Origin of the sequence: Asticcacaulis aquihabitans (assembly GCF_032490435.1) — a bacterium.
GTDB lineage: Bacteria > Pseudomonadota > Alphaproteobacteria > Caulobacterales > Caulobacteraceae > Asticcacaulis.
This window is the reverse complement of the sequence record NZ_JAVGWM010000003.1, coordinates 173,015-403,700: the sequence shown is the minus strand read 5'-3', so window position 1 is coordinate 403,700 and position 230,686 is coordinate 173,015. Positions and strand designations below refer to the sequence as shown.

At 59.8% G+C, this 230,686-nt stretch carries 213 protein-coding genes (1 of these 213 only partly in view); 92 read left to right on the top strand and 121 right to left on the bottom strand.

Annotated features, from left to right (window positions below; all coding sequences use genetic code 11):
• The 6 genes from RCJ00_RS12565 to RCJ00_RS12540 all read left to right on the top strand — a co-directional run.
• A protein-coding gene (locus RCJ00_RS12565) for a GFA family protein (protein ID WP_316222300.1) crosses the window boundary here: on the top strand, positions 1-306 show its 3' portion. It extends 42 nt beyond the left edge of the window; the window shows 306 of its 348 coding nt (coding positions 43-348); its start codon lies beyond the left edge, outside the window; it ends in the stop codon at positions 304-306.
• A 113-nt stretch (positions 307-419) separates the two neighbouring features.
• Positions 420-1,799 carry a siroheme synthase CysG gene (gene cysG, locus RCJ00_RS12560; protein WP_316222298.1) on the top strand — a complete coding sequence of 460 codons (1,380 nt, stop codon included), beginning with the start codon at positions 420-422 and terminating at the stop codon, positions 1,797-1,799.
• Positions 1,796-2,101: a DUF2849 domain-containing protein gene (locus tag RCJ00_RS12555; protein WP_316222297.1), complete on the top strand. Its 306-nt coding sequence runs from the start codon at positions 1,796-1,798 to the stop codon at positions 2,099-2,101. The genes cysG and RCJ00_RS12555 overlap by 4 nt, the downstream gene beginning before the upstream one ends.
• 1 nt (position 2,102) lies before the next feature.
• Complete coding sequence (locus RCJ00_RS12550; protein ID WP_316222296.1) at positions 2,103-3,746, top strand: nitrite/sulfite reductase; 1,644 nt, start codon at positions 2,103-2,105, stop codon at positions 3,744-3,746.
• Positions 3,733-4,242, top strand: coding sequence for a DUF934 domain-containing protein (locus RCJ00_RS12545; RefSeq protein ID WP_316222295.1), 510 nt, complete (start codon positions 3,733-3,735; stop codon positions 4,240-4,242). The genes RCJ00_RS12550 and RCJ00_RS12545 overlap by 14 nt, the downstream gene beginning before the upstream one ends.
• 11 nt (positions 4,243-4,253) lie before the next feature.
• The gene (locus RCJ00_RS12540; RefSeq protein ID WP_316222294.1) at positions 4,254-5,000 is read left to right on the top strand and encodes a phosphoadenylyl-sulfate reductase; all 747 of its coding nucleotides are present in this window, start codon (positions 4,254-4,256) and stop codon (positions 4,998-5,000) included.
• Between the two features lie 86 nt (positions 5,001-5,086).
• Here the strand turns inward: RCJ00_RS12540 and RCJ00_RS12535 are convergent, their stop codons facing one another.
• On the bottom strand, positions 5,087-5,647 hold the full coding sequence (locus RCJ00_RS12535; protein WP_316222292.1) for a lipocalin family protein: 561 nt from the start codon (positions 5,645-5,647) through the stop codon (positions 5,087-5,089).
• A 149-nt stretch (positions 5,648-5,796) separates the two neighbouring features.
• Between RCJ00_RS12535 and RCJ00_RS12530 the strand changes: the two genes are divergently transcribed.
• On the top strand, positions 5,797-6,237 hold the full coding sequence (locus tag RCJ00_RS12530; protein WP_316222291.1) for a BLUF domain-containing protein: 441 nt from the start codon (positions 5,797-5,799) through the stop codon (positions 6,235-6,237).
• Here the strand turns inward: RCJ00_RS12530 and RCJ00_RS12525 are convergent.
• The 8 genes from RCJ00_RS12525 to RCJ00_RS12490 all read right to left on the bottom strand — a co-directional run bounded on the left by RCJ00_RS12525 (position 6,226) and on the right by RCJ00_RS12490 (position 18,752).
• Positions 6,226-7,389 (bottom strand): sensor histidine kinase, encoded by a 1,164-nt coding sequence (locus RCJ00_RS12525; protein WP_316222289.1) that lies wholly within the window; start codon positions 7,387-7,389, stop codon positions 6,226-6,228. The genes RCJ00_RS12530 and RCJ00_RS12525 overlap by 12 nt on opposite strands.
• Before the next feature lie 104 nt (positions 7,390-7,493).
• Positions 7,494-8,159: a protein phosphatase CheZ gene (locus RCJ00_RS12520; RefSeq protein WP_316222288.1), complete on the bottom strand. Its 666-nt coding sequence runs from the start codon at positions 8,157-8,159 to the stop codon at positions 7,494-7,496.
• A 9-nt stretch (positions 8,160-8,168) separates the two neighbouring features.
• A complete protein-coding gene (locus RCJ00_RS12515) occupies positions 8,169-8,591 on the bottom strand; it encodes a response regulator (RefSeq protein WP_316222286.1) in 423 nt (140 codons plus the stop codon).
• A 144-nt stretch (positions 8,592-8,735) separates the two neighbouring features.
• Positions 8,736-13,247 carry a glutamate synthase large subunit gene (gltB, locus tag RCJ00_RS12510; protein ID WP_316222285.1) on the bottom strand — a complete coding sequence of 1,504 codons (4,512 nt, stop codon included), beginning with the start codon at positions 13,245-13,247 and terminating at the stop codon, positions 8,736-8,738.
• Positions 13,248-13,249: 2 nt separating this feature from the next.
• Complete coding sequence (locus RCJ00_RS12505) at positions 13,250-14,719, bottom strand: NAD(P)-dependent oxidoreductase (RefSeq protein ID WP_316222284.1); 1,470 nt, start codon at positions 14,717-14,719, stop codon at positions 13,250-13,252.
• 299 nt (positions 14,720-15,018) lie between these two features.
• Positions 15,019-16,314, bottom strand: coding sequence for an ammonium transporter (locus RCJ00_RS12500; protein WP_316222283.1), 1,296 nt, complete (start codon positions 16,312-16,314; stop codon positions 15,019-15,021).
• Positions 16,315-16,573: 259 nt separating this feature from the next.
• Positions 16,574-17,740 (bottom strand): DegT/DnrJ/EryC1/StrS family aminotransferase, encoded by a 1,167-nt coding sequence (locus RCJ00_RS12495; protein ID WP_316222794.1) that lies wholly within the window; start codon positions 17,738-17,740, stop codon positions 16,574-16,576.
• A 103-nt stretch (positions 17,741-17,843) separates the two neighbouring features.
• Positions 17,844-18,752: a hypothetical protein gene (locus tag RCJ00_RS12490; protein WP_316222282.1), complete on the bottom strand. Its 909-nt coding sequence runs from the start codon at positions 18,750-18,752 to the stop codon at positions 17,844-17,846.
• A 204-nt stretch (positions 18,753-18,956) separates the two neighbouring features.
• Between RCJ00_RS12490 and RCJ00_RS12485 the strand changes: the two genes are divergently transcribed.
• Positions 18,957-20,390 (top strand): aldehyde dehydrogenase family protein, encoded by a 1,434-nt coding sequence (locus tag RCJ00_RS12485; protein ID WP_316222281.1) that lies wholly within the window; start codon positions 18,957-18,959, stop codon positions 20,388-20,390.
• Positions 20,391-20,468: 78 nt separating this feature from the next.
• On the opposite strand, the gene msrB is transcribed toward RCJ00_RS12485, so the two are convergent.
• The 11 genes from msrB to RCJ00_RS12430 all read right to left on the bottom strand — a co-directional run bounded on the left by msrB (position 20,469) and on the right by RCJ00_RS12430 (position 29,452).
• Complete coding sequence (gene msrB / locus RCJ00_RS12480; RefSeq protein WP_316222280.1) at positions 20,469-20,951, bottom strand: peptide-methionine (R)-S-oxide reductase MsrB; 483 nt, start codon at positions 20,949-20,951, stop codon at positions 20,469-20,471.
• Between the two features lie 11 nt (positions 20,952-20,962).
• Positions 20,963-21,535, bottom strand: a complete 573-nt coding sequence (locus RCJ00_RS12475; RefSeq protein WP_316222279.1) for a GNAT family N-acetyltransferase — start codon at positions 21,533-21,535, stop codon at positions 20,963-20,965.
• Complete coding sequence (gene pseG, locus RCJ00_RS12470) at positions 21,528-22,520, bottom strand: UDP-2,4-diacetamido-2,4,6-trideoxy-beta-L-altropyranose hydrolase (RefSeq protein ID WP_316222278.1); 993 nt, start codon at positions 22,518-22,520, stop codon at positions 21,528-21,530. Before pseG ends, RCJ00_RS12475 begins: the two co-directional genes overlap by 8 nt.
• 65 nt (positions 22,521-22,585) lie before the next feature.
• Complete coding sequence (locus RCJ00_RS12465; protein ID WP_316222277.1) at positions 22,586-23,590, bottom strand: ketoacyl-ACP synthase III; 1,005 nt, start codon at positions 23,588-23,590, stop codon at positions 22,586-22,588.
• Between the two features lie 13 nt (positions 23,591-23,603).
• The gene (locus RCJ00_RS12460; protein WP_316222276.1) at positions 23,604-24,347 is read right to left on the bottom strand and encodes an SDR family NAD(P)-dependent oxidoreductase; all 744 of its coding nucleotides are present in this window, start codon (positions 24,345-24,347) and stop codon (positions 23,604-23,606) included.
• Positions 24,344-25,423: an AMP-binding protein gene (locus RCJ00_RS12455; RefSeq protein ID WP_316222275.1), complete on the bottom strand. Its 1,080-nt coding sequence runs from the start codon at positions 25,421-25,423 to the stop codon at positions 24,344-24,346. The genes RCJ00_RS12460 and RCJ00_RS12455 overlap by 4 nt, the downstream gene beginning before the upstream one ends.
• 3 nt (positions 25,424-25,426) lie before the next feature.
• Entirely contained in the window at positions 25,427-25,663 is a 237-nt protein-coding gene (locus RCJ00_RS12450; protein ID WP_316222273.1) for a phosphopantetheine-binding protein, read from the bottom strand.
• Positions 25,650-26,486, bottom strand: a complete 837-nt coding sequence (locus RCJ00_RS12445; protein ID WP_316222272.1) for an alpha/beta fold hydrolase — start codon at positions 26,484-26,486, stop codon at positions 25,650-25,652. The genes RCJ00_RS12450 and RCJ00_RS12445 overlap by 14 nt, the downstream gene beginning before the upstream one ends.
• Complete coding sequence (locus RCJ00_RS12440; RefSeq protein ID WP_316222271.1) at positions 26,483-27,280, bottom strand: SDR family NAD(P)-dependent oxidoreductase; 798 nt, start codon at positions 27,278-27,280, stop codon at positions 26,483-26,485. The genes RCJ00_RS12445 and RCJ00_RS12440 overlap by 4 nt, the downstream gene beginning before the upstream one ends.
• Positions 27,270-28,448: an aromatic ring-hydroxylating oxygenase subunit alpha gene (locus tag RCJ00_RS12435; protein ID WP_316222269.1), complete on the bottom strand. Its 1,179-nt coding sequence runs from the start codon at positions 28,446-28,448 to the stop codon at positions 27,270-27,272. The genes RCJ00_RS12440 and RCJ00_RS12435 overlap by 11 nt, the downstream gene beginning before the upstream one ends.
• Positions 28,385-29,452 carry a 3-oxoacyl-ACP synthase III family protein gene (locus tag RCJ00_RS12430; protein WP_316222268.1) on the bottom strand — a complete coding sequence of 356 codons (1,068 nt, stop codon included), beginning with the start codon at positions 29,450-29,452 and terminating at the stop codon, positions 28,385-28,387. The genes RCJ00_RS12435 and RCJ00_RS12430 overlap by 64 nt, the downstream gene beginning before the upstream one ends.
• Positions 29,453-29,590: 138 nt before the next feature.
• On the opposite strand from RCJ00_RS12430, the gene RCJ00_RS12425 reads away from it, so the two are divergent.
• Genes RCJ00_RS12425 through RCJ00_RS12415 form a run of 3 tightly spaced genes read left to right on the top strand, consistent with a single transcriptional unit; the run spans position 29,591 to position 31,829 of the window.
• Positions 29,591-29,812 carry a phosphopantetheine-binding protein gene (locus tag RCJ00_RS12425; RefSeq protein ID WP_316222267.1) on the top strand — a complete coding sequence of 74 codons (222 nt, stop codon included), beginning with the start codon at positions 29,591-29,593 and terminating at the stop codon, positions 29,810-29,812.
• Positions 29,813-29,857: 45 nt separating this feature from the next.
• Positions 29,858-30,547: a pseudaminic acid cytidylyltransferase gene (gene pseF, locus RCJ00_RS12420; RefSeq protein WP_316222266.1), complete on the top strand. Its 690-nt coding sequence runs from the start codon at positions 29,858-29,860 to the stop codon at positions 30,545-30,547.
• A 40-nt stretch (positions 30,548-30,587) separates the two neighbouring features.
• Complete coding sequence (locus RCJ00_RS12415; RefSeq protein WP_316222265.1) at positions 30,588-31,829, top strand: M24 family metallopeptidase; 1,242 nt, start codon at positions 30,588-30,590, stop codon at positions 31,827-31,829.
• A gap of 16 nt (positions 31,830-31,845) precedes the next feature.
• On the opposite strand, the gene RCJ00_RS12410 is transcribed toward RCJ00_RS12415, so the two are convergent.
• The gene (locus RCJ00_RS12410) at positions 31,846-32,478 is read right to left on the bottom strand and encodes a trimeric intracellular cation channel family protein (protein WP_316222264.1); all 633 of its coding nucleotides are present in this window, start codon (positions 32,476-32,478) and stop codon (positions 31,846-31,848) included.
• 47 nt (positions 32,479-32,525) lie between these two features.
• Complete coding sequence (locus RCJ00_RS12405) at positions 32,526-33,137, bottom strand: glycine zipper 2TM domain-containing protein (RefSeq protein ID WP_316222263.1); 612 nt, start codon at positions 33,135-33,137, stop codon at positions 32,526-32,528.
• A 114-nt stretch (positions 33,138-33,251) separates the two neighbouring features.
• On the opposite strand from RCJ00_RS12405, the gene RCJ00_RS12400 reads away from it, so the two are divergent.
• Positions 33,252-34,112, top strand: coding sequence for a pirin family protein (locus tag RCJ00_RS12400; protein ID WP_316222262.1), 861 nt, complete (start codon positions 33,252-33,254; stop codon positions 34,110-34,112).
• A gap of 157 nt (positions 34,113-34,269) precedes the next feature.
• On the opposite strand, the gene pseI is transcribed toward RCJ00_RS12400, so the two are convergent.
• From pseI to RCJ00_RS12365, 7 genes are all read right to left on the bottom strand, one after another.
• Positions 34,270-35,319: a pseudaminic acid synthase gene (gene pseI / locus RCJ00_RS12395; protein ID WP_316222261.1), complete on the bottom strand. Its 1,050-nt coding sequence runs from the start codon at positions 35,317-35,319 to the stop codon at positions 34,270-34,272.
• Positions 35,316-36,500: a UDP-4-amino-4,6-dideoxy-N-acetyl-beta-L-altrosamine transaminase gene (gene pseC / locus RCJ00_RS12390; RefSeq protein ID WP_316222260.1), complete on the bottom strand. Its 1,185-nt coding sequence runs from the start codon at positions 36,498-36,500 to the stop codon at positions 35,316-35,318. Before pseC ends, pseI begins: the two co-directional genes overlap by 4 nt.
• A gap of 25 nt (positions 36,501-36,525) precedes the next feature.
• The gene (gene pseB / locus RCJ00_RS12385; RefSeq protein ID WP_316222792.1) at positions 36,526-37,569 is read right to left on the bottom strand and encodes a UDP-N-acetylglucosamine 4,6-dehydratase (inverting); all 1,044 of its coding nucleotides are present in this window, start codon (positions 37,567-37,569) and stop codon (positions 36,526-36,528) included.
• 99 nt (positions 37,570-37,668) lie between these two features.
• Positions 37,669-38,655, bottom strand: a complete 987-nt coding sequence (locus RCJ00_RS12380; protein ID WP_316222259.1) for an SDR family oxidoreductase — start codon at positions 38,653-38,655, stop codon at positions 37,669-37,671.
• Between the two features lie 59 nt (positions 38,656-38,714).
• Entirely contained in the window at positions 38,715-39,530 is an 816-nt protein-coding gene (locus RCJ00_RS12375) for a WecB/TagA/CpsF family glycosyltransferase (protein WP_316222258.1), read from the bottom strand.
• Between the two features lie 59 nt (positions 39,531-39,589).
• Positions 39,590-40,285, bottom strand: coding sequence for a YiaD family glycine zipper/OmpA-like lipoprotein (locus RCJ00_RS12370; RefSeq protein WP_316222257.1), 696 nt, complete (start codon positions 40,283-40,285; stop codon positions 39,590-39,592).
• 235 nt (positions 40,286-40,520) lie between these two features.
• Positions 40,521-42,311 carry a S1 family peptidase gene (locus tag RCJ00_RS12365; RefSeq protein WP_316222256.1) on the bottom strand — a complete coding sequence of 597 codons (1,791 nt, stop codon included), beginning with the start codon at positions 42,309-42,311 and terminating at the stop codon, positions 40,521-40,523.
• A 233-nt stretch (positions 42,312-42,544) separates the two neighbouring features.
• Between RCJ00_RS12365 and RCJ00_RS12360 the strand changes: the two genes are divergently transcribed.
• Complete coding sequence (locus RCJ00_RS12360) at positions 42,545-43,498, top strand: isopenicillin N synthase family dioxygenase (protein ID WP_316222255.1); 954 nt, start codon at positions 42,545-42,547, stop codon at positions 43,496-43,498.
• Positions 43,499-43,507: 9 nt separating this feature from the next.
• On the opposite strand, the gene RCJ00_RS12355 is transcribed toward RCJ00_RS12360, so the two are convergent.
• On the bottom strand, positions 43,508-44,275 hold the full coding sequence (locus RCJ00_RS12355) for a LytTR family DNA-binding domain-containing protein (RefSeq protein ID WP_316222254.1): 768 nt from the start codon (positions 44,273-44,275) through the stop codon (positions 43,508-43,510).
• A 90-nt stretch (positions 44,276-44,365) separates the two neighbouring features.
• On the opposite strand from RCJ00_RS12355, the gene RCJ00_RS12350 reads away from it, so the two are divergent.
• A complete protein-coding gene (locus RCJ00_RS12350) occupies positions 44,366-45,355 on the top strand; it encodes an alpha/beta hydrolase (protein ID WP_316222253.1) in 990 nt (329 codons plus the stop codon).
• Positions 45,356-45,426: 71 nt separating this feature from the next.
• On the opposite strand, the gene RCJ00_RS12345 is transcribed toward RCJ00_RS12350, so the two are convergent.
• The 4 genes from RCJ00_RS12345 to RCJ00_RS12330 form a co-directional block, all read right to left on the bottom strand.
• The gene (locus tag RCJ00_RS12345) at positions 45,427-47,310 is read right to left on the bottom strand and encodes a M2 family metallopeptidase (RefSeq protein WP_316222252.1); all 1,884 of its coding nucleotides are present in this window, start codon (positions 47,308-47,310) and stop codon (positions 45,427-45,429) included.
• A 263-nt stretch (positions 47,311-47,573) separates the two neighbouring features.
• Positions 47,574-48,347 carry a monofunctional biosynthetic peptidoglycan transglycosylase gene (gene mtgA, locus RCJ00_RS12340; RefSeq protein WP_316222251.1) on the bottom strand — a complete coding sequence of 258 codons (774 nt, stop codon included), beginning with the start codon at positions 48,345-48,347 and terminating at the stop codon, positions 47,574-47,576.
• 19 nt (positions 48,348-48,366) lie between these two features.
• Positions 48,367-49,359, bottom strand: a complete 993-nt coding sequence (locus RCJ00_RS12335) for a WD40 repeat domain-containing protein (RefSeq protein ID WP_316222250.1) — start codon at positions 49,357-49,359, stop codon at positions 48,367-48,369.
• Between the two features lie 94 nt (positions 49,360-49,453).
• A complete protein-coding gene (locus RCJ00_RS12330) occupies positions 49,454-50,593 on the bottom strand; it encodes a CobW family GTP-binding protein (RefSeq protein WP_316222249.1) in 1,140 nt (379 codons plus the stop codon).
• A 369-nt stretch (positions 50,594-50,962) separates the two neighbouring features.
• Here RCJ00_RS12330 and rplU point away from each other — a divergent pair, with 369 nt between their 5' ends.
• The 15 genes from rplU to RCJ00_RS12255 all read left to right on the top strand — a co-directional run bounded on the left by rplU (position 50,963) and on the right by RCJ00_RS12255 (position 63,745).
• Complete coding sequence (gene rplU / locus RCJ00_RS12325) at positions 50,963-51,490, top strand: 50S ribosomal protein L21 (protein ID WP_316222248.1); 528 nt, start codon at positions 50,963-50,965, stop codon at positions 51,488-51,490.
• Between the two features lie 25 nt (positions 51,491-51,515).
• A complete protein-coding gene (gene rpmA, locus RCJ00_RS12320) occupies positions 51,516-51,785 on the top strand; it encodes a 50S ribosomal protein L27 (RefSeq protein WP_316222247.1) in 270 nt (89 codons plus the stop codon).
• A gap of 286 nt (positions 51,786-52,071) precedes the next feature.
• Positions 52,072-52,716 (top strand): GNAT family N-acetyltransferase, encoded by a 645-nt coding sequence (locus RCJ00_RS12315; RefSeq protein WP_316222246.1) that lies wholly within the window; start codon positions 52,072-52,074, stop codon positions 52,714-52,716.
• Positions 52,717-52,790: 74 nt separating this feature from the next.
• Positions 52,791-53,837, top strand: a complete 1,047-nt coding sequence (obgE, locus tag RCJ00_RS12310; RefSeq protein ID WP_316222245.1) for a GTPase ObgE — start codon at positions 52,791-52,793, stop codon at positions 53,835-53,837.
• Between the two features lie 30 nt (positions 53,838-53,867).
• Positions 53,868-54,491, top strand: a complete 624-nt coding sequence (locus RCJ00_RS12305) for a nicotinate-nucleotide adenylyltransferase (RefSeq protein ID WP_411267542.1) — start codon at positions 53,868-53,870, stop codon at positions 54,489-54,491.
• A gap of 65 nt (positions 54,492-54,556) precedes the next feature.
• On the top strand, positions 54,557-55,021 hold the full coding sequence (gene rsfS, locus RCJ00_RS12300) for a ribosome silencing factor (protein WP_316222243.1): 465 nt from the start codon (positions 54,557-54,559) through the stop codon (positions 55,019-55,021).
• Positions 55,022-55,032: 11 nt separating this feature from the next.
• On the top strand, positions 55,033-55,524 hold the full coding sequence (rlmH, locus tag RCJ00_RS12295; RefSeq protein ID WP_316222241.1) for a 23S rRNA (pseudouridine(1915)-N(3))-methyltransferase RlmH: 492 nt from the start codon (positions 55,033-55,035) through the stop codon (positions 55,522-55,524).
• A gap of 92 nt (positions 55,525-55,616) precedes the next feature.
• Positions 55,617-56,759 (top strand): murein hydrolase activator EnvC family protein, encoded by a 1,143-nt coding sequence (locus RCJ00_RS12290; protein WP_316222240.1) that lies wholly within the window; start codon positions 55,617-55,619, stop codon positions 56,757-56,759.
• 69 nt (positions 56,760-56,828) lie between these two features.
• Complete coding sequence (locus RCJ00_RS12285; RefSeq protein WP_316222239.1) at positions 56,829-58,313, top strand: S41 family peptidase; 1,485 nt, start codon at positions 56,829-56,831, stop codon at positions 58,311-58,313.
• Between the two features lie 22 nt (positions 58,314-58,335).
• A complete protein-coding gene (locus RCJ00_RS12280) occupies positions 58,336-58,869 on the top strand; it encodes a helix-turn-helix domain-containing protein (RefSeq protein WP_316222238.1) in 534 nt (177 codons plus the stop codon).
• A gap of 43 nt (positions 58,870-58,912) precedes the next feature.
• Positions 58,913-60,118 (top strand): MFS transporter, encoded by a 1,206-nt coding sequence (locus RCJ00_RS12275; RefSeq protein WP_316222237.1) that lies wholly within the window; start codon positions 58,913-58,915, stop codon positions 60,116-60,118.
• A gap of 161 nt (positions 60,119-60,279) precedes the next feature.
• A complete protein-coding gene (locus RCJ00_RS12270; RefSeq protein WP_316222236.1) occupies positions 60,280-61,422 on the top strand; it encodes a flagellin in 1,143 nt (380 codons plus the stop codon).
• Positions 61,423-61,539: 117 nt separating this feature from the next.
• The gene (locus RCJ00_RS12265; protein ID WP_316222235.1) at positions 61,540-62,763 is read left to right on the top strand and encodes a divergent polysaccharide deacetylase family protein; all 1,224 of its coding nucleotides are present in this window, start codon (positions 61,540-61,542) and stop codon (positions 62,761-62,763) included.
• Positions 62,760-63,245, top strand: a complete 486-nt coding sequence (locus RCJ00_RS12260) for an RNA pyrophosphohydrolase (RefSeq protein ID WP_316222234.1) — start codon at positions 62,760-62,762, stop codon at positions 63,243-63,245. Before RCJ00_RS12265 ends, RCJ00_RS12260 begins: the two co-directional genes overlap by 4 nt.
• 128 nt (positions 63,246-63,373) lie before the next feature.
• The gene (locus tag RCJ00_RS12255) at positions 63,374-63,745 is read left to right on the top strand and encodes a DUF1428 domain-containing protein (RefSeq protein WP_316222233.1); all 372 of its coding nucleotides are present in this window, start codon (positions 63,374-63,376) and stop codon (positions 63,743-63,745) included.
• A gap of 8 nt (positions 63,746-63,753) precedes the next feature.
• Here RCJ00_RS12255 and RCJ00_RS12250 read toward each other — a convergent pair whose 3' ends face one another.
• The 3 genes from RCJ00_RS12250 to RCJ00_RS12240 all read right to left on the bottom strand — a co-directional run bounded on the left by RCJ00_RS12250 (position 63,754) and on the right by RCJ00_RS12240 (position 67,742).
• Complete coding sequence (locus RCJ00_RS12250; protein ID WP_316222231.1) at positions 63,754-64,866, bottom strand: glycoside hydrolase 5 family protein; 1,113 nt, start codon at positions 64,864-64,866, stop codon at positions 63,754-63,756.
• A 346-nt stretch (positions 64,867-65,212) separates the two neighbouring features.
• Positions 65,213-66,670 (bottom strand): GH1 family beta-glucosidase, encoded by a 1,458-nt coding sequence (locus RCJ00_RS12245; protein ID WP_316222229.1) that lies wholly within the window; start codon positions 66,668-66,670, stop codon positions 65,213-65,215.
• 19 nt (positions 66,671-66,689) lie between these two features.
• Positions 66,690-67,742, bottom strand: a complete 1,053-nt coding sequence (locus tag RCJ00_RS12240; protein ID WP_316222227.1) for a LacI family DNA-binding transcriptional regulator — start codon at positions 67,740-67,742, stop codon at positions 66,690-66,692.
• A 500-nt stretch (positions 67,743-68,242) separates the two neighbouring features.
• On the opposite strand from RCJ00_RS12240, the gene RCJ00_RS12235 reads away from it, so the two are divergent.
• Positions 68,243-71,089, top strand: coding sequence for a TonB-dependent receptor (locus RCJ00_RS12235; protein WP_316222225.1), 2,847 nt, complete (start codon positions 68,243-68,245; stop codon positions 71,087-71,089).
• Positions 71,090-71,156: 67 nt separating this feature from the next.
• Here the strand turns inward: RCJ00_RS12235 and RCJ00_RS12230 are convergent, their stop codons facing one another.
• Positions 71,157-72,173, bottom strand: a complete 1,017-nt coding sequence (locus RCJ00_RS12230) for a cupin-like domain-containing protein (protein ID WP_316222223.1) — start codon at positions 72,171-72,173, stop codon at positions 71,157-71,159.
• A gap of 194 nt (positions 72,174-72,367) precedes the next feature.
• On the opposite strand from RCJ00_RS12230, the gene RCJ00_RS12225 reads away from it, so the two are divergent.
• Together RCJ00_RS12225 and RCJ00_RS12220 are read left to right on the top strand one after the other, a co-directional pair.
• On the top strand, positions 72,368-73,078 hold the full coding sequence (locus RCJ00_RS12225; RefSeq protein ID WP_316222221.1) for a SapC family protein: 711 nt from the start codon (positions 72,368-72,370) through the stop codon (positions 73,076-73,078).
• Positions 73,078-74,604, top strand: coding sequence for a tryptophan halogenase family protein (locus tag RCJ00_RS12220; protein ID WP_316222220.1), 1,527 nt, complete (start codon positions 73,078-73,080; stop codon positions 74,602-74,604). Before RCJ00_RS12225 ends, RCJ00_RS12220 begins: the two co-directional genes overlap by 1 nt.
• Here the strand turns inward: RCJ00_RS12220 and RCJ00_RS12215 are convergent.
• Genes RCJ00_RS12215 through RCJ00_RS12200 form a run of 4 tightly spaced genes read right to left on the bottom strand, consistent with a single transcriptional unit; the run spans position 74,576 to position 78,641 of the window.
• Entirely contained in the window at positions 74,576-75,127 is a 552-nt protein-coding gene (locus tag RCJ00_RS12215; RefSeq protein WP_316222218.1) for a nucleotidyltransferase family protein, read from the bottom strand. The two genes, RCJ00_RS12220 and RCJ00_RS12215, sit on opposite strands and share 29 nt — an antisense overlap.
• A complete protein-coding gene (locus tag RCJ00_RS12210; protein WP_316222217.1) occupies positions 75,124-76,011 on the bottom strand; it encodes an XdhC family protein in 888 nt (295 codons plus the stop codon). The genes RCJ00_RS12215 and RCJ00_RS12210 overlap by 4 nt, the downstream gene beginning before the upstream one ends.
• The gene (locus tag RCJ00_RS12205; protein WP_316222216.1) at positions 76,008-78,164 is read right to left on the bottom strand and encodes a xanthine dehydrogenase family protein molybdopterin-binding subunit; all 2,157 of its coding nucleotides are present in this window, start codon (positions 78,162-78,164) and stop codon (positions 76,008-76,010) included. The genes RCJ00_RS12210 and RCJ00_RS12205 overlap by 4 nt, the downstream gene beginning before the upstream one ends.
• A complete protein-coding gene (locus RCJ00_RS12200; protein ID WP_316222215.1) occupies positions 78,165-78,641 on the bottom strand; it encodes a (2Fe-2S)-binding protein in 477 nt (158 codons plus the stop codon).
• A gap of 147 nt (positions 78,642-78,788) precedes the next feature.
• Here RCJ00_RS12200 and RCJ00_RS12195 point away from each other — a divergent pair, with 147 nt between their 5' ends.
• Complete coding sequence (locus tag RCJ00_RS12195; protein WP_316222214.1) at positions 78,789-80,393, top strand: tryptophan halogenase family protein; 1,605 nt, start codon at positions 78,789-78,791, stop codon at positions 80,391-80,393.
• Positions 80,394-80,418: 25 nt separating this feature from the next.
• On the opposite strand, the gene RCJ00_RS12190 is transcribed toward RCJ00_RS12195, so the two are convergent.
• The 3 genes from RCJ00_RS12190 to RCJ00_RS12180 form a co-directional block, all read right to left on the bottom strand.
• Positions 80,419-81,435, bottom strand: coding sequence for a LacI family DNA-binding transcriptional regulator (locus tag RCJ00_RS12190; RefSeq protein WP_316222212.1), 1,017 nt, complete (start codon positions 81,433-81,435; stop codon positions 80,419-80,421).
• Between the two features lie 100 nt (positions 81,436-81,535).
• Positions 81,536-82,453, bottom strand: coding sequence for a tyrosine recombinase XerC (locus tag RCJ00_RS12185; protein WP_316222211.1), 918 nt, complete (start codon positions 82,451-82,453; stop codon positions 81,536-81,538).
• 323 nt (positions 82,454-82,776) lie between these two features.
• Positions 82,777-83,460: a DUF484 family protein gene (locus RCJ00_RS12180; RefSeq protein ID WP_316222210.1), complete on the bottom strand. Its 684-nt coding sequence runs from the start codon at positions 83,458-83,460 to the stop codon at positions 82,777-82,779.
• A 107-nt stretch (positions 83,461-83,567) separates the two neighbouring features.
• Here RCJ00_RS12180 and RCJ00_RS12175 point away from each other — a divergent pair, with 107 nt between their 5' ends.
• The gene (locus tag RCJ00_RS12175) at positions 83,568-85,775 is read left to right on the top strand and encodes a primosomal protein N' (protein ID WP_316222209.1); all 2,208 of its coding nucleotides are present in this window, start codon (positions 83,568-83,570) and stop codon (positions 85,773-85,775) included.
• A gap of 11 nt (positions 85,776-85,786) precedes the next feature.
• Here RCJ00_RS12175 and RCJ00_RS12170 read toward each other — a convergent pair whose 3' ends face one another.
• The 3 genes from RCJ00_RS12170 to RCJ00_RS12160 form a co-directional block, all read right to left on the bottom strand.
• Complete coding sequence (locus RCJ00_RS12170) at positions 85,787-87,046, bottom strand: serine hydrolase domain-containing protein (RefSeq protein ID WP_316222207.1); 1,260 nt, start codon at positions 87,044-87,046, stop codon at positions 85,787-85,789.
• A gap of 123 nt (positions 87,047-87,169) precedes the next feature.
• Positions 87,170-87,940, bottom strand: a complete 771-nt coding sequence (locus RCJ00_RS12165; protein ID WP_316222205.1) for a hypothetical protein — start codon at positions 87,938-87,940, stop codon at positions 87,170-87,172.
• A gap of 117 nt (positions 87,941-88,057) precedes the next feature.
• Entirely contained in the window at positions 88,058-88,810 is a 753-nt protein-coding gene (locus RCJ00_RS12160) for a TerC family protein (RefSeq protein WP_316222204.1), read from the bottom strand.
• 281 nt (positions 88,811-89,091) lie between these two features.
• On the opposite strand from RCJ00_RS12160, the gene atpH reads away from it, so the two are divergent.
• The 5 genes from atpH to RCJ00_RS12135 are packed head-to-tail and all read left to right on the top strand — an operon-like array spanning position 89,092 to position 93,858.
• Complete coding sequence (atpH, locus tag RCJ00_RS12155; protein ID WP_316222203.1) at positions 89,092-89,673, top strand: ATP synthase F1 subunit delta; 582 nt, start codon at positions 89,092-89,094, stop codon at positions 89,671-89,673.
• Between the two features lie 5 nt (positions 89,674-89,678).
• On the top strand, positions 89,679-91,211 hold the full coding sequence (gene atpA, locus RCJ00_RS12150; RefSeq protein ID WP_316222201.1) for a F0F1 ATP synthase subunit alpha: 1,533 nt from the start codon (positions 89,679-89,681) through the stop codon (positions 91,209-91,211).
• A 23-nt stretch (positions 91,212-91,234) separates the two neighbouring features.
• Positions 91,235-92,116, top strand: coding sequence for a F0F1 ATP synthase subunit gamma (locus RCJ00_RS12145; RefSeq protein ID WP_316222200.1), 882 nt, complete (start codon positions 91,235-91,237; stop codon positions 92,114-92,116).
• 9 nt (positions 92,117-92,125) lie between these two features.
• Positions 92,126-93,574 (top strand): F0F1 ATP synthase subunit beta, encoded by a 1,449-nt coding sequence (gene atpD / locus RCJ00_RS12140; protein WP_316222199.1) that lies wholly within the window; start codon positions 92,126-92,128, stop codon positions 93,572-93,574.
• Positions 93,575-93,576: 2 nt separating this feature from the next.
• Complete coding sequence (locus RCJ00_RS12135; protein WP_023456228.1) at positions 93,577-93,858, top strand: ATP synthase F1 subunit epsilon; 282 nt, start codon at positions 93,577-93,579, stop codon at positions 93,856-93,858.
• A 65-nt stretch (positions 93,859-93,923) separates the two neighbouring features.
• Here RCJ00_RS12135 and RCJ00_RS12130 read toward each other — a convergent pair whose 3' ends face one another.
• From RCJ00_RS12130 to RCJ00_RS12110, 5 genes are all read right to left on the bottom strand, one after another.
• Positions 93,924-94,139, bottom strand: a complete 216-nt coding sequence (locus RCJ00_RS12130; RefSeq protein WP_316222198.1) for a hypothetical protein — start codon at positions 94,137-94,139, stop codon at positions 93,924-93,926.
• A complete protein-coding gene (locus RCJ00_RS12125) occupies positions 94,139-94,297 on the bottom strand; it encodes a DUF3309 domain-containing protein (protein ID WP_023456226.1) in 159 nt (52 codons plus the stop codon). Before RCJ00_RS12125 ends, RCJ00_RS12130 begins: the two co-directional genes overlap by 1 nt.
• Positions 94,298-94,394: 97 nt before the next feature.
• Positions 94,395-94,934, bottom strand: a complete 540-nt coding sequence (locus tag RCJ00_RS12120; RefSeq protein ID WP_316222197.1) for a hypothetical protein — start codon at positions 94,932-94,934, stop codon at positions 94,395-94,397.
• Between the two features lie 85 nt (positions 94,935-95,019).
• Positions 95,020-95,751: a DUF6445 family protein gene (locus tag RCJ00_RS12115; RefSeq protein WP_316222196.1), complete on the bottom strand. Its 732-nt coding sequence runs from the start codon at positions 95,749-95,751 to the stop codon at positions 95,020-95,022.
• A gap of 53 nt (positions 95,752-95,804) precedes the next feature.
• Positions 95,805-96,542, bottom strand: a complete 738-nt coding sequence (locus RCJ00_RS12110; RefSeq protein WP_316222195.1) for a GntR family transcriptional regulator — start codon at positions 96,540-96,542, stop codon at positions 95,805-95,807.
• A gap of 650 nt (positions 96,543-97,192) precedes the next feature.
• Between RCJ00_RS12110 and RCJ00_RS12105 the strand changes: the two genes are divergently transcribed.
• On the top strand, positions 97,193-99,661 hold the full coding sequence (locus tag RCJ00_RS12105; protein WP_316222194.1) for a family 20 glycosylhydrolase: 2,469 nt from the start codon (positions 97,193-97,195) through the stop codon (positions 99,659-99,661).
• Positions 99,559-99,906: a pyridoxamine 5'-phosphate oxidase family protein gene (locus tag RCJ00_RS12100; RefSeq protein WP_316222193.1), complete on the top strand. Its 348-nt coding sequence runs from the start codon at positions 99,559-99,561 to the stop codon at positions 99,904-99,906. Before RCJ00_RS12105 ends, RCJ00_RS12100 begins: the two co-directional genes overlap by 103 nt.
• A gap of 67 nt (positions 99,907-99,973) precedes the next feature.
• Here RCJ00_RS12100 and lpdA read toward each other — a convergent pair whose 3' ends face one another.
• The 9 genes from lpdA to RCJ00_RS12055 form a co-directional block, all read right to left on the bottom strand.
• On the bottom strand, positions 99,974-101,380 hold the full coding sequence (gene lpdA / locus RCJ00_RS12095) for a dihydrolipoyl dehydrogenase (RefSeq protein ID WP_316222191.1): 1,407 nt from the start codon (positions 101,378-101,380) through the stop codon (positions 99,974-99,976).
• 131 nt (positions 101,381-101,511) lie between these two features.
• Positions 101,512-102,051 (bottom strand): hypothetical protein, encoded by a 540-nt coding sequence (locus RCJ00_RS12090; protein WP_316222189.1) that lies wholly within the window; start codon positions 102,049-102,051, stop codon positions 101,512-101,514.
• A 78-nt stretch (positions 102,052-102,129) separates the two neighbouring features.
• A complete protein-coding gene (locus RCJ00_RS12085; protein WP_316222188.1) occupies positions 102,130-102,984 on the bottom strand; it encodes a hypothetical protein in 855 nt (284 codons plus the stop codon).
• 104 nt (positions 102,985-103,088) lie between these two features.
• Positions 103,089-104,249, bottom strand: coding sequence for a patatin-like phospholipase family protein (locus RCJ00_RS12080; RefSeq protein WP_316222187.1), 1,161 nt, complete (start codon positions 104,247-104,249; stop codon positions 103,089-103,091).
• A gap of 74 nt (positions 104,250-104,323) precedes the next feature.
• Positions 104,324-105,856: a 2-oxoglutarate dehydrogenase complex dihydrolipoyllysine-residue succinyltransferase gene (gene odhB / locus RCJ00_RS12075; RefSeq protein ID WP_316222186.1), complete on the bottom strand. Its 1,533-nt coding sequence runs from the start codon at positions 105,854-105,856 to the stop codon at positions 104,324-104,326.
• Positions 105,857-105,921: 65 nt separating this feature from the next.
• The gene (locus RCJ00_RS12070) at positions 105,922-108,876 is read right to left on the bottom strand and encodes a 2-oxoglutarate dehydrogenase E1 component (RefSeq protein WP_316222185.1); all 2,955 of its coding nucleotides are present in this window, start codon (positions 108,874-108,876) and stop codon (positions 105,922-105,924) included.
• Positions 108,877-109,078: 202 nt separating this feature from the next.
• The gene (sucD, locus tag RCJ00_RS12065; protein WP_316222183.1) at positions 109,079-109,966 is read right to left on the bottom strand and encodes a succinate--CoA ligase subunit alpha; all 888 of its coding nucleotides are present in this window, start codon (positions 109,964-109,966) and stop codon (positions 109,079-109,081) included.
• A gap of 4 nt (positions 109,967-109,970) precedes the next feature.
• Positions 109,971-111,176, bottom strand: a complete 1,206-nt coding sequence (gene sucC / locus RCJ00_RS12060) for an ADP-forming succinate--CoA ligase subunit beta (protein ID WP_316222182.1) — start codon at positions 111,174-111,176, stop codon at positions 109,971-109,973.
• A gap of 260 nt (positions 111,177-111,436) precedes the next feature.
• Positions 111,437-111,865, bottom strand: coding sequence for a DUF2306 domain-containing protein (locus tag RCJ00_RS12055; RefSeq protein ID WP_316222181.1), 429 nt, complete (start codon positions 111,863-111,865; stop codon positions 111,437-111,439).
• 78 nt (positions 111,866-111,943) lie between these two features.
• On the opposite strand from RCJ00_RS12055, the gene RCJ00_RS12050 reads away from it, so the two are divergent.
• Entirely contained in the window at positions 111,944-112,801 is an 858-nt protein-coding gene (locus tag RCJ00_RS12050) for a LytTR family DNA-binding domain-containing protein (RefSeq protein ID WP_316222180.1), read from the top strand.
• Positions 112,798-113,976 (top strand): hypothetical protein, encoded by a 1,179-nt coding sequence (locus RCJ00_RS12045; protein ID WP_316222178.1) that lies wholly within the window; start codon positions 112,798-112,800, stop codon positions 113,974-113,976. Before RCJ00_RS12050 ends, RCJ00_RS12045 begins: the two co-directional genes overlap by 4 nt.
• A 75-nt stretch (positions 113,977-114,051) precedes the next feature.
• Here the strand turns inward: RCJ00_RS12045 and RCJ00_RS12040 are convergent, their stop codons facing one another.
• The 12 genes from RCJ00_RS12040 to RCJ00_RS11985 form a co-directional block, all read right to left on the bottom strand.
• Entirely contained in the window at positions 114,052-114,462 is a 411-nt protein-coding gene (locus RCJ00_RS12040; RefSeq protein WP_316222177.1) for a VOC family protein, read from the bottom strand.
• Positions 114,463-114,530: 68 nt separating this feature from the next.
• Complete coding sequence (locus RCJ00_RS12035; RefSeq protein ID WP_316222176.1) at positions 114,531-115,220, bottom strand: YceI family protein; 690 nt, start codon at positions 115,218-115,220, stop codon at positions 114,531-114,533.
• A gap of 2 nt (positions 115,221-115,222) precedes the next feature.
• Positions 115,223-115,753 carry an SRPBCC family protein gene (locus tag RCJ00_RS12030; RefSeq protein WP_316222175.1) on the bottom strand — a complete coding sequence of 177 codons (531 nt, stop codon included), beginning with the start codon at positions 115,751-115,753 and terminating at the stop codon, positions 115,223-115,225.
• Entirely contained in the window at positions 115,750-116,229 is a 480-nt protein-coding gene (locus RCJ00_RS12025; protein WP_316222174.1) for an SRPBCC domain-containing protein, read from the bottom strand. The genes RCJ00_RS12030 and RCJ00_RS12025 overlap by 4 nt, the downstream gene beginning before the upstream one ends.
• Positions 116,226-116,744 (bottom strand): SRPBCC family protein, encoded by a 519-nt coding sequence (locus tag RCJ00_RS12020; protein ID WP_316222173.1) that lies wholly within the window; start codon positions 116,742-116,744, stop codon positions 116,226-116,228. Before RCJ00_RS12020 ends, RCJ00_RS12025 begins: the two co-directional genes overlap by 4 nt.
• Positions 116,745-116,757: 13 nt before the next feature.
• Positions 116,758-117,219: an SRPBCC domain-containing protein gene (locus RCJ00_RS12015; RefSeq protein ID WP_316222172.1), complete on the bottom strand. Its 462-nt coding sequence runs from the start codon at positions 117,217-117,219 to the stop codon at positions 116,758-116,760.
• A gap of 94 nt (positions 117,220-117,313) precedes the next feature.
• A complete protein-coding gene (locus tag RCJ00_RS12010; protein WP_316222171.1) occupies positions 117,314-117,652 on the bottom strand; it encodes an ArsR/SmtB family transcription factor in 339 nt (112 codons plus the stop codon).
• A gap of 83 nt (positions 117,653-117,735) precedes the next feature.
• Positions 117,736-118,314, bottom strand: coding sequence for a GNAT family N-acetyltransferase (locus tag RCJ00_RS12005; protein ID WP_411267547.1), 579 nt, complete (start codon positions 118,312-118,314; stop codon positions 117,736-117,738).
• A gap of 8 nt (positions 118,315-118,322) precedes the next feature.
• Complete coding sequence (locus tag RCJ00_RS12000) at positions 118,323-118,640, bottom strand: hypothetical protein (RefSeq protein ID WP_023456201.1); 318 nt, start codon at positions 118,638-118,640, stop codon at positions 118,323-118,325.
• Positions 118,637-119,368 (bottom strand): MliC family protein, encoded by a 732-nt coding sequence (locus RCJ00_RS11995; RefSeq protein ID WP_316222168.1) that lies wholly within the window; start codon positions 119,366-119,368, stop codon positions 118,637-118,639. The genes RCJ00_RS12000 and RCJ00_RS11995 overlap by 4 nt, the downstream gene beginning before the upstream one ends.
• Positions 119,369-119,481: 113 nt before the next feature.
• Positions 119,482-120,444 carry a malate dehydrogenase gene (gene mdh, locus RCJ00_RS11990; protein ID WP_316222167.1) on the bottom strand — a complete coding sequence of 321 codons (963 nt, stop codon included), beginning with the start codon at positions 120,442-120,444 and terminating at the stop codon, positions 119,482-119,484.
• Between the two features lie 197 nt (positions 120,445-120,641).
• Positions 120,642-121,271: a hypothetical protein gene (locus tag RCJ00_RS11985; protein WP_316222166.1), complete on the bottom strand. Its 630-nt coding sequence runs from the start codon at positions 121,269-121,271 to the stop codon at positions 120,642-120,644.
• Between the two features lie 331 nt (positions 121,272-121,602).
• On the opposite strand from RCJ00_RS11985, the gene sdhC reads away from it, so the two are divergent.
• From sdhC to RCJ00_RS11960, 5 genes are all read left to right on the top strand, one after another.
• Positions 121,603-122,016, top strand: coding sequence for a succinate dehydrogenase, cytochrome b556 subunit (gene sdhC, locus RCJ00_RS11980; RefSeq protein ID WP_316222165.1), 414 nt, complete (start codon positions 121,603-121,605; stop codon positions 122,014-122,016).
• Entirely contained in the window at positions 122,013-122,399 is a 387-nt protein-coding gene (gene sdhD / locus RCJ00_RS11975; RefSeq protein WP_316222164.1) for a succinate dehydrogenase, hydrophobic membrane anchor protein, read from the top strand. Before sdhC ends, sdhD begins: the two co-directional genes overlap by 4 nt.
• Before the next feature lie 4 nt (positions 122,400-122,403).
• Positions 122,404-124,209, top strand: coding sequence for a succinate dehydrogenase flavoprotein subunit (gene sdhA, locus RCJ00_RS11970; protein ID WP_316222162.1), 1,806 nt, complete (start codon positions 122,404-122,406; stop codon positions 124,207-124,209).
• A 10-nt stretch (positions 124,210-124,219) separates the two neighbouring features.
• On the top strand, positions 124,220-124,993 hold the full coding sequence (locus tag RCJ00_RS11965) for a succinate dehydrogenase iron-sulfur subunit (protein WP_023456194.1): 774 nt from the start codon (positions 124,220-124,222) through the stop codon (positions 124,991-124,993).
• A 150-nt stretch (positions 124,994-125,143) separates the two neighbouring features.
• Positions 125,144-125,464 carry a 2Fe-2S iron-sulfur cluster-binding protein gene (locus tag RCJ00_RS11960; RefSeq protein WP_023456193.1) on the top strand — a complete coding sequence of 107 codons (321 nt, stop codon included), beginning with the start codon at positions 125,144-125,146 and terminating at the stop codon, positions 125,462-125,464.
• A gap of 8 nt (positions 125,465-125,472) precedes the next feature.
• Here the strand turns inward: RCJ00_RS11960 and RCJ00_RS11955 are convergent, their stop codons facing one another.
• The gene (locus tag RCJ00_RS11955) at positions 125,473-126,102 is read right to left on the bottom strand and encodes a YajG family lipoprotein (protein WP_316222161.1); all 630 of its coding nucleotides are present in this window, start codon (positions 126,100-126,102) and stop codon (positions 125,473-125,475) included.
• A gap of 196 nt (positions 126,103-126,298) precedes the next feature.
• Here RCJ00_RS11955 and creD point away from each other — a divergent pair, with 196 nt between their 5' ends.
• On the top strand, positions 126,299-127,666 hold the full coding sequence (creD, locus tag RCJ00_RS11950; RefSeq protein ID WP_316222159.1) for a cell envelope integrity protein CreD: 1,368 nt from the start codon (positions 126,299-126,301) through the stop codon (positions 127,664-127,666).
• Between the two features lie 16 nt (positions 127,667-127,682).
• Entirely contained in the window at positions 127,683-128,717 is a 1,035-nt protein-coding gene (locus tag RCJ00_RS11945) for an HPP family protein (RefSeq protein WP_316222157.1), read from the top strand.
• 47 nt (positions 128,718-128,764) lie between these two features.
• Here the strand turns inward: RCJ00_RS11945 and RCJ00_RS11940 are convergent, their stop codons facing one another.
• Positions 128,765-131,212, bottom strand: coding sequence for a PAS domain-containing sensor histidine kinase (locus tag RCJ00_RS11940; RefSeq protein ID WP_316222155.1), 2,448 nt, complete (start codon positions 131,210-131,212; stop codon positions 128,765-128,767).
• 187 nt (positions 131,213-131,399) lie between these two features.
• On the opposite strand from RCJ00_RS11940, the gene RCJ00_RS11935 reads away from it, so the two are divergent.
• Complete coding sequence (locus tag RCJ00_RS11935) at positions 131,400-131,972, top strand: hypothetical protein (protein WP_316222153.1); 573 nt, start codon at positions 131,400-131,402, stop codon at positions 131,970-131,972.
• A 50-nt stretch (positions 131,973-132,022) separates the two neighbouring features.
• Here the strand turns inward: RCJ00_RS11935 and RCJ00_RS11930 are convergent, their stop codons facing one another.
• Positions 132,023-132,598: an ActR/PrrA/RegA family redox response regulator transcription factor gene (locus RCJ00_RS11930; RefSeq protein WP_023456188.1), complete on the bottom strand. Its 576-nt coding sequence runs from the start codon at positions 132,596-132,598 to the stop codon at positions 132,023-132,025.
• A 5-nt stretch (positions 132,599-132,603) separates the two neighbouring features.
• A complete protein-coding gene (locus tag RCJ00_RS11925) occupies positions 132,604-134,001 on the bottom strand; it encodes an ActS/PrrB/RegB family redox-sensitive histidine kinase (protein WP_316222150.1) in 1,398 nt (465 codons plus the stop codon).
• Between the two features lie 12 nt (positions 134,002-134,013).
• Between RCJ00_RS11925 and RCJ00_RS11920 the strand changes: the two genes are divergently transcribed.
• From RCJ00_RS11920 to RCJ00_RS11910, 3 genes are all read left to right on the top strand, one after another.
• Complete coding sequence (locus RCJ00_RS11920; protein WP_316222149.1) at positions 134,014-134,631, top strand: SCO family protein; 618 nt, start codon at positions 134,014-134,016, stop codon at positions 134,629-134,631.
• A gap of 115 nt (positions 134,632-134,746) precedes the next feature.
• Positions 134,747-135,997 (top strand): polyhydroxyalkanoate depolymerase, encoded by a 1,251-nt coding sequence (locus tag RCJ00_RS11915; protein ID WP_316222148.1) that lies wholly within the window; start codon positions 134,747-134,749, stop codon positions 135,995-135,997.
• Positions 135,998-136,004: 7 nt separating this feature from the next.
• Positions 136,005-136,730: a M48 family metallopeptidase gene (locus RCJ00_RS11910; RefSeq protein ID WP_316222147.1), complete on the top strand. Its 726-nt coding sequence runs from the start codon at positions 136,005-136,007 to the stop codon at positions 136,728-136,730.
• Positions 136,731-136,841: 111 nt separating this feature from the next.
• Here the strand turns inward: RCJ00_RS11910 and RCJ00_RS11905 are convergent, their stop codons facing one another.
• Positions 136,842-138,923: a transglycosylase domain-containing protein gene (locus RCJ00_RS11905; protein WP_316222146.1), complete on the bottom strand. Its 2,082-nt coding sequence runs from the start codon at positions 138,921-138,923 to the stop codon at positions 136,842-136,844.
• A gap of 345 nt (positions 138,924-139,268) precedes the next feature.
• Here RCJ00_RS11905 and RCJ00_RS11900 point away from each other — a divergent pair, with 345 nt between their 5' ends.
• Positions 139,269-140,831, top strand: coding sequence for a RecQ family ATP-dependent DNA helicase (locus RCJ00_RS11900; RefSeq protein WP_316222145.1), 1,563 nt, complete (start codon positions 139,269-139,271; stop codon positions 140,829-140,831).
• A 57-nt stretch (positions 140,832-140,888) separates the two neighbouring features.
• On the opposite strand, the gene RCJ00_RS11895 is transcribed toward RCJ00_RS11900, so the two are convergent.
• From RCJ00_RS11895 to rpsT, 6 genes are all read right to left on the bottom strand, one after another.
• A complete protein-coding gene (locus RCJ00_RS11895) occupies positions 140,889-141,314 on the bottom strand; it encodes a diacylglycerol kinase family protein (protein ID WP_316222144.1) in 426 nt (141 codons plus the stop codon).
• 130 nt (positions 141,315-141,444) lie between these two features.
• On the bottom strand, positions 141,445-143,895 hold the full coding sequence (gene gyrB, locus RCJ00_RS11890) for a DNA topoisomerase (ATP-hydrolyzing) subunit B (protein ID WP_316222143.1): 2,451 nt from the start codon (positions 143,893-143,895) through the stop codon (positions 141,445-141,447).
• A 14-nt stretch (positions 143,896-143,909) separates the two neighbouring features.
• On the bottom strand, positions 143,910-145,055 hold the full coding sequence (gene recF, locus RCJ00_RS11885) for a DNA replication/repair protein RecF (RefSeq protein ID WP_316222142.1): 1,146 nt from the start codon (positions 145,053-145,055) through the stop codon (positions 143,910-143,912).
• A 58-nt stretch (positions 145,056-145,113) separates the two neighbouring features.
• Complete coding sequence (gene dnaN, locus RCJ00_RS11880; protein ID WP_316222141.1) at positions 145,114-146,235, bottom strand: DNA polymerase III subunit beta; 1,122 nt, start codon at positions 146,233-146,235, stop codon at positions 145,114-145,116.
• Between the two features lie 139 nt (positions 146,236-146,374).
• Entirely contained in the window at positions 146,375-147,808 is a 1,434-nt protein-coding gene (gene dnaA, locus RCJ00_RS11875; RefSeq protein ID WP_316222140.1) for a chromosomal replication initiator protein DnaA, read from the bottom strand.
• Between the two features lie 889 nt (positions 147,809-148,697).
• The gene (gene rpsT, locus RCJ00_RS11870) at positions 148,698-148,967 is read right to left on the bottom strand and encodes a 30S ribosomal protein S20 (RefSeq protein WP_023456176.1); all 270 of its coding nucleotides are present in this window, start codon (positions 148,965-148,967) and stop codon (positions 148,698-148,700) included.
• A 266-nt stretch (positions 148,968-149,233) separates the two neighbouring features.
• Here rpsT and RCJ00_RS11865 point away from each other — a divergent pair, with 266 nt between their 5' ends.
• Complete coding sequence (locus RCJ00_RS11865) at positions 149,234-149,761, top strand: TlpA family protein disulfide reductase (RefSeq protein WP_316222139.1); 528 nt, start codon at positions 149,234-149,236, stop codon at positions 149,759-149,761.
• On the opposite strand, the gene mutM is transcribed toward RCJ00_RS11865, so the two are convergent.
• The 4 genes from mutM to RCJ00_RS11845 form a co-directional block, all read right to left on the bottom strand.
• Entirely contained in the window at positions 149,762-150,640 is an 879-nt protein-coding gene (gene mutM, locus RCJ00_RS11860; protein WP_316222138.1) for a bifunctional DNA-formamidopyrimidine glycosylase/DNA-(apurinic or apyrimidinic site) lyase, read from the bottom strand.
• Between the two features lie 95 nt (positions 150,641-150,735).
• Complete coding sequence (locus RCJ00_RS11855; protein WP_316222137.1) at positions 150,736-151,644, bottom strand: aldo/keto reductase; 909 nt, start codon at positions 151,642-151,644, stop codon at positions 150,736-150,738.
• A 261-nt stretch (positions 151,645-151,905) separates the two neighbouring features.
• Entirely contained in the window at positions 151,906-152,526 is a 621-nt protein-coding gene (locus RCJ00_RS11850; RefSeq protein ID WP_316222136.1) for a carbonic anhydrase, read from the bottom strand.
• Between the two features lie 61 nt (positions 152,527-152,587).
• The gene (locus RCJ00_RS11845; RefSeq protein WP_316222135.1) at positions 152,588-152,941 is read right to left on the bottom strand and encodes a hypothetical protein; all 354 of its coding nucleotides are present in this window, start codon (positions 152,939-152,941) and stop codon (positions 152,588-152,590) included.
• Between the two features lie 38 nt (positions 152,942-152,979).
• Here RCJ00_RS11845 and RCJ00_RS11840 point away from each other — a divergent pair, with 38 nt between their 5' ends.
• Positions 152,980-154,641, top strand: coding sequence for an MFS transporter (locus RCJ00_RS11840; protein ID WP_316222134.1), 1,662 nt, complete (start codon positions 152,980-152,982; stop codon positions 154,639-154,641).
• Between the two features lie 30 nt (positions 154,642-154,671).
• Here RCJ00_RS11840 and pbpC read toward each other — a convergent pair whose 3' ends face one another.
• The gene (gene pbpC / locus RCJ00_RS11835; RefSeq protein ID WP_411267546.1) at positions 154,672-156,696 is read right to left on the bottom strand and encodes a penicillin-binding protein 1C; all 2,025 of its coding nucleotides are present in this window, start codon (positions 156,694-156,696) and stop codon (positions 154,672-154,674) included.
• A 130-nt stretch (positions 156,697-156,826) separates the two neighbouring features.
• Positions 156,827-161,815: an alpha-2-macroglobulin family protein gene (locus RCJ00_RS11830; protein WP_316222132.1), complete on the bottom strand. Its 4,989-nt coding sequence runs from the start codon at positions 161,813-161,815 to the stop codon at positions 156,827-156,829.
• 218 nt (positions 161,816-162,033) lie between these two features.
• Between RCJ00_RS11830 and RCJ00_RS11825 the strand changes: the two genes are divergently transcribed.
• The 4 genes from RCJ00_RS11825 (at position 162,034) to RCJ00_RS11810 (ending at position 167,905) form a co-directional block, all read left to right on the top strand.
• Positions 162,034-162,537, top strand: a complete 504-nt coding sequence (locus RCJ00_RS11825; protein ID WP_316222131.1) for a response regulator — start codon at positions 162,034-162,036, stop codon at positions 162,535-162,537.
• Positions 162,538-162,626: 89 nt separating this feature from the next.
• Positions 162,627-163,415: a class I SAM-dependent methyltransferase gene (locus RCJ00_RS11820; RefSeq protein WP_316222791.1), complete on the top strand. Its 789-nt coding sequence runs from the start codon at positions 162,627-162,629 to the stop codon at positions 163,413-163,415.
• Between the two features lie 4 nt (positions 163,416-163,419).
• Positions 163,420-164,931 (top strand): 2-polyprenylphenol 6-hydroxylase, encoded by a 1,512-nt coding sequence (gene ubiB, locus RCJ00_RS11815; protein WP_411267541.1) that lies wholly within the window; start codon positions 163,420-163,422, stop codon positions 164,929-164,931.
• Positions 164,932-165,010: 79 nt separating this feature from the next.
• Positions 165,011-167,905, top strand: a complete 2,895-nt coding sequence (locus RCJ00_RS11810; RefSeq protein WP_316222129.1) for a PAS domain-containing protein — start codon at positions 165,011-165,013, stop codon at positions 167,903-167,905.
• On the opposite strand, the gene RCJ00_RS11805 is transcribed toward RCJ00_RS11810, so the two are convergent.
• Positions 167,902-168,549: a hypothetical protein gene (locus RCJ00_RS11805; RefSeq protein WP_316222128.1), complete on the bottom strand. Its 648-nt coding sequence runs from the start codon at positions 168,547-168,549 to the stop codon at positions 167,902-167,904. The two genes, RCJ00_RS11810 and RCJ00_RS11805, sit on opposite strands and share 4 nt — an antisense overlap.
• Positions 168,550-168,615: 66 nt before the next feature.
• Here RCJ00_RS11805 and coaBC point away from each other — a divergent pair, with 66 nt between their 5' ends.
• The 4 genes from coaBC to RCJ00_RS11785 all read left to right on the top strand — a co-directional run bounded on the left by coaBC (position 168,616) and on the right by RCJ00_RS11785 (position 171,410).
• Positions 168,616-169,827 carry a bifunctional phosphopantothenoylcysteine decarboxylase/phosphopantothenate--cysteine ligase CoaBC gene (coaBC, locus tag RCJ00_RS11800; protein ID WP_316222126.1) on the top strand — a complete coding sequence of 404 codons (1,212 nt, stop codon included), beginning with the start codon at positions 168,616-168,618 and terminating at the stop codon, positions 169,825-169,827.
• Positions 169,828-169,857: 30 nt separating this feature from the next.
• Complete coding sequence (gene dut / locus RCJ00_RS11795) at positions 169,858-170,310, top strand: dUTP diphosphatase (RefSeq protein ID WP_316222125.1); 453 nt, start codon at positions 169,858-169,860, stop codon at positions 170,308-170,310.
• 220 nt (positions 170,311-170,530) lie between these two features.
• Entirely contained in the window at positions 170,531-170,887 is a 357-nt protein-coding gene (locus tag RCJ00_RS11790; RefSeq protein WP_316222124.1) for a hypothetical protein, read from the top strand.
• Between the two features lie 184 nt (positions 170,888-171,071).
• Positions 171,072-171,410: a hypothetical protein gene (locus RCJ00_RS11785; protein ID WP_316222122.1), complete on the top strand. Its 339-nt coding sequence runs from the start codon at positions 171,072-171,074 to the stop codon at positions 171,408-171,410.
• Between the two features lie 35 nt (positions 171,411-171,445).
• Here RCJ00_RS11785 and RCJ00_RS11780 read toward each other — a convergent pair whose 3' ends face one another.
• The 8 genes from RCJ00_RS11780 to rdgB form a co-directional block, all read right to left on the bottom strand.
• Positions 171,446-173,170 (bottom strand): AmpG family muropeptide MFS transporter, encoded by a 1,725-nt coding sequence (locus tag RCJ00_RS11780; protein WP_316222120.1) that lies wholly within the window; start codon positions 173,168-173,170, stop codon positions 171,446-171,448.
• Between the two features lie 93 nt (positions 173,171-173,263).
• Positions 173,264-174,802 carry a response regulator gene (locus tag RCJ00_RS11775; protein ID WP_316222119.1) on the bottom strand — a complete coding sequence of 513 codons (1,539 nt, stop codon included), beginning with the start codon at positions 174,800-174,802 and terminating at the stop codon, positions 173,264-173,266.
• Positions 174,803-174,892: 90 nt separating this feature from the next.
• Positions 174,893-176,452 carry a YifB family Mg chelatase-like AAA ATPase gene (locus RCJ00_RS11770; RefSeq protein ID WP_316222118.1) on the bottom strand — a complete coding sequence of 520 codons (1,560 nt, stop codon included), beginning with the start codon at positions 176,450-176,452 and terminating at the stop codon, positions 174,893-174,895.
• A 267-nt stretch (positions 176,453-176,719) separates the two neighbouring features.
• Positions 176,720-177,670, bottom strand: coding sequence for a glutathione synthase (gene gshB, locus RCJ00_RS11765; RefSeq protein WP_316222117.1), 951 nt, complete (start codon positions 177,668-177,670; stop codon positions 176,720-176,722).
• Positions 177,671-177,761: 91 nt separating this feature from the next.
• Positions 177,762-178,142, bottom strand: coding sequence for a YraN family protein (locus RCJ00_RS11760; protein ID WP_316222116.1), 381 nt, complete (start codon positions 178,140-178,142; stop codon positions 177,762-177,764).
• Complete coding sequence (gene rsmI / locus RCJ00_RS11755; RefSeq protein WP_316222115.1) at positions 178,135-179,001, bottom strand: 16S rRNA (cytidine(1402)-2'-O)-methyltransferase; 867 nt, start codon at positions 178,999-179,001, stop codon at positions 178,135-178,137. Before rsmI ends, RCJ00_RS11760 begins: the two co-directional genes overlap by 8 nt.
• A 3-nt stretch (positions 179,002-179,004) precedes the next feature.
• Positions 179,005-180,120, bottom strand: coding sequence for a radical SAM family heme chaperone HemW (hemW, locus tag RCJ00_RS11750; protein ID WP_316222114.1), 1,116 nt, complete (start codon positions 180,118-180,120; stop codon positions 179,005-179,007).
• Positions 180,117-180,728, bottom strand: coding sequence for an RdgB/HAM1 family non-canonical purine NTP pyrophosphatase (gene rdgB, locus RCJ00_RS11745; protein WP_316222113.1), 612 nt, complete (start codon positions 180,726-180,728; stop codon positions 180,117-180,119). The genes hemW and rdgB overlap by 4 nt, the downstream gene beginning before the upstream one ends.
• 150 nt (positions 180,729-180,878) lie before the next feature.
• Between rdgB and RCJ00_RS11740 the strand changes: the two genes are divergently transcribed.
• The gene (locus RCJ00_RS11740) at positions 180,879-181,400 is read left to right on the top strand and encodes a DUF2975 domain-containing protein (RefSeq protein ID WP_316222112.1); all 522 of its coding nucleotides are present in this window, start codon (positions 180,879-180,881) and stop codon (positions 181,398-181,400) included.
• A gap of 46 nt (positions 181,401-181,446) precedes the next feature.
• Complete coding sequence (locus RCJ00_RS11735; RefSeq protein ID WP_316222110.1) at positions 181,447-181,656, top strand: helix-turn-helix domain-containing protein; 210 nt, start codon at positions 181,447-181,449, stop codon at positions 181,654-181,656.
• Here the strand turns inward: RCJ00_RS11735 and rph are convergent.
• Complete coding sequence (gene rph, locus RCJ00_RS11730) at positions 181,653-182,369, bottom strand: ribonuclease PH (RefSeq protein WP_316222790.1); 717 nt, start codon at positions 182,367-182,369, stop codon at positions 181,653-181,655. The genes RCJ00_RS11735 and rph overlap by 4 nt on opposite strands.
• Positions 182,370-182,587: 218 nt before the next feature.
• Positions 182,588-182,965, bottom strand: coding sequence for a hypothetical protein (locus RCJ00_RS11725; RefSeq protein WP_316222109.1), 378 nt, complete (start codon positions 182,963-182,965; stop codon positions 182,588-182,590).
• Between the two features lie 121 nt (positions 182,966-183,086).
• Here RCJ00_RS11725 and hrcA point away from each other — a divergent pair, with 121 nt between their 5' ends.
• The 3 genes from hrcA (at position 183,087) to RCJ00_RS11710 (ending at position 186,563) form a co-directional block, all read left to right on the top strand.
• Positions 183,087-184,187 (top strand): heat-inducible transcriptional repressor HrcA, encoded by a 1,101-nt coding sequence (gene hrcA, locus RCJ00_RS11720; RefSeq protein ID WP_162148911.1) that lies wholly within the window; start codon positions 183,087-183,089, stop codon positions 184,185-184,187.
• Positions 184,188-184,220: 33 nt separating this feature from the next.
• The gene (grpE, locus tag RCJ00_RS11715) at positions 184,221-184,832 is read left to right on the top strand and encodes a nucleotide exchange factor GrpE (RefSeq protein ID WP_023456145.1); all 612 of its coding nucleotides are present in this window, start codon (positions 184,221-184,223) and stop codon (positions 184,830-184,832) included.
• Positions 184,833-185,117: 285 nt separating this feature from the next.
• On the top strand, positions 185,118-186,563 hold the full coding sequence (locus RCJ00_RS11710; RefSeq protein ID WP_316222107.1) for a M28 family metallopeptidase: 1,446 nt from the start codon (positions 185,118-185,120) through the stop codon (positions 186,561-186,563).
• 18 nt (positions 186,564-186,581) lie between these two features.
• Here the strand turns inward: RCJ00_RS11710 and RCJ00_RS11705 are convergent, their stop codons facing one another.
• A complete protein-coding gene (locus RCJ00_RS11705; protein WP_316222106.1) occupies positions 186,582-186,929 on the bottom strand; it encodes a lysozyme inhibitor LprI family protein in 348 nt (115 codons plus the stop codon).
• Positions 186,930-187,435: 506 nt separating this feature from the next.
• Here RCJ00_RS11705 and dnaK point away from each other — a divergent pair.
• The 4 genes from dnaK (at position 187,436) to dapB (ending at position 192,263) form a co-directional block, all read left to right on the top strand.
• A complete protein-coding gene (dnaK, locus tag RCJ00_RS11700) occupies positions 187,436-189,343 on the top strand; it encodes a molecular chaperone DnaK (protein WP_316222105.1) in 1,908 nt (635 codons plus the stop codon).
• Between the two features lie 193 nt (positions 189,344-189,536).
• A complete protein-coding gene (dnaJ, locus tag RCJ00_RS11695; protein WP_316222104.1) occupies positions 189,537-190,712 on the top strand; it encodes a molecular chaperone DnaJ in 1,176 nt (391 codons plus the stop codon).
• 103 nt (positions 190,713-190,815) lie between these two features.
• The gene (locus RCJ00_RS11690) at positions 190,816-191,454 is read left to right on the top strand and encodes a class I SAM-dependent methyltransferase (protein WP_316222102.1); all 639 of its coding nucleotides are present in this window, start codon (positions 190,816-190,818) and stop codon (positions 191,452-191,454) included.
• 56 nt (positions 191,455-191,510) lie between these two features.
• The gene (gene dapB, locus RCJ00_RS11685; RefSeq protein WP_316222101.1) at positions 191,511-192,263 is read left to right on the top strand and encodes a 4-hydroxy-tetrahydrodipicolinate reductase; all 753 of its coding nucleotides are present in this window, start codon (positions 191,511-191,513) and stop codon (positions 192,261-192,263) included.
• Between the two features lie 67 nt (positions 192,264-192,330).
• Here dapB and RCJ00_RS11680 read toward each other — a convergent pair whose 3' ends face one another.
• Positions 192,331-194,613: an NADP-dependent malic enzyme gene (locus RCJ00_RS11680; protein WP_316222099.1), complete on the bottom strand. Its 2,283-nt coding sequence runs from the start codon at positions 194,611-194,613 to the stop codon at positions 192,331-192,333.
• A 237-nt stretch (positions 194,614-194,850) separates the two neighbouring features.
• On the opposite strand from RCJ00_RS11680, the gene mutS reads away from it, so the two are divergent.
• The 5 genes from mutS to RCJ00_RS11655 all read left to right on the top strand — a co-directional run bounded on the left by mutS (position 194,851) and on the right by RCJ00_RS11655 (position 203,867).
• On the top strand, positions 194,851-197,568 hold the full coding sequence (gene mutS / locus RCJ00_RS11675; RefSeq protein WP_316222098.1) for a DNA mismatch repair protein MutS: 2,718 nt from the start codon (positions 194,851-194,853) through the stop codon (positions 197,566-197,568).
• Positions 197,569-197,605: 37 nt separating this feature from the next.
• Complete coding sequence (locus RCJ00_RS11670; protein ID WP_316222097.1) at positions 197,606-200,482, top strand: [protein-PII] uridylyltransferase; 2,877 nt, start codon at positions 197,606-197,608, stop codon at positions 200,480-200,482.
• A 67-nt stretch (positions 200,483-200,549) separates the two neighbouring features.
• Positions 200,550-202,160, top strand: coding sequence for a murein biosynthesis integral membrane protein MurJ (murJ, locus tag RCJ00_RS11665; protein ID WP_316222096.1), 1,611 nt, complete (start codon positions 200,550-200,552; stop codon positions 202,158-202,160).
• 38 nt (positions 202,161-202,198) lie between these two features.
• Complete coding sequence (gene trpS, locus RCJ00_RS11660; protein ID WP_316222095.1) at positions 202,199-203,203, top strand: tryptophan--tRNA ligase; 1,005 nt, start codon at positions 202,199-202,201, stop codon at positions 203,201-203,203.
• A gap of 118 nt (positions 203,204-203,321) precedes the next feature.
• Positions 203,322-203,867, top strand: a complete 546-nt coding sequence (locus RCJ00_RS11655) for a copper chaperone PCu(A)C (RefSeq protein ID WP_316222094.1) — start codon at positions 203,322-203,324, stop codon at positions 203,865-203,867.
• 25 nt (positions 203,868-203,892) lie between these two features.
• Here the strand turns inward: RCJ00_RS11655 and RCJ00_RS11650 are convergent, their stop codons facing one another.
• From RCJ00_RS11650 to RCJ00_RS11640, 3 genes are read right to left on the bottom strand one after another with little or no spacing between them, the layout of a single operon-like run.
• Positions 203,893-204,645 (bottom strand): dienelactone hydrolase family protein, encoded by a 753-nt coding sequence (locus RCJ00_RS11650; RefSeq protein ID WP_316222093.1) that lies wholly within the window; start codon positions 204,643-204,645, stop codon positions 203,893-203,895.
• 1 nt (position 204,646) lies between these two features.
• Positions 204,647-205,459, bottom strand: a complete 813-nt coding sequence (locus RCJ00_RS11645) for a dienelactone hydrolase family protein (RefSeq protein WP_316222092.1) — start codon at positions 205,457-205,459, stop codon at positions 204,647-204,649.
• Positions 205,460-205,483: 24 nt separating this feature from the next.
• Positions 205,484-206,248 (bottom strand): dienelactone hydrolase family protein, encoded by a 765-nt coding sequence (locus RCJ00_RS11640; protein ID WP_316222091.1) that lies wholly within the window; start codon positions 206,246-206,248, stop codon positions 205,484-205,486.
• A 135-nt stretch (positions 206,249-206,383) separates the two neighbouring features.
• Here RCJ00_RS11640 and RCJ00_RS11635 point away from each other — a divergent pair, with 135 nt between their 5' ends.
• The gene (locus RCJ00_RS11635; protein WP_316222090.1) at positions 206,384-206,974 is read left to right on the top strand and encodes a nitroreductase family protein; all 591 of its coding nucleotides are present in this window, start codon (positions 206,384-206,386) and stop codon (positions 206,972-206,974) included.
• Positions 206,975-207,018: 44 nt separating this feature from the next.
• On the opposite strand, the gene mscL is transcribed toward RCJ00_RS11635, so the two are convergent.
• The 9 genes from mscL to htpX form a co-directional block, all read right to left on the bottom strand.
• A complete protein-coding gene (gene mscL / locus RCJ00_RS11630; protein WP_316222089.1) occupies positions 207,019-207,435 on the bottom strand; it encodes a large-conductance mechanosensitive channel protein MscL in 417 nt (138 codons plus the stop codon).
• A 12-nt stretch (positions 207,436-207,447) separates the two neighbouring features.
• Positions 207,448-207,744 (bottom strand): integration host factor subunit beta, encoded by a 297-nt coding sequence (locus RCJ00_RS11625; RefSeq protein ID WP_023456126.1) that lies wholly within the window; start codon positions 207,742-207,744, stop codon positions 207,448-207,450.
• A gap of 440 nt (positions 207,745-208,184) precedes the next feature.
• On the bottom strand, positions 208,185-209,798 hold the full coding sequence (gene purH / locus RCJ00_RS11620) for a bifunctional phosphoribosylaminoimidazolecarboxamide formyltransferase/IMP cyclohydrolase (RefSeq protein ID WP_316222088.1): 1,614 nt from the start codon (positions 209,796-209,798) through the stop codon (positions 208,185-208,187).
• A gap of 209 nt (positions 209,799-210,007) precedes the next feature.
• Entirely contained in the window at positions 210,008-210,421 is a 414-nt protein-coding gene (locus RCJ00_RS11615) for a glycine zipper 2TM domain-containing protein (protein WP_316222087.1), read from the bottom strand.
• 258 nt (positions 210,422-210,679) lie between these two features.
• Positions 210,680-211,048, bottom strand: coding sequence for a glycine zipper 2TM domain-containing protein (locus RCJ00_RS11610; RefSeq protein WP_316222086.1), 369 nt, complete (start codon positions 211,046-211,048; stop codon positions 210,680-210,682).
• A gap of 126 nt (positions 211,049-211,174) precedes the next feature.
• Complete coding sequence (locus RCJ00_RS11605) at positions 211,175-212,896, bottom strand: heparinase II/III family protein (protein WP_316222085.1); 1,722 nt, start codon at positions 212,894-212,896, stop codon at positions 211,175-211,177.
• Positions 212,896-213,555 (bottom strand): ribulose-phosphate 3-epimerase, encoded by a 660-nt coding sequence (rpe, locus tag RCJ00_RS11600; protein ID WP_316222084.1) that lies wholly within the window; start codon positions 213,553-213,555, stop codon positions 212,896-212,898. Before rpe ends, RCJ00_RS11605 begins: the two co-directional genes overlap by 1 nt.
• Positions 213,556-213,624: 69 nt before the next feature.
• Positions 213,625-215,079, bottom strand: coding sequence for an RsmB/NOP family class I SAM-dependent RNA methyltransferase (locus tag RCJ00_RS11595; RefSeq protein ID WP_316222083.1), 1,455 nt, complete (start codon positions 215,077-215,079; stop codon positions 213,625-213,627).
• A gap of 58 nt (positions 215,080-215,137) precedes the next feature.
• The gene (htpX, locus tag RCJ00_RS11590; protein ID WP_316222081.1) at positions 215,138-216,055 is read right to left on the bottom strand and encodes a zinc metalloprotease HtpX; all 918 of its coding nucleotides are present in this window, start codon (positions 216,053-216,055) and stop codon (positions 215,138-215,140) included.
• An 82-nt stretch (positions 216,056-216,137) separates the two neighbouring features.
• Between htpX and RCJ00_RS11585 the strand changes: the two genes are divergently transcribed.
• On the top strand, positions 216,138-216,353 hold the full coding sequence (locus RCJ00_RS11585) for a DUF1674 domain-containing protein (protein ID WP_316222080.1): 216 nt from the start codon (positions 216,138-216,140) through the stop codon (positions 216,351-216,353).
• Between the two features lie 6 nt (positions 216,354-216,359).
• Here the strand turns inward: RCJ00_RS11585 and pyrF are convergent, their stop codons facing one another.
• Complete coding sequence (gene pyrF / locus RCJ00_RS11580; protein ID WP_316222079.1) at positions 216,360-217,052, bottom strand: orotidine-5'-phosphate decarboxylase; 693 nt, start codon at positions 217,050-217,052, stop codon at positions 216,360-216,362.
• 74 nt (positions 217,053-217,126) lie between these two features.
• Between pyrF and RCJ00_RS11575 the strand changes: the two genes are divergently transcribed.
• Positions 217,127-217,855 (top strand): MarC family protein, encoded by a 729-nt coding sequence (locus RCJ00_RS11575; protein WP_031237937.1) that lies wholly within the window; start codon positions 217,127-217,129, stop codon positions 217,853-217,855.
• Positions 217,856-217,881: 26 nt separating this feature from the next.
• Here the strand turns inward: RCJ00_RS11575 and RCJ00_RS11570 are convergent, their stop codons facing one another.
• Both RCJ00_RS11570 and RCJ00_RS11565 read right to left on the bottom strand, forming a co-directional pair.
• Positions 217,882-218,679, bottom strand: coding sequence for an SDR family NAD(P)-dependent oxidoreductase (locus RCJ00_RS11570; RefSeq protein WP_316222076.1), 798 nt, complete (start codon positions 218,677-218,679; stop codon positions 217,882-217,884).
• Positions 218,680-218,750: 71 nt separating this feature from the next.
• Positions 218,751-219,200, bottom strand: coding sequence for an Rrf2 family transcriptional regulator (locus RCJ00_RS11565; RefSeq protein WP_316222074.1), 450 nt, complete (start codon positions 219,198-219,200; stop codon positions 218,751-218,753).
• A gap of 185 nt (positions 219,201-219,385) precedes the next feature.
• Here RCJ00_RS11565 and RCJ00_RS11560 point away from each other — a divergent pair, with 185 nt between their 5' ends.
• The 7 genes from RCJ00_RS11560 (at position 219,386) to RCJ00_RS11530 (ending at position 226,816) form a co-directional block, all read left to right on the top strand.
• Positions 219,386-221,422, top strand: coding sequence for a potassium transporter Kup (locus tag RCJ00_RS11560; protein WP_316222073.1), 2,037 nt, complete (start codon positions 219,386-219,388; stop codon positions 221,420-221,422).
• 140 nt (positions 221,423-221,562) lie between these two features.
• A complete protein-coding gene (locus RCJ00_RS11555) occupies positions 221,563-222,798 on the top strand; it encodes an argininosuccinate synthase (RefSeq protein WP_316222072.1) in 1,236 nt (411 codons plus the stop codon).
• 143 nt (positions 222,799-222,941) lie between these two features.
• Positions 222,942-223,856, top strand: coding sequence for a diacylglycerol/lipid kinase family protein (locus RCJ00_RS11550; RefSeq protein WP_316222071.1), 915 nt, complete (start codon positions 222,942-222,944; stop codon positions 223,854-223,856).
• A complete protein-coding gene (locus RCJ00_RS11545; protein ID WP_316222070.1) occupies positions 223,853-224,683 on the top strand; it encodes a phosphatase PAP2 family protein in 831 nt (276 codons plus the stop codon). Before RCJ00_RS11550 ends, RCJ00_RS11545 begins: the two co-directional genes overlap by 4 nt.
• Entirely contained in the window at positions 224,680-225,453 is a 774-nt protein-coding gene (locus RCJ00_RS11540; protein ID WP_316222069.1) for a metallophosphoesterase family protein, read from the top strand. Before RCJ00_RS11545 ends, RCJ00_RS11540 begins: the two co-directional genes overlap by 4 nt.
• Positions 225,454-225,475: 22 nt before the next feature.
• Complete coding sequence (locus tag RCJ00_RS11535; protein ID WP_316222068.1) at positions 225,476-226,147, top strand: LysE family translocator; 672 nt, start codon at positions 225,476-225,478, stop codon at positions 226,145-226,147.
• A gap of 111 nt (positions 226,148-226,258) precedes the next feature.
• Complete coding sequence (locus RCJ00_RS11530; RefSeq protein ID WP_316222067.1) at positions 226,259-226,816, top strand: CC0125/CC1285 family lipoprotein; 558 nt, start codon at positions 226,259-226,261, stop codon at positions 226,814-226,816.
• Between the two features lie 66 nt (positions 226,817-226,882).
• Here the strand turns inward: RCJ00_RS11530 and RCJ00_RS11525 are convergent, their stop codons facing one another.
• Positions 226,883-227,656 (bottom strand): DUF6065 family protein, encoded by a 774-nt coding sequence (locus RCJ00_RS11525; RefSeq protein WP_316222066.1) that lies wholly within the window; start codon positions 227,654-227,656, stop codon positions 226,883-226,885.
• Between the two features lie 38 nt (positions 227,657-227,694).
• On the opposite strand from RCJ00_RS11525, the gene RCJ00_RS11520 reads away from it, so the two are divergent.
• The 3 genes from RCJ00_RS11520 to RCJ00_RS11510 are packed head-to-tail and all read left to right on the top strand — an operon-like array spanning position 227,695 to position 229,356.
• Complete coding sequence (locus tag RCJ00_RS11520) at positions 227,695-228,204, top strand: prolyl-tRNA synthetase associated domain-containing protein (RefSeq protein WP_316222065.1); 510 nt, start codon at positions 227,695-227,697, stop codon at positions 228,202-228,204.
• Between the two features lie 60 nt (positions 228,205-228,264).
• Positions 228,265-229,137: a thioredoxin gene (gene trxA / locus RCJ00_RS11515; protein WP_316222064.1), complete on the top strand. Its 873-nt coding sequence runs from the start codon at positions 228,265-228,267 to the stop codon at positions 229,135-229,137.
• 9 nt (positions 229,138-229,146) lie between these two features.
• Positions 229,147-229,356, top strand: coding sequence for a Trm112 family protein (locus RCJ00_RS11510; protein ID WP_316222063.1), 210 nt, complete (start codon positions 229,147-229,149; stop codon positions 229,354-229,356).
• A 6-nt stretch (positions 229,357-229,362) separates the two neighbouring features.
• Here the strand turns inward: RCJ00_RS11510 and RCJ00_RS11505 are convergent, their stop codons facing one another.
• Positions 229,363-230,607 (bottom strand): UbiH/UbiF/VisC/COQ6 family ubiquinone biosynthesis hydroxylase, encoded by a 1,245-nt coding sequence (locus RCJ00_RS11505; RefSeq protein ID WP_316222061.1) that lies wholly within the window; start codon positions 230,605-230,607, stop codon positions 229,363-229,365.
• Between the last annotated feature and the right edge of the window lie 79 nt (positions 230,608-230,686).

Genomic DNA, 230,686 nt, shown 5'->3' with positions numbered 1-230,686 from the left:
GAGGTCGAAGGCGATTTTACCGAAGGGTTGGATTGTAATTGTTCACTGTGCCGCCGGCGCGGTGGTCTGTTAGCCTTCGTGCCCGCTGACGCCTTCCGGCTGAAAACGCCGGAAAATGCCCTGTCGACATACCGGTTTAACACACGGGTGCTTCAACATCATTTCTGTGCCAATTGCGGCATCGCACCCTTTTCAGACGGTCAGAACGGCGAAGGCGCAGCGACGAAGGCCATCAATCTGCGCTGCCTACCCGATATGGATCTCGACGCCCTGAAGATTACAAAATGGGACGGGGCCCATCATTGAGCTGACCTAATGCGAAAGGCGACAAACCATCGCTTTTCATAACGGGTTTAAAATCCTACATATAATCCTGTTGAAGGGGCCAGGACGTCTGGTCCCTCTTTTGGTTTGTCGCGATGCTTGCTTTGCCCCTGTCATGGCCGCTGGAAAACCGTCAGGTCGTCCTGATCGGGGCCGGCGCCTGGGCGACTCGTAAACTGACCCTGCTTCGCCGCACGCCCGCCACCCTGCACCTGTTCGCCCCGCTGGCTGACCTGGCTGACGCGCTACCGCGCTGGCCGCAACCCGCCGAACTGGCCGACGCTGCGCTCATTATCGTCGCGTTCGAAGACCGTGCGATGGCGGAAAAAGGTGCCGCCCTGGCCCGCACCTCGCGCGCCCCACTCAATGTCGTCGATTTCCCCGATCTCAGCGATTTTCACGTGCCTGCCATTATCGACCGCGGTTCTTTAAGCATTGGCGTCGCCACGGGCGGCACCGCACCGGTCCTGGCGCGTGAAACGCGGCGCAAGATCGAGGCGGCCGTCCCGCCGTCCGAGACGCATGTTGCTGCCTTCGCCACAGCACTTTCGCCCCGCTTGCGCGAAATTTTTCCGAACACGGATGATCGCCGCCGCGTGTGGGAAACTCTGCTACAATCGCCCGCCGCCGAAGTGGCGCGCACCGGTCGGATCGACGAAGCGCTCGCCCTCGCCCTGTCCCATATCGACGCGCCGCGTACCGGCGTGGTCCACCTGGTCGGCGCCGGTCCGGGCGATCCGGAGCTTCTGACACTCAAGGCCCTGCGCCTGCTCAGCGAAGCCGATGTCATCGTCTATGACCGGCTGGTCGGTGACGGAATCATGGACCTGGCGCGGCGCGATGCCGACCGCTTCTATGTCGGCAAGGAACGCTCTAATCATTCCGTGCCGCAGGCGCAAATTCACGAACTGCTGGTCGAACAGGCGCGGCTGGGCAAGCGGGTTGTGCGCCTGAAAGGTGGCGATCCCTTCGTCTTCGGCCGGGGCGGCGAAGAAGTGGAGGCTCTGCGTCAAGCCGGGATCGATGTCCATATTACGCCGGGCGTCACGGCCGCCTTGGGATGCGCTGCATCCGCCGCCGTCCCACTGACGCATCGTGACCATGCCCAATCCGTCACCTTCATCACCGGCCACGCCAAGGACGGCGACAGCGAAAATAACCCGCTGATGCTCGACTGGTCGGCCCTTTCGGCGCCGCATCACACCCTTGTCGTCTATATGGGTGTCGCAACGGCAAAGATCATTTCGGACAAGCTGATGTCGCACGGGCGCATGCCCGACACGCCCGTCCTCGTCATCGAAAACGGCACCCGACGGAATGAGCGCCGAATGCAAGTGTCGCTATGCACGCTGGCCGACGCGCTCCACGCCACGCCGCCAGAAGGCCCGGCCCTGGTCATTATCGGAGAAGTGGCCGGCCTCTATCAGGATACGGCCGCGGCCGTGATTACCGAGACCCTCAGGATAAACGCATGAAATTACTGACCGCCAATCGCCTGACGGATGGTCTGACGCTCTGGCACACCGGAACCGGATGGAGCGAAGACGCGGCCAACGCCGCCCGCCTCGACGACGAACAGGCTGAAACCCTGTTGGCCGAATGGAAGACGCGCGAGACGGAAGTAGTTGCGCCCTATCTCATCCCGCTGACATCTGACGGCAATCTGGTGCAACGCGAACAGGTGCGCGAATTCGTCCGCGCCAACGGTCCGACCATCGGCCAGACCGCCGACGCCCTTTCGCAGGCCCATGGCCGCGCCGACATTTTCGAGAGCTGAAATGTACGTTTACGATTCCTTCGATCATACCTTTGTCCGCGAACGCAACGCCGAATTCGCCGATCAGGTCGCGCGTCGCCTGTCCGGCGAACTGAGCGAAGACCAGTTCAAGCCGTTGCGCCTGATGAATGGCCTCTACCTGCAGCTCCACGCCTACATGTTGCGCATCGCCGTGCCCTATGGCGTCCTGTCGTCGAAGCAAGTGCGCAAGCTGGCCCACATTGCCCGCACCTATGATCGCGATTTTGGCCATTTCACCACGCGTCAAAACCTGCAATTCAACTGGATCAAGCTGGCTGACACGCCGAAGATTCTGGAAGAGCTGGCCGAAGTCGAGATGCACGCGTTGCAGACCTCCGGCAATTGCATCCGTAACACCACGACTGACCAGTTCGCCGGCGCCGCGCGCGATGAACACACTGATCCGCGCCCCTGGGCCGAGGTCATCCGTCAATGGTCGTCGATCCATCCCGAATTCACCTTCCTGCCGCGCAAGTTCAAAATCGCGATTACCGGCGCCACCAAAGATCGGGCGGCTATTCGCGTCCACGATATCGGGCTGCACGCCAAGCCGGAAGGCTTTGACGTCTATGTCGGCGGCGGCATGGGCCGCACACCGCACCTCGGCCACCTGATCAAGTCAGGCCTGCCCGGCGAGCAGTTGCTGAGCTATCTCGAAGCCGCCCTGCGCGTCTATAATCGGTACGGTCGCCGCGACAATATCTACAAGGCACGGATCAAGATTTTGGTGTCCGCCCTGGGGCCGGAAGAGTATGCCCGTCAGGTCGAAGAGGAGTGGAACACGCTCGATAAGGCGAAGATCGACGCCCCGTCGGCGGAAATTGTCCGCATCCAGAGCTTCTTTCCCAATCCGGCGTTTACCGACAAGGCCTTCGATCGTGTCGCCTTTGAACGCGCTCAACTTGCCGATGCCGCCTTCGCCCGCTGGGTGAAGAACAACACCCATGCCCATAAGCGCGACGACCACGTGTCGGTGACGATTTCGCTGAAGCCGGTCGGTTTGCCGCCGGGCGATGCGTCGTCGGCCCAGATGGACGTCATGGCCGACGTCGCCGACCAGTTCGCCTATGGCGAACTGCGGGTCAGTCATGAGCAGAACATCATCCTGCCGCATGTCGCCAAGACCGACCTTTACGATCTCTATCGTCAGCTTGATGCCGTCAATCTCAGCACGGCCAATGGCGGCAAGATCACCGACATGATCGCCTGCCCGGGTCTCGACTATTGCGCCCTGGCAAATGCTCGCTCCATTCCGCTGGCGCAGGATATATCGCAGCGTTTTGCCGACGCCGAGTTGACGGACAAGATCGGTGATCTCCAGATCAAGATTTCCGGTTGCATCAATGCGTGCGGCCACCACCATGTCGGCCACATAGGCATATTGGGCGTCGATAAGCAGGGCATCGAATTCTACCAGATCCTGCTGGGCGGACGTGCCGATGAAAAGGCCGCGCTCGGCCAGATTACCGGCAAGGGCTTGTCGGCCGAAGCCGTGCCGGCCGCCATCGAGCGCGTCGTTCAGCTTTATCTCAAACTGCGGACGGATGAGTCCGAGCGCTTCATCGATGCGCTCGAACGCCTTGGCCGTGACACCTTTGCGGAGGCGCTGCATGAGCCAGCTTAATTCATCTCATACGCCTCAGCTTGTTACCTCTGACGGCGATATCATCCCTGACGGATGGACTCTTCTGTCCGACGAAGACACCACCGGCGTTGACGGTCCCTATGTGCTCGGATTCGATCGCGCCCTAAGGGATCTGGACGGTCTGAACGGTCACTATGGTGTCCGTGTTAATCCGGCAGACGATGTTCGGCTTTTGCTGCCCTTTATCGAAAAGATCACCCTGATCGAGGTCGCCTTCCCCGGTTATCGCGACGGTCGTGGCTATTCGACGGCACGTATTCTGCGTGAAGAAGGCTATACAGGCGCTATCCGTGCCGTTGGCGACGTATTGCGCGATCAACTTTTTCACATGCTGCGCTGTGGCTTCAGTGAGTTTCTGGTGAAGGACTCCGATCCGGCCGGTGCCATCACCGCCGCCAAGACGCGTTTCACGACATTTTATCAGGGCGCGGCCGATGCCAAACGCCCCGCATGGGCGTTGCGTCACAACGCTTAAGGACATCGACCATGACGGTCTTGATAGACATACTAAAGGACCATAGGACATCCGAAGGTGCGGGCCGCGCCGCGGCCTTGAGCGCCGCCTGGGAACACCTGACCGCGCAGGAAATCCTGCAGCAGGCGATCCACGAGCAATTCGTCGGGGATATCACGCTGTCGTCATCGTTCGGCGCCGATTCCGCTGCCCTACTACATATGGTCGGACAGATCGCGCCTGACCTACCCGTTCTGTTCCTCGATACCGACCGGCATTTCTTTCAAACCCTGCAATATCGCGATGAACTGGCAGCGCGTCTGGGCCTCAAAAACGTCATTAATCTGAAGGCGGACGAAAGCGAAGCCGCAGGTGAAGACGCCAAGGGCACGCTTTGGCGGACCAACCCGGATGCCTGCTGCGATCTGCGCAAGGTGCGGCCTCTAAGCCGCTTCATGGACGGCTACAGCGCGTGGATTTCCGGCCGGAAACGCCACCAGAGCACCACCCGCGCGAGGTTGCCGATTGTCGAATTCGACGGTCGGCACTTCAAGGTCAATCCGCTGGCGACCTGGACATCGGACGATATCGAAGCCTATTTCAAGAACCACGATCTGCCCCCGCATCCACTGGTCGAACAAGGGTTCCCGTCTATCGGCTGCTTTACCTGCACCAAACCGGTCGCCGCCGGGGAAGACGCGCGCTCGGGCCGCTGGGCCGGTACTGAAAAGGTTGAATGCGGAATCCATAACCCGATCTATGGCGGTGACGGCATCTAAGCCGTCGCGCCTAACACCCTGCATCTGACTTTTGACTCGTGGCGCCTAGCCGGGCCGACCGAGCTTATCCGAGGCGCCATGTTGGCTTAGTGCCGCGTCATGCGCACCATGTCCCAATTATAGCCCAACTCCCGTGTGCGCGCCTCCAAGGTGTTGCGCGTCATCTCGTCGAGTTGGGACGCGCGGCTAAGCAGCCACAGATAGCGTCCCGACGGTTCTCCGACAATCGACCAGGAATAATCGCTGGCGTGATCAAGCACCCAATAATCGCCGACATAGAATGGACCAAAGAAAGAGACCTTCAGCTTGGCGTTATCGCTACCGCTGAGCACCTTGGCCTTACCGTGCGATGTTTTGACCGGGCCACTGAGGCCACCCTTGTGACAGGAATTTATGACATCGATCAGCCCATCCGGACGGGCGCGATATTCGGCCGTGACACCTTCACAGTCTTTTTCAAAGCGGTTTTCATAGCGGCCGACCTCGTACCACAAGCCGGCATATTGTTCGAGATCTACCGGTTTCTGCGGCTGAGGAACGGACGGATTGCCAACAGGCCCCAAAGACGCAAGGCTGGCGCAGGCGGTCAGGGCCACCGCTGCGCTACCGAGCACAACAAGGGGAAAAACAAGGCGATTGGGCTTCATAAGTCGTCTCCGAAAAGGCATTTCCCGCTGGAAAATCCACATTTCGCAATAAAATTTCAATGAGGTGCGCGCCGAAAAACGGCCTTAACGCGCTCTCAATATTTGGCGCCCTAGGTGTTGTTATAGCCCATCCCTCCAGCCGCAATGCCATGTTCCAGATTATTTATCATAGCCGCTACACCGTTAGCGCCAGCGGCTTAAGCACGATCAGAGACATCCTCTCGGTGTCGGAAACCAACAATTACCGCAACGGCATAACGGGCTTTCTGATTTTCGATAAATCGAGTTTCGTTCAGGTTCTGGAAGGGGAACGCGGCGCGGTGGAAGACACCTACCTGCGGATCTGCAACGATCCCCGCCACAGTCGGCCTACCGTGATTGAAGCCCGGGATATGGGCGACCGCGCCTTTCCGGACTGGGCGATGGGCGGATTCATACGATCGCCGGAAGCGCAAGATATCTATGCCCGCCATGGCCTTACCGGCGGACTCGAGGCATCGAGCCTGACCGCGGATCAGGTCATTGGCCTGGCCCAGGACCTCGCCGCTTCCGAGCAATTGCGGCAGGCGAGGCGCACCCTAGGCCGGTAAGGTAAAGCTGAACGTACTGCCCTCGCCCGGCTTGGAGCGCACAGTGATGTCGCCACCGCACAGCCGCAGGAACTTACGGCAAGTCGACAGGCCAATACCTGTGCCGACATAGTCGTCGAAGCTGTGCAGACGTTGGAAAATCTGGAAAATACGCTCATGAAAGACGGGATCGATGCCGATACCGTTGTCCGTCACGTCAAACCGCCACATCGGCCTATCCGTCGACCGGCCCCGCGTTTCCCGCATTGCGGTGATAGTAATCTCCGGCTTGCGCGTTCCATCCTGGAACTTAAGGGCGTTACCGATCAGGTTCTGCAACAGAATGCGCATCAAGGTGGGGCTGGTCTCAACGACGGGGAGAGCTCCTGCGGTGATGAGCGCTTGCTTTTCAGCAATGACATCCTGAAAATCCGGCATGAGGTCATCCAGAACGGCCTGAACATCCACAGATTCCAGCTTGACCTCTTCCCGGCCAATTCTGGAAAAGCCGAGGATGTCCCTAATCATCGTCTGCATACGGACGGCATTGTCGCGGATATAGCGAACATGGGTCATATTGGCTTCGTCAAGCTGGCCCGCCGCTTCCTCCGCCAAAATGCCGGCGAAGGCGTGCATCATGCGCGCCGGCTCCTGCATATCGTGTGAACACACGTAAGCAAAGCGTTCCAATTCCTCGTTGGATTGGCGCAGGGTGGCATTGAGCTTGAGAATCTGCTGGCGCTGGAGATAGAGATCGAGGAAGACCTTGACCTTGCTCTTCATCAATTCCGGATTAAAGGGCTTGAAGATATAATCGGCAGCACCAATGCCGGCGGCTTCGGTAGCGAAATGATCTTCCTTGCTGATCGCAGTGACGAACAATATGGGGACGCCGCTCATGGATGGCCTCGTCTTCATGAGACGGGCGGTTTCGAACCCGTCCATCCCCGGCATCTGAACGTCCATCAATACAAGGGCAAATTCGCGTTGCAGCACCAGATCGAGGGCTTTTTCGCCGGAATCCGCCGTGACCATGACCGCCCCGAGGGGTTTCAGGAGCGCTTCGGTAGCCAGAAGATTCTGCCAACGATCGTCGACAATGAGAATGCTGGGCGGGTCCATGCCTGTCACCTCCGGTCCATAGCCGGCGCGATGAGTTGAGATCGCGCTCATGCCGCTCTCCAGTTGGTCACTTGATTACATCGAAATAGTCCGCATCAAACTAAGCATACGCAACCGTACGATGAAATCACATTTTTGTTTCATGCACTCGACGACTAGTCGAACAAGGCGTCGATATCGTCCTGAGAATTTAGTTTATCTGCATCGGAGGACGTGGCGTCTGCGCTAAACAGGTCATCGATGTCCGCCTGCTGCGTCTCTGGACCGCCTATCGCCGGGCCGTTCAGCAGCAGATCGCGCTGGCGTTTTTCTTCCGCCGTCAATTCAGGCGGGGAGGCGTCATCAAGGCCGATCGCTTCTGCCAGCCGACTGACGCGTTGTTCTATCTGGGTCAAGACCTGAACAATCTTCGAAACACGCTGGCCGGTAATGTCCTGAAACGAGCAGGCTTCGAAAATCTTCATCACCTCGTCATCGACACGGTCCTTGACGTCAGGCGCAGAGGCGTCCAGGCCCAGCATGGTTTCGGCAGCCGTCATAATGACATTTGTCGCGTTTTCCGTATCGCGCGTGATGGCCAGCAATTCTGCGCCGGCGGTCGGCAGCCGGGTTTCGGAAATGTCCTGGGGCCGCAGCGAACGGATTTCGCTCTTGGCCTTGTTGATTTCGTCGGCAATGGAGATGAAATCCCCTGAGCGACGGGTATCGAGCCGGACAAAGAAGGCATTCATGAGGGAAACCAATTCCTCAGACGTGCGCATGGCCGTCTGAAGCATCGGATCGAATTCAGGTTCGGATTTGGGCGCGGCGGCAAGGGTCATATGCGCGGCCTATCCGGCCGCCGAAAGGGAGTTTTCGGCCCCGTTTCGCGTCCAGAAGGCATCGACGTCTTCGCACACCTGCTTCACGTCATCATAGAAAAAGGGCTTAGGCAGCAGGAAGTTGACGCGTGCCCGTCGCGCCTTGTTCAACGCCGTTGCGCCAGCATCTGGATTGTCAATCTGGCCAGCGGTCATGATGGCGATAGGCACCTGAGGCGCCATTTCGCGATACACCTCCAGATCGTCGAGCGTATTGCGCGCTTCGATAAAGACGTCCAGCACCAGCAAGCCGAAGGATTGGGTGCGCAACTGTGCCAGAGCATCCGCCTGGTCAACGACACAAATGGCCTCATAGCCAGCCCGCTGAAACATCTTGCTGATGATAATGGCCTGGGTCCGGCTGTCTTCCAATATGAGGACGCGTCTGGACATAAAATTCCCCTTGCTTGTCTCCGATTTCAGTAAGCAAAGAAAACGCTTAATATCTCGTTATTGACGTCTGGCGCTGATAATGAAAAAGGCGGCCCCGAAAAGCCGCCTCGTTTATTATACCTAACTAGCCTGTATTCTGTAGTCTCAGGCCGACTTAGCCTGCTTTTGCTGGATAGCCAGTATCTCGTTCGGCATGACCTCGACAAAGGCTTTCAGGCTATTGTCCCAGTCGTCCAGTATGGCCTGAGCGCGGGGTGAAGCCGTCCGGTCAAGATGCGCCGTAACCAAGGCCTTCAGCCGCTCAACATTGGCGTCAGGAACGCCACGCAGAGTAATGCCTTCGGGATTGACGTAGCTGGCGAGAGTCTGGTCCGGATCGTAGACGTAGGCGACGCCACCGGTCATGCCTGCGCCGAAATTGGCGCCGACCTTACCGAGGATGACGACTTCGCCGCCGGTCATGTATTCACAACCGTGCGCACCGACGCCTTCGACCACCGTCGTCGCGCCGGAGTTACGCACGGCGAAGCGTTCGCCAACGGTACCGGCGATATAGAGCTGACCCGAGGTGGCGCCATACAGCAGGGTGTTGCCAGCCAGGGCCTGGTTTTCCTGCCAGGCCTTCGGACGGATGACGATGGTGGCACCGGACAGGCCCTTGCCGACATAGTCGTTGGCCTCGCCGATGAGGTTGATCGTCAGGCCCTTGACGGCGAACGCACCGAGTGACTGACCGACCGAGCCCAGCAGTTCGAGCTTAAGGTGGCCCTCATCGAGCGTGTTGCCGTATTTGCTGACAATATGCGACGAGGTGCGAGTGCCCACAGCGCGCATAGTGTTGCGCACGTCATAGGTCAATTGCATCTTTTCCTTGCGCTCCAACATATAGGCGGCATCGCGGACGATCTGGGCGTCCAGCGTATCGGCCACTTCGTTGATCTCGTCCGCCGCCGTGATCGTCGCGCCCGGATCGAGATCGACGCGAACGAGCAGCGGGTTCAGGTCGAGATCGTCGAGATGGATGCCACCGCGCGATATCTGCTGCAGCAGGTCGGTGCGTCCAACCGCTTCCTGAAGCGAACGCAAACCGAGCGACGCAAGGATTTCACGCACTTCACGGGCAATGAAGGTGAACAGGTTGATGACCTTTTCCGGCGTGCCGGTGAACTTGGCGCGCAAGCGCTCATCCTGAACGCAAACACCGACCGGGCAAGTGTTCGACTGGCACTGACGCACCATCAGACAGCCCATAGCCACCAGAGACGCCGTACCGATGCCAAACTCTTCGGCCCCCAGCAAGGCGGCGATGACAATGTCACGGCCGGTACGCATACCACCGTCCGCGCGCAGGCGGATTTGGCCGCGCAGATTGTTCAGGGTCAGGACCTGATGGGCTTCGGACAGGCCCAGTTCGAACGGCAAGCCGGCGAACTTGATCGATGACAGGGGCGATGCGCCGGTGCCGCCGACATTGCCTGCGACGAGGATGGCGTCGGCCTTGGCCTTGGCCACGCCGGCGGCGACCGCGCCGATGCCCGATTGGGACACCAGCTTAACCGTGACGCGGGCACGCGGATTGATTTGCTTCAGATCGTAGATAAGCTGCGCCAAGTCTTCGATCGAGTAGATGTCGTGGTGCGGCGGCGGCGAGATCAGGCCAACACCTGGCGTCGAGTGACGCATGCGGGCGATGAATTCCGTGACCTTGAAGCCGGGCAACTGGCCGCCTTCGCCGGGCTTGGCGCCCTGGGCGACCTTGATTTCGATCTCGCGGCAGTTGTTGAGATATTCGGCGGTAACGCCAAAACGGCCCGAGGCAATCTGCTTGATGGCCGAGTTCGGATTGTCACCGTTAGGACGACGGTGATAACGCTCTGGGTCTTCCCCGCCCTCACCCGATACCGAACGGGCACCGATGCGGTTCATGGCGATATTGAGGGTCTCGTGCGCTTCCGGTGATAGGGCACCGAGCGACATGCCGGGCGTAACAAAACGCTTGCGGATTTCGTTGACGCTTTCGACTTCCTCGATGGCGATGGCTGGCGCCTTGCCTTCCCAGGCCAGCAGATCACGCGGCGCGGTGGGCGCCTTTTTCGACATGTCGGCGATCAGGCCCGAATACTTCTTGAAGACTTCATAGTCGTCGCGCGTCGTCGCGTCCTGAAGCAGGTGGATCAGCTTCGGCTGGTAATAGTGCGTTTCACCGGCCGCACGCATCTTGTAGAAACCGCCGATCGGAGTAACCGGCTTCTTGGCCCAGGCGCTGAGATGCAGCTTGGTCAGCTTCTGTTCGATGCCGGACAGCCCTATGCCGGAAATGCGCGAGGTCACACCGGGGAAATATTCGGCAACGAGGGCGCGCGACAGGCCGAGCGCCTCGAATTCGTAACCGCCGCGATAGGACGAAATGACGCTGATGCCCTTCTTGGCCAGGATCTTCATCAGACCGGCTTCGATGGACTTCTTGTAGTTCAGGAAGGCCTTGTGCTCATCCAGGCCGGGATAGCGGCCCTGGGCCAGGCGTTCCTGCAGCAATTCGAGCGACAGATAAGGGTTGATGGCTGTAGCGCCAACCCCGACCAGAACGGCGAAGGCATGCGGGTCCATGGCTTCCGACGTGCGCACGACAATAGACACGAACGAACGCAGACCCTTTTGCACCAGGCGCGAATGCACGGCCGCGGCGGCCAGGATCATGGGGACGCCCAGACGGTCTGCGCCCAGCGCTTCGTCGGTCAGGACGATCATGCTGGCCTTGTCATTGGCGACAGCCGAGATGGCGTCGTCACGCAGGCTTTCTAGCGCCCGCGACAGGGCAGCGCCCGGGACAGCGTCTTCATGCGGCACGGGGAAAGTACAGTCGAGCTTAGCGACGTGGCCGACATTGTCGAACGTGACCATACGCTCATACATCAAGGTTGTCAGGAACGGCGATTCCAGAACGAACACATCGGTCTGGGCTTCGTCTTCCGCCAGGATGTTGCCGAGGTTCTTGAAGCGCGTCTTGAGGGACATGCCCTGGGATTCACGCAGCGGATCGATCGGCGGGTTGGTCACCTGGGCGAAGTTCTGACGGAAATAGTGGGCCAACGGGCGCCACTGTTCCGACAGGACGGCCAGGGGCGTATCGTCGCCCATGGAGCCGATGGCTTCCTTGCCGTCCTTGACCATGGGATCGAGGACGCTGTCGAGGTCTTCCAGGGTGAAGCCGGCCGCGATCTGACGGCGATGCAGTTCTTCGCCCTGATACTGCCGCGGCTCAGGCCCCGGCGCGATCAGGGGCTCAAGCTCGACCATGTTTTCCAGCCAGCCCTTGTAATCGTGCTTCTGGGCCAGTTGATCGATGATTTCGCTTTCGGAATAGAGCTTGCCATCCTGCAGGTCGACCGCGATCATGCGCCCGGGCGCGATATGGATGCGGCGGGTGACGCGTTCATCCGCCACGCCGGTCATGCCGGCTTCCGAACCGACGATCAGCAGGCCGTCCTTGGTTTCAGTAACGCGCAGCGGGCGCAGGCCGTTGCGGTCCTTGCCCGCGATGACCCAGCGGCCGTCGGTGGCGCAGATGGCGGCCGGGCCGTCCCACGGTTCCATGACGGCGTTGCAGTAGGCGTACAGCGCCTTGTTCGATTCCGATACCGTCACGTCCTTGCCGGCGGCTTCGGGGATCAGGAGGGCCTTGGCCATAGGGGCAGACCGTCCGGCACGGACGAGCAGTTCAAAGACATTGTCGAGCGCCGCCGAATCCGAGCCGCGCGGCTGGATCACCGGCTTCACGTCGCTGGCGTCACCGCCGAAGGTCGTCGCCGCCATGCGAATTTCGTGCGACTTCATCCAGTTGATGTTGCCGCGCAGGGTGTTGATTTCACCATTGTGCGCCAACATGCGGAAGGGTTGCGCCAGGCGCCATTCCGGGAAGGTGTTCGTCGAGAAACGCTGGTGGAAAATGGCCACCGACGAGACGAAACGCGGGTCCTTCAGGTCAAGATAGAAATCGTCGACCAGTTCAGCACGGAACATGCCTTTGTAGATCAGGGTCTTGGCCGAGAAGGAACACAGGTAGAAATCGTTGATGTGCGCGTCATCGACCCGCTTTTCGATGCGGCGGCGGCACAGGAACATGGCGCGTTCGAGAGCTTCGCCTTCCAGGCCCGCCGGGGCTGCCATCATGATCTGTTCGATTTCCGGGCGGGTGGCCGAGGCGCGTTCGCCAAGTTGAGCGACATCCACGGGCGCCTGGCGCCAGCCATAGAGGAAAAAGCCGGAGCGCAGGACTTCGGATTCGACGATGGTTCGCGCGGCTTCCTGGGCGCCCAGATCGGCACGCGGCAGGAAGACCTGGCCAACCAGGATCGGGCCGGGACGCGGCTTGTGGCCGATACGTTCGACCTGCTCGCGGAAGAATTCCTGCGGCACATTGATCATGATGCCGGCGCCATCGCCAGACTTGCCGTCGGCATCGACCGCACCGCGGTGGAATAAGGCCTTCAGCGCCTTGACCGCCAGTTCGACGACATCACGGCGTTCCTTGCCGTCGATGGCGCAGACGACACCGACGCCGCACGCCGAGATTTCCGATTCCGGATCATAGGCATGGCCGTCGATGAGACGTTGACGTTGGTTTTGATAGTGGGCGTACGAGTCAAAATGGGTCATGATTATTCCGCGGCTCCCAGCGCGTAGGAAGCGTCATCGTTGGCGTTGGCCGGAACGAGGAGTTCGGTTTGAAGATAATGGTGGATGTCGGCGGCGGCGTCTTGGCCTTCACGGACCGCCCATACGACGAGCGAGGCCCCCCGCACGATGTCGCCGGCGGCGAAGACGCCCTTGACCGTGGTGGAAAATTCGCCAGCCATGGTCTTGAGCGTACCCCAGCGGGTCACTTCCAGCTTCGGTTCATTGAACATCAGCGGCATGTTTTCCGGTTCGAAGCCTAGTGCCTCGATGATCAGGTCGGCGGGGAGATCGGCTTCGTTGCCGTGGATATCCTCGACACCCTGACGGCCTTGTGCGTCCGGGGTTGTCAGGCGCATGCGCTGGATCTTCAGGCCTTCGACCGTTTCGGCATCACCGAGCACCGCCTTGGGGGCCGACAGCCATTCGAAACGCACGCCTTCTTCCTCGGCATTGGCGACCTCACGGTCGGAGCCCGGCATATTGGCGCGGTCGCGGCGGTAGACGCAGGTAACTGACTTGGCGCCCTGGCGGGTTGCCGTGCGCACGCAGTCCATAGCCGTATCGCCGCCACCAATGACGACGACATGCTTGCCATTGGCGTCGAGCCGGCCGTTGGCAAAGTCTTCGATCTGGTCGCCGAAGCCGACCTTGTTCGAGGTAATCAGATAGTCCAGAGCGGCGACCACGCCTTTTGAGCCGCATCCCGGCACGCTCAGGCGACGTGCCTTATAGACGCCGGTGGCGACCAGGATGGCGTCATGCTTTTCGCGCAGGTCGTCAAAGGTGATATCGGTGCCAATATCGCAGTTCATGACATACTCCACACCGGACTGCGCCAGACGGTCGGTGCGGCGCGCCACGACGTGCTTTTCCAGCTTGAACGAGGGAATGCCATAGACCAGCAGGCCGCCGGCACGGTCATAGCGGTCATAGATGGTGACCTTGTAACCTAAGGTGCGCAGACGGTCGGCGGCGGCGATGCCCGCCGGACCCGCGCCGATGATGGCGATGGATTGCGACCGCTCGGTTTCCGGCACGATCGGTTCGATCCAGCCGTTTTCAAAGGCCATGTCGCCGAGATACCGCTCAACGCTGCCGATGGTGACGTTCTGCCAGCCGGACTGCTCCAGCACGCATGACCCTTCACACAGGCGATCCTGTGGGCAAATGCGGCCGCAGATTTCCGGCAGGGTCGAGGTGGCCGACGACAGCTCCCAAGCCTCCTGCGGACGGCCTTCGGCGGTCAGGCGCAGCCAGTCGGGGATGTTGTTCGACAACGGGCAGCCGTGCTGGCAGAAGGGGACGCCGCATTGCGCACAGCGCGATGCCTGATGCGAGGCCTGTGTCGGTTTGAAGTCGGCGTAGATTTCGTTGAAGTTCTCGATGCGTGTCTTCGCATCTGTCTTCGACGGCGTCTTTTTGACTTCAATCACGAAACGGTTCGTATCCATACGATCACCCTTTTCTACTCAAAACGACCTTTTCAGGCCCGGTACTCTTCGCAGGTGCTAAAAGCGTAAAACGCCCCCGAAGAAAAGTTCAAATCTCAGTTCCGGCAAGGGTCTGTCAGCTTTTTTACCACAGATGACATATTTGCCGTTGTTGTTTCTAAAGTAACCAGTTTGCCGCGGTCGCATAAGCCTCTGACATGCGAACCCCCTCGGTTGGTCCCGCGGCCGCCCCGTGTGGGGTGGGCCTGGAGATCAATCGCGAGGGGGAAACTTCAGTCCAGCCTTTCAGCCTTTTGACTTTATCCGTGCAGGGTCTCCCCGTGCTGCGATTGATCGAGGCCCTCGATCTCCTCTTCCTCTGTTACTCGCAGGCCTGTTGTAAACTTGCAGACCATGAGAATGAGGTAGGTGAGAATGGCGCTCCAGCCTATGACCACTACCAGGCCAATAAACTGTTTGAGTACCGAGGCACCCGCCCCCGCCGGATTTATAGCTGTATTGGCGAAGACCGCTGTCAGCAGGGCGCCGGTAAATCCGCCGACCGCATGGACGCCGAAGGCGTCGAGCGAGTCATCGTATTTGAATATATTCTTTATATAGGTCGATGCCACGTAGCAGACGGGGCCTGTGATCAGCCCAATCAACATGGCGCCGCCCGGCGTCACGAAACCCGCCGCCGGCGTGATGGCGACCAGGCCAGCGATCATACCAGAGACCATGCCCAGCAGGGTTGGCTGTTTGCGTTCCCACCATTCCGGCACGATCCAGCCGATGGCGCCGGTCATGGTGGCGACGATGGTATTTAGCATGGCCACCGAAGCGCGGCTATCGGCTGCCCATTCCGAACCGGCATTGAAACCGATCCAGCCGAAGAGCAACATCGAAGCACCGATCATGGTGTAGCCGAGATTATGCGGGGCCATATTGTCACGGCCGAAGCCCTTGCGCTTGCCAAGCACCAGACAGGCGACCAGACCCGCAACACCGGAATTGACATGTACCACCGCGCCACCGGCGAAATCCAGCACGCCCATGGCGCCAAGGAAACCACCGCCCCACACCCAGTGGCAGACCGGCGCATAGACGAGCACAGACCACAGGGCAATGAACAGGCAGAAGGCGGAAAATTTCATGCGCTCGACGATCGACCCGGCGATCAGGGCGGGCGTTATGATGGCAAACGTCATCTGGTAAGCGATCCAGAGATATTCCGGCAGGTTCGGCGCGGCTTTGTACGCCGTGTCGAGCTTGACGCCGTTCAGCAGGGCGATATCGAAGCCGCCGACGATCTTGTTTATGACGCTATCGGCATTTCCGCCGCCGACACCAAATGCCAGGCTATAACCGATCAGAATCCACAACACCGTCGCGATGACCGTGACCGCCACCGATTGCGCCAAAGTTGATAGAAGGTTCTTCTTGCGAACCATGCCGCCGTAAAACAAGGCCAGGCCTGGCAAGGTCATGAACAGGACCAGGGCGGTGGCTACGATCATCCACGCCGTATCGCCGGCATTCAGGCTCAGTACAGCCTGATGCGCCAGCAGCTTGGGAGCTGCCGCCACGACATTCGTGCCTGACTGAATAAGCGCCATGTTTTCCCGTCACCCCAAAAATAACAAATCGCCACCCAAACACACATCCGGCGCACCACGGAGCATAAGCCCGTGTTTTGCACACGCGAAGTAGGGGTATTTTTTGTCCATAGCGGAAGATTATCGGCTTGAAAAGACAAATTTTACCGGCAAGCCGACTAAATTTGAGAAATTTTCCGACAAGATGCCACAAACTCGCGCAACGGCGTCAAGCAAAGGGCGTAAATGGCATATTCAAGCCAATATCCTGCGCGCCGACCTATCCCTGATTTTCGAACGACAGGACCGCCGCAACGATCTCATCCTGCGTCGCCGCATCGAGATAGGGACTGAACGGCAAGCTGATCACCGTCTTCGACTTGGCTTCCGATACCACCAGATCACCCGTTCCCGACGTGAACATGGCGTACCCTGGCTGCTGATGCAGAGGGATCGGATAATAGACCGCAGACGGGACGCCCTTAGCGCGCAGGTGCGCCTGCAAAGCATCCCGGTTTTGATGCTCGATGGTATATTGCGCCCAGGTCGACACGTATCCGTCGCGGACGTGCGGCACCGATATAACCTTTCCGCCCAGGCGTTCATTGTAGCGCCGGGCTACGGTCTGGCGCAGGTCTATTTCCTCCGCGAAGATAGCCAGCTTCTCGATCAGGACGGCCGCCTGGATGCTGTCCAGACGCGAATTCATGCCGATACGGACATTGAGATATTTGGCTTCATGCGTGTAGTTCATCGTGGCCGCATCGGTTGGCGTCGCGCCGCCATGCACCCGGAAAGAAATCATCTTCTCCATCAGCGCGTCGTCATTCGTCGCCACCGCGCCGCCATCACCGTAGCAGCCCAGCGGCTTGGCCGGATAGAAGCTGGTCGCCGTGGCGACGCACCACTCCAGCGGCTGCCGACCGTTGATGGTGCCGCCAAACCCCTGCGCCGAATCGCAAATCAGATGCAGCCCGTATTTTTTGGCGATCTCTGACAAAGCAGGATAATCCGCCGGCTGACCGAAAAGATCGACCGCGATGATGGCGGCTGGCTTCAACCGGCCCTCGGTCTGCACGGCCTGAATGGCAGCCTCCACCTTGGCGGGATCGAGATTATAGGTGTCGGCCTGGATATCGCAGAAGACCGGCTCGGCGCCCGTCATCGGCACGACTTCGGCGGTGGCGACAAAGGTGAAGGCGGGCACGAACACAGCGTCGCCCTTACCGACGCCCAAGCCCAGAAGGATCAGCTCGATAGCGTCGGTGCCGTTGGCGCAGGACAGGGTATGCTTCGCGCCGGCAAAGGCGGACATGTCGGCTTCGAACGCCTTGACCTCCGGCCCCATGATGTAGGCGCCATGCTTGATAACCTTGAGAACGGCGTCCTCGATCTTCGCGCCGATACGTTCGCGCTGGATGCCGAGATCGATAAACGGAATAGCCATGATGCCTGCCTTCAACTGTCCCGCCCGCTCGGCGGTCGTTTTGGCTTTAACCAGCATATGAGATCAATGCATCTCAAAAGGCATTTCCCAAGGTTTCAGTAAATCAGGACCCCGCCATTTGTTTGGCATCGAAACGGCTGACATCGAATTCGAACTCTGGGCTGCCTTCCTGGTAAACAGGCGCTTCGATCACGACGCGCTTGGCACTTTGCAGACTTTCGGAAAACCGCTTGTAATTGCGGATGAACAGAACTTCTGTGCTGTGATCAGCGGCCTCCGCAGCGGTGAATTTGACGGGCGGCTTATCGTCGAATTTGACCAGCACGCTGCAGCCATCATAAGAATTACAAAGGAATTGTCCTTTTGTCATACTGAGAATGACGTCATTGCCGTATCGGGGATGCTTGCGCAGCGTCAGTTCACCGTGTTGAGCGCCGTTGTAAGGAAAGCTGAAATTGACGGTGTTCTCACTATCGACAGCGGCGCTGTGAGACGCCTTGCCACTCATCGTATCGGTTTCGGTCAGATAACGCCAATTTGTGGCGACAGAAGAGGCGCTTGACGCCGCAACTTGGACGCTGGAGGAATCGGCTTGTTTGCTAGATGAAGCGGCAACCACGGTTGCCGGCTTGTCTTTCGAGCCGGAAAGGCTGCCGATCAGATACAGCCCAAACAAGACGGCCGCACCAATAGCTATCCATTTGCCAATGCCGAACGACTTTCCAGGTAAAATAAGAAGCGCCTTCGCCTTTTCGGCATTTTCCCGGGAAATCCGAATCTTGCTGCCCGTGTCAACCACCAGCACATATTCGTCGCCTCCTACCGAAACGACGTCAACCAATTCGAATTTATGCTGAATATCCCCTTCCTGGAGCAGGACCTTTACCGTCTTGCCCGACCTCTGCAACCTGACCTGAAAACCTTTTACTGTCGTGAAATTCAGACTCTTGTTTTGCACGGATATCCCCCAAAAAGCGCCTCGTGCCTTCACGCTAACATGGCGCCAAATCAAAGCGCAACCCTACGATTACCCGCCGCCGTGCAAAATAAAAATCCTGTATACACTGATAAATTATCCCTACCGGCCTTCCCATTAAACATTTGTCTGACTATATAGGAGGCACAATATCCATCTTGTGAGCGCTACCACAACGGCCTATAGAGCCGCATCACGCGTATCCCGAATAATGCCACGTAAACGAGGAGACCATAGGTCATGACCACCAAGGGCAATCTGATCAACGGCGAATGGGTCGTCACGGAAAAGACGTTCAACGACATCAACCCGTCCGACACAAATGATATCATCGGCACCTATGCGGTCGCCGGCGAATCCGAAGTCGATGCCGCCATCAAGGCCGCCCGCGGCGCCTTCGAAACGTGGCAGTATTCGACGCCGCAGCAGCGTTTCGACGTGCTCGACAACGCCGGCACGGAAATCCTGGCCCGCAAGGCCGAGCTGGGCGCGCTTCTGTCGCGCGAAGAAGGCAAGACCCTGCCGGAAGGCATCGGCGAAGTCACCCGCGCCGGCCACATCTTCAAGTTTTTTGCTGGCGAAGCCCTGCGTGCGCACGGCGAAGTGCTTGATTCGGTTCGTCCCGGCGTCAAGGTCGAAATCACCCGTGAGCCAGTCGGCGTCATCGGTCTGATCTGCCCGTGGAACTTCCCCATTGCCATTCCGGCGTGGAAAATGGCCCCGGCCATTGCCTTCGGCAACACAGTTGTCTTCAAGCCCGCCGAACTCACCCCGGCCTGCGCCTGGGAACTGGCTGACATTCTGAACCGCGCTGGCCTGCCCAAGGGCGTACTGAACATGGTGTTCGCCCGCGGTTCGGTCGCCGGTCCGTTGATGATCGACGGCTGCGACGCCATTTCCTTCACCGGCTCGGTGCCGACCGGCACGCGCGTCCGTGATCAAGCGGTCGCCAAGGGCAAGCGCGTCCAGTGCGAAATGGGCGGCAAGAACCCGGTGGTCGTCCTCGACGACGCCGACCTCGACAACGCCGTCAATTCGGTGCTGAACTCGTCCTTCTTCTCATCCGGTCACCGCTGCACCGCATCTTCGCGGATTATTGTCACCGAAGGCATCGCCGATACCTTCGTCGCCAAGCTGGCCGAAGCCGCCAAGGCGATCAAGGTGGGGGATTCCCGCGCCGATGGCGTCCAGATGGGCCCGATCGCCAGCCAGGAACAACTCGACATCGCCCGTGACGCGGTGGCCAAGGCCAAGGCCGAAGGCGGCGCTATCGTTGCTGGCGGTGAAGACCTCACCTTCGGGACGCCGGGCTATTATTACGCCCCGACCCTGATCGACAAGACGACCCCCGACATGGCGATCAATAAGGAAGAAGTCTTCGGTCCCGTGGCCTCGGTCATCCGCGTCAAGGATCTGGAAGAAGCCATCAAGGTCGCCAACGACACGGAAATGGGCCTGTCGGCCGGTATCTGCACCAAGTCGCTCAAGTCAGCGGAAACCTTCAAGCGCCGCATCCAGGCGGGTATGGTCATGGTCAACCTGCCGACCGCCGGCGTTGATTACCACGTCCCGTTCGGCGGCCGTAAGGCCAGCTCCTTCGGCCCGCGCGAACAAGGTGCCTACGCGAAGGAATTCTACACCATCGTCAAGACGGCCTATCAATTGCCGGTCTAGGCGTGAAACCATCCGTATACGGAAAATGAAAAGCGGCTCCTAACGGAGCCGCTTTTTTGTTACGCACTCAATAGATGCCTAGCCGCCGATCGGCTGGCCCTCCGGCGCCCCGCGCCCCAAGCGATCGGGCAGTGGCTGTCCTTCCGGGACGAAGTCCATGGCGACCGAGTTCAGGCAATAGCGCAGGCCGGTTGGCCGCGGCCCGTCCTCGAACACGTGACCAAGATGGGAATCGCAACGGGCACACCGGATTTCGATGCGGACCATGCCATGCGACCGGTCGGCGATATTGCGAATATGGTCGGGAGCTATGCCCTGATAAAAGCTGGGCCACCCCGATCCCGAATGGAACTTGGCGTGGCTGTCGAATAGCGGTAGGTCGCACAGATTGCAGATATAGGTGCCTTCATCCTCATACTCGTCGAACTTGCCGCAAAATGGCGGCTCGGTGCCGTGGTCAAGCAGGATGCGACGTGCTTCGGGATCCAGGCGCGCAGCCAGGTCCTGAATCTGTTGCGGCGTAGGCGGTGTCAGGTCGAAACCCAGGCTGGATTTACTCATAGGACGCTCCTTCATAGGCCTCTATATACGGTCTCTTCGCCCCACCAGTTACGGGTATCACGAAATTTTTTTCGGAAGGCCGCCCACTCCGCCGCTGTCTGCTCGAAAATATGCAGGTCGTGGCGAATGCTGTCCTTCAACGCATGGTCTTTCAGCACGCCGACATGGCGATAGCCATTGAATGCCTGCGCACGGACCGTCCGGTCGTTCCAGTCGACGACATGGTTGACCAGCTTATGCAGCCCCATGGTGAAGAAGGCATGATTGAGCGTGCCTACGAAGTTGTAGGCCGTTAGTTCTTTCGGCGCCGAACTGTCACCAATATAGACGCCGATTTCGCCTATGCTCGACCGCTTGTCGGTGACGGTGATCGACGCATAGCCGACGTCGCGACCTTCAATCCGAATAACACAATGCTCGTAGTCATCGCGCGCATTGCACGCCGCGATCCACCGTTCCTGACGCGCGATATCATAGGGCACATCCGTCAGCATGTATTTTGTGATGTGGAGGGCCGTGCGCCAGTCCAATAACAAGCGGGCATCACCGGGTACGACCGGCCGGTAGGACAGGAACTCATACATTTTTCATCACCTCCACAATGCGTTGCGGCCCATTTCCGTCGACCACGGCATGCGCGTGCTGCGCAATATCGGCGCGGCGGGCCGGGTCATTTATAAGCTTTTTGATTTCACTGCCTAAACCTTCCGGCAAGCCCGTGCGGGCATCGATGACCGGGTACGGGCAGGCTTTGAGGGCCGACGCCTGGTTGTCGTAAACGACCAAAACAAGCGCCGGCAACCCCATGGCAGCAATCTCACCCACACTGCCACCGGCCGCCGTCAGCACCAAGGACGCGCCACAAAGGGCTTGCGCCACGCTGGCCGGACTTTGCACAACGGACACAGCGTTTAACTCTTGTTCTAACGCCATCAAATCGGCGGAATGGATATTTGCCGGCCCGGCAATAATTCGGATCGGCGTATCCGGCAGGGTCTCACGCAAGAGGCGCGCGCATCGGCCACTCAGTTGCAACGGGTCGCTGCCGCCGAACAGTATCGCGATGAAGCCGCCATCGTACGCGTCATCGCTATGTTGCAGAAATTCCTTACGGATTAAGGCGTAATCGGGCCCTAGGCACAGCCGCGCTGAGGTCTTGCGTTCATAGTCAATCCGGCGCGCCGCCTGCGCCGGATTGATGATCAGGTCACAATCGTAGCGTGCCAGGGCGTTCATGTCGTCGATCACCGCTACCCGAGCAGCGGGAGTCTGGAGCGTCAGATAGTCTTCCGTAACCTGATAGCTGTCGATCAACAGCCAGTCTCGGTCGCGAGACAGGTTCAGCGCGCCCATGGCCATGAAGTCCGCCGCCGAACCGGGGGAACCGCACACGGCCACACCCTCAGCGCCGATGTCATGCAACCTCGCCAACACCGCATCCCCCACTTCATTGAGCAGGAAGGTCACGGGGATATCGTGCGTGCGCGCCGTTTCGGCAATGGCGAAACAGCGCATGAAATGGCCCATGCCGATCTGAGGTGACGCCTCGGTACGGATCAACAGCCGCATGTCTGGAGCACTTTCCGAAGAGTGTGACGCACTTTTCGAATTAAAAAGTGCGAAAAAATAAAATTCTAGGCCACCCGAATGATGTCGTGGCAGACCGGCGAAGGCGTTTGCCATACGGTCGTCGCCCATGACCAGCCGACGCCGAAACCGCACAGCAAAAGCGACAGGTCAGGCTGCGGCGCTACCCGGTTCAGATGATCGCATATGGCCAGAGGAATTGAGGTGGACGAGGTGTTGCCGAAGTCGCGTATGGCATAGACCAGTTGGTCCTCCCGCGCCTTGATCTTCTGCCCCAGGGTCTTGAGCATCATGGCGTTTGCTTGATGCAGGATGATGTGATCGATGTCGCCGATGTCACGTCCGGCCGCCGCCAGGGCGCGGGCGATCGAGGGAGCGACCTGCTTAAGGGAAAAGGCCATGACCTGGGTGCCGTCCATGAACAACTCAGGCTGCCCCGGCGCTACCAGCCCGCCGGTTTTCGACATCAGATAAGGGGCGCCAGAGCCATCTGACCCCAGATCGAAGGCAATATGTCCACCGTCGTCCAGTTCCAGCGCCGTCACCGCCACGGCATCGCCGAACAGCGGCGCCAGTGATCGATTGGAATCCGAAATCATGCGCGTGGTGATATCGCCCGAGACAAGCAGGGCCCGGGTAATGCCGCCTGACTGCATCATCGCATTCGCGACAGACAGGCCGTACCCGTAGCCGGAACAGCCCAGCGCCAAGTCAAAGGTCGCCGTATGCATGCCCAGCTTCAGACGGTTTTGCAGGATACAGGCCGTTGACGGCAGAGGATAATCCGGCGTCTGAGTAATCACGATCAACAGACCGATACTGGCAGTGTCCCAGCCCAGCCTCTCAATCAGTTGCGCCGCCGCCGCCTGGCCCAGATCGCTGACCGTATGATGCGCGGATATCGGTCGCCGTTCGATGCCGGTCACCGACATGATCTTGGCCATGGCGTCCACGCCAAAGGTGACGCCCAGGTCGGCGTTTTCGCTGACCGTCTCCGGTAGGGCGGTGACGATGCCACAAAGTTTCGGGGCGCGGGTGGAAAAGGTGACCATCAATGCGCTCGTTTCATGAGGTAAGGCCGCCATCGACGACAAGCGTCTGGCCCGTGATGAAGCCTGCCTCTTCCGATACCAGAAAGCGCACGAGATGGACGACATCGGCCAGTTCGCATAAGCGGTTAAGCGGCGTGCGGCGCACGATCTGGTCCAGTTGCCGGTCGTCCAGGCCTTCCGACAGGGCGGTTTTCATGTAGCCCGGCGCGACCGAATTGACCGTAATGCCGATACGGCCAACTTCGCGCGCCAGGGCGCGGGAAAAGCCATCAAGTCCTGCTTTCGACGCCGCATAGGCGGTCAGACCGGTATAGCCGCGCAGGCCCGTAATTGAAGAAATATTGATGATACGTCCCGATTTGCGCGTCCTCATCATCCGGCGCAAGACGGACCGGGTCAGACAGATGGCGCCGGTCAGATTGACCTGAAGAACCTGCTCGATATCGCTGACAGGCAGGGTCGAGAGAATGCCTTCGACCGACATGCCGGCATTGTTCACCACGCCCCACAGACGCTGGCCGGCGAACGCCGTCGTAGCGGCGGAGACGAAGCCTTCGATGGCCTGTGTATCGGCCATATCGACCGCCTGCCACAGGAACTTATCGCCATGAACCGCCTTGAGGGCCTCCAGGTCATCGCCAAAGGTCGTGCTGCATCCCGCCACACCGTAACCGTGGGCCAGCAGGTCGCGCGCCAGGGCCAGGCCCAATCCGCGGCTGACACCGCTCACGATCAGCCATTTGTGGTCAGTCGTCATGACACCCTCGATTTTTTGCCCGTCGCGCCCACATCGATATGCGTGACAAAACGCAGACTGACTGGGCGCTGCGCACGCGGCAGGGTTTGTAAGTGTGCCTTGATTTGCGCTTCGGCCAAATCGGAATCTGGTTTAAGCACGATATCGGCGACCAGAACGTGCCCCGTCACCGGGTTAGGACGGGCCGACACGCGCGCCTCCTGGACGATAGGCAAGGCCAGCAGGTGGGCCTCCACCGTCTCAGGATAGACCTTCACCCCACCAATATTCACCATGGCGTCGATCCGTCCCTTGAACAGGACACGATCGGCGGTCACTTCGATCACATCGCCCGTATCGCGCCCCCGGACGGCCAGTGTGCCTCGATCGGTCAGCGTCAGGTCGCCGCTGAGCCAATCACGCGGAAAACCCGCCTTGCCATCTCGGACGGAAAACACCGTGCCCGCCTCGGTGGTTGCATAGATGTGGCGCAGGGCCGCATCCGGAAACCGCTTCCGCAGGATATCGAGCAAGGTCTGTTCGGCGGCCTCGCCACCCAGGGTGAGGCTTTTTAGGGACAGAGGGCGCGATCCCAGCGCCATGACAAAGGCACGCCAAAAGGTCGGCGTTCCGGAGATATGTGTAACGTTCGTTCTAACTGCCAGATCGGCCATATCCGCAACAGATGCGTGCAGTGACGGCACGATCAGCACATGCGGGCCGGCCATGGCGGATAAGATGACCTGAACTCCGGCAAAGCTACCCGGATTGAAGGTCAGGAGCCAGCGAGCGGTATCACCCGGCGTCCCCGGAGCAATGCGGGCACTCAAGGCGTCACGGGCATGCCCGACCCATTTCGGAATACCGGTCGTACCAGAGGTTTGTAACCAGACCTGTCCCGCGTCCCTATCCACCGACGGCGGAGGCACCGACGCATCGCGCAGAACATAGAGGTCGCCTTCTGCGGCCAAACCCGCGATCAGGTCGCGCACAGCGCTTTGTCTGACGTCGATAATGGACGCCGAACGCGGCGCAATATCCGCCCCGGACGTAACCGCTTCGCCCTCGATCAGCTGAAAATGGGGATCGAGGCGCATGAGTCAGCCGCCGAACAGTGCAGCCAGTTCGCCCGCCGTATGGAAAAGAACGAAACCATCGGCAAAAGGCGTCAGGCCCGTTTTTTCCTCGAGCACAACCACCAAGGTCGCCAGATCGAGGCTATCGATATCCAGCGGCCCGTTCAGCAGTGGCGTGTCGGCGGCAATTTCGCCCGCATCCGCCCCTTTGTCGGTCAGGATTTGCGTCAGTTCTTCGCGGATCAGGTCAAGAGCGGACATGGGACAGGAATTCCTTCAGATGGGCAACGACGGCGGCAGGATCTTCCATATGCGGCAGATGCCCCGCGCCGGGAACAAGGTGAAATGGGGCTGATTTCGGCAGACGACTGGCGTCCGGCACTGGAATCAGGCGGTCATGCTCGCCCCACAAAATCTGGATCGGACAGCGGACACGGGACCAGTCGAACCCTTCGGGCGACAGGGCCAGCCCGTAGGCCTTCGCATTACCCAGAAGGGCCATAAGCGCGGCTGAGCGTATCGGGTCGCTCGCCGCGGCGTGGAGCGATGCCGCGACCGATACGGCGATATTGCGCCCACGGGGCCCTAGCAGATGATCCGCCAGGGCCGAAGCCGCCTGCGGCGTACCTGCGGCCAGAAAGGTGTCAAGGCTGTCGTGATGGAAGTCACCGCCCAGTCCGGCCGGTGATATCAGGGACAGGGAACGGACCCGCTCACCGTAAGCCAACGTATATCCGAGGGCGATTTTTGCCCCCATAGAGTGCCCGACCACGTGGGCAGTACGAATGTCGAGCACGTCCATCGCCTCATCAAGCCAGCCGGTCATGAAGCCCAAGGTGGCATCGCCCGCATCGGCGGCGCTGCGGCCGTGACCGGGCAGATCGATGGCGATCAGGCGATGGCTGGCGGCCAATGGCACCAAGCACAATTGCCAGGTCAGAAGATCGGCGCCGAAACCGTGGAGGAAGACGACCGGTTCGCCCGCCGGATTGCCCATTTCAAGGTAGCCGAGCGCGCCATGGCCATGACGGTCGCTGACCGACAGGCTGATCTTGCGGCGCGGACGCGGCAGGGGCGCATTCATGCCAGGAAACCCCCGTCGACCGTCAGGATCGAACCGGTGATCCAGCGCGATGTGTCGGCGAGCAGAAAGGCGATGGCGGCGGCGACATCGTCGGGTTGCCCCAGACCCAGCGGATGCATATCGACGACACGTTTAAAATTGTCTTCCGACAGGATGCTGCGGAACTGGTCGGACATGGGGGTATCGACCATGGCGGGGGCTACGGCATTGACGCGCACACCATCGCGGACCAGTTCGACGCCCAGCCCTTTGACAGCTGAGACAATGCCGCCCTTTGACGCAGCATAGACGACATTACCCGGCGCGGTTTTTAACGCCGCCGATGAGGAACAATAGACCAGAGACGCCGGCACGCCATGACAGGCCTTAAGGCGGAACCCTTGCGCCAGCATCAGAGCCGCGCCCAGGTTTTGGCTCAGAACCTCCATGACAAAGTCCGGCTTGATCGCCTGAATCGGACGCGTGGCCTGCACGCCGGCGCAATGGGCTATGCCATTGAGCGGGCCGATTTCAGCGCACAGCGCCTTGAGCCAAGGCACGATGGCGTCCAGGTCGGACAGGTCGAACAGGCGGCCGATATGCCCCTCGCCCTGAAGCTGGCCCAGGACGGCGGTCAGCCGATCTTCGTTGCGACCGGACGCCACGATGCGGGCGCCGAGGCGCGACAGGTATATGGCCGTCGCCTTGCCGATGCCGCTGGTCGCCCCGGTGACCAGAATGGTCCGTCCAGCCAGCGACATGGGGTTGAAAGGCGGGGGATTGAAGGCCGGCTCGGGGCGTGAGTCAGTCGACATAGAGTCCCTCCGTGTCCTGCGCCGCCATGCGCGCGGCATAGGCCGTCTGGAAATGGGCAATGCGGCCCTCAAGCTCACCCAACAGGGGCGGTCGTCCCGGCGGCGCCTCACGCGTGCCGGCCTGAGCCAGGGCGCAGATGTCGCGATCTTCGTTGCGGACCTGCTCGGAAAAGGCTTTCAAACTGTCAACCACAAGGCCGCGAGCTGCGCGGCCATTGTTTTTCGCCAGCCAGGACGTGGAATTGATGCGCAGAGTCTGCGGTCCTGTCGGGTCGAAGGTCTGGAAGGTCAGGAACGCTCCGTAGGAGAAGGTGACGACGATATTGGGAAAGATAAGGAAATTGCCGTATTGCGGGTAACGGTCCGACGGCTCAAGCTTGATGCTTTTGGCGACATTGCCCCACCACTTCAGCGACCGCTCCTTGAGATTACCGACATAGCGGCTGTGTTCGGCGTCAGTGGAAATTTTCAGATCGATGCTGAGGATCAGGCCGAAGCTGTCGGCATGAACCAGGGGGACATGATAGCCTTCGGCGGCATTGTCCATGCCCAGCTTCCAGTTAGCGGCCCAGTCGTAGCTCGCCTGTTCGAAGCGATCGGGACAGACCTCGCTGACATGTTTCAGATCGTCGTAAAAGCTGCCGAGAAAGGTCGCCAGATCCGGACCATCCGAACTCATCCGCACAAAGACGAAATGGCCGACGGTTTCCAGAGCATAGCTGTGGAGGGCCAGCGCATCCTTGTCCGCCGCATCCAAACCAAAGCTTTGGGCATTGAGCGGGATGCCTATGGGCTTGCCCGCCGCGTCATAGGTCCAGCCATGATACGGACATTGCAGCACGCGATTGCCCTTACCGCACTGGATGCGTGAAAAGCGATGCGAACAGACATTGCGGAAAGCCTTCAGCTCGCCATTAAAATTCTGCACCACAATGGAATTGGGGCCGATCTGGGCGGTGATGAAGTCCTTGTCGGCCTGCAAATCCTGGGTAAAGCCCACACATAGCCATGACGGCTTGAAGATACGCTCAATTTCTTCGGCCAGCACGTCTTCGCGCCAGTAGTGGTCCGCAGGAATACGGCCAAGGCGATCCTGGTAGGTCATCAGGCGAGTTCCACCACTTGCGGCGCCGGCATTGGCCCTACCGTCATCTTGATGGCGCTCCATGACCAGCCCACACCAAAGCCCATCATGACGAGGCTTTTCGGCGTCTCGAACGCGTCCGACAGTCGCGCCGCTATGGTCAAGGGGATCGAGGCGGAGGAGGTATTGCCGAAGGTCTCCATGGCAACGGGCACCTTATCCTCGGGCAGGCCCGACTTCTTGCGCAGGTGATTGAGCATGAAGAGATTGGCCTGATGGAACAGCACGTAATCGACATCGTCTATGGTCGTATTGGCCGTTTCCAATATGCCCTTGACCAGGAGCGGCACGTTTTTAAGTGTGAAATTGAAAACCTCAGTGCCGTTCAGGTGCAGGCGGGATTTACGATATAGCTCTTCGGCGCGTTCGGGGCTGTGCGGCTCCTTCGGCGGCAGTAACGGGTGCTTAAGACCACCGGCTTCGATCAGGATATGCGGCGCGCCGGAGCCATCGGTGCCGAAGACACCGAACATATCATCCGCCTTCGGATCAATTTCCAGAGCGGTCGCGGAACCGGCATCGCCGAACAGCGGGATAGTGGCCCTGTCGCCTTCCATAAGCTTCGATGTCGATACGTCCCCGGCCAGCACCAGACCGCGCGCCGGCCTGCCGGCGACCTTGAGCGTCTGCATCAGCGACGCGGCCGTCCATAGGCCATAGGCATAGCCCGAACAGCCCAGATTGATGTCGAAGGCCAGGCATGACCCAAGCCCTAAGCGCGATTGCAGGGCGCAGGCCGTCGCCGGAATAACATAGTCGGCGCTTTGCGTCACCATGATCAGCACGTCGATGGTATCCCGCGCCCAGCCCAACTCATCGAGCAGGCCGTCGGCGGCCTTTTGACACAGGTCGGAGGTCAGGATGCCGGGGCGGGCGACATGGCGCGACCGCACGCCGATAGACCCCATCAGGCGCTCACGTTCGGCTTCATCGGGTATGATGTTTTCCGCCGCCAAATCGCGCGTTTCGGCAGGCACGCAGGCACGGATCCCCCGCAAACTCACGCCCTTCATCCTCGCTTCGGTCATGACCCAATCCTCAAACGCTCAACAAGTTCGGTGATTCGCGGCGCAATCACCAATCACAACCCTGCGCACCAAGAATTTAAGGGAATATTGACGGATTCACCCTTTTCCTTAACCCAGGAACATCATGTGGAGTACACCATGGACAAGCCCGCTTTTTTTGCCGCCGTCGCCGAAATTCTGGAAGCCGACCCGGCCGGTCTGACCGGCAATGAACATGTCAACGATATCGGCAACTGGGACAGCCTGTCGGTCATCTCCTTCGTCGCCATGGTTGACTCGGATATGGATCAGATCGTGGATGCCGAAAAGCTGAAAGATGCTAAGACGTTGAACGACCTGGCGGCCCTGGTCGGCCTCTAGGCGCATGCTTACGCCGCAGGATCGCCGAGGGACGCGCGTCCTGATATGAAAACCGTCGCCATTATCCCGGCGCGCGGCGGCTCGAAACGCATCCCGCGCAAGAACATCAAGCCGTTTTTCGGCAAACCCATGATCGCCTATTCCATCGAGGCGGCGATTGAATCGGGCCTGTTCGACACGGTGATCGTATCGACAGACGATGCGGAGATTGCCGAGGTCGCACGGTCCCATGGCGCCGAAATCCCCTTTATTCGTCCGGCCGAACTGGCCAATGACCATGCCGGGACCGGTTCGGTCGTCGTCCATGCCCTGAACTGGTTCGCAACGAACGGCACCCCTTACGATGCCGCCTGCTGCATCTACGCCACGGCGCCGCTTCTGGACCCTGCCCGGCTGAAAGAAGGATGGGACAAGCTCCAAGGCAAGCGGTTCGCTTTTTCCGTCACCTCCTACGCCTTTCCGATACAGCGCGCCCTGCGCCAGACATCCGACAGTAGCGTTGATATGTTCTGGCCGGAAAACCTCACCAAACGGTCCCAGGATCTGGAACCGGCCTATCACGACGCGGCGCAATTCTATTGGGGCTGGACCGACGCTTGGCTGAACGGTGAGATTACCTTCTCACCGATATCCGCGCCGGTCATTCTGCCGCGCACGGAAGTGGTTGATATTGACACGCCCGAAGACTGGGATGTCGCCGAGCTGACATACAAGGTGTTGAAATCCCGCGCCTGAGAGGTGTACCGTTGCAAATTCAACCAAAGGGGCAACGGTCATGATTTCCAGGCGTCTATTGTTGTCAGGCATGGCGGCCAGTACCGCAACGCCCGCTGTGTTTCTGTCTACGGCAGCTTCAGCGGGCGAGCCTGTCTCGCTGGCGGCCAGCGCTAAACCGATCGGCGCCGATGAACGCCTCACCCGTATCGCCAAGCTGCAAGGCCTGATGCAGGCCCAGAAGGTTGATGCCCTGATCGTCGAAAGCGGGCCATCGCTCGACTATTTCACCGGCGTGCGATGGGGACGATCGGAGCGAGTGACGGCGGCGGTCCTGCCTGCGCAAGGCCAGGCGATCATCGTCACCCCCGCCTTCGAAGAGCCGTCCGTGCGCGAAAGCCTTTTGATAGAGGCGCAGGTGCGCCCTTGGAACGAGGCCGATAACCCGGAAGCCGTCATGGTTCAGGCCCTCCAGGATCGCGGATTGGTGTCGGGCGTCATCGCCATCGAGCCGACGACACGCTTCTTCATCGTCGATGGCCTGAGGCAGGTCTCCAGCGCCGGTCGAGTGGTGTCGGGCGCTGCCCTGGTCAATGCCTGCCGCCAGATCAAATCACAGGCCGAACTGGCCCTCATGCAGACGGCCAACGATATTACCCTGGCGGCCTTGCGTCATACCCATGGCGAAGTCAGGGCCGGCATGACCGGCAAGGATATTGCCGCCATCATGAACACGGCGACCATAGCCTTGGGCGGCGCGCCGGAATTCGCCCTGACCTTGATCAACGAAGCCAGCGCATATCCGCACGGCTCAAAGCAGGTTCAGACGGTGCGCGAAGGCTCGGTTATACTGATGGACTGCGGATGCGCGGTGAATGGGTACGTATCGGATATCTCCCGCACCTGGATATTCGGTGAGCCCTCCGCCCGACAGCGTCAGGTATGGAACACCGTGCGGCGTGGCCAGGAGATAGCGCTCGAAACCGCGAAGGTCGGTGTACCCGTAGGCCATATCGACGACGCCGTGCGTGCCTATTATGAAAAGGAAGGCTGGGGGCCCGGTTATCGCCTGCCCGGGCTATCACACCGCACTGGCCACGGCATCGGCATGGAAGGCCACGAATCGCCATACCTGGTGCATAGCGACCTGACGCCGCTTCAGCCCGGCATGTGTTTTTCCGACGAACCAGGCCTATATATTCCCGGCGAATTCGGCATCCGGCTCGAAGATTGCTGGTACATGACCGTCAACGGACCAAAACTGTTTTCACCTCTGGCGAAATCGATCGACGACCCGATTTAGAGCCTAGGTGTCCGTTTCAATATTCGGTGTCGCCGCTGGCACCAGGGAAGCCCGGCAAGGCCAACCGGTAACGAATGGCCGCCGCCCGCAAGGCGAAGGCAGCAAAAAAGGCGATCATTGCCGCCGGCCAGAAGGACAGCCCCATCAGGGTCAGGCCCACGAATGCGCCCGCCCCCAGCAGGGCCGCCGTGACATAGATTTCCCGCGTCATGAGCAGGTTGGGCTCACCCGCCAACACATCGCGGATAATGCCGCCGAAACAGGTGGTCAGCACGCCCATGATCATGGCCGAAAACGGATGGACCCCGAGATTGAGCGCCTTGGCGGTACCCACGACGGCATAGGCCGCCAGACCGATGGCGTCGAGCCACAGAAGCGCCCGGAACCGCCAGCCCCGCTTGCCCGTCACCCAAACGATGACGGCGGCAATCAGACAGACAATGATATAGCCCGGCCGTTGAACCCAGAAGACCGGCGCGCCGATCAGCAGATCACGAAGAGTGCCGCCGCCAACGCCGGTAATGGCGGCGAAAAAGGCAAAGGTGATGATGTCCTGCTTACGCCGTGCGGCCGCCAGCGCGCCGGATGCACCGAAAACGGCGACGGCGGCGTAATCAAGCCAGTAAAAGGCGGTTTGCAGAGCATCCATGTGCCCGCGTTAGCATGGACGCAGGCGCTTTTGGAAGGGGAAACGGCCTACCAGCGACGACCGAAACCGTAGCTGTAGCCAAAACCGCTGCGCCAGCCGCTATCCCAGCGAGGTTCACGGTAATAACGATGATAATGCCCGTAGACCGGCTCAGACGAAAAGAAAACGGTCGTGTAGCCGCGTGGCGGCGGTGGCGGGGCGTAATAGCCATCGTCATAGGCATAATAGGCCTGCTCATAGCAGTCGACGCTATTATCGCCCACAGCCGAGCCGAGCATGGTGCCCACCATGGCCCCGCCTATGGTGTTGCCGCCGCGGTCCCAGCGATTGGACAAACCGTTGCCAATCACACCGCCCAGAACCGCACCCACAATCGTTCCGGTCGTGCGGGCGCTCGACTTGCGCTGATAGCAATACCCGACGGGCTCGCGGCCCGGGGGCGGCAATCCGCTATCCCTGGCCATATCTGCAGCCTGATCTGCGCGGCCACGGTCATAGGCCTGGCGCAGTTCGGCCTGGCTGTAGGGGCGCATCTCCGGCTGCGCATCGCTGCGCGTTGCCTGGTGCGAGTCGGTCGGTGTCGTTTGGGCTAGCACAGGTTGGGCCAGCATAACGGCGACACTGGCAATCAGGCAGGCCTTGGATATCCGGTTTTTCATAGTGACGCTCTACTCCACGCTATGCGAAAACCATACCACAAAATTATGTCCGGCGCATGGCCTGGGACTTGACGATTTAGACCGATACGCCCAGCTATGGGCAAGGAGTATGACATGTCTGAAACCAAAGCCGTCCTAGCCCTTCACAGCGCCTATCGCGACGACATCGGAGATTTGGTAACGCGACGACCGGTCCCCAGCCAGCGCCTGAATAATATCGGCGCCTTCCTGTTCCTCAACCACCATGGCCCCCAGACCTATCGCCCCGGCAATCGCGGCCTACCGTTTGGCCCACATCCGCATCGCGGTTTTGAGACGGTGACCTTCATTCTCGAAGGTGACCTGGCGCACCGCGATACAGGCGGACACGAAAGCATCATCCACGCCGGCGGCGTCCAATGGATGACGGCGGGTAGCGGCTTGGTGCATGCCGAAGTCTCGCCCGAAGCCTTCAAACGGACGGGCGGTCCGATGGAGATTCTTCAGCTCTGGGTCAACCTGCCGTCCCGCCTTAAAATGACGCCACCGCGCTATACCGGCGTGCAGCAGGCCCAAATCCCAGCCATCGAAAGCGACGGCGTAACCCTGCATCTTGTCTCAGGCGAATGGAGCAGGCAGACCGGCCCCGTGAACTCGCTGACCGGTGTGTTCATGACCTGGCTGGATATGACGCCTGGCAGCCGCATTCGATTCGATCACCTCGAAGACCGCGATGTTTTTTTCTATGTCGTGCGCGGCAATGTGGCCGTCAACGGCGCCGATGCGCCGCATTGGAACCTGGTTGAATTCGGCCCCGGCGGCCTGATCGATATTGAAGCCGTGACGGATAGCGTCGTCCTGTTCGGCCACGCCGAGCCGATCAACGAGCCGATTGTGGCGCATGGTCCGTTCGTGATGAACACGGTGCAGGAAATCCATGACGCCTATGCCGACTATCAGGCCGGCAAGTTCGGCAATCCGGCGGATATCGGCTAGTGTCCTGAATCTGAAATTCGCATGCGGTTGATATCGACCTCTGGCGAATTTCAGATTCATCAGGACACTAGCAACTTATTGTATCTAGTATCGTTTTTGAATTTGAAGTTCGCTCGGCCTTCGATATCAAAATAAAGCGAACTTCAAATTCACGATACTAGGCGATCATCTCATCGCTCAGCGGTTCGCCACGCGACAGGTCACGGCTGGCGACCTTGCCCACCACGTCCCATAGCCGGGACGGCGGCAGGCCCAGGCCCGGACGGATCGAGCGGACATTGTCATGAGTCAGGGGCTCGCCTCGTTTGACGTCCCTGACAATATAGAGAGAGCGGCGGAAGGTCTTGGAGCCCTGCTCAGTGCCCAGGGTGTCAAAATGCACCCGGCCAAGTGCTTTCCAGGCGTCCTTGCAGTCGCGAACCAGGGCTGAAAATTCGGCCGGTTCCAGCGAGAAGCTCGAATCCGGGCCGCCGTCGGCGCGTGCCAGCGTAAAGTGCTTTTCGATGACGGCACCGCCCAGCGCGATTGCCGCCACGGAGGCACCGACGCCATGCGTATGGTCGGACAAACCTGGCACGCAACCATACCGTTCGCCCAGGGCCGGAACCGTGCGCACATTGGCATCGGCGATATCGGCGGGATAGTTGGAGACGCAGTGCAGCAGGATAATCTCACCCGAACCGAACTTGCGCGCCGTCTGGACAGCCGCGTCGATTTCACGGTCATTGGCCATGCCCGTCGACATGATCATCGGTTTGCCCTGTTGCGCCACATAGGCGACCAGAGGCAGGTCAACCAGTTCGAAAGATGCGATCTTGTAGGCGGGAGCCCCTAGAGATTCGAGCAGATCGACGGCGGTAGTGTCGAAGGGCGAAGAGAAGATCGTCACGTCACGCGCCTTGGCCCGCTCGAACAGAGCCGGGTGCCACTCCCACGGGGTATGGGCCTCCTGGTACAGGTCATAAAGGGCCCGGCCATCCCAAGGGCCGCCATGGATGAAGAATTCCGGCCGATCCGATTTCAGGGTGATGGTGTCGGCGGTATAGGTCTGAAGCTTGATGGCGTCGCAACCGGTGTCGGCGGCGGCATCGATCATCGTCAAGGCGCGATCGAGCGAGCCGTTGTGATTGCCCGACAGTTCGCAGATGATATAGGGCTCATGATCGGCGCCGATCTTGCGGCCGGCAATAGTAACGTCGAGGCTCATAACACTTCACTCAGGGCACTTATGACCCGGGCTGGGTCTTCATCACGCATTTCCGCATAAAGCGGTAAAGAAAGCGTGCCCTGATAGAAGGCGTCGGCGCCGGGCAGGTCGCGTTTGCCCAATGCGTGATGTTGCCAATAGGGCTGACGATGGACCGGAATATAATGCACCTGGCTGCCTATGCCGCGATCGCGCAACCCCGCCATGACGCGGGCCCGCGTCGTGCCCAGGGCGGCAAAGTCGATATTGACGGCGAACAGATGAAAGACCGTATCATCGCCCGATTGCGTCCATCTTACGGGAATATTCGATTGATCTAGCGCCGCCTTATAGGCACGCACCAGTGCCTTGCGGCGGGCGGCGAATTCCGGCAGACGCTTCAGTTGCGACAGGCCCAGCGCACAGTTGATATCGGGCAGGCGATAGTTATAGCCCAGGCATTGCTGTTCGTAGACCCAGGGACCGGCATCGCCTTCGCCATCATAATGCAGGCCGACGAAATGATCCGGGTCGCGTTCGATGCCGTGACTGCGCAGGGTGCGCAGACGCGCCGCCAGAACGGGATCGTTTGTCGTCACCGCGCCGCCCTCGCCGGTGGTCAGTGTTTTGACCGGATGAAACGAAAAGCAGGCCATATTGGAGGATTGACAGCTACCGACCGGCCCTTGCGGTCCGACCGTGCCGATCGCGTGACAGGCGTCTTCGATGATGAAGGCGCCATATTCGTCACATACCGTGCGCAGGTGACGCAAATCGACCGGCCGGCCGGCATAATGGACCGGAATGACGCCGGCGAAGCGATGACCGTGATAGTCGCGTGCAATTATATTCAGCGCCTCGTCGAAACTGTCGTCCGTGATCAGGCCGGTCATCGGATCGACATCGGCAAAGACCACTTCGGCGCCACAATAGGCGACACAATTGGCGCTGGCGGCAAAGGTGATAGCCGGAACGATGACCACGCAGCATTTCGACACCTGCTCGGTCATCATCGCCAGATGCAGTGCCGCCGTACCATTCGATACGACAACGGCCTCTGCGGCACCAACCGCTTCGGCCAGGGCTTTTTCAAAACGGTCGACGAGGGGACCGGTCGTCAGGAAATCGGAGCGCAAAGCCTCCGCGACGGCGGCGATATCGGCTTCGCTGATGGACTGGCGGCCATAGGGGAGAAAGGTCATAGGGCCTCGCACACGAAAAAGCGCCTCACCCCAGATAGGCTTTCATCATATCGCGGATACCGGCCGCGTCCAGACGTTCCGGGTTGATATCGCTGGCATAATAGAAATCTTCGGCCACCTTCTTTATACCGCGTACCTTGGCGAAACTCTTGCGGGTATATTCAACGAATTCCGGCTCGATGACGTAGCGGTCGTCCAGTTCGTAGGTTGAGCGCGCATCGTCGGCGGAAATCATCATCTCGTGCAATTTCTCGCCGGGGCGGATGCCAACGACCTTATGCTGCGCTTCGGGCGCCAGGGCGGTAGCCAGGTCCGTGACCAGGGTCGCCGGAATTTTCGGCACGAAGATTTCACCGCCTTGGGTCAGTTCCAGGCAGGACAGGACGAAGGCCACGCCCTGATCGAGCGATATCCAGAAGCGCGTCATGCGCGGGTCGGTGATCGGCAATTCCGTCGCCCCCTTAGCCAGCAGGCGCTGGAAGAAAGGGACCACCGAACCACGCGAGCCTACGACATTGCCGTAGCGGACGACGCAAAAACGCGATCCAATGTCACCGGCCATGTTGTTGGCGGCAACGAAAATCTTGTCCGAGGCCAGCTTTGTGGCGCCGTACAGGTTGATGGGGGAGCAGGCCTTATCGGTTGACAGCGCCACCACGCGTTGGACGCGAGCGGAGAAGGCGGCGGCCACAACGTTTTCTGCGCCGTTGATATTGGTAGCAATACATTCCGACGGGTTATATTCGGCGGCGGGCACCTGCTTTAGGGCGGCGGCATGAATGACAATATCGACACCGCGGAAGGCCAGTTTCAAACGTTCGCGATCACGCACGTCGCCAAGGAAGAACCTTAATTTTGATATCTTCGCCTTATCGAAGTGCTCTTCCAGTTCGCCGCGCATTTCGTATTGCTTGAGTTCGTCGCGCGACAGGATGATAACCTTGCGCGGATCATGGTGCTCAAGCAAGGCCTGGGTCATGCGACGGCCGAACGAACCGGTGCCGCCGGTGATCAGGACGACCTTGCCCTTGACCGGGTCGGTTTGCGGCGAAAAATCACGATAGGTCATGGCGATCCGTGCACTCAAAGCCGGACGCATTTCGCCCGTGGGTGGCATCTTGCCCACGGGCGGTTAAAGTCACGTTAAGTAAATTTACCCCGTCAACGGTCAGCCGCCGCCGTAGCCGCCAATCACCGGCAGGACCTCGCCCGTGATGTAGGACGACATCTGCGGCGATGCTAGGAAGACGTAGGCCGGTGCGATCTCCTCAGGCTGGGCGGGGCGTTTCATCGGCGTCTGGGCACCAAACTGAGCAACGTCGTCAGGCGACTTGTCGGCCGGATTGAGCGGGGTCCAAACCGGGCCTGGCGCGACACAATTGACACGGATACCCTTTTCCACCAATTGCCCGGCCAGAGAGCGTGTAAAGGCGTGAATCCCCCCTTTGGTCATCGAATAGTCGATGAGCATCGGGCTGCCTTCGATACCCGTGACCGATCCGGTATTGACGATGGCGCCGCCATTAGGAATGTGTTCCGCCGCCGCCTGGGCCATATGGAAATAACCGTAGAGGTTGGTCTTTAGCGTTCGGTCGAACTGTTCTTCGCTCAGGTCAGCAAATTTGGCATGAAGCTGAAAGGCGGCGTTGTTGACAAGGATATCAAGCTTGCCCAGGCGGGCGACGGTCTGGGCCACGGCATCCCGGCAAAACTGACGATCGGCTACGTCGCCGGCAATCAACAGGCATCTTTGCCCTTCGGCTTCTACCAGGCTTCGGGTCAGTTCGGCGTCTTCGTGTTCGTCCAGGAAGACGATGGCTACATCTGCCCCTTCACGGGCGTAGAAAATGGCGACGGAGCGACCTATGCCGGAATCGCCTCCGGTGATCAGGGCCACCTTGCCTTCCAGCTTGCCAGATCCGCGATAATAGGGTGCGTCATAGAGGGGTTGCAGCACCATGTCGGCTTCGTTGCCAGGCTTGTCGAGCGTTTGCATTGGCAAGGGCGGCTCAGGGTATCTCCGTGCTCCGGCCTGCATGGCAGATTTGGGTTTGTCTTCGGGCGTTTTCTTGTCGGTTTGGCGTCGTTCTGCCTGGAGGGCGCGCTGGATGGCGACGGTGTCTTCCGCCTCCTCCTCATAATCGAGCGGTGTCATGGTCGGACCTTGCGATAGCGTGGAGCCCCTGCCCCGCCGCTATTACAACCGCCGCGTCATCAAAAATCGATAGGGACCAGACGGCGTGACACATCGTTCAGCGCCTGAGGGATAAGATGCCATGGCTCGACAAAATAACGTTCGAACAGGCGCTTCGGTTCATGGAAGAACCGCACCAGCCATTCTATGCCCAGTCGCCCGGTCCAGCGCGGCGGCGTGTACATGACGCCGGCTTCGTAATCAAATGCCGCTCCGACCGGCAGGATGACGCAATCCGGCAGACGGTCGAGATTGGTCAATATCCAGGTTTCCTGACGCGGCATGCCCATGCCGACCAGCAGAACATCAGGCTTTTTAGCCGCCAGATCCGCCAGCAAGGCGTCATTTTCCGCGCCCGCCATGTCAAAGAAGCCGGTATGCAGATCGAGATGCACATCAGGATAGCGGTTGAGAATCGCCGCCTTAGAATAGTCGTTATGCGCCGCCTCGCCGCCGATATGGTAGACACGCCACCCATTGGCCTGAGCACGCGCCCAGAAATCTTCGCGATAATCAAGATAGGTGACGCGATGCTGTCGTGACACTGGAAGCCCCATCAGACGGCCCCAGGCGATCATCGGCGTCGAATCGATTTCGATCAGATCCGCCCTGGCATAGAAGGCGCGCATGTCAGCGCGTTTCTGAAACAGATACAGGCTATGCAGATTATGGTTTGCCACGATGGCACGCTCACCGGCGGCGACCTTGGCCCCGACAAACTCCATGACATAGGTCGGCGTCACCGCATCGACCTCAGCCCCCAGAAGCGATAGACGCTTAAACGGCGGGGCCTCAGTCAGGCTGTCGTGAAAAACGGATTGGCGGCATGTGTCCATACCGCCAATCCTACGGGTTTAGTTTTGAGAAACCCTCAAAGGACAGGGTTAATAGCCACTCAGTTTTCAACCACCGGGCGCAGGGTGATTTCGACACGGCGATTCTTGGCGCGGCCTTCCGGTGTGCTGTTGGTCGCAATCGGTTGACGCTTACCCATGCCGGCAACATAGATGCGTTCGGCCTTGACCTTGCGGGCAACCAGATAACCGGCGGCGGCGTTTGCACGACGCTCCGACAGGTCGAGATTGTAGGCATCGGAACCCTGGGCGTCGGCATGGCCGACCACGTCGATATAGGTCGATGGATATTGATTGAGGATGGCGGCGACATCATCCAATACCGGCAGGAAAGAGCCCGCGATATCGGCGCTGCCCGACGAGAAGGTAACGTCGGACGGCAGATTGAGGACGATGTCATTGCCCCGGCGGGTGACGTAAACGCCGCGCGTTTCCAGTTGGGCGCGCAGGTCCTTTTGCTGGCGATCCATGTAGGCGCCGACTCCGGCGCCCGCCAGGGCACCGATACCCGCACCGATCACCGCATTTTTGCGTCGTAGGTCATTGTTTGACAGGGCGCCGACACCGGCACCGATTGCTGCGCCGACAAGGGCACCTGTCTTGGTGTTGCTGCGCGTCTTGACGCCGTTGGATGTATCGATGGTTTCGCAGCCGGCCAGCAGGAAAGAGATGCCGGTGATCGCCAGAATGGCGCTTCGACCAGAAATGTTCAGTCGGGACAGGTTTAGTATAGACATGATTTAGACTCCTCAGATGCTATTGGTCCCGATCAAGGGCCCATTTACGGGTCCGATTTCAGGCCACTACCACCAGTTATGCCAGAGCCAGGGTAAGGGCGTTGACCGGAACGCAGTAAAAACTCGTTAGAATCCCATAAGGCCATCCGCCGATTCTGAGGGCCATAGAGGATATGTATACAGGCTTACGATTGTGATGTTGAACACAACATGAAGGCGCCCATATGGCGTCCGGTCATGTCTGTTTGCAGCGCCATACTGTCTTGGTCTCCGCCGCCATGGTCAGGTAGGTCTGGGACAGGGTACGCACGCGGGCCAGATTGTTGGCCAGTGCCGCCAGCGCGCCGGTATTGCTATGCATCGAACAACGCAAAGTGCCCAACGCCTTCATCTGATTATTGAAATTGGTGTATTGCGCTGGGTCGAGCCGGTAATCGTAACGGGTGAAGACCTGACCGTCGGCGGAAAATTCCATCCGCGCGGCCACAGGATTGGCTTCGCCCATCGCAAAACGCAGCAAGGAGCCGTTTGGTTGACGCTCATACGGTGTACGGCCATTGACGCAGGCATGAACGGAGTCAAATTCGAACTCGATCGGCCCCGCCCCGCTGAGTGGATTGGGCGACGCATTGGGATCGATGGTGCAGGACATCTTCACGGCGACGGCTTCCGCCACCGGGGCTGCGACCTTCGGTTTGCTGAGGCGGCGATAGATGTCGCGATCCTTGATCAGGAACCACGCAACGACAATCACAATAACGGCAGCTAGGGCAATCCAGCCCCACGGGATTGGATGCTTGATGCCCGGCACCTTGACCGGCGGCGGCGCGCGCAATTCAATGCGATGGCGAACACGTTCCGGCTTGGCGCGCTCGACCGGGGCTTCGTCGAAGGCTGTCGGGGCATCGGGCTCGCGCGAACGATGGATTTCGGCGCGGTGACGGATTTCACGGCGAATGATCAGGCCGATGAGGATCAGGACCAGGACCGACAGGACCACCATGGCGCCCAGTTGCAGACGCTCCATAAGGGCGCGGTCGGCTTCGGCCTTTTTCTGCTCGACCAGACGCTGAACCTGGGCCTCGGCAGCAGCGGACAAAACCTTAGACAGCGCGTCATCCTTGACGATCTCGTCCTCGCTCTTGGCATAGCAGGGCGTACTGACAATCTCAGGGGATATACCGGCCGAACTCAGGAAGGTATTCAACGCAGAGACATGGGTGGCGACGAACTGGCCAGCCGAGATATCGAGGTTACCGCCCGCCGACAGGGTAGACGGCGCGGTCCAGGTATTGACGCCAACAACCTGGCCGCATTCGTTCAGCAGCGGACCGCCGGAATTGCCATGATTGATCGGCGCGGTGTGAAACAGGGTTTCGACGCGGCTGCCGTCCGGATTGGTGGCGGCGAACAGGGCGATGGAGCCTTGCGTCACATAGGCATCCGCCGGTTCCAGAAGCGCCGTGCCCGACCGATTGAGCAGGTGATCGGTCACATCAGGATAGCCCATCGAGACGACGCGCTCATTCTTGTAGGGCGTGAGGAAGAGTTTCAGGGGCGGGATTTTGAGGTTCGGCGCCGACAGCAGGACCAGATCGCCCTGAATCCAGGACTTCATCAGTTGCACCGGTTGGTATCCGGCCCCGGAGTCCTTGTGCGGAACGATATAGATATCGGCGCTCGATGCCTCCGGCGGCACCTGGACGACGTGGTAATTGGTGACAATATAGCCGGGTGCGACGACAAAGCCCGAGCCCATGCCGACCGTATCGAGCGGTACGCCGCCATAGCCACGGTAGACCACGAGCACCCGCACCACCGATTGCTCGGAGGCCTTCAGCGCCTTGGTCGAATTGACGGGCTGAAAATCGGGATCGGACAATTGTTGCGATAGGCTGGACGAATTGGCATCCTGCGCAAAGGCAGGAGATACATCAACGGGTAGACACAGGAGACCGGCGGCCAGAAGCCCGAGGCCTATCCCCTTCATCCGTTGAACCAGACCCGCGCCCATACCCGCAAACAATCCCAAATCCGCCTTGGCAACACAAAACACCGCGTCCTCTGGCGAGTCGCGTTCATATCAAGCGGTCATAGACGAGTTCTCGTTAAAAATCATCCCCCGCGGGAAGGTTAATGCGGGCTGTGGGATTTTAGGCGCGCCGAGGTGAGTCTGACCTGAAAAAGTGCTCCCACTTTGGCAGGAAGCGCTCTAATATCCTCGGTAACTTTTCCCTTCTATCGCCGAAAGTGCTCTCTGTGCCCGATACTGCCGCCCCCGTTTCCGCCATTCCTCCCGTGCCGCTCGCCCTGTACGACAGCAACTTCGCTGCGTTTTCGCAAAGCCTGGGCGCGGCGTTCGAGCGTTATGGCTTCGCGGTGCTGGGCGGGCATGGCCTCGATCCGGTGCTACTGGACCGCGCGCTTACGGCAACCAAGGCCTTCTTTGCCCTGCCGGAGGACGTCAAGCGCCAATATCACGCGGCATCCGGTGGCGGCCAACGCGGCTATACGCCTTTCGGCATAGAAACCGCCAAGGGTCACGTTCATCACGACCTTAAGGAATTCTGGCATATCGGGCGCGAACTGCCCGTCGGCCACCCATATGCGCCGTTCATGCCGCAAAACGTATGGCCAGCGGAAGTCGCCGATTTCCATGACAGCACCTATGCGCTCTATGAGGCCCTCGATCAGTTGGGCAAGAAAGTGCTGCGCGCCATCGCGGTTTATCTCGATCTGGTGCCGGATTTCTTCGATGCCCCGGTCAAAGAGGGCAACAGCGTCCTGCGCCTTCTGCACTATCCGCCAGTCACGACGCCGGGCGAATCGGTGCGCGCCGGCGCCCATGGCGACATCAATGTCATTACCCTGCTGCTGGGAGCCGAAGAACCGGGCCTGCAACTGCTTGACCGCGACGGGCAGTGGCTGCCGATCACCCCACCGGCGGATTGCATCGTCTGCAATATCGGGGACATGCTGTCGCGCCTGACCAATGGCGTATTGCCGTCGACCCAGCATCGCGTCATCAACCCGGCGGAAGCGCGTAAGGATTATCCGCGCTATTCGACGCCGTTCTTCCTGCATTTCGAGCCGCCCTACCTGATCGAAACCCTGCCAAACTGTATCACGCCGGATCATCCGGATCTGGGGGCACAACCAATCACGGCACAAGACTTCCTGATGCAGCGCCTGCGCGAGATCAAACTGGTTTAGCGCTTTGCGTCACGCCACCTTCGCCAGCCACATCTCGAACGCCTTTTTGCGATGCCGGCTCAGCGGCAGGCGCAACCCGGTCGTCAATTCGACCTGGTTGTCCTTGTAATCCTGAACGGCTCCGTCATGCACCCAGTGCGAACGGTGTATCTGAAATCCGTCCTTCAGAAGCTCCACCGCCTCGGTCAGCGTCATATGAATCAGGGCTTCGCCGCGCGCCGTATAGACCCGCAGATAGTGATCTTCCGACGAAAGGGCCAGTACCGCCGACCGCCGCAACGCAAACGGCAGGCGATGCGCCAATGGATAGACCTTGCCCGTGGCGGGTTGCGGGTCCGCCTGTAAGAGTTGGCTATCGCGCATCAGGGCCGCGACCACGATGGCGGCCTGCACGGCCAGGGTGAGAAACAGGTTCTGCCAGATCAGGTCGATAAAGCCGACATGGGGCAGGGCCCGTGGCCCAAAGACGTGCAGGGAGGCCCACACAATTGCCGCCGATGGTACGGCCAGGGACACATCAAAGAGAAGCGATGCCCACAAGGGCCAATGACCAGCAAAAAAACGCCGCGCCAACCGATAAGCCCCTTCCATAATCATCCACCCGATGATCATGAAACACAGGGCAAAGTGGGCGCACCGGTCCCAAAATCCCATGCTGGTATAGCTACCGAACGGCCCGGCGAGCGCCAGCAGAAGGCCCAGACAAGGCAGGACGACGAGCGCCTTCCATGATCGGCGTGGCGAATACCGGAAGGTGAGAAAGCGAAAAATATCCATTGGCGAAATTTTGTGACCACCGGCGAAACACCGCAAGACTAGGTGGCTCAGGATACCTAAGCAAGCCCGGTCACTTCAACGGGGATCCCGATGCTGAAATTTCTTATCCGCACCTCTATCGCAATACCGCTCCTGCTCATCGCCGTTATCACCGGCACGCTTGCCTTCACAGCGCCCCAAACGCCTCCGGCCATAGCGGCGGTTGAAAAGGCGAACGATCCCTTTGCCGCCTATGCGCGGGCCTTACCCGCCTATCGCTATTTTACGGCCCGCGACGGCACGCGGCTGGCCTATCACTACTATCCGGGCAAACCGGGCGGCGGCGTTGCCGTGGCTGTGCACGGGTCGTCCGGTACTTCCTTGGCCGTGCACGGCCTGGCCACGGCCTATGCGGCGCACGGTATTACCGTCTATGCGCCCGATCTGCGCGGCCATGGCCTGAGTCCCGGCCCCAAGGGTCGGTTGGGCGATATCGTCTATCGCGGCCAGTATGAAGACGATCTGGCCGACCTGGCCGACCTTATCCAGCGCGAACACCCCGGCGAAAAGCGCCTGCTGGTCGGCCACTCCATGGGCGGCGCCGTTATTCTGCGCACCGCCGCCAGCCGCTATGCCGACAATTTCAACGGCTATCTGGCGCTGGCCCCCTTCATTGCACCGAACACCCCTATGGATCGGCCGGGCGAAGGCGGCTGGACCGTGGTCAGCGTCCCGCGCATCGTCATATTGAGCATTTTGAACGGCTTTGGCATTTCTGCGCTCGACCATCTGAATGTCCTCGCCATGGCGGTGCCACCGAACGCACAGCATCGTCCGCGCTTTTACACCCATGCGCTGCTGTCATCGTCCAACCTGCAACGCGAATGGAAGGCGCAACTGGCGGCCATCCACGCGCCAACCCGCGTCCTGATCGGAGCGAATGACGAACTGTTCCACGCGGAGGCTTATCCGCCGGCCTTCAAGGCGGTGAACCCGGCCATACCGGTGTCGGTATTACCCGGTCAGGGCCATATGACCCTGATGTTCGACGACAAGGCGCTGGCGGCCGAAACCGATGTCGCCGTAGAGATGCTTAAATAAGGTCTGGGATGTGGGGTCCGTGACCCCACATCTTCTCCTCACAGGAAGGTTTGGGAGCGCTGGCCAGAAACCTATATGGAGTCATCCCAACCGCAGGTCTGGCCCTTGTTTTGCTCTTCCAGCCAGGCATTGAGCGGCGCGAAATAATCGAGAATCGCCGAGGCGTCCATGTCGCGCTGGCCCGTGAAGGCTTGGAGAGCATCCGGCCACGGTTTCGATTGCCCCATTTCCAGCATGGCGTTCAGCTTCTGGCCGACCGCCTTCTGGTTATAGACCGAGCAGCGATGCAGAGGGCCAGTCCAGCCGGCCTGTTGGCAGGCGGCGCGCTGGAACTGGAATTGCAGGATGTCGGCCAGGAAATAGCGGGTGTATGGGACGCTGGCAGCGACGTGATACTTACCACCCGGATCGAAGGCGGAAGACGGACGGATACCCGGCGCTTCCAGGCCCTGATACTTCTTCACCAGTTCCCACCACCGGCTATTGTATTGCGCCTCGGTGATGTGGCCGTTGAAGACTTCCCAGCGCCAGCGGTCGATTTCGAGGCCAAACGGCAGGAAGGCGATTTTTTGCAGCGCCATTTTCAGCAGATAAGGAATGTCTTCGGAATCGCTTGGCACCGTGCTCAGCAAACCGATCTGGTTGAGATAGGTCGGCGTTACCGATGACAGGCCGATGAAGTCGCCGATCGCCTCGTGGAAGCCGTCATTGGCGCCGTTCTTGAATAGGAACGGCTGATCCTTGTAGGCGCGCTGATAGAAGTTGTGACCCAGTTCATGGTGAACCGTATAGAAGTCCTCCCCATTGACTTCGGTGCACATCTTCACGCGCAAATCGGAGATATTGTCGATGTCCCAGGCGGAGGCGTGGCAAACGACTTCGCGGTCGCGCGGACGCGTGAATTGCGACCGCTCCCAGAAGGTTTGCGGCAGGGCTTCGAAGCCAAGCGAAGTGTAGAAGCTTTCGCCGGTCTTCATCATGCGGATGGGATCGTACTTCTTTTGCACCAGCAGCTTGTCGAGGCTGTAGCTGGATTTGATACCCTTCGGCGCCACGACGTCATAGATATTGGTCCAGTCCTGGGCCCACATGTTACCCAACAGGTCGGCGCGGATGGGGCCGAACTTCGGCTGGACGCTGTCGCCGTATTTTTCGTTCAGCTTGCGGCGCGTATAGCAATGCAGATTCTTGTAGAAGGGCGCGACCTGGTTCCACAGACGGTCGGTCTCGGCGGCGAAGGCCTCCGGGTCCATGTCGTAACCCGACCGCCATAGCGCGCCGGTATCCTTGAAACCGAGACCCCGCGACCCTTCGTTCGACAGCTGGGCCAGCTTGGCGTAGTCGGACTTCATGGGTGCTGCGACGGCCATCCAGCCCTCCCACATGGCGCGCGTGACCTTCGGATCGCGCGACGACGCCATGGTGCGCGACGCGTCGTCGAGATTATAGGTCTTGCCGGCATAATTGAACTTGCCGGTCGAATAGATGGAATTGAGCTTGGTGCTGATCGCCGCCAGTTCGTTGGCGGCGCCGGGACGGTCGGCCGCCGGCAGGGTCTGGGACAGGCGCAGCAGGTTGAGCTTACGACGGGTGACCGGATCAACGTCGACATCGTTATACTTGGCAGCCGCCATAGCCAGCTTGACGGTTTCTTCATTCAGGGCGGCGTCGGCACGGGTCTGGAGCCATTCGGTATCGTAGGTGATGTAGGTCGCCCCCACCCATTGGACGTGGGCATCATATTCGCCCAGTTCGGCCAGCTTGGCCTCCGCGGCGTCGACGAACGCCTTGGCTTCGGCAGGTGTGGGCTTGGCCGGTGCGGCGTCCGCCGGCGGCGGTGCGGCGGGGGCAGCCGGCACAGGCGTCGCCTCGGCCAGCGGCGCCTTCGGCACCGAGGTCGTGGCGCACCCCGTCAGTAATGCGATACACGCAGTGGAAACCAATAGATGTTTCATGACAGCCTTCCCAGCTTATTCGGTTTGGCCATATCGTTCGTTTGGCCAGATAGTTAATTTGGGGAGCAAATGCCATTTAGGCGAGAGCGTCAAGTCAGGAGATGGCCGGCGCCGTCATTACGCACGCAGAAAGCAGGATCGCAACGGCGGCCATTGCCGTCAGCACAAGACAGGTTTTCATGATCTCAGCCTCCCAGGTCATTAAATGCCCACAGGACGCGCCTTCGCCCCTAACGTCAAGCGGCCGTAGCCGAGACATCCGTTTATTCCGCCGCGCAGGTATCGAGGCCGCGTCCCGCCACGGTCTGTGCATTGGCAGCGATGCGGCTGGACCGCTTATTGCCCTTCGCCTTGCGCTTCATCGGACTGGGCAAAATCGCCGCTAATTGCGCAGCCTCACCCCGGCTGAGTGTGCGGGCGCTGTGACCGAACCAGTATTGCGAACCGGCTTCAGCCCCATAAACCCCCGGCCCCATCTCGATCGAATTGAGATAGACCTCCATAATGCGATCCTTCGACCACATGTGCTCGATCAAGAAGGTGTAATAGACCTCGAATCCCTTGCGCACCCACGACCGGTTCGGCCACAGAAAGACGTTCTTGGCCGTTTGCTGGGATATGGTGGACGCGCCACGCTTCTTCTTGTGCGTCTTGTTGTAGCGCTCCGCCTTTTCGATCGCCGTCAGGTCAAAGCCAGAATGCAGGCAGAACCGGGCGTCTTCCGAGGCGATGACGGCGCGTTTCAGATTGTCGCTGATCTGCGACGCGGGCACCCAGCGATGGTCCAGTCCCTCGCCTTCCATCACGCGCTGGATCATCAGCAGGGTAATGGGCACGGGTACGAATCGGTGAATGGCTACGGATAGGATGGAAAAGGCGAAAAATCCGACGATAAGCGCCCCGATGAAACGGAAGGGCCGAAAGCGCGGACGCGTCTTGCGCGACGCGGCGGCGGGCGCCTTGTCATAGATGACCGCGTCGCTTAGGCCCGGAATGACGTCTTCCGGCTGCGGCTTGTCCGTATGACCGTTACTCATCGCGCCCCCGCGTATGCCGTTATTCGGCTTCGGTCTGGAAGATATAGACGAAACCGTCTTCATCGCCAAATACTAAGCGATTGGCCTCTCCCGACATGGCCAGGGCCGTGATCGCCGCGCCCTTTTCGCGTTTGATCCATTCGACATGGGTCGATTGCAGTTCGGCCAGCCAGACGCGTCCGTCTTCGGTGCCGGCGCTGAGGATGGTGTCCTCGGGCGCGCCGGCAACGACGCTGACCATCGTGCCGTCCTGCGGATTGATTTCAGACGCTTCCTCACCCATCGGACCGTTGGGGCGCAGGAAGGGCCAGACGACCGCACCATTGGCGCCGGAGGTGGCCAACAGCTTGCCCTTGGCAAAGAAATCGAGCGACTTGATCTTGGCCGGATAACCGCCCATGCGCATGTCTTTCGAATCCTTCAAACGCCAGCCATGCAAGGCATTTTCCTGCATGGCGGTGATGACAAAGTCGCCAGACGGCGCCATGGCGATTTTGGTGTGCGATCCCGCCCAGAACAGCTTTTGCGGCTTTTGCTCGGCGATGCGCGAAAACCAGATGCTGACGCCGTTATAGGTGGCGCAATAGAGCTTGCGCCCCTTCGGCTCGAAACACAGGTCCGACACCGAATGTTCGTTCTTGAAGGTCTTCGTCTCCTTCTTGAGCAGGTCGAGGACATAAACGGTCTTGGCAGCGGCATAGGCGATGACCTGGCCCTCGGGTGCAACGGCGACCACGTCGATCCAGGCGCCCGGATGCCTGGCCAGTTCGATCGGCCCGGCATCCTTCGATGTCCAGACAACACGCCCGTCATCACCACCGGTGATCACGCCGAGTCCAGTCGGATGAATCACGGCCGACAGGACGCCCGCATTGGGATGGGCGTCAAAGACCTTATCCGCATCCGGAAAGACAATACGGCCGTCACCCAGGGCGACGATGGGGTCGTCGAGCGCATCGAACAAGGCGGCGACGACATAGGATTCGAAGGATTTTTGATAGGCGAAGGTCATGGCGCGCTTATAGGTCCAGGAATGACATTTGAATACTCAAAAAAGAGCTCCCCCTGATCGTCAGGAGGAGCTGATTTCGAGCTGGAAACGGTGATCAGGCGGCGATTGTCGCCTCAAACCCGGCCTTGAGCGCGGCGGTGTCGAGATGGCGGCCGATGAAGACAGCGCGCGAAATACGCTTTTCGCCCGCCTTCCATTGCCCTTGCAGTTCGCCTTCGAGGATCATGTGCACGGCCTGGAAGACCAGGCGCTTGTCCTCGCCCTTGACATCGAGAATGCCCTTGGCGCGCAGAATATCCTGCCCCTTTTCAGCCAGCAGCTTGTCCAGCCACTGCGTGAACCGCATGCCGTCGATCGGCCGGTCGGCGGTCAGTGACAGGCTCTTGATCTCTTCGTCATGGATCGGATTGATGTGGTGGCTGCAATGCTCGTCGTGGACGTGGCCTGCTTCGCCATGGGCCGGTCCGTGGTGATGGTGATGGTCATGGTCATGGTCATGATGGGCGTGCCCATGGTCGTGATCATGGCGATGCCCGTGGTCATGATGCGCATGATCATGATCGTGGTGGTCATGATCATGAGCGTCGGCACCTATACTGTCCATCTTCGACAGATCGAAGCGATGCTGGTTGAGCAGGGTCGAGATGTCGACAAAAGAACGCTGGGCGCGCGTGATGCTGGCCAACGGGTTCAGCCCTTTCAACCGGCCTTCGATTTCGTCCAGCTTGGCGTCGTCGACCAGGTCGGTCTTGTTGAGGATGATGTGATCGGCAAAGGCAATCTGCTCCTTCACAACGCGATCTTCCTTCAGCGCGCTGTCGAAGTGCTTGGCGTCGACCAAGGCGGTGACGGAATCGAGATAGGTCTTGGCCTTGATCTCCTCATCGACGAAGAAGGTCTGGGCCACCGGACCCGGATCGGCCAGGCCGGTCGTCTCGACGATGATGGCATCGAAACGGCCCTTGCGCTTCATCAGTTGCGACAGGATGCGGATCAGGTCGCCGCGAACCGTGCAGCAGACACAGCCATTGTTCATTTCAAAGACTTCTTCGTCGGCGCCAACGATCAGGTCGTTGTCGATGCCGATTTCGCCAAATTCATTGACGATGACCGCATATTTCTGGCCGTGGTTTTCCGACAGGATGCGGTTGAGCAAGGTGGTCTTGCCCGCGCCCAGATAGCCGGTAAGCACGGTGACGGGGGTTTTTGCGGAGACAGCAGCGGTATCGGGCATTTTGCGGCTTTCGGGTCTGTTACTTTATAATAGAAATGGATATGGGGCTTAAGTATGCCTTTGCGGCCTGAAATCAAGCGGAAGTCGGCGCTGATGGCTACAAATTCCCGATTCTGCGCCCTTGACCTGTGGCCGGGCACGCACGAAGCGTGTATTAATCAGTTGATCCGGCGCGATGACAGGCGATGTTTTCAGAGCATAGTCAATTAAGCTGGCAATGGGGTAAAAACCCGTTGACTCACCGAGATATCCTTGTATAAGTCGCCGCCTCTCGCCCGGAGCCCTGTGGTTCCTGGGGCGTTTTTCCATTTTCCTGCGCAAGCTGACAATCTTTGTCGAAGCCTTGCGCCACTGCATAAGGTTCTGGCCATGTACGCGGTCATCAAAACAGGCGGTAAGCAATACCGTGTTTCGGCTGGCGATCTGCTGGTTGTCGAAAAGCTCGAAGGCGAAGCCGGTGCGGCGATCACCTTCAACGACGTACTGATGATCGGCGATGACGCCGGCGCAGTGGTCGGCGCTCCGCTGGTCGAAGGCGGCGCGGTCGAAGCGACCCTGATCGAAACCCGCAAGGGTGAAAAGGTCCGCATCTTCAAGAAAACCCGTCGTCAGGGCTATCGCCGGACCCGTGGTCACCGTCAGATCCAATCGGTTCTGCGCGTCACCTCGATCCTCGGCGCCGGCAAGTCGGCAAAGTGGGAAGGCACCGTTTCGCTGACCACTAAGGCTGAAATGGACGCACGTGCCCGTAACCTGGCGCCGCGCAACCTGGCAGCCGCCATCGAAACCCCGGAAGTCGTTTCGGTTCCGGCCGTAGCTGAAGAGGCCGCGTCCGCTCCGAAGAAGAAGGCCCCGGCAAAGAAGAAGGCCGCTGAAGCGACCTCCGACGAAGCATAATTTCCGAACCTAAGGAGCACCTCCCATGGCACACAAAAAATCCGGTGGTTCGTCCCGCAACGGCCGCGACTCACAATCCAAGCGTCTCGGCGTAAAACGTTTCGGCGGTGAATCCGTCCTCGCCGGCAACATCCTGGTCCGTCAACGCGGCACCAAGTTTTTCCCCGGTGACAATGTCGGCCTCGGCCGCGACCACACCCTCTTCGCCACGGCGACAGGCAATGTGAAGTTCACCACGAAGCGCGATGACCGCTGTTACGTGTCGATCATCCCGACAGCCGCCGCTGCCGAATAAGTACGACCTCGACATTTTCGGATCGTGCTTGACCTTTTAAGCCGATCCGGACCGAGTTTAGAGCGGGAGTCCGGATTTTACCGGGCTCCCGTTTTCGTTTTCGACCATTGTTTCTAACCTCGACTGAGCTTCTAAGCCCCACCGATTCCGGGTCTCGCCGATTATAGAAACAACCGATCGTGATCCCGCTCTGCAAGCAAGATGGTGGAACTGACACAGTTCGACCCTAAATAGGCCTCAGCCTGCGCTTACAACGCGGCGAAAGCCTGGAGTGAGAGAGATGATCATGCGGAACGAACACGTCCGGCCGGAACCCGGACACGCCAAGCACGCCACCCCCAACCCCCAGAACCTGAGTGTCGAGACGACGCGTCTCAGCCTCACGCCCCTGAGTGCGCCCCAGACCTCTTCCCAAAACCAGTCCCAGAGCGTGCCGTCAGTGCGTCCTGGCGATATCGATGCCTTCATGGCCGTCTTCGCCGATAAAAATTCAGCGCGGATGACCCATGCGATCCCGCACCCGTTGAGCCGCACCGAGGCCGAAAGCCTGCTGGCGCGGATGTCGTCCACGCCCTTCAGCCACTGGGCCATACGCCTGGAAGATGAACAACTGATCGGCATCATCAGCCTGACCCGTTCGACGTGCGGAACAGCCGGCGACATCCATTCTTTCGGCCCAAACCTCAGCGTGTTCATCGCGCCCGCCCATCAGGGTCAGGGCTATGCGATCGAAGCGACGGACGGTCTGTTGCGCTGGGTCAAGAAGCGCCGCCTGCATCGCATCATTCACGCCGCCCACTTTGCCGACAACGAAGCCTCGGCGCGTGCCTTGATTACGGCCGATTTCCTGTACACCGGTCGCAAGACCCTGGAGACCTCGCTGGCCCGCGATGGCGAGCATCTGGCGCTGCATATGATCCGGATTCTGTAGCACACTCCCTCGCAAAGCCTTATTCCGCGCGCAAGATCATTGATCTTGCGCGCGTTTTCATTCAAAGAAACGCGATGAAATTCCTCGATCAGTGCAAAATCTTTATCCGGTCCGGCAACGGCGGCGCAGGCGCCGTCTCCTTCCGCCGTGAAAAGTTCATTCCCAATGGCGGCCCCGACGGCGGCGACGGCGGTAAGGGCGGCGACGTGTGGATCGAAGCCACCGAAGGCCTCAACACCTTGATCGACTATCGCTACCAGCAGCACTTTAAGGCGCGGACCGGCGAGCATGGCAAGGGCCGTCAGATGCACGGCGCCAATTCCGAGGATATCGTCCTGCGTGTTCCCGTCGGCACCGAGGTGCTGGAAGAAGACCACGAGACCCTGATTGTCGATCTGGATGAAGTCGGTAAACGCTATCTTCTGGCCCAGGGCGGCAATGGCGGTTGGGGCAATACGCGTTTCAAAGGGCCGGTTAACCAGGCCCCTACCTTCGCCCTGCCCGGTCAGGACGGCGAAGAACGCTGGATCTGGCTGCGCCTGAAGCTTATCGCCGATGCGGGTCTGGTCGGCCTGCCCAATGCCGGGAAGTCTACCTTCCTGGCGGCTTCGTCATCGGCCAAGCCGAAAATCGCCGACTATCCGTTTACGACCCTCGTGCCGAATCTGGGCGTCATAGATCTGGGGCCTGAGGAACGTTTCGTCCTGGCCGATATTCCCGGCCTGATCGAGGGCGCGTCGGAAGGCGCTGGCCTTGGTACCAAGTTCCTTGGCCACGTCGAACGCACGAAAGTGCTGATCCACCTGGTCGATGGAACGGGCGAAGACCCGGTCAAGGCGTACAAGATCATCCGCAAGGAATTGAATGCCTACGATCACATCCTCGGCGACAAGACCGAACTTGTGGCGATAAACAAGGTCGATTCGCTCGACGCCGATGCGCGCAAAAAGCTGGCTGCCAAGATCAAGAAGGTCAGCGGGCAGACACCGCACATGATTTCCGGCGTCACCGGCGAAGGCGTGCGCGACATGCTGTTTGCCGCCCTGGCCACCATTCAGGGCGAGAAAAAGCCTACTAACGCGCCTCAGGCCGACGCGCCCTACAGCCCCTGGGATAACTGACGCGGGATGTGGTTCGCCGGTTTAGCGCCCATGACGCCGGCCGTCCCCGCAGGGGGGCTGCGCTCCGGCTTTCATCTCGAACCCGGGATGACGGTCGGATTGTTCGGCGGGTCGTTCAACCCGGCCCATGAAGGGCATCGTCACGTGGCCGAAACTGCCCGGCAACAGCTGGGGCTGGACAAGATCATCTGGCTGGTGTCGCCGCAAAACCCACTAAAGTCGCGCAACGACACAGCCCCCCTAGCCGAACGAATGGCGGGCCTGCGCCCCTTTGTCGGCCCGGACGATGTGATTTCGGATTTCGAAACGCGCATTCACGCCACCTATACGCTCGATACGCTGCGTGCGCTCAAAGGACGATATCCCGGCGTCAAATTCGTTTGGCTCATGGGCGGTGACAGTCTGGCCAGCTTCCACAAATGGCGCGGCTGGGTTCAGTTGATGCATATGATGCCCATGGCCATTGTGTCCCGCCCGGGCGCCCTGATGAAGGCACGCTTTTCACCCGCGGCTCTACGGTTTTCCCGTTTCCGCATCGATGAACGCGCCGCCCATCAACTGGCGTACCGTGAAGCGCCGGCCTGGACCTACATCAAGGGTCCGCTACACGCCCATTCGTCCACGGCCCTGCGCGCCCAAAAGCGCCGTCCGTAAAAATTCCCGTTACCTCCCCATCAAAGGATGACCTTAAGCGCTTTTTGTGCTATGCGTCATTCATCGTGGATCATAAAGGAACCCAAGCCCTGTCTCGTCAACCTGCGCACACCGCGCCCGAAACCCCTCAGTTTGAGGCTCCCGCGTCCACCGACGCCCACGAAGAATTCAATTCCGACACGCTGCTGCCGCTCGAAACGCTCATCGTCAACAAGCTCGACGATGACAAGGCGCAAGATATTGTCTGTATCGACCTGCGCGGCAAATCGTCTGTTGCCGACACCCTCATCATCGCCTCTGGCCGGTCGCACCGTCACGTCGGCGCTCTGGCCGATCACGTCGTGCGCGCGCTCAAGGAAGCCGGGCACGGCAAGGCCAAGATCGAAGGCCTGCCGGCTTGCGACTGGGTTTTGATCGATGTCGGCGATGTCGTGGTGCATATCTTCCGTCCGGAAGTCCGCAGCTTCTATAATATCGAGAAGATCTGGTCGCTGTCGCCTGACGGCACGGGCCATACCGTTCCGGTCTAGAGCCTGCCTGAATGCGCCTGACGCTCTGCGCCGTCGGCAAACTGGGCGCGACGATCGAAAACACACTCACTAAGGACTATCTGAACCGCGCCGGTCTGACCGGGCGCGGTTTAGGCATTTCACCGGTAGACCTGCTGGAAGTCGAAGCCAAAAAGGGCGCAAAGGCCGCCACGTCCGCCCTGCTGAAGACGCAGGAGATGGACGCCATAAAGGCCGCGCTCGGCGAAGGCGGCATTCTGATCACCTGCGACGAGCACGGTGAGCAACTGACATCGCGCCAGATCGCCACCCGCCTCAACACCTACAAGGATCGGGGCGAACGTCGCGTGACCTTTTTGATCGGCGGTGCCGACGGACTCGACCCCGCCTTGCTCAAGCAATCTGCGTTTTCACTGGCCTTCGGCCCCCAGACCTGGCCGCACGCCCTGGTCCGCGTCATGCTGGCTGAACAGATGTACCGGGCCACGACCATCCTGGCCGGCCTGCCCTATCATCGCGATTAAAAGCCCCACAATCTGGCGATATCGGAATGATGGAGGCCGTCATAATGAGATTAGGCTTGAGGATTTAAAACGAAGCAATCTATTTGAATCGCATGTTGTCCTCATCACGCCAACTGCTTTTGACCGGACTTGCCGTCTTCGCCCTTGCCGGAGCGGTGCAATCGGATGCGCAACAACGGCTGAAAGACCTCAGTGCCGCCGACCAGGCAGCGCTGGACAATCTGTCGGCGCAACGCCGGGCCGAGGAACGCAAGGGCGACAACCAGCGCCGTACAGCCCGCCAGATCGCCCAGGAAGTCGAGGCCCTGCGTCAGCAGATCATCGACATCTCCAAAAAACAGGGCACGGGCGAACAGAGATCGGCCATCTACCGCGCCAAGCTGGAAACGCTCAACCAGCAGGAAACCGACATTACCCGCCGCCTGAGCGCCGAACGCGCCAAGCAGGCGCGCCTGCTCAGTGCGCTGCAAATCTATTCGCGCAATCCGCCCCCGGCCCTATTCGTGACCCCGCGCAAGGCCAATGACGCCGTTATGGCCGCCATCATCATGCGCGCCATCACGCCGGAACTGCAGAAACGCACCCAGGTCCTGGTTCAGCAGAATAGCCGGCTGGTCAATCTGCGGCGTCAGGCCGCCCTGCAGAACGAAGCCCTGTTCATTTCCGAAAACGACATTTCCGAACAACGCAGCGAGATCGAACGTCTGATCGAGCAAAAGATGGCCTTGGAAGACCAGCTTCTCGGTCAGGCAGACCAGATGGACGCCCGCGCCGCCGAGCTCAAGGCGCGCGAGGCGCGCTTACGCGGCGACACCCCTCTGAAAGGCCTGCTCGGCCTGTCCGCCTCGGACACCGCCCGCCTTCAGGCGCCGGCGGTGGGTGAGGTGGTGCGCGCCTTCGGTCAGGTAGACGGCACTGGCCCCGCCAGCCGCGGCATTTCCTACGCCGTCCTTCCCGGCAGCCAGGTCACCGCCCCGGCCGAAGGCGAGGTCGAATTCGCCGGACCGCTGGAATCCTATGGTCAGGTGGTTATTCTGAACATCGGCCACAACTATCGCGTCGTTATTACGGGCATAGGCCGCATCTATGTCGATGTCGGCAAAACAGTCGGCCGGCACGAGCCTCTCGGGCGCATGCCCAACCTGTCGGATAAGAAGACAACGCTCTACATGGAGTTGCGGCGCGGCGAAGATCCGATCAATCCGACCACACCTTTGCAACTATCGGCGAATTAATTACACGCCCCGTTTACGCCACACTCACACCGTTATATGTAACTAAGTCGCTTTTCGTTCGAGGCCTTAATGAAGAATATGTATCTTGCCGGCATCGCCGCTGTCGCTCTGGGCATGGGCGCGGTCGCCTATGCCAGCCAGCCGGTGTTTTCGCCTCGTTCGGAAACTTACAAGCAATTGGAATTGTTCGGGAATGTCCTGGCCATTGTGCAACAGGACTATGTGGTTCCCGTCGATTCGAAGAAGCTGATCAATTCCGCGCTCCAGGGTATGCTGGCATCGCTCGATCCGCACTCAAACTATCTGTCGGATGACGACTACAACGACCTGAAGGAAAAGACGCGCGGCTCCTACGGCGGTATCGGCCTGGAAGTGTCCGGCGAAGACGGCGCGGTTAAGGTTGTGACGCCGATGGACGACACGCCCGCCATGCGCGCCGGCATCCAGTCGGGCGACTACATCACCGCCATCGATGGTACCTCCATCCTGGGCCTGCCGCTCAATGACGCGGTCGCCAAGATGAAGGGCGAGCCCAACACCAAGTTGACGGTCACCATCGTCCGCACGGGCAAGTCCGAGCCGTTCGACCTAACCCTGACGCGCGAAGTGATCGTCGTGAAGTCGGTCAAGACACGCATGGAAGGCGATTTCGGCTACCTGCGCATCGCCTCCTTCTCGGAAACCACCGCCAACGATACCAAGACGGCTTTGGCCGACCTGATGGCCAAGAACCCGAACATGAAGGGCCTCGTACTCGACCTGCGCAACAATCCCGGCGGTCTGCTGGAACAATCGGTCGGCGTCGCCGATCTGTTCCTCGACGGTGGCGAGATTGTCAGTCAGCGTGGCCGCAATCCCAACGACATCATCCGTTACCAGGCCAAGAAGGGCGACATGACGCATGGCATGCCCATCGTTGTGCTGACTAATCCGGGCACGGCTTCGGCGGCGGAAATCGTCGCCGGCGCGCTCCAGGATCAGCACCGCGCCGTCACGGTTGGTCTGACCAGCTTCGGCAAGGGCTCAGTCCAGAGCGTTATCGATCTGGGCCAGAACCGCGCGGTCAAGCTGACCACGGCGCGCTACTACACGCCGTCAGGCCGCTCCATCCAGAAAACCGGTATCGAGCCGGATCTGGAAGTGGCGCAATCCAAGGAACAGGCGAAATATATCGCGACCTCGGCCATGCAATATACCGAAGCCGCCTACGCCAATGCGCTCGACGCCGACGAAGGCAAGGTTCGCCGCTCGGCCCACGCCGTCCAGGAAGTCCCGCCGGACGATTTCGACACCAAGACCGGCGACTTCGAACTGACGCGCGCGCTTGACGTGCTGAAATACAATGGTGATGTCAAACTGGCGGCGGCGCACCCGCGCGGCGCCAAGTTGGCCGATTCTGACCTTGTCGACAAACCCGGCAGCAAGTTCGCTCAGACCAAGGCCGGCGCCACGACCGGTAAGGCTGCGGCGTCGTCATCGTCGTCGTCTTCCGCCAGCACATCGTCCAGCGCCTCATCCTCCAGCTCCGCCGCCTCGTCTTCATCGAAGAAGTAGGCGGCGTCTCTACGGACACGCCATGCCTCTCGCGTCTCCTTTGCGAAAACTGCGTTTGCTCAAAGGGCTCAAGCAAAGTCATCTGGCTGAGCTTATGGGCGTTACGCAAACGACGGTTTCGCGGTGGGAAAGCGGAGCGCTCGTCTTGCCGGACGACCAATGGGACAAGGCGCGCGCCCTTCTGGGCGCGCCTGAGCCAGCACAAGACGCCATCCTGAAACGTCTGGTCGAATCGTCGAATCTCAGCCAGCATCTGATCTGTGACCGGACGCACAACCTTTTGGCCGTTTCGCCGTCGCGTCAGGCGAAGTGGCGGGCGGAGCCAGGCGAATTGATTGGCAAGCCCCTGATCGTTTATGCCACACCAGAAATCCTGGCCGCCGAAGCCATGCTTGGCGATATTGGCTGGCACGACGGCGCGGTGGCGCGGCTCGAAGTCAATACCGGCCCTAACAGCGACCCGATCGTGCCCATTGTGTCCAGTCGCCTGATCTGGGAACGCCTTCTCTTATCTGACGGCACGCCGGCACGCCTGGTTACCACTCTGAACGCATAATTTATGCGTTGAACCGCAGACGGGCGCCGCCTATCCAGCGCCCATGCCTGCTTCATCGTACCCTTCATCTACAACGCCCACCGTCTGGCGGCATATCGGTCTATTATGGCTGGTCGGGGTTCTGGCCGCCGCGCAACTGGGCAAGTTCGCTGCCCTCTCCTCCGTCATCCGTACAGACTTATCCCTGAGCCTGGTCGGCACCGGCTGGCTGGTCTCGCTGATCGAAACCGGCGGCGCATCGCTCGGGCTCGTCGCGGGACTGCTTATCGGGCGCTGGGGAAGCCGGCGCGCCCTCATCGGTGGCCTGAGTCTGCTGACCGTTGCCGGTCTCGCCGAGGGATTATCGGCAACCGCTCTGCCCCTGTTCGCCTGTCGCATTATCGAAAGCGCCGGCTATCTGGCCATCGTGATCGCCGCCCCCAGCCTGATCGCGACCATAGCACGCCCAAAGGACCAAGCGGCCGCCTTGACCCTATGGAGTACCTTCGTACCTGTCGGATTTGCCATCGGTATGGGCCTGAGCGGAGCGGGCCTCCTGATCACCGGCTGGTCGAATATCCTGCTGGCGTGGGGCCTCATTGCCGCTATGGTCATGGCGGGATGCCTGCGAACCACATTACCCGAGGTCAGGACGCCCGGCTGCTTCGTAGTAGCGGGACGACCTGCCTGGCTTCTTAGCATTGGCTTCGGTTTCTACACACTCGTTTTCGTCGGCCTGCTCGCGCTACTGCCCGTCTATCTGAACGAACGGATCGGCCTTACACCCACCCTGGCCGCGACGGCGACTGGGATTGCGTCTGCAACCACCTTGGTCGGGGCCGCTGTCGCCGCAGTGGTGGTGCAGCGAGAAGCGGTTCTAGGGCGGTGGGTGGCGATGACGCTCGGTCTTTTGGTCCCGGCGGGCTTAAGCGGGCTGGTCTTTGGCGGGGGAGCGCCTTTGGCTACAATAGGCGCGATTTTTATCCTGTTCGCCATATCTGGCATACCCTCCAGCATCGTCTTTGCCCGCCTGCCCCGTATGACCGGTCGGGATGGCCAACCGCCGGCCGTTGCCGCCGCCAACGGCGTATTGACGCAGTTCGGCGCCGGAGGCTCGCTGATCGGCCCCCCTATTCTGGCCTTTGTCGTCGATCACTGGGGATGGCGCGCGCTCGCCACCGCGGTTCTGGCCGGCCTATGCGCGTGCCTTGTCATGACGATCTGGGCGGACAAACTCGCTCATTCCAATCGCGAACGGGCGCAAAGGTAAAGGCCAACTACAGTCAGATTTGAGACTGCTCAGGTCCTGACTGTTGTAAACGATCTGTTTACCTTCAATTAAGCCTAATACACTTATAAACTCTTTATAATGATACCGGTTTTTTGCTCCGCGTTTTTGGGAGATACACTCACTCAGGCTCGCGCGCACCCATGCTGTCTGTTGCAACAAATTCCGGCTCCGATTCCGCGCTGCAAGGGTTATCTGCGCTTAACCGGAAGATGGACACCACACGCGACCGCATAACGTCCGGCCTTAAGGTTCAGACCGCCCGTGACGATGGCGCGACCTTCGCGATAGCAACGCGGTTAAAAAGCGATCAGGCTTTGAGAATGACTGTGCAGAACAATTTATCACGCGCCCAGTCCATTCTTGATGTCGCCGAAAGCTCGGCTGAAAACATCGGCGACCTGTTAAACCAGATGCATGAGCGCGCGCTGATGCTCAATGATACATCTCTGTCTGCCGACGCGCAGCAGTCTGTCCGTAACGATCTCAACGCGCTCAACCACCAACTGGACCAAACCGCAAAGAACAGTCGCTTTGGCGGAATAAACCTCCTGGAATCCAGTGGGGCCGCCGGCAAATCCTGGGGGCGCCCCTATGCGGGCATTATTACCAACGGCACGTCCTACGCAAATTATGATGTCGGCAGCGGCGCCGGCAAAATGACGTTTTATCTTGAACTCCATAATGTCACGTCTGCCAATGTGAACATAAACTGGGGGGATGGCACCGCCTATGCCTACAGCTATAGTTCCGGCACGGCCCTGAATGACAACACGCCCATAGTGCACGACTATGAAAGCGGTCAAGGCAATCGGTCCATGACCTACGCCATAACTACCAATGGGCCAGGCGGCGCGGGTGGCACAAGCGGCTTTCATATTCCAGGGATCAACTACCAGCCGGAAGACACAACGAACATCACTGCCTATACGTCAGGCGACACCGTGTCGCTGACACATAAGCCAATGACGTCGAGCGACCTTGGCCTGGACTCCCTCGACAGCTTGGCCGCAAGCGACGTATTGACGGCCGTAGAAGCCGCACAGGCCTCGGTCAGCAGCGACACAGCGTCAATTGGCTCTCAACAAAACCGGGTCGACCGTATCGCGGCGGCAAACCTGAAACAGGCGGACGCCCTGGAAGCCGCTCACGGCCAATTGGTAGATTCCGATTTGACGGCCGAATCCGCGCATTGGCAAGCCGAACAGGTTCACCAGAAACTCATTCAACAGAGTCTGGCGATCGCCAACGCAGCGCCAAAGGCGCTTTTGCAGCTCTTCAACTAAGGACGGTGCACAGCGCCCCCTACCCCACGCATGGGCGATAAAATGATAAGCATTCGTTAGTCTTTATTAACCCTGTTCCGGCAAACTCCGCGAGGTAGCATTCGGAATTAACGGCTCATGTTCGCCAAGCCCAAGACATCGCCATCGGCCGACGCCCCCGCGCCCCGTCAACGGTCGGGCGTCAAGCTGGAGCCGCGCGTCTGGCTGGACAAGACGCTGGACATCTTCCGCAAGCCTTACGTCGCGCCGGTGTCGGCACTCGGCGTATTTGCCGTCGTCCTGGCGACCTTCCTGAACCTATCCGGCGATCCGAACGCCGCGTCCCCCAGCGCCCGCGTCAAGCTGGACAAGCTCAATCCGCCCACCGCAAATTCGCATGCCGCGCCCAACGAGAACCAGTCGGGCATGCAGGCCTTTACGCTCGACAGCCTCGGCATGTTCCAGGATGCGCCAAGCGATGGCTTCAACCTCAACGACCCCAATGCGCCACCGATCCAGGGTACGGCGGTCATTACGATGCCTGGCGATCCAGGTCAGCCGGCAGCCGGCACACCCAAGTTCACCACCTCACCGCTGACGCCGGCACCCATTGCTGGCCTATTCCAGAAAACGGACGGCGGTCCCCTGCCGATGATCGCGTCAAACGGCCAGACGCCGGCATCGGCTTACGCCCGGCCGTTTAAGAGCGACGGCCGCCCAATGGTCGCCCTCGTTGTTGGGGGCCTAGGCCTCAATCCAACCACGACCAAGGAGGCCATCACCAGCCTGCCGCCTCAGGTCACCCTATCCTTCGTGCCCTATGTCAGCAATCTGCAAAGCTGGATCGACTTGGCGCGCGCCGCCGGTCACGAGGTGATAATCGAAGTCCCGATGCAGCCGGTCAACTATCCGGACAACGATCCCGGTCCGCAGACACTCATGGCCAATGCCAAGACCGACGATCTGATCAGCCACCTGAACTGGGTCTTGACACGCGCCACCGGTTACTTCGCTGTATCCAATTATCAGGGCAGCGCCTTTTTCAAGGACAGGTCTGGGGTAGGCACCTTCATGGATAATCTGAAATCACGCGGGATCACTTTCGTCGACGATGGCCAAGCAAAGGGGCTCAATGGCGCCTGGGCCAGGGCATCGGCCGATCGTATCATCGACAGCCAAATCAATTCGACCGCCATCTATGCCCAACTGGCCGGCCTGGAATCGACGGCCAAGAGCCGCGGTCAGGCACTTGGCACCGGCTTTGCCTATCCGGTAACCCTGGCAGTGGCGCAAAAGTGGACGCAAGGGTTGGACGCAAAGGGCATTCAGCTAGCCCCGGCGTCTGCGGTCGCGCACCAATGACCAAGACTGAAACAGGTCCAGACGGATATCGTCCGAACGTGGGTATTGTCGTTTTCAATAGCGACGGGCGCGTATGGATCGGCCATCGCTACGGCGTGAGCGGTGACCACGCCTGGCAGTTTCCACAAGGCGGGGTGGACGAAGGCGAAGATCTGGAAGCGGCGGCATTACGGGAATTGTACGAAGAAACCGGCATCAAAACGGTGACACCCATGGGCCGAACCAAGGACTGGATTGTTTATGACTTTCCACCGGATGTGTTGGCCAACAAGAAAATCGGCCGCAATTTCAAGGGCCAGAAGCAGATATGGTTCGCCTATCGCTTCGCCGGCGACGAAAGCGAAATCGACCTTGAAGCCCATCATGAGCAAGAATTTTCGCGCTGGGAATGGTGCGATATAGAGCACGTTATCGACCGCGTCGTTCACTTCAAGCGTGATAGCTATCGCAAGGTCATAGACGAGTTCAGCGGGCTTATCTAACGTCAAAGGTCGGCTGGTTTGACACCTCACCGCCACGGCATTGTGTTCGATCACAGCACCGATCATGACGGTTTCTGACGCAATACCGGATCAAAATAACGTCGTTTTTCAAGCAAAGGAGCGACCCGATGGCATCCCTGTCCCCAGAAACCTATATCGACGGCTTCGTTATCCCGGTCCACAAGGACAAAAAGGACGCATACCTGAAAATGGCCAAGATGGCTGCCGAGATTTGGAAAGATCACGGCGCTCTGGAAATTATCGAAACCTGGGGCGACGATGTGCCTGAAGGCAAGGTGACCTCATTTCCCATGGCCGTGAAGGCTGAGCCAGGTGAAGTGGTCGTCTTTTCTTGGGTCATCTGGCCTTCGAAAGCCGCTCGCGACGCCGGCAATGAAAAAGTAATGGCCGATCCACGCATGCAGCACGACCCATCCGAAACAGTGTTCGACGGCAAGCGCTTGATCTTCGGTGGCTTTACGTTGCTGACTCAGGGCTAGGCGTAAACCTAATTGCCAATTGTCAATTGGCGAATGATATCGATTTCGTGCTGGCGATACGGCGTGCCGTCCTTGTGGAACAGGTCATGGAACCAGACGACCGGCTCCCGGTCCGTATAGGGATGTATGGCCGAGTCCCAAGGCAGCCGCGTTTGGGTCTTACCATCGACAAAGCCCCAGTTGTACATCGAGACCTTATGCGCTTTGGCGATCGGCAGATCGCCATCAATGGTCGATCCCGCACCGCGCGCCATATATTCTGTGCACAGTATCGGCCGCCCATACCCTTCCAGTTCAACGATGCGGCGCTCAAAATCCTCCGGCCAGCCGTAATTGTGAAAGCTTATGACATCCGATTGTTCGATCTGGATCCGCTGGATTGCACCGAGCGTTGCCAACCCCTTGGGCGACCAATCACCACCGTCGTAAACACCACTGGTCAGGGGTTGGGTCGGCTCCGCCGCGCGCGCCCACGCGAAGACCTGCGGTAAGAGCGCGGCGAGGTGTTGCCCCTTTGCGGTCTGGTGAATGGCGTCCGTCTCACCCTCATGCGGCTCGTTCCAAACGTCCCAGCCAAGGACCCGCGGGTCACTGCGATAGGCTCCGATCACACCCGTGACATAGGCTTGCAGTTTCGGGTAGCCCAAGGTGTTTTCCAGCCCCAGCTGTCCGGGACTCTGGACCCAACCTGAATTATGCAATCCCGGAACAGGTGCCCTTTGCGGCCCAAGATGGGGATTGGGATCCCAGCAGGAATCGAACAGAACGAACAGCACCTTGATATGGTGCGTGTCGGCAATCTTCAGAAAGGTATCGATGCGGGCCTTGTACCCAACGGGATCGGCGGTCCACAGCATGTCGTGTAAAAAGACACGCATCGTCGTCATGCCTGTCTGCTCGGCCAGTCCCAACTCCCAGTCGATCTGCTTCGCGTCGAACGTCTCCACCTGCCACATCTCAATTTGATTGATGGCACTGGCGGGAATATAGTTGCTGCCAACGCGCCAGCCCTGCTGAGCATACCAGCTATTTGCCTGCTGCACTATCCAGCGTTCTCTCGCCTCGCCCAGGGACGGCAGGGCAAAGCAGATCAAGGTAATGGCGAGGGCTAAAAATTTCATGGCGGTTTTCCATTTACACGACCCCATAGAGGCGCAAACTTCGGTGCACAACAACAAAAAAAAGCCCGTAAAGTCTGAGACTTCACGGGCGTAAGAACGTGCTCCGGGGTTGAGCCGAAACAGCCAGTTGGTGGAAGAATGGACCAAGCCTGTGCGAAAGAACAGATCTGGTGCCTTTCAGTACATGACCAAGGCCATGCGACGGATATCCCACAACGCGTTTTCCCGACGCGGCAGGACAAATGACTTAAAATATTTCGCAATTTGTCCGACCAATGTCAAGCATTTTGTCATCGATGTCATTTTCTTTTTGAAATCGATGACAACCCATCTGGTTCTTGGCTTTTTATGCGGTGCGATTCGTCTTGGCGACCTGGCCGTACCAGTGGCCTGAGTCCTTGATCGTCCGCTTTTGACCATTGGCGAAATCGACATAGGTCAGGCCGAAGCGCTGCGAATATCCGGCCGCCCACTCGAAATTGTCCATCAAACTCCAGGCGTGGTATCCACGCACCGGAACCCCGTCGTGAATGGCAAGTGACAAGGCGTCGAGATGACCTTTGTAGTAGGCAATGCGCTTGGTGTCGTGAATGGCGCCGCCAGCGTCCGGACCGATATTGTAGGCCGCGCCATTTTCGGTGATTTCGATCGGGCGGTTGCCCGTAACGGCCTGCATGCGCTTCAGGATGTCGTAGAAGCCTTGCGGATAGATGTCCCAGCCGAAATCGGTCTTGTCGTGGTCACCGAAGGCCCATTCGGTATCGGGCAGTAACAGCCCCGGCACGCCGGAGGGTTTTTGCGCATCCCAGACGCGCGTGCGCGAATAATAGTTGATGCCTATAAAGTCGAGGTCCGCCCGCATCAGGACGTCGTCGCCCGGCAGGACCCCCAGGATCTCGTTCTGGCGATCCGCTGGCAGTACGCCCTGCGGATAGGCGCCGGTGAGAACGGACTGGACGAACCACAGGTTCGACAGCTTGTCCATGAAAACGGCGGCAGCTTTGTCGGCATCCGAATCGGTGGAGGCGATCTGAGGCGATACATCGAAGACCGACCCGATCTGCAGCTTCGGATTGACGGCTTTCATGGCCTTGAACCCCATGCCATGAGCCAGGTTGACCGTGTGGGTCGCCTTGAAAAAGGCCTGAGGGTCCTTGCGCCCCGGCGCCCAAGCGCCCTGCCAGTAGCCGATTTGGGTAAAGGCCTTGGATTCGTTGAACAGCGACCAATCTCTAATCCGGTCACCCAGGGCGCGTGCCATGATGTCGGCATAGTCGGCGAAGCGCTTGGCTGTATCGCGGTTGGGCCATCCGCCCCGGTCTTCCAGGTCCTGCGGCAGATCCCAATGATACAGGGTTGGCAGCGGGCGGATACCGGCTTCCAGCAACGCATCCGTCAGGCGTGAATAATAGTCGATTCCCTTCGGATTAGCAGGGCCGGTGCCGTCCGCCTGTATGCGCGTCCAGGCAGTTGAAAACCGATAGGATTTGAGATTCATGGCCTTCAGCAGGGCCACATCTTCGGCATAGCGGTGATAGCTGTCGCAGGCGACATTACCCGTATCGCCGTTGAGAATCTTTCCCGGCGCCAGAACGAAGCGGTCCCAGATGGATTCGCCCTTGCCATCTTCGCGATAGGCGCCTTCGACCTGATAGGCCGCCGTAGCTGCGCCCCAGATGAAACCGTCCGGGAAGGTGCCTTCGACGAATTTGCCGGCGGGCTTCGCCTTGGCGCTCGCGGCGCCGGGCAACAGGCTGGCGCCGCCAAGGGCCAGGGCGGAGGAAAGGAGGTCTCTGCGATTCATGAGCGTTTCCTGTGTAGTGTTAAGCTTTACCCCGCGCCTGACGCTGAGGTTTATCCAATGCCGGGGCTAATGTGGTCTCGCGCTCGATGATTTCGTGCGCAATGATATGTCGAATCTGCCGGTCGCTGGCGATCAGCGTATCAGATTCGGTGTTGAAAATCTGGATGCTGCGGCGGGCCATTTCCAGATAGGGCTGACGTACCGTCGTCAGGGTCGGCCAGACAGAGGACGAGATCGGCGCGTCGTCGAATCCGACGATGGCGATGTCCTCAGGTAGGCGCAACTGCATCTTGTGCGCCACCGAGCAGGCGGCGGCGGCCATTTCGTCATTGCAGGCGAAGATGGCGGTCGGCCGATCCTTGAGACCAAGCAGCCGCTCCGCCGCTTCAAAGCCGGATTTAAACAGGAAATTGCCATGCTCGACATAATGGGCCGGTGGACGCGGCAAGCCGGCTGCGTCGAAAGCTTCGTAAAAACCATTGCGACGCAGGATCGAGGCCGCATGGTCCGGGTGGCCACCGATATGGGCGATTTTGCGGTGGCCAAGTTGGAACAGATATTCGACGACGTCGCGCGCGGCCAGCCGGTCATCCATGGCGACCGACGGATAATGGCTGTCTGGCGTAGACGGCGAGATCAACACGCAGTGGATGCCACGGGATTTTAGAAAGGACTTGAGCGGGCCGAAATCGCACAGGGTGGGCAGAAGGACCATGTCCTTGATCTCGGCATCGGTAATGAAGCGGTCGAGATAGGCCTGCCAGTCAGGCATGCCCGCTTCATAAAGTTCGACAGCGAGATATTTTCCCGATTCCATGCATGCGGTCAGCATGGCGTGATGAAAGCGGCCCTGGTAGCCGCTGGTCGGGTCTTCGAGCAGAAAGCCCACAGAGGTGCGCGCGCCCAGCCGTAGCTGCCGGGCCTGAGTATTGGGACGGTAATCGAGCCGACTCATGGCGTCGAGCACCTTTTCACGAGTGCCGGCTTTTACGGCACTGTCGTCGTTCAGCACGCGCGAAACGGTCTTTGCCGAAACGCCGGCCAAAGCGGCCACATCGTAAATGGTTGCCATAAAGTCTAAGTACCCCGGTAATCGTGACGGCATATTTCGCCGCGTCTCTCCATGTGATGCAAGCGTGTCACACGTAAACACACAAGTCTGGATATTTGTCGCCCTTTAATGACATCGATGACAAAATACTTGACATAAATTGGACAGTTTGCAAATGCTCGATTGCCTAAAAGTAACAAGCTCGTTGCTTTAAGGCAGTGAAAGCAGGCTTGTCGTGCCAATTTTCATTTATATATCAATAACATAACAAAAATGTCCTTTTCAAAGCAAAACAATGTCTTTTAAGCCATTGCAACCGAAAGGGTCAAACAAAACAGTCCGGGAGGGCGCTGGAAGGATTGATGCCCGATTTATGTCGGGCCCCAAGAGCGCATCCAATTTGCGTAACCATACAAAAACTCAACATAAGTTTTAGGGACGAAAGACACATGTCATCGAGAATTATTGGGAAGAGACTCCTTAAGGGAGCCATCGGCGCGGCGCTGATGACGGGCGTTAGCATGACAGCGCTGTCAACCGCCGCCTATGCCCAGGCTGAGTCAGGCCCGGCGACCGCCGCCCCGGCCGACAACGCCACAGAGGTGGTTGTGGTGGGCATCCGTCGCTCGCTGCGGTCATCGCAGGATATCAAAAAAAGCACGCAGGGCATGGTCGACGCCATCACGGCGGAAGACATCGGCAAATTTCCCGATACCAACCTCGCCGAAGCGATTCAGCGCATTCCCGGCGTCACTATTGACCGGTCGAACAACGAAGGCTCGCGCGTTACGGTTCGCGGCTTTGGCCCGGAATATAACCTGGTGACCCTGAATGGCCGCTCCATGCCATCTTCGGTCGGCGGTGGCATGAGCGCGACGCGTTCGTTCGACTTCGCCAATCTCTCGGCTGACGGCATTGCCGGCATGGCCGTCTACAAGACCGGCCGCGCCGATGTGCCGTCCGGCGGCATCGGCTCCACGATCGACGTGACCACCGCCCGTCCATTCAATTACAAGGGCATGACCGCTCAGATGTCGGTCAAGGCCATCGACGATACCTCCACCGACAAGGGCGTGACGCCCGAAATTTCCGGACTCTTCTCCAACACCTTTGCTGACGGCAAGGTCGGCTTCTTGATCAACGGCTCCTATTCCGAACGCAACAGCCGTCTGGAAAATGCCAGCATCGGCGGATGGCTGCAAAATCAGTCGCTCGGCACCGCCGTCGTCACGAACAACAACAAGAATCCCTACGGCAACTACTGGGCGCCGCAGTCGGAAGCCTGGGGCTTTGACGATCACGAGCGTACGCGCCTGAACGGTCAGGCTGTACTGCAATTCCGTCCGACCGACTCCCTGACCGCGACGGTGGATTACACCTACGCGCTCTATAAGGATCACGCCGTATCACATACCTCCGGCGCCTGGTTCGGCTACGGCGGCGACCTGCATTCGATGACGATCAACGAACACGGCACCGCGGTCAATATCAACGACACCGGTTCGGACCTGTCCTATTCGGTCTTCGACAACCACGTGAAGAATGAGCTGAAATCGACCGGTGTGAACCTGAAGTGGGATGCCACGGACACCCTGGCGGTGGAGTTCGACGCCCACCATTCGACGGCGGATTCCGGCGGCGACGGCGCCAAGGGCAACAACATGTTCATGATCGTCGGGCAAAACCCCGGCATCGCCATCGACAAGATCTTCACGGTCACCGACACGGACATCCCGACCACGACCTGGACCTATCAGGCACCGACGACGGTGTCCAATATCGGCACCAACACCATCCTGCCTCTGTTCGGTCAGGCGAATAACAACACCTTCATCAATACGATCGACGAGGTGCGCGCCGACGCCGTATGGCGCAACGCCAATGGTGACAGCGGGTTGAAGAGCATCAAGCTGGGCGCCGACTACAAGGTGTTCAAGACCCGCGCCCGGTCTTACAATTCGGGCAATTTCGCCTATGGCTACTACAACCCGGCTGATCTGGGCCTGATGAAGGCATCGACCTTCACCAAGGTCGACACCTGCTCCCTGCTGCAGGACTTCTCGGGCGGTGGCTGCGACATCCAGATCCCATACATCTATACTTTCGATCTGGCTCAGGGCGTCGCCGACGTTCAGTCAAAATATCCGCACACCTTCGCCTTCCCGACCACTCCGACATCGGACCACAAGATCCGCGAAGAAACCAAGGCGATCTATCTTGTCGCCAACTTCGACACGGACTTCAACGGCATGCGCTTCCGCGCCCTGGCCGGTCTGCGCTACGAACAAACCGACGTGACGGCCAACTCTTTGGAACAGCGCCCGGTATCGGTGGAATGGGTCAACCCGACCGAATTCTTCACCCGCTTCGCCGCCGACCCGTCGTTCTCGGACATCAAGAAGTCGTATAACGAATTCCTGCCGAGCCTCGACACCAGCCTGCAAATCACCGACAAGCTGCTGGGCCGTGCGTCCTATTCGAAGACGATCACGCGTTCAGACCTGTTGTCCATGGTCGGCACGACGTCAGTGTCCACCACGCCAAAGCCCGGCGCCCGGACCGCGACCGCCGGCAACCCCGGCCTGCTGCCTTACGAGTCCAACAATGTCGACTTCTCGCTGGAATATTACTACACTCGCGACAGCTACGTGTCGGTCAACTACTTCGCCAAGCAGGTTGATAACTTCCTGACGCAGACGACCGTCAAGGGACCGATCGCCGGCCTCACCGATCCGGCGGCCGGTGCTCTGGCCCAACAGGCTACGGCGGCGCTCGTCGCCGCCAACCAGCCGACCACGGCCGCGAACATCTTCGCCAAGATGCAGCAGCTCAGCGGCCAGTCGACCTTCACCGGCCAGCCCGGCGATCCGCTGATCACCTGGGATATCACGACGCCGTCAAATGCCAACGCCGTAGAAATCCATGGTTGGGAATTCGCCGTCCAGCACATCTTCGCCGATACCGGCTTCGGTGTGCAGGCCAACCTGTCCATCCCGACAGGTGGCGCGAAGTTCGACAACCAGAAGATCGGGTCTCAGTTTGCCCTGCCCGGCCTGTCGAAGTCGTACAACCTGGTCGCCTTCTATGAAAAGAACGGCTGGCAGGCGCGCGCGGCCTTCACCCACCGCGGCGAATTCCTGCTCGCCACCAGCCAGGGCCAGTCGTCCAACGAACCGCAATATGTCGAAGCCTACGATCAGCTTGACGTATCGGCCAGCTACGACATCAACCCGCACCTGAACATCTTCTTCGACGGCATCAATGTCACGGGCTCTTCGCAGCGCTTGCACGGCCGTTACTCGGAGCAGTTCCTAAATGCCTATGAAGGCGCTGCCCGTTACCAACTGGGTGTTCGCTACAAATTCTAATCGGGAAACCACACACAACTGGAAAAGGCCGTCCGAAAGGGCGGCCTTTTTTAATGAATAGAAATGATCAGCGCAGGCTGCGCGCCAGATAGGTCCTGACATAGGCCGCGACTTCCAGCGTCAGTCCGCCATAGGCGCCACGAACCGCTTCCGGCAGATGCGCCAACGGATCGCCGTCCACCCCAAAAATCAGGTGATCGAACACCGCCTTCCAGGCATCGCGCTGGTGCGGCGGCAAATCCTTTAGACTAAGCAGGGCGTGTAGCAGCGTATGCATCGGCGGGGCGAAATAGTCCGGCGCATCCAGCCACCAATAATTGACAAGTACCCCCAGCGGCGACAACGATTCCACGCCATGCCACCACAGGCTAGGAATATATAGGGCGTCGCCAGGCTCGAGTTCAGCCACCAGAGCCACCTTTTGCGCTTCGACGTAGCGTGGGAATTTTTCGAGATCGGGCGCGCGCGTGTCAACCAGGCTGATGATCTGGCCGGCGGGCGTCATATCGGGCGGACCGATATAGAGGTTTTTCATCTGGTCGATCGGAAACAGGGTGAACCGCCGGGCACCTCCGACCACGCAGGCGATGTTTTCCGGGTTATCGTAATGTGGCGCGATGCACGTCCGATTGCCGATCCAGATGGACTCAATCGGCGATGCCGCCGGTATGAAGGACGCAATAGAGTTTTCTTTCGCGAAATCCGGAATATAGGTCGAAACAGATAGCGAGCCGGCATATTTCGATGCAGGATTCTCAGCGTTCAGATTGGCTTTCAGCCAGTCGAGGAGATCGCTCAGCGGCGCGCGGCTCGATTTGAAATTGAAGCCGGTGATATCGTCATTGTAGGCGAAACGGCCATTGATTTCCGGACCGCCCTCAAACAAGGGCGCTGGCACGCCGTTGTAAAATCCACCGACATAATCAATCAGCGCCGTATCGGATTGGCGGGCTTTTTGCACCGCTGGCCAGTCCGCGACCAGGCCTTTCATAATGACCGGCCGGGCCTTCGGTTTGATGTCGTTCAGGAAGACCTCACGGTCGACATTTTTCCGAATTTCGACCGATGTGATCGCTTCTGCCACGCGCCCGCTCCGCTGTCTGATTATATTGCAATATATATAGGAAAATCAAAATGATACAATCAGGTCGGCGCTATGAAAAAACTGGCCAATTATGCCTATTTCGTGCGTATTTTTCTGGCCTCATACGGCGTGCGTGATATAGGTTTTCAAGGCGTCGGCAGGACGCATATCCATACGCGTTTACAGGCAGAAAAATGGTCAACCAGGTCCCCTTGAGTCACGAAGTCCATTCGGGTTTGCGCATCATGACGCACCCTTCGGCGCGCTTCGGCAGCCAGGTTGGTTTCGTCGGCGTCATCCCGCGCGAATATACCCGTCTGGTCGCCCACTACCCGATTTTCTTCCGCAAGAATGCCGAAAATGGCCGCTTTGAGCCCGGTGTTCTCCTCGGTTTCAACAGCAGCGAAAACCTGTTTCTGGTCGATGAACGCTGGGATGCCGCCTATGCGCCGCTGCACATCCAGCGCCAGCCCTTCCTGATCGCACAGGCAGGCGAAAACCATGTCGTCACCCTCGATATCGACAGCCCGCGCGTCCAACGGGAGCAAGGTGAGTTGATGTTTCACGACGATGGCCGCGCCACCGACTACCTGCAACAAATTACCACTGTGCTGACTGACTTGGCCGAGGGAACGCGCCCGGCGTATGACTACGCGGCAAAGCTCGCCGAATACGACCTGATCGAATCCATTCGCATCGATGTGCAGTTCGTCGATCATTCTGAAGTCAAGCTGGAAGGGCTATACGCGGTCAGCGCCGAAAAGCTTCAGGCCTTGGCCGGTGAAAAACTGGTCGAATTGCGCGACCTGGGCTATCTGACCTGGGCCTATTATCAGCTCGCCTCGATGAGCCATATTGCCGGCCTGGTCGCCCGCAAGAACCGCCTGATCAGCGGGCTTAAGTAATGTCGCAGACGCGCTCGGTTGTTATCGTCGGTGGCGGGACGGCGGGATGGCTAACGGCCGGGCTGATCGCCGCCAATCACAAAGGGCATCTGTCCGTCACCCTTGTCGAATCGCCGAACGTCAAGATTATCGGGGTGGGTGAAGGCACCTGGCCGACTATTCGCAATACGTTGAAAAAAATAGGAATTTCGGAAACCGACTTTCTAAGGGCCTGCGATGGGACGTTCAAGCAGGCGTCGAAATTCGTCAACTGGACCACCGGCGACGATCATTATTATCACCCCTTCATGCTACCCAAGGCTTACGACCAGATCAACCTGGCGCCCTATTGGCAGGCGCAACCGAATGGCCTGAGTTTTGCCGATGCCGTATCCTATCAACCGGCGGCCTGCGCGCAGGATCTGGCGCCCAAGACCGTGACCGTACCGGAATTCGGCGCCATCACCAACTACGCCTATCATCTCGACGCGGGAAAGTTCGCGCCCTTCCTGCAAAAACATTGCGTGGAAAATCTGGGCGTTAGACACGTCCTCGCCGATGTGACCCAGATAGAAAATGATGAGGATGGCTATATCGCGCGTCTACTAATCGACGGGGGCGAGGCGATTGCCGGCGACCTGTTCATCGACTGCACGGGCTTTCTTTCGCTGCTGATCGGAAAACACTATGGTGCCGAATTCACCTCATGTGCCGATCAGTTGTTCATCGACACGGCCCTGGCCATTCAGGTGCCCTATGAACACGAAGACGCACCCATTGCCTCCGTTACCAAATCAACGGCGCAGCGTGCGGGCTGGATATGGGACATTGGTCTGACCCGCCGGCGCGGCATCGGTCACGTCTATTCCAGCCGCTTCCTTTCGGACGACGAGGCGTTGGCCGATCTGAAAGCCTATATCGGCCCGTCGGGTGCCCACCTGACGTTCGATGAGGTGCGCAAAATTCCGATACGGTCGGGCCATCGCCAAACACCCTGGGTAAAAAACTGTGTCGCGGTCGGTCTGTCATCCGGTTTTGTCGAGCCGCTGGAAGCGTCCTCCATTGTCATGGCGGAACTGTCGGCGCAGATGATCGCCGACCAGATGCCGGTTAATCGCACCGCCATGGCGGTGGTCGAAAAGCGCTTCAATGCCACCCTGAACTATCGCTGGGCACGCATCATTGACTTCCTGAAGCTGCACTACGTCTTGAGCCAGCGTGAAGAGCCCTTCTGGGTCGCCAACCGAGACCCTTCCACAATACCGGAAAGTCTGAAAGATTTATTGTCTCTGTGGAGGTATCATTTTCCCTGGCATGACGATCTCGACCGCCGTGACGAAATATTCCCGACAGCCAGCTTCCAATATGTCTATTACGGCATGGGCGGGCGTACCGATCCGGGCGCGTTCCCAAAGACACCAGACTGGCCCACAGCCATCGGCCATTTTCAGGAGGTGGCGCGCGCGCGTCAGGCCGTCACCGGACAGCTTCCGACAAATCGGACTCTATTGAATAAAATTAGTCAGTTCGGCTTGCAAAAAGTGTGAGATCGACGGGCGTATCGATGTCGTCGTGGATGCCGGGACCGGCGGGAACCTGTCGTACTCTGTACTGCCCCGAACGGATAATGGCGCGCGCACCGACATCCCCCGACAGGCTTTTCAGTGCGTCGAAACAGGCGGCACGGAACAGAACTGGATGGCCTGTCTGACCGTCATGGACAGGCACGACAATGTCGGCATCGGCCAAGGCCTCCGCCATGATTCGGTATAGATCGACGTCGATGCGAGGCATATCACCGAGGACGATAAATACGCCATCCACATCTGTCAGTGCCGCGACACCCAAGGCCAGAGACGCACCCATGCCATCTTCCGGTCGCGGATTGACGATGGTGCCGGGGCCCTCTTCGGTCCGTGTCACCACAACGACCTGCGCAAAGTCCAGCGTATCTAGGCCGTCCAGGACGTGCCGCAGGACCGGTTTACCGTTCAGGTCGGCGGCCAGTTTGTTCCCGCCAAAACGCCGCGACAGCCCTGCCGCCAGCACAACCGCCGCAAGACGCGTCATGATGTCGCCCAAGATATCGGATGGCGCCAATGCTGCACAACCTGCGCCATGATGGCCAGGGCGATTTCGGGCGGCGATCCGGCGGAAATATCGAGGCCGACGGGTCCATGAATGCGCTTAACGGCCTCGGCCCCAACCCCCATGTCGGACAGGGCAGACAACCGTTTGGCGTGCGCCTTGCGACTACCCAAGGCGCCAATAAAAAACGCCGGCGACTCAAGGCCTTTCACGAGAATGGGCGGCTCAAAATCGTGATCGTGAAAAACGAGCACAAGTGCACAGTACGCGTCCAGTGTCGCGTCGAATGCCTCCGGACCAGGCAATGGGTGTCCCGTGACGAACGTTTGATCGGGCGTATAGATGATCAGTTCGATTTCAAGCGCGGGCGCCAATTGCGCCATGGCCGCCAGAATCGGTCCCCGACCGACAGCGACGATGCGGCAGGCGGGAGGATAGCGCCGGGTGTACGCAGGTTCGCCGGGGGCGGCGATGACCATGGCCGAGGGCTGGCGGGCGTCGCGGCAGGCGATGATGTGGCGCACTTCGGCATCGGTGATGGAAACGTCGAAATAGACCAACAGCCCTGAACCGCACGGCAAGGTAATGTCCTTGAAGCGCGACCCTTCGCCATAGAGTTCGGTGCGGTTTTCCCCAAGAGCGATGGCTTCGATGGCGTCAAGAACCAGCGCCCCCTCCGCGCAGCCACCCGTAATCAACCCGCACGATTCACCGTTTTCGGCCACGGCCAACTGGCTGCCGATCGGGCGCGGCGAGTGGCCGGTGGTACTGATCAAGGTCAGCAGGGCGGTGCGCAGCCCCGCTTCGCGCCATCGCATCAGCGCGGGCAGGACGAAATCGGCATAGACGGGTGGCGACAGGATCACGCGACGCGGCGACCCGCCGCGATATCTTCCGGCAGTACAGGCAGCTTGCGGATACGTATGCCGGTTGCCGCGAAAATGGCGTTGGCGACGGCCGGCAGTATCGGTGGCAGGGCGGGTTCACCCAACCCGGTCGGCGGAAAATCACTGGCGAGGAAGTGGGCATCGATCAGCGGCGCTTTCGGCATGCGCATCATCGGAATATCCTGGAAGTTTACCTGGACGGCGCGCCCTTTTTCAAAGGTCATGCCGGCTTCCATCGAACCGATCCCGTCCATGATCGAGCCCTCGACCTGATTGTACGCACCGGTCGGGTTGATGATGTGAGAGCCGACATCGCCGACCGCCCAGACCTTGACAACACGCCATTGGCCATCGTCGGCGATACGGACATGGGCGACCTCCGCGAAGTAGCCGCGATGGCTGAAATAGGTGGCGACTCCCATGCCCTCGCCCTTGGGCAAGGTAGCCTGTCCCCATTTGGCGCGCTCAGCGACGGCCGCCAGAACGCGGCGCATGCGGCCCGGATTATAGTCGGCCTTGTCGCCTGCATGGGCATCGAGTTGCGCCAGACGGAAGGCCACTGGGTCCTGGCCTGCCGCGTGGGCGATTTCGTCCCAAAAGCTTTCGTGGACGAAGGCGATGGCGTTTGATGTAGGCGCCCTGAGATAGCCCGTCGGCACGGTGGATGGGATAAGGGATTGCGTCAGGCGAAAGTTCGGCGTGACCATTGGCGCGAAGGCATTGCCTTCTATGCTCGCGCCCTGGGCGACCTTGCCGTCGCGCGCGAACGTCACGCTGTGGCAATCATAAACGGATAAGCGTCCATCCCCATCAATACCGGCGCGAAGCTGATGATAGCATCCCGGCCTGAAGTAATCGTAGGCAATGTCATCTTCGCGCGACCAGACCAGTTTGATGGGCGCTCCGGCCTTTTGCGCGATGGCCGCCGCTTCGGCCATGTAGTCGTTTTCCAGCCGTCTGCCAAATCCGCCACCACTGCGACGCATATGGACCACGACCTTCTCGGGGCCAATGCCGAGGGTGCGGGCGACCAATTCGCCACCGCTATTCGGATTTTGGGTCGGCGCCCAGATCTCAGCGCCGTCCGCCGTGACGCGGGCGGTGCAGTTCTGCGGCTCCATCGGGACGTGGGCCAGAAACGGCACCTCATAGAAGGCCGATATGGTTTTGGCTGCGCTGGCCAGGGCGCCATCGGCATCGCCATGGCTCTGCTTGACCTCACCCGGCCCCTTCACCAGATCTTTCGCCTGTTCCAGGTAAATGAGGCTGTCGTGCGGCGCGCCTGCGGCCTCATCCCATACGGGCTTAAGCCGCTCCCGGGCAGTCTGGGCGTACCACCAACTATTGGCTACGATGGCAATGCCATCCTGAAGACCATGCCAATCCGTGCCTTTCAGAATGAAGGCATCCTTGACGCCATGCGCCGCCTTGACGGCGGTCAGGTCGCACGAGATCAGGCGCGCACCATAGACCGGTGATTTGACATAGACCGCGTACAGCATGCCAGGCAAGGTCATGTCGATACCGAAAATGGGTTCACCCCGGACGATCTTGGGGCTGTCATAGCCGGCCTTTGACTGCCCGATCAGTTTGAACGCCTTCGGATCTTTCAGCGGCAGGTCGTCCAATTTCGGCGGGTTGATTTTGGCGGCATCCGCGGCCAGCGCACCATAGGTGAAGCGCTTTCCCGACGGTGTATGGATGACCTGGCCTTCAGCCGTTGAAAAGGCATCGTGCGGTGCCCCCACCTTCTGGGCCGCCGCCGCGATCAACATCCAGCGCGCGGCCGCACCGACCTGGCGCATCGGAAGCCAGTTCATCGTCGTGGTCATGCTGCCGCCGGCGAATTGCGCGCCATAGCGTTTGGGATCGGAAGCGGCCGTCTCAATACGGAGGGATGACCAGGGAAGGTCCATTTCCTCTGCTATGAGCATGGGCAGCATAGTCTTGGCACCCTGGCCGATTTCAGGGTTCTTGGCCATTACAGTTACCACGCCGTCCGGGGCGACGATGACATAGTCAGTCAGTGTAACGGCCGTTGCGGCGGCATCCGCACGGACACCGAAGCCGAGCATCAACCCGCCGCCAACCGCGGCGCCCGCCTGGAGAAACAGTCTGCGCGACGTGTCCATCTATGCCTCCCGCCGATCGTCAGCCGATTGACCAGATGCCGTCTTGATGGCGGCGCGGATACGTTTGTAAGTGGCGCAGCGGCACAGATTGCCCTCCATGGCGTCATCTATGGCAGTATCGTCAGGCTTGGATGTGCGGGCCAGCAGGGCGGCGGCGGTCATGATCTGACCGGCTTGGCAATAACCGCATTGCATGACGTCGAGGTCCAGCCAGGCAGCCTGCAAGGCCTTGCCTTGCGGCGACGCGCCGACACCTTCGATCGTGGTGATTTTCGCGTCCAGGACCGTCCCGACGGGCGTTACGCACGCGCGTGTCGCTTCGCCGTCAACGTGAACCGTGCAGGCGCCGCATTGCGCCACGCCGCAGCCAAACTTGGTGCCCTTGAGGTCGAGGACATCGCGCAAGGCCCACAGAAGGGGCATGTCCTCAGGCACGTCCAACTGGCGCGGCTTTCCGTTGATATTCAGCGTCAGCATGCCTTCCTCCATTTTGGGGGAGGTTACCCCCGCCAAGGGTCATGAGCAAGCGGATTGATGCACATGGACAGGCGTTGAAAAGACATATAAAACTGACAGCATATGATAATTTCCCGCCTGAACGGGAAGAATGGGAAGCCGCCAATAATGACCAAGATCGCGTCCGAACCCGCTTCGTCACAACACCGCGATGTGCTTATCGTTGGCGGCGGGGCCGCGGGCTGGATGACGGCGGCCTACCTGGCCAAGCATTTGGGCACGGACCGTAACGGCGGGCCAAAGATCACCGTCATGGAATCGCCCGATATCGGCATCATCGGCGTCGGCGAAGGCACGTTTCCGACCATACGCAACATCCTGCGCACGCTCGGCATAGACGAAGCCGACTTCATGCGTGAAAGCCATGCGACCTTCAAACAGGGCATTCGCTTTGACGACTGGGAAGTAACGCCGAAGGATGGGCGGCACAGCCACTATTTCCACCCCTTCGAACAACCCTACTGGTCGAAGGAAGAGCTAAACCTCCTGCCGTACTGGTTGTTGCAGGACAAGGACAAGCGGTTGCCCTTCGCCGAGGCGGTGACGTTTCAAAAAAAGGTCGCGGACTCGAAACTGGCGCCCAAGCGCATCCATCAAGGCAATTATCAGGGACCGCTGAACTACGCCTATCATTTTGACGCCCATCGCTTTGCCGGTGTGCTGGCGAAATACGCCAAGGACCTGGGGGTTCATCACCTCAGCGGCAATCTTGACGGCGTCACGCTGGACGCCGACGGCGCCATCGCCCACATCACGGCAAAAGAGCATGGCGATCTGAAGGCCGACCTCTATATCGACTGTACCGGTTTCCGGTCGGAAATCCTTGGCAAGGCCATGGGGGTGCCGTTCAAGTCGATCAAGGACACCTTGTTCACCGATCGTGCGGTCGCCATTCAGGTCCCTTACGAAAAGCCAGACGCCCCTCTGGAAAGCTATACGATTTCGACGGCCCACGAAGCCGGCTGGACTTGGGACATCGCTCTTAGCACGCGACGGGGCATAGGCTATGTCTATTCCTCTGACCATACAGATGACGATCGCGCCGAAGAAGTCCTGCGCGCCTATGTCGGCCCCATGGCGGAAGGCATCGAAGCGCGCTGCATCAGTTTCAACGCCGGTTACCGAACTCAGCACTGGGTCAAAAACTGCATCGGCGTCGGACTGTCAGCCGGCTTCCTGGAACCTTTGGAATCCACAGGCATGGTGCTGATCGAATCGGCGGTGAACAAGATTGTCGAATTCTTCCCCTTCCGCGGCCCGCTCGACGCCTCGGCGCACATTTTCAACGAGGCGATGACCAAGCGATACGAGACCATCATTGGTTTCATCAAGCTGCACTATTGCCTGACCAAGCGCGAAGAGCCTTTCTGGCGCGACAATACCCGGCCGGACTCTATTCCGCCGCATCTGCGCGACCTTTTGGCCCTTTGGAAATTTCGCCCGCCCTCGCGTTTCGATTTTACGCTCGACAACGAAAGCTTCGCCTTCTTCAGCTACCAATACATTTTGTACGGCATGAATTTCGAGACGGATTACGAGGCGGCACGCGGCTCTCTGCAACACACCGACCTGGCCAACCACCTGTTTGCGCGTATCGTTCAATTCGGTGACCAGGCATCGAAAGATCTGGTATCACACCGCCAATTGATCAACGCCGTCTACAAGGGCGGTTTCGTCGAGCGGCCCAATACGCCGATGGCTGTCGCGCGCTGAGCCCTCAGGGTTCAGCAAAAAAGCCTCACAACGGAAGCGTCGTCGTTTCGCGAACCACAAGCTGATGCGAGATGATGTGGCGAATCTGGCGGTCACTGGCGGTCAAGGTATCGCCGGCGGCAGCCAGTATCTGTACGCTGCGGCGGGCCATTTCGAGATAGGGTTGACGCACCGTCGTCAGTGCGGGCCAAACCGCCGATGAGATCGGCGCGTCGTCGAATCCGACGACGGCAATATCTTCCGGGATACGCAAACCACTCTTATGCGCCACCGAACAGGTGGCCGCAGCCATTTCGTCATTACAGGCGAAGATGGCGGTCGGCCGGTCAGGCAAAGCCAGTAGCCGCTCTGCCGCTTCGAAGCCGGATTTGAACGAAAAATAGCCGTGTTCCATATAGGACGCCGGTGGTCGCGGCAGGCCGGCGGCATCGAACGCTTCGTAAAACCCGTTTCGGCGCAGGATCGAGGCGGCGTGATCCGGATGACCGGCAATGTGAGCAATTTTGCGATGGCCCAGGCTGAACAGATATTCAACCACGTCGCGCGCGGCCAGCCGGTCATCCATGGCCACCGAAGCATAATGGCTGTCCGGCGTGGACGGCGAGATCAACACGCAATTTATATTTCTGTCTTTCAGGAAGGATTTGAGCGGGCCGAAATCGCACAGGGTCGGCAGGAGGATCATATCCTTGATCTGGGCATCGCTGATGAAGCGATCCAGGTTCGCCTGCCAGTCCGGCATACCGGCTTCATACAGCTCAACCGCCAGATATCTGCGCGACTCCATGCAGGCCGACAGCATGGCGTGATGAAAGCGCCCCTGATAACCACTGGTCGGATCTTCGAGCAGAAATCCAATCGAGGCCTGGCTGCCGAGCCGCAAAGACCGGGCCTGCGCATTGGGACGGTAGTCAAGCTGGCTCATGGCCGCTTGCACTTTTTCGCGCGTCGACACCTTGACGGCGTTATCGTCGTTGACCACGCGCGAAACGGTTTTCGCTGAAACGCCGGCCAGTTTGGCCACATCGTAGATGGTTGACATGAGAAGCTAAAAAACCCCCGGAATTTGCAGAACTTTAGACCTGCGGGTGCCGGGACGCAAGCGCGTGGCATGACCTATTTATGACGCCGTGATCTGACCCTCACCCCTTTGGATGCGCCTGGGCATAGGCCGACAGCAGGCGTTCCGTATCGACCTGGGTGTATTTCTGTGTGGTCGACAGGGAGACGTGGCCGAGCAATTCCTGGATCGACCGCAGATCAGCGCCAGAGCCGAGAAGATGGGTCGCGAACGAATGGCGCAAGGCGTGCGGCGTGGCGCGGTCAGACAGGCCCAGCCGTGAGCGCAGATGCTGTAAGCTGGCCTGGACGTGTCGGGGGCTAAGCTCTCCGCCGCGCTTGGCGCGGAACAGCTTATCGTGCGGCGCCAGGGTGAAGGGTTGCTGGCGCCGGTATGACTCAATCGCCTCGCGGACGGCGGCCAGAACCGGCAGGGCGCGCATTTTATTGCCCTTGCCGACGACGCGCAGCGTTTCACCCAGCGGCGTATCCTTGACCGTCAGGGACAGGGCCTCGGAAATCCGCAGACCCAGGCCGTAAAGCAGCATGTAGACGGCTTCGTCGCGCGCATTCTCCCAATCGTCGCGATCGGAATCCATCCGCGTTTCGTTGAGCAAGCCGAAGGCCTGATCAGGATTAAGGGGGCGCGGCAGGGTGGCTTTGAGGCGTGGCCCGCGCATCAGGGCAACCTGGGCATTGGGCCGATCGAAATGCAGGTCGAGAAAGCTGTGAAACGATTTGATGGCGGACAGGTGCTGCGCCAGGGAACGTGCGGACAAGGGATGTTCCTTGCCACGCAGATGCGCCATCCAGCCACGTATATCGCCCGCTGAGACGGCCACTACGTCATCAAGCGTCAGGTCGCCTGAGACAGTCTTGCTCAAATGATCGAAATAATAGCGCAGCGCGTGGGCATAGGCGTCCAGGGTACGCGGCGAACACCGCTTCTGATCCTTGAGCCATGAGACCCAGGCGATCTGAGCATCAAATAGGGATATCATATGAGCATATGCCCCCCTGCGCCGGGGCGGCCTCCCTCTCCGTCCTTATGCGTGGTAAGGAGTGGTGAGAGGGCTTTCTCCTGGCCCAACCTAAGGGGGGCGTCGGAAAGGGAAGCCTCATAGGCGCAGAGGAGCATCCTCAGATGAGGTATATAACAACACATGTGGACAAATTTAAGGTGTAACCGTAAGGAATTCTTTACCCGACAAGCGAGGTTCGGAAAAAGAGCGGTAAACACCTTTTGATCTATCATTCATAGATACGACAGGCGACCGCCAGCGGATTGGTCGACGCGGAATATTTTTAAGACAGAACCGGGTTTTTAAGACAGAACTGGCCAGCGATCCGCGACGCGTTCGACCACACGCGCGACAAAGGCGACAAGCTCGGCGCCCATATCAGGTGAAAACCCATCATAGTCCGACGAACCGAAGGCAACCAGCCCTGGACGGCCTTCGCGCCACAAGGCGATGCGCAATACGGCTGCCGACTTGACGCGCTTGACGTCGTCATCGAATAAAACGCGGCAAACGGCGTCGGGGCCAAGCAGGCTTAAGCCCGTCTCGCCGATGATGTAATCGACACCACCGTAATCGAGCGTTTTCCAGCCCAGCGGCACAGGTGCTGTGTCTTCGAGGGAAAGGGTGGCCGCGACCAGCCCAAAGCGATTGCGCGCCTCTTCCTGAAGGCGGCGAGCCAAGTCGGAATGGTTGCGGGCTTCCATCAGCGCCAGACACAGGCCGTGCGTCTGGCTTTGGGCATCGAAATTGGCCTTGGCGGTCATTTCTAGCTGGCGGCGGACGTCGAAATCTTTCAATGCCCGAGCCTCAAGACGCGACAGGGCGGCGGGACCGAAATCGATCAGATGTCTGGATTTAGGCTGAAGGCCGAGGGCTTCGAGCAAGGCCTTATCGCGCACGATATCGTCGGCATGGTCGATAAGGTGGCGGCGCAGCGCCTGCCAATTATCAAGATCAAGGGTTGTCATGCCGCCTTCCGTACTCATATCCATCACCTTAAAGGGGGTTTTCGCGTCTGTGAAGCGCTTTCCTTATCCGACTGTGACAAAGCTCTGGATTTCGTGTTAGAGGCTAAAACCATGAGTCCGCGCCCATGAGTCCGCCTGCCTTGCCCCTCTTGCCCGGGAACGGGCGCATCGCCAAAATCGTCAAGGTGGTTGTCCTGGCGCCTATGGCCGAGGCGCTCGACTACGCGATGCCCGACGGCATGCTCCTGCGGGCCGGAGAGCATGTCATGGTGCCACTTGGCCACGCCAAGGTGCGGGGGCTGGTGATCGGGCTCGAGACGCCGGATCCGGACGAAGACCTGTCGCGCATCAAGCCGGTGATGAAGAAACTCGATGATCCGGTCGTTCCGGAGGCCTCGCTGAATTTCTGGCTGTGGGCCGCCGGCTGGACCCTGACGCCGCCGGGCATATTCCTCAATGGCTGCCTGCGTGCCCTGAAAATTCCGCGGCCCGCGCCAAAGCAAGGTTACATCCTGACAGGGACCGCTCCCACGCGGCTCACCAAGGCGCGGCAAGCCGTGATGGATACGGCCCTCGTAGCCATGACGCTCGGCGATCTGGCGATGGCGGCGGGCGTATCAACGGGGGTGGTGTCGGCGCTCGAAAAGGAAGGCGTGCTGGCCAAGGTCGATTTGCCGCGCGACGAAGCCTACCCGCAGCCCGATCCCGACTTCGCACCCGCCCGGCTCAATGCCAACCAATCGGCCGCGCATCAGCTCTTGCAGATGGAGCAGGCCAAGTCCGCCTTCGCTCCTGTTCTGCTCGATGGCGTCACCGGTTCCGGAAAAACGGAAGTATATCTCGAAAGCGTCGCCGACATATTGCGGAGCGATCCGGAGGCGCAGGTGCTTGTCCTGCTGCCGGAAATTGCCCTGACCCAGGCCGTGCTATCCCGTTTGGAGGCCCGCTTCGGCGTCGAAGTGGCGCAGTGGCACGCCAATATCACCAATGGCAATCGCCGCCGCATCTGGGAAGGCGTCGCCGATGGCAAGGTCCGACTGGTCGTCGGCGCGCGGTCGGCACTGTTCCTGCCCTACCGCCGCCTGGGCCTGATCGTGGTCGACGAAGAGCATGACGGTTCCTATAAACAGGAAGAGGGCGCGCGCTACCATGCCCGCGACCTGGCGGTCTTCCGCGCGCGGCTCGATGGCGCCATGGTGATTCTGGCCTCGGCCACGCCGTCGTTGGAAACCCTGACCAATGCCGAAAAAGGCCGGTACGCCTGGGTGAGGCTGGACCAGCGGCACGGCACGGCGCAGTTGCCGGACATTTCGCTTATCGACATGAAGCAGCATCCGCCGGAACGGGGGCAGTGGTTGTCCGATCCGCTGGTCGGAGAAATTCTGGCCACGCTGATGCGCAAAGAGCAGGTGCTTCTCTTTCTAAATCGGCGTGGTTACGCCCCCCTCGTCCTGTGCAAGGCGTGCGGCGAGAAGATGATGTCGCCCAATACCGATTCCTGGCTGGTCGAGCATCGCGCCTCTGGGCGGCTGGTTTGCCATCTGACGGGCTTTTCGATGCGAAAGCCTGCCACCTGTCCGCATTGCGGGGCCAAGGATAGCCTGATTTCGGTCGGCCCTGGCGTCGAACGAATCCTGGAGGAGGTGCATAGCCGATTCCCCGACGCGCGAGCCGAGGTCTTCAGTTCCGACACGACGCCCGATGCGGCGTCTTCGGCAGCGCTGATCAAGCGCATCGAAGACGGTGAGATCGATATCGTCATCGCCACCCAAGCGGCCGCCAAGGGGCACAATTTTCCCAACCTGACCCTGGTTGGTATCGTTGACGCCGATCTGGGTCTGAAAGGGGGAGACCTGCGCGCGGCGGAACGGACGTTCCAGTTGTTGGCTCAGGCAACTGGGCGGGCGGGACGCAAACTGAAACCCGGCCGCGCCGTTCTGCAAACCTATACGCCCGAACATGCGGTCATGCAGGCCCTGGCCGCCCAAGACCGCGACGCCTTTTACGCCTATGAATCCATGTCTCGGGAAATCGCGAAATTTCCGCCGTTCGGCCGGCTGGCCGCGCTCATTCTGAGCGCCAAGGACCAGAGCTTACTCAACAAGTTTTCGCGTGAGCTGGCCCTCTTCATTCCCAATACCGAGGGGGTGGATGTCTATGGTCCGGCGGACGCGCCGCTTGCTCTGGTGCGGGGCCAATGGCGCAAGCGTTTCCTGGTTCGCGCCGACCGTAACCGCGACCTCCAGGCCTTTGTCACCCACTGGCTGGCCGCCATAAAGCGGCCCAATGCGGTACGGCTGGTGGTCGATATCGACCCATACAGCTTCTTGTAATCTCCTTGTAATCAGGCCGCGAGGCCGAGCGCCAAGGCTTCATTACGCAACGCCCTAAGCGACGGCATGAAGTTGCCCGAATTCGCCCCATCGCAATTGAACAGAACCGCCATCGTGACCTGCTGAAGCGGGAATGTCAGAAGCTGGCCCGTAAAGCCATTGATACGGCCGCTGTGTGCGAAGACGGGCCGCCCGCCGATCATACCCAGCCTTTGCCCCAGCCCATAGCCGGGATAGGCTGGGTAGTCGCGATCGAGCGCATAGCTGTCATTTTTGAGCTTCATCGGCGTCAGCATGGCGATCAGGCTGTCGGGTTTGAGAATCTTGCCCGCAAGCAGGGCGGCGTGCCAGCGGCACAAGTCCTCGCTGGTCGAACGCAGGCCGCCCGATCCGCCGGCAAAGCTGGGCGATACGGGCCGGACTATGCCGAAGCCAAAGCGGCTGGCGCGATGGCCGTCGCACAGATCGTCATCGGCCGTAACCACCGGGTCGAGCGCCGTTCGTGTCATGCCCGCCGGATCAAACAGATGATGTTGCGCAAAGGCGCCGAAGGGCAGGCCGCTCAGGCGCTCAACGATAATGCCGAGGAGGGCGAAGCCCGTATTGCTGTAGACCCACTTCACACCAGGCGGGCAGCGGAAGATCGGCGCGGCCGCTTTCAAGGCCTCAAGCAGGCCTTGCTGGGTATAATCACGCGTCTGGGCCGCCGTCAGCATGTCGGCGTGGCGGCCACTTAGGTAATCATCGAGACCGGCAGTGTGGCTAAGCATCTCGCGCAAGGTCATATCTGGCGCACGGGGAAAATCCGGAATGAAGCGGGCCAGTGGATCGTCGAGGTGCAACTTGCCCTGCTCTGCCAGCAGCAGAATGGCGGCGGCAGTAAATTGCTTGCTGATGGAGGCGATACGAAAGCCAGTCTGGGGCGTAACGGCGTGGCGTGGCGTCAGCCGGGCCTGCCCGAAGGCATTGGCGTAGAGCAGGACACCCGCCTTCATGACGCTGAGCGACAGGCCCGGCGCGGCGCGCGTGTCGATCATGCGCTGGCCCAGCGCATCCAGGCTGGGCCATACCTTCAGGGGAGCCGCGGGCGGTTCGCTACGGATCTGTACAATTGGCTTGGCCGGCGTTTCAATCCGCGAATGCGTCTTCCAATTGGCCAGAACCCCCAGGGTGGCAACCCCCGCCGTCAGACCACTAGCAACGCCCGTCAAAACGTCGCGGCGCATCAACAGGGCGCGGTCAGGGCTGGGGCGTGAGGATTGGGCGGTCATTCTGATCCAGGTCAAGCAACGGGCGCAAGTGTTCGCCGAAGATCGCCATTTCGTAAAGCGGCAAATCGGTAAATTTATCGGTGATTGCTACAGAATGCACCCAAGGGCTTGCCAAGCGTCGCTTCAGGCGACGACGGAAACCAGGCCTCCGGCGGACACCGCCTGCGCGCCCGTGCCGTTTTCCAGATTGGCCAGCTCCTTTTCGAGAGCCTTCATGGCGGTGTCGGCCTCGTCGGTATCGTTGCTTTGCCCCAGTCCGGCCTTGGCATGGGCAAGTAGCTCCTTAAGCTTCTGCTTCAACGCCTTAACGCCGGTGAGGAAGTCGGCATCCTCCTGCTTTTCGGCGGCTGCCTTTCCGCTCTTAGCAGCTTGCGAATTCAGCGCGTCGATGGCTTTGTCGTACGGGTTTTTTGTCTCGCTCGTTTTATCATCCCCCGCCTTCGAATCAGTCGATGGGGCGTCACTTGCCGTCTCGGCATCCCCTGGCGCCGCTTGCGCGGCGGCGGCGCCCTTTTGCGTCGCGTCACTGGATGGCGTATCGGTGTTTGACGACGAGGCGGTGCCGACATCGGCAGCCGATCCTCCGGCTGCAACATAGGATTTGACGGCGGCGGCCAATTCCTTGGCAATTTGGGCGACCTGGCGAGCGACACCTGCCGGATTTCCGACACTGCTCATCTGCAACAGTTTCAAGCGTTGCTTCAGCATTTCGACTTTCTGGCGAGCCATCGCATTGGCTTGAGCGCGCTGATCCGTGCGCGAATTGGCCATGGCCTTGATGACATCCTTGGCGGTTTGCAGCTTGGCGGCCGCCTCCGCCTGGCGCGCCTGTTCGCGCGGCGTCAGGTCTTTGGTCGCGACAGGGGTTACGGAAGTGGGCAGGCGAATGTCCATGGCGCCATATTACTCGTCGTGTGATTAACCCTTTGTTGACCGGGCACGAAAACGCCCCCGCCGGAGAGCGGGGGCGTGCTATTTCTGCGTACGGGTCAGCGTGCGGAATGACTAACCCTAATGCGAATCCCCCGCTCGCTTCTTGGCGCGACCGCGGGCGAACATCTGCAGCGCCTCGACGAAACCGGCGAAAGCCATGGCGGCATAGATATAGCCCTTTTCGATATGGGCGCCGAAACCTTCGGCGACCAGGACGACACCAATCATCAACAGGAAGCCCAGGGCCAGCATGACGATGGACGGGTGGCGGTTGATGAAGGCCGAGATCGGGCCGGAGGCGACGAACATCAGGAAGACGGCGATCAGCACCGACACGATCATGATCGGCAGGTGGTCGGTCATGCCGACGGCTGTCAGGATGGAATCGATCGAGAAGACGAGGTCAAGCATGAGAATTTGCGCAATGGCGGCCGCGAAGCCCAACGACTTGCCCGCCTGCGGCTTATTGTCGCCCTCGCCATGAGGGCCCTCGGCGGCATGGTTGATTTCGCTTGTGGCCTTGTAAAGCAGAAACAGGCCACCCGCGACCAGGATGATGTCACGCCAGGAAAAGCCGTGATTGAACAGGAAGATGACCGGATCCTTTAGGGCGGCCAGGCTCGACAGGGTGAACAGGAGAGCGATACGCATCAGAAGCGCGCCGGACAAGCCGATGGCCCGTGCGCGCGCCCGCATGTTTTCGGGAAGCTTATTTGTCAGGATGGAAATAAAAATCAGATTGTCGATACCGAGCACGACTTCCATAACGACGAGTGTCAACAGGGCAGCCCAGGCGGCGGGATCGCTCGCGAGCGCGGTGATGGCATCCATAAATCAGGTTCCTCAGAGTAAAGGTTATAATTAGCCTTACATGTAGAAATAGAAGGCCCTCGCTAAATCTCAAGGCGCGCAGCCAAAAGATATTGTCCGCCATCGTGTAAACTTGGATTTGCCGTCCTGTTAAAGTCGGGTTTGAGGCAAGAATCTGTCCCTCGTTGGTTGCGATGGCAGAATCCCTATGCTAAGGAGCCCGCGGTTCAAGTCAGAGGCGGCGCTATGTTCTGCGCCCGTGAGCTTGTGCCCATTAATCAGAAGCAAATTTGGATCTTATCGTGCCAAGCACCACAAGTGATCAATATCGGGAAACGGAAGCCGGCGAACGCTACGCCCGCGCCGCCTTCGACCTCGCCCAGGACACAGGCGTCCTCGATGTCGTGCATGGCGACGTGGCGAATTTGAAGGCGCTCCTTATCGCCAGCGGCGAATTGCGCACTTTTGTCGGCAGCCAGGTCTACAAGTCGGATGTCAAGCTGAAAGGCCTTCTGGCCGTAGCAACAGCGAAGAAGGGCGCGGGGCTGACGCTTAGCCCGCTGACCGAAAAAATCCTGGGTGTCCTGGCCGCCAATGGCCGCCTTGGCGACCTGTTTCCATTTATCAACGCGTTTAACGCGCTGTATGCCGCCCACAAGGGTATCGTCAGCGCCGAGGTTACATCGGCTGTCGCCCTGTCGGACGTTCAGCTCGAAGACCTCAAGAAGACCCTGGCCAAGACCCTTGGTCACTCCGCCGATATCAGCACGACTGTTGATCCGGCCATCCTGGGCGGCCTTAAGGTCCGCGTAGGTTCGCGTCTTTTCGACGCTTCGCTCAAGACCAAACTTGATTCCCTCAAATTCGCCCTTAAGAGAGCGTAAAATCCATGGACATTCGTGCAGCCGAAATCTCGGCCATCCTCAAGCAACAAATCGCTGGTTTCGGTGAAGAAGCCGATGTTTCCGACGTAGGTTCGGTTCTGTCGGTCGGCGACGGTATCGCCCGTGTCTACGGCCTCGACAAGGTTCAGGCCGGTGAAATGGTGCTGTTCCCCGCCGCTGGCGTCAAGGGCATGGCCCTGAACCTGGAAAAGGACAATGTCGGTGTCGTTATCTTCGGTGAAGACCGCGAGATCAAGGAAGGCGACGAAGTTCGCCGCCTCGGCGAAATCGTCGACGTGCCGGTCGGCAAGGGCCTGCTCGGCCGCGTCGTCAATCCGCTGGGTGAGCCGATCGACGGCAAGGGCCCGATTGTTGCGACCGAGCGCCGCCGGACCGACCTGAAGGCGCCTGGCATCATCCCGCGCAAATCGGTTCACGAACCCGTTCAGACCGGTATCAAGGCCATCGACACCCTGATCCCCGTCGGCCGTGGCCAACGCGAACTGATCATCGGTGACCGTCAGACCGGCAAGACCGCCGTCGCCATCGACGCCATCCTGAACCAAAAGGCTGCCAACGAAGGCACCGACGAAAACGCCAAGCTGTACTGCGTTTACGTTGCCATCGGCCAGAAGCGTTCGACCGTCGCCCAGATCGTCAAGGCTCTGGAAGAAAACGGCGCCCTGGAATACACCATCGTTGTCGTCGCCTCCGCGTCCGAACCCGCTCCGCTGCAATACCTGGCGCCGTTCGCCGGTTGCGCCATGGGTGAATATTTCCGCGACAACGGCATGCACTCTCTGATCATCTATGACGATCTGTCGAAGCAAGCCGTCGCCTATCGTCAGATGTCGCTGCTGCTGCGCCGTCCGCCCGGCCGCGAAGCCTATCCGGGCGACGTCTTCTACCTGCACTCCCGCCTGCTGGAACGTGCCGCCAAATTGAACGAAGAAAACGGTTCGGGCTCCATGACCGCCCTTCCGATCATCGAAACCCAGGCCAACGACGTGTCGGCCTACATTCCGACCAACGTGATCTCGATCACCGACGGCCAGATCTTCCTCGAAACCGACCTGTTCTATCAGGGCATCCGTCCGGCCGTTAACGTTGGTCTGTCGGTGTCGCGCGTCGGTTCGTCGGCCCAGATCAAGGCGATGAAGCAAGTCGCCGGCGCCATCAAGGGCGACTTGGCCCAGTATCGCGAAATGGCCGCCTTCGCCAAGTTCGGCTCCGATCTCGATGCCGCCACCCAGCGCCTGCTGGCCCGTGGCGCCCGCCTGACCGAGTTGCTGAAGCAGCCGCAATATTCGCCGCTGAAGGTCGAAGAGCAGGTCGCGGTTATCTATGCCGGTACGCGCGGTTACCTCGATAACGTCGCCGTCTCTGACGTCGGCCGTTACGAAAAGGAACTGCTGTCCAGCCTGCGTACGCGTCACGCCGACCTTCTGACCGCGATCCGCGACAAGAAAGCCCTGTCGCCGGAACTCGAAGGTCAGCTGAAGACGATCGTCGCCGATTTCACCTCCAACTTCGCCTAAACCCGGAAAGTTAGTCACACAAAATGGCAAGCTTAAAGGACATGCGCACTCAGATCGGAAGCGTGAAAGCCACGCAGAAGATCACGAAAGCGATGCAGATGGTGGCGGCCGCCAAGCTGAAGCGGGCACAGGACTCGGCGGAAAACGCCCGTCCCTACGCCAAGCGTATGGCGGCGGTCATCGCTAACCTGGCTAAGGGCATCACCGGCGATTCTGCGCCGCAGATGCTGGTCGGCAACGGCTCCACGACGAACCAGCTGGTGGTCGTGGCGACCGCTGACCGTGGTCTGGCCGGCGGTTTCAACTCGAACATCGTCCGTGCCGCGCGCGAATACATCCAGTCGCAAACCGCGGCCGGCAAGAAGGTGCGCCTCATCACGATCGGCCGTAAGGGCCGCGACCAGTTGAAGCGCCAGTTCAGCAGCCAGATCGTCGAAAGCTTCGACCTGTCCGGCACCAAGGTGCTGACGATCGATGTGGTCGCACCAATTGCCGACCTCATTGCCCGCGAATTTTCCGAAGGTCGCGCCGATGTCGTGACCCTCTTCTATTCGCGGTTCCAGTCGGTCATCGCCCAGGTGCCGAGCGCCAAGCGCCTGATTCCGGCGGATGTTGACCTGTCCGCCGCCGCCGACACAGGCGGGGTGCAACCGGTCTATGAGTATGAGCCGTCCGAGGAGGAAATCCTCGAAACGCTTTTGCCGCGTAATCTGTCAGTGCAGCTTCTGGCCAGCCTGTTGGAAAACAATGCGGGCTTCTATGCCTCCCAGATGAGTGCCATGGATAACGCCACGCGTAACGCCGGCGAAATGATCAATGCCATGACCTTGAAATATAACCGTAAACGCCAGGCCCAGATCACGACCGAACTGATCGAGATCATCGCCGGCGCCGAAGCCCTGTAGGAACGAACCATGTCCGCACCACAAAAGATCACTGCTGCCAAAGGCAAGATCACCCAGATCATCGGCGCCGTCGTTGACGTCTCCTTTGAAGGCGGCATGCCCGCCATTCTGAACGCCCTGGAAACCACCAACGCCGCCACCGGCGCGCGGCTGGTTCTGGAAGTCGCTCAGCACCTGGGTGAAAACACCGTCCGCACCATCGCCATGGACGCCACCGAAGGCCTCGTCCGCGGCCAGGACGTCGCGGACCTTGGCACCCCCATCACGGTTCCGGTTGGCCCCGCCACACTCGGCCGCATCATGAACGTCATCGGCGAGCCGATCGATGAAGCCGGTCCGATCGAAACCAAGTTCTTCAACCCGATCCATGCCGACGCCCCGGCCTTCGCCGACCAAGCCACTTCGGCCGAACTGCTCGTCACCGGCATCAAGGTCATCGACCTGATCTGCCCGTACGCCAAGGGCGGCAAGATCGGCCTGTTCGGCGGCGCCGGCGTCGGCAAGACTGTCACCATCCAGGAACTGATCAACAACATCGCCAAGGCCTACGGCGGTTATTCGGTGTTCGCCGGCGTCGGTGAACGGACCCGCGAAGGCAATGACCTCTATCACGAAATGATCGAGTCCAAGGTGAACGAGCATGGCGGCGGGGGCACCTCGCGCTGTACGCTGGTTTACGGCCAAATGAACGAGCCTCCCGGCGCCCGCGCCCGCGTCGCTCTGACCGGCCTGGCTCAGGCTGAATATTTCCGTGACGTCGAAGGCAAGGACGTTCTGTTCTTCGTCGACAACATCTTCCGCTTTACCCAAGCCGGCTCCGAAGTGTCCGCCCTGCTGGGTCGTATTCCGTCGGCCGTTGGCTATCAGCCGACCCTGGCCACCGAAATGGGCCGCCTGCAGGAACGCATCACCTCGACCAACAAGGGCTCGATCACTTCGGTTCAGGCCGTGTACGTCCCGGCCGACGACTTGACCGACCCGGCCCCGGCCGCTTCGTTCGCCCACTTGGACGCCACGACCGTTCTGTCGCGTTCGATTGCCGAACAAGGCATCTATCCCGCCGTCGATCCGCTCGACTCGACTTCGCGTATCCTCGATCCGCGCGTCGTTGGTCAGGAACACTACGAAACCGCTACGCGCGTTCAGGAAATCCTGCAGCAGTACAAGGCGCTGAAGGACATCATCGCCATCCTCGGCATGGACGAACTGTCGGAAGAAGACAAGGCGACCGTCGCCCGCGCCCGCAAGATCCAGCGCTTCATGTCGCAGCCCTTCCACGTGGCCGAAATCTTCACCGGCACCCCGGGGGTTCTGATGTCGATCGAAGACACCATCAAGGGCTTCAAGGGCATCTGCAACGGTGACTACGATCACCTGCCGGAAGCCGCCTTCTACATGGTCGGCACCATCGAAGACGCCATCGCCAAGGCTGAAAAGCTGGCCGGCGAAGGTAAGTAATCATGGCCGATACGGATAAGCTGCACGTATCCCTGGTGACGCCCGAACGCGAACTGTTCGCGGGTGAGGTCGATCAGGTCGTGGCTCCGGGCGTCGAAGGTGAATTCGGCGTCCTGGCGCACCACGCACCGTTCATGACCACATTGGCAGAGGGTGATGTCGTCATCCTCGACGGCACCACCAAGCGCGTCTTTCAGGTGCGCGGCGGTTTTGCCGACGTGAACGAAGACGGGATGACCATCCTGGCTGAACACGCCAATGAATATGGCGAGACGGTTCAGTAGGCTTTGAAAAGCGTTGAGTGGTGAGAGTTAAAAAGCCTGCCGGATTGCTCCGGCAGGCTTTTTTTCTAGTTTGTCTTCTTTTCGATAGCGTCACCGGCTTTTTCGACGGGATTGCGGTCGCCCAGTTGATCGGCGGCCTTTTTAGGCCCCTGCGGTAAGGTTTCAATGGCGTCGCCGACACGCTCGGTGCCGCTGCGCCTATCGGGTACGTTCAGCACGACAACGGCCAGAATGATAATAATCGCTGCAGCCGCCAGCAGATAAATGGCTTTGCTGTTCATTATATTCGCCCCGTCAGAACCAGAATGATGACGATAACGGCGACCAAGCCCAGACCGCCGCTCGGACCATACCCCCAGCTGCGGCTATGCCCCCAGGTCGGCAAAGCGCCGACAAGGAGCAGGACTAGAATAATGATCAGTATTGTACCCAAAGACATAACAGCCTCCCTTGAATTAGTTTCAAAAGGGCGAGCCTATTGACGCGCACGTAAGGATAACATGCGCGTCTGGGCGGCAATTTATAAAGGCGTTACGTTATTGGCCTTCATTCAAAATGAACGCAGGCCCAAGTTCCAGCGTCTTGACGGCGCCGCCCAGGGATAACGACAGCGCGGTCTTTTCGGCGGCATAATCGTCATTTGCGACGCCAGTGATCGACAGCAACTGCCACGACGTCGTAACGGTGATGAAGCCTTGCTGAATGGCCGGCGAATAGGGCGCGGCATTGATCTGGATCACGGCCGGAACCTGAACCGTGGCGGCCGGATCTTTCGACACCAGCTTGGCGTAGATGCCGACCACGATCTTGTCACCCTTCTTGTAAGCGCTTGTCACCGGCAAGGATGCGCCCACATCCCATGCGTTTTGTGTCGGTGCGGTGATAACGACCTGCATAGCCCCGCCACCCTGGACGTCTTTGTCCTTATGCGCCTTATGCGTCTGCGCGGCGCCGTACACGTTCCAGAACTGAGCGCCCGGCTGGTTGAGAACGACCGGATTATCGGCCGTCTGAGCCATAACCGGCGTAGTGACGCAAGCCAGAACAAGCGCCGAAAGCATGATGGATATCTTCATCTGTGATTATACTCCCCGAGAGGCGTTTCGCCTGCCGGTCATTGAACGCCGGCTAGGGCTTATCAGAACACGGATCGATCCGTTGTCAAGATGGGCTTTGGGTCGGTTTCTGAATGTCGACGAAACTGTTAGCGGTCAAGCGGCCTACCGCGGGGTCGGCGCTGAGGTTAGCCCCTTCCAGAAGTCCGGAATGAAGCACATGACTGCGGTAGATGATCAAACGGTTGAATTTCAACGGTGCAAAGTCGATCTGCTCGAAATTGGGCGTTTCATCATTGACGTGTCGCGTCAGATCCGCCCCGGAGGCCTCGAGTTCCACGGCCGCCTGTTCGACATAGGCGGCGCGGCGGCGACCGTCGACCCCTTCGAAACCTGTGGCCTTGTGCCGAAAAAATGCCGTGCCGCCCGCCATATCCCGGCACAGGTAATGGACCATGGCGATGCGGAACGGATCGGGAGAATCGTGATGCGGAACCTTCTGGATTGGCTCGAGCTCTTCGGGCGCCTGCGTGGCCAGGGCGAAAAATCCAAATAAGGTTTTGGGCAGATGCGCCGGCATGCCGAACGCCCGCGCCAGCAGGGGGTTGACAGCCGCCAGGATCCCATTGGCATAATAGGCCGGAAGCGGCGCATTGAGCCCCGGATAGCGGGTATGAGGCGGTGGAGTAAAATCAGCCAAAAGCGCCGCCGCGACCAGGGCTTCCGGCTCGGCAAGGACGTCGTCGATAATCAGCAGCGGATGGCCCTCACGGCCAACACGTCGCAACTCCATGCGGGCATCGGAATTCAGGCGCAGAACGGCGGTGGTATCGGACATGACTTTAGAGATACTCCGCCGCATACCGGCAATCTGAGGCAGCGGCCCGGTAGTTAGGCACGGTTCAGTTCGGCAACCACGTCATAGGCGTCACCGCGGTACCAGCTCTGGGTAAATTCGGCGGCACGGCCATCGGCCAGGAACCCACGTCGTTCGATGAACAGGCCGGCGTCGCCGGGACGAATGCTGAGAATTTCCGCCTGCTCGGGCGTGAAGGACACGGCCCGCAGACGCTGCAGGGCCCGGACCGGGCGGTTGCCGGCGACATCCAGGGCGGCATAGAGGGAATTTTCCACCGCCGCCAGGTTCGGCAGGCAGTAGCCGGGTATGGTCGATGTTTCAAGCGCCATGGTCTGACCGTCGGCAAAACGCAGGCGCTGAAACCTGTACACCAGCGTGCCAGGCGACAGTCCAAGTGACAAGGATTCCTCCGGCGTCACCGCCCCTGCCGACTTTGACAGCCACTGGCTGTGCGGCACGCGACCGCGGGATATCATGTCTTCGGAAAAGGAGCTCAGTTTTGAGAAGCTTTTTTCGACCCGGGACGCCACGAAAGTGCCCGCCCCGCGACGGCGCGTAATCAGGCCTTCGTTAACCAGGCCGTCGACGGCCTTTCGTACGGTCAGGCGGGACACACCGAATTCCTCGGCCAGGTCGCGTTCAGGTGGAATTGCGGCTTCTGGGCTCAACAGGCGTGATAGGATGGCATCACGCAGAATTTTTTGCAGTTGCATATACAACGGCGCGGGATCGTCGCTGACCAGCCCCCCAACGGTATCGATAAAAGACATGCGCCCTCCCCGAGCGATTTAGGTCCGGTTTTGCTTGAGCGCGTTGATTGGTGCGCCGATTGTAATGCGTGGACCAGCACAACCCGCCCCAGCTGTGACTCCGTTGACGGATAGGACAGTATTATTCCATTGGTATGGTTCCGTCAAATCCTTTGTCCATGATACCCGCAAGGGAAATTCTTCATATTACAGGTAAATGCCGCACGCCTGCACGCTCCAAATTTGTCATTTATACCTTAATATTCAAATAGATATAAATTTACCGCAATTCGCTCTCAATCTGGCGCCAATTCTAATGCAGTAAGGTTGTATCACATTGAATAGCAATTGGTATTGCCCAAACCCTTGATCAGGATGGTAATTATGCAATTTGAAGTAAAAAATACCGGCCTCTGTCTACCCCTCCACCAAAAGGGACCTTGGGACGGAATCAACAGGTCTGATTGTGACCGGCAAATTGGTATTACATAGCCGGGAGAATTAGAGCCGAACCCTTAGCGACGCAGCCATTCCGGCCCAATTAACGCCAAGCTACCGATGAGAAAAAACGCCGCATTGGTACTCTATTGGATTTATATTGGCAGATATACGTGATTGACAAAGTGGTAAGCCTCGGTCACCTTGACTGCATAATCAAGAGCGAGGGAACCATGTCGACTTTCATTCGTAGTAGCCTGTTTGCCGCCACCCTTTTGGCCACAACCGCCCTTGTTCCGGGAATTTCCAGCGCCACAACGCAGGCTCAACTCGACAGCTTCGCCAATACCCTCGGCTACAAGGTAAGCAATGATGCCGGCCGCACCCGTATCGACATAACCCTGCCCAAGAGCTTGCCCGATGGTGCCTGGTCGCTCTATTTCGGCTCGGTCAGCGCCATTGCCAAGGCCGATAGCGACCAGTTCGACCTTACGCATATCAATGGCGACAATTTCCGCGTGACGCCGAAGCCAGGCGTAACCCTGACGCCGGGCGCAACCTACACTATATATTACCCTGGCGTTGCCCGCTCGGAATACCAGGCCATGCCCAACGCCTATATCGTCGCAGACGGCCTGGCGCCGCGCACCATAGCCGCCACCCGCACGAAATTCGATCCCCAAAGCGGCCTCGAATACCTCCCCTTTGTCGCGCCCATGGCCTATGAGGCTATATCTCTGACGCCGGAACGCGCCTTCGCACTCAATGCCACCCGTCAGGTCGCGCAAGCCAAACCAGACATCGTCATCCTGCCCACACCTCTGGCCGCGACACACCTGGAGGGCAAGCCACTGCCTCTCAGCGGCGGCATTCGTATCGCCAAACTCGACGGCGGTACGCTGCCCGATATCAAGGCGGCGCTCGACGCCGGCCGTCTGCGCCTGAGCAAAACGGGTGTGCCGGTGGAAATCACCATAGATGGCCAAGGCAAGGCGGAATCTTATCACCTGATCGCCCAAGACGGCAAAATCACCATCACCGCCGCCGATGCTGCGGGGGCGGCTTACGCCCTCACCAGTCTGGGCCAGCAGGCTGCCTATGAACATAATCGCCTGAAACCGCTGGAAATCAGCGACGCGCCGCGTTTTGGGTTCCGCGGCCTGCATATCGATCTGGCGCGCAACTTCCACAGCAAGGCCTTTATCCTGGCCACGATCGACCAGATGGCAGAATATAAGCTTAACCGCCTGCATCTCCACCTGGGCGACGACGAAGGCTGGCGCCTGGCGATCAAGCCCTTGCCAGAGCTGACTGAGATCGGCAGCCACCGTTGTCACGACCTCAGCGAAGACAAATGCCTGCTACCGCAACTCGGCGCGGGGCCGCAAGGCAGCCAGATCGTCGACGGCTACCTGACGCGCGCCGACTATATCGAAATCGTGCAGATCGCCGCCGCGCATCATATCGAGGTCATTCCGTCCTTTGATATGCCGGGACATTCCCGCGCCGCCGTCCGTTCGATGGAAGCCCGCTACCGCCGCCTGATGGCCGAAGGCAAGCCGGAAGCGGCGAACGAATTCCGCCTGCAAGACCCGGACGACAAGACCGTATACAGTTCGATCCAGCACTATAACGACAACACACTGAACATCTGCATTCCGTCGACCTACCATTTTATCGATACCGTGATCGACGACATTCAGGCGATGCATCGCGAAGCGGGAGTGCCGCTGAAAATCTATCACATCGGGGCAGACGAAACGGCAGGCGCCTGGACGAACTCGCCGGCGTGTCAGGCGCTCATCAAGGAAAAGAGTCTCACGCCAGAGCATATGACGCCTTACTTCATCACCCAAGTATCGCAGATGCTGGGCAAGAAGGGCATCGAACCCGCCGGCTGGAGCGATGGCATGGGCCACGTAAAGCCCGAGGATATGCCCAAGGTCGTGCAATCCAACAGCTGGGGCGGTTTGTTTACCGGCGGCGTGGCCGAAGCCTACCGCCAGGCCAATCGCGGTTGGGATATCGTTATATCGACGCCGGAAGTGTTGTATTTCGACATGCCCTACGCCCCAGATCCGAAGGAACGCGGCATGGACTGGGCATCACGCGGCACCGACCTGTTCAAGGTTTTCGCCTTCATGCCGGAAAATCTGGTCGCCAATGCCAGTTTGATGACCGACCTACAAGCTCGCGGGCAAACCATCGCCGATACCGAACCGCTGGAATCCGGCCGCAAGATTACCGGAATACAGGGCCAGCTATGGAGTGAGGGCGTCCGAACCGACAGCATAGCCGATTATCTTATCTATCCGCGCACCCTCGCCTTGGCCGAACGCGCCTGGCACACCGGATCATGGGAGCCCGCTTACGTCGCGGGCCGCGCCTATCACTATGGCGACGGGCAAATCGACTACAAGGGCTTGCTGTCGGACTGGCAGAACTTCAACGATCGCCTGGCGCCGCGGCTGGCGAACATGGAGGCGGCCGGCATAGCCTATCGGCTGCCGGCGCCTGGCGCCCGGATCACCGGTGGCGTTTTCGAGGCGAACCTGGCCTATGGTGACCTGGCTATTCAGTACCGTACCACGGGCGGCAAATGGACCGCTTACCGCGGTCCGGTCGCGGTCAAGGGACCGGTGGAAACACGCTCGGTCGCACCAAACGGCAAACGCTTCAGCCGCATCGTATCGGTTCAGTAGCGGGACGCGCCGCCATCGAACGCGATCGCGCAAAGATTGATGCCTTATGGAGCGATCTGGATAAGGTGTGGTTTCCCGCCGGCAAGGATGACCCCAATCTTGTCCTTATACGTTTTGAGGCCGAAGAGGCCGAATTCTGGGATACCCCCGGCCCGGTCGCCACTGGGTTGGCCTATGTAAAGGCCTTCATGACCGGTGAATTGCCCCAGGTGGGTGACGTCGGCAAGGCCAACCTGTCTCACTGATCGGCCCAAAAACAGAAAAGGGAGCCGAAGCTCCCTTTTCCACAGTCCGTAGTCGCAGGCGATCGGCCTACATCTGCATCGCCCAGTTTTCGACACCCATGGCTGCCTGACGCACGGCTTCGGAACGCGTGGGGTGCGGGTGGCAGGTGCGCGCCAGATCTTCCGAAGCCCCACCGAACGCCATCAGAACGCACGCTTCGCCGATCATTTCGCCAACCTGCGGGCCCATCATGTGGACGCCCAGAACCTTATCCGTCTTGGCATCGGCAATGAATTTCACGAAGCCTTCGGTCTCATGATTGATCTTGGCGCGGCTATTGGCGGTGAAGGGGAATTTGCCAGTCTTGTACGCCACGCCCGAGGCCTTGACTTGTTCCTCGGTCTGACCAACCCAGGCGGCTTCCGGATAGGTATAGACGACCGACGGCACTAGATTGTAATCGACATGGCCGGCCTTGCCCGCGATCAGCTCGATACAGGCAACCGCGTCTTCTTCCGCCTTGTGCGCCAGCATAGGCCCAAGGATAACGTCGCCGATGGCCCAGACGCCCGGCGCCGTGGTCTTGAAATGGTTGGTTGGAATGAAGCCGCGTGCGTCCGGCGTAACGCCGACCGACTCGAGGCCCAGTCCCTTGGTGAAGGGGCGACGACCGATAGCGACCAGCACGACGTCCGCGGTGATTTTTTCCTGAGCTCCGCCGGCGGCGGGCTCCAGGGTCAATTCAACGCCCTTGCTGCCCGGCTTGGCGGAGGTCACCTTGGTGCCCAGCTTGAAGCTCACGCCCTGCTTGACCAGCGCCTTCTGGAAGGCGGTGGCCATTTCGGTATCCATTCCCGGCGTGATGCGGTCGAGGAATTCGACGACGGTGACCTGAGCGCCGAGGCGGCGCCACACCGAACCGAGTTCAAGGCCGATAATACCGGCGCCAACCACAACCAGCGACTTCGGCACGGCCGGCAGAGACAGGGCGCCGGTCGAATCGACGATCGACTTCTGGTCGACGTCGACGCCCGGCAGCGGCGTCGGTTCGGAACCGGTGGCGACGACGATGTTCTTGGTGTTAAGGGTCTGGGCGGCGCCATCCGCGCCGGTGACGATGACACGCCCCGGACCGGCAATGGTCCCGCGTCCCACGAAGTAGGTGACCTTGTTCTTCTTCATCAGGAATTCGACGCCCTTGGTCAGGGCGGTGACGCTATCCTGTTTGGCCTTCATCATCTGGACCAGATTGACCTTCGGGGCAGCGACCTCGATGCCGATATTGGCAAATTCGTGGCCGGCTAGTTCGTACAGTTCCGATGCATGCAGAAGCGCCTTGGACGGCATGCAGCCGACATTCAGGCAGGTACCGCCGAGAACGCCACGGGACTCGACGATCGCCGTCTTGAGGCCAAGTTGGCCGGCGCGGACGGCTGCGTTATAGCCACCGGGTCCGCCGCCGATGATCACTACGTCGAAATTGTCTTCAGCCATGCCAGTAGCCCTTTTAAGTCGGTAAATTGCTGCCTGTTAGCTAGGAGCCCGCACCGTTTGGGTCAAGTCAATTACGCCGACAAAAGCGGTTTTCTTGCCAGTTTCTGCCCGCGATCCCATAGGACGGCATCTCAGGGGACAGCGGCGGACATCCGCTTCTGCGGACGAAAGCTGGTGAGGTAGACGAAAAAACCCATGACCATGGCGATCAGGGTGAGCACATAGCGCGGATCCCATCCAGATAAGACGGTATAGATCTTGTCCATCAAACCGAAACTTTTGTCGCCATTTGTCAGATAGGTCAGGATCAGGTCGGCGATGAAGCCGATGAGATAGATGAAGGCCGCGCGGATATTGCCGTTGGCGTGCAGCAGTGCCGCCAGCAGATACAGGCCGATGACGGCGCTCCACAGGAAGATAACCGGCTTGTTGTCGGTAACAATGGCCTGAACAGCCGTATCGCCCTGAATGGAATCGGCCATAGGCTCCGTCGGTGGCTGATAGGCGGGCGCATCGAAGCCACCGTGGTAGTCGCTCTGGTCCATGCTCCGCGCCGCAATGGTGGGGCCATTGACATCCGGGGGCAGCAGGAAGGCCTTCACCACGGGAAACGCGATCCAACCAACATAGGCAATTACGATCGCCACGATAAACCAACGCAGATACTTCATGCCGTCACCTGTCCGCCGCTGAAGGGTTAACGAAAGCTTAGCTCAAATACCGGCGCATGACTACTCCCGCCATCGCCCCTATTCCTCGACCTTGGCCTCGCCCAGTGGCGGCAGGACGGCAGCGGGATTGTCCTTCATGGCACCAAGCGTGCCTAGATTATGGCTGGCGAATTCGACCACCTGGAAGAAATAATCCTTGCTGCCACATGCCAGCCCACCTTCTGCATATGAGGTGCGGTACGCCTTGGCGGCGGCGGCCTGAGCCTGGCTGAACTGCTCGGCCGTCAGCCGGGTTTCGGCAATATCCACTGTCTGTGCCTTGCGCATACGCGCGAACCCAAAGGCGGATTGAGCGCAGGCTGTCGCGGCATTGACAACGTTGGGCTTCAGGATCAGGTCTTCGTTGAGGTTGAACTCCTTATCCTGGTTGGGATCGTCGGGAATAAAGGCCATCGGTGGCGCACCCGGGACACTTTCACCCCCGGCCACGCCGTTCAGGCTGGCGCGGGGCTTGGGACGTCCGACATGCTTAGCCAGGTAGATCCAGAACTCGGACTGATCCAGCATGGCGTCTTCGTTGAACGTTATATCGAACTTGTCGCCGGAATTGATATACAGGTCGAGCATGCTCCGAAACCCGCGCTTCAGCTTTTCCTTGTCGGCCTGAGCCATCTGGCTCGAAACGGACGGACGCCCCAGATCGAGGGCAATGCCGTATTCCAGCATGAGGTCGGGGTGATTGACGTCGGCCTTCATCAGCAGGTCCATCATCGGCGTCGTCATGGCGGCATTCACATAGGCCTGCCCCTTGACCGAGTCCGCCGTCGTAAAGGATTCCCGGTTGCTGAGTTCCTTCTTCATGCCTTTCGCATCGGCCCCGCACGCCAAGGCCAGGCCTATACAGGCCAGCCCCCAAATCGGTAACGTTTTCATCCCTAACCCCTTATTATAATATTTGTTTTTGAGAGATTAATTCACACCCAAGCCGGCACCAAGCGGAATATGTGCACAGGATCAAAGATTTATGACGTGGGATATTAAGGCCGCACAAAGCCCTTACCATTGACGCTTAGGTCATAGCCAAGGTTAAAAACCGTCTGCATGCTGTCCTTGTCGAAGGCCATCAGGCCGCCGCCGGTAAAGCTGTCCGGGATGCTGACCACCTCTACACTCAGGCCATTACGGGCGGCGAAGCCCTTGATGCTGACCAGGGTGGTCCGGGCCTGGGCACGCGTCAGAGTGTCGAAACTACGCGCCGCGACATCGAGCGCCCGGTATTTGGTGACGGCGAAATGGGGATTGATATTACCGTTGACCAAAACATAGATGTGCCCGTTGGATTTCAGCGCATCGGGTACCTTCCAGTTCAGGAGCGATTCCGGCAGAACGAAAAAGGGCAAGGTCACGCTGCCATCGACATGCATTTCGTTGATTTCGGAGGTGGTGCCGTTCTCGTTGACTTCGGTACGGATCATCACGGGGGCGAAGGCAGCCGGAACACTGGCCGACGCCGCCAGGACCTGACGGATCAGGTCACGGGCGCGGATCTTGCCATCCTCGCCTTGCGCGACGCCTTGTGACGCGATAGCGCCAAGGTCCCAGATGACCCCGCTCTGCGTATCGAGATTGGTGGTGGCGACGTAGAGGCGCCCGCCCTTGTCATCGACCTTGGCCGCAATGTCTTCGACCAGTTTGACATCGACGAAATGATTGACGAGCCCGCTAAACGTCTTCGAACTGTATACGCCCGGCGTGAACAGGGCTCCCAAGGGCCGTTTCTTCATCGAACGCGTGGCGATGCCGCTGGTATAGGCCTCGCGCAGCTGCGGGTCGTAGTAGGGCCCCAGAAAGGCAAAAGGCGCGATCAGCGCACCTGTGGACACACCGGTGACAACCTGGAAATCCGGTCGATCACCTCTTTTCGTCCACCCGACCAACACGCCCGCACCGAACGCGCCATCAGCGCCGCCACCCGACAAGGCCAGTATGGACAGCTGTTTTGTCGGATGCGCTTGCCGGTTGGCAATCAGATCATGTTCCAGCTTGGCCGTTAGGTTTTCATCTTCCGACGACACCCGAACGTCAGTGAAGCCAGGCAGTTCCGCCTTGCGTTGTTCGTGGGTGTTGAAGGCTTCGCGCGGTGTACTGAGGCAGCCGGTCAGGCACAGGGCCAGAAGCAGAAGAACAAAACGTTTCATGATCAAGCCGAATGAAAAAGCCCGCCACCGTGTATCACGATAGCGGGCTTAATGCATTAGCGGAAAAATGCCGATTAGACGTCGAGCACGAAGCGCTGCGGGTCTTCCAGGCCTTCTTTGACGCGGACCAGGAAGGTAACGGCTTCCTTGCCGTCAACGATGCGGTGATCGTAGCTGAGCGCCAGATACATCATCGGACGGATGACCACCTGACCATTCACCGCCATCGGGCGTTCCTTGATCGAGTGCATCCCCAGGATGCCGACTTGCGGCATGTTGAGGATCGGCGTCGACATCAGCGAGCCATAGATGCCGCCATTGGTGATGGTAAAGGTGCCGCCTTGAAGCTGATCGATCGACAGGGTGCCGTCGCGAGCCTGCTTGCCCAGGGCGGCGATGCCCTTTTCGATGCCGGCCAGCGACAGGGTATCGACGTCACGCAGGACCGGAACAACCAGGCCCTTATCGGTGCCGACGGCAACGCCCAGGTCGTAGTGGTTCTTGTAGATGATGTCGGTGCCGTCGATTTCAGCATTGACGGCCGGAATGTCCTTCAGGGCAGCGACAACGGCCTTGGCAAAGAACGACATGAAGCCGAGCTTGACGCCGTGACGCTTTTCGAAGGCGTCCTTATAGGCATTGCGCAGCGCCATGATGGTCGACATATCGACTTCGTTGAAGGTGGTCAGCTGGGCAGCCGTGTTTTGCGACTCCTTCAGACGACGGGCAATGGTCTGACGCAGGCGCGTCATCTTTACACGTTCTTCGCGCGGACCGACCGGGCGCGGCGCAGCAGGCGCGGCCGGAGCGGCGGCAACCGGCACCGGCGCCGAAGCCGCAGGAGCCGGGGTGCTGAGAGCGGCCAATGCGTCACCCTTGGTAATGCGGCCATCCTTGCCCGTGCCATCGACCTTGTTCGGGTCGAGACCGGTTTCGGAAACGATACGCTGGACGGCCGGCGACAGCGGCTTGTCCGTCGGTGCCGAGGTGGCCACCGGCGCCGCGGGAGCTGGCGCGGCTGCCGCAGGCGCGGAAGCGGCGACCGATCCATCGGTGGAGATGCGAGCTATGACCTGACCCGGCGTCACGGTCGCGCCATTGGCTGCAACGATATCGGCCAGGGTGCCGTCAGCCGGCGAAGCCACTTCGACAGCGACCTTGTCGGTTTCGATTTCGACGAGGATTTCGTCCTTCTTGACGGCGTCGCCCTTGTTCTTGCGCCAGGTCGAGATGGTGCCTTCGGCAACCGACTCGCCCATCACCGGTGTCTTGACATCGAGCAGGGCGCCCGAAGCGGCGGGTGCCGGAGCGGCTGCAGCAGCTGGCGCGGCAGGGGCCGCCGCGGGCTTGGCGGCAGGAGCGGATGCCGTAGCCCCTGCGCCACCGACCGAACCGAGCACCATGCCCGGCGTGACGGTTTCGCCTTCGCCAACGAGGATTTGCAGCACGCCGTCAGCGGGTGCGGCAACTTCGAGGGACACTTTGTCGGTTTCGAGTTCGACGAGGATTTCGTCTTTCTTCACCGTTTCGCCGGACTTTTTGGTCCACTTGGCGATGGTAGCTTCGGTTACGGATTCGCCCAGGACGGGAACGAGAATGTCAGCCATAGGGTTAGGCTCCAGAATGTTTTGTGCGATTACGCGAATGGGTTCGGAGAGGCGGGCCTTTGCGCTTAGGCAAAGGCCTCGTTCAGGAAGGTTTCGAGTTCTTTGAGGTGGCGGCTCATCTGGCCGGCGGCCGTCGATGCCGAGGCCGGGCGGCCGACATAGCGGGCGCGCTTGGCCTTGATGCTCAGCCGGTCGAGCGTCAGTTCAAGCCACGGCTCGACAAAGGTCCAGCCGCCCATGTTCTTCGGTTCTTCCTGGCACCACACCAGTTCGGCGTTCTTGAAGCGGCTCAGCTCAGTCATCAGCGACTTCATCGGCCACGGATAGAACTGTTCCAGACGCATCAGGTACACGTCTTTGATCTGCTTCTTTTCACGGTCTTCGAGCAGGTCGTAATAGACCTTACCCGAACACAGGACGACGCGGCGGATCTTGTCGTCCGAAACGATCTTGATCCCCGAAACCTCGGGCCTGCGTTCGGCATCGTCGTGCAGGACGCGGTGGAAGGAGGACCCTTCCGAGATGTCCGACAGGCTGGAAACGGCCTTCTTGTGACGCAGCAATGATTTCGGCGTCATCAGGATCAGCGGCTTGCGGAACGGCCGGTGAATCTGACGGCGCAGAATGTGGAAATAGTTGGACGGCGTCGTGCAATTGGCGACCTGCATATTGTCTTCGGCGCACATCTGCAGGAAGCGTTCCAGGCGGGCGGAAGAGTGTTCCGGTCCCTGACCTTCGTAGCCGTGCGGCAGTAACATGACGAGCCCCGACATACGCAGCCATTTACGCTCACCCGACGAGATGAACTGGTCAATGATGACCTGAGCGCCGTTGACGAAGTCGCCGAACTGGCCTTCCCACAGGGTCAGGGTGTTCGGATCGGCCAGAGAGTAGCCGTATTCGTAACCGAGCACAGCTTCTTCCGACAAGGCCGAGTCGATGCCTTCGTACAGGGCCTGCCCTTCGCGGATGTGGTTGAACGGGAAATAACGCTCTTCGGTCCGTTGATCGACAAATGCCGAGTGACGTTGCGAGAAGGTGCCGCGGATCGAATCCTGGCCCGACAGGCGAACCGGGAAGCCTTCGTCCAGAAGCGAGCAGAAGGCGAGGGATTCGGCAGTCGCCCAGTCCAGGCCTTCGCCGGTGGCGATCATCTGCTGACGCGCTTCGATGACGCGGCGCAGGGTTTTATGTGCGTCAACCGAGTTCGGGATGGTGGTGATCTTCTGGCCGATTTCGGTCAGACGGGCGCGCGCCACGGCGGTCGAGCCGCGACGTTCGTCCTCTTCCGGCAGGCCAAGGCCCTGCCACTTGCCATCAAGCCAGTCGGCCTTGGTGGCCTTGTAGGCCTTGCCGGCTTCGAATTCAGCATCGAGGAAGGTATCGAAATCGGAGATAAAGCCATCGACTTCCGCCTGAGTCACGACACCTTCCTTGATCAGGCGCGCGGTATAGAGTTCGCGCGTCGACGGATGGTCCTTGATCTTGGCGTACATGATCGGCTGGGTGAATGTGGGATCATCGCCTTCGTTGTGACCGAAGCGGCGATAGCAGAACATATCAACCACCACGTCCTTGGCGAACTTCTGGCGGAACTCGGTCGCCATCTTGGCAGCGAAGACCACAGCTTCCGGATCGTCACCGTTACAGTGGAGGATCGGCGCCTGGGCCATCAGGGCCACGTCGGACGGATACGGCGAGGAGCGCGAGAAGCGCGGCGCCGTAGTGAAGCCGATCTGGTTGTTGATGACGAAGTGCATCGTGCCACCGGTCTTGTAGCCCTTCAGCCCCATGAGGGCGAAGCACTCCATGCCGACGCCCTGACCAGCAAAGGCCGCGTCACCGTGGATCAGCAGGCCCATGGCCATGCCGCGATCGGGATTGGCGTCCGACTTGCCGCGCAGCTTGAACGCCTGCTTGGCGCGCGTCTTGCCCAGAACGACCGGGTTGACGATTTCGAGGTGCGACGGGTTGGCGGTCAGCGACAGGTGGACATTGTTGCCGTCAAAGGCGCGGTCCGAAGAGGCACCCATGTGATACTTGACGTCCGACGAGCCTTCGATATCCGACGGTAGGGTCGAACCGCCCTGGAATTCGTGGAAGATGGCACGGTACGGCTTGCCCATGACACCCGCCAGCACATTCAGGCGGCCACGGTGGGCCATGCCGAAGATGATGTCCTGAACCCCAAGCGCGCCACCGCGCTTGATGATCTGTTCCAGCGCCGGGATCATGGCTTCACCACCATCGAGGCCGAAGCGCTTGGTGCCGGGGAAGCGGCGATGACAGAAGCGTTCGAAGCCTTCGGTTTCGATCAACTTCTTGAGGATGGCGATCTTGCCTTCCTTAGTGAAGGTGATTTCCTTGTCGCGGCCTTCGATGCGTTCCTGCACCCAGGCCTTTTCGGCCGGGTCGGCAATGTGCATGTACTGGACGCCGACATTGCCGCAATAGGTGCGGCGCAGAAGGGCAATGATTTCCTTGAGCGTGGCTGTTTCCAGACCCAGCACACCATCGATGAAGATCGAGCGTTCCTGGTCGGCGGCGGTGAAGCCCCAGTATTCCGGCGTAAGTTCGGCATTCTGGATCGGCGGCTCAAGGCCCAGCGGATCCAGGTTGGATTGCAGGTGGCCGCGGATCCGGAAGGCGCGGATCAGCATCAGGGCGCGGATCGAATCGCGCGACGCGGCCTGGAGATCGGCGGGTGAAGCGCCCGGATTCTTTGCGGCGATATTCTTTTCGACCTTCGCCTGTACGGCGGGCCAGAAGCCATCCATGGCCGAGGTCAGGTCGTCCCGCGGCGGATCGACCGGCCGCGCCCAGCCGCCGACGGCGGCGTTGGCGCTGACCAGATCTGGCCTGTCCATGAGGGAGTCGAAGAAGGCGCGCCATTCGGGGGAGACCGAATTGGGGTCCTGCGCCCAGCGTTCCTGCATCATTTCGATGAAGATCGCGTTGGTGCCGTAAAGAAATGAGGTCTCGGCAAAGACCTGATTGAGCCGACCGGAATCGTCTGCCATGTGATGTACCGCTCAGACGGCCAATTACGACACCGCCTGCCTTTCCATGTTTTGTATGAGGCGCGGGCCAACAACGACACCCGAACCTTCGGACTACTGAACGAAACAGCCAATAACGACACTGTTCGTTACTTTACGCTTACTGATACCTAAATACGTCAAATTTAAGCGCCCCGACAGGGTCGGAGCGCTTAATTTTTTCTTAGAGACCCTTCAGAACGGCGAGGAGGGTTTCCCCCAACGCCGCCGGAGATGGCGCCACCTTGATACCGGCCGCTTCCATGGCCGCGATCTTGTCTTCCGCGCCACCCTTGCCACCAGAGATAATGGCTCCGGCGTGACCCATGCGGCGACCCGGAGGCGCCGTGCGGCCGGCGATGAAACCGGCCATCGGCTTTTTGCGGCCGCGCTTGGCTTCGTCGCGCAGGAACTGAGCAGCCTCTTCTTCGGCCGAGCCGCCGATTTCACCAATCATGATGATCGACTTGGTTTCGTCGTCGGCCAGGAACATTTCCAGCACGTCGATGAATTCCGTACCCTTGACCGGGTCGCCACCGATACCGACGGCGGTCGTCTGACCCAGGCCGGCATTGGTCGTCTGGAAGACGGCTTCATAGGTCAGGGTGCCGGAACGCGAGACAACGCCGACCGAACCGGGCGAGAAGATATTGCCCGGCATGATGCCGATCTTGCACTGGTTCGGCGTCAGGACGCCGGGGCAGTTCGGACCGATGAGGCGCGACTTCGAACCCGACAGGGCGCGCTTGATCTTGACCATGTCCAGCACCGGAATGCCTTCGGTGATGCAGACGATCAGTTCCATTTCGGCCTCAATGGCCTCCAGGATCGAGTCGGCGGCGAAGGGCGGCGGAACATAGATGGCGGTGGCGGTGGCGCCGGTACGCTCACGCGCCTCGGCAACCGTATCGAAGACGGGCAGGTCAAGGTGCGTCTGGCCGCCCTTGCCCGGCGTCACGCCGCCGACAACCTGCGTACCGTAGGCAATCGCTTGCTGGGAGTGGAAGGTGCCTTGCGCGCCGGTGAAACCCTGCGTGATGACCTTGGTATTACGATCGATAAGGACTGACATACGCTTAACCCTTCACGGCCTTGACGATCTTGGCGGCCGCATCGGCCAGATCGTTGGCGGCAATCACGTTCAGGCCGCTCTCATTGATGATTTTCTTGCCGAGTTCGACATTGGTGCCTTCGAGGCGAACGACGAGCGGCACCTTGAGACCGACTTCCTTGACAGCCGCGATCACGCCTTCGGCAATGATGTCGCACTTCATGATGCCGCCGAAGATATTGACCAGAATACCCTTCACCTTCGGATCGGAGGTGATGATCTTGAAGGCCGCAGTTACCTTTTCGGTCGTGGCGCCGCCACCGACGTCGAGGAAGTTGGCGGGCTCGGAGCCGTAGAGCTTGATGATGTCGAGCGTAGCCATGGCCAGGCCGGCGCCGTTGACCATGCAGCCGATTTCACCATCGAGGGCGATATAGCTGAGGTCGTACTTCGACGCTTCGATTTCTTTCTGGTCCTCTTCGGTTTCGTCACGCAGGGCAACGATGTCCGGGTGACGGAACAGAGCGTTCGAGTCGAACGACACCTTGGCGTCGAGCACGATCAGCTTGTCATCGCCAGTGACGATCAGCGGGTTGATTTCCAGCATGTCCATGTCCTTGGCGTTGAACGCCGCGTACAGCTGGGACAGGAGCTTGGCGCCCTGCTTGGCGAGGTCGCCGGTCAGGTTGAGCGCCTTGGCCAGGGCACGGCCATGGGTCGGGAATACGCCGGTCGCCGGATCGATGGTGAAGGAGTGGATCTTTTCCGGGGTCGAATGGGCGACCTCTTCGATATCCATACCGCCTTCGGTCGAGGCCACGACGCTGATGCGCGAGGTGACGCGATCAACCAGCAGGGACAGGTAGTTTTCACGACGAATGTCGGCGCCTTCTTCGATGTAGAGGCGATTGACCTGCTTGCCGGCAGGGCCGGTCTGGTGGGTTACCAGCACACGGCCAAGCATTTCGTCGGCGTTCTTTTCGACCTCTTCGGGCGACTTTACGACGCGAACGCCACCCTTGGAATCAGGGCCCAGGCCTTCGAAACGGCCCTTGCCGCGGCCACCGGCGTGGATTTGCGACTTGACGACGAAAACCTTGGTGCCGGCTTCCTTGGCCAGGTCCTTGGCGGCCTTTTCGGCCTCTTTGGGGGAAAAGGCAGCGAACCCGCGCGGAACGGCAACGCCGAACTCTTTCAGGACGGCCTTGGCTTGATGCTCGTGAATGTTCATGGAACCGATCTTGGCAATTAGCAGGACTTAGGGGAAAGAACCGGTCAGGCCCAGAATTGAGCGCAAACCTGCTCTTGATGTGAGGGCGAACTCAGTTGCTCGTCCTAAGTGATCGGGCCGCTTTATAAAGAGGCGCGTGCTTGTGTGCAACCGCTCACTCACATAAATTTGACTAATCCCGCCATTTTCTGAAGATCGATTTCGCCTGATACCGCAAGCATGTTACCGCTAACGCAGTGGCGACAAAGGGGACAACGCTGTCACCCGAACACCATCTGCCACATTAGACGGCCGGGCATGAAGGTGAACAGGCCCGCGATCAGCAGCGCGCCAACATACAGATTGGTGGCGTAACGTTTGTGCGCCTTGATGTTCTTCTTCCGCGCGGCGTAAACCAGAAGCGGCACCGTAACCAGGGTCAGGCCCGATAAGATATGGATGAAGCTGAACTGCCCGTGATTTATGATCTTGATGAACAGCGATGACACCGCCACCGTCATCATGAAGGTGACCCAGGTCCAGCCGAGAATACGGTGAAGGGTCGTCCCCTTGGGTCCGAAAATCTGTACCGCACCGATGACGAATGCGGCCACGGCGGCCAGCAGGTGAATCTGGATGACAGGCGATACGTGGCCGATGAGGGACAAGGTTGGCAGGTGCGGATGGGTGTAGTTGTCGAGGAATGACATGTCAGGCGTGTCCTTTGGGCTTTCCTTTGAAAAGGGGATACTCCATAAGAAAGCACTCTCTTCTGGATATGCGGACGCATGCGTGAATCGCACGACTTAATTCGTGAACATACAGGGCCTGCAACTGGCGCTTCGCCAATGGCGGGGTTGAAAACCCCAATAGCGTGGCTGAAGATCCCAATAGCTTGGCTGAAGATCATTGTCGGCCCGGACTGGATGCGGACCTACGGCATAGCCACCGGTATGGCGCTTGTGCTGTGCTTCACCGGCGCCAATGGGACGAATGTCCTGCCGCTTGCGCCGCGCTTCCTGTATTGGTTCAGCCTGATGGCCGGCGGCACGATCATCGCGCAAATCGCTGGACGCCTGCTTGACCGCTACACCAATCTGAACCTGTGGCAAACCATCACCGTCATGATGCTGTGCATTACGCCGCTGATTACTATCTTGGCTTGGCTGGTCACGGCCGGGGTGAACCATCGAGCACCACAGGTCGAGGCGCTGATCGTCTATCTCCCACCGGTCCTTGTTATCTCCCTGGCCATGACCGGCCTGCACGTCATGGTCTCGCGCCAGCCGATCCAAAGTCATGCGTTCGCCACGGCGCAGACCCTGGAGCCAGGCGTCGCTTTCCGCGAGCGCCTGCCCTTCAAACACCGCCATGCCGATATCTTTGCCCTGGCCGCCGAGGACCACTACCTGCGCGTCTACACCTCTGCCGGCGATACCCTGATCCTGATGCGGTTATATGACGCCATACGCGAGTTGGATGGTATCGAGGGGTCCCAGGTGCACCGCTCGTGGTGGGTGGCCAAAGACGCCATCGCCGACATCACACGGTCGGATGGCCGCATTTCGTTTTCGCTCAAAGGCGGACTGTGGGCCCCCGTCAGCCGCAGCTATCAAAAAGCCCTCAAACAGGATGGATGGCTATGAAATACCTGGCGCTCGGCGTCTTCCTTGCCGGCATGGTAACCACCGTCCACGCGGCAACCCCCGTTACCCAGACCGTTTACGAAGGCACGATCGGGAAGAGCCCGATTGTGCTGGAAACCCTGACCAATGGGGATCACGGCGCAGGCCAATATTTCTATCGCAAACACCGCGCCAGTATCTCCCTGCGCCTGGATAAGGGCCAGTGGTCTGAGCTAGCGGACGGCTGCACCTATGACCTGGCCATCTGCGATGTAAAAGCCCACCTGAAACTAACCCCCACAGGTGGCGGCCTGTCGGGAACCTGGACGGCAAACGGGAAGTCCCTGCCGGTCACCCTGAAGCAGGTCGCGGCACGCAAGAGCCAGGCGGAAGGCGAGCCGGCGGATCCATCGACCCTGTTCGCAATGGACCGCGGCAGCGACGTAACCGCCGATCCCTACCTGTTTCGCCAACTGGCGGGCGAAACCCTCTACGGCCCCGAAACACGCACGGGCTACATCGGATACCGCACCGCTACGGACAAGGACACCGGCATACATTTCATCCGCCTCACCGCCGCGCCCAACGCCACCGCACTGGCCAAGGTCAACGCCTTGCTGGACCAGCGCCGGTACGAAATGGTCAGCTATGGCTTGGAATGTCGGGCCACGCCGCAATCGGATGGACCCGCCGGCGGCACCCTGGGCGACTGGGACAGCTATGAGTCGACCGTCACCTACGCGACGGACAGCCTGCTGGTCATTCAGGAGGGCGGCAGCACCTATTGCGGCGGTGCCCACCCCAACAACAGCTTTACCTATTCGATGTACGATCTGAGGCGCGGCGAGGTGTTCGATCTGAACCGCGTCCTTAAACTGACCCACCCGGGCAAGGATGCCGACGGCCACGCAGCCCAAGTCAATACACCCGAATATGACGCGCTTCTGGCCCGGCTGACGCCCGAGTCACCTTGGTTCAGTGCCGATGTCGACGCCGAATGCTTGGGACCGGACGGTGCGGAAAGCTTTGGCGCGAGCTACAGCCTGACCTTCAATGCCAAGGGGCTGGTTCTATCCCTGACCGATCTGCCCCACGTGATGGGTGCCTGCATGGGTGACTACTATGTCATCCCCTATGCCGCCTTGAAAACCCTGTGGACACCCGAGGCCAAGCTCTATTTCCCCGAGGCGCGTTGATACGCTCGTTCGGTATGGGAGACTAGATGCCTGACCGCACAACGATCGCGAAGGGGCGGCTTGGTCGCGTCTATATCACTGCGCAACGTCGAGATTGATCATCCACGGCGTGCCGAAACGGTCTGTCACCATACCGAAGAGAGGCGTCCAGAACGTAGCCTGAAGATCCATGATCACCGTACCACCATCTGCGAAAGCGGCGAAGGCGGCCTTGGCCTTTTCAGCATCGTCCAGGCCAATAGTGACCATGAAGCCCGCCGGACGCGCATACCTGTTCGGCGGCGCGTCCGATGCCTGGATCGTCTGGTCGCCAATCGTCAGCGTGGCGTGCATTACCGCATTTTGAAATTCGGGCGGCACATCGTCCTTCATCGGACTGTCAGCAAAAGTCTGCTTGAACGTCACTTCACCACCCAGGACGCGCGCATAAAGGTCGAGCGCTTCGGCACAGCGTCCATCGAAGTTGAGATAGGGGGTAATTTTCACCGCACAATTCCTTTTTTCCAGAAACGATATAGACAACGGCGGGCAGCGACCAAGGCGGCGACAAACGGCTAGGACTTGAGCGGCGGCCCCTGCATTTCGGTTTCGATGGTGAAGGCGACATCGTCACCGACACCCATCTGGCTGCCTGGCGCCGGAATGCCGTAGCCCATGCCAAAATCGGAACGTTTGAACACGCCGTGAGCCGAGAACCCGATCCGCGCCTGAGGGTCAAAGCCCGCCATGCCAGGATAGCCGCCGTTGAAGGTAACATCGAGCACGACCGGCTTGGTGATGCCGTGCAGGGTCAGATCGCCCGTCACCCGGGCGGTATTGACGCCGGTTTTCTCTACCTGTGTCGACGCAAAGGTAATTTGCGGAAAGGCCGCGGCATCGAACCATTGCTTGCCCATCAGCTCATCATAAAAGCCCTTGGGCGGTGTCGGCAGCCGCAGGGAGCGCGGATCTACAGTCACCTTCAGGACGGCGGCCTCTGGATGGGCCGGGTCAAGCGTCAGATGGGCATCGAGACTGGCGAACTGCGCGGTATAATGAGAATAGCCCAGATGGTTGACCGTGAACGTCAGCGCCGTGTGGGCGGGATCGGTCCGGTATTCACCCGCCGGAATCTTGTCAACCGATGGGGCCGCAGAAGCGGCGGACGGGCTGGAAGACGCGACCTCCCCAGGCGCATTTTTCGGCGATGGGGAACAGGCAGTCAGCAGGATAAGACCGACGGAAGCAGGCAATAAGAGTTTCATGATCAGGCGCCTTCGCTAACACGTTTCAGATTCCTCAGACCCTGTTCGAAGTCCTTACCGACAAGGTCGTCCATATTCATAAGCGTCCCCATCAGCTTCGACATGAAGGGCGAAGGCCCGAACATGGCCCAGGTCACCACCGTCGCATCACCCTGCGGCTGAAGCAGGAACTCGGCCGTATTGGTGGCGGGGAACGGCTTGATGAAATCGAGATTGATGAGAAGGCGCTGACCCGGCGCCGCCTCGCGGATCGTCATACGGCCGTGACCGGCCTTGCCATGGCTTTGCCAGTCATAGACCGCGCCGACGCCCTCATTGGCGCCGCTGTAGGCACGCGTCATATTGGGGTCCAGTTGCTCCCAAGGTGACCAGTCCCGCCACCGGTGAAAGTCGGCAATGTGGGCATAGATGGCATCCGGCGCTGCCTTGATGGTGGCCGATCTTTGCAGGCGGAAATTATTCGGCTTGGCGACAACGACGATCAGGAAGGTAACCAGCGCCGCCAACACCAGAATGACGATCATGGCAATCATTTCGTACTCTCCGGAAGCGTAGACAGATAGGCGGCAAGGGTATCGAGCATCCCTTGCGTACCGGCGACGCGGTCTTCGAGATGATCGACGCCGTCGATAAACAAAATCTGCTCAACCACCTTGAGATGGCAACCGGTTCCCTTTGCCGAAAACTCCAGGACCTGCTGCGACACGGTGAACAGAGCCTCATCCATGGTCATGTGGTAGCTGAAGATAATGCGCTCATCCGCCAGGATATCAAGGTAGAGGGCATCATTGGTCATCCATGGCGCCTCAGGGTTGGGCCGTCCTCGCCACCGCTCCCAGCCCCCAACAGTAAAGTCAAGACTGTGATGAGTGACGTCCCAGCCCTGCGCACCACCACCGTACCACACCGTCTTGGCCTCAAGGTTGGTAAAGGCCCAGAAGACGAGCGACAGCGGGTGATCGTAGATGCGTTCGACCGAGAAGGTTTCCGGCGTGGCGGACCGCGTCACGATTGCACCTGAGCCAGATAGGCCTCGAGTTGTGCAAGGGTGCCGCTGAAGCCCATCTGCATGCTGGCATGGCCAGCCTTGAAGACGGCGCGCTCTTCCGGCGTCGCGTTTATCGGGTAGGATCGGCTTTCATAGACGGTCTTGCCGTCTTTTTCGGTCAGCGTCTGGACCGCCAGAACTTCGAGCGGCCACAGGGGCGCCATGGGATGGCGCACAGGGGCACCCGCTTCGGTGCAGAAGGACACGACATAGGCCAGGGCCTTAGGCGCCTGGATGTCACGAAAGACCCATTTGCCCCACATGGTCAGACCCGTCGGCATCTGCATCCCATACAGGAAGGTGCCGCCAACGGTGAAATCAAGCGATTTGACGACCAGGGGCATCCCGACGGGCCCAAACCACTTGGCCAGGTGTTCCGCCCGGGTTAGCACGTCCCATAAAAGGGCGGGCGAGGCATCGAAGGTGCGCGACAGGGTAAAGACTTCGTCTTCGGCGTAAGGCGTTTCCAATGGCATTATAATTTTATCCTTAGAGGGTGTTGGTCAGGTGGGCTTCGAGGCGATCGAAATTCTGTTCGTTGGCGTTGTGAAGGAACGGTTTGAGATCCTCATCGCTGCCGGGCACAAAATCCATGATCCAGGTCAGATCGCAGTGCGGTCCCGCCGCCGTGGTCAGGACCGTCATCACAAAATCATGCATGGGCTGTAGGTGGCGAAAAACGATCTTTTCCGGCGCCTCGATTTCGAGGAATTCCTTGACATTGTCGAACGTCTTGCCGGTGTCATTGACCATAGTGAACAACCACTGTCCGCCAATGCGCAGATCGAAGGTTTGGAAGCGGTTGGTGAAACCGTCCGGTCCCCACCAGATCATCAGTTGGTCCGGGTCGGCAAAGGCCTGAAACACCTGGTGCTGCGTAAATGGTAGACGGCGGGTATTGACGACTTGAAAACCTTTTGTGGTCGCGTCATGGGTGGGGATGCCTGTCATTCCTTTTCCTTTCCTGCAAGGATAGCATATCGTCGGCCAGAAACTGTGCAAGTCGCTCCAAACGCGCCTGCCACCAGCCTCCATAACCTCAAATCTAGTTGGTCGGTCCCTGGGGCTTGAGCGTCTTCAGATAGGCGTCAAGGCGATCGAACCGCGCCTCCCACATCCTGCGATATTCACCGATCCAGGCATCGACCTCCTTTAGCGGTTCCGGCTCCAGGCGGCACGGCCGCCATTGGGCTTCGCGGCCGCGCGAAATCAAACCGGCCTTTTCCAGGACCTTGAGATGCTTGGACACGGCAGGCAAGCTCATGTCGAAAGGCTCGGCCAGTTCGGTGACCGACGTCTCCCCCATCGACAGCCGCGCCAGGATGGCGCGCCGCGTCGGGTCCGCAAGGGCGGTCAGGGTCTGGGACAGGCGGTCTTGAGACATTGGGCGTCACCTTCTACCAAGCAATTTAACCAATCCGTTAAATAACCTATCGGTTAAATAGCAGCAGGTGTCAATCCCGTTTTTTAGAACGTTTTAACGGCCCCGATTAGACGGGTCCGATTAACCCGCCATTCGTCCCGCGTCTGCCCCCAGATGTCAACGACGTGGCTTTCGAACGGCGGCGGCAACCGGGCCTCCCTCATCAGGTAAGATCCCAGACTTCGGGCCACCGCTGCGGAGCCGTCATTGCGCGCATCAATGCTATGGATGACGTCCTCCCAACCGAGCGTGTCGAATACGAAGTCCATTGAGGCGATGGCGGCTTCCTTGGCATATCCCTTGCCCCAGTATTTGGACAATAGCCCCCATCCGACCTCACGGCCTGGCCAATCCTTCGGAAAGAGTGGGCCGATACGGCCGATCCAGTCACCGGAGGTTTTCTCGATCACCGAAAACATCGAAAATCCGTCCAGTGCCCACGCCCCGGCCATGGATCGCATATTGCGCCACACCACGGGCGGCGGCAGAACGCCGCCCAGATAGGTCATTGTGCTGTCATCGGCATGAAAGGCGCAAAAGCCGTCGAAATCTTCGGCAACCGTCGGGCGCAGGATCAGACGCTCGGTTTCCAGGGTCGGACCCAGCGGAGAGGCATATGGCAATGTCGGCACTATCTATTCTCGATATCCAGGGTGCGGCCGGTGCGGCGGTCGACATAGACGTAGCGCGTCACGGTGGACGCACCACCGCCCCAGGCGCTCAGGCCGATCAAAAATCCCAGATCATACCACCGCCCGATATTGGGATAGGCGTACATGCGCACCGTGTCGGAAAACAGGGAAATAACAAAGGAGATGGGTGCCAGCAGGCCGTCTATCAGCCCGCGCACCAGGGCCGGATCGTGCGGCCCGCCCATTGGCCTTTCGGCGCAGGCTGACAGGAGCAGCAAGGCCCCGAAAGCCGCCATCGTCAAGATCGATCGTTTCATCCGTTCGCCTCCGTACAATTAATCCCCACTGCACCGGGCACCGAAAACTGTGTCTCATTGCCCTTGGTCCAGAATTCATAGTCTCCGTCGCCCAACCGCCCCTCATATCGGGCACCGGAGGCGCTGACGGCCTGCTCCAGTACGGCAGCCTTGCCGCTCCATTTCAAATAGACGAAGGAATCGTCGCCGCCGGCGGTGTCGTTGAAGAAGGTGGAAACGACATCTGGCTTACCCGCGCAATGCCAAACGATGGGGCCCAGACTCATGCCGGTATCGTCATTCACCGCGGCGTAAGCGGACCTAAGATCGGCAATACGTCCGGCATAGGCATCCATGAGGCAGGCCTTAGCGTCCACCGCTGCCGCACAGGCATTGCGCTTATTCAGCCAGCCACCCTGAAGGCGCTGCAACTGTCCCCGGTCGATGCCTGGCGTCTTTCCGGCCTTGTCGTACAGGCGCGTCAGTTCCCCATCGAGCCGCGCCAAGCGGGCATTAGCGCATACCGCCAATTCGACCTTAAGCGTGGCTTTCTCGCAATTAAAGCTCGGCGTGACAGCCACGGCATCGGCGGCAAGGCCAGAGGCAGGCGCAGAGGCGGACGCCGACGACGTACCCCCTCGATCCGCCCTGTCGGTGCCCTGTTCCTTCGCCGCCTGGCTGCTGCACGCCGACAGAACGGCCAGGGGGGCAATCCACATGAGCGTAAACAACCGGGATGAATAATGCATGGCAGACTCCTCAGACAGCCACCTCAGACATCTGACGGCAGCCTACCACAGCTCATAATAAAAAAGCCGCCCTTTTTGGGGCGGCTTCCTTAGCGTCCGGTTTTCCGGAAAGATTAGGCCAGCGACGGATCGATCGTCTTACAGGCAGCGATCAGCCCCTGAACCGACTCGACGGACTTGGCGAACATGGCCTTTTCGTCGTCGTTGACCGAGAACTGGATGATGCGTTCGGCGCCGTCCTTGCCGATCACGACCGGCACGCCGACATAGAGGCCGCGCAGACCGTATTCACCATTGAGATAGGCGGCGCAGGGCAGGACGCGCTTCTTGTCCAGCAAATAGGACTTGGCCATCGCAATGGCCGATTCCGCCGGCGCGTAGAAGGCAGAGCCAGTCTTCAGCAGGGCGACGATTTCACCGCCACCGCCACGGGTGCGCTTGACGATGGCGTCGAGTTCTTCCTGAGTGAACCAGCCTTGGGCCACGCATTCCGGCAGCGGCAGGCCGCCAATGGTCGAATGGCGCACCATCGGCACCATGTCGTCACCGTGACCGCCCAGCGTCCAGGCGTGAATATCTTCGACCGACACGCCGGTCTTTTCAGCCAGGAAGTAGGCGAAACGACCCGAGTCGAGAACACCGGCCATGCCGATGACCTTCTTGTGTGGCAGGCCCGAAAATTCGCGCAGCGCCCAAACCATGGCGTCGAGCGGGTTGGTGATGCAGATAACGAAGGCATTCGGGGCATATTGTTTGATGCCTTCGCCAACGGCCTTCATGACCTTCAGGTTGATGCCCAGCAGGTCGTCGCGGCTCATGCCCGGCTTGCGCGGTACGCCGGCGGTGACGATGCACACGTCGGCATCGGCGATATCGGCATAATCGTTGGCGCCCTTAAGCGAGACGTCCTTGCCGAAAACGGCCGTGGCTTCGGCGATATCGAGCGCCTTGCCTTGCGGCGTGCCTTCCATGATGTCGAACAGGACGACATCGCCCAGCTCTTCACGGGCAGCGATGTGGGCCAGCGTGCCCCCGATCATACCCGAACCAATCAAAGCAATCTTTGCGCGTGCCATGGGAACTCCCTTTGATAATGCCGCAGACTCATTCTGCCCGGCATCTAATCCTTAACGATCCACCGCGCAAGCGTTTGCTGCACGGCACCTAAAAAAGTGCCGCTTGTGTAACGCCCAGCCCTTTAAATCAGATGAATGACCTTTAAATCAGATGAACGACCGCTCGTTGGCGGCGCGCCGGATTAGTTTCCGCCCGATTAGTTTCCTATGCGCACCTGTGTCAGGGTGACGGGGGTCTTGTGTCCCGTGGTATCGAGCATATAGCCACCCCAGCGGCCATCGACGCCCTTGGTGAAATGCAGGATGGTCGGCGACCGCGCCCCACCGGCAAAATAATTGACCTCGAAATCGCGGCCGGTCATGTTGATATCGGAAATGAAGCCGGAATTGTTCATACCGAACCCGGCCAGCATTGACCGCCATGCGCCTTCGAGACGGCCGCTGACCAGATTGTCACTGCGTAGCTCAAGCCCGACCAACTTGCGGCCATCCAGGGTCGTCACGACCCACGACCCCTCCATATTGCCGATCTGATTTTCCTTGTTGACATAGGCCGACAGGAGCCCGGAATCGTAGCTCAGTTCGCGCGAGTCCTTTGGGCCTTCGTAATCGCGGCGATAGGCGTCAACACTGATCGCCGCGCCAGACCGTGCTGCTGCGGGCGGCGGCGCGTCACTATTTGTCGCCGACGGAGACAGGATGGGCGAGTTTTGGGGCACATTTTGCGGCGCCTGCGCAGCCGGGGCCTGATATGGCTGAGGGCCGTCGGGCAGATCCTGAGCGGCAGGGGCCATAAGGGCGGCGGAAAGGATCAGGGCAGAAATCACTACGGGATACTCTCAGGGGATGGGCGTTACTGTCGGTATTGCGGAACCGGGACCACGGAACTATGAGCTAATCAGCGGGTTCTTAAGAATTCTTTCACCCTGTGAGTGAACAACAGGAATTTGTCGAAGCTGGGGCAGACACATTCATGTGATGGTCCGGCAACGATGCAATGCTGCGGATGCGAAGCGTTTGCAGTGCGCGCCTTTAAAATAATGGCTTTGAGCATGGAAAGCTTGATTGACAGAGCCGTTTCAGGGTCTAAAAGACCCGCAAGTGTAACGTTCCCGGTTGCTTACTCGCACCGGTACAAGACATGGGTCAAGACCGCAGATGTCGACAATGCCTCCCCATACGCCGCGCCGGCCGCTTTCGCCTCACCTGCAGATCTGGCGCTGGCACACCACTATGTTCAGCTCGATCCTGCATCGTGTCACCGGATCGGCGTCCGTCGCCGGCGCGATCCTGATCGCCGCCTGGCTGGTATCCCTGGCGCTTGGCCGCGAAGCCTATACCTGCTTCCTGAGCCTGGCCTCCAAGCCCCTCGGCCTGCTGGTCTGGTTTGGCCTGTCGCTGGCCGGCTTTGTCCACCTCACCGGCGGTCTTCGCCACCTGATCTGGGACACCGGCACGGGCTTCGAGCCGAAAAAGGCCGATCAGATCGCCCTCTTGACCATGGTTCTGGGCGTCGTTCTCACCCTCGCCTTCTGGGCACTTCTCTTCGCAAGCGGCAAGGTGACGCTATGAGTGACAATCGTGATGTCGGCGCCCGTTCGTCGAAAGACTGGAAAAAATCGGCCCATCACGGCGCCGGCGAATGGCTGGCCGAACGTGGCACCTCGCTGGCCCTGATCCCGCTGACCCTTTGGGCGGCCTATGCCGCTTACAGCATCGCCGGTGGCGGTTTCGACGCGGCCCTGGCCTTCGCCAAACTGCCGCTCAATGCCGGCCTGATCGCGCTGACCATGCTGATTTCGGTGTGGCACATGTATATGGGCGTCAAGGTCATCATTGATGACTATCTGGCCGGCCCCATGCGCGGCGTTTCCATCTTTCTTACCTTCCTCCTGAGCGCCGCCCTGGTCATCGCCACCGGCATCGCGCTCTGGCTTGTACATCAGGCGGCTTAACCCCATGGCCCAGAACAACGCTCAAAAGCCGTTCAACATTATCAATCACGAATATGACGTGGTCGTCGTCGGCGCTGGCGGTTCCGGCCTGCGGGCCGCGCTCGGCGCCGGTCAGGCGGGTCTTAAGACGGCCTGTATCACCAAGGTTTTCCCGACCCGCTCGCACACCGTGGCCGCTCAGGGCGGCGTCGCCGCCAGCCTGGGCAATATGGGCGAGGACAAGTGGCAGTGGCACATGTACGACACCGTCAAGGGGTCGGACTGGCTGGGCGATCAGGACGCCATCGAATACCTGGTCCGCAATGCGCCGGAAGCCGTTTATGAGCTGGAACATTGGGGCGTGCCGTTTTCGCGCACCGAAGACGGAAAGATCTATCAGCGTCCCTTCGGCGGCATGACCAAGAATTTTGGCGAAGGCCCGGTGCAACGCACCTGCGCCGCCGCCGACCGGACCGGCCACGCCATGCTGCACACCCTGTACGGTCAGTCGGTGCGCAACAATGTCGAGTTCTTCATTGAACATTTCGCGCTGGACCTGATTATGGACGACGGCGTCTGCCGTGGCGTCACCACCTGGCAGCTCGATAATGGCGACATTCACGTCTTCCGCGCCCACCTGGTCATTCTGGCCACCGGCGGTTATGGCCGCGCCTACTTCTCCGCGACGTCGGCCCATACCTGCACGGGCGATGGCAATGCCATGGTACTGCGCGCCGGCCTGCCGCTACAGGACATGGAATTCGTCCAGTTCCACCCGACCGGCATCTACGGCTCGGGCTGCCTGATTACCGAAGGCGCGCGTGGCGAAGGCGGCTATCTGACCAATTCGGCCGGTGAGCGCTTCATGGAACGCTACGCCCCATCCGCCAAGGACCTGGCGTCGCGTGACGTTGTTTCACGCTCGATGACCATGGAAATTCGCGAAGGACGCGGCGTCGGCCCGAAGAAAGACCACATCTTCCTGCACCTCGATCACCTGCCGCCGGAAATCCTGCACAAGCGCCTGCCGGGCATCTCGGAATCGGCCAAGATCTTCGCCGGCGTCGACGTGACCAAGGAGCCGATTCCGGTCATCCCGACCGTCCACTACAATATGGGCGGCATCCCGACCAATTATCACGGCGAAGTCCTGACACTGAAAGACGGCAACCCCGATACGGTCGTGCCGGGTCTGATGGCCGTGGGTGAAGCCGCCTGCGTGTCTGTGCACGGCGCCAACCGCCTCGGCTCCAACTCGCTGATCGACCTGGTCGTCTTCGGCCGCGCCGCCGGCAAACGTGCCAAGGAATTGGTCACTCCCAACTCGGCGCACAAAAACATCGGCACCACTCAGGTCGATGCGCACCTGTCGCGCCTCGATCGCTTCCGCAACGCCGCCGGCGCGACACCGACCGCCAAGCTGCGCCTCGACATGCAAACCGCCATGCAACGTGACGCCGCCGTCTTCCGGACCGGTGAAACCCTGCAGGAGGGCGTCAGGCATCTCGGCGAGATTCACGCCGCGTCGCGCGATCTTGGCATCAAGGATCGCGGCCTGATCTGGAACACCGACCTGGTCGAAGCGCTGGAATACGACAACCTGATCAATCAAGCCGTCGTCACCGTGAACTCGGCGGCCAACCGCGAAGAAAGCCGTGGCGCCCACGCCCGCGAAGACTTCCCGAATCGCAACGACGATGTCTGGATGAAACACACCCTGATGTGGATCGACACGCAGACCGGCGCCGTGCGCACGGACTATCGTCCCGTGCATACCTACACCATGACGAACGACATCGCCTATATCGCGCCTAAGGCGCGTGTGTACTAGGAGCGTATAGATGGTTGAGTTAACCCTCCCCCGCGATTCAAAGATCAAACCGGGCAAGCGCTACAAGGCGGCCAAGCGGACGAAGACGACGCGGACCTACAAGATCTACCGCTTCGATCCGGATTCGGGCGAAAATCCACGCTGGGACACCTATGAGGTCGACAGCGCCGATCACGGCCCGATGCTGCTCGACAGCCTGATCCACATCAAGAACAATATCGACTCGACGCTCAGCTTCCGCCGCTCCTGCCGCGAAGGCATCTGCGGGTCCTGCGCCATGAATATCGGCGGGCGCAATACGCTGGCCTGTACCAAGGGCCATGACGAGTTTTCCGGCGATATCACCATCGCGCCACTGCCGCACATGCCGGTGGTCAAGGACCTTGTCCCCGATCTGACCGGTTTCTACAACCAGTACGCCTCGATTGAGCCCTGGCTTGAAGCCAAGACGCCGGACCCCGAAAAGGAACGCCTGCAAAGCCCGAAGAACCGGGACAAGCTGGACGGCCTTTACGAGTGCATCCTGTGCGCCTGCTGCTCGACCTCGTGCCCGAGCTACTGGTGGAACCAGGACAAGTATCTGGGCCCGGCGGCCCTGCTTCAGGCTTACCGCTGGATCGCTGACTCGCGCGACGAAAATCAAAAGGCGCGCCTGGAAGCCCTGGAAGATCCGTTCAAGCTCTATCGCTGCCACACCATCATGAACTGCGCGCAGGTCTGCCCCAAGGGACTCAATCCCGCCAAGGCGATTGCCGAAATCAAGAAGATGATGCCGGCGAAATAAATTTGCCGGAGGCGGTTACCAGCAAATTTGGTGTTTTTCTTGCGGGACTTACCCCGCACCTTAATTCCGGATCGGGCATGACGCCGCCTCTCGCCCGATTTGACCGTATCGCTCCGCTAAACGGCGCGTAACGAAGGACGTTTCACGACTATGGCCAAGATCACCTATATCGAACATACCGGCACCGAACACGTCATCGAGGTCAAACCGGGACAGAGCGTCATGGAAGGCGCGGTCAAGAACAACATTCCCGGCATCGATGCCGATTGCGGCGGGGCCTGCGCCTGCGCCACCTGCCACGTCTATGTCGACGATGCCTGGACCGGCAAGACGGGAACGGCCTCGGTCATGGAAGAATCGATGCTGGATTTCGCCAACGACCTACAGCCCAATTCGCGCCTGTCGTGCCAGATCATCGTATCGGACGCCCTGGACGGCCTGATCGTCCGCATGCCGGAAAATCAGCACTGATCGGGGCCCTAAATCCGCAGCAAGGTGAACCGCGCCTCATCTGCGCCAGCATCGCGCGGCCAGAACAGGGACACCGGACCGCATTTCCCATCGGTTAGCGTAATGGCGATCGGCCCGTTAAATCCGGCATCCACGCCCCGCTCGGTTACTGCCTTGGTTTCACCCCGCGCCCACAGGGTCTGGCGTACTGCCACACCGTCGGCGTTGCACAGCGCCGCCTGGCGACCGCCATTTGCCGCCAGTATGATGTAGGCACTTTCCTTATCGCCATTGGGACGATCGACCTGTGCCATCACCTGCACGAAATCGCCGTAGGTCGCGTCGCGTACGGTTTGCCAGCAGACCGTATCGGGCAAACCGTCGCCGTTGACGTCGAAATGCTGCCGGCGGACCTGTCCGGACCCATCGCTGCATCCCGCAGACAGGTCAGCGTGCCAGTCGGCATAGACTGCGGCGGTCGGCTGCGGCCGGACAGCCGTACGAAGCGGTGCCGGAGCCGGGGCCGATGACATAACCGGCGTTGAGGCCGATGAGACCGAAACCTGAACCTGAGGTGGCTTGGCCGTCTCATCGCGTTGTTGACATCCCACCAACGCCAAGGCGCAGGCGCAGGCGAGCGTTAAGGCTACAGGTTTCATGGTCCCTCCTATGGATTGCGCCGCTTCCATAGCATCAAAATGAACGTTGTTCAAATAATAATTGAACATTGTTCACAAAATGATATCTTTGGACCGACAGAGCCTTTGCCTGTCCTTCGAGGGAATCTTATTCATGTCCACAACACCTATCCCAGAACACCCGCCTCGGTCCGCCTATCCCGCATCCGGCCGATCTATGATAAGCCGTAGCAAGGGCGCCAAGCTGCTGATCGTTTGCGTCCTCGCCGTGCTGATGTCGGTACCCGCCGGGTTTGTCTTCCTGTTGCTGCTCGACCGCACCCACCGCGCCGAAGAGGTAACGCGGGAAATCGGTGACAAGGTCGGCGGTCCGCAGACCTTCTTAGGCCCGGTGATTACCGTGCCCTATGCAGGCGGCCCCCGGCTAGACACTACGACCACCGGCAGCAAATCACCGATTCAGACGGGAACACTCGTCGTATTCCCCATTGTCGGCAACGCCATCGCGACCAGCAAGAGCGAGGTCCGTTCGCGCTCCCTGTTCCGCGTGCCGGTGTACGCAACGGATCTGCACTTCACCGCTCGTTTTGACCTCAGCCGGGTCGTTGCACCGGCCGGCGCGACACTGGACTGGAGTCGGGCGCAACTGGTTTCGGGCGCATCGGACTCACGGGGCGCCCGTAAGGACATTATCGCCACCGTCGACGGGCAATCCTTGACGCTGGCACCCGCTCCCGAAGGGGCTCAGAACATGACCACCGATGGCGGCAACGGATCACTGGACCTGTTTTCGACACCGCTGACTATAGATCCGGCCCGACCGCATGACGTCACGCTCGATATGAGCTTTACAGGCGCTCAAAAGCTGGGTGTGCTGGCCTATGCCAAATCGTCCGAAGTGACCCTGTCCGGCGATTGGAACACGCCCTCTTTCGGCGGCGGCTTCCTGCCTGCCAGCCGCGCCTTTCATCACGACAGCCAGACACCGGTCATGAAAGGTGAGGAAGACCTCAAATCCGGCTTCCGCGCCACCTGGTCGGTGCCTTTCATCGCGCGTGGCCTACCCGCCGTCATCTCTCTCGACAGTTTGGCAAGCTTGGGTAAATCGGAGCTGTCAGTAGCGTTTGTCGAAAACACCAACCCGTATCAGAATGTCGCCCGTTCGCTTAAATATGCCCTATTGTTCGTAGGCCTGGTTTTCCTGACCTATTTCGTATTCGAAAGCACATCAAAACGCGACTTCCATCCGGCGCAATATATTCTGGTCGGGCTCGCCCAGATAACCTTTTACCTTCTACTCCTGTCCTTGTCTGAACGTATCGGTTTCGACTATGCCTTCCTCACGGCGGCCGCTGCGACAGTGACCCTGATATCCAGCTACGCTGGCATGGTGTTCAAAAGCCGTTTGCGCGGTTTTGCCGCGCTGATCATCTTTTCATTGCTATATGGAATGATCTATACGCTCATGCGCATGGAAGATTACGCGTTGCTGATTGGCGCCGTGGCGGCCTTCGTGGTCATCGCAGCCGTCATGATCCTGACGCGCAATATCAATTGGTACGGCAAGGAACCAGAGACTGCCTGACGTCGTTAAAAATGACTTGAAAGCCTTTTTTGAGGCCTTCATTCCGCCGCCCACGCGTATTGACGCCCGACAGCGCGCCATTACCATGGGCGGCGCCTTTGTTGGTATTCTGCTGACGGCTGTAGTCTGCGGCCTGATCGAGGGCCACTTCGATCTGAAATGGTGGCTGATGGCGCCGCTCGGCGCCTCCGCAGCCCAGGTTTTCGCCGTTCCTGGCTCACCCATGTCGCAACCATGGCCGATCGTTGGCGGCCACCTTCTGTCCGCACTGGCGGGCCTGGCCTGCGTCCATCTGATCGGCGTCAATTCACTGAGCGCGGGCTTGGCGGTCGGTCTGGCGGTCATGCTGATGCTGTCTTTACGCGCCCTTCATCCGTCCGGCGGCGGCACGGCGCTGTTCATTGTGATTTCGCACACCAGCGACTGGCATTTCATCCTCTTTCCAGTCATTGCCAATGCGGTCCTTTTGGTCGTGCTAGCCATTGCCTGGCACCGCCTGACCGGTCAGGGCTATCCACAGCGCCAGACCATCAACGGCCCGCATCAACTCGCTCTGCACCGCTTCAATCCGTCCGATCTCGAAGCCGCCCTTCTGACCTACAACCAGGCCCTGGATATCAGCCGCGAGGATGTCGAAAAGCTGATAGAGCTGACGGAGATGCAGGCCTATCAGCGTCTGGCCGGCGAAATCACATGCGGCGCGATCATGAGCCGCAAATTACGCACCATAATGCCGCGAACACGGCTTGGAGAAGCCGAAGTCATCATGCTGCGTCACGATATCAAGGCCTTGCCCGTGCTGGACGACGATCGCCGGCCGATCGGGTTGTTGCGGCTTGACGATACCTCAACCTCGGATCGTACCCTGACCGCTGACAAGATCATGCGCCAGTCGTTCGCGCGCGTCAAAGCCACCGACCCAGCGACAGAATGCCTGCATATCCTGGCCCGCGGCGACCGACGCCACGTCCTGGTCGTGGACGCCGATAGCCGGCTGGAAGGCTTGATCAGCAAATCAGACCTTATGCGCGCCCTCTTCCACGCCGGCTAATCCGTCCCGTCGTGGATTCGCGCAGGGGTTAGCGCAGGCCAGTAGCCCTAAGCGACACTGGCAACCGTGCCGTCGTCCGCGTCGGAAGACTTGGCTTCGGTCGATGCTTTCGGGGATACGGTCGACGCTATTTCGGAGGGGGCCATTTCGGGAACAGATTGACCGGCCCGGCTCTGTCCCGGCAGATGAATTTTGAAACTGGCGCCTTCGTTCGGTTCCGACTCCAGCGTGATCCAGCCTTCGTGCAGCTCAACCAGCGCCTTTACCAGCGCCAGCCCCAGGCCCGGTCCGCCGCGTTCACGGCCAATATAGCGGTCGAAAATATGCGCCTGAACGTGATAGGGAATACCGCGCCCAGTATAGGCCACTTCCAGAATCAGGTTGTCCTCGTCCTTGCGCGCATCAAGTCGAACCGATCCGCCGCTTGTGGCATTGCGTATAGCGTTGCCGAGCAGGTGTTCCAGGCATTGTCCCAACCGCTTGGCGTCAACGCGCACCACGCCTGTTTCCTTGACTCCGGAATAGTCGAAATGAACACCGCGCGCCTTGAATGTATCGGCCAGCCGCGTACCGACCTCGGCGACGATATCGAGCAGGCGAACATCTGTCCGGGTGATCGACATTTCACCGGCATCGATCTGGGCCATGTCGAGGACGTCATCGATCGAACGCGCCAGTTCCTGCGCTGCCGATTGAATCGAATCCAGGAATGCTTTCTGCTTCGGATTGTCGTTGGTCTGCGCCTGCAGCAGGTCGGCATAGCCGACAATGGTCGTCAAGGGCGTGCGCAATTCGTAGGATACATTGGCGACGAAGTCCCGCTTCAGTCGGACCGATTCATTCAGCGCTTCGTCGCGCGCATCAATGGCTTTTTCCAACTGGCGCGTGGCGGTGATATCGGAGAACGCCACCAGGGTCGCACCGTCAGGCAAGGGCTGCGTACGCCATTGCGCCAGACGGCCATCCGAAATCTTCACCTCGCCCAGTTGCGGCGCCCGGGCCAGCGGATCGGTATCGGTTACCCGCGCCTTCAGTTCAGCCCAGAAACCGCGGTCATGCACCAGCGGCAGGCATAATTCCGCCAGATCGGCGAAATCCATTACCGCCGTAATGTCTTCGGCCTGAAGATTCCAGAACTTGTCAAAAGCCAGGTTGCGCAGGCGCAGGCGGCCGTCGGAGCCATAGACCGAAACGGCATCGTTGAGCTGATCGAGCGTTGATTTCTGCACCTGGATGAGCGCGTTGAACTGTGCCTTCAGCTTCAGTTCGCCCGTCTTGTCCGAAAACAGGATCAGCAGCCCACCAAGCGGATGCGGCTGGCGCACGACGCGCAGGGAGCGGCCGTCGGGCAGGCTCCACATTTCATCGTCAGCGGTATGGGTCAGCCCGAAGAATTCCGACTCGCGCGTCTTGAAGCCGCTGTAATCGCTGGTTTCCGGCAGGCGGCGTTTCTGACGCAGACGATCAAGCCATTCCCCATGGGTCGGACGTTCAGCCAGCCAGGCCGGTTCCAGGTCCCACAATTTTTCAAACGCGCGATTGTGGAAGGTCAGTTGTTTCTCGGCCCCGAAAATGGCAACCGCATCTTCGAGCGCATCCAAGGTTTCATCGTGCGCCTTGGCGTGACGCTTCAGCGCCTCACGGCTTTCCTCGGCTTCCGTGACATCCAGCACATAGGCACAGACATAGGCTTCGTTGAGCGGCTCGGCGATGACCTGGAAGGCGCGGCGCTGCCCTCCGACGGTCAGCCAGCGGAAGCCTTCGCGACGTGTCCGCTGCTCAAGCGCTTCAACGACAAGACCATCGACATTGCGGTCGAGCGTCAGGTTGGCCTGCACCGCCTGTTCGAGATTGGTCGCTTCAACCGCCTTCAGCCAGGCGGCATTGGCCCAGACCACGCGGCCGTCGCGGGCGCAAATCCAGCATGGCGCCGGCAGGTGTTCCGCCATCTGTGCGAAGGGTCCGGACGATAGCGAGGCGCGTGCGCCGGCAATGGCCAGCCGGATCCAGGCGGTGGCGCCAGACGACTTGCCCTCTACAATGACGGTCAGGCCGGCATTTTTTTGCTGCCCGTCGCCGGTCAGGCCCTTCGGCGTCTCGGCAAAGACTTCAAACCGGCACCACTTACCTTGAGAGATCAGTTCTTTCAGACCGTCGGCCGCTTCGGCGGAGGTATCACCCAGGGCCCGCACGACCTGTGGCGCGATGTCGCCATCGGCCGCCTTGATACCCAGCGCCTCGGCGCATTGTTGCAAGGTATCGTCACCCCAGACCAGGCGAACCGTATCGCCTTCAACAGCCAGGAAGGCTTCGTCGAAGGCCGTCGTCGCGGCATCAAGTTCGCGCAACATGAGGTCTTTGGCCGTAAGGTCAGCCTTCAGCGTTTCGCGAGCCTTGGAAAAACGGGTGCGGTTGCGCAGGGCCAGCCACGTGGTGGACAGGGCCAGAGCCATGCCGCCAGCGGCAGCGGTATAGGCGATAGTGGCAATAGCCATAAGGGCATCCGCATACGAATCACTGAAAATCCGACTATAGAGCAAGTTGTGGAGGCTGTAAAAAAACGCTCCTGCGAACGCCCCCCGCCAACACCTCAAAATAAATTTTGCAGGTCCAATGAACGAAAAATTTGCCACAACGGGGTATTAGGGTCTAGGTTACACCCCGATCAAAACGTGAACATCCATGCCGCTTATCGCCTATCCCATTGCCACGGACGCCCCGGATGTCCTGACCCGGCTAAAGGCCGGTACGCTGGCGCGCGCTGTGCGCGAAAAGGAAGCGGAAGTGACAGCCGACGCGCGTGTCGCCTTCGTTACGGAGCCAGCGGGACCGGTTTATGAAACCAAGGACGCAGCCCTGGCGGCCTATGCCGGCCTGTTGATCGACGACAATCGCTTCTGTCAGTTGGTCTGCCGGCCTCGCGAGGTCAAGCGGCTTGCGTCCAAGCCGCTCAAACCGGTTTTCAAGGACGGCGAACGGTGGCCCAAAAAAGATCCTGTGGCGACCGTTTGGCAATTGTCGGTCAGCTATTGGAAAATTCTGACTATGGCCCAGGTTCGGGCGGCCGGATTGCCGCCCATCGGTCAGGCGCGCCATCTGCGCAAGAAATCGACAGGCAGGGATTTAACCCCCGAAGAGATCATGGCGCTATCGCAAAGCCCGCTTCTGGCCGCACGGCCACAAAAGGCGCTCGATTTCGGCCTGTTCGATTTTCCACTGCCGGAAAATCCCGGCATCATCATCGCGGACGAATAACACCCGCAAGCCAGCATTCCATGCTTCAATCCGTACAGGACGCGCTTGCGCTATTTGGGGGCGCGTTTGGCCAGGATCCGTTGCAAAGTTCGACGGTGCATATTCAACCGGCGCGCGGTTTCCGATACGTTTTGACCACATAGCGCGTAGACGCGCTGGATATGTTCCCAGCGCACGCGATCGGCCGACATCGGGTTTTCCGGCGGCGGCGGCGCATGATCTTCAACGGCCAGCAGCGCCTTCACCACGTCGTCAGCGTCGGCAGGCTTGGACAGGTAGTCAATAGCCCCCGACTTCACCGCAGCCACGGCGGTGGCGATATTGCCATAGCCAGTTAACATGATTGCCCGCGCATCAGGGCGCTTCTTGTGCAGGGCCTCTACTGCCTGGAGACCATTGCCGTCTTCCAGACGCATATCCATCACCGCAAAGGCGGGCGGTGTCGCGGCGATGATGTCCATGGCCTGATGCACGCCTTCCGCGACGATGACCGTAAAGCCGCGCGTTTCCAGTGCCCGCGCCAGACGCGTACGAAACGGTGCATCGTCGTCCATCAGCAACAGGGTTTTGTCGCCCAGTCCAGCAATCGCGTTTTTCAGCGTCTCATGAGGGTCGGAAGCGTCCATGGCAGTTACCTTTCGCCTTTCGGCACTAAAATATCGATTTGGTCGCGCGGCCACAAGGCCCGGACATAGGCGCCGCCTTCCGGCCGATTGCCGAAGGTGACCGTAGCGCCCGTATGTTCGCACAGAGTCTTGGCGATGAAAAAGCCCAGGCCCATACCGGAATGGCTTTGTTCGCCCAAAATCTTGCCGGGTTTCTGGCCCGGCTCAACCTGATACCGCGAAGAAATATAGGGTTCCCCCAGGCGCGACAATATGTCGGGCGAAAATCCAGGCCCATCGTCTTCGATAGCGAGGCTGACATAGCCTTGCGTGACTTCAGCGACGATGTTGACTTCGGAGCGCGCAAAATCCACGGCGTTTTCGATGAAGGCCGAAAAGGCATGAAGCCATTCCGGGCGGCGGCGTATCAGCACGCGATTGCCGGCATCGTCGATGTCATCGGCCTCGACGGAGATGTGGATGGCGACGCGCGCGCTGCGGTACGGTTGAGCGGCACTTTCCAGAAATGCGGTCACCGGCATCTGGTCGTAGACACTATCGCGTGTTTCGGGCCGGGCAGACAGCGCTTTCAGGATATCGCGGCAGCGCTGGCTCTGCGAAACAAGCAGCTCAGCGTCTTCACGCAAGGGGTCGTCCGGCTTCAGGCTATGCAGCATCTCCTTGGCGACGACCTGAATGGTGCCAAGCGGCGTGCCGAGCTCATGCGCCGCCGCTGCCGCCAGACCGCCCAGCGCCGACAGCCGGGTTTCCTTTTCAAGCACGGCCTGGGTCGCGGCAAGGGCGCGCTCCATCCGCGCCGATTCAAGCGCCGCCTGCCAGGCGTAACCGGCGGTGAAGACGATACCAACGAGAATCGCGCTTAAGAAACCGATCCGGTACATATGCGGCATGACGAATGTCAGGCCCGGTGTCCACGGCAGGTCGAGGGACCAGAAGGCCAGCGCAATCGTCGCGCAGATAGCCACCACCACAACCACCAGGCCATGCCGCGTGGGCAGGTTGGCCGCCGCCACCGTGGCGGGCGCGATAAGCATCAGGCAAAAGGGGTTGTTCAATCCACCGGTGACACCGAGCAGCAAGGCCAGCTGTATCGCGTCAAAACTGAGTTGCACGGCTGCCTCCCAGCCGCGCGCCCGCTGCGTGAACCGACGACCGAGCGACAGAATCAGGTTCAGCCACGCGCTGCCCATGATGATGCCCAGGCATAGCCATAGCCGAATGGGATAGCCGAAACCGAACGCGATCACCAGCACCATGGCCGTCTGACCCAGCACGGCCAACCATCGCAGCATGATCAGGGTGCGCAGACGCAGATGATCCTTTTCCCCAGCGGCAATAGGCGGTGCGACATCCGAGCCGTTTAAAAAGGCAGAGATTTGGGTTAGGGTCTGGTTGACGAACACGAAAGTCCCTTCATGACCAAATTCCGATTGGCCGTAATCGCCGCCGCCTTCCTTTTGCTTATCGGCCTGGCAGCCGTCAACTGGTACAACAGCCTGCATCCAAGGGCAAATGGTGTTGTGTCGCAGGTCGACCCGAACGGCAGGCAAATCGGAGGCGCTTTCCAACTGGTCGACCAGGATGGCAAGCCGGTTGATGACTCGCTCCTGAAAGGCAAATGGACTGCCGTCTTCTTCGGCTACACCTATTGTCCGGACGTCTGCCCGTTGACCCTTCAGTCCCTGGCGCGAACCAAGGCGGCCATGGGTGATAAGGCCGATCGTCTGCAAATTGTCTTCATAACCGTCGATCCCGAGCGCGATACACCGGCCAACCTCAAGGCCTATCTGGCCAGCGGCGGCTTCCCCAAAGGCGTCATCGGCCTGACCGGTACCCGCGAGCAGGTCGAGAAGGCGGAAAAGGCCTATGGTACCGTCGCCAGCAAGGTCGGCGAAGGCGATACCTACACCTACAACCATACCTCACTGGTATATCTGATGAACCCGCAAGGGCAATTCAGTGGCCCCTTGATGCGCGACTTGACCCCCGAGCAAAGCGCCAAACAGATCGAGGACGCAATGCGGGGCCGGTAGAGGCCGCACTGGATTTGGTGCGGCGCAGCATATTTTTATTAAATTCGTCTCGTAATGAATTGGCAGGACTACCATGTTAGTGTTAGTTAACGCTAACGGTAACAGAGTTCCCATCATGCTTTATTCGTTGCACGAATATGCCTATTACACCGCCGCACCCATGCGGGCGCTGGCGCAGATGACCCGGGACTTCTGGGGTTCGCCTCTCAATCCGGCATCGGATACGGCTATCGGCCGGACCCTCTACGCCTCGGCGGAACTGTTTAGCAACGTCACCAAACGATACGGCAAGCCTGACTGGGGCATTGATAAGGTCCAGATCAACGGCAAGGACGTACGGGTGTCAATCATCGAGGATTGGGTCAGTCCCTGGTGCCGCCTCCTGCGGTTTCAACGCGACGCCTCGGATCTGCGCCGAGCCAAGCGTAAGACCAGCGCGCCGGCGGTTTTGATCGTCGCTCCGTTGTCCGGACACTATGCCACCTTGCTGCGTGGCACGGTCCAGGAATTCCTGCTCGATCATGACGTCTATATCACCGATTGGATCAATGCGCGTCAGGTGCCCGTTCTGGAAGGCCGTTTCGACTTCTATTCCTATATGGACCATATCCGCGACATGCTGACCGCCATCGGTTCGCGCACCCATGTCGTGGCGGTTTGCCAACCGGGGCCACCCGTTCTGGCCACTGCCTGCCTGATGAGCGAAGACAACGATCCGTGCCGCCCGGCGTCCATGACCTTCATGGGCTCGCCTATCGACGCACGTTTCAATCCAACCGTAACCAACGATCTGGCGCAGGAAAAACCGTTTACCTGGTTCAAGTCGAACATGATCCATACCGTGCCGCCGCCCTATCCCGGGCTCGGCCGTCGCGTCTATCCCGGTTTTGTTCAGCTCTACAGCTTCATGAGCATGAATGAAGAGCGCCACACCGACGCCCACTGGGATTACTTCAACTCCCTCGTCACCGACGATGGCGATGGCGCACAAAAGCATCTGGAATTCTATGACGAGTACCTGTCCGTTCTCGACCTGACCGAAGAATTTTACCTTCAGACCATAGACCTGGTGTTCCAGAAGTTCGCCCTGCCCAAGGGAGAGCTGGTCCATAAGGGGCGCGTGGTCGACACCAAGGCCATCACCGACATCGCCCTGATGACGGTCGAAGGCGAAAAAGACGATATTTCGGGCGTCGGCCAGACACAGGCCGCCCACGCCATGTGCCCTAACATTCCGGAAGAGCAGAAACTTCTGTATGTTCAGAAGGGCGCAGGTCACTACGGGGTCTTCAACGGTCGTCGCTTCCGTGAAGAAATCTACCCGCGCATTCGCGACTTCATCGCTCAAAATGATAAGCTCGCTTAAGGCGCTATTGAAGCCCGAGCCCGGCTATGCGCCGGGCGACGTTCTCGATTTTGGCGCTTACAAGTTGCGTCTGAAGGTCAACGCGCGCGCGCGCCGGATTTCCCTGCGCATCGATAACAAGACCGGCGAGGCCGTCGTCACCGCCCCCCGTCCAAAGCATCTGAAGGATGCGGTCGATTTTGCGCGTACACGGCACGACTGGATCCTGGAGCACCGTCGCGGCCAGCCGGCGCCGGAACGGTTCGCGCCTGGCACCGTCATCCATATCCGCGGTCACGCCGTTACCCTGGCCGAAAAGGCCGGTGTCATAACCGCCCGTCCGGTCCAGACGGAAGACGGGACGTGGCAATTGGTGACAAGCGGCGACGAAAGCCTGTTTTCCCGCCGCATCGAACGGTATCTGCGCCAACAGGCGCTAAAGACACTTCAGGCCGAAACCGAGCGGTTCGCGGGCAAGCTGGGTGTTTCCGGAGTCCGTATTTCCCTCTTCGACGCCCGGGGACGCTGGGGGTCATGTACCCCGGCGCGCAAGACGATCCGCTACAGCTGGCGAGTCATTCTGGCACCACCCCATGTGCTGGAATATCTGGCGGCGCACGAATGCGCGCACCTGCGTCATCCCGACCATTCCGACCGCTTCTGGGCTGAAGTCACCGATCTGTTCGGCGACTACAGGGCCGCCCGCAAATGGCTCAAAACCAACGGTCATACGCTGTTTCGATATAACGGCTAACCGCCCACACCCAGCGCCTCTTGCAGATGCACGTAAAAAAAACGCTCCGGACATTAGCCCGGAGCGTTTTGCGTTAAATGCGGCGCATTGCGTCAACGACGGTCTTACCCGTTACTGGCTCTTCTTCTGCGCTTCCGAAAACAGGTCGTCGGCGGTTTGCGACTTGGCCGGCTTTTCTTCCGGATTGGGAATGGGCTTCATCGTCACGATGGGCGGCGGCTCACCCGATCCGTTGTCATTCGCTGCTTGAGACGCCGCAACGGCGTCCGCCTGGGTGCCCAAAAGGCCACGCAGGGCATCCTCGGCGACCGGCGTCAGCGGACCTTCGGCCGGCGGTCCGTCCGGAATAGCGCTGACCTGAATGCGTTTCAGGGCGGAGGTCATATAGGCCTTCCAGATCGCTGCCGGCGTGCTGCCGCCCGTTACCTTGCCCTTCATCACGGTATTATCGTCGCGGCCCACCCAGACGATGGTGACGAAGCCGCCCGTAAAGCCGTCGAACCAGGCATCGCGATAGTCGCTGGTCGTACCGGTCTTGCCGGCAATATCGTAGCCCGCAATACGGGCACCGCCACCGGAGCCGCTGTTCATGACTTCGCGCATCATCAGGTTCATGTTCGACAGAGCCGGATTGCTGACAACGCGGACGCGCCCGCCATCTTCACCCGGATCACGATATTGATACAGGACCTTGCCCGACGCCGTGCGAATGCGGATAACACCGTGTACCGTGGCGCGATAACCGCCGTTGGAGAAGGGAATATAGGCCTGTGCCATCTCAAGCGGCGTGACTTCGGATGTTCCCAGCGCCATGGCCGGATCGGTATTGATCTTCGACGTCAGACCCATCCGCTTGGCGGTGCGGGCGACGTTGTCACGACCAACATCATTGGCCAGGCGAGCGGCGACCGTATTAATCGACTGGGCCAGAGCCGTTTTCAGATCGATCAGGCCGAGATACCTTTTGGTATAGTTTTCAGGCGTCCAATTGCCGATGCTGTAGGGCTCGTCGACCACCGGTGTACTCGGCTGATAGCCCGCTTCCATGGCCGTCAGATAGACGAACGGCTTGAACGACGAACCGGCCTGACGATGAGCGTCGGTCGCGCGGTTGAATTGTGACTCACCATAGGATACGCCGCCGATGAGGGCGCGAATACGACCTTCGCCATCCACCGAAACGACCGCTGCCTGTTGCACGCCCTTTTTGGCGTCACGCGCCATGATCGTTTGGACCGCGCGCTCGGCGTCAGTCTGGATCGGCAGGTCGAGCGTGGTTTCAACGATCAGGTCTTCGGTATTCTTCGGATCGACGAGTGTGCGGATGTCGCGGTCGAGCCAATCGATGAAGTATTGGGCATGGGCAGAAGCCAGGGTCTTAGACACGCTGATCGGCGTCTTTAGCGCTTCCAGGCGTTCTTCCGGCGTGATCACCTTTGACTGCACCATTTCGTCCAGAACGATGCCGGCGCGCTTGCCAGCGCGTTCCTGATCGGACAGGGGCGAATAGGAATTAGGCGCTTTCATCAGACCCGCCAACATGGCGGCTTCGCCAACCGTTAGGTTTTTGGCCGGCTTGTTAAAATAGCGTTGCGATGCGGCTTCTATGCCGTAGGCCCCAGCGCCGAAATAGACGCGATTGAGGTAAAGCTCCAGAATCTGCTTCTTGGTGTACTTGTGTTCCAGCCACACCGCGATCATCAGTTCCTGGACCTTACGCTTGTAATTCTGATCGGCGGACAGGAATAGGTTTCGCGCCAATTGCTGCGTGATCGTCGACCCGCCGGACAGGTTGGCACCCTTGCGCTTGGTCAGGTTGCGCAGCACAGCGCGCCCCATGCCAACCGGATCGAACCCCGGATGGGTGAAGAAACGGCGATCCTCGATCGCCACGAAGGCCAGGGGCACGTAATCCGGCAACTCACCCAGCTTCACCGGTGCCGCCGCCTGACTGCCGCCACGCACGGCGATCAGGGCGCCAGAACGGTCGAGATAGGTAATCGACGGCTGTTTGGCCGGGTGATCAAGCGAGGAGATATCAGGCAGGTCTATCGCCATGAAGCCGATAAAGGCGACAGCGAAAAAAATCGCCCAGATGCTGAGCACCGTTCCCCAATACAGGATCGCCTGAAGCGGCGTCCGCCGGCTTGATCTTTTTGCCCCACCCACGTCCGGGTCCCGACCGTTCGCCATTCAGCAAATCCTCACTCAAAAAACTCCGATCGCAGGCAGCGCCGCAAATCGAGGCGCGTATCTATAGCCAAATCTGATCAGGATGTCGCGTTAAACATATGTTACGCCAGCCCGCCGCACGGCATCACCAATGCCGTTGCCAGACTGACTTTCCAGACTGCTTTGAATGCCGGATTCGCCCCCCGACATCTCCTCATATATTATCCCGGCAATTTTGGCAAAACCAAGGTCGCCGTATTTATAGCCCGTGAGTGGTCAGCTGGCTGTTGATTTAGCGATCAACTCTTATCGTCGCTTTGGTAATTGACCCTTGGCGGGCCGGGCAAAGCACCCTAACTTGCGATCATGCCCTCCGTAACCCTCGACCGCCCCGCGCTGACCGACAAATTGGCGCGCGCCGAAGACATCTTGCGTAGCGTTTTCGGCTATGAAGCGTTTCGCGGCAAGCAGGCGGACGTTATCCGCTCAATCCTGAGCGGCCGCGACACCCTGGCCGTGCTACCGACCGGCGGGGGCAAAAGCCTGTGCTACCAGATTCCCGCCCTGGTCAGCGGCCGTATCGGCATCGTCATTTCCCCTCTCATCGCCCTGATGAGCGATCAGGTCATGGCCCTGAAAGCGCGCGGCGTCCGCGCCGAACGCCTCGATTCCAGCCAATCGATGGACGCGCGCTACCAGTTGTGGGACGACGCGCGCGACGGCAATCTCGACCTGCTTTACCTGTCGCCGGAGGCGCTGGCGCCATTCGTCCTGGACCGGCTCGTCAAGCTGAAGCCCTCTATCATCGCCATCGACGAAGCCCACTGCGTCAGCCAGTGGGGCCATGACTTCCGGCCGGAATACCGCGCGCTCGGGCAACTGAAATCCCTGCTACCGGACGTTCCGACCTTGGCGCTCACCGCCACGGCTGACGCGCACACCCGCACTGATATCAAGGCCGCCCTGCATATTGAGGATGCCAGCGAAATCGTCGCCGGCTTCGACCGCCCTAATCTCAGTCTGCGTTTCGTTCGCCGCAAGGGCGCCATCCTGAAGGCGATCAGCGATATCTTGCGGCGGCAAAAAAACGCCACGGGCATCATCTATTGCGGGTCACGCGACGGAGCCGACAAATTGGCGCAAAATCTCGCCAAGGAGGGATATGCCACCCTCGCCTATCATGCCGGCCTGTCCCCGAGTGTTCGCGAAGAACGCCTGAAAGCCTTCATGACCGGCAAGGCAAAGATCATGGTCGCCACTATCGCGTTCGGCATGGGCATCAACAAGACCGATGTGCGCTTCGTCATTCACGCCGATCCGCCCTCATCGACCGAAGCCTATTGGCAGGAGGTCGGTCGTGCCGGCCGCGACGGCCAGCCGGCCTCCGGCATCTGCTTTCATAATCCCGGCGATCTCGGTTGGGCAATCCGCCGCCTCAGCTTGCGCGAGAACGAAGGCGCGGCCGACCAGAGCGTGCAGAAGCAGAAGGCGCGCGACTTTTTCAAGATGGTGCTGGGTCACCAGTGTCGCAAATCGGCCATTCGCGAATATTTCGGCGAAGACCCTGGCGAACCCTGCCGGACCTGCGACAACTGTCTCAATCGCAGTCAGGTTGTCGACGTCACCACCCCGGCCCAGATGCTTATGTCGGCGCTCTATCGCCTCAACGGGCCGCGCGGGCGCAAGAAGCTGATCGACCACGTTCTGGGCAAAGCAGAACGCACCGATTACACCACCCGCGTCCAGACGTTCGGAATCGCCCGCGATTACGATGCAAGTGTCCTGACTCATGTCCTGGACCAGTGCGAGGCCGCCGGCATCATCGAAGAAGAGCTCTACGACAACAAGATGCCTATTGTCGGTCTGAAAAACGCCGATTTGCTCAAATCGCTGTTCAAGGGCGACCTGACGTTTCAGGCTAAGCTTTAGGATTTGCGGACGTTCCGGAAGTGCCGCAAACGGCGGCCCGCCATATAGCGCGTCCTGTCATATGGAAATCGGCGCGCGGAACCGGTCAATCATCAATTCGACATAGGGCCACAGGGTGAACAGCCCAATAAATACAGCGGCGACCACACAGATCAGAACCGCGCCCGCAGCGATATTTTTGGTCTGGCGGACCACGCCAGACCATTCAGGCGATACCCAATCGCAGACATATTCGACCGCGGTATTGAAGGCTTCAGCCAGCCAAACCATGGCAATGGCCACGATCAACCAGCGCCAATCCTCCAGCCTGACCTGAAGAAATGACGCCAAGACGATGACAATGGCAGTCCCCGCGACATGTAACCAGGCATTATGTTGCGCCTTCAGCATGAATTCGATGCCACGCACGGCATGAGCCAGACTGCGCCAACGCGATGCCAGGCTGTACGTATTGGGGCGGTTTGGCGTATTGCGATTGGTCATAGTCCCTCTCTCACCGCTAGCCGGATAACTTCCATAACGCACCACAAACTCAGGACAGAAGTCAAAACAAACCCCAGCCAATCGTCTGGCCGGGGTTTGTCGTATCATAAAACCTCAGAGCGCGGAGCGGTTATGCATCCACCGCGGCGTCGAGCGCATTTTCCTGAATGAAGTCGCGGCGCGGCTCGACCAGATCGCCCATCAGCTTGGAGAACATCTCGTCGGCTTCGTCGGCGTGGTTGACCTTTACCTGCAACAGGGTGCGCGCATCCTTGTCGAGCGTGGTTTCCCACAACTGCTCGGCATTCATTTCGCCCAGGCCTTTATAGCGCTGAATGCTCATGCCCTTGCGCCCGGCATCGAGAACCGCGCCGAACAGGTCAAGCGGACCACAGATATCCGTCGACTTGTCCTTACGCGTATAGATCGACATCTGTTCGTAAATATCACCCAGGCTGTCGGCTCGCTCACCAAGGCGGCGCGCGTCCTGGCTATGCATCAGTGCATCATCGAGCACGATCGTCTCTGTGACACCGCGACGAACACGTTCGAAGACATAACCACCGACGCCCGGCTTGCCTTCGGTCACGCGCCAGGGGCCGTCACCGTCCTGGTTGAGTCGCGTCAAGCGCTGGGCCACCAGATCGAGATTGGCATGGTTGCTGAACAGGCCGCCCATGGCGCCCTGTTCCAAGGCGAAGGCCGGGGCGCGCATCGACAGGCGGTCGATACTGCTCTTGAAAGCCTTGGCAGCACGGATCTGTGCCTCCAGGTCATTACCGACAATGCGTTCGCCCGTGCGCATCTCCAGCATGGCGTCGGTGACGCCTTCCTCGATGAGGTAATTGTCGAGATCGGCATCGTCCTTGACGTAGCGCGCCGACTTGCCCTTGGCGACCTTATAGAGCGGCGGCTGGGCGATATAGAGATAGCCCTTTTCGATGATCTCCGGCATCTGACGGTAGAAGAAGGTCAGAAGCAGGGTACGAATGTGCGCGCCGTCCACGTCGGCATCGGTCATGATGATGATTTTGTGGTAGCGCAGCTTTTCGATATTGAAATCGTCGCGACCGATACCGGCGCCGAGCGCCGTGATCAGCGTGCCGATCTGTTCGGACGACAGCATCTTATCAAAACGGGCGCGCTCAACGTTCAGCACCTTACCGCGCAGGGGCAGAATGGCCTGATTTTCGCGGTTGCGGCCCTGTTTGGCCGACCCACCGGCGCTGTCACCTTCGACGATGAAGATTTCGGACTTGGCCGGATCGCGTTCCTGACAGTCCGCCAGTTTGCCCGGCAGGGACGATATGTCGAGCGCCGATTTGCGGCGGGTCAGTTCGCGGGCCTTGCGCGCCGCTTCGCGGGCCGCGGCGGCTTCAACGATCTTGGAGACGATCTGCTTGGCTTCGGCCGGATTTTCTTCGAACCATTGCGACAGCTTGTCATAGACCAGGCCTTCGACGGCGGGACGCACCTCCGACGAAACCAGCTTGTCCTTGGTCTGGGATGAGAACTTGGGGTCCGGCACCTTGACGGACAAGACGCAGGTCAGCCCTTCGCGCGCATCTTCGCCGGACACCGTGACCTTCTCGCGTTTGGCCGCACCGGAGGCTTCCATGTAATGCGTCATCACCCGGGTCAACGCCCCCCGGAAAGCGGCCAGATGGGTGCCACCGTCACGCTGCGGGATGTTGTTGGTGAAACACAGCATGGTTTCGTGGTAGCTGTCGTTCCATTGCAGGGCCAGATCGACCTCGATCTTCTCACGCACGCCGCGCACAGCCAGCGGCTCCTTCAGCAGGGCCGTCTTCGCCTTGTCGAGGTGCTTGACGAACTCGATGACGCCGCCGTCATAGTGCAGGATGATGTCGTAGGGTTCCGCCTCACGCAGGTCGGCGAAACGAATATGGACGCCCGAATTGAGGAAGGCCAGCTCACGCAGGCGATGTTCAAGTGTCTTGCGGTCAAAATCGATAAAGGCAAAGGTGCCCGTTTCTGGACCGGTTTTCAGCGAGGGCAGGAAGGTAACGATGGTACCGGTAAGCGGCTTGCCATTTTCGCGCAGCGGCGCATCGCCGGTAGCACGCACCGGTTCGGTCGTATCGCCCAGTTCGAAACGCGAGTCGTATTGTTTGCCATTACGGAAGATGCGTAGCTTGACGTAGTCGGAGAGGGCGTTGACGACCGAGACGCCGACGCCGTGCAGGCCGCCGGAGACCTTGTAGCTGTTTTGGTCGAACTTTCCGCCGGCATGGAGCTGGGTCATGATGACCTCGGCCGCGGATACACCTTCGCCTTCGTGGATATCGACCGGCATGCCACGTCCGTCGTCGGAAACCGAACAGGAGCCGTCGGCGTTGAGGATAACCTCGACGCGCGTGGCGTGACCAGCCAGGGCTTCGTCGATGGCGTTATCGACAACTTCATAGACCATGTGGTGCAAACCGGAGCCGTCATCGGTGTCCCCGATATACATACCGGGGCGCTTACGGACGGCGTCGAGACCCTTCAGCACCTTGATCGAATCAGCCCCGTAGGCGTTCGTCATGATTTCAGGATGGTCTTCAGCTTCATCAGCCATTTTTGGGTCCGTTTTTAATCAATGAATTCAACAAATTGCGCGCCGTCTACGCGCACCCCCAAGGCGCGCGATTTCAGGCCGTCAAACAGGCCCAAATCAGTGCCTGTAAAGACTGTTTGTAGGCCTAAAGCATGGGTCTCGTCAAACAATGCGTACCGCCGGACGGGGTCCAGATGGGCCGCCACTTCATCGAGCAGAAGGATAGGCCGGCTAAGGGATTCCGCCCGCCCGCCGCCGCGCGCCAGACGGGCGCCCTGGGCCAGGATAATATTCAGCAAAAGCGCCTTCTGCTCGCCGGTCGAACAGTCCGCCGCCGGACGGTTTTTCTCTCGGTGTTGAACCGCCAGATCCATGCGATGGGGCCCGAAGAGCGAACGGCCCGCCGCTGCGTCGCGCTCGCGCGCCTTGCGCAGGCCCTGGGCGATATGGGCGGGAAGATCGTCTTCGATACCGTCACCGGTCAAGGACAGGTCAGCCTTGGGGAAGGCGCTATGGTGCGTCTCTATCTCGCCCTGAAGGGCCGTCAGGGCGTCCCGTCGCGCCCCGATCATGCGGGCCCCGGTCTCAGCCAGTTTTTGCTCCAGGACGTTGAGCCACGCCTCATCCGCGCCACGGCCGCTGGACACGCCGTCGGTGAGCAGCCTGAGGCGCTCACGCAGGGCCTTTTCGTAAGCGCTGACAGTCTGGGCGTGCGCCGGTACAGCGGCATAGACGAGGCGGTCGAAAAAGCGCAGGCGTTCGGAGCGCGCCTCGATGAACAGACGATCCTGGGCGGGCGTCAGCCAGATAAGGCGGACGTGATCCAGCAGCCGGGACGCCGTGACGGTTTCGCCATCGATGCGCACCAGACGTTTATTGAGATCGCGAGGATCAGAGCCAGTGCCGAGATGGACCTCGTCCTCACCTTCGTGAAAGCGCGCCGCCACGCCCCAGGCACGTCCTCGTGGTTCGTCGGGCAGGCGACGCCCCAAATCGCTGAAGGCGGCGCCACGCAGGCCGCGCCCCGGATTGAGGACGCTGATGGCTTCCAGGAGGTTCGTCTTGCCCGCGCCGTTGGGTCCATAGAGGTAGACCGATCTACCGGCCAGGGCAAAATCCAGCCGCTCATAGGAGCGGAATTCGGTCAGGGACAGATGCTGGAGCGCATGATTGGACGTCATCTCTCGTCCCTATTTGCCTGCAAACAGGGACAAGGGAAGGGCTTTGCGCATGTGGAAATTACACGCGCAGCGGCATCAGGACATATTGGACGCCATTGTCGACCGGATCGAGCACCAGGGTGGGAGACGATGAGTCTGAGAAGCGCAGTTCGACGGAATCGCCACCGATCTGGCCCATGACGTCCATAATGTAGCGGGCATTGAAACCGATATCGAGGGTTTCGTTATCGTAATCGATTTCCGCTTCTTCGACGGCCTGCCCGGCCTCGATATTGCGGACCGACAAGGTCAGACGGCCGGTTTCGATGGTCATCTTCACCGAACGCGACTTTTCCGCCGAAATGGTCGAGACGCGGTCTACAGCCTTGGACAGAATGCCGGCATCGACCGACATGATTTTGTCGTTGTTCTTCGGGATGACCCGGCCATAGTCCGGGAAGGAGCCATCGATGATCTTCGAGGTCAGGGAGGCGTTACCGAACTGGAAGCGGATTTTTGCCGGCGATACGGTCAGGTCGACATAGCCTGTGCCGTCGTCGAGCAGGCGGCGCGCCTGATCGATCGTCTTGCGCGGGATGATGACGCCTGCGCCGCCGACCGACCCTTCCGGGGCCGGCATTTCGGCCAGGGCCAGACGATGGCCATCAGTCGCGACCGCGCGCAGATAGTTGGAACCGTCTTCGGTGAGGGTGTGCAGAAACAGGCCGTTCAGATAATAGCGGGTTTCTTCGGTCGACACAGCGAAGCGGGTCTTGTCGATCAGGCGCTTCAGGTCGTCGCGCAGGATCTGGTAGGAAACGCCCTCGTGGTCGCCCGACATGATCGGGAAATCACCCGCCGGCAGGACCGGCAGGGCGAAGCGCGAACGGCCAGCCGAAACCGACAGGCGGGGGTCGTCACCGGAGGCAAATTTCAGTTCGACATCGGCGCCGTCCGGCAATTTACGGACGATTTCGTAAAGGGTATGGGCCGGGGCCGTGATCTGGCCCGGCACCTGAACCGAGGCTTCGGCGGTATCGACGATTTCCATATCGAGGTCGGTGGCCGAAAAGGACACCTGGCCACGTTCGGCCGACAGAAGGACGTTGGACAGGATGGGGATCGTGTTGCGGCGTTCAACGACGTTCTGGACGTGGCCGAGGGCTTTCAGGAGCGCGCCACGTTCGATGGTAAATTGCATCTTGTTATTCCTACCGGCCTGTATTCCGGCTTGCTGGAATACAGAGCCGGGAGGCGGACATTAGACGATCACGCGTAAAGATCAAGAAATACAAACAGGGGTTCGGAGCGTTTCGCCCCGAACCGATTGCGGGTCCCGATCAGGTATTGCGCAGCTTACGCGTCAGGGCCTCGACGTCACGCGCGATCTGGTCGTCAGCCTGGAGCAATTCCTCGACCTTCTTGACGGCATGCAGCACGGTCGTGTGGTCGCGACCACCAAAACGACGGCCGATATCGGGGTAAGACCGGGTGGTATGCTGCTTGCACAGCCACATAGCGACCTGGCGTGGACGGGCCACGGAGCGGGTGCGGCGCTCGGACAACAGGTCGGCCTGCTTCAAACCAAAATGATCAGCGGTCAGCTTCTGAATTTCGTCAACCGTAACGCGGCGTTCGACGGCCACTTTCAAATTCGGCTGCAACAGCGCCATAGCTTCTTCCAAAGTCAAACTCCCAAGACGCGGCCCAGCGGACGCCACCAGAGTATTCACCGCGCCTTCAAGCTCACGGATCGACCCCGGCACACGCTCGGCCAGAAAATGTAAAACGTCGGCGCGCGGGGACTGACCCGAACTGCCGATACGTTGCGACAATTGTTCGAGCTTGCGCTCGATAATGCCCATACGCAGGCTCTGATCGGCCACATCGAGTGCGCAAACCAGTCCCGAGGACAGGTGAGACCGCAGGCGCGCCTCGATCTCGGTCAGTTGCGACGGTGGGCGATCGGCGGTGAAGACCACGCGGCGATTGTTTTCAATCAGCGAGGTCAGCGTATGGAACAACTCTTCCTGCGACGACGTCTTGCCGCCGATGAAATGGACATCGTCCACCAGCAGCAGATCGGCGCCGCGCACCTCGTCCTTGAAGACGGCCGTGGACTTGTCCATCAGCGCCTTGACGAAGGTCGAGGTGAATTTTTCAGCGGTCAGGTAAACGATACGCGCATCCGGACGACGCGACTGCGCCTCCCAGCCGATGGCGTTCAGCAAATGGGTCTTACCATAGCCATAAGGGCCGTGAAAGAAGACCGGATTGAAGTGGCCATCCGCCCAGGACGCGACCTGACGCGACATGGTGTAGGCGAATTCGTTGCCGCGACCCGATACGAAGCTTTCGAAGGTCAGACGCTCTTGCAGACCGCTGATGCGATTAGCGGCGATCTCGACGATCGGCATCTGCGGCGCGGCAGGCGCTGGCGCATCCACGACCGGTGCTTCGACTGCCCCAACGGGGGGCGCTTGCCGTGTCTGATCTTCGTATTCGACGCGCGACTTGATTTCCAGCACGCGGGAATCCGGATCGTGCTGCGTCCACAGCTCCTGCGCCCGACGAGCAGCGTTGCGGGCGATCCAGTCGCGCGCATAGGCCGTCGGCGTCACCAGTACCGGATCGCCGTAGGGCCCCGGGCGGACGCTGGACGGCGCTACATATGAATTGAAAGGCCCCTCACCCAACTCACGTCGGAGAATGGTTGCCACTTTAGACCATACCGTTTCAGGTAAAATCGGTGACCAGCTTTGTATGCTTGGCATTATTCTATCGCCCCGATCATTTGCCTTACCCACTTCAGTTACGCGTTACATGATCACACGGCCATCGGGGTTCTCCCGTACGCGCCATCTGATCGCCCTGTATTTGGCCCCTGAGAACCTGTACGAACGGTCGCCCCCTCACCACAAGGTCGTCGCCGCCGCGCGTCGTTACCGGATATCAACCGGCCACGTCGCGATCAGTCTGCCGGAAGGCACACGCGCCAATTGCGAACCGCTTCGCGTGGGCGCCTCCGGTTTTCGCCTTTTGAGCGAAAAATTTACGCTCGGCTCAGCTAAAACCGCCAAGGGTCCAGTGTCTCGTCAAGCGACACACCGGTTAGCGGAATTATAGGTCTCGGCGGATAGCGGAGGCACGCTCCGTCCCGTCCGAAGAATAGGCTAAGCCGTCAATGTGGCCTTATCCGGGAAACGCGGCAAAATGCTACTTTCCTTACGATATAAGCCGTTGAGCCTTACAAACGCCTAAACCTTGATAGGTATCGGCGCCTCTATGGCCCGCGTATCCGGCACGGGCCGGATGCCGTCGAAATCTTCCGTATCAGGAGGATGTCGGCGAGGGGTCCAAATTAGCGTTCTGGTCCCCGGGGTCAATAATCTTATTTATCAACAGGTGCTGATATTTTTATTGACTCCGATAACCTCTTCGCGCGCAACAAGAAATTAAGACTATAATTTTAATTATTTTTCCTGCGACCAAAACCCGCACATGCCAGACAATAGAACGCTCGCGTCCGCCGAAGCGTTCGTGAGTGAAAAAGCCTTATGTTTTCAGGATTTGAGCACGGCCGATCGGGCAAACGCCCCGACACGGTGCACAGCAGGCATGAAAAAAGGCGACAGGCAGCAAGGCCCGTCGCCTTCAATCAGATCAGGCGGTGGCCAGCTTCTTCAGCTGAGAGGCCAGACGCGACACTTTACGCGAACCAGTGTTCTTGTGAACGACGCCCTTCGTGACGGCGCGCATCAGTTCCGATTGCGCTTCGACAAAGGCAGCCTTGGCAACCGCAGCGTCGCCACCGGCGAGCGCTTCTTCAAACTTGCGTACGAAGGTACGGACGCGCGAACGGCGCGCCTTGTTGACTTCGGTACGGGCAGCGATCTTGCGGATCGCCTTACGGGCGCCAGGATTATTGGCCATTCATCACCTTACAGGACGAGAGATTGGGTTTATACCCCAGCGCCGTATCGAATTCGAAGGGCGCCGAGACGTGAATTTCAAGGGGGCGGGGTATAACCGAAGACATCTCCCCGGTCAATGCATTCGGCGTGTCTTTTCCGACTCCGGACGCAAAAATTATACACAGCTGTGATCGTTAACCAGAAAACCGGCCGGAACAGATGTCCAGTTGCGCTTTTCCTCCTCTAATTATACGCTGTAGCATACGACCGGGGGAGGCGCCACACATGTCAGTCATCAATCGACGCACGCTTATGGGCGCCGCCCTGACGGCGGGCTCGCTCTTGTCGTCCTCGGCTCAAGCAAAGCCCCGGATCGGTCAGCCCGCACCGAAATTCAGCGTGACCACTTTCGACCAAAAAACGGTCCATCTCGCGGACCTTATCGGCCAGGTGGTGGTGTTAAACTACTGGGCAGTCTGGTGCGGGCCGTGCAAACAAGAACTGCCGGAAATAGACGCCTATGTTCGTCGCCACGTTGGAGACGACCTGAAGGTGTTTGCCGTTACCATCGATGACGCCGTCTCCAACAAGGACCTGAAACCGCTAGCCAGCGCCCTGTCCTTCCCCCTCGCCAGATATATCAATGGCAGAGGTTATGGCCCTATCGACGGGGCGATTCCGAGCAACTATGTGATCGACCGCTCGGGCGTGCTGCGTTATGCCCGCGCCAACGCGTTCACCTATAGCACCTTCGATCAGTTGATCACGCCCCTGCTCGCCGAAAAGCCGGCGCAGGCGCCACCGGCTGTCTGATCACAGCTGACAGACCGGGCAGAAGAAACTGGATCGGCCCTGGTGCACCTTGCGCTCGATAATGCCGCCATCCTTGCGCAGGCATGGCTCCCCTTTGCGGTCATAGACACAGAAACGGTGCTGGAAATAGCCCAGTTCACCGGACGTCGCCGCAAAATCGCTGATCGATGAACCGCCAGCGGCTACCGCCTCTTCCAGGACACTCTTGATGCCATCGACCAAAGCCACTGCCTGGGCCTGCGTCAGGGCCGAGGCCTTGTGATCCGGCGACAGACGCGCCCGGTACAACGCCTCGCAGACATATATGTTGCCCAGCCCGGCAATACCACCGCCCTTGGCGTCGCCTTGTGCCATCAGCAGCGCCTTCAGGTTCACGTTGCGCCCCTTGGCCATACCCAGGAGGTAGTCGGCGCTCAGATCGCCCGACAGTGGCTCTACGCCCAGGCCTCGGAACCACTTGCTGTCATAGAGGGCGTCCGGCGTGAGCAGAAGCATGAAACCAAAGCGGCGCGGGTCATAGAAATCGATGCGCGCCACCGCTTCGCCTTTCGTCGCCAGGCACTGAAAATGCAGGTGCTTTTCGTCGGGGGAGACCGCATGGTAATAGCGGGCCAGGTCGTCAGGGGAATCGTTGATCTGGAACCGGCCCGTCATACCCAGATGCGTGACCCACACATCCTGGGTATCCAACCAGGCCAGCAGGTACTTTGCCCGCCGCTCCAGCCGCAATACACCGGCGCCTTCCAGGCGTTGGGCGAAACGTTCGGGAAACGGGTAGCGCAAATTGGCGCGATGCAGCCGGACCTCGCTGAGGCGCGCGCTTTCCAGATGCGGCGCAAGACCGCGGCGGACCGTTTCGACTTCGGGCAATTCGGGCATGAGACGGTTCCGTCAGGCTTGGGGAAATAGCTACCCATGCCCGTTACGCGACAATGCCCGGCGATATCAATATTAAATAGTTGGGAGCCTGGCCCTCAGGCAACCCTGACAAGACGGCGCGCCGCCTTTTCACCCAGATCGGCGAACCACATCTGTGGATCGAGCGCAACGTCGTCGTTCAACGCCATGGCCTCATAGTTGATACGCGGCGCCTTGCGTTCAGATGCGGCAACAATGGCGCGCAGTTCTGCCGCCGAGGTTACACCGACGATGACCGTCGACACCCCCGGCAGGTTGAGCGCAAAACTGAGAGCGGCGTGCAGTGGGTCGGCGCCGCTTTCCATCATGATTCGGCGGACGCGCGACAGGTGCGGCCCGATCGGAATCAGGTTAGCCGGCAAGGCTTCACGGGGCAGGAACAGCAGTCCCTGCAGGAAAACGGATCGGATTTGTACCTCGACCCCGAGACCCGCCAGGGTTTCGATGTCGCCGTTGCGGACCAGACGTTGATCAAGGATCGACGCCGGAACCTGCATGATGTCGGGTTTGAAGCGTCTGGCCAGCAGGACCGGCTGGTCGGCATGGGTGGCCGATATGCCGATCTTGCTGATCAGCCCCTCACCCTTCAGTTTTTCAAGCCGCGCCCATAGTGCATCGCCATGGGGCCCCATCAGGTCTTCGGCACAATCGACCAGGGCCGAATGCGCCCGCACCAGCCCCATATGGTCGACGCTGCGGCGCAGACGCGATTCCAGCCAGTCGAGGCCTTTTTCCAGGCGAAGCGTGCGAAGCTGAGGCTTGAACGGAGAGGGAAACGGCCAGCAGCGGCCAAGAATGCGTTCGACATCGCCGTCATAATGGGCGGCGTCGATATTCAGGATCTTGCAGTCGGCGGCGAGCTCCAGAATTTGGCGCACTTCGTCTTCGCTCACGCGACCCCGCGTGTTCGATATGCCGTAATCACCGCCAAATTGAGCGGAGCCGAGACCTAAAGTTGCCGCCATGCGTGAAAACAATCCGAAGACCCGGCCAAGGCGTCACCGGCCGCAGCCGCGAATCCTTAACCATAAAATACCTTCCGACTTTGGCGTCCAAATCTTAAAGAAGCTCTTTACAGGAAATAAAAAACCCATGCGGGTGGGCACGTTTTTTAATAAAAAACATGGTTAACGGAAGGTTAATTTTCCTATTTTTGGCGGAAAGTCAGAATTTTATTCGCATAACGGCGATAGGGCCAGCACAGCCGAAAAAATACTGAAAAAATATCAGACGCCGAAAATTTCCAGGCGATCCTGTAAATTGCTGACGGTAACCCCCTGATCGGTCACCAAGCCGTTGCGGATGGAATAGACCCAGCCATGGATGGAAAGGGGCTGGCCGCTACGCCAGGCTGCCAGGGTTATCGGGTTGGTCGCGACATTCCTGACCTGGGCGATAACGTTCAACTCGCACAGGCGATCCAGCATGATTGTGTCGTCTTCGCAGGCTTCCAGCTCGTGACGGTGTTCATGCGCCACTTCGCGGATCGGCGACAGCCAGTGATCGATCAGGCCGTGATCTGTCGATTCAATAGCCGTGCGCACGCCGCCGCAGCCATAGTGGCCAACGACCAGAACATGCTTCACCTTAAGGACGTGCACGGCATACTGGAGTACGCTGAGGTAGTTGGCGTCCTGTTGCGGCGCCAGATTGGCGACGTTACGGTGAACGAACATCTCGCCGGGATCGAGATTGACGATTTCGTTGGCGGGTACGCGGCTATCCGCGCAGCCGATCCAGAAATATTCCGGCGTTTGCTGATTGACCAGCCGCGTAAAGAATTGCGGATCTATCTCCGTCTTTTGCCGGGCCCACTTGCGATTGTTGTCGAGCAATTCGTCCAGCATGCCTCAATCCTCACAAAAAACTGTCGGCCTTATAGCCCTCGCGTCCGCAAGATCAACCCCTTTACCGGCGCACAATCAGCTTTTCGATCCCGGTTTTGACATAGCTAACGCCCTGATCAACGGCGCTGCCGGCTTTTTCAAAAGATCCCAACCAGACGAAGAGGATCAACACCGCGACGCCGACCAAGCCGAACAAACCTTCGATGATGTTGAGCAGGATCTGCACCGGCTGAATACGCCTGACCTTTACATAGGAGGTTAGGCCCTCTGGCGCCATCACCGGACCGGAAAATCTCATTGCAAACCCCCGCCATGCCGTTTCAAGGCACCTTAACCATAAATGCGGCAAGAATCGAGTCTTCTCATAACCGCCCGAATAGCCTTGTTTTCCGATGTATTTTCGGTCAAATGCCATTTGACAAGTCCGAATATGCGGACAAGACAGGGGCCATTATGACGACCGAAGTAACTAAGCCGAAAAACGGCGGCCTGCGCACCATCGTGATTGCGTCGGCAGCCGGCACCACGTTCGAATGGTACGACTTCTTTATCTTCGGCACCCTGACCGCCACCATAGCGCAAAATTTCTACGCCGGGCTTAATGACACCCTGGCTACGATCGCGGCCCTGGCCACCTTCGCCGTGGGCTTTATCGCCCGTCCACTCGGCGCGCTTGTCTTTGGCCATATCGGCGACAAGAAGGGACGTAAAGGCACCTTCCTCTACACTATCCTGGTTATGGGCCTGGCCACCATCGCCATCGGCCTGCTGCCGACCTATAAACAGATCGGCCCCATCGCCCCCATCCTGCTTATCGCCCTACGGGTCATTCAGGGGTTTGCGCTGGGCGGTGAATATGGCGGGGCGGCCATCTATGTCGCCGAACACGCCCCCGCCAACAAGCGCGGCGCCTATACCGGCTGGATTCAAACCTCGGCCGCCTTCGGTCTTATTTCCGCCCTGCTCATTATTCTGGTCACGCGCAAGGCGATAAATGACGAAGCGGCTTTTAATGACTGGGGCTGGCGCATTCCGTTCATCGTCTCGGCCGGCCTGCTCATCGTTTCGGTCTATATTCGCGCCAAAACCGCCGAAAGCCCCGCCTTCAAGGCCTTGCACGAACAGGGCCAGATCGCCAAGTCGCCCCTGTCCGAAATCTTTACGCGCTGGCGTAACCTGAAAGGGATGCTCATCGCCCTGTTCGGCTTCATGACGGCCCAGGGCGTGGTCTGGTACACCGCTTTTTTCTACACCCAGGTCTTCCTGACGTCGATCGTCAAGCTCGATCCCGCCATGAAGGACACCCTGATCATGGGCATGACCCTGGTCTCATCCTTCCTTTACGTCACCTTCGCCTCCCTGTCAGACCGTATCGGCCGCAAGCCGGTTGTCATTTTCGGCATGATGCTGGCCTGCCTGACCTTCTTCCCTGGTTTCCAGATGCTGATGAAGTTCGGCAATCCCGATCTGGAAGCCGCCCAGACGGCAAATCCGGTCTATGTCGTCGCCAATCCGGCCCAGTGTACCTTTCAGTTCGACCTGTTCGCCACCGCGCAATTCACCTCACCGTGTGATCTGGCCAAGAGTATCGTGACTGGCGTCGGCACTCCCTACACCAATCGCGCCGATGTATCCGCCGGTGAGGCCGCCACCATCCATATCGGCGACCGTGTCATCACCATTCCCTCCGGCAAGGGTCTCGACAAGGCCGGCATAAAGGCACTGAAGACCAAGGCATCAGGCGAGGTCAAGGCCGCCCTGAAGGCCGCCGGCTATCCAGACAAGGCGGACCCGAAGAAGGTCAATGCCTGGGCGATGTTCGCCGTGCTGTGCGTATTCGCCGTCGCCTGTACCGCGCTTTACGGTCCGATGGCGTCGCTATTGGTCGAAATGTTCCCGACGCGGGTCCGCTATACCGCCATGAGCCTACCCTATAATATTGGGACGGGCTGGTTCGGCGGCCTGCAACCGGTGCTCAGCTTTGCCATGGTGGCAGCGTCAGGCAATATCTATTTCGGCCTGTGGTATCCGGTGGCGACGGGACTGGTCGCCGCCGCGGTGTCGCTGCTGTTCCTGAAGGAAACGCGTGGCCGCGATCTGAATTCCATTGAATAGTGTCAGGTCTGAACGCGCTTAGACGGCGCTTTAACGGATATCGCCCTTGATCGCCTTGACGCGAACGTGGCTGCGATCCTCTTGGCCGGCTGCATCTATGACGCTGAGATCATAGAATCCTTCCGTCGGCGGCGACCAGCTATACTCACCATTGGCATCCAGTTTCAAAGGCTGGCCGTTGACATACCATTCGACCGGCCGTAGCCCGCGGGCCGACAGCTTGAGCGGTCGGGTGACGGTCAGGGCCGCCTTGTCGTCCCGGACCTCAACATAGACGGTGGCATTGTTCGGCGGGAACAGAATCGAGGCTTTCGATTCCGGCGTGCCAAGCATTTTGAGACCACGCGGCGCGCCGTTGGGATCTATCGCCTGAGGCACCTGGCTTGGCGCCTGCAACTGGTCAAAGACGTCAAACAGCAGCGGCGCGGCCGCTTCACGACCCGTCTGATCTGCGCGCGCGCCGCCATCCGGACGCCCGGTCCATACCAGCACGGCATAGCCACCGGCCACCCCAACCGCCAGGGCGTCGCGGTAGCTGTAAGACGTGCCGGTCTTGAATGCCGGCCGATTGGCGTTTTTCATCAGCGGCCCCGGCAGGCGGCCTTCCGGCGGCGGCGTTTCGCGCAGGATCGAGATAACCCGATCGGCGGCTTCCGGGCGCATGAGACGCTGGCCGCCCGAGGTCTGTTCTTCGCCGACCGTATAGGCCAGCGGCCGCGCCAGACCATGGTCGCCCAAGGCGGCATAGAGAGCGGCCAGATCGTTAAGACGAATCCCCTCTCCACCCAGCGCCAGCGCCAGGCCCGATTCTTTCAAGCCCGATTTTGGCACGACCAACTTCACACCGACGGCCTCAAGGCGCCCTTGGAATGCCTCCGGCCCAATACGGTTGAGCACGGCAACCGCCGGCACGTTCAGCGAGTTGATCAGCGCCTCCTTCACAGATACCTCACCATGGAAAACACGGTCGAAGTCTTCCGGCTGATAGTCGCCAAAGCGCGTCGGGGCATCCATCAGGCGGGTATCGGGCGCCACCACGCCATCTTCGAACGCAAAGCCATAGATGAAGGGCTTAAGCGCCGAACCCGGCGAGCGCAAAGCGCGCGACATATCCACCCAGCCCCCGGGCCGGTCCAAACCGCCGCCGCCGACACTGGCGCGCACACCGCGCGTCTTGATATCGACCACGATGATGGCCACCGAGGAGTTAGGGCCCTGCTGTTTCGCCGTCGCCGCGGCCATGGTTTCCAGACGGGTTTGCAGGTTCGCGTCGATCGTGGTCACCACCGTCGCCTGTAGCCCACGGGCCGCACGCGCCAGCCGCCCGGCGGTGTGCCACGCCAATGTCGGAAAGACGAAACGCGACGTCACCATAGGCTCAGCCGCCGCTTCGCGGGCCTGGGCGCTGCCTATGATATTGGCGCCCGCCATGCGCTTCAAAATGAGATTGCGCGCGGCCATCGCCGTTTTCGGATGGCGGTCCGGCCGCCGCGCTTCCGGCGCCTGAGGCAGGGAAATCAGCAGGGCCTGCTCGCCCAAGGTGAGACTTTGCGGTTCATGGCCAAAATAGCTGAGCGATGCGGCACGCACGCCTTCCAGGTTCCCGCCATAGGGGGCCAGCGTCAAATACATGGCCAGGATATCCGATTTTGAATATCGCATCTCAAGCTGAACCGCGCGCAAAGCTTCGACCAGCTTGTTGCCGTAGCTACGCGGATGCGGGCTGAGCAGGCGCGCCGTCTGCATGGTGATGGTCGACCCGCCGGAGACGATATTGCCCGCATGCAGATTAGACAGAAGCGCCCGCACAACCGAGGTCGCATCGACGCCGGGGTGCCAATAGAAACGTTCGTCCTCGACACGGATTACATGACGCAGAAAGGTCGGGTCCGTGCGTTGCAGATCGGCGCGGATGCGCCAGCGCCCATCATCCACCGGCAGGGCGCGCAACCAGGCCCCGTTGCGGTCGAGTGCCACGGCGGAGGCCGTCATCGCTCGCGACATATCCGGTGGGAAAACCAGATTAAGCGCCGCAATGACGAGCTGAAATCCCATGACGCCGATCAGGGTCTTGACCAGCGGGGCAATCAGTTTGTCTGAGTGGATAGTCTTAAGCCTGAACACAATCGCAATGTCTTCCCCCTCTCCCGAGTTCGGGAGAGGGTTGGGTGAGGGGGCGTGCGGGTTAGCGCGCGCCGATGACCATGCGGCCACCTTGGGTGCGGCCGTAGGTTTCCGGACGATAGAAGTCCTTCGCTTCCGCGCCCGGCAGGTAGAAGTTACCTTGCGTCACCGCACGGGCGATATAGGCCATGCTGAAGCTGTTGGCGGACGTAACGTCTAGAGCCGCAATAAAGCGGTCGTCGCGCGCTTCCGACACCTTCAGATCGGTCAGGGTGCCGACGAAACGGAATGGACCGTTCTGCGCATCTTCATTGGTCAAGGTCGATTCGATTTCGAAGCCAGCGGGCAGCGGATCGTCGACGACGATGGGCCGCAGTTCCGCCCGGTCCGAGCGGCCGGAAATGACCACCAAAACCTTCTGGCCCTGGGTCAGGTGCGACGGATCGAGGCGCGAGCCGTCCAGGTTATAGAAGGTCTTGACCAGCGATATCCCATGCGCTTCTGCACCCGGCGCCGCGACGGGCGTACCCATCACCGTCACCGTACGCCAGATCGGACCCGATCCGCCATTCTTCAGGCGTGCCGCCGCCAGTTGCCCGATGCCATAGCGCTGGACATTGAGGCTACCCGGCAGGACGGCCACGCCCTGGGCGTCGATCTTGGTGGCGCCGGCGGCCTTCAACATGTAGGACGCCGCCTTCAGCACATAGGCGCTTTCGATGGTGTTCATCTGCGACGGGCTTTTCATGGCATTTTCTAGTCGCGGGATGAGTGAGCGGGCGATATCGCCTTCGCCAACTTCATAGGCGAGGGCGATGATACCGGCCAGATCACGCAGCGGTGTCTGATACCAATCGTTCGGATCGGAATAGCCGAGCGCCTGTATCGCTTCGTTGAACGCCAGGCGACCGCGCGAACGATCCCCCATCATGACCAGGCCGGCCGCGATCTGGGCACGGGCCAGCGGCGATTTTTCCTCACGGAACTGAACGTCGCGGTACCAGCGCAGACGCGCCAGGTCGCCCGAATGGGCCTTGGCCAGGACGTACAGCGAATAGGCCGAGGCACGCGAGCGCAGTTGCTTGGTCAATTGTTCACCGGACACACCGAACCAGTTCCAGCTGGACGGGACGCTGAGGCGATAATTGACGCTGGCATAGCCGTCCGGACGTGACATCTGGCGCATGGCGTTGAGCGACTTGTCGATGGCCTCCTGCGGCACATAAACACCACGGGCCTTGGCTTCGAGCAGGAAGTCGGTGGCATAGGCGCCGACAAAGCCATCGGCATTGCCGTCGCCGGGCCGCCATAGGCCGAAGGCACCGTCCTGCGACTGGCGATCGAGGATCTTGTCCACGGCCTGCTTCAATGCGGTCTGCGCTGGACCGGCGGCTTTCTTGCCAACCAGCGATTCCGATACGAACAACCACGGCATGGCCGCCGACGTCACCTGTTCGGTGCAACCGTACGGATATTTGCTGAGATTGGCGGCCAGAGGCGCCGGATCGATGTTGCGGAAGGGTGAGTAGCTGACCTCCACCGTGGCGGACCCCGGCTGGAGTCCAGCCAGCAGGGCGCTGTCGGGCGTCCAGACCTCATTGACCTTCTGCGATGCCGTCATGACGCGGGTTTGCGGCCCCCAACCATTTCGGGTCTGGATCTGGAAGCTATCGTTGAAAGCATAGCCCTGACCGTTCAGGCCGATCTGAACCGTGGAAATGCCGGTCCGATTGGGCGCGGTCATCGGAATGGTCTCAATCGCGCCCTGACCCTTGTTGAGATTGAACGCCTTTTCAAACGCCAGGATCAGACCTTGCAGACCCTTGACGATAGCCTTGTAAATCCCGGGCTTACCGTCGGTATTGTCCAGTTGCAAGGTGGCGAAGGCGGTGTCGCCGGGTGCCAGGAAGCGCGGCAAGGCCAGATCAGCCACCACCGGCTCACGGATGATCATACGGCTGTCGGCCTTACCGACGGCATCGTCGGTCCAGGCAACGGCCATGACACGCAGTTCGCCATTGAACTTTTGAATCGGCAGGCGAACATAGGCCTTGCCGTCGAGACCGGTCTGAACCACGCCGGACCACAGAGCGATGGTGCGGATAGGCGTAGTGGTCAGGCCTTCGCCGCCCAATTGGTCACCACCGAAGGTGGGCGCGGCCGCGCCAAGATTGGGATCGAGCAGACGACCATAATCGTCATTGTAGTCGACGCCCAGGGCGCGCTTGCCGAAGTACCAATCGACAGGATCGGGCGACTTGAACTTGGTCAGGTTAAGGATGCCCTGATCAACCACGGCGACGCTGACCTTGGCGCGGTCGCCGATCTTGACACCGCTGACCTGTATCGGCACGTCAATGAAGCCGTTGCCGTTCTTATCAACCTGCGGACGCTGCGGCTGGTCGGAGGCCAGCACCTTGACGCCAAGCTTGCGCGACTTAGGATCAAGCGGCACATAGATGAGGCCGATGGCTCGGCGCGGCTTGGACGATGTCACCGGGTCACGCGGCTGCATGACGCTGACCATGATGTAAGCGCCACCACCCCAGGCAGCCGAGGATTTCAGGCGCACCGTCGTGCCGTTCTCACCGACCGATACGGTCTTCAGATCGATGAGGTGATCGGTCGCCACGGCGATCTGGGCTTCGCCCTTGTACGGGCCTTTCAGGGTGACTTCGACCGTGTCGCCTTGGTTATAGGTCTTGCTACCCGTTGTCAGACGAACGAAATCTGGCGCATCGGTGCCCTTCTGGGTCGACCCCCAGCCGGAGGAGAAGCGCGTGACGGTACGGGCCTGGCCGGGCACTTCGACTTCCAGGCGATAATCGCCCCAGTCGAGATTGCGCTCGAACGAAGCACCTGTATTGGCATTGAGGTCGTACGTCTTGGTGGACACCACGACATCGCGGTGGGTCGAGCGCCAATTCCATTTGCCGTCGGAAATGTACCAGTCATAGTCCCAGACTTCTGAAATCAGCTTGACCACCACACCTTTGGTAGCGGTCTTCTGGCCCTGAGGCGTCAAACCGATAATGTTGAAGGCCATGCGCGGCGCATCGCGCCAATTGCCATCCTTCTGGTCAACCTTGACGCCGAGATAGAGCGGCGCGGTCTTGATCCGCAATGTCTGACTTTCTCGCACGGGCCGCCCGCCGGGCTCGAACACCGAAGCGGTCAGGAGCACGGTCAGGGGCTGAGTGGTATCACCGGCCAAAGACGCCTGGAACGGGAACAGCGCATTGCCTTGACCGTCGGTCGTCGTGCCGGGCAAATCGACGTATTTTTCTTCATATGGCTTGGTTTCGTCACCGAAGCGATATTCGTTAAAGGCTGGGAAAGGATTGCCATCGGCGCGGATGCGCGCCTCTCCGGTCACCTGCAAGCCGGCGCCAATGGCGCCATAGAGATAGCGGGCATTGACGGTGACGGGACGCGTTTCCGTGGCCGACAGCAACGGACGCTGGGCGTCCGCCTTGATATCGACGCCGAGCCGTTGCGGGGCGAAATCTTCGACGGCGAATGAGGTCGAGCCCGCTGGCTGATCCATGCCAGTCAATTCGACACGCGCCGACCATTGGCCGCGCGGTGCGGATTTCGGCAGGGTGACATTGGCGCCGGCATAGCCCATCGGCGTCTTGTCGAAATGGAGGCGGAAGGCTTCCACGCCCGACGGACGTGAAATAACGATGACGCCCTTCCGGTCCTTAATGGCGCGGCCTTCCGGATCGCGGATCATGGCAACCAGATGCACGCTCTCGCCGGGGCGGTAGATGCCGCGGTCGGCGTACATGTAGCTGTCGACGCCTGACGCATTCGCCCGGCCATCGCCCTTTTCGCCGCCCGTATCGCGACCGCCGACATTGTGCGATGTCAGGTCCATGGGCGACCGATCAAGTTCGCTGGCGGTAAAATCGTCATTGGCGCCGTAGGCCATGACCATCTTGGCCGTCAGGGCATCCTTGCCTTTCAACAGCGCACCACCGAACGTGGCACGGCCATCGACATCGGTACGGGCTTCGCCCAGGACATCGCCATTGCTGGCGACCAGATCGACCTTGACGCCGGACAGTGGCTTTGCGGTTTTCAGCGACCGCGCCACGACGTCGAGACCGTTTTGACCCTTGTAGGTGGTCAGGGCCATGTCGGTGTACAGTATCCAGCGGCGCGCCTTTGCCGGCTCGTCGCTTTCATTCTTGTCACGTCCGCCGGAGGCGTCGCGCACCTTGACGACATAAGCGCCCGGCTTCAGGGTCTTCAGAACCGCACCAAGCGGGAAAACGGTTGTGACGCGGTCGCCATTGCCAGACTTGACCGCTACCTTGCCGGTCCAGATCTTGACGCCGATATCATCGGCGGAATCGTCACCATAGCCGTAGTCATATTCGCCTTCTGCCACCGGGTCGGGCGCGGACACCTGCTTGCGCACCAGGTTGCGATCGGAAACGTGCCAGACTTCGAAGGCCAGTGCCGAAACGTTGACGGTCTCCACGGCCACACCATCGGCTTCTTCGCGCGGCAGTATGACGCCGTTACCGGCAAAGCCGACATAGGGCGGCTTCTCTCCAAAGCTGAAATCGAGGTCGCGATTTTCCTTTAACTGTTCGCTGCCCTTACCGGGCAGCCCCTTCAGAAGGGTGATACGGCGATCGTTGAAACCGAAGCCCGATACGCAAAGCGTGTCATCCTTAACAGCGATAGCGGGTGCCGACGGCAGGGCGGGCGATACGACGACATAATCGCCGTAGGGCTTGCTGGAATCGAGTGGCTTTGAGAATTTTACGCACGCCTTGGGCGATGCACCGGAGGTGTCGAGGTTTTGTTTCCAGACGTCGAACCCATCCGGCTTGCGATCCCCCGCCCGCGGCGCGTTTTTATCGCGCACCTTGCCGACCAGGCCAGTCGCCGGTTTTCCAATTTCACCTGCAGCGACGGCGGTCTTTTCGCGCGCATTGCTGCTCAGAGCATGATCGGTCAGGAAACCAATTCCGAAGCCCGCAATCAAAACCGCCGCAGCGCCCGCGATGAGAGTTCGGTTGTGCCAGTCGATCATGGTGTTTCCCCCGTCGCGGCAGGGTGCTTGACACCCTGAATTATCTTAGATGGACGACTCAAAGCATGAATTGTGCAAAGATCAATCTTTGTTTTGTCAAATCTGCAAATAAGGCTAGTGATTTTATAAAGTCGGCGCACCCGCCAACCTCAACCTATACTATATCACCACTTTCCGCCCGTTTTGGAACGCGGAAACGGCAACGGAGACGATGGCACTTGAGTCAGTTTGCACGCGTAATGGTGCTTGTAGTAGACGATAACCACTACATGCGGGTGATTGTCTGTACGATGTTGCGTGCCATGGGCATTACCCTGATACGCGAAGCCTCAGACGGGGCAGAAGCGCTCGAAATCGTTCGTGACTGGCGCCCCGACGTCATCATTCTCGACCTTGTGATGGAAACCATCGATGGCATCGAATTCACGCGTCTGATTCGCCGCGGCACCGACAGCTCGCATCCTTATGTGCCCATTATCATGATGACCGGCCATACCGATCGCCGACGTGTTCTGGAAGCTCGAGATGCGGGCGTCAATGAAATCGTCGCCAAGCCGTTGACCGCCCGCGCGTTGATCGACCGGCTGAAGAGCGTGATCAACAATGAACGCGGCTGGGTTAAGTGTTCAACCTATGTTGGTCCCGATCGCCGCCGCCGTACCCTACCCGACTATAAGGGCCCGTTCCGCCGTACGGCCGACAAGGCGGACGGCAAGATGTAGGCATGGCCCTGTCGCCACGCGACATTTTGCCCATCGGCTGGCCATATTTCCGCTTCGCAAAGGCACCGGTTTCGGGCTACAACGCGCCCATGACCCAGCAAGCCACCTCCCCTTTTGGTTTCAAGGATGTCGATGCCCGCGAAAAAGTCGCGATGGTCCACGACGTCTTCCGCAATGTCGCCGACAAGTACGACCTCATGAACGACGTCATGTCCGGCGGCGTACACCATGTCTGGAAGGATGCGGCTTGCGCCCGCCTCAATCCGCAACCGGGTGAGATCATTATCGACTGCGCCGGCGGCACCGGGGACATCGCCCGCCGACTGGCCAAGCTGGCGCGTGCCGCCAAGGCCCGGCGTATCGCGCGCGGGTACGAGGCCCGCGACGCCGAGATCCGCATTATCGACTACAACGAAGCCATGATCATGGCCGGTCGTGAAAAATCAGCGAAACAGCATCTCGACGAGCCGGAAATCACCTGGTCGGTCGGCGACGCCATGAACCTGGCCATCGCGGACAACTCCGTCGACGCCTACATCATTTCCTTCGGTATTCGCAATGTCGCCGACGTCCAGGTCGCGCTCAACGAGGCCCGTCGCGTGCTCAAGCCCGGCGGGCGGTTCTTCTGCCTGGAATTCTCGCACCCCACCTCTTCGGTCATTGCGAAAATCTATGAAACCTATTCGTTCAAGGTCATTCCGTTCATGGGCCAACTGGTTGCCCAGGACCGCGACAGCTATCAGTATCTGGTCGAAAGCATTCAGCGCTTCCCCGATCAGGAGCGCTTCAGAGACATGATGGAAGCAGCCGGGTTCAAACGCGCCCGTTACACCAATTTCACCGGTGGGGTCTGTGCCCTGCATGAGGGCTGGGCGTAGGTTCTTGGCGTCTCTCAGTACATGGATGCGTATGTTCCGCACGGGATTTATCCTGTTGCGTTACGACGCGCTGCTGCCGGAAGAAACGGCGCACCTGCTCCCGCCCTTGCCGCGCGCCTTTGCCGCCATTCTGCGCAGCCTGTTTGCCAAGAAAACGAACCTGCGTCCTGGCGAACGCTATGCCGTCGCCTTCCAACACCTGGGCCCCGCCTTCATCAAGCTAGGTCAGGTGCTGTCCACACGCGGCGATATCTTCGGTCAGGCCTTCATTACCGACCTGGCGCATCTCAAGGATAATCTGCCCCCCTTTTCGCACGCGGTCGCCGAAGCCAGCGTCGTCGAGGCATTGGGCAAGCCGGTAAACCAGATATTCTCACACTTCGGCGAGGTCATAGGCTCGGCATCCATCGCCCAGGCCCATGAGGCGGTATTGCTCGACGGCCGCAAGGTCGCCGTAAAGATCCTGCGCCCAGACATAGAGGCGGTAGTTGCCGCCGATATCGCCATGATGAGCCTGGCTGCGCGGATTGTCGCTTTTCTCTTTCCCTCCACACGGCGTTTGGAGCCGGTCGCCTTTGTCGGCGCTGTGGCGCAGTCGCTGCTGCTCGAGCTCGACCTCAGGCTGGAAGCCTCGGCGTGCGATGAAATCGGCAAGATCATCAATGCCGAACCGTGGATGCGCGCGCCCAACGTGGTCTGGCACCAGGTGGCGCGCCGCGTTCTGGTAACCGAATGGGCCGACGGCACCCCGTTGTCGCGTCCCGAAGCCCTCACCCTGCCCGGCCTCGACCACAAGGAGGTCGCCGACAACTTGATCAGAGCCTTCCTCAGCCAGGCGCTAGACCATGGCGCCTTTCATGCCGATTTGCACGAAGGCAACCTGTTCATCGCGGCGCCTGCCCGCCTGACCGCCATCGATTTCGGCATCATAGGCCGCCTACGCCCCAAGGAGCGCCGCTATCTGGCCGAAATGCTGTGGGGCTTCCTCCGCCGCGATTATAAGCGCGTCGCCGAGGTGCATTTCGAAGCCGGCTATGTGCCGCGCACGCACAATGTCGACAGTTTCGCCCAGGCCCTGCGCGCCGTCGGGGAACCCGTCCTTGGTCAGAAGGCAACCGAAGTATCGATGGGCCGCCTGCTGACCCAGCTGTTTGAAATTACCGCGCAGTTCGACATGCACCTGCGTCCCGAACTGGTTCTGTTGCAAAAGACCATGGTCAGCGTCGAAGGGGTCGCCCGCCGCATTTACCCTGAGCACAATTTGTGGGAAGCGGCCCGCCCGGTGGTCAAGGACTGGATTTCGCGCGAACTGTCGCCCGTCGTCGAGGCCCGACGCATCTTCGACAAGCTAGTCAGCCGCCTGCGCACCGATGACGAGGAAGAGATAAAGTCGAGGACCAGTGTTGAAATGGCAGCGCTTCAGATTGTCGCCCGTCAGGGACGCACCTTCGGCCTGGTCGCTCTTGTCGTTTCCGTTCTGTCACTGGCGGTGCTCGTCTGGATGGCCGTGCGGTAACAATTCCGCGCCGGCCCAGATTGTTAATTTACAGCTTTACTTAAGCGTCTTATCGTTCGGTCGCGACAACGAGGGCTGAATGACTCAGACGGCACCGGAAAGCGAACATAGGTCCGAACTGGCTTTCCTTGCCGGCGAGGGCGAAATGGCAACGCTGATGCGCGCCAAGGACTGGACTGCCACGCCCTTAGGCCCTCCGCAGGCTTGGCCGCAATCCCTGCGCACCTGCGTCCGCCTGATGCTGAATACGCGTCATCCCGTCTTTCTGTTCTGGGGTCTCGATGCGATCTGTCTGTATAATGATGGATATCGCCAGTTGCTCGGACGCGAGCGACACGCCATCGCGCTTGGCAACCGAGGCGCCGTGGTGTGGGAGGAAATCTGGCACATTATCGGCCCGCAGGTTGCTCAGGTGATGGCGGGTGATGGCGCCACATGGCATGAAAACGACCGCATCCCACTGACGCGCGACGGCAAGCGCGAAGATACATGGTGGACATACAGCTATTCGCCGATCGATGAGGACAGTGCACCGAACCGCGTCGGCGGCGTGCTGGTCCTGGTATCTGAAACCACGCAGACCGTCCTGGCAGAGCAGAAACGCTCGGCGGAGATGACACGCCTGCGCAGTATGTTTGAACAGGCCCCCAGCTTTGTCTGCATCATGCAGGGCCCGACGCACGTTTTCGAGTTCGTCAACAATGCCCACCGCCAACTGTTCAACAGCCACGACTGGGTTGGAAAGCCCTTGCGTGAGGCCTTTCCCGACATCGCAGGACAAGGCTTTTACGAAGCCATGGACCACGTTTATACCAGCGGGGAACGCCTGATTTTCAAGGCGACTCCGGTGCGGTTTCATGCCGGCCCGCAAGCTGTGGAATCGGTGCGTATACTCGATTTCATCTATGAGCCGATGCGTGATGACACCGGCACGATCTCCGGCATATTTTGCGAAGGATTTGATGTCACGGAGGCACACAAGGCCGAGGAGGCTTTGCGGCGGTCCGAGGAGCAACTGCGTCTGGCGACCGAAGCGGCAGGCATTGGCCTGTGGGATGTCGATCTGACCAGTGGTCAGCTATATTGGCAGCCGCGCGTCAAAGCGATGTTCGGTCTGTCCGCCGACGTGCCCACAGTCATCGACCATTATATCGCGGGCCTGCATCCGGAAGATCGTGACGAGGCGCGCGCCAAATTCGCGGCTGCGACCGACCCGGCTATCCGGGCCACCTATGACGTCGAATACCGCACCGTCGGTATCGAGGACGGTGTGGTCCGGTGGGTATCGTCACGCGGCCGGGGCATTTTCAATGATGACGGCGTATGCGTCCGCGTTGTCGGCACCGCTGCAGACATTACCGCGCGCAAGCAGGCCGAAGAAAAGTTGCGTGAACTGAACGAAACCCTGGAAAAGCGGGTTAATGCGGCGGTGGCCGAACGCAAGCTGTTGGCCGATATCGTTGAATCAACCGACGCTATGATCCAAGTGATCGATCTTGATTTCAACTGGCTCAGCGTCAACAAGGCCAGTGCAGACGCCTTCGAGCGCATTTTCGGCGTCCGCCCCGCAGCCGGTGACAATATGTTGAATGCCCTGGCAGACCACCCGAAGCCGCAGGCCACCATCCGCCAGGTATGGCAGCGGGCCCTGTCCGGCGACCCGTTCACGGCGGTCGAGCCGATGGGAGAAGACAGCCCCGACCCGCGCTATTACGAGATGAAATTCAACCCCTTGCGCGACAAGGAGGGGCGCGTAATCGGCGCCTATCAGTTCGTCTACGACGTAACAGAACGGTTGCGCGACCAGGCACGGTTGACCGAAGCGGAAGAACAATTGCGTCAGTCGCAGAAGATCGAAGCCATCGGCCAGTTGACCGGCGGCATCGCCCACGATTTCAATAACCTGCTGATGGTCATTACCGGCGGCCTGAGCATACTGGAGCGCCAGCCCGACACCGACAAGCGCCAGCGCATCCAGGCGGGCATGCGCCAGGCGGCCGAACGCGGCGCCTCCCTGACCCGGCAATTGCTGGCCTTTTCGCGCCGCCAGGCCCTGCGGCCCGAGCCGGTCGATCTGGTGCGTCAGGTTGGCGGCATGCGTGAATTGCTAGACCGGACGCTCGGCGCCAATATCCAGATCGAAACCCAGTTTCCGCGCGACCTGTGGCCCGTGACCGCCGACCCGTCGGAACTGGAACTGGTGGTGCTTAATTTGTGTGTCAACGCGCGCGATGCCATGCCTAATGGCGGGTGCATCACCATTTCAGCCGAAAATATCCACCTGGCTCACGACGGCCAGGAAGGCGACTTTGTCAGACTCGGTGTAGAGGACACTGGCTTCGGCATGACGAAGGACGTTCTGGCGCGCGTCTTCGAACCGTTTTTCACCACCAAGGACGTCGGCAAGGGAACCGGACTGGGTCTGCCACAGGTCTATGGTTTCGCCCATCAGTCCGGCGGGGCCGTCGAAATTGAAAGCGTGGTCGATCAGGGCACGATCGTTACGCTCTATCTGCCGCGCGCCTATGCCACGCCCGAAGAGACAGGGGTGCCAGTGCGCCTGGATACGGCGGTAAACGGACCGCATGGGACGGTGCTGCTGGTCGAAGACGATGAGGAGGTGGCTACCCTCGTGGCCGAAATGCTGGCGCAACTCGGCTTCGATGTCACCCGCGCCGCCAGCGCGCAGGGGGCGTTGGGCGCCTTGGCCAACGGACGGGCCGTCGATATTGTCTTTTCCGACATCATGATGCCGGGCGGTATGAACGGCATCGAACTGGCGCGCGAAATTCATCGCCGCCGCCCTGGCCTGCCCGTCTTGCTGACGACCGGATACCCCGAAGCCGCGCGCCACGATGCGGCCAATGAGGGTGTCGAGCTGTTGCCCAAGCCGTACGAACTGAAAGTTCTGCAGGCGGCATTAAGTCGCGTCATGACCGCCGCTACGACTTCGGCCGCGACTCAGGCGATCTAATCGGCGGTCCCGAAACTGTCGCGGCGGGGCGTCCGGCGTTCACTTTCGATCTGCTTCTGCTTTTGCCAATAGGCCGCGCCGTTGTCCGGCCTGAATACCGTGCGCGGGGCACCGGCCTTGGTCATGACCGCGAAGACATTGCCCTTCGGGTCGTAGAACAGGGTATCCCCATTGCTGCGTTTCAGGGTCTGGGTGCCGGGGGGTGGATTATGGATGAAGCCGTGCACCATGGCCATATAGTCGGGATAGGACTTGGCCGAAAACTCTGGCCCGTGACGTTCGAAGTGGTAGTGAGCGTTTTCGTCGGCCGAATATTTGCGGTTCTTGGACCACAGGGGCCAATCCCCGTACCGCGTTTCGCTGATGTCCGCGCGCGGCCCCTTGGGCAGGGGGAGCGGTTCCCCCAGATGCGGCGCATCGGCGCGGGCATAGGACGCTTCACCCGGAATAGGCATCGACGCCTGTTCAACTGGCCCGGCGGAAGCAGGCACAGCCTGATCGGGCTTTTGCGCCCAGGCGGGTGCTTTTTCGGGCTGGGCCTGTGAGGTCGGCGCCGCGCCCGCACCATCCGGCAGAACCGCCGATGGCCCGGCGTCACAAGCCGCCAGTCCCAGCAGCAATAAAAATAGCCACAGTGCCCGCACGTCTTGTCCCCTTGCTTCCGTCTGCTTACCTATGGCACAAGCGGCGCAATTCGCAAAGGAGACCGCATGACGGCGCAACCGCGTGTATTGCTGATCATCGGCGGCGGCATAGCGGCCTATAAATCGCTGGAGCTGATACGCTTGCTCAAAAAATCGGGCATTGCGGTCCGCGTCGTCCTGACCGAAGCGGCCCAGGCCTTTGTCACGCCTTTGACGGCGGCCGCCCTGTCGGGTGACAAGGTCTATACCGACCTGTTTGACCTGACCGACGAAACCGAAATGGGTCATATCATACTGTCGCGTCAGGCCGATCTGGTCGTGGTAGCACCAGCCACAGCCAATATGATGTCAAAGCTGGCGAACGGGCTGGCTGACGACCTGGCCTCGACGCTTTTGCTGGCCACCGACAAGCGCGTACTTCTGGCACCGGCTATGAATGTGCGCATGTGGCACCACCCCGCCACGCAGCGCAACCTGGCGACTCTCCGGGCGGACGGCGCTTTGTTCACCGGCCCGGACGAGGGCGATATGGCCTGCGGCGAATATGGTCTGGGCCGCATGAGCGAGCCTGAGGCGATCCTCGCCGCCATTCGGCTGCACCTCGGTGGGAGCGAAGGCCCGCTTAAAGGGCGCAAGATCGTCCTGACGGCCGGCCCGACCTTCGAACCGCTCGATCCCGTGCGCGGCCTGACCAACCGGTCTTCCGGCAAGCAAGGTTATGCCATCGCCGAAAGGCTGGCGCGCGACGGCGCCGACGTGACTCTGATTTCCGGCCCCGTTGCCCTGGCCACACCGCCGGGCGTAACGCGGATCGAGGTCGAAACCGCGCAGGACATGTATACCGCCGTCCATGCGCACCTACCCTGCGACGTCTTTATCGGCGTAGCCGCCGTCGCCGACTGGCGGGCCCGGGACATCGCCTCGGAAAAACAGAAAAAGACCTCAGACAACGAATTGTCGGTGGTTTTCGTGAAAAATCCCGACATTCTCGAATCCGTGTCCAAGCACCTGGAACAGCGCCCGCGCCTCGTCATCGGTTTCGCCGCCGAGACGCAGAAGCTGGAAGACTACGCCAAGGCCAAGCTGGCCTCCAAGGGCTGCGACGCCATCGTCGCCAATGATGTGTCCGAAGGCGTATTCGGCACCGGTAGCAATGCCGCCACCCTGGTCGATCTCGACGGCTTCACCCCCATTCCCGGCACGACCAAGGCCGATGTCGCCGATTTCCTCTCCGCCTATATCCTGAGGCGGCTTGATACCCTTGGCCAGCCGGTCTGATCCCCATTTTCTGTCTCGAAAGCGCCCACCATGACTGTAACCGCCCATGTCCTTCAATTGCCGCACGCGACAGGTCTGGCCCTGCCCGCCTACGAAACAGACGGTTCAGCGGGCCTCGACCTGAGGGCCGCCATTGCAGAAGGCGAAGACCTGGTGCTGAAACCCATGGGTCGCGCCCTGGTGCCGACGGGTTTGAAACTATCCGTACCGCAAGGGTATGAGGTCCAGGTGCGTCCCCGGTCCGGCCTGGCATTGAAATTCGGCATCACTTGCCTGAATTCGCCCGGCACGGTCGATAGCGATTATCGGGGAGAGGTCGGCGTCATCCTCGTCAATCTTGGTTCGGAAGATTTTGTCATCCGCCGCGGCGACCGCATCGCCCAGATGGTGGTGGCCCAACATGCGCGCATTGTATGGGAAACACCGGAAGCATTGGAGACTACCGCGCGGGGTGAAGGCGGTTTCGGATCGACCGGGCGATAAATTTCACCTGATGGGCGAGTCCAATTCGCCCATCAGCACACATTTGTGATCTATATTTCGACATTTCCATTTTGTAGGAAACACAAATCGGCTCAGCCTGATCATTACGACAGACGGGTCAAAGCGCGCCGATGAACGGGGCGTGAACTACGACCTCAAAAGAGGTTCAGACTTGTTGGTTTTAATCAAGCTGGACACCGGCTTTTGAAAGAGACCTCCAATGGGTGATTTTACGCAGTTCCTTTGGGCCATGTGGGATTCGACCCAGGCCGCCCTGATCGGGCTCAACCCCGTCCCGGTGGTGATTTTCGGGCTCTTTTTCGGCATGATACAGTCACGTCGAATGCCTGCGTGGATATTGGCGATCCTTGCGGTTATCCCGGCGGTCGTTATTACCGCTCTGCTGCCGCGCGCCATAGGCTACCAGGCGATCTGGCCCGATGTGTTGCAGTTGGAAGTGCAGATACAGATCGCGATGCTGCTGTTGATTGCCTATGCAACGATTCGTATTATGGGCTTGATAAAGCTCACCCTTTCCCTCATCGGGCCAAAGACCAATAGCCATAAGGCGGTGTAGTCCGCCGAAATCCGCATGGTTTTTTGATTTTTCGTTAACCATGGTAAGGTGATGGTGGGCCGTCGCAATGGCCCACCTTGTCTTTACCTGCGTTGCGCTGGTCCGCCCCTTAAGCGGCACGCGCGAGTATCGCTGTTCCCGGCGGAGTGCGTACCCTTGTTTTTAGCGAGATGAAGGATACCCTATGAACGATATCTGGCAGTTTTTTATCAGTGTCAGCGACGGTTTTCGCGCGGCCCTGGGCAGCGTCAATCCCTTGCCCATCCTGGTCGTCGCCATCGTGATCGGTCTATTGCAAAAAAAGCCCGAGAAATACGCCATTAAGGCTGCGGCTGCCTTGGTCCTAGTTCTGGCATTCAACATTTTCCTGCCGGTCGTATCCGGTGGCCGGCCAGCCTGGGCCGACATCCAGCACATCGAGTCGGTTGCGCAATACTTCCTGATGTACGTCTTTGCCTATGGCATGATCGGCGTACTGGGCAGCGTGAAGTCACTGATGAATGTTCAGGCGAAAAAGGCCTGACGCGCGCGCCGTTCTGATTGAGTCAGAACGGCGATCTATTCCGGTTGCGGCTGTTCGGCCTTGAGTTCGCTGCCTTCGACGCGCCGGATATGCAACCAGATGCACATGGCGATGGCGACGAAGCCGATGACGATCGTATAGGCGAAAAAGGCGAAATAACCCGCTCCCATGGCAGCGGGCGTTACCGCCAGCTTCGCCGAGGCGACCGTGTAGGAATCGGCGTGCAGGTGCCCCATCAATCCCTTGAAGATAGCACTAAAGCCGCCGGCATCGGCCGCCTTGGCCGAACCTTCGACGATACGGCCGGACTGTGAAGCTACAAGCTTGCCTAGAATAGCGTAGAAGCTTGAGAATATTGCGTATTGCGGCGCCGTATATTGCGGCGACACCAGGGTGGACATATAGGCGATCAAGGCCGTGCCGGCGATAGAGGCGGCGATATTGTCCATAGCGAGGGCGACGGCGAAGATCGGCAGGGAATGACCGGCGCAGGCCAACCACATGAAGCCGATATGGCTGAATGGCCCGACAATGGCGCCGATAAGCAACGACTTGCGCACGCCGAACCGCGCGATCAGCCAGCCGGCGATACCCACGCCGATAACCAGCATCAGTACGCCAAAGCCCTTGCGCATCTCTCCGACCACGTCCAGCGAAAAGCCGAGATCGACATAAAACGGGTTCATGATGCTGAGCGTGAATTCGCTGATCCGGTACAGGCAGATCAGGGCGAAGATGAAACCCGCCCAATCCTTGTACCGTCGGAAAAAGTCAGCCAGAGGCTCAATAAACGCGCCTTTGAAATAGGCGCCGGGACGCGTCGGCCAAGGAAGGGGCAGGCAGGCGCCCATCATCAGGGCAAGACCCACCAGTGTAAATGGAATTTGCAGGAACGGTCCGGTCTGCTTCGAGGTAAAGGCGGCCTTGAACGCGGCCTGGGCATCTAGGCTGACGCCGATGTGTCCAATCAGGCCATTTATCAGGTCGGCATTGGCAGTCAGGCCCGACCCCATGGCGAGTGCCGCGATAAGGATAAGCAGGGCGCGGCCGATCCATTCCATGACCTCAAGCGCCGGCCGCACCGCCAGGCCTTCGTAATGAATCGGACGCGGATGGTGCGCGGGTCCGCGCGGCGCGAGCAGCACGGCGATCCAGCCAATGATCATCATCAACGCCATGGTGGCGTAAGCCAGGGGCCAGCCGATCCGCGACGACAGGATCAGCGGCACGGCGCCGGCCACCATCATCGCGATGCGATAACCCCATTGATAAGCCGCCGTCATGATCCCTTGCAGCTCAGGTTCGACGGATTCGATCCGCCAGGCGTCCATAACAATGTCCTGGCTCGCACCAAAAAAGGCGGTCAAGGCCGCAAAGGCGGCCATTTGGCCTAAATTGACTGTCGGATTGGTGGCGGCGATGCCAAGCAGCCCAAGCGCCACGGCGGCTTGCAAGACCAGCATCCAGGCACGGCGATGCCCCAGCCTGTCGTTCAGCCACGGCACATTCAGTCGGTCCAGTAGCGGTGCCCACATGAATTTCAAGGTGTAGGAAAAGGTAACCAGCACGAAAAAGCCAATCACCTGAAGTGACAGACCTTCGACCCGCAGCCAGGCACTCAGGGTATCGTTCACCAGCAGGAACGGCATGCCGGAAGCATACCCGAGCGCCAGCATCAGCAAGGGCTTAGGGCGGAAAAAGGCCAGCAAGGCCGCCAGCGCCGATATTTTCGGCTTATCCTTAGCATCAGACGCGTTCATTCATGTCCCCTGTCCGTTCAGGCGGAGACGGTAAGTGGCTTTGGCTATGCTGTAAAGGTTCGGAGTCTCTTCCCGATTCCGGTGATCTGGAGATTACGCGCTTTTGGCTTCGCGCGGTTCACAGGCCCAGGTCTGCAAGCGATGCTTCAACGCCACCAGCTCGATCGGCTTGGTGAGGAAATCGTTCATGCCGGCATGAATACTGGCGCGGCGGTCTTCTTCATAAGCGTTGGCGGTCAGGGCAATGATCGGCGTGCGGATGCCCAGAGCCCGGACTTCACGTGTGGTACCGATACCGTCCAGCCCAGGCAGACCCAAATCCATGAAGATAATATCGAAATTGCGTTGCTTGAGAATGTCGATCGCCTCTTCACCTGATGCGGCCCGCTCTACGCGGCAGCCTTCGCGCTGGAGCAGGATCTGCGCCAGCAGGGCGTTGACCGGATTGTCTTCGACCAGCAATACCGATTTGTCCGGCGCGGCTTCGCTGACGATACGGTCGTCGTCATTATGGCCCGCGTCCGGCGTATCACGTGACCGGTCGTGCAGGGTTTCAAGACGTTCCAACACGGACGAACGGCGTAAAGGCTTTATCAGATAGCCGGCCCAACCCTGTTCACGCCAGGCATCGATCTCGTCGCGTTCTTCGGGGGCCAGCAGGATGAGACTACGTGACGAGGGCGCCTTCGTTGGCGTCATGAAGGCGGCACGATCGGCCAGCAGGATGGCCTGCGGGTCGAAAATATCTTCCGGACGTGCGACGCGGCTAAGACGGCAATAAGCAGCGGCCAGATGGCATTGGGCGCCTTCGGCCAGGACAGCGTTATCACCGATAAAGGCGATGGCGTGGGGGTATTGCGAACGCGGGGTCTCGTTGCTGAGGCCGTACGGCGCGCGGAATTCGACGGTGAAGATCGAGCCCTTGCCCATTTCGGACTCAAGCGTAAGAGTACCGTTCATGACTTCGACCAGCTTCTTGACGACCACAAGACCCAGGCCTGCGCCGCCGTAACGGGTGGCGTGGCTGGGTTCGACCTGACCATATTCCTCGAAAATGCGGGCGCGGGCCTCTACGGGAATGCCGGCGCCGGTGTCTCTGACGCTGAAAACGATCAGACCGGATTCAGACAGACCGACATGGATCAGCACCCCACCCTGCGTCGTGAATTTGATCGCATTGCCGGCCAGATTGAACAGAATCTGGCGTAGTCGGCCTTCGTCGGCATGGATATAGTCTAGGCGCGGGTTGAGCGACCAGACAACCTCGATCCCATTGGCATGGGCGCGCGGCGACAGCAGCTCAGCGACCCCCTGCAACAACGGCTCAAGGCGGACTTCGCTGACTTCGAGCGCAATGTGACCGGCATCCATGCGCGCATAGTCGAGCAGGTCGTTAACCAGCGTAAGCAGGTGATCACCGGATTCGCGCGCGGTCTGGATATAGGAGGCTTGATCCGGAGTGAGAGAGGTGCGCGTCAGCAGAGACAGCATACCCATGACGCCGTTGAGCGGCGTTCGGATTTCATGGCTCATCAGGCGAAAAAAGTCTTCGCGAGCCTTCAGCCGTTCCTCAGGCGATAAGCGCTCTTCGGTGGCTTTAGAGGCGTCGGGCCCGGTGAGGGGAATGGTCATTCGGATTTTTCCGCAATCTATCTTCTGATAGGCGGACCCTAGACCAAAAAGGTTAAGTTAGCTCAAAGGCTTGATTAACATAGGGTGTATTCAACCCGGAATCCGCATCTGCAACCGAGCTTCCACCTGATTGTCGGCGGCCGCGGTCCGGCGATAGATCAGAGCTTCGGCCACGTGACGACGCAAGACCGGCCCGCACTGTTCCAGATCGGCGATCGTCCGCGCCAAGCGCAGGGTACGTGTCCAGCCGCGGGCGCTAAGGCCGGTCTGTTGCGCCGCCTGGGTAAGCAGGGCGCGGGCCTGATCGTCAAGAGCGCAGATTTGTTCCAATCCCGCGCCATAGGCCGTCGCGTTGAGACCATTGTCACTCGGCAGGTCGAGGCGACGGGCCCGCTCAAGTTGAATGTCGCGGGCGGCCTGTACACGCGCGGCGACCGCCTTCGATCCCTCGGTCGGCGGCGGCAAGGACAGGTCCATGGCCGTGACCGGCGGGACGTCGATCTGCAGATCGATGCGGTCCATAAGCGGCCCCGATACCCGGCTTTGATAATCTTTTATGCAGCGCGGGGCCTTGCCGCAGGCGCCTTTGCCGACACCACCGTGGCCGCAGCGGCACGGATTCATCGCCGCGACCAATTGCACCCGCGCCGGATATTTGATGTGATGATTGGCCCGCGCCACTATGACTTCATTGGTTTCGAGTGGCTGACGCAGGCTGTCCAAGGCCTGGGGCGAGAACTCCGGCAATTCATCGAGAAACAGAACGCCATTGTGCGCCAGGGAGACTTCACCAGGCCGTGCGCGCATGCCGCCGCCGGTCAGGGCCGCCATGGAGGCAGAATGGTGAGGGGCACGGAAAGGACGTTCCTGAGTGAGTTCACCCTTGGCAATAAGCCCGGCCATCGACCAGACCTGTGATGTCTCCAGCAATTCGCGCGAGGTCAACGGCGGCAATATGCCTGGCAGACGTTGCGCCAGCATCGATTTGCCTGAGCCCGGCGGCCCGACGAACAGCAGGTTATGGCCCCCGGCGGCGGCAATTTCCAAAGCGCGCTTGGGCGTTTCCTGTCCCTTGACCTCATTGAGGTCGAGCGGTTTTTCCGAAATTTTCGGCGCCCCGCGCTGGGGTGGCGTCAATACAGCGTGGCCCTTGAAATGGTTGATCAGCGAAATCAGCGATGCCGGCGCCAGGATGGATGGATTGCCCGACCATGCCGCTTCCGGACCGTTGTCGGCCGGGCAGATCAGCCCCATGTCAAAGCCGTTGGCCGCCATGGCGGCAGGCAGAGCACCGCTGACCGGCGCGATCCGTCCGTCGAGCATGAGTTCGCCGATGCAAACATAGCCCGACAGGGCATCTTCGGGGATAATGCCCATGGCGGTCATGACGGCCAGGGCGATAGGCAAGTCGAAATGGGAGCCTTCCTTCGGCAGGTCAGCCGGTGACAGGGCAGCGACGATCCGCTTGCCCGGCAGGCTGAGCCCCATGCCGGCAAAGGCACCCCTCACCCGTTCCCGGCTTTCCGCCACAGCCTTATCACCCAAGCCTACAACCTGAAATCCGACCTGGCCATTGGTAAAGACGACCTCGGCTTCGACCCGACGGGCTTCGGCGCCTTCAAAGGCGATGGTGGTGATACGTGCCGGCATGCCGCGCCCCTCTCTCGCTACTATTTTTTCCTGGGCTATTTCCCGGGTACGCGGATACTGGAATTATCCACAGCATAGGTGAGAGAAAAACACAAATCAAGAACAAAAACAGAACAATGGCGCAACACGACACGCTTCCAGCGCTAAGGGTGGAAAAGGTCACGGCGCGGGCCAAGAACAGGCCCGCCGGCTCTGCATATTTTGCGACGGCAAGGCCTCGTCATCAAGCCTTGTCAATCATCAAACTTCGCCATCAGGGCGCAGGTGTCAGGCGCCTTTCAGCGTCTCGTCTATGCGATCCCATAAAATATCGCCGACATCAATCCCTTCGAAGGCCTTCAGTTGTACAGCCCCGGTGGGTGAGGTGACATTGATTTCGGTCAAATAATCACCGATTACGTCAATGCCCACAAACATAAGACCTTTTTCCTTCAGCACGGGCTTGAGGATTTCACAGATCTCGCGATCACGTTTTGTGAGCACCAGCGGCTCAGCGGTCCCGCCGACCCGCAGATTGGACCGTACGGCGCCGGCTTCCGGCACGCGGTTAATGCCGCCCGCGATTTCGCCGTCGATCAGGATAATGCGCTTATCGCCAGCACTAACCGCAGGAATGAATTTTTGCAGGATGACCGGCTCGCGACTCATATTGCCGAACAGTTCGATCAGGGCATCCAGATTGCGGTCGCCGGCCTTGAGCTTGATGATGCCGTTCCCAGCGGCGCCGTGCAGCGGTTTCAGGATACAGTCGCCGTGGCGTTCGAAGAAGTCATGCAGGGCGACCGGATCGGACGAAATCAAGGTCGGCGGCTGGAGACCTGGGAAGCGTGTTGCCAGAAGCTTTTCCGGCGCGTCCCGCACGCTGGTCGGGTTGTTGACGACGAGTGTTTTCGGATGGACCGTTTCGAGGAAGTAGGTCGCGGTGATATAGGCGATGTCGAACGGCGGATCCTGACGCATCAGGATGACGTCCACATCGTCGGCCAGGTCAAGGGTTTCAAAGTCGCCGGCCGTGACGTGGTCGCCCTTAACGTCGCGCAGGGTCACCTTACGCGCACGAGCGAAGGGCCTGCCATCCTCGTAGCTGAGATGTTCGGGTTGATAGACCCACAGGCTGTGCCCACGCCTTTGGGCCGCCATCATCAGCAGAAAGGTCGTGTCCCCGGCGATATTGATCTTTTCGATGGGGTCCATCTGGACGGCGACGCGCAGGCTCATGGGGCTCTCCCGAAGTTCGGCCCTCTATCCGGCCGCACGCCCCATATGTGATTATGCATCGGACAAGGCAAGCCCAAAGCCGCACGTCAGTCTAATAGCGTTCTGTTTTCTCGAAAGCATTGATGCGATGTTCGGGCCATTGCCCGGAGGCGACAATATAGAGATCGATATTGAGATCGAGCCGGGCCAGACGCGGCCGCCTGGCCTGAAGGCTGAGACCGGCCTGCCACAGGCGGTCCTGCTGAACGTAAGAGACAGTTTCAAACGCCTCTTCGCGGCGGCGGCGTTGCTTGACCTCGACCACGGCCAAACGCTGGCCTTTCTGGGCTAAGATGTCGATTTCGCCCTGCGGCGTTTTCAATCGAAAACCGAGTATCCGATAGCCTTTGAGCATCAGATGGATAAGGGCAATATATTCGGCGAGATGGCCGCGCTTAAAGGCTTTGAGACCGCGCGCCGCCCGGTCAGCCACGCGCCTTGCCCTGCATTTCAAGCGCCTTCTGGTAGATCATCTTGCGCGGCAGGCCGAACATCTGGGACAGCTGCCTGGCGGCATCGGCCGGTGCATACTGTTCCAACGCCAGTTTCAGCGCCTCTTCCAGATTGTCGGTGGATGGCGCCGCGGCGACCGGTGGGGCAATGACGATGACGATTTCACCCTTGGGTTCAGCCAGCGCCGGATCGGAAATCAAATCGCTTAATCGGCCGCGATGGGCAGTTTCGTACAGCTTGGTCAGCTCCCGGCAGATACAGGCGTCACGGTCTCCCAGAACCTCGGCCATATCCATGAGCGAGTCATGCAAGCGCGGGCCCGTTTCGAACATGACCAGAGTGGCCGACTGAGTGACAAATTCCCCAAGAAAGGTTTTCCGCGCCGCCGATTTGTTGGGCAGGAATCCGGCAAACAGGAAGCGGTCCGTCGGCAGGCCCGACAGACACAATGCCGCCAGCACGGCCGAGGCGCCGGGAATGGGGTGGACGGCCGCACCCGCTTTTTGCGCCTCGCTGACCAGGCGGAAACCGGGATCGTTGATCAGCGGTGTACCAGCGTCAGATATCTGGGCGACTACCTGACCCTGGGCCAGGCGGTCGAGAATTTCCGGCAAAATCTTGTCGCCGGCATGGTCGTCATAGCGCAGCAGCTTTTTCTTCAGGTCGTAGGCAGCCATCAGCTTTCCAGCGACGCGCGTGTCTTCGGCCAGCACCACATCGGCAGCGCGCAGGATATCAAGCGCCCGCAGGGTGATATCGCGAAGATTGCCAATCGGCGTGGCGACGATGTAGAGGCCGGGGCTGACCGGCTTTGGCGGCGGGGCGAATAAGGATTCCATGATCTAGCTTAGAAGCTCCAATAGCAGCCTGTCCAGTACAACGCGACCGGCGGGTGTGGCGCGAAGGCGGCCTGCGCTCAATTCCATGAACCCCTGTTCGATCAGCGGTGCGGCTTTTTCCTGTATGGGCAGGGAGGGGAGGCGGCTGAGGGCGACACCTTCGGTCAGCCGCAAGCCCAGCATCAAGGCCTCTTCTTCGGCTTCGTCGGCCGTAAGCATCGCGGATTCGATAGGGTTTTCCGCGGCCGTATAGGCCCTGAGGTCACTCAGGGCCACCGTGGCGTGACGCACGCCGTCGCGGGTCAACCTGCCATGGGCGCCGGGACCTATGCCCATATAGTCGACGCCTTCCCATATCTTGACGTTATGGGCCGAACGGGCGGACGGACCGCAGGCGTGGTTGGATACCTCATAGGCCTCGAAGCCGAGACTTTGCAGCACAGCCAGGGTGCGGAAATAGAAGTCTTCGGCCAGGTCCGCCTTGGGCGGCGACCATTGACCGCGACGGACGGCCCGGCCGAAAGCGGTCGTTTGCTCTATGGTCAGTTGGTAAGGCGATATGTGTTCGACACCCAAGGCGGCGGCGCGGCGCAGTTCCTCTTCCCAGGCATCGGGGGTCTGCCCGGGCAGGGCGTAGATCAGATCAAGCGAGACGCGGCCGAAAACGCTTTGCGCCGTCTCTATGCCCGCAATGGCGCTGGCGGCGGAATGGTTGCGGCCCAGGAAGGCCAACGTGTCGTCATTGAGCGACTGCACTCCCAGGGACAGCCGATTGACACCCGCCGCGCGGAAGCCGGCGAAGCGGGCGATTTCCGCATCCGTCGGATTGGCTTCGAGCGTGATTTCAATATCGTCCGTATACGGAAAAAGTTGCTTTGCCTGATCGATCAGTTCGCCGACCCAATCGGGCGGCAGCAGCGACGGCGTGCCGCCACCGAAAAAGACGCTGGCCAGATGGCGTGGCCCCAGACCGTCCGCCTGGCGGCGCATATCGGCCAGAATGGCTTCGAACAGGGGGCGCTGACTGGCCTGCTGCCGGTCGCGCGTAACGTTGAAATCGCAATAGGGACAGATGCGCGAACAATAGGGCCAATGTATGTAGAGGCTTAAGGGGCTCAAAAAAGCGCCGCCCGCAATTGCTCGAAGGCGAGGTGACGGTGGCTGATCCGGTCCTTCACTTCGGGCGCCATCTCCGCGAATGTGATGTCATAGCCGTCGGGCTGGAAGATCGGATCGTAGCCGAAGCCCATGTCGCCTCGGCGCGGGAAGACGATCTGGCCGTCGACACGGCCCTCGAATACGGCGGCATGCCCTTCCGGCCACGCCACGGCCAGGGCACATGTAAACCAGGCCTTGAGACTGGTCTTACCCTCCGTCTCGCGCGCGATACGCATCTTGTGCTCTATCACTTCCATCGCGCGATCGAAATCCTTATGCGGCCCGGCCCAGCGCGCGCTGTATATGCCGGGATCGCCGTCAAGCGCTTCGATGCTCAGGCCGGAATCGTCCGCCAAGGCGACAAGGCCAGCTTGCATCGCGGCGTGACGCGCTTTCAGGATGGCGTTGCCGATAAAGCTGACTTCGGTTTCCGGCGGTTCAGGCAGGCCGAGCGACCCGGCCGTGATCACCTCATAGCGGCCCTCCAGCATGGCCGAAATTTCGACTGCCTTGCCGGGATTATGCGTGGCGGCGATCAGTTTCTGGCCGGGGATCAGGTGCAGGCTCATATCAGGGTCTCTGGTCAGTGTCTTAAGTGTAGGCTCGGGATGCCATAGCGGTGAGCGGCCCCTGTATAGCCCAGGTTACAAAGAGGTCACTTGTTTTTTGTGCCGATTTTGTGAAAGGGTTTAAGTCTGAACACTGAGGACACGATAACCATGCGCTTTCTGGGGCCGCGCTCGATTTCCAGCCTGCTGAAAACGGCGCTCGATGTCGTCTATTACGGCCTTTACGTTCTAATCTTCCTGGTCATCGTCGTCGCCGTCTGCCTGCTGTCGGTGCCGAACCTGGCCTCAGAAGTCGTGCGCCGCCTGAATATCGCCAGCGATCTATCGGCGACCTCAATGGCCGTCATGTTCATCGCCTTCGGCCTGTCGCTGGGCGGCTACCTGCTGGTCATGCACTGGACCCGCCGTATTTTCCAGACCCTGGCGGAAGGCGATGTCTTTCACCCGGACAACACCACCCGCCTGCGCTGGATCGGATTTGGACTGGGCGCATTGGAAATCTTTGGCTACATGGTCCGATTCGTCGCCTCGGGCGTTTTCCATCTGCACTTTGAACCGATCTACGGTCTGCGCGCCGTCACCACCTGGTTCTCGGTGCTGGTGGTGTTCGTCTTGGCAGAAGTGTTCAAGGAAGGCGCACGCCTGCGCAAGGAAGTGGACCACACCATATGAGCCTGTTTGCCTCCGCAATGCCCGCCCCCGTTTTACCGAGGCGTGGATGATCAAACTCAAACTGGCCGAGTTGCTCGCGCGACGGCGCCTGTCGATCGTCGAACTATCCGACCGTACGGGAATCAGTGTGCGCGACCTGGAAGTCCTGCGCGATCAGAAGGCTCAAGCGCTGCGTTTGAAGACGATCGATTGTCTTTGCCGCTGCCTGAATTGCCAGCCGTCGGACCTGATTGAATATGTCGCAGACGCGGATTAACCGGCCAGGGCCGCGTTTTGCAGCTCGAACAATTCCTTCGCACCCTTCAGGCCCAGATCATATAGGGCGTTGAATTCATCGCGCGAAAACCCACGCTTTTCGCCGGTCGCCTGGATTTCGACCGCGTCTGCGGCGCCCGTAATGACAAAGTTGGCGTCGGTTTCGGCGTTCGAGTCTTCGTCGTAATCCAGATCCAGAACCGGCGTGCCTTCGAAAATGCCGCAGGAAATGGCCGCCACTTGGTCGAGGATCGGCGATTTTTCGAGCACCTTGTCGGCGACCAGTTTGTTGCAAGCCATTGACAAGGCAACCCAGGCGCCGGTGATTGACGCCGTGCGGGTGCCGCCGTCGGCCTGGATGACGTCACAGTCGATAGTGATCTGGCGTTCGCCAAGGGCCTTCAGGTCAATGATGGCGCGCATCGAGCGACCGATCAGGCGCTGGATTTCCTGGGTCCGGCCCGATTGCTTGCCGGCAGCGGCTTCGCGGCGCGACCGGGTATGGGTGGACCGGGGCAACATGCCGTATTCCGCCGTCACCCATCCCTGCCCCTTACCCTTCAGGAAGCCCGGCACGCCCTGTTCCAGCGACGCCGTGACCAACACCTTGGTGTGGCCGAAGGACACGAGACACGATCCTTCCGCATAGCGGGTGACGCCGGTTTCCAGCGTGACGGCGCGCATCTGATCGGGTTTGCGGTTGGACGGACGAATGGTTTTCAGGGCGGACAGGGCGTCGAAGTGCGACATGGAAGGCCTCATATGATTATGGCCTTGCCGTAACAGGTCTCATCGTGGCGTGAAACCCTAAACTTGGTCTATTTCCCGATTATTTGAAGCACGGAAATAGGCGCCCACTTTCATTTTAGTAAGCTCGTGTTCCCAGTGTTTCCGGACGGCTTGCTTGACTTAAGCCGGGTGTCGTTGGGGCCTCAGGGCTGAATACGGCCCTGCTCCTGCTCAAGCGGGCTGAGGGTGTTATAGACTGGTGTCTGGGTTTTGCATTTTTTGTCGGCGCAGACAAAGCCACGATGTTCACCGTCATGACGCCATGTGTCGGCGATGCGGGTGGCCGGACGAATCTGCCCGGGCGTCGTATCGATGGCGATCGCCTCATCCCTCTGGGCCAATTGTGCCGGCGGCTGGGGTTTGGCCGGTGTTTGCAGCGCCTCGGCTACCGCCGGCGACACCGGCGCCGCGTAGGTGTAATCTTTTGCGGAGGCCGTGCCGCCACTAGCCACCAGCGCAAAGCTCAGGATGGCCAGACCATATGTCGCCAAACCATATGATGGAAACGTGACTCCGCGCATGACGCCCTCTTCGGTTGCATTGCGGTCAGGATTCACCCGCCTTTGTGGCATAATTGTGGCGCCAACACCGCCTTCATAAAGGCTTGGCGGGAAACGCAAAGCTTTGCTAAATTGGCAGCTAATGACCATTTCCCCGCACATGTCCGGTTTGCTGAACTCGACCGCCTCCTTAAGCGAGATGGACCAGCGCGCCCGCGATATTTTTCGGCACGTCGTGGAAACCTATCTCGAAACCGGTGAGCCTGTTGGATCGCGCACAATTTCACGCGGCGGTGTTGCGCTGTCACCGGCCTCGATCCGCAACACCATGCAGGATCTGGCGCATCTGGGTCTTTTGTCGGCACCGCACACCTCTTCCGGCCGACTGCCGACCCATCAGGGTCTGCGCTTGTTCGTTGATGGGCTGCTGGAAATCGGCGACCTGTCGGACGAAGCCAAGCGTGACATTGAGGCGCGCCTGACCGGCCGGGGCCAGACTTTCGATCAGGCCATGCGTGAAGCCAGCCAAATGCTGTCAGGTCTGGCCGGCGGGGCCGGGGTTGTCATGACGCCATCGTTCGAATCCGGCGTGAAACATGTCGAATTCATCGCCCTGTCGGCAGAGCAGGCCTTGGCCGTCCTGGTTTTTGGGGACGGCCGGGTGGAAAACCGGCTGATGCCGCTGGCACCGGGCATGACGCCATCTGTGCTGATGGAGGCGTCCAACTATCTCAATACCCACCTACGAGGACGCACCCTGTCCGAGGCGCGGGTCGAACTGAAGGCCGAACTGGAGGCGGAGCGCCAGAAACTCGATGAAGCAGCAGCGCAGTTGATCGAAGATGGACTGGCGGTCTGGTCCGGTGGTGACAAGGAAAAACGCGCCCTGATCGTACGTGGCCGCGCCAACCTGCTCGAACAGACGCAAAGCCTCGAGGATCTGGAACGGGTACGCTCCCTGTTTGAGGACTTGGAACAGAAAGAAGAGCTGATCGACCTTCTGGACGACGTCAAGGACGCCCAGGGTGTGAGAATTTTTATCGGTTCGGAGTCGAAACTGTTTTCTTTATCGGGCTCGGCTGTTATTGCAGCGCCCTACATGGTGAGCCACCCGCAAGGGTCGCGGGGTGGCCCCAAGGTGATGGGCGCGATTGGCGTGATCGGGCCGGCGCGGTTGAATTATGCGCGCATCATCCCACTTGTGGACTACACCGCCCGGATTCTGGGTCGCCTGCTTGAGTAAAAGGGGCGACCTGTATGTACGAAGGACTATGAGATGAGTGACGAAATCGAAAACGAAGCCGGCAATGCCGACCTGGAACAGGACGCCACCGCGCTTCTCAATGCCGAGCTGGAAAAGCTGACTGCCGAAAACGCCGCCCTGAAGGAACAGGCGCTGCGTTATGCCGCCGAAGTCGAAAATATCAAACGCCGCGCCGAGCGCGAGGGCAATGACGCCCGCGCCTTCGGAATCCAGAAATTTGCCCAGAGCCTGCTGGGTGTCGCTGACGTCCTGTCGCGCGCCCTGGCTTCGGTTCCCGCCGACGTCGCCGACCCGGCGTTCAAGAACTTCATCGCCGGCATCGACATGACGGAGAAAGAACTGGCGGGCGCGTTCGAAAAGAATGGCGTCAAGAAGATCAACCCGCTTAAGGGTGACAAATTCGACCCGAACCTGCACCAGGCGGTGATGGAACAGCCTTCGACGGATGTCGACGGTGGGGGCGTGATCATGGTGATGCAGGCCGGTTATGAACTGTTCGGCCGCGTGATCCGGCCGGCCATGGTCGCGGTTGCGGCTAAGGGGTCAGCCCCCGCCCCAGCCAAGAACGGTTACGACAGCGACGACGCCGATACCGGCGACCGCATCGACACCCAGGCTGAGTAACCAGGCCTCTGAAAGACACGAACCCTCCGGCAAAACCGGAGGGTTTTTTGCTGTCCCGCCTGTGGGCGAATCAAAGGTAAACGATATTTGCCACAGACCTTGAACACGACGGAAACGAATCAGCGACGAATCGCTGACTCTGCGCGATTCCCGGTTTGTTCACCCCTATATCTAGTGGCTTGACACGGGCTTAACCATAGACGCTCAAGCCGTTGCTTGACGACGATAGTCACGGCTCCTAACACTGATCCAAACACCAACACTCGCATTCGCCAGGGGCCTTACATGCTGATACGTCGTCTCTTTCTTGCTGCCAGCTTGGTCGCGCTCAGTTCCGGCCCGTCCATGGCGCAAGGGGCTACGAGACAATCGACGGACACGCATGCAGCCCAAGCACCGGTCGCGCAGCCCGCGCCAGCCCAACCGCCCGCCGCGTGGGTCGTCGAACCGCGCTGGGTGCGCGCTCATGAGGCGTTTCTGGCCAGCGACGCCCTGCAAGGACGCCGCAGCGCCACACGCGACGAAGCCATTGCGGCGGCCTATGTGGCCGCTCAGTTCGAAAGCTACGGCTTGACGCCCGCACCGGGCATGAACGGCTACCTGCAGACGGCCACGGTGGTGAAATTCAAACCCAGCGGAAAGGCGCGCCTGACCGCTGGCAATTTCGAGTTAGACGAAAGCAAGGGGCTGGTGCTCTACTACTCAGCGGGCCGTTCGGTGACTGGCAAGCTGGTTATAGCTACGGGCGAAGACCCCGCCACGGTGCCAGCCGGTGACGTCATCATGCTGGCTGTGTCCGACAAGACGCCTGTGTCCGACTGGATCGGCGCAGCGGAAGCCAAAGGGGCCAAGCTGATTATCATGCGCGAAAGCGACGCGCTCAAAAAGCGTTGGGCCGCCATGGGCGGCCGAACGCGGACACCGGTCTTCCTGGCCGATGCCCCGCCGAAACGCAGCCGCGCGGAAATGATTGTTCTGCCAGCAGCGGTCTTTGACACTCTGAAAGCCAAGACGGGCGTGACGCTCACGCTCGATCTGGGCGACATGCAGCGGATCGAAAGCACGACCACCAATGCGATCGGCTATCTGGCGGGCAGCGATCCGTCAGCCGGCGTCGTTCTTGTCACCTCGCATCTCGACCATCTGGGTGTGCTGGACGACGGCACGGTCATGCACGGCGCCAATGATGACGCATCGGGCACGGTGGCAGTGCTGGAAGTGGCCCACGCCCTGGCCGCGGGTAAGCAGCCCAAGCGAGGATTGCTTTTTGTCGCCTACGGTGCGGAGGAAATCGGCGGTATGGGGTCCACCTACTTCGCGAACCATCCGCCCATTCCGCTCGAGCGGATTGTCGCCAATCTCGAATTCGAGATGATCGGCGCACAAGACCCGAAACTCGCGGATGGCGAACTCATGATGACGGGATTCGAACGGTCGAACCTGGGCGAAACACTTAAGGCAAAGGGCGCCCGCCTGGCGGCGGACCCTTATCCGGAGCAACATTTCTTCCAGCGGTCGGATAACTATTCCCTGGCGCTCAAGGGCATAGTCGCTCACACCATTTCCGGCTGGGCCGTCACGCCGACCTACCATTCCCCCGATGACACCATCGCCAACCTCAACCTGCCCTTCATGACCGCGGCGATCCAATCGCTGATCGTCCCTGTTGAATATCTGGTCAATAGCGACTTCACGCCGGAATGGAAGACGGGCGGCAGGCCGAGCGAATAGACCGAAAGCGTGAAACGATTAAAACGGTCCGCGTGACGCGATCGCGTCAAAGTCACGCTCCAGTTCCTGGTTGCGTCGCGCATAGGCAGCCGTCAGGCATTTGATGTTGCTTGCGCACTTGGCGCGGTCGGCCAACCAGGCGCGCTGGCGGTCCTGCATTTCGCCACGCGAGCCCATCATGACCAGGTGGGTGTTGACCTTGAACAGCGTTGCCATCTTCACGTCGGCATCGCTGAGTGCCTGGGTGCGACAGATCGTCTTTTCGTCCGGTGTTCGCGCCTTGGCGCAGTCGAAGCTGGCGGCGTTGGCGCCGCCGGCTGTGATGGCGGCGGTCAGAACGCCGAGCGTCAAAAGAATTTTAAACATGGAGCCTCCGTCGTTTCAGTCGTGGCTTACAGGGCAGCAAAGACAATTTGCCATGCCCGATGGGCCTTGCTCAGACAAGATTATGGTCAAGACGACAATCATTTCGACGATAAAGGTCGGCCTTCCAATGATGGGCGCCTGATCGAGGATGCGCGCCTGTGTCCGGACATCTTTGCTTTTACGCGTTTTTTCATCCGAAACGCGCGTAAAAGCGTTCCAACAGACCATAATCCCCCTTCGCAGCCTGACAAGCCGCTTGTAAATCGGCGCGAAGACCGCACATTAGGCTTTCCGGCGTGCGCCAATCGGTAAGCCCTGAAAATTTTGAGGGCATTACTCTTGCGTGCAGACTGAAATATCCCATATCGGCTACAGCTTTCAGACACTCCTGGTTAACAGGGGGCTTGAAAAATCCCAGTAATTCATCTTAACGGGGATGGACATTCGCGGCGCTTAATTCATAAGGCTGCCAAAACCCATTCGCCTCAACGGAGCAGATATTATCCATGGCTAAAATTATCGGTATCGATCTCGGCACGACCAACTCCTGCGTCGCCGTCATGGACGGCAAGACCCCGAAGGTAATCGAAAATGCCGAAGGCGTGCGTACCACGCCGTCGGTCGTCGCCATCGTTGACGACACGGAACGCCTGGTCGGCCAGCCCGCCAAGCGTCAGGCGGTGACCAATCCCGCCAACACCCTCTTTGCCATCAAGCGCCTGATCGGCCGCACCTATACTGACCCGATGGTTCAGAAGGACAAGGGCATGGTGCCTTTCGAAATCACCAAGGGTGCCAACGGCGACGCCTGGGTCAAGGCCCACGGCAAGGATTACTCGCCGCAACAGATTTCCGCTTTCATCCTGGGTAAGATGAAGGAAGCCGCCGAAGCCTATCTCGGCGAAACCGTCACCCAGGCCGTCATCACGGTCCCGGCCTATTTCAACGACGCCCAGCGTCAGGCAACCAAGGATGCCGGCAAGATCGCCGGCCTTGAAGTCCTGCGCATCATCAACGAGCCGACCGCTGCCGCCCTGGCCTATGGCCTGGACAAGGACAACAACAAGAAGATCGCCGTCTACGACCTCGGTGGCGGCACCTTCGACGTCTCGGTTCTTGAAATCGGTGATGGCGTCTTCGAAGTGAAATCGACCAACGGCGACACCTTCCTCGGCGGTGAAGACTTCGACATGCGTGTCGTCGATTACCTGGCCGACGAGTTCAAGAAGGAAAACGGCGTCGACCTGCGTTCCGACAAGCTGGCCCTGCAACGCCTTAAGGAAGAGGCTGAAAAGGCCAAGAAGGAACTGTCGACGGTTGCCCAGTACGATCTGAACCTGCCCTTCATCTCGATGAACGCTTCGGGCCCGCTGCACCTGAACCTCAAGCTGACCCGCGCCAAGCTGGAAAGCCTGGTTGAAGACCTGATCGCAAAGACCATTGGCCCTTGCCAGCAGGCGCTGAAGGATGCCGGCCTGAAGGCTTCGGACATCGACGAAGTCGTTCTGGTCGGTGGCATGACGCGTATGCCCAAGGTTGCCGAAGCCGTTAAGACCTTCTTCGGTCGCGAACCGCACAAGGGTGTCAACCCGGACGAAGTCGTCGCGCTCGGCGCCGCCATCCAGGCCGGCGTTCTGCAAGGCGACGTCAAGGACGTCCTGCTGCTCGACGTCACTCCGCTGACGCTCGGCATCGAAACCCTGGGCGGTGTGTTCACGCCGTTGATCGAGCGTAACACCACGATCCCGACCAAGAAGTCTCAGGTCTTCTCGACCGCCGATGACAACCAGTCGGCCGTGACGATCCGCTGCTTCCAGGGCGAGCGCCCGATGGCACAGGACAATAAGCTGTTGGGTCAGTTCGACCTGGTTGGCATTCCGCCCGCACCGCGCGGCGTGCCGCAGATCGAAGTCACGTTCGACATCGACGCTAACGGTATCGTCCAGGTCCACGCCAAGGACAAGGCTACCAACAAGGAGCACTCGATCCGTATCCAGGCCAATGGCGGCCTCTCCGATGCGGATATCGAGGAAATGATCAAGACCGCCGAAGCCAACAAGGGCGAAGACGAAAAGCGCAAGGCGCTGATCGAGGCCCGCAACCAGGCCGACGCCTTGATCCATTCGACCGAAAAGGCCGTCAAGGACTTCGGCGATAAGGTTTCGAACGAGGACAAGACCGCAATCGAAACTGCCATTGCCGACCTCAAGACAGCTAAGGACGGTGAAGACGCCGACGACATCAAGGCGAAGCATCAGACCCTGATGACCGCTTCGATGAAGTTGGGTGAAGCCATGTACGCCGCTCAGCAGGCGGGTGACGGCGCTGAGGCGTCTACCGGTCAGGCTGAAGATGACGGCGTTGTCGATGCCGACTTCGAAGAAGTCGACGGCGACGATAAAAAGCGGGGCTAAGACCCTACATGAACGCAGGGGCTGACCAATTGGGTATGTGGCCTGCGTCCATATCGGACAAAAGGACGGCGAGGTTTGACTCCTCGCCGTCTTTGATCCAGAATTTTCCCTTTAAAATTTGGGCCGAAAAGCCGGAACAGGCAGCGCAACAGGTGTTGCGTCATCTGTCTTCGTGGATATCGGGGCGAGTCGTATGAATAAGCGTGATTATTACGAAGTGCTGGAAGTCGAGCGGACCGTTGATGAGGTCACGCTGAAATCCGCTTTCCGCAAGAAGGCGATGCAGCACCATCCGGACCGCAACCAGGGCGACCCTGAGGCGGAGGTGCGCTTCAAGGAAGTCAACGAAGCCTATTCGGTGCTCAGCGATGCGCAAAAGCGCGCCGCCTACGATCGCTACGGTCATGCCGGCATGAACGGCCAATCGGCCGGCGGGTTCGGCGGCGGTGGCTTTGGCGGCGCAGGCTTCTCGAACGTCGAGGACATCTTCTCGGAAATGTTCGGCGATATCTTCGGTCAGCAGCAGCGCCGCGGCCCCCAAGGCGCTCAGCGTGGGCCGGATGTGCGCTACGATTACGAAATCAGCCTGGAGCAGGCATATAAGGGCGCCGAGGTCGAGATCACCATCCCGACCACCATGACCTGCGAAGTCTGTCACGGTTCGGGGGCCAAGGCCGGCACCAAACCCAGCACCTGTCCGACCTGCGGAGGCGCGGGCCGGGTTCGGGCCTCGAACGGGTTCTTCGCTGTCGAACGCACCTGCCCGTCCTGTAACGGTCAGGGCCAAACGATCAAGGATCCGTGCACCAACTGTCACGGTCATGGTCAGGTCCGCCAGAATAAAGACCTCCGAGTCCGTATCCCGGCCGGCGTTGACGATGGCGCGCGCATCCTGCTCAAGGGTGAAGGCCAGGCCGGCGTCAAGGGCGGGCCGAAAGGCGATCTCTACATCTTCCTGAGCGTCGCTGAGCATGAGATATTCGAACGCGACGGGGCCGATCTGCATTGTTCCATCCCTGTGCCGATGACCACGGCGATACTTGGCGGCGAGCTGGATGTGCCCTGCCTGATGGGCGGCGAAGGCTGCGATGGCCAGTGCAAGCTCAGCGTCGATATCCCCGAAGGCGCCCAGACTGGCCACAAGGTCAAGCTTAAGGGCCGTGGGATGCCGGTGCTGAATTCAAAGCAGAAGGGCGACCTGATCGTCGAACTGTTCATCGAAACACCCAAGCATCTGACGCCCCGGCAGAAGGAATTGATGAAGGAATTCGCAACCTTGGCCGAGGAACAGTCCTATGCGCAAAGCCAGGGCTTCATGCATCGGGCAAAGCGGTTCTGGGACGATATCACCGGCGCAGCGGCTCAATAGCCGGGTCACAGACCCTACATATTTAAGTTTTAGGACAGCCCCGTCGAACACGCTTCGGCGGGGTTTCTTGCTTTATGGCAGGGTATCGGCCAAAAAGGCGTCCATGCCCGATGCGCGCGATTTCATACTGACCAATCTGCGCCTTGAACCCGCACCTGGCGTTCCCGAAATTCGCCTGTATCGCGCCCATCCCGCCAGCCGGTTGTCGCGACTGATCGGGGATGACGCACCTGCCCCCTATTGGGCCTATCACTGGGCTGGCGGAACGGTTCTGGCGCGCTATGTGCTTGATCATCCGGACTGTGTTCGGGGCCGCCGCGTCGTCGATCTGGGCGCGGGTTCCGGGGTTGTCGGAATTGCGGCCGCCCTGTGCGGCGCGGCGGGGGTAATGGGGGTGGATATCGATCCTTATGCCGCGAGTGTCATCCCGCTCAATGCCGAAGCCAACGGCGTTATCCTGGCCGTGCAGAACGGCGAACTGACCGCACCGCCCGATGCCGACCTGATCCTTGCCGGCGATATCTTCTATGAGCCTGAGCTGGCGGCCAGGATGGCGACGTTTTGCACCGCATGCATCCACGCCGGTATAGAGGTGTTAGTCGGCGACATGGGCCGCAAACCCCTACCGCTTGATCTTCTTACGCCGCTGGCGACCTATGATGTCCCCGATTTCGGACAAACGGGCGTGCTCCCGGCACGCGTCTTTCGCTTCACGGGCGCTTCACAGGGCAATAGCAATTGACCTGACCGGGCCTTATGCATATTCGGGAAGGATTATCCGCATGTATGGGGTCGATTATGTCCGTCGTTACGCGTTTCGCCATCAATGGCGCCAAGGGCCGCATGGGGTTGGCCGTAGCGAAAGTGCTCGACGAAACGGGTGAAACCATTTCCGCCCGTTTTGGCAACGGCGACACGCCAGACCTGACACGCAGCGATGTGGCTATCGACTTTTCAACACCCGAAGCCTCGCTAGCCCTGTGTGAAGCCTGTGCCAGCGAAGGCCTGAGCCGCCCACGTCCCTTCGTGCAGGTCATAGGCTCCACGGGCTTCACCCCCGAACAGGAACGGAAGTTATCCCTGTTCGCCGACGAGGTGGTGATTATAAAGTCGGGCAACTTTTCGCTGGGTGTCAACCTGATGATGGGGCTTTTGAAGCAGGCCAGCGCGCGCCTCCATGCCGACACCTGGGACATAGAAGTCACTGAAGCCCATCATCGGCGAAAGGTCGATGCACCGTCTGGTACAGCTTTGATGCTGGGCGAGTCCGCCGCCTATGGGCGTGGCGTCAACCTGACAGATGTGAAGGTTGCCGCACGCGACGGCATAACCGGCGCGCGCCAGGAAGGCACGATCGGCTTTTCCGTCGTTCGGGGTGGCGGCATTGTCGGTGAGCACAGCGTCTTGTTCGCCTCGGAAGACGAAATCATCACCTTTTCGCATTCGGCGCGCGATCGCACGCTGTTCGCGCGCGGCGCCATCCAGGCCGCCTTATGGGGCCGCAAGCAGAAGCCCGGCATCTACGACATGCAGGATGTCCTGGGTTTCTAGCGCAGCAAAAAACAAAAAGGACGCCCCATAGCCTGGAGCGTCCTTTTTCGATCCGATAAACCAGACTCTAGATTTTCGCCGACGCCCGGATGTCGTAAGCGGCAAACGTGGCCATGGTCAGAATTTTCGACACCGAATCTGACAGCTGGCAAATCTGCACCGGCTTTGACAGGCCGAGGAGAAGCGGACCCACAACGGTGGCGCCGCCCAGGGCTTCGATCATCTTGGTCGAGATCGAGGCCGAATGGATGGCCGGCATGATCAGCACATTGGCCGGTGCCGTCAGGCGCTGAAACGGATAGTTGGTCCACAGAGAGGGATCGAGCGCCACATCGGGTGGCATCTCGCCTTCGAATTCGAAATCGACGCCGCGCTGTTCCAGCAACCGCACCGCTTCCTTGACCCGATCAGAGCGCTCACCCTTCGGATTGCCGAAGGTCGAATAACTCATGAAAGCGACGCGCGGCGTGTGACCCATGCTGCGCACCGCCATGGCGGCTTCGATGGCAATATCGCCCAGTTCTTCCGGCGACGGCAGTTCCGCCACCGTTGTATCGGCGACGAAAATGGTCTTGCCGCGCGCCAGCACGATCGACAGGCCCATGATCCGCCCGCCCGGCGCCGGATCCACCACCCGCAACACATCATCCAGCGCCTGGTCGAACATGCGGGTGACGCCCGTCACCATACCGTCGGCGTGGCCGGAAATGACCATGGCGGCGGCGAAGGAGTTGCGGTCCTGGTTGATCAGGCGGTCAACATCGCGCTTGAGATAGCCTTCGCGTTGCAGACGCGAATAAAGAAGCTGCGAATAGGCGGCGTTACGATGCGACAGGCGGGCATTGATGATCTCGATCCCCTCTTCCGCCGGATCAATGCCCGCGGCGCGCATATTGGCCTCGATCAGGTTCTCGCGGCCGCACAGGATCGGCGTGCCGAGCCCCTGCAACTTGAAGGCATGGGCGGCGCGGATAACGGAAATGTCCTCGCCCTCGGCGAACACGATACGCTTGGCCGGACGCGCGCGCACAGCGGTATAGATGGTTTGCAGGAAACCAGCGGACGGATCGAGGCGCTGTTCCAGGCGCTTGCGGTAAGCATCCATATCATCGATCGGCTTGCGCGCGACACCCGTATCCATTGCCGCCTGGGCGACGAAGGGCGGGATGTACCAGATCAGGCGCGGATCGAACGGCGACGGAATGATATAGTCCCTGCCGAATTTCAGGTGACGGCCCTGATAGGCGGCGGCCACTTCATCGGGCACGTCCTCGCGCGCCAGCATGGCTAGGGCGCGGGCCGCAGCCAGCTTCATCTCGTGGTTCACGCGACGCGCCCGCACGTCCAAAGCGCCACGGAAAATATACGGGAAGCCCAGGACATTGTTGACCTGGTTAGGGTAATCGGAGCGGCCGGTGGCGACAATGGCGTCACTGCGTACCTTGGCCACGTCTTCCGGGGTGATTTCCGGGTCCGGATTGGCCATGGCGAAGATGATCGGCTTGGCGGCCATAGTGGCGACCATCTCCGAGGTCAGCACGCCTTTTGCCGACAGGCCGAGGAAAATATCGGCCCCGACCATGGCCTCAGCCAGGGTGCGTTTGTTTGTCTTGGTGGCATGGACCGACTTCCACTGGTCCATATCGATCGTGCGGCCTTCATAGACGACGCCGTGGATATCGACAACCGTCGTATTCTCATGCTTCACACCCAACGCCTTGACGAGCGACAGGGAGGACAGGCCCGCCGCACCGGCGCCACAGAGCACGAGCTTGACATCTTCGATACGCTTGCCGGTGATCTCCAGCGCGTTGATCAGACCGGCGGCGGCGATGATGGCCGTGCCGTGCTGGTCATCGTGGAAAACGGGGATATCGGCCAGGTCCTGCAGGGCCGACTCGATGATGAAGCATTCCGGGCTTTTGATGTCTTCGAGATTGATGCCGCCAAACGAGGCCGTGATATTCTTAACCACGGTGATGAATTCGTCGGGGTCTTGGGTGTTCACCTCGATGTCGAAGCTGTCGATATCACCGAAGCGCTTGAACAGAACCGACTTGCCTTCCATGACCGGCTTGGAGGCCAGGGCGCCCAGATTGCCAAGGCCCAGGATCGCCGTGCCGTTGGAAATCACCGCGACCATATTGCCCTTCGACGTATAGTCGTAAGCCGCTTCCGGGTTTTCGGCTATGCGACGCACCGGCACCGCCACGCCCGGCGAATAGGCCAGCGCCAGGTCGCGCTGGGTCGCCATCGGCTTCGTCGGCAGCAGGCCGATCTTACCCGGCTGCGGATACTGATGGAGGTGGAGGGCTTCTTCGTCGCTGAAGGTCTGTTTTTCGGTGGACATGAAAACTCTAAACGTTGTGGCAATTGTAGTATAATTATCGTTGCGTCAGCTTGAACTAATAGAACAAGATCAATCGCTTATAAAGGTCAAACCGAGACAGGGGTTGACTTTTCTGTATTGTCGGACAAATGATTTTGTAAGTTGTTGTTTTTATAAGACGCTTTCAGACAGCATTGTGCACACTTTCGTGTGTTGAAGCCCTTCTCTTGCCTGTTAACAATGGTTAACTTTGCTGCCATGAACGCCCAGACCCCACCCCCCGAAAACGCAGCGCCCAATGTCGAAGGTGCCACACCGGTCATCGCCCAGTATATTCAGCTGAAGGCGCAGCATCCCGGCGCGCTTCTGCTGATGCGGATGGGCGACTTTTACGAAATCTTTTTCGAAGACGCGGTGACCGCTTCCCAGGCCCTGTCTCTGGCCCTGACCAAGCGCGGCACCTTTCAGGGCAAGGATATTCCGCTGGCTGGCGTGCCGGCCCATGCCGCCGAGGCCTATATCGCCAAGCTGATCCGCCTGGGTCATCGCGTCGCCGTATGCGACCAGTTGGAAGACCCGGCCGAAGCCAAGAAACGCGGCGCCAAGGCAACCGTCAAGCGCGGCATTACCCGTGTCGTGACGCCCGGTACGCTTACCGAGGACACTTTGCTGGAAATGAGCGTCGCCAACCGTCTGGTCGCGCTGTCCTCGCGCGGTGGCGTGCTGGCATTGGCGGCGGTTGAGTTGTCGACCGGCGATGTCGAGGTGGTGGAGGTCGCTCCCGATCAGGTCGGCGTGCAATTGTCCGCTTTGCGGCCGTCGGAAAGTCTGGTTGCCGACCGGCTGATCCAGGACGAAACCCTGTACCCGCTGCTTAAGATGTATGGCGGGGTCATCCAGCCGCAACCGGCCTCACTGTGCGATCCAGCCGCCGGAGAGGCGCGCCTGCTCAAGCTTTACGGTGTTCAGACCCTTGACGGTTTCGGTCAGTTTTCACCCGCTGAAATTTCGGCGCTCGGCCTGATCGCCGCCTATATCGACCTGACCCAGGCGGGCAAGATCCCGAGCCTGAAGCCCCCCGCGCGGGTTGTATCGCAAAATTACCTGTCGATTGACGCCGCCACCCGCAATTCGCTTGAAATCGACCGGACGCAGCAGGGCAAACGCGAAGGCAGCCTGATCAGCGCCCTCGACATGACAGTAACCTCAGGCGGCTGCCGACTTCTGCTCAACCGCCTGTCACGCCCCCTGTACGACCCCGATGCCATCAATGCCCGCCTGGACACCATCGACTGGCTCCTGCCCCGGCGCGACCTGCGTGAACAGCTTCGTTCCCTGATGCGTTCCCTGTCCGACCAGGCGCGCGCCCTGTCGCGCCTGTCGCTCAACCGGGGCAGTGCGCGAGACCTATGCGTCATCACCAGCGCCCTGCACGTTGGCGAAAATCTGGCGAACGCGCTCAACGACGCCCGTCATCAGGTCAAGTCAGACCTGGCCGGTAGTCCGGCCGAGACGCCAAAAGAAATCGACGACATCATCTCAGCCCTCGTTCCATCACGGCCGCTCAGCCAACTGCGTGACACGCTGGAGCGCGCCCTGGTCGAAGAGCCGCCGCTTAAGCTGTCGGACGGTGGCTTCATTCGTCCGGGCTTCAATGCCGACCTTGATGAAGCGCGTACCCTGCGCGACGACAGCCGCCAGATCATCCTGGCGCTGGAGCAGCGGCTGGCCGCCGAAACGGGCATCGCCATTCGTATCAAGTTCAACAATGTGCTGGGCTATTTCATCGAGCTGAGCGCCAAGCTGGCGGAACAGCTTCAGGCCCAGGACACGCAAAAGCAGTTCATCCACCGCCAGTCTTTGGCCAATCAGGTCCGGTTTGTCACCACCGAGCTGATCGAACTGGACGGTCGCATTCAACGCGCCGCCCAGCAGGGCCTGACGCTCGAAATGGACATTTTCGAACAGTTGCGCGAACAGGTGCGCCTGGCCGCCGCCGAAATCCAGGGCGGACACGACGCCATATGCGCGCTCGACGTCGCCGTCGCCAATGCCTGCTGGGCTGAAGAGTGGGGCGCGTGCCGTCCGAAAATAGACGACAGCCTGCGGCTAGAAATCTGCCGTGGCCGTCACCCGGTCGTCGCGGCCGCGCTGAAGGCCCAGGGCAAACCCTTCACGCCTAACGATGTCGATCTCGACGCATCCGGCCAGGACGCCGCGCGCCTCTCCCTGGTAACCGGTCCGAACATGGCCGGTAAATCGACCTATCTGCGCCAGAACGCGCTCCTGATCATCATGGCTCAGGCCGGTTTGTTCGTGCCGGCCAAGTCGATGCATCTGGGCGTGGTCGATAAGCTGTTTTCGCGCGTCGGCGCCGGCGACGACCTGGCCCAGGGCCGATCGACCTTCATGATGGAGATGGTTGAAACCGCCGCCATCCTGACCCAAGCGACGATACGCAGCTTTATCATCCTGGACGAAATTGGCCGGGGCACCGCTACCTATGACGGGCTGGCCATCGCCTGGGCCTGTACAGAGCAATTGCACGATACGATCCAGGCGCGCAGCCTGTTCGCCACCCATTATCATGAACTGGCGCGACTGGAAGGCAAGCTCAGCCATATCAACAACCTGTCCCTGACGGCGCGTGAGCATGACGGTGAACTGATCTTCCTGCACGAAGCCCGCAAGGGCTCGGCGGATCGATCCTATGGTGTCCAGGTTGCCCGCCTGGCCGGGATGCCGGGCGCCGTCGTTGCGCGTGCCCGCGATATCCTGACCCGACTGGAAGAGGACAACCAGACGCAACTGCGCCTCGACGACCTGCCCCTGTTTTCCTCGCTTCGCCCCCCCGAGCCGGCGGCGCGAAGCGCATCGAAGGTCGAAACAGCGCTGAAAGGCGTCGATCCGGACGATTTAAGCCCCAAAGAAGCCTTGGAAGTTATTTATAATTTACACAAATTGCTTAAGGAGTAAGGCAGTCGCCGTTTTCCCCCTGACAAGTGACCTGCATATGCTTACCCAGACCCATCCCCTGTCGCCAGCCTATCGGATAGATGGCGTACTCCTGCGGGCGGCGCTGACGGAGGCCTATGAACAATCGTCCGGCGAAACGCTCGATCTGCGCAAGCGCGCCGTCGCGATTCTTAAAGAAGCGCTCGACCTGAGTCGGGCCAGCATTCTGGAACGCATCGATGAACACAAGGGCGGCCAGGCGACGGCCAAAGCCCTATCCAAAATAACCGACGACATTGTGTCTGCCCTGTGGGATTTTACGCTGACGCATGTTTACCGCGCCCGCAATCCGACCGAAGGCGAGCGTCTGGCGCTGATGGCCGTGGGTGGCTATGGCCGTGGTGAGCTAGCCCCCTATTCCGACCTCGACCTTTTATTTCTCCGTGCCTGGAAAGAAACGTCCCATTCGGAATCGGTCATAGAGTTTATCCTCTATACCCTGTGGGACCTCGGCCTGAAAGTCGGTCATTCCTCGCGCACGGTGGATGAGACCATCAAATATGCGCGCGGCGACCACACCATCATGACTGCGCTTCTTGAACGCCGCCTGATCTGCGGCGACAAGGGCCTGGCCAAGAATCTCGAAGACAAATTCAATCACGAAGGCCTGAAGTCCCAGGCCTTTAGCTTTGTTGCCGCCAAACTGGAAGAACGCGACCAGCGCCACATAAAGGCTGGCACGACCCGCTTCGTCGTTGAGCCCAATATCAAGGAAGGCAAGGGCGGGCTGCGCGACCTGCACACCCTGTTCTGGATCGCCAAATATCTGGCGGGTCAGCGCACCTTTGAAGAAAACCTGAAACGACAGGGCCGGCCGAGCGCTGCCCCAACGCCGGAGCCGCCCGCACCGAAAGGTCAATGGGGCGTTCTGGATGCCCTCCTGACCGACAAGGAGCGCGGTATCTTCATGCGCGCCTTCGACTTCCTGTGGAAGGTGCGTATCGTCATGCACACCGCTGCCGGCCGGGGTGAGGAACGCCTGACCTTCGACCTTCAGCCCGAAGTGGCACGCCGTATGGGCTTCATAGATCGCGAAGGCGAACCCAATGTCGAACGCTTCATGCGCCGCTATTTTGTGGTCGCCAAGGAAGTCGGCGCCCTGACCCGGACGTTCTGCACCAAGCTGGAAACCCAGCAGGCCAAGCCGCTGGTTCGCCTGTCAAACCTGATACAATCCGGCATCATGAACCTGACCCGGGCCGACCATCCGGGCTTCGTCGTCACCAATGGGCGCTTGAGCGTCAACAGCGCCGATATCTTCAAGAAATCGCCGGTGGCGATGTTCATGCTGTTCAAGATGGCCGATCGGCTGGAATTGGATCTGCATCCGGACGCCTTTACCGCCATTGCCCGAAATCTCGATCTGGTGACGCCGTCGTTACGGCGCAATCCCGAAGCGGCGCGTCTGTTTCTGGACCTTCTGGTGCGTGGCAAGGATCCGTACAAGACGTTGTCGATGATGAGCGAAACCGGTTTGCTCGGCCGCTACATTCCCGAATTCGGGCGCATCGTCGCCCAGACGCAGTTCAACATGTATCATGCCTATACGGTCGATGAGCATACGTTGCGGGCCATAGACGTCATCCACGGCATCGATACCGGCCGATACAAGGACGAGCACCCGCTGGCCAGCACCATCATGCCGCAGCTCGTCGACAAGGAATCTCTATACCTTGCCATGCTTTTGCATGACACCGGCAAGGGCGGAGAGGACGGCCAGGAAATCGGCGGGGAACGCGCCGCGCGCAAGGCCTGCCAACGGCTGGGGTTGGAGGACTGGAAGATCGATCAGGTCGCCTGGCTGGTTCGCCATCACCTCGTCATGTCGGATTTTGCTCAAAAACGCGACGTTTCCGACCCGGAAACCGTCGCCGCCTTCGCCCGTATCGTCGAAACACCGGAGCGCCTGCGGCTGCTGCTCATCCTCACCGTCGCCGATATTCGCGCCGTGGGCCCTGGCGTATGGAACGCCTGGAAGGGCCAGTTGATGCGAGATCTGGTATCGGCAACCGAATCCGCCTTCCGCGGTGGCCGGGGAGCCGATGCCATCGATCGCGTGCGGCTGGAACAACACGAACGTGCCGACCGCCGCCGCATCGCCTTGAGCGAGAACAATGCCGATATGGCCACCTGGCTGGAGACGATGGATGAAAGCTATCTGTTTTCGTTCAGCCGCGACGAGATAAGAGAACATGCCGCCCTGGTCCAATCGGCAACGGCGCCCGGGTCTGCCGTGCGGTCGCGCATCGACACCGTCCGCAACGCCACTGCCTTTTCGATTTCAGCCGAGGACCGGACCGGCCTGTTCGCCGACCTGTCGCGCGCCTTCGCCAATCTTGGCGGCAATGTCGTCGGGGCTCAGGTGTTCACCTCGAAAACGGGACATGCGCTCGATATTTTCTACGTCCAGGACACCACCGGCATGCCGTTCGCCCACGACGATCCGCCCCGCCTGAAACATGCCGAAAGCGCCCTGGACGCCGCCGCGCGCGGGCAATTGCCCGAGCCGGTAAAGTGGAAATCGGCCCTGGCCGCCCGCACCGCCGCCTTTGCCATTGCGCCAACGGTGTCTTTCGACGACGACAGCAACGCCAATGTGACCATTATCGAAGTGTCCGGCCGTGACCGGCCCGGCCTTTTGGCCGATATCGTCGAAGTCATGGCCAAGGCGCGGTTCGACATCGCGTCCGCGCACGTCGATTGCTACGGCGAACGCGCCGTCGACGCCTTCTATGTCAGCGACCATTTCCGCAAGGCGCAATTGAGCGGCGGCCAGAAGCAGAGCCTGAAAAAACAGTTGCTGGCCCTGCTGGATCAGCCAAGCCAGGCGCCAAAACGTAACCTGGCCCGCGCCCGGGCCAGTCTGGCGCGTTAACCTATAAGGGCTTGCGGGAAATCTCCGACAGGCATAAAGCGGAGGAACCCTTTTCCCGAGTGCCTCCGTGCCAGACATTTCCGACGCTCCCGCCAAGCCGGCACCCGCCAAATCTTCCGGCCTGGTTCGCAATTCGCTGATCAACAGCTTCTTCACCCTGATCAGCCGCTTCATGGGCTTGGCGCGTGACTTGGTCATTACGGCGGTTCTGGGCGCGTCCGGCAATATCGCGGCCGATGCCTATTACACGGCGCTGTCCTTTCCCAATCTGTTCCGCCGCATCTTTGCGGAAGGCGCGTTCACCGCCGCCTTCGTGCCCTCCTATTCCGCCGTGCTGGTGCAGGAAGGCGAGGCTGCTGCCGACAAGCTGGCCCGTGATGCCATGGCGACACTGGCTTTTGCCACCCTGGTCCTGACCCTTATCGCTCAGCTGACTATGCCGTGGCTGATGCATGTCATCAATCCGGGCTATTTCAGCGATCCGGTCAAGTTCAAGCTGGCCATCACCCTGACCCAGATCACCATGCCCTACCTGCCGTGCATGGCCTTGGTCGCCCTGATGTCGGGCGTGCTCAATGCGCGGGGACGTTTCATCGTTTCGGCCGCCGTTCCAACCGTGCTGAACGCCGTCATGTTGATTGCCGTCTGGCCGCAGCATGACCCCCTACGCGCCGCCTATGCCGCCTCCTGGGGGGTTCTGGCCGCTGGGGTAATCCAGGCCGGATTGTTGTTCTGGGGCGTTCGCCGTGTCGGCGCCCGTATCGGCATAAGCTTCATGCCACGTGTCACGCCCGACATTCGCAAGCTGATGGTCCTGGCTATTCCCGGCGCCCTGGCGGCAGCCGCCACACAGATCAACGTCTTCGTGTCCCAGGCCTTTTCGTCCGCCGTACCGGGCGCGCGGTCGTGGCTTAACGTCGCCGACCGTCTGTATCAATTGCCGCTTGGGCTGGTTGGTGTCGCCATCGGCGTCGCCCTTCTGCCCGCCCTGTCGCGGGCCGTCCAGGCCCAAGATCACGAGAGCGCCCAGAATACCATGGACGACGCTCTGATTTTTTCCATGGCCCTGACCCTGCCCGCCGCGGCCGCCCTGGTGTCGATACCCTTCTTTCTGATCGATGGCCTGTTCACACGCGGTCAGTTCAACATCCACGATGCCCAGCAAACCGCCGCCGCCCTCCTCCACTACGGGTGGGGTGTCCCCGCCTTCGTCCTGACGCGCATCCTGAGCCCGGCCTTTTACGCCCGCAAGAACACCTTCGGCCCGATGAAGTTTGCCCTGGTCAATGTCGCCGTCAATCTTGGCCTTGGCGTTACCCTGTTCCACTTTATCGGTGTGCCGGGCCTGGCCATCGGCACCTCTGCGGGCGCATGGGCCAATGTCATCCTGATGCTGATCAGCCTGATCCGCCGCAAGATGTGGCACCTGTCGCCGCGCAGCGCTGCCGGACTGACCAAGGTGATGATCGCCGGTGTCGGCATGGCCGCCTTCCTGGCCTTATGTTCGACCTATCGTCCCTTCATCCAGGCCCAGATCGCCCAGATCATGCCGCATCTGGTCAAGGAAATTGCCATTCTGGGGGTTTGTTTCGCCGGTCTCTTCCTCTATATCGGGCTGCTATTTGTAACTGGGGCGGTAAAGTCCCGCGACTTGAAGGCGATGCTGCGGCGCCGCTAAAGCGTTTTCTGGTTACATAACGGGCTCTAGGGATTAACATGACGACCAAACGCATCCTGTCCGGCATCCAGGCTTCTGGTTCGCTGCACCTCGGCAACTATCTCGGCGCACTGAAGAAGTTCGCCGACATGCAGACAGAAGACGCCGAGCGCTTCTTCTTCATCGCCGACCTGCACGCCATCACTGTCTGGCAGGACCCGCAGAAGCTGCTGAGCCAGACGCGTGAGATCGCCGCCTGTTACCTCGCCGCCGGCGTCGACGTCGAGAAATCAGCCATTTTTCCGCAATCGGCCGTGCCCGGTCACGTCGAACTGGCCTGGATCTTCAACTGCGTCGCGCGCCTGGGCTGGCTCGACCGCATGACCCAGTTCAAGGACAAGGCGGGCAAGGACAAAGAACGCGCCAGCGTCGGCCTTTATACCTATCCCGTACTTCAGGCGGCCGACATCCTGCTATATAAGGCTACTCACGTGCCCGTCGGCGAGGATCAGCGCCAGCATCTGGAGCTGACGCGCGATGTCGCCAAGAAATTCAATCACGACTTCGGCGTCGATTACTTCCCGCTGCCTGACACCCTGTATCAAGGCCCGGGTGCTCGCATCATGTCGCTGCGCGATGGTACGGCCAAGATGTCGAAGTCGGACCCGTCCGACAATTCCCGCATCAACCTCACCGACGACGCGGATACGATCGCCGGCAAGATCAAGAAGGCCAAGTCCGACGCCGAAGTCCTGCCCGAAGCAGAGGCAGGGCTGGAAGACCGACCAGAGGCCAAGAACCTGGTCGGCATTTATGCCGCCCTGTCCGGCCTCTCGGCTCAGGCAGTGCTCGATCAGTTCGGCGGCAAGGGCTTCGGTACGTTCAAACCTGCCCTGGCCGACGTCGTGGTCGGAAGGATGGCGCCGATTTCGGACAAGCTGCGCCGCCTGCTCGCCGACCCGGCGGAAATCGACAGAGTCTTGACGCTTGGCGCGGCACGCGCCAACGATGTCGCCGCGCCGGTGGTGAAGGACGTTAAAAAGATCGTCGGCCTCTGGGGCTGATCCAATTAGAACCGGGCTTTGATGGTATCAAAACCCGGTTCCAGATCTTCGTTTTGTCGCACAATAAGTCCGAAAAGGGGGTCCCCACCTTATCGGATTGTACTCTAAGGAGCCGGATATGAAGAAGTTTGCTGTTGCCGCTGTCGCTTGTCTGTCTCTCACCGGCCTGTCGGCCTGTGAAAAGGTCGAAAAGACGACGACAAGTGTCGAAAAATCGAGCGATATCAATGGTGTCGTCAAGCAATCCAGCCTGGAAATGACCAACTATGCCATACGGTCGGCCCTTGGCAATAATCCGAACACCGCCGCCTATGTCACCATTACGAACAAGGGCAGTAGCGAGGATCAGCTTATCTCGGCCTCATGCACCTGCGCCACCACCACCACGCTGCATACGATGAAGATGAATGGGTCGGTGATGGAAATGGCCGAAGCTAAGGACGGGTTTGTCATAAAGTCCGGCGAAACAATCACCTTCGCGCCCGGCGGCAATCACATCATGCTCGAAAACCTGACGGAGCGGCCCCAGGCCGGCCAGACGGTCGACGTGACCCTGGCCTTCAAAAACGCCGGCCCGGTCACGCTGCACATGCCAGTCTCTGATACGCCCCTGGCCAAGACCGGCACGTCCGGCGCCATGGATCACGGTGACATGAAGATGTAAGCCGAGTCAGGCCGGGATTTGGGGCTCAGGCCAGCGTGCTGCTGATAAATTCCTGCAAGGCGTCGAGCGTAGAGGTCAGAGCCTCAGGATCGTAGGCCATGATACGCGTCTTATCTATGCCTTCCTCATCGAAGGCATGGGTAGCGTTGAAGGTTACGGTATCGACGACAACACCCTGTTTGCGCAGGTTCCGTATCAGTTTCAGTGATTGCCGATAACTGGCCAGATGATCCTTAAGGGTCAGTATGGCCATTGTTTTCGGCTTATGCGCCCATGGCCGCGTCACCGACCGCGCCATGATATTGATATAGGGATAGACGAGGAAAAGGCCCCTCACCCCGTCCAGCCATTGCGGCGACGGATCGAGCAGGCGGGCATCGCCCGGCCTGTCCAATTTCTGGGTCATCAAGTCCATGATGGCCCAGGCGCCGTGGCTCCATCCTGCCAGCATCAACCGATCGGCATCGACCTCCGGACGCTGCGACAGGCCGTACACCGCTGCCAGAACATCCCCTGATCGTTCGTAACCGCGCAGTTTCAAACCCCGACACACCCACCACCCGGCGTGTTTGCGCGACCAGCCGCGCGGCGAGAAACTGTCGATAATGTAGGCACGAACACCGGCCTGGGCAGCGGCCTGGCAGTAAATGAGCAGGTTGGCGGCAATGCCACCGCACCCATGGAACAGTATGACCGCCGGCCGTGCCACCGTGTCCGGCGGTCCATAAGCCAGAATATGTGGTGCCAACTGATCGAACCGCGCCCCCAGCGTGTCCATGTCAGCCCGCCGCGCGTGCGCTGTCTTCGGCTTTCGAGATATCAGGGGCTTTCGGGATATCGGGCAGGCCGAACAGCTGTGTCGTAAAGCCAAGCAACGCCTCAAGCGAGGTCTGCATGACTGCCCGATCATATTTCATGACCAGACCGGAATTATCCTCTTCATCGAACGCATGCGTGCCATCAAGCGGCAGGACCGTCACATCGACGCCTTGCGCTTGCAGTTTGGCGAATATCTTTTCGGAATGGCGAAGCGGCGTTAGGTGGTCTTTTTTGGCCAGGACCGCGAAGGTTTTCGGCTTATGGACCCACGGCTTCGAATTGGTCCGCGCCGGAAAATTTATATAGGCGTAGACGAAGAACACCCCCTTAACACGCTCGACTAAGGACGCATCAGGATCGGCCAGCTTCGCTTCGCCTGGCTGGGTCAGCGGCTGGGTCATCAGGTCCATGATCGACCAGCCACCATGGCTGAATCCGGTCAGGATCACTCGATCCATATCGACCTTGCCGCTGCGTTGCAGACCCCAAAGGACCGACAAGACATCGCCGGACCGTTCATAGCCTTGCATGACCGCCCCTGAACAGATCAGCGAAACGGCGAAATTGCGATTCCAGCCGCGCGGCTTGAAACTGTCAACCACATAGGCACGCACCCCGGTCAGCGCGACGGCCTGAGCATAGAAATGGACGTGGGGCCGAAGACCGCCGCAACCGTGAAACAGCACCACCGCCGGGCGGACGATATCATCGTCCGGGCCGTAGACGGTAATATCCGGCTCCAGCAAGGCATAACGCTGCGCCATAGTATCCATTGACCATCCCCCATGATCAGGGCGTCACGCGCCCCTGAAAACATCCAGTATAAAGGCTTCGAACGCCATCTCGGTTTTTTTATGGCTGGCCTTATCATAGGCCATCAAGGGGCCGAAATGAAGCGCGCTGTCTTCATCGAAGCAATGGGTGGCCTCGAGGTCCAGCCGTTCGACCGGCACCCCTTCGCTTTTCAGGTGGTTGAAGATATGGTCGGCATGGCTGTGCGCCGTCAGGAAATCCTGCCGCGCCAGTACCGCCTGGGTCTTGGGCCGGTATTCCCAGCCATGGGTATTCGACCGCGCCGGAAAATTGATATAGGGGTAGACAAGGAACACGCCTTTGACCCCTTTCATGGGTTCGGGTGAACCGTTTTCAAGCCGCGCCTCCCCCGGACGGGTCAGTTTCTGGGTCATGAGATCCATGATCGACCAGCCACCATGGCTCCAGCCCGCCAAAATGAGCGTGCTGGCATCGACCTCCGGTCGTTGCGCCAACCCCCAGATCGCCGCCAGCACATCGCCAGAACGTTCATAACCGTGCAGCGCCAGACCTGAGCATACCAGGCTCATCGCGGCGGTATGATCCCACCCGCGCGGCAGAAAACTGTCTATGACATAGGCGCGGTAACCGAGGGTCGCGACCTGGCGGGCATAGTCATGGATGTGATGGCGTACGCCGTTACAGGCGTGAAAAAGCAGGACCGCCGGACGAGAGACGGTATCGGACGGGCCATAGGCGGTTATGTAGGGTTCAAGAAGCGAAAACCTGTGCTGAATTGTATCGAGCAAACACTTCACCTCTTGAAAAAAGTAACTGCTACACATATAGTTACATATTGCTGATTTGCCAGCCTTTGAGGTGAATCAGAAATCAGCCGCAAAAGCCAGTTATTTAATGGCCAGTATAATGGAGTGAGAGCCATCATGACCCAGCGCACATCCGACTACCCCATCGAAAAGCAATTTCTTGAGCGCTGGTCGCCGCGCGCCTTTTCCGATCAACCTGTGACGGAAACGCAGGTCCTGACCGTTCTGGAAGCCGCGCGCTGGGCGCCGTCGGCCTCCAACCTTCAGCCTTGGCGCTTCTTCTACGGCGTGCGCGGTGAACCGGAATTCGATACCCTGCTCAGCCTGTTGGTCCCGTTCAACGAAGGATGGGCCAAGGATGCCGGCGCGCTGATTTTTATCGCGTCCGTGACGTCGTTCGACGGTCAGCGTCAGAATATCACCAACAGCTTCGACGCAGGATCCGCCTTCATGTCGCTGTCCTTGCAGGCCCACAGCATGGGCCTAGTCGCCCACGGCATGGCTGGAATCGAATATGACAAGGTGCCGGTGGTGCTCGGCCTGCCCGACACCTTGAAGGTCGAGGCCGCCGTTGCCATCGGGTATCAGGGCGAGGCGTCAAGCTTGCCGGAAGGCTTGCAGGCGCGTGAGGCGCCTTCGGGACGCCTGCCTCTGGCGGACATCGCGTTCAAGGGTCACTTTACCGGCGAGATCAAGCTTCCCGCCTAAACCAAAAGAAAAGGCCCGGAGCATCATCGCTCCGGGCCTTTTTGTTATTTTGCGTTTTGGGCCTTAAGTTCAGCCAAGATACCGGCCAGCAGTTCTTCTTGCGAAGGCCCCGGTGGCGCGGGGGGTGGCGGTGGCGGAGGGGCCGGCATCAGCTTGTTGATGGCCTTGACCACCAGGAAGATAGCGGTACCGATGATCACAAACTGGATTATCGTGTTAATGAACAGGCCATAGGAAATGGCAACTTCAGCCGTCTTGGCCGCAGCGTCAGCGGGCTTTAGGATCAGCTTGAGGCTGGAAAAATCGACACCACCCGTTGCAAGCCCGATCGGCGGCATGATGATGTTGTCTACCAATGAGGTGACGATTTTGCCGAAAGCGCCACCGATAACGACACCGACCGCCAGGTCGATAACATTGCCGCGCATCAGGAAAGTTTTGAATTCGGAAACAATGCTCACGGCCTAAGCTCCTTATCCGTTATCATCGCCGGAGAGATTCAGACGCTCGCGCAATTCCTTGCCGCTTTTGAAAAACGGTACATGCTTGGCCGGCACCTTGACGGATTCGCCGGTGCGTGGGTTACGCCCGGCCCGGGCGGGGCGTGATCGGACGCTCAAGGCGCCAAAACCGCGCAGCTCTACGCGGCCGCCTTTTTCCAGCGTGGAAATCATTGATTCAAGAATCAGATTGACGGCCCGTTCGACGTCTTTTTGTGTCAGATGCGGATATTCGGAGGCCAGGCGTTCAATGAGTTCTGATTTCAGCATATGTATCTCCCCCGCCAGGTGAAACTTACCTTTTCAAGCATGTCCGAAAATGAAAATGAGTTCAAGGGGTTGTTGATAGATTAACGTACTGATACCGCTACCATTAATACATTTTTTTCAGCAATTCGGAAATTTTCTCGCCATATCTGCGAAATGGAGGAGAAACCGGTATCATGAAGGCACCGGTAATGGAGGCTCTAAAAAAAACCTGTTGCCACGGGCAGTTAGGCAAATAAGTCCGTTAACCCCAGGATCACCATGGAAACGCATTGACGCTGGCCAGGAAAGGGCCAGTTAGATATGACTGACAAGGCTTGCCCGCGTGTCAGGCTTGAAAACAGGGTTTGGCCCCTGTCAGCCTCGCTGAGATATTTGGGCCCGGAGCGCTCCGGGCCCTTTAATAGCCGCCTGTTTCGAAGGCTTACCTGTTCAGGCTCCCCCTAGTGGCGGAAAACGCGCACGCCCGTAAACACCATGGCCAGGCCCGCCGAGTCGGCGGCATCGATGACCGCCTGATCCCCAATCGAACCGCCCGGCTGGATAATCGCCGTGGCACCCGCCGCTGCGGCTTCAAGCAGGCCATCCGGGAACGGGAAGAAGGCTTCAGAGGCGCAGGCCGACCCTTGGGCCAGGCTTTCCGTGAGACCCAGGCCTTCCGCGGCTTCCTGGGCGCGCAGGCGGGCGATACGGGCCGAGTCGCGGCGGTTCATCTGGCCGGCGCCGATGCCAGCCGTACGGCCGTCCTTGGCATAAACGATGGCGTTCGATTTGACGTGCTTGGCGACGGTGAAGGCAAACAGCATGTCCTGGATTTCGGTCGGCGTCGGCTGACGGCGGGTAACCACCTTAAGATCAGCCGCCGTGATGCGCGCCGTATCACGGCTTTGGATCAGCATGCCACCGGCCACCGAACGGAACACCTGACCGCCGGACAGCGGGTCGGGCAATTTGCCGGTGATGAGCAGGCGCAGGTTTTTCTTGGCGGCAAAGACGGCGATGGCGTCTTCATCGACATCCGGCGCGACGACGACTTCGGTGAAGATTTCGACGATCTTTTCGGCCGTGGCCTTGTCGAGCTTGCGATTGAGAGCGACGATACCGCCGAAAGCCGAGATGGGATCGCACTCCAGCGCGCGCTTATAGGCGGTGAGCAGGTCATCACCGGTGGCGACGCCGCACGGATTGGCGTGTTTGACGATGACGCAGGCGGCTGATTGCGACGGATCGAATTCGGCGACCAATTCAATAGCGGCGTCCGTATCGGCCACATTGTTGTAGCTCAGTTCCTTGCCCTGCAACTGCCGGGCGGTGGCGACGCCGGGGCGGTCCTCACCCGTCTTATAGAAGGCCGCGGTTTGGTGCGGATTTTCGCCATAGCGCATGGTCTGAAGACGCTCGCCGCCGATGGTCTTGCGCACCGGGTAGGTGTCTTGCAGTTGGGCGGAGAACCATTTCGACACCGCAGCATCATAGGCGGCAGTGCGGGCGAAAGCGCGTGCAGCCAGGGATTTGCGCAAGGCCAGCGAGGTCGTGCCGGTGTCCCGGATCGCGGCCAGAACCTCATCCATGCCGGCCTTGTCAACGCAGATGCTGACATAGGGGTGGTTCTTGGCCGAAGAACGGATCATGGCCGGACCGCCGATATCGACATTTTCGATAGCCGCTTCGAAGGTGCCACCGGCCGCAACGGTCTTTTCGAATGGATACAGATCGATCCAGACGATGTCGATCGGCTGAATGTCATGCTCTGCGAGGGCGCGCGCATGTTCCGGCGCATCGCGATAGGCCAGAAGCGCGCCATGCACCTTGGGGTGCAAGGTCTTTACGCGGCCGTCCATCATTTCCGGAAAGCCTGTGACCTCCGATACGTCCTTGACCGCGATGCCTGCCTGAGCAATGGCCGCCTTCGTGCCACCCGTCGACAGGATTTCGATGCCCGCGGCGGCCAGGGCCTGCGCGGCTTCGATCAATCCCGCCTTGTCTGACAGGGAGATGAGCGCGCGCTTAGGTGCAACAAGATCGGCGGCGGGCGGAAAATCGGGAGCAGCAGGCATGACAGGTCTCTATCGAATTGGCAAAACCCAGAGGTTTTGACGGCGCAAGCCCGGTCCCGGCGGGGGTCAGGTGGCCTTGCGGTGTTAAGCTGAATGCCGCGCGGTTTACACGACGCCGCAGGGTTTGCCTACCCCGCAAAATACAAAGACCCCGCCGTGGGTGAGCACGACGGGGTCTTCGCTGGTGACCGCAATCTCAAGCTGCCGATTTAGTAGCGAGACGCGTACCGGTCACCACTGCGGTAAGACTTGTAGCTGTAGCGCTGATTGTAGTAGCGGTCTTCGTAACGCTGACGTTCCATGGCAGCCTCCGCCTTCTTGCAGGTATCCTTGCCCTGGTCCTTGCCCAGCTTGTTACCCAGGACGCCACCGACGACCGCGCCACCGACCGCGCCTAAGCCCTTTTCGTTCTTGGCGACCTGGCTGCCCAACAGGCCGCCGGCAATGGCACCCAGGATCGCACCGGTCTTGGCGCTATTGGACTTCGTGACCTCACATTGATAGGTAGTGCGGGCCGAAGCGGTGGTTGGGGCGACAACCGCCGCCGTGGAGCCGAGGATCAGGCCGGAGGTGATGACCGCGGCGCCAAAGCGTTTCATGCTGTTTTTAAAAATATTGCTCATAACTTTAGTCCTTCGTGTCTGTGGCCTGACTGGCTGATCCGGTTTATCCGGGGCCGTGTGCCGTTGATGAGGACCGTTATAAGCCTTCCAACCTGAACGGGATTTGACGCCCACGTTCATTCTCGTTCAGAAAAGCATTTATTTTTGAACAGCTTAAATCGCTTATGACACCCTTGTCATCCCAACGTACAAAGGCCCCGCCGTTTCCGGCAGGGCCTTTGGTGTCAGGTGGTGGCGAAAAATTATTCGCTACTTTTATTACCGAACATAGCGATAGACGACCTTTTGTTTGCGGCCATGGCGATCGGTTTCATAGACTGTGCGCGTACGATAGGCCGCCTCATCGACGCAACGGCGCTTCACATTATTCTTGGCAACCTTGCTGCCGATGTAGCCGCCGGCAACCGCGCCGCCGACAGTACCGAGCCCACGTTCGTTCTTGGAAATCTGGCTACCGAGCAGCCCACCGGCGATAGCGCCGACGACGGCACCCTTGTCGCCCGAACGTTTTTGTTCATATTTGCAGCGGTAGGTCGTCGCGTCCGCGACGTTTGGAATGGCTGCCGAACCGGCAATCAAGGTTACGCTGACCAAGGCGGCAGTGGCTGTCTTCAGGATATGTGTCATTATCGTGCTCCTATTCAACACACGCAAGCACGTGCGTATTTGGTGCGCAGTATCCAATTTCCGATGTAAGAAAGCAGTTGGGAGCTTGCGTCCAGCCTATAAATCTTTACAGGCGCGTCCGTCGCCTCATGCTTCGGCAGGTGACAACTTCCAGCGCAGCCGGTTCTGGCCATCGAGCCGTGCGGTACCGTGCAGGGCAATCAGGGTCGTTTTGCGCGCCACGCCCTTTTCGAATACCACGCCTTCGTCGAGAGACACGTCGCGCGCATCGTGACGCAGCCACCACCCACGTCCGCCCGGTCCGCGCAACAGAATGCTCTTCTTGTCGCGTGCCAGTGAGGCCTGGACTTCTGGATGCAAAAGGAAACGCACCGTATATTGCGTCTGGACGGGCATGTCCTTTTTCGACGGCATGGGCGTCAGGCGGTCTTCGCCACGCAGTTCGTCGCGCTGGGCATCGACATAGAGGCGGCGTTCGTGTTTCAGACCGAACTTGCTGCGCCAGCCTTCATGTTCCATCTCCAGCAATGTGCCGGAGTCTTCCGCCTCGACGCGGCGCGACCGCACCTTGTAACGCAGGCCCTCCAAGGCGAAGTGCAGCAGCTCGCCGAATTTGCCCGCCATCGGCTTCAGAATGACATCGTCGCCGAGGCTAAGCGTATTGGCGGCACCAACCACACGCAAGGCATGACGATCCGACTGGATTGGTGACCAGCCAGGTGACACGATCAGCTTGTCACGACCACCGGAGACTTCGAAGGTCATCGGGTAGTCGCAGGCGGCAGAGCCAAAATCACCCGCCCTGGCTTCACCCGTATCGACGAAAACGCTTAATGAGCGACCCAACAGGCAGTGATAGCGTCCCTGCTCGAGCACAAGCGGCAATGCCCCGCCTGCGCCATCGGTTTGCAAAAGCGCCGGCGCGATCTGGTCTTCGCAAACCGACTCCGCGCCCTGAAAGGCCACGAGAGAGCCATCCGGGTGGCTGAGTGTCCGTACGAAACGCGACAGGCTGTCGATATGGTGTTCAATATAATCGGGCACGGCCTGGCTGCGCTGACTGAGACCATCGACCAGCAGCAGCAGGTCGTAAAGCAGCTCCAAGCCTTCCTCGGGACTGCGCGAAGCATGCGATCCATCCGCCAGCACCGTACGACGCAACGCCTTGCTAAGCCGGCTGAGCCCCTTCTTGCGGAAGCTGTCTCCTACACCCCCCGACAACACGCAGCCGACAGCGACCAGCGCCACGGCACGCGAGGCCTGACAGGCCTGATTGTTATGCAGGCGCAACAGATGACGGCCCTGTTCTGCCAGCGACTGGGCCAGCAGATGCACCTCTTCCGGCGTCGAAACGGCAGCCATACGCCGGGCATAGACTGATAGATTGATCAGCCGGCGGGGCAGGACCTCTTCGCCCCAGGTGAACGGCGTCCAGTTACGGAAGGTCCGCGCCCACAGCAGGAAAAGTCGTACGGCTTCTTTTGCGCCATCATCGCCCTGGGTCATCAATGGCGCCAGCCAGGCGAATTGATGCAAGGAGATGGCAAAAGCCCGCGTCGGCGACGGGCGGTTCCAGGGATCGCCGGACCCTTGAACGCTCATGCGCGCATTGGCGAGGGCAAACCGGCCCGACAGGATGGCCTTGCCCTGCAGAGCATTGGCGGGGCGTCCGTCGCGCGGTGCCGCCAGAAGGCCGTCGGGCACGCGGCCCTTAAGGGTCAGGCGGTAACCCGGCATGCCGAAGAGTTCCGCCCCGGCCTGCTTACGCAACCACGCGCCAACCACCTTTTGCCACGGCGCGGCTGCGGCGAAGACATCGGCAAGGGGGGTGGATTCGTAGGCCTGCATTACAGGCCTTTCAGTTGCTTGATATTCTGGGCGTAGGCGGACGGGCCGCCTTTGAACACCGCGGTACCGGCGACCATGGCTGTGGCTCCGGCCTCGACACAGAGATGGGCATTCTGCGCATTCACGCCGCCGTCGACCTGGAGGATGGCGGGGTGGCCGACGGCATCCAGCTTCTTGCGGATGACCTCGATCTTGCGCAGCTGGCTGTCGATGAAGCTTTGGCCACCGAAGCCCGGATTGACGCTCATGACCAGAACCAGATCGATATCGTCCATGATCCAGTCGAGAATATCGACCGGTGTGGCCGGATTGAGCACGACGCCCGCCTTGGCGCCAAGCTGACGGATATATTTCAGCGAACGGTGCAGGTGCGGACCGGCTTCGGGATGCAGGCTGATATAGTCAGCGCCGGCGTTTTTAAAGGCTTCAAGATAGGCATCGACCGGCGAAATCATCAGGTGGCAGTCGAACGGCAGGTTTGAATGCGGACGCAGGCTTTTGACCACGTCGGGCCCGATAGTGATGTTGGGCACGAAATGGCCATCCATCACATCGATGTGCACCCAGTCGGCACCGGCCTCGGTAATGGCCCGGACCTCTTCGCCGAGCTTGGCGAAATCGGAAGCCAGGATGGACGGACAGATCAACGGGGTGGTCATAGGCAACTCGCGGATAAGGGATGCATTGCTTAAGGTGCTTACATGTATCAGGTCAACCGGCTTGACGGGTTAACCGCGCCGCAGTTTGGCGACAAAAAATCCGTCCTGGCCGCCTGGACGATGGTGCGGCAACAGACGTAGCCAGCCTTCCGGACGGATCGATTCGGCGGGAACGCCGATATCAGCCGCGTTTTCGGGCAAAAGCTTGACCAAGGTAAAGTCCTTATGACGGCGCAGGAAGGCCAAAATCTGGGTTTCACCTTCTTCGCGTTCCAGAGAGCAGGTCGAGTAGACGAGTTCACCACCCGACTTTACCCGGTCGGCGGCCGAGTCGAGCAGGCGGTGCTGGACGTCGGCTAGTTTGGCAATGTCAGCCGGACGAGTCGCCCACAACACGTCGGGCTGGCGGCGGAAGGTCCCGGTCGCCGAACAGGGCGCATCAAGCAGCACGATATCAAACTGACGCGTATCGTCATATGTTTCGGCGTCGGCCATGGCGATTTCCGCCGACAGGCCGGTACGTGCCAGGTTTTCCTCAACCCGCTTCAAACGATTCTTCGACCGGTCAAGAGCAACGACCTGAGCCCCGCGCGCCGCCAATTGCATGGTTTTGCCGCCGGGTGCTGCGCACAGGTCGATAGCCGTCTTTCCCGTAATATCCCCCAGCACATTCACCGGTGCGGTGGCCGCCACGTCCTGAACCCACCACACGCCGTCTTCGTAGGCGGCCCATTCGCGCAGGTCGCCACGCAGGGCGCTGCGCAAGGTCAGGCCACCAAGGTCAGCACCCTCCAGCGCCTCGGCATGGCGCTCGAGATAGGCCTGGCTTTTGAACGACAGATCGGTCGCCGGCTCTTCGGTCAGGGTGTAGGCGATGCCGTTGGCATTGTCTTCGCCATAGGCGGCCTTCCAGCGCGCATATAGCCAATCGGGGGCAAGGCGCGAAGCGATGGGCGCCGGCAACCCGCCGCCGAACTTTTCCTGGTCGCGAATGACGCCGCGCAGGATGGCGTTGATCAGGCCCTTGAAAGGCCGGGTATTTGAGGCGCGTTCCGCCAGTTTCACCGTTGTCGAAACGGCGGCAAAATCGGGCACGTTCATGAAGCCGATCTGGACGAGGCCAATGCGCAACAGATCGCATACGGCTGCCGATGGCGTCTTCTGTGTGCGCTTTTCAATCAAATGGTCGAGCTGGCCCAGGCGGCGCAGCACGAGCAGGGCCATGGCGCGGGCAAAGCTGCGTTCGGATTCGGACAGGCTGAGGAATTCTGCGCGTGTGACGGCTTCGTCGAAACCGGACCGCTTGGTCAACGCCGCGTCGATAAGCGTCATGGCGGCTATGCGCGCATTCATGCCGATATCGCCGTCGTCCGACGTATTGATGATGGGGTCCGGATGCTTGATCGGCGCTTGCTTGGCGGCGATCTTGGCGGCCATGCCCTTCGAAGGCGGGCGCTTGACCAGCTTGCGCTGGAAGGTGGGCTTACCGCCTGAGGGCTTCGCGGGAGGTCTGTTCGGGGCCATGTAAGGTGCTTCGCAATAAAGAAATCCCCCGCGACGATCGCGGGGGAGACAATTTCGCCTAGCTCATAGGCGTTGTGGGCACGCTCGTAAAGCCGTTTGCGGCGGGGGAACGCCGTTTCATGTCCATACCCAGCTTGATCAGTGCTTTGACGCGGTTTTCCGTTGCCGGGTGAGTCGAGAACAGATTGTCCATGCCCCGGCCGTGCAGGGGATTGATGATGAACAGATGCGCGGACGCCGGATTGCGCTCGGCACCATAATTGACCGTTCCCTTGGCATAGGCTTCGATTGTCTTCAAAGCCCGGGCCAGGCTGTCCGGATCACCGCAGATTTCGCCCCCGACGCGGTCCGCTTCGTATTCACGCGTCCGGGAAATCGCCATCTGGACCAGCATGGCAGCGATCGGGGCCAGAACCATCATCAGGATGGTGACGATGATATTGCTATGGCCCTCTTCATCATCCCGCGATCCGCCGAAAAACATGGCGAAGTTGGCCAGCGACGAGATGGCACCGGCCAGGGTCGCCGTGATCGTCATGGTCAAGGTGTCGCGGTTTTTGACGTGCGCCAGTTCGTGCGCCATGACACCCCGGATTTCGTCGCGATCCAGCATCCGCAGCAACCCCGTGGTTGCGGCAACAGCCGCATGGTCGGGGTCGCGCCCCGTAGCGAAGGCGTTCGGCTGATCCGACTCCATGATATAGACCGCCGGCATGGGCAAGCCGGCACGGCGGCTCAGCTCGGCGACGTCATCATAATAATTGCGCAGCAAGGCATTGCCGGACTGCGGCTCGACGCGCTGCGCGCCATACATGCGCAGCACCGCCTTGTCCGAGTTCCAATAGGCGAAAAGGTTCATCGCCACCGCGAGGCCCAGCGCGATCAGCATACCCGTGGGCCCTGCCAAAGCAAAACCGATGGCGCCAAACAGCGCGGTCAGGCCTGCGAGAAGCAGATAGGTCTTGAACGGGTTCATTTGTCGTGTAGCTCCTTGAGAAACAACCGGTTAAGGCCTAGATATGGAAATCCCGGCCATTTCCCGCAAGGCGGTTACGAAAATGTCATCAGATGGTGAAAAGATTCAGGACATCAGTGCGTTGGAGACAAAGAAGGTCCTGACGCCAGCCGCCAAGCGCGCCCTGGCCGAAGCGGCGGAACGCCGTGCCCGGGAAGAGGCGAAAATCGCCAGGGCTGTCGAGGACGGCGGACCCGCGGGACCGGAACCGACGCGTTTCGGCGATTGGGAGCGCAAAGGCATCGCCGTCGATTTTTAGTCGCTTTTAAATAGTCTGGATCGCCGCCAGGATCGCCTGCGTCGCGGCGACTGGGTCGGCGGCGCGCGTAATCGGGCGCCCCACCACCACATGCGAGGCACCGTTGCGGAACGCGTCTTCCGGCGTGGCGATACGTTGCTGATCGTTGACGTCGGCGCCGACCGGACGCACGCCCGGCGTAACGATAAGGAAATCGGCCGGTACGCGGGCGCGGATCATCGCCGCTTCGTGCGGACTGGCGACCACGCCATCCAGGCCGCATTCTACCGCCTGATCGACCCGTCTCAGCACCAGATCGGTCAGTGACATGCCATAGCCCATGTCATCGAGATCGGCCTGGCTGAGCGAGGTCATGACCGTAACGCCAATGATGCGGGTTTTCGGATTGATCCGGCCGGCGACCGCCGCTTTCATGACTTGCGGTTCGGCATGAACGGTCAGTAAATCGCAGGCCCCCGATGTGGCCGCCTTCGCCGCGCCTTCGACCTGGGCGCCGATGTCGTGCAATTTCCAGTCCTGGAACACCAGCTTACCTTGCGCTTTCAGGTCCTGACACAGGCTCAAGCCCCCCTGGGCCAGCAGGGTGAGCCCGACCTTGTAATAGCTCACGCTGTCGCCAAGCCTGGCCACCAGCTTATGCGCCGAAGTCAGATCGGGTTCGTCGAGGGCGACAATGAGGCGCGGATCGGCGTTGGGCATGGGCAAAATCTCTGCAGGGGTTGCGATCTGGAACGAATTGCTGTGTGGTAGCGCAATTCTCTCTGGGCCTGCCAATGACTCTTGTTGAGTTCTACGTCAACTTCTTCATCACGCTTTTCGCGCTGATCGATCCGATCGGCAATGTGCCCATCTATGCCGCCGCCACGCAAAGCCAGACATCGACCTCTCGTCGATGGCTGAGCATCTATATTTCCATCTTCACCGCGCTGATCCTGACCATCTTCTTTTTTGCCGGCTTGAGCATCCTGAAATTCTTCGGCATTTCCATGGATGCCTTCCGCATCGCCGGCGGCCTGCTGCTGTTTCTGATGGGGCTGGAAATGGCGCGCGGCGACTTCATCGACAGCTTTACCCAAGCCGAAGACGTCAAGCATGGCGGCGACCCCACCACCGGCGTGCAACCGCTCGGCCACCGGGAAAAAGCCAAAAACGCCTTTGAAAAACTAGTCGTGCCGTTCGCCTTCCCGCTGATGGTTGGCCCCGGCACCATTTCAACCGTTATCATTCAGGCCGGCGAGGCACAAAAACTCGGCTATATCGGACTGGCAACGGGCGTAGCCGCCATCTTTACCACCGGCGCGGCGGTTTTGGTTACCTTGCTGTTCTCAAACACCATATCGCGCGTCTTCGGACGGGTTGGCATGGTGGTCGTTGTGCGCGTGCTCGGTCTGATACTGTGCGCCCTGTCCGTGCAGATTATCATCTCTGCGGTCAGCGAGATCACCCATAACCTGATCCTGCCGTCGGCCGCTCACCCGTACGAAAGCGGCAAGCACAGCTAATCCTGAAAAAGCTACTATAACTTCAGTTACCTATGGATTTTGCTGAGTTGTCCTGACGCCAGTTCCATCGTCCAGTCATCGGGCAGCACCTTAAGCAAGGCCGCCGCCGTCTTGTTCGGCGCGCCGGGCACGCAGCAAGCCCGGTTGGCTTCCGCAGCGACATAGCCTTCGCGGGCTACCTCATCGGCGCCCATCCACCACCATTCGGGAATGGCCTTCGACAATTTGGAGCGCGATCCGACGACATCGTGAAATTCGGAATAGGTCCAGCCCGGACATAGGGCGCTGACGTGCACGCCATGGTCGCGCAGTTCCAGATGCAGGCTTTGAGAAAAACGGGTCAGGAAGGTCTTAACCGGCCCATACATCGTATCGCCGGGCGACGCCGGCAGGAACCCGGCCAGGGAAGCGACATTGACGATACGGCCGAACTTCTGCGCCTTCATGTCGGGTATGAAACGATGCATCAGTTCCACGGGGGCCAGCATCATGACTTGCAGGAAGGCCTTGTGGTCTTCGAGCGACGTGGCCACAAAACCGCCCGGTTGCCCGTAACCGGCGTTATTAACCAGACCGTCGACGCTGCGCCCCAGCGCGAGTATGCCTTTTTGCAGGGCTTCGGGCGTGTTTGGGTCCGCCAGGTCACCCGGCAGGGCGTGAGCCTCGACCCCGAAACGCAGACGGATTTCCTCCGCCAGCTTGTCCAGGCGATCACCGCGTCGCGCCGTCAGGGCGACATCCCAGCCGTGCGACGCATAGATGCGCGCGAAGGCCAGGCCTATGCCCGAAGATGCGCCCGTGATCAGAACCAGACGGCGTGCCAAATCAGTTCCCCAAATCAAAAATGAGGGAAAACCGAAACACGAACCCTAGTCGAAAGGCAAGATTATTCGCGCTATTGTGCCGGGCATTCGACCGGCAATTCAGCCGCATGCTTTAGCAGATCGGCTACGGTGAAGGTCGACAGGCTTTTCGCCGCCGCGATATTGGCAGCCATCATGGCCTCATTGACCGCCTTGGGGATGGCCTGGCTCACAGGACACCCTTCGGCCCCCAAAGGCGCAGAGCCCAGATGCGCGCAGCCATTGACAGCCTTCAGCACTTCGTCAAGCCGGATATCGTCCGGCCGGCGCAACAGCCAGGCTCCGCCGGACACGCCGGAGCAGGTCGCCAAAAGGCCCGCCTTGGCCAGTTGCGTGGTCATCCGGCGGATCACGACCGGATTTGTCGGGATCGAAGCGGCAAGCACAGACGAAGACACCGCCTGTTCACGCGAGTAGGCGTTGCGGTGGGCCAGGTAGGCCAGCGTGTGGGCGGCCACGGGAAATCTTTGACTATCTGACATTTGCCACTTCTAGATATTAGATTTCTGTGCCTTTTGATAGGGGGCTTACGCCCAAGACCCCCAAAGACAACAACAATCGAGATTGAATGTGTCTATAAATAGGCGTAAGAGCCCGCAGTTCAAGCGAGGGCCTCCCAGATGACGTGTGTCATCCTGCCATTTCGGCACCCCTCAGGAGAGTATGCATGACCGGGGATACCCGTCCTGAGGCACCGGCCGACACACCGGACTCACAGCAGCCAGACACCGGTGACGCCGTCGCCCAGGGTGTCAGTACAAATCAAAAAATAGACACTTCCGCCACCAAATCTGCCGGTCCGCATGCGTCCGAGGCCGAGGCTGTATCGAGCCATGGCCATGGTACGGACGGCTTTTGGGCACTGGCGGTCGGCTCCATTGGCGTTGTTTTCGGCGATATCGGCACCAGCCCGCTTTACGCCATGCGCGAAGCGCTCTTTCACACGCGTGAGGGCACGAACGCCGAATTGGCCATAAAGGGTGTGATTTCGCTCGTCTTCTGGGCGCTGATCATGATCGTCACGGTCAAATATGTTCTCTTTCTGATGAAGGCGGACAATAAGGGCGAAGGCGGCACCCTGGCGCTCATGGCACTGACACAAAAGGCGCTGGGCAAATATTCGCCGACGGTGTTCTTCCTCGGCATATGCGGCGCGGCTCTGTTCTATGGCGACGGCATCATCACGCCGGCGGTTTCAGTGCTCGGCGCCGTAGAAGGCCTGAAGGACGCGCCCGGCATCGGCACGTCGATGTCCCACCTGATCGTGCCAATTTCAGCAGTCATCCTGATTGCCCTGTTTATGGTGCAGTCGAAGGGAACGGCGAAGGTTGCCAACTTCTTCGGCCCCATCACAGTGGTCTGGTTTCTTGTTTTGGGCGGCTTGGGCCTGTACCACATCTTCGACCAGCCCGGGATCCTGGTCGCGCTCATGCCGCACTATGGCGTCGAATTTCTCATTGCCAACGGATTTACTGGTTTTGTTATCCTGGGCTCGGTCTTCCTGGCGGTTACCGGGGCTGAAGCGCTCTATGCCGACATGGGCCATTTCGGCAAGAAGCCGATCCAGTATTCGTGGCTGTTCTTCATCCTGCCTTGCCTGACGCTCAACTATCTGGGTCAAGGCGCCCTTACCCTGGCCGACCCATCCGCACGCGAAAACCCGTTCTGGCGCATGGTCCCGACGGTGGCCTACTGGCCGGTCTTCGGCCTGGCCACCATGGCCACCGTCATCGCTTCGCAGGCCGTCATAACCGGCGCCTTTTCGATCACCCAACAGGCGGTTCAGCTCGGCCTTTTACCGCGCATTGATATCAAACGCACCAGCGAGACCCAGGCCGGACAGATATTCGTGCCGCAGATCAACACCATGCTGATGGTCGGTGTGCTCGTCCTGCTGTTCGCCTTCCGCTCGACCGACCGCTTGACCTCGGCCTATGGCATTGCTGTCACCGGCGCCATGATGGTCGACACACTTTTGGCTTATGTCTTCCTCCGCCACGTCTGGAAATGGAAGCGCTGGCAGGCCTGGGCGCTTCTGCTCCCGCTCGGCACGCTCGATCTGGTCTTCTTCGGCTCGAACCTGCTGAAAATTCCGCAGGGCGCGTGGCTACCCCTGCTTCTGGCCGGCATACTGGTCATGATCATGCTGACCTGGGCGACCGGATCACGTACGCTGGCCGATAAATCGAAGCGCGACAGTGTGCTTTTGCTCGATCTCGTCGAGATGTTGAAGAAACGTCCGCCGCACCGCGTGGCGGGGACGGCCATTTTCCTGACCTCAGATGCCGAATCCGCGCCGGTGGCCCTGATGCACAATCTCAAGCACAACAAGGTGCTGCACGAAAAGAATATCATCCTGACGGTGAAAACAGTTGGTGTGCCGCGCGTGGCCGAAGGCAATCGCGTCTCCATCGAGGCCATCAACGAAGACTTCAAGAAGGTGACCCTGATCTACGGCTTTATGGAAAGTCCGAACCTGCCGCGCGCCCTGGGTCTGTGCCGCAAGCTGGGCCTCAAGTTCGACATCATGGCCACCAGCTTCTTCGTCGGCAAACGTTCAGTCGTGCCTTCGGCCAATTCCGGCATGCCGCTGTGGCAGGACAAGCTGTTTATCTTCCTGATGAAGAACGCGACCAACCCAACCGAATTCTTCCATATTCCGCCCGGACGAGTCGTCGAACTGGGCACTCAGGTCACGGTCTAGGCCGTTCAGATCAGGCCGCCGGGATGCCGGCGGCCTTTAGTTTTAGCGGCGACGCAATAAGTCTTGCATCGGGGGGCTATAGACCGTAAAGCGCGCGTGAATTTTTTCACATGGTCTCCCCCGCCCAAAGGTTTGCAAACATGTCCGCACCCGCTGAGAAGCCCGTCAAGAAAGTCGTCCTCGCCTATTCCGGCGGTCTCGACACCTCGATCATCCTGAAGTGGCTGCAGACGGAGTACAACGCCGAGGTGGTCACCTTCACCGCCGACCTCGGTCAGGGTGAGGAGCTGGAACCGGCGCGCAAGAAAGCCGAACTGCTCGGTATCAAGCCGGAGAACATCTTCATCGAAGACCTGCGCGAGGAATTCGTGCGTGACTACGTCTTCCCGATGTTCCGCGCCAATACGGTCTATGAAGGCCAATATTTGCTCGGCACCTCGATCGCCCGTCCGCTGATCGCCAAGAAGCAGATCGAAATCGCCCGCAAGGTCGGCGCCGATGCCGTGTGCCACGGCGCCACGGGCAAGGGCAACGACCAGGTCCGTTTCGAACTCGGCTATTACGGCTTGGAACCCGATATCCGCGTCATCGCGCCCTGGCGTGAATGGGAATTCGCCTCGCGCGAAGCCCTGCTCACCTTCGCCGAACAGCACCAGATCCCCATCGCCAAGGACAAGCGCGGCGATGCGCCCTTCTCGGTCGATGCCAACCTGCTGCACTCGTCCTCCGAAGGCAAGGTGCTGGAAGACCCGGCTGTCGAAGCGCCGGAATTCGTCTATCAGCGCACCATTTCGCCGGAAGCCGCGCCCGACACGCCGACCGTGTTCACCATGGACTTCGAAAAGGGCGACCCGGTTGCCATCAATGGTGAAGCCCTGTCGCCGGCCATGCTCCTGACCAAGCTGAATCAGCTGGGCCATGACAACGGCGTCGGTCGCCTCGACCTCGTCGAAAACCGCTTCGTCGGCATGAAGTCGCGCGGCGTCTATGAAACCCCGGGCGGCACCATCCTTCTGGCGGCGCACCGCGGCATCGAATCCATCACCCTCGATCGGGGCGCCATGCACCTGAAGGACGAGTTGATGCCGAAATATGCCTCGCTCGTTTATAACGGCTTCTGGTTCTCACCGGAGCGCCAGATGTTGCAGGCCGCCATCGATTACAGCCAGGACAAGGTCACCGGCCGCGTCACGGTCAAGCTCTACAAGGGCAATGTCACCGTCATCGGTCGCGAAAGCCCCTATTCGCTGTACGATCAGGATCTGGTCACCTTCGAAGAAGGCAAGGTCGCCTATGACCACCGTGACGCCGCGGGCTTCATCAAGCTCAATGCCCTGCGCCTGCGGGTTGCCGCCAAGCGCGATCAGCGCGGCTGATCCAATCTTTCCGCTATCCTCACAAAGCTCCGCCGCGCAGGCGGAGCTTTTTTATTGCCGCCGGTCTATGGCGCGTCATCCCACATTGACTCTTTGCACCCGTCTCTTCCACCTTACCGGTTCAAACAAGGAAATGCGGCGGCATGGCCACTGAAGGCTTCAATATTCTGATCAACGGCAAGGCCGGCACGGTGCTCAATATGGGCCGTCCAGCTATCGAAATGGCCATAAGCGCCAGCGGCCTTCCGGTGGCTGAGCTGTGCTTTTCCGAACCGGAAGACATGGCGCAAAACCTCAAACGCCTGGCGGCGCAGCCGGAGCGCCTGATCATCGGTGGCGGCGACGGCACCATTCGTGAAACCGCCAAGTCATTGGCCGGCCAAAAAAAGGCATTCGGGGTGCTGCCGTTCGGCACCATGAATTTGCTCGCCATCGATTTGGGATTTTCCTCGCTGCAACAAGCACTTGCGGCCTACGCCGTCGGCACAACCGAACAGACCATGGACGCTGGTTTCGTCAACGGCGAAATCTTTCTATGCTGCGCCAGTTTGGGCACGATGCCGCAGGCCTCTGTCTTTCGCGAAGCCAATCGCCTGACCAACAAGTTCCTGCTCATGCCGAAACTGTTCCTGTTCGTCCTCAACAATATGGACAAGAACAAGCGCTCACGCCTCGTTATCGAAGCCGATGGCAAGATGTCGAAATTCCGCACGCCAGCAGTGGTGATATCCGCCAACCGGTTTGCCGATTCGGAAACGCTCACCGAAAGCAATTTCAAGCGTGTGTCCTTAAGGGGCGGCGAATTGGCTGTGTACATCTCTACGACCAAGACATCGTCGGACCATGTTCGCCTCTTGTGGCGATTGATCTTTGGCCACTGGCTACACGATCGGGACATGACCGAGATGACCGGCAAACGGTTTCGGATTTTCAGCCAGCACCACAAGCCGTTAATTTCAGTCGATGGCGAAGTGATGAAGCTGAAATCACCGCTGGAATTCACATTGAAGCCCGACTTTGTTCATGTGCTGGTGCCGGCCGAAAAGGCACAGGCATGAGCTGGCGGAGCCGGATCGACCGGCTACCGCCGCCGTTGCGGCAGGAATGGCGCGCCCTCCTGCTGTTCGGCGCCATACTGGTGACCGGGGCCTGGCTGTTTTTCGAGGTCATTGAAGAGGTGTTTCTGGAAGACCCCTTGTTCGGTCCCGATAGGGTGACCTATGCCGCCTTGCAGGCCCTGCGCAATCCCCTGCTGGACCGGCTGATGATCGGCATTACAGAATTGGGCGACACCTGGGTGGTGGTCGCGGTGACGGCAGCGGGGGCGGCCTGGCTTATGTACAAGCGCGCCTGGCACACACTGACCTACTGGCTAATGGCGGTTGGCGGCGGTTCCCTTATCAATTCAGCCATTAAGCTGGGCCTGCAACGGGCCCGTCCCGGCGACCTGGACTATGGGGGCGTAAGCGTTTTTTCCTTCCCCAGCGGCCATTCAACCACCAACGCGGTTCTATACGGCATACTCATCATGATAATGGCAAGGGAGCTACCCTTCCGAACCCGCATTCCGATCGTAGCGGGGTTGGTCATCCTCGTCGGCATCATAGCCTTTTCCCGTCTGTACCTGGGTGCTCACTGGCTGTCGGACGTGGCCGGCGGACTGTTCTTCGGGTCGGCGTGGCTGGCCCTGCTCGGTTTGTTTTACATGTGGCGGCCGGCGGAGCCGGTGGAGCCCATCAAGATGATGGCCGTCATAGGCCTGGCCCTGGCGCTCGCGGGCAGTATAAACATCGCCTGCAACTTCGGGACGGATCATGCGCGCTATAGCGAACGATCCGCTCCTGCCGCCATCCCTGCCCCAACCCATAGCGAAAGCCAGACGTGAAGATCGCCCATATCTCAGACCTGCATTTCGGCAGCCACGATGACGCGATCATGCGCGCCTTGCTGGCGCACATCACCTCGGCACAGGTTGATCTGGTTATTGCCAGCGGCGACGTCACCCAGTCGGCCGCCGAAGAGGAGTTCGTGCAATGCCGCGCCTTTTTCGATGCCTTGCCCGTGCCGGTGTTCGTCATCCCCGGAAATCACGACCTGCCCGGCATGGATCTGGCGCGCTTCATCAATCCATTCGCCCGTTACAAACGCCACCTCACCCGTGATCTCAATCCCGAACTGGCAACATCCTTGGTGCATATCAAGGGGATCAATACGGCACGCCGCATCCTGCCGCACTGGAATTGGGCCAACGGCGCCGTCAGCGCACGGCAACGCCGCGATATTGCCGAGAGCTTCGCCGACAGCCCCGCGCCGTGGCGTCTGTTCGTGCTGCATCATCCTTTGATGAGCCCAAAGGAATTTCCGCTTGATATCACCGTCTTCAATTCGGCAGAACTGCTCAAAACCATTGCCGATCAGAACATAGATATCGTCCTGGCCGGTCATCAGCACCATGCCTATATCGAGACGCGCCAGTCGGATGTGCATAAGACCCTGTTCGTCAGCGCCTCCACAGCCATGTCCACCCGCATCCGCCGTCAACCCCAGGGCTTCAACATCCTGCATTTCAGTGACCGCACGGTTCGCATCGACCTGCTGCGGTACGACAACGGACAATTCACCACCTTTGAGGCGATAACCCACACCAAGCCGTAAAAAATGTGGTAAGCGCCGCCGCATGTCTGCCGTCGTCGATCTCAATAAGTATTATGCCTTCCTGGCCGCCATGTTTCTCATGGCGATTTCGCCGGGACCGGCCAACATGTTCTTCGTGCGTATAGGGCTGGCGCGGTCATACCGGCGGGTATTTCTGGGCGTAATCGGGGTCAATCTGGCTACGCTGGTGTGGTTTATTGCTGCGGCCTTCGGTCTTCAGGTCATCATGATCACCGTACCCCTGCTCTTTCAGATTATCGCGATCGGTGGCGGTGTCTATCTGGCGTGGATCAGCCTGAAAAGCCTGTACTCGGCTTTCGACCTACGCAACGAAAAGGTCAGCTTTTCCCTCAGTGAACCCGCCGACCCCAACAGCCCTCTATGGAGCACGTTCCGTGACGGCTTTATGGTGCAGTTGCTGAACCCGAAAGTGACCCTGTTCTTCACCGCCGTTCTCCCACCATTTCTCGATATTCATCGCGCCATGCCGGCCCAGATGGCGGTTTTCGCCGTTACATCCATCAGTATGGATATACTGTCCATGACCAGTTATGGGCTAGGTGCCGTTACGCTGTCGCACCTGCTCACCAACCCGAAAAACAAGCAGAGATTTGACATTGCCGTCAGCCTGATCCTGCTCAGTATTGCCGGGGTAATCATCTGGCATTCCCTGACAGACCTGTTCCATATCTGACCAGGCTGGCCCTTACGGTGGCAATATTCCCGGCTTACAAATGCCACATTGACGCCTCATCTTGACAGGTTAATACTCTGGTAAAGTTCCGTACCCGTGGGGAGTTACATCATGAAACGCCTGAACCGTCCGTTGGCCCTTGCCCTCCTGGCCGCCGCCAGCCTGACCGTATTGTCGGCCTGCGCCACGCCTACTCCGTATCAGCCCGCCATGGCCACGGGCGCTACCCGTGACCGCGGCTATTCGGAAACCCGCCTGGAAGAAAACCGCTATCGCCTGAAATTCTCAGGCAATGATATGACGGGTCGGGATACGGTTGAAAATTACCTTCTGTACCGGGCGGCTGAATTGACGCTTAGCTCCGGTTTTGACTGGTTCGAAATCGTATCGCGCGGCACCGATGAAAAGCGCCGTACGGTGACCTATAACGATCCGTTCTATGACGGCCTGTCGTGGCGTTTCTACGGTCGCAACCGTTGGAGCCGCTGGGGTGCTTGGGGGTCTGACTTCGGCATGGATACCTTCGAATATACCCGTTACGAAGCGGTCGCTGAAATCGTCATGCATAAGGGTCCGAAGCCGGACAGCAATCCGGCTGCCTACGACGCCCGCGCTATCCAGTCGAGCCTGGAGCCCCGCATTGTCCGCCCGGCGGCCCCGCGCCAATAGGCCTTGCTCAAACCAATAAAAAGCCCTCCGGTTCGCGCCGGAGGGTTTTTCTTTATCCGCCTGTCTTCATCTACCCGTTTTCTTGGGCCGGATGACTTTCGGCGTCTTGAGCCGACGACGGTTGGTATGGTCGTCTACCTTCTCTATCACCTGGCCTGTGGGGTCGGGCTTCTCGCCCTTGAAATAGAATTTCTGCCAGGCTTCCTTAATGGTTTCCGGATCGCGGCGAACCAGGCTTTCGTTAAATTCCGAACGCGTCTTGGCCCAAGCGTCGAACTGCTTTTTCAGCTCCGTATCGCTTTCCAGCGATTTGATCACCGGCTGGAATTCATCCTGCTTCTTGTGCTCCACGACCTGGATGAAACAGAAGGGCTCACCCTTTTTGAAACTGACCATGCCCGGTCGCGTCATGATCCAGTTCATCGTAAACGGGAAGGGCAGCCAGTCCGTTTCGACAAGCCCAGTCAGCGGTTGGATACCATCCTTGACATGATTGGGAGCGCCGGATGCCAGGACCGCGTAGCCCGGCGGCGTTCGGAACATGTAGCCGGTATGGAAGGTCAGAACGCCATGGGTGAAGTGCGACGACACAAGATGTTCCAGCGCGTAATCAGGATCGGAATCACAGGAAATGACCAGATCGTCCTTACCCTTGTTCCCGTTCCAGATGACGGTGAAATCGACGGGACAGATAATTTCCCAGCCGGTCGTATTGGCCATGACCAGGGGCAGGCACCGGTACGGAAACCGCGCCTGAAACGCATCCATCCAGTCCCGATCGGGCCGTCCCGGCACGATTTCCGGGGGATAGGTGGTCATCACGAAGCATTCCAGTTCCATCTGGCAGTTCCATCCTTATTGCGCTAGACACGACGGCCATGACCGATACGCTCTACACGCCTGAAAAACTGCTCGAAGCCTTAAATGATTTGGGCCTGAAAACAAGCACCCTCTCCCACGAAGCGGTCTTCCGCGTCGGTGAAGGTGACGACATAAAGTCGCAACTGCCCGGCGCCCATACCAAGAACCTGTTTCTCAAGGACGACAAGGGTCAGCTATGGCTGATATCAGCCGAGCAAACCACCCAGATCAATCTGAAGGCCTTGCCCAAAATCATTGGCTCAGGGCGTTTGTCATTCGGATCGGAGGAGCGGCTGCATGCAGCCCTGGGCGTCCGTCCGGGCTCGGTCACCGCGTTGGGTCTGATCAATGATCCGCACCGGCGGGTGAAGTTCATTTTGGATAAAGCCCTGGCCGACGCCGATATCGTCAACTTCCACCCGTTGACCAACACCGCCACCACGTCGCTCAGCCAAGCCGATTTCCGCACCTTTATCGCCTCGCTCGGACGTGATTTGGTAATAATCGATTTCGCGGCGGTCACTTGATTCAATTGAAGCGAAGGCCCACTTGAGCTAAGCCGAATGGCAAAATGTGAGAGGTACCCCATGGCCAGCAACGATCCCAATATCATCGACGGCAACGAACAGACCTTTATGGCCGATGTCATAGAGGAATCGATGACGCGTCCGGTCATCGTCGATTTCTGGGCCACCTGGTGCGGACCGTGCCGCCAGCTTGGTCCGGCGCTTGAAAAGGTGATCGGCGAGCAAAAGGGCAAGGTCAAGTTGGTCAAGATCGACGTGGACAAGAACCAGGCCATCGCCGCGCAACTGCGCATTCAATCCATCCCGACTGTCTATGCCTTCGTCGGCGGGCGCCCTGTCGACGCCTTCATGGGGGCTAAATCGGAAACCGAACTACGCGCCTTTATCGACAAGCTGGGAGTCCCCGAGAGCGGACCATCGCTCGACGAAGCCCTGGCCCTGGCCGCCAAGTCTGTCGAGGACGGCGACATGCCCAGCGCCATGGAGGCCTACGCCTTCGTGTTGGAGCAAGACCCTGAAAACAACAAAGCCGTCGCCGGCATGGCGCGGATTTACCTGAAGCTACAGCAGCCGGACCACGCCAAGGCCATTCTCGACCAGGTGCCCGCCGACAACAAGGATCCGGACATCCTGGGACTGCGTGCCGCGCTGGAACTGGCCGAAGGCGCGCCGACCGACGTGGCCGGCCTGCGGGCCAAGATCGCCCAGAATGACCGCGATTTCGACGCCTGGTACGACCTGGGGCGCGCTCTTGCGGCACAAGGGGAAACGGCTGAAGCGATCAATGCCCTGCTTGAAATCGTCAAGTACGAGCCGGAGTGGAACAATCAGGCCGCCCGCACCTATCTGTTCAAGATTTTTACCGCGCTCGGCAATACGTCCGAGCTGACCAAGGCGGGCCGTCGCCGCCTGTCCTCCATGCTGTTCAGCTAAGGCCTCGCCATGACCGATATCGAAACATATGCCAAGACTGAAATCGAAGTCGATCCGCGCCTGCTTGAGGCCCTGGTTTGCCCGGTAACGCGCCGCCCGCTGACCTACGACAAGGCCGCTCAGGAATTGATCAGCCCGACGGTCGGCCTGGCCTTCCCCATTCGCTCCGGCGTGCCGATCATGCTGGTCGATCAGGCGCGCAAGTTCGATCCCGCTTAGGGCTGGTTAGACCAATTCGCCCCTCAACAGCTTCGGCAGGTCGCCCGTCGCCGCGCCCGCGTCTTCCATGACGAAGGTACGCAAGGCCGGCACACGGTTGAACAGGCCGATGCCGACACCGCGGGCCAATCGCAGCAGCGGATTTCCGTTGGAGAACAGGCGCACGAAACCGTCCATCACCACCGAGGTCGAGACATTGTCGAAACGACGCCATTTGGCATAGCGTTCGAGCACCAGATCGGTGCCGATATCTTCACCCAGACGCGTCGCCTCGATCAGGACTTCAGCCAGCGCGGCCACATCTTTTAGACCGAGATTGAGCCCCTGACCGGCAATCGGATGAATGCCGTGAGCGGAATCCGCCAGCAGGGCCAGGCGTCCTTTGTACATCTCTTCCGCCAGACCAAGCCCGAGTGGATAGATGAATTTTGGCCCGACCAGGGTGATGTTCCCCAGAAACTCGCCGAAGCGGGCCAGCAGATGATCATGGAACAGCTGATCGTCAACCTGCATCAGGGCCTTGGCCTTGGCGTGGGTTTCCGACCACACGATACATGCGCGATTGTTGTTGAGCGGCAGGATGGCGAACGGCCCCGTCGGCAGGAAATGTTCGTAGGCAACGTGATTGTGCGAATGGTCCAGCTGAACCGTGCACACCACAGCGCTTTGATCATATGACCAGTTGATATTCTTGATACCGGCCTTCTCGCGCAGGGTCGATTTGCGGCCTTCGGCCGAAACGATCAGCGGCGCGCGCAGGGTTTCGCCCGTATCGAGATCGAGTTCGGCGAAGGCCCCGTCATCGCGACGTTCGACCACAGTGGTCGGTGTAATCAGGCGTATGTCCTGTCTGGTGACTTCCTCGTACAACGCCTTGCGCACCTGGCGGTTTTCGACCATGTAGCCAAGCGGTTCATCACCGGTGCGATCGGAAATTTCATCCGAAGCGAAGTGCAGGAAGAAGGGCAGCGGTCGGGGTGCGGAGGCGCCGGGCAAATGACCGTCGGTGACAAAGATTTCGTCCATCCGGCAGGCGTGTTTTTCCAGCACATCCCCAACGCCCAAAGCCTTCCATTGCCGGAAACAGGCATAGGCAATGGCCGATGCGCGGCCATCGAAGGAGACATCGAGCATGTCGTCGAACGGCTGGCGTTCGATCAACGCGACCTCAAGTCCGCCAGATTTAAGCGCCAGAGCCAAGGTCATGCCGGCCATGCCAGCACCGACGATAATCACATCATAGGTTTTCATGCCCCTATCATAGCGGCCAGGCGGCAAAGCGCAATGCGGTCAGGTGACGCGGAGATCGGCAACAGGGTTAAAATTTTTA

Excerpts from the sequence above, each read along its gene's own strand:
- cysG (WP_316222298.1), top strand. The coding sequence starts at position 420 with ATGCTTGCTTTGCCCCTGTCATGGCCGCTGGAAAACCGTCAGGTCGTC.
- RCJ00_RS12555 (WP_316222297.1), top strand. The coding sequence starts at position 1,796 with ATGAAATTACTGACCGCCAATCGCCTGACGGATGGTCTGACGCTCTGG.
- RCJ00_RS12550 (WP_316222296.1), top strand. The coding sequence starts at position 2,103 with ATGTACGTTTACGATTCCTTCGATCATACCTTTGTCCGCGAACGCAAC.
- RCJ00_RS12545 (WP_316222295.1), top strand. The coding sequence starts at position 3,733 with ATGAGCCAGCTTAATTCATCTCATACGCCTCAGCTTGTTACCTCTGAC.
- RCJ00_RS12540 (WP_316222294.1), top strand. The coding sequence starts at position 4,254 with ATGACGGTCTTGATAGACATACTAAAGGACCATAGGACATCCGAAGGT.
- RCJ00_RS12535 (WP_316222292.1), bottom strand. The coding sequence starts at position 5,647 with ATGAAGCCCAATCGCCTTGTTTTTCCCCTTGTTGTGCTCGGTAGCGCA.
- RCJ00_RS12530 (WP_316222291.1), top strand. The coding sequence starts at position 5,797 with ATGTTCCAGATTATTTATCATAGCCGCTACACCGTTAGCGCCAGCGGC.
- RCJ00_RS12525 (WP_316222289.1), bottom strand. The coding sequence starts at position 7,389 with ATGAGCGCGATCTCAACTCATCGCGCCGGCTATGGACCGGAGGTGACA.
- RCJ00_RS12520 (WP_316222288.1), bottom strand. The coding sequence starts at position 8,159 with ATGACCCTTGCCGCCGCGCCCAAATCCGAACCTGAATTCGATCCGATG.
- RCJ00_RS12515 (WP_316222286.1), bottom strand. The coding sequence starts at position 8,591 with ATGTCCAGACGCGTCCTCATATTGGAAGACAGCCGGACCCAGGCCATT.
- gltB (WP_316222285.1), bottom strand. The coding sequence starts at position 13,247 with ATGACCCATTTTGACTCGTACGCCCACTATCAAAACCAACGTCAACGT.
- RCJ00_RS12505 (WP_316222284.1), bottom strand. The coding sequence starts at position 14,719 with ATGGATACGAACCGTTTCGTGATTGAAGTCAAAAAGACGCCGTCGAAG.
- RCJ00_RS12500 (WP_316222283.1), bottom strand. The coding sequence starts at position 16,314 with ATGGCGCTTATTCAGTCAGGCACGAATGTCGTGGCGGCAGCTCCCAAG.
- RCJ00_RS12495 (WP_316222794.1), bottom strand. The coding sequence starts at position 17,740 with ATGGCTATTCCGTTTATCGATCTCGGCATCCAGCGCGAACGTATCGGC.
- RCJ00_RS12485 (WP_316222281.1), top strand. The coding sequence starts at position 18,957 with ATGACCACCAAGGGCAATCTGATCAACGGCGAATGGGTCGTCACGGAA.
- msrB (WP_316222280.1), bottom strand. The coding sequence starts at position 20,951 with ATGAGTAAATCCAGCCTGGGTTTCGACCTGACACCGCCTACGCCGCAA.
- RCJ00_RS12475 (WP_316222279.1), bottom strand. The coding sequence starts at position 21,535 with ATGTATGAGTTCCTGTCCTACCGGCCGGTCGTACCCGGTGATGCCCGC.
- pseG (WP_316222278.1), bottom strand. The coding sequence starts at position 22,520 with ATGCGGCTGTTGATCCGTACCGAGGCGTCACCTCAGATCGGCATGGGC.
- RCJ00_RS12465 (WP_316222277.1), bottom strand. The coding sequence starts at position 23,590 with ATGGTCACCTTTTCCACCCGCGCCCCGAAACTTTGTGGCATCGTCACC.
- RCJ00_RS12460 (WP_316222276.1), bottom strand. The coding sequence starts at position 24,347 with ATGACGACTGACCACAAATGGCTGATCGTGAGCGGTGTCAGCCGCGGA.
- RCJ00_RS12455 (WP_316222275.1), bottom strand. The coding sequence starts at position 25,423 with ATGCGCCTCGATCCCCATTTTCAGCTGATCGAGGGCGAAGCGGTTACG.
- RCJ00_RS12450 (WP_316222273.1), bottom strand. The coding sequence starts at position 25,663 with ATGTCCGCTCTTGACCTGATCCGCGAAGAACTGACGCAAATCCTGACC.
- RCJ00_RS12445 (WP_316222272.1), bottom strand. The coding sequence starts at position 26,486 with ATGAATGCGCCCCTGCCGCGTCCGCGCCGCAAGATCAGCCTGTCGGTC.
- RCJ00_RS12440 (WP_316222271.1), bottom strand. The coding sequence starts at position 27,280 with ATGTCGACTGACTCACGCCCCGAGCCGGCCTTCAATCCCCCGCCTTTC.
- RCJ00_RS12435 (WP_316222269.1), bottom strand. The coding sequence starts at position 28,448 with ATGGAGCGCCATCAAGATGACGGTAGGGCCAATGCCGGCGCCGCAAGT.
- RCJ00_RS12430 (WP_316222268.1), bottom strand. The coding sequence starts at position 29,452 with ATGACCGAAGCGAGGATGAAGGGCGTGAGTTTGCGGGGGATCCGTGCC.
- RCJ00_RS12425 (WP_316222267.1), top strand. The coding sequence starts at position 29,591 with ATGGACAAGCCCGCTTTTTTTGCCGCCGTCGCCGAAATTCTGGAAGCC.
- pseF (WP_316222266.1), top strand. The coding sequence starts at position 29,858 with ATGAAAACCGTCGCCATTATCCCGGCGCGCGGCGGCTCGAAACGCATC.
- RCJ00_RS12415 (WP_316222265.1), top strand. The coding sequence starts at position 30,588 with ATGATTTCCAGGCGTCTATTGTTGTCAGGCATGGCGGCCAGTACCGCA.
- RCJ00_RS12410 (WP_316222264.1), bottom strand. The coding sequence starts at position 32,478 with ATGGATGCTCTGCAAACCGCCTTTTACTGGCTTGATTACGCCGCCGTC.
- RCJ00_RS12405 (WP_316222263.1), bottom strand. The coding sequence starts at position 33,137 with ATGAAAAACCGGATATCCAAGGCCTGCCTGATTGCCAGTGTCGCCGTT.
- RCJ00_RS12400 (WP_316222262.1), top strand. The coding sequence starts at position 33,252 with ATGTCTGAAACCAAAGCCGTCCTAGCCCTTCACAGCGCCTATCGCGAC.
- pseI (WP_316222261.1), bottom strand. The coding sequence starts at position 35,319 with ATGAGCCTCGACGTTACTATTGCCGGCCGCAAGATCGGCGCCGATCAT.
- pseC (WP_316222260.1), bottom strand. The coding sequence starts at position 36,500 with ATGACCTTTCTCCCCTATGGCCGCCAGTCCATCAGCGAAGCCGATATC.
- pseB (WP_316222792.1), bottom strand. The coding sequence starts at position 37,569 with ATGACCTATCGTGATTTTTCGCCGCAAACCGACCCGGTCAAGGGCAAG.
- RCJ00_RS12380 (WP_316222259.1), bottom strand. The coding sequence starts at position 38,655 with ATGACACCGCTCGATTATGAGGAGGAGGCGGAAGACACCGTCGCCATC.
- RCJ00_RS12375 (WP_316222258.1), bottom strand. The coding sequence starts at position 39,530 with ATGGACACATGCCGCCAATCCGTTTTTCACGACAGCCTGACTGAGGCC.
- RCJ00_RS12370 (WP_316222257.1), bottom strand. The coding sequence starts at position 40,285 with ATGTCTATACTAAACCTGTCCCGACTGAACATTTCTGGTCGAAGCGCC.
- RCJ00_RS12355 (WP_316222254.1), bottom strand. The coding sequence starts at position 44,275 with ATGGATATTTTTCGCTTTCTCACCTTCCGGTATTCGCCACGCCGATCA.
- RCJ00_RS12350 (WP_316222253.1), top strand. The coding sequence starts at position 44,366 with ATGCTGAAATTTCTTATCCGCACCTCTATCGCAATACCGCTCCTGCTC.
- RCJ00_RS12345 (WP_316222252.1), bottom strand. The coding sequence starts at position 47,310 with ATGAAACATCTATTGGTTTCCACTGCGTGTATCGCATTACTGACGGGG.
- mtgA (WP_316222251.1), bottom strand. The coding sequence starts at position 48,347 with ATGAGTAACGGTCATACGGACAAGCCGCAGCCGGAAGACGTCATTCCG.
- RCJ00_RS12335 (WP_316222250.1), bottom strand. The coding sequence starts at position 49,359 with ATGACCTTCGCCTATCAAAAATCCTTCGAATCCTATGTCGTCGCCGCC.
- RCJ00_RS12330 (WP_316222249.1), bottom strand. The coding sequence starts at position 50,593 with ATGCCCGATACCGCTGCTGTCTCCGCAAAAACCCCCGTCACCGTGCTT.
- rplU (WP_316222248.1), top strand. The coding sequence starts at position 50,963 with ATGTACGCGGTCATCAAAACAGGCGGTAAGCAATACCGTGTTTCGGCT.
- rpmA (WP_316222247.1), top strand. The coding sequence starts at position 51,516 with ATGGCACACAAAAAATCCGGTGGTTCGTCCCGCAACGGCCGCGACTCA.
- RCJ00_RS12315 (WP_316222246.1), top strand. The coding sequence starts at position 52,072 with ATGCGGAACGAACACGTCCGGCCGGAACCCGGACACGCCAAGCACGCC.
- obgE (WP_316222245.1), top strand. The coding sequence starts at position 52,791 with ATGAAATTCCTCGATCAGTGCAAAATCTTTATCCGGTCCGGCAACGGC.
- RCJ00_RS12305 (WP_411267542.1), top strand. The coding sequence starts at position 53,868 with ATGACGCCGGCCGTCCCCGCAGGGGGGCTGCGCTCCGGCTTTCATCTC.
- rlmH (WP_316222241.1), top strand. The coding sequence starts at position 55,033 with ATGCGCCTGACGCTCTGCGCCGTCGGCAAACTGGGCGCGACGATCGAA.
- RCJ00_RS12290 (WP_316222240.1), top strand. The coding sequence starts at position 55,617 with ATGTTGTCCTCATCACGCCAACTGCTTTTGACCGGACTTGCCGTCTTC.
- RCJ00_RS12285 (WP_316222239.1), top strand. The coding sequence starts at position 56,829 with ATGAAGAATATGTATCTTGCCGGCATCGCCGCTGTCGCTCTGGGCATG.
- RCJ00_RS12280 (WP_316222238.1), top strand. The coding sequence starts at position 58,336 with ATGCCTCTCGCGTCTCCTTTGCGAAAACTGCGTTTGCTCAAAGGGCTC.
- RCJ00_RS12275 (WP_316222237.1), top strand. The coding sequence starts at position 58,913 with ATGCCTGCTTCATCGTACCCTTCATCTACAACGCCCACCGTCTGGCGG.
- RCJ00_RS12270 (WP_316222236.1), top strand. The coding sequence starts at position 60,280 with ATGCTGTCTGTTGCAACAAATTCCGGCTCCGATTCCGCGCTGCAAGGG.
- RCJ00_RS12265 (WP_316222235.1), top strand. The coding sequence starts at position 61,540 with ATGTTCGCCAAGCCCAAGACATCGCCATCGGCCGACGCCCCCGCGCCC.
- RCJ00_RS12260 (WP_316222234.1), top strand. The coding sequence starts at position 62,760 with ATGACCAAGACTGAAACAGGTCCAGACGGATATCGTCCGAACGTGGGT.
- RCJ00_RS12255 (WP_316222233.1), top strand. The coding sequence starts at position 63,374 with ATGGCATCCCTGTCCCCAGAAACCTATATCGACGGCTTCGTTATCCCG.
- RCJ00_RS12250 (WP_316222231.1), bottom strand. The coding sequence starts at position 64,866 with ATGAAATTTTTAGCCCTCGCCATTACCTTGATCTGCTTTGCCCTGCCG.
- RCJ00_RS12245 (WP_316222229.1), bottom strand. The coding sequence starts at position 66,670 with ATGAATCGCAGAGACCTCCTTTCCTCCGCCCTGGCCCTTGGCGGCGCC.
- RCJ00_RS12240 (WP_316222227.1), bottom strand. The coding sequence starts at position 67,742 with ATGGCAACCATTTACGATGTGGCCGCTTTGGCCGGCGTTTCGGCAAAG.
- RCJ00_RS12235 (WP_316222225.1), top strand. The coding sequence starts at position 68,243 with ATGACAGCGCTGTCAACCGCCGCCTATGCCCAGGCTGAGTCAGGCCCG.
- RCJ00_RS12225 (WP_316222221.1), top strand. The coding sequence starts at position 72,368 with ATGGTCAACCAGGTCCCCTTGAGTCACGAAGTCCATTCGGGTTTGCGC.
- RCJ00_RS12220 (WP_316222220.1), top strand. The coding sequence starts at position 73,078 with ATGTCGCAGACGCGCTCGGTTGTTATCGTCGGTGGCGGGACGGCGGGA.
- RCJ00_RS12215 (WP_316222218.1), bottom strand. The coding sequence starts at position 75,127 with ATGACGCGTCTTGCGGCGGTTGTGCTGGCGGCAGGGCTGTCGCGGCGT.
- RCJ00_RS12205 (WP_316222216.1), bottom strand. The coding sequence starts at position 78,164 with ATGGACACGTCGCGCAGACTGTTTCTCCAGGCGGGCGCCGCGGTTGGC.
- RCJ00_RS12200 (WP_316222215.1), bottom strand. The coding sequence starts at position 78,641 with ATGCTGACGCTGAATATCAACGGAAAGCCGCGCCAGTTGGACGTGCCT.
- RCJ00_RS12195 (WP_316222214.1), top strand. The coding sequence starts at position 78,789 with ATGACCAAGATCGCGTCCGAACCCGCTTCGTCACAACACCGCGATGTG.
- RCJ00_RS12190 (WP_316222212.1), bottom strand. The coding sequence starts at position 81,435 with ATGTCAACCATCTACGATGTGGCCAAACTGGCCGGCGTTTCAGCGAAA.
- RCJ00_RS12185 (WP_316222211.1), bottom strand. The coding sequence starts at position 82,453 with ATGATATCCCTATTTGATGCTCAGATCGCCTGGGTCTCATGGCTCAAG.
- RCJ00_RS12180 (WP_316222210.1), bottom strand. The coding sequence starts at position 83,460 with ATGAGTACGGAAGGCGGCATGACAACCCTTGATCTTGATAATTGGCAG.
- RCJ00_RS12175 (WP_316222209.1), top strand. The coding sequence starts at position 83,568 with ATGAGTCCGCCTGCCTTGCCCCTCTTGCCCGGGAACGGGCGCATCGCC.
- RCJ00_RS12170 (WP_316222207.1), bottom strand. The coding sequence starts at position 87,046 with ATGACCGCCCAATCCTCACGCCCCAGCCCTGACCGCGCCCTGTTGATG.
- RCJ00_RS12165 (WP_316222205.1), bottom strand. The coding sequence starts at position 87,940 with ATGGACATTCGCCTGCCCACTTCCGTAACCCCTGTCGCGACCAAAGAC.
- RCJ00_RS12160 (WP_316222204.1), bottom strand. The coding sequence starts at position 88,810 with ATGGATGCCATCACCGCGCTCGCGAGCGATCCCGCCGCCTGGGCTGCC.
- atpA (WP_316222201.1), top strand. The coding sequence starts at position 89,679 with ATGGACATTCGTGCAGCCGAAATCTCGGCCATCCTCAAGCAACAAATC.
- RCJ00_RS12145 (WP_316222200.1), top strand. The coding sequence starts at position 91,235 with ATGGCAAGCTTAAAGGACATGCGCACTCAGATCGGAAGCGTGAAAGCC.
- atpD (WP_316222199.1), top strand. The coding sequence starts at position 92,126 with ATGTCCGCACCACAAAAGATCACTGCTGCCAAAGGCAAGATCACCCAG.
- RCJ00_RS12135 (WP_023456228.1), top strand. The coding sequence starts at position 93,577 with ATGGCCGATACGGATAAGCTGCACGTATCCCTGGTGACGCCCGAACGC.
- RCJ00_RS12130 (WP_316222198.1), bottom strand. The coding sequence starts at position 94,139 with ATGAACAGCAAAGCCATTTATCTGCTGGCGGCTGCAGCGATTATTATC.
- RCJ00_RS12125 (WP_023456226.1), bottom strand. The coding sequence starts at position 94,297 with ATGTCTTTGGGTACAATACTGATCATTATTCTAGTCCTGCTCCTTGTC.
- RCJ00_RS12120 (WP_316222197.1), bottom strand. The coding sequence starts at position 94,934 with ATGAAGATATCCATCATGCTTTCGGCGCTTGTTCTGGCTTGCGTCACT.
- RCJ00_RS12115 (WP_316222196.1), bottom strand. The coding sequence starts at position 95,751 with ATGTCCGATACCACCGCCGTTCTGCGCCTGAATTCCGATGCCCGCATG.
- RCJ00_RS12110 (WP_316222195.1), bottom strand. The coding sequence starts at position 96,542 with ATGTCTTTTATCGATACCGTTGGGGGGCTGGTCAGCGACGATCCCGCG.
- RCJ00_RS12105 (WP_316222194.1), top strand. The coding sequence starts at position 97,193 with ATGTCGACTTTCATTCGTAGTAGCCTGTTTGCCGCCACCCTTTTGGCC.
- RCJ00_RS12100 (WP_316222193.1), top strand. The coding sequence starts at position 99,559 with ATGGACCGCTTACCGCGGTCCGGTCGCGGTCAAGGGACCGGTGGAAAC.
- lpdA (WP_316222191.1), bottom strand. The coding sequence starts at position 101,380 with ATGGCTGAAGACAATTTCGACGTAGTGATCATCGGCGGCGGACCCGGT.
- RCJ00_RS12090 (WP_316222189.1), bottom strand. The coding sequence starts at position 102,051 with ATGAAGTATCTGCGTTGGTTTATCGTGGCGATCGTAATTGCCTATGTT.
- RCJ00_RS12085 (WP_316222188.1), bottom strand. The coding sequence starts at position 102,984 with ATGAAAACGTTACCGATTTGGGGGCTGGCCTGTATAGGCCTGGCCTTG.
- RCJ00_RS12080 (WP_316222187.1), bottom strand. The coding sequence starts at position 104,249 with ATGAAACGTTTTGTTCTTCTGCTTCTGGCCCTGTGCCTGACCGGCTGC.
- odhB (WP_316222186.1), bottom strand. The coding sequence starts at position 105,856 with ATGGCTGACATTCTCGTTCCCGTCCTGGGCGAATCCGTAACCGAAGCT.
- RCJ00_RS12070 (WP_316222185.1), bottom strand. The coding sequence starts at position 108,876 with ATGGCAGACGATTCCGGTCGGCTCAATCAGGTCTTTGCCGAGACCTCA.
- sucD (WP_316222183.1), bottom strand. The coding sequence starts at position 109,966 with ATGTCAGTCCTTATCGATCGTAATACCAAGGTCATCACGCAGGGTTTC.
- sucC (WP_316222182.1), bottom strand. The coding sequence starts at position 111,176 with ATGAACATTCACGAGCATCAAGCCAAGGCCGTCCTGAAAGAGTTCGGC.
- RCJ00_RS12055 (WP_316222181.1), bottom strand. The coding sequence starts at position 111,865 with ATGTCATTCCTCGACAACTACACCCATCCGCACCTGCCAACCTTGTCC.
- RCJ00_RS12050 (WP_316222180.1), top strand. The coding sequence starts at position 111,944 with ATGCGTGAATCGCACGACTTAATTCGTGAACATACAGGGCCTGCAACT.
- RCJ00_RS12045 (WP_316222178.1), top strand. The coding sequence starts at position 112,798 with ATGAAATACCTGGCGCTCGGCGTCTTCCTTGCCGGCATGGTAACCACC.
- RCJ00_RS12035 (WP_316222176.1), bottom strand. The coding sequence starts at position 115,220 with ATGAAACTCTTATTGCCTGCTTCCGTCGGTCTTATCCTGCTGACTGCC.
- RCJ00_RS12030 (WP_316222175.1), bottom strand. The coding sequence starts at position 115,753 with ATGATTGCCATGATCGTCATTCTGGTGTTGGCGGCGCTGGTTACCTTC.
- RCJ00_RS12020 (WP_316222173.1), bottom strand. The coding sequence starts at position 116,744 with ATGCCATTGGAAACGCCTTACGCCGAAGACGAAGTCTTTACCCTGTCG.
- RCJ00_RS12015 (WP_316222172.1), bottom strand. The coding sequence starts at position 117,219 with ATGACAGGCATCCCCACCCATGACGCGACCACAAAAGGTTTTCAAGTC.
- RCJ00_RS12010 (WP_316222171.1), bottom strand. The coding sequence starts at position 117,652 with ATGTCTCAAGACCGCCTGTCCCAGACCCTGACCGCCCTTGCGGACCCG.
- RCJ00_RS12000 (WP_023456201.1), bottom strand. The coding sequence starts at position 118,640 with ATGAAACGATCGATCTTGACGATGGCGGCTTTCGGGGCCTTGCTGCTC.
- RCJ00_RS11995 (WP_316222168.1), bottom strand. The coding sequence starts at position 119,368 with ATGCATTATTCATCCCGGTTGTTTACGCTCATGTGGATTGCCCCCCTG.
- mdh (WP_316222167.1), bottom strand. The coding sequence starts at position 120,444 with ATGGCACGCGCAAAGATTGCTTTGATTGGTTCGGGTATGATCGGGGGC.
- sdhC (WP_316222165.1), top strand. The coding sequence starts at position 121,603 with ATGTCGACAATGCCTCCCCATACGCCGCGCCGGCCGCTTTCGCCTCAC.
- sdhD (WP_316222164.1), top strand. The coding sequence starts at position 122,013 with ATGAGTGACAATCGTGATGTCGGCGCCCGTTCGTCGAAAGACTGGAAA.
- sdhA (WP_316222162.1), top strand. The coding sequence starts at position 122,404 with ATGGCCCAGAACAACGCTCAAAAGCCGTTCAACATTATCAATCACGAA.
- RCJ00_RS11965 (WP_023456194.1), top strand. The coding sequence starts at position 124,220 with ATGGTTGAGTTAACCCTCCCCCGCGATTCAAAGATCAAACCGGGCAAG.
- RCJ00_RS11960 (WP_023456193.1), top strand. The coding sequence starts at position 125,144 with ATGGCCAAGATCACCTATATCGAACATACCGGCACCGAACACGTCATC.
- RCJ00_RS11955 (WP_316222161.1), bottom strand. The coding sequence starts at position 126,102 with ATGAAACCTGTAGCCTTAACGCTCGCCTGCGCCTGCGCCTTGGCGTTG.
- creD (WP_316222159.1), top strand. The coding sequence starts at position 126,299 with ATGATAAGCCGTAGCAAGGGCGCCAAGCTGCTGATCGTTTGCGTCCTC.
- RCJ00_RS11940 (WP_316222155.1), bottom strand. The coding sequence starts at position 131,212 with ATGGCTATTGCCACTATCGCCTATACCGCTGCCGCTGGCGGCATGGCT.
- RCJ00_RS11935 (WP_316222153.1), top strand. The coding sequence starts at position 131,400 with ATGCCGCTTATCGCCTATCCCATTGCCACGGACGCCCCGGATGTCCTG.
- RCJ00_RS11930 (WP_023456188.1), bottom strand. The coding sequence starts at position 132,598 with ATGGACGCTTCCGACCCTCATGAGACGCTGAAAAACGCGATTGCTGGA.
- RCJ00_RS11920 (WP_316222149.1), top strand. The coding sequence starts at position 134,014 with ATGACCAAATTCCGATTGGCCGTAATCGCCGCCGCCTTCCTTTTGCTT.
- RCJ00_RS11915 (WP_316222148.1), top strand. The coding sequence starts at position 134,747 with ATGCTTTATTCGTTGCACGAATATGCCTATTACACCGCCGCACCCATG.
- RCJ00_RS11905 (WP_316222146.1), bottom strand. The coding sequence starts at position 138,923 with ATGGCGAACGGTCGGGACCCGGACGTGGGTGGGGCAAAAAGATCAAGC.
- RCJ00_RS11900 (WP_316222145.1), top strand. The coding sequence starts at position 139,269 with ATGCCCTCCGTAACCCTCGACCGCCCCGCGCTGACCGACAAATTGGCG.
- RCJ00_RS11895 (WP_316222144.1), bottom strand. The coding sequence starts at position 141,314 with ATGACCAATCGCAATACGCCAAACCGCCCCAATACGTACAGCCTGGCA.
- gyrB (WP_316222143.1), bottom strand. The coding sequence starts at position 143,895 with ATGGCTGATGAAGCTGAAGACCATCCTGAAATCATGACGAACGCCTAC.
- recF (WP_316222142.1), bottom strand. The coding sequence starts at position 145,055 with ATGACGTCCAATCATGCGCTCCAGCATCTGTCCCTGACCGAATTCCGC.
- dnaN (WP_316222141.1), bottom strand. The coding sequence starts at position 146,235 with ATGCAATTTACCATCGAACGTGGCGCGCTCCTGAAAGCCCTCGGCCAC.
- dnaA (WP_316222140.1), bottom strand. The coding sequence starts at position 147,808 with ATGCCAAGCATACAAAGCTGGTCACCGATTTTACCTGAAACGGTATGG.
- rpsT (WP_023456176.1), bottom strand. The coding sequence starts at position 148,967 with ATGGCCAATAATCCTGGCGCCCGTAAGGCGATCCGCAAGATCGCTGCC.
- RCJ00_RS11865 (WP_316222139.1), top strand. The coding sequence starts at position 149,234 with ATGTCAGTCATCAATCGACGCACGCTTATGGGCGCCGCCCTGACGGCG.
- mutM (WP_316222138.1), bottom strand. The coding sequence starts at position 150,640 with ATGCCCGAATTGCCCGAAGTCGAAACGGTCCGCCGCGGTCTTGCGCCG.
- RCJ00_RS11855 (WP_316222137.1), bottom strand. The coding sequence starts at position 151,644 with ATGGCGGCAACTTTAGGTCTCGGCTCCGCTCAATTTGGCGGTGATTAC.
- RCJ00_RS11850 (WP_316222136.1), bottom strand. The coding sequence starts at position 152,526 with ATGCTGGACGAATTGCTCGACAACAATCGCAAGTGGGCCCGGCAAAAG.
- RCJ00_RS11845 (WP_316222135.1), bottom strand. The coding sequence starts at position 152,941 with ATGGCATTTGACCGAAAATACATCGGAAAACAAGGCTATTCGGGCGGT.
- RCJ00_RS11840 (WP_316222134.1), top strand. The coding sequence starts at position 152,980 with ATGACGACCGAAGTAACTAAGCCGAAAAACGGCGGCCTGCGCACCATC.
- pbpC (WP_411267546.1), bottom strand. The coding sequence starts at position 156,696 with ATGGGATTTCAGCTCGTCATTGCGGCGCTTAATCTGGTTTTCCCACCG.
- RCJ00_RS11830 (WP_316222132.1), bottom strand. The coding sequence starts at position 161,815 with ATGATCGACTGGCACAACCGAACTCTCATCGCGGGCGCTGCGGCGGTT.
- RCJ00_RS11820 (WP_316222791.1), top strand. The coding sequence starts at position 162,627 with ATGACCCAGCAAGCCACCTCCCCTTTTGGTTTCAAGGATGTCGATGCC.
- RCJ00_RS11810 (WP_316222129.1), top strand. The coding sequence starts at position 165,011 with ATGACTCAGACGGCACCGGAAAGCGAACATAGGTCCGAACTGGCTTTC.
- coaBC (WP_316222126.1), top strand. The coding sequence starts at position 168,616 with ATGACGGCGCAACCGCGTGTATTGCTGATCATCGGCGGCGGCATAGCG.
- dut (WP_316222125.1), top strand. The coding sequence starts at position 169,858 with ATGACTGTAACCGCCCATGTCCTTCAATTGCCGCACGCGACAGGTCTG.
- RCJ00_RS11790 (WP_316222124.1), top strand. The coding sequence starts at position 170,531 with ATGGGTGATTTTACGCAGTTCCTTTGGGCCATGTGGGATTCGACCCAG.
- RCJ00_RS11785 (WP_316222122.1), top strand. The coding sequence starts at position 171,072 with ATGAACGATATCTGGCAGTTTTTTATCAGTGTCAGCGACGGTTTTCGC.
- RCJ00_RS11780 (WP_316222120.1), bottom strand. The coding sequence starts at position 173,170 with ATGAACGCGTCTGATGCTAAGGATAAGCCGAAAATATCGGCGCTGGCG.
- RCJ00_RS11775 (WP_316222119.1), bottom strand. The coding sequence starts at position 174,802 with ATGACCATTCCCCTCACCGGGCCCGACGCCTCTAAAGCCACCGAAGAG.
- RCJ00_RS11770 (WP_316222118.1), bottom strand. The coding sequence starts at position 176,452 with ATGCCGGCACGTATCACCACCATCGCCTTTGAAGGCGCCGAAGCCCGT.
- gshB (WP_316222117.1), bottom strand. The coding sequence starts at position 177,670 with ATGAGCCTGCGCGTCGCCGTCCAGATGGACCCCATCGAAAAGATCAAT.
- rsmI (WP_316222115.1), bottom strand. The coding sequence starts at position 179,001 with ATGGAATCCTTATTCGCCCCGCCGCCAAAGCCGGTCAGCCCCGGCCTC.
- rdgB (WP_316222113.1), bottom strand. The coding sequence starts at position 180,728 with ATGAGCCTGCACCTGATCCCCGGCCAGAAACTGATCGCCGCCACGCAT.
- RCJ00_RS11740 (WP_316222112.1), top strand. The coding sequence starts at position 180,879 with ATGCGCTTTCTGGGGCCGCGCTCGATTTCCAGCCTGCTGAAAACGGCG.
- RCJ00_RS11735 (WP_316222110.1), top strand. The coding sequence starts at position 181,447 with ATGATCAAACTCAAACTGGCCGAGTTGCTCGCGCGACGGCGCCTGTCG.
- RCJ00_RS11725 (WP_316222109.1), bottom strand. The coding sequence starts at position 182,965 with ATGCGCGGAGTCACGTTTCCATCATATGGTTTGGCGACATATGGTCTG.
- hrcA (WP_162148911.1), top strand. The coding sequence starts at position 183,087 with ATGACCATTTCCCCGCACATGTCCGGTTTGCTGAACTCGACCGCCTCC.
- grpE (WP_023456145.1), top strand. The coding sequence starts at position 184,221 with ATGAGTGACGAAATCGAAAACGAAGCCGGCAATGCCGACCTGGAACAG.
- RCJ00_RS11710 (WP_316222107.1), top strand. The coding sequence starts at position 185,118 with ATGCTGATACGTCGTCTCTTTCTTGCTGCCAGCTTGGTCGCGCTCAGT.
- RCJ00_RS11705 (WP_316222106.1), bottom strand. The coding sequence starts at position 186,929 with ATGTTTAAAATTCTTTTGACGCTCGGCGTTCTGACCGCCGCCATCACA.
- dnaK (WP_316222105.1), top strand. The coding sequence starts at position 187,436 with ATGGCTAAAATTATCGGTATCGATCTCGGCACGACCAACTCCTGCGTC.
- dnaJ (WP_316222104.1), top strand. The coding sequence starts at position 189,537 with ATGAATAAGCGTGATTATTACGAAGTGCTGGAAGTCGAGCGGACCGTT.
- RCJ00_RS11690 (WP_316222102.1), top strand. The coding sequence starts at position 190,816 with ATGCCCGATGCGCGCGATTTCATACTGACCAATCTGCGCCTTGAACCC.
- dapB (WP_316222101.1), top strand. The coding sequence starts at position 191,511 with ATGTCCGTCGTTACGCGTTTCGCCATCAATGGCGCCAAGGGCCGCATG.
- RCJ00_RS11680 (WP_316222099.1), bottom strand. The coding sequence starts at position 194,613 with ATGTCCACCGAAAAACAGACCTTCAGCGACGAAGAAGCCCTCCACCTC.
- mutS (WP_316222098.1), top strand. The coding sequence starts at position 194,851 with ATGAACGCCCAGACCCCACCCCCCGAAAACGCAGCGCCCAATGTCGAA.
- RCJ00_RS11670 (WP_316222097.1), top strand. The coding sequence starts at position 197,606 with ATGCTTACCCAGACCCATCCCCTGTCGCCAGCCTATCGGATAGATGGC.
- trpS (WP_316222095.1), top strand. The coding sequence starts at position 202,199 with ATGACGACCAAACGCATCCTGTCCGGCATCCAGGCTTCTGGTTCGCTG.
- RCJ00_RS11655 (WP_316222094.1), top strand. The coding sequence starts at position 203,322 with ATGAAGAAGTTTGCTGTTGCCGCTGTCGCTTGTCTGTCTCTCACCGGC.
- RCJ00_RS11650 (WP_316222093.1), bottom strand. The coding sequence starts at position 204,645 with ATGGACACGCTGGGGGCGCGGTTCGATCAGTTGGCACCACATATTCTG.
- RCJ00_RS11645 (WP_316222092.1), bottom strand. The coding sequence starts at position 205,459 with ATGGATACTATGGCGCAGCGTTATGCCTTGCTGGAGCCGGATATTACC.
- RCJ00_RS11635 (WP_316222090.1), top strand. The coding sequence starts at position 206,384 with ATGACCCAGCGCACATCCGACTACCCCATCGAAAAGCAATTTCTTGAG.
- RCJ00_RS11625 (WP_023456126.1), bottom strand. The coding sequence starts at position 207,744 with ATGCTGAAATCAGAACTCATTGAACGCCTGGCCTCCGAATATCCGCAT.
- purH (WP_316222088.1), bottom strand. The coding sequence starts at position 209,798 with ATGCCTGCTGCTCCCGATTTTCCGCCCGCCGCCGATCTTGTTGCACCT.
- RCJ00_RS11615 (WP_316222087.1), bottom strand. The coding sequence starts at position 210,421 with ATGAGCAATATTTTTAAAAACAGCATGAAACGCTTTGGCGCCGCGGTC.
- RCJ00_RS11610 (WP_316222086.1), bottom strand. The coding sequence starts at position 211,048 with ATGACACATATCCTGAAGACAGCCACTGCCGCCTTGGTCAGCGTAACC.
- RCJ00_RS11605 (WP_316222085.1), bottom strand. The coding sequence starts at position 212,896 with ATGCAGGCCTACGAATCCACCCCCCTTGCCGATGTCTTCGCCGCAGCC.
- rpe (WP_316222084.1), bottom strand. The coding sequence starts at position 213,555 with ATGACCACCCCGTTGATCTGTCCGTCCATCCTGGCTTCCGATTTCGCC.
- RCJ00_RS11595 (WP_316222083.1), bottom strand. The coding sequence starts at position 215,079 with ATGGCCCCGAACAGACCTCCCGCGAAGCCCTCAGGCGGTAAGCCCACC.
- htpX (WP_316222081.1), bottom strand. The coding sequence starts at position 216,055 with ATGAACCCGTTCAAGACCTATCTGCTTCTCGCAGGCCTGACCGCGCTG.
- RCJ00_RS11585 (WP_316222080.1), top strand. The coding sequence starts at position 216,138 with ATGTCATCAGATGGTGAAAAGATTCAGGACATCAGTGCGTTGGAGACA.
- pyrF (WP_316222079.1), bottom strand. The coding sequence starts at position 217,052 with ATGCCCAACGCCGATCCGCGCCTCATTGTCGCCCTCGACGAACCCGAT.
- RCJ00_RS11575 (WP_031237937.1), top strand. The coding sequence starts at position 217,127 with ATGACTCTTGTTGAGTTCTACGTCAACTTCTTCATCACGCTTTTCGCG.
- RCJ00_RS11565 (WP_316222074.1), bottom strand. The coding sequence starts at position 219,200 with ATGTCAGATAGTCAAAGATTTCCCGTGGCCGCCCACACGCTGGCCTAC.
- RCJ00_RS11560 (WP_316222073.1), top strand. The coding sequence starts at position 219,386 with ATGACCGGGGATACCCGTCCTGAGGCACCGGCCGACACACCGGACTCA.
- RCJ00_RS11555 (WP_316222072.1), top strand. The coding sequence starts at position 221,563 with ATGTCCGCACCCGCTGAGAAGCCCGTCAAGAAAGTCGTCCTCGCCTAT.
- RCJ00_RS11550 (WP_316222071.1), top strand. The coding sequence starts at position 222,942 with ATGGCCACTGAAGGCTTCAATATTCTGATCAACGGCAAGGCCGGCACG.
- RCJ00_RS11545 (WP_316222070.1), top strand. The coding sequence starts at position 223,853 with ATGAGCTGGCGGAGCCGGATCGACCGGCTACCGCCGCCGTTGCGGCAG.
- RCJ00_RS11535 (WP_316222068.1), top strand. The coding sequence starts at position 225,476 with ATGTCTGCCGTCGTCGATCTCAATAAGTATTATGCCTTCCTGGCCGCC.
- RCJ00_RS11530 (WP_316222067.1), top strand. The coding sequence starts at position 226,259 with ATGAAACGCCTGAACCGTCCGTTGGCCCTTGCCCTCCTGGCCGCCGCC.
- RCJ00_RS11525 (WP_316222066.1), bottom strand. The coding sequence starts at position 227,656 with ATGGAACTGGAATGCTTCGTGATGACCACCTATCCCCCGGAAATCGTG.
- RCJ00_RS11520 (WP_316222065.1), top strand. The coding sequence starts at position 227,695 with ATGACCGATACGCTCTACACGCCTGAAAAACTGCTCGAAGCCTTAAAT.
- trxA (WP_316222064.1), top strand. The coding sequence starts at position 228,265 with ATGGCCAGCAACGATCCCAATATCATCGACGGCAACGAACAGACCTTT.
- RCJ00_RS11510 (WP_316222063.1), top strand. The coding sequence starts at position 229,147 with ATGACCGATATCGAAACATATGCCAAGACTGAAATCGAAGTCGATCCG.
- RCJ00_RS11505 (WP_316222061.1), bottom strand. The coding sequence starts at position 230,607 with ATGAAAACCTATGATGTGATTATCGTCGGTGCTGGCATGGCCGGCATG.